This is a genomic window from Kluyvera intermedia, assembly GCF_034424175.1.
GTDB classification, from domain to species: Bacteria; Pseudomonadota; Gammaproteobacteria; order Enterobacterales; family Enterobacteriaceae; genus Kluyvera; species Kluyvera intermedia.
The window spans coordinates 1384119-1614804 of record NZ_CP139986.1; the positions used below are offsets into that span (position 1 = coordinate 1384119).

The 230686-nt window shown below is 52.5% G+C and carries 203 protein-coding genes, 7 tRNA genes and 1 pseudogene (2 of these 211 only partly in view); 132 read left to right on the top strand and 79 right to left on the bottom strand.

Features of this window, described 5'->3' with window-relative positions:
• The 16 genes from pbpC to U0026_RS06800 all read left to right on the top strand — a co-directional run.
• Positions 1–578 carry the 3' portion of a peptidoglycan glycosyltransferase PbpC gene (gene pbpC / locus U0026_RS06725; RefSeq protein ID WP_062774515.1) on the top strand. Its footprint begins 1741 nt before the window's first position, so the window shows 578 of its 2319 coding nt (coding positions 1742–2319); its start codon lies off the left edge, out of view; the stop codon is at positions 576–578.
• Between the two features lie 285 nt (positions 579–863).
• On the top strand, positions 864–1295 hold the full coding sequence (gene ndk / locus U0026_RS06730; protein ID WP_052282290.1) for a nucleoside-diphosphate kinase: 432 nt from the start codon (positions 864–866) through the stop codon (positions 1293–1295).
• Positions 1296–1467: 172 nt separating this feature from the next.
• Positions 1468–2637 (top strand): bifunctional tRNA (adenosine(37)-C2)-methyltransferase TrmG/ribosomal RNA large subunit methyltransferase RlmN, encoded by a 1170-nt coding sequence (gene rlmN / locus U0026_RS06735; RefSeq protein ID WP_062774512.1) that lies wholly within the window; start codon positions 1468–1470, stop codon positions 2635–2637.
• A 274-nt stretch (positions 2638–2911) separates the two neighbouring features.
• Positions 2912–3913, top strand: coding sequence for a cytoskeleton protein RodZ (gene rodZ, locus U0026_RS06740; protein WP_062774511.1), 1002 nt, complete (start codon positions 2912–2914; stop codon positions 3911–3913).
• Between the two features lie 26 nt (positions 3914–3939).
• Positions 3940–5058: a flavodoxin-dependent (E)-4-hydroxy-3-methylbut-2-enyl-diphosphate synthase gene (ispG, locus tag U0026_RS06745; RefSeq protein WP_062774509.1), complete on the top strand. Its 1119-nt coding sequence runs from the start codon at positions 3940–3942 to the stop codon at positions 5056–5058.
• Positions 5059–5149: 91 nt separating this feature from the next.
• On the top strand, positions 5150–6424 hold the full coding sequence (hisS, locus tag U0026_RS06750; RefSeq protein ID WP_062774506.1) for a histidine--tRNA ligase: 1275 nt from the start codon (positions 5150–5152) through the stop codon (positions 6422–6424).
• Positions 6425–6457: 33 nt separating this feature from the next.
• Entirely contained in the window at positions 6458–7078 is a 621-nt protein-coding gene (locus U0026_RS06755; RefSeq protein ID WP_062774504.1) for a YfgM family protein, read from the top strand.
• A gap of 10 nt (positions 7079–7088) precedes the next feature.
• Positions 7089–8267 (top strand): outer membrane protein assembly factor BamB, encoded by a 1179-nt coding sequence (gene bamB / locus U0026_RS06760; RefSeq protein ID WP_062774502.1) that lies wholly within the window; start codon positions 7089–7091, stop codon positions 8265–8267.
• 96 nt (positions 8268–8363) lie between these two features.
• Positions 8364–9842, top strand: a complete 1479-nt coding sequence (gene der / locus U0026_RS06765) for a ribosome biogenesis GTPase Der (RefSeq protein ID WP_062774500.1) — start codon at positions 8364–8366, stop codon at positions 9840–9842.
• 107 nt (positions 9843–9949) lie between these two features.
• Positions 9950–10195 (top strand): YmjA family protein, encoded by a 246-nt coding sequence (locus U0026_RS06770; RefSeq protein ID WP_062774498.1) that lies wholly within the window; start codon positions 9950–9952, stop codon positions 10193–10195.
• An 18-nt stretch (positions 10196–10213) separates the two neighbouring features.
• On the top strand, positions 10214–11395 hold the full coding sequence (gene metC / locus U0026_RS06775) for a cystathionine beta-lyase (RefSeq protein WP_062774496.1): 1182 nt from the start codon (positions 10214–10216) through the stop codon (positions 11393–11395).
• Between the two features lie 89 nt (positions 11396–11484).
• Complete coding sequence (locus tag U0026_RS06780; protein ID WP_062774494.1) at positions 11485–12573, top strand: Gfo/Idh/MocA family oxidoreductase; 1089 nt, start codon at positions 11485–11487, stop codon at positions 12571–12573.
• Between the two features lie 51 nt (positions 12574–12624).
• Entirely contained in the window at positions 12625–12843 is a 219-nt protein-coding gene (locus U0026_RS06785) for a zinc ribbon domain-containing protein (RefSeq protein ID WP_062774492.1), read from the top strand.
• Between the two features lie 192 nt (positions 12844–13035).
• Positions 13036–15237, top strand: coding sequence for an intimin-like inverse autotransporter SinH (sinH, locus tag U0026_RS06790; protein WP_062774490.1), 2202 nt, complete (start codon positions 13036–13038; stop codon positions 15235–15237).
• A 56-nt stretch (positions 15238–15293) separates the two neighbouring features.
• Positions 15294–16259, top strand: coding sequence for a SinI family autotransporter-associated protein (locus U0026_RS06795; RefSeq protein ID WP_062774488.1), 966 nt, complete (start codon positions 15294–15296; stop codon positions 16257–16259).
• 109 nt (positions 16260–16368) lie between these two features.
• The gene (locus U0026_RS06800; RefSeq protein WP_082806308.1) at positions 16369–24519 is read left to right on the top strand and encodes an adhesion domain-containing protein; all 8151 of its coding nucleotides are present in this window, start codon (positions 16369–16371) and stop codon (positions 24517–24519) included.
• Between the two features lie 7 nt (positions 24520–24526).
• Here the strand turns inward: U0026_RS06800 and xseA are convergent, their stop codons facing one another.
• Complete coding sequence (gene xseA, locus U0026_RS06805) at positions 24527–25900, bottom strand: exodeoxyribonuclease VII large subunit (protein WP_062774486.1); 1374 nt, start codon at positions 25898–25900, stop codon at positions 24527–24529.
• Positions 25901–26060: 160 nt separating this feature from the next.
• Here xseA and guaB point away from each other — a divergent pair, with 160 nt between their 5' ends.
• The gene (gene guaB, locus U0026_RS06810; protein ID WP_062774484.1) at positions 26061–27527 is read left to right on the top strand and encodes an IMP dehydrogenase; all 1467 of its coding nucleotides are present in this window, start codon (positions 26061–26063) and stop codon (positions 27525–27527) included.
• 67 nt (positions 27528–27594) lie between these two features.
• Entirely contained in the window at positions 27595–29172 is a 1578-nt protein-coding gene (gene guaA / locus U0026_RS06815; protein ID WP_062774482.1) for a glutamine-hydrolyzing GMP synthase, read from the top strand.
• A gap of 423 nt (positions 29173–29595) precedes the next feature.
• Here the strand turns inward: guaA and mscS are convergent, their stop codons facing one another.
• Both mscS and U0026_RS06830 read right to left on the bottom strand, forming a co-directional pair.
• Positions 29596–30474: a small-conductance mechanosensitive channel MscS gene (gene mscS, locus U0026_RS06825; protein WP_062774480.1), complete on the bottom strand. Its 879-nt coding sequence runs from the start codon at positions 30472–30474 to the stop codon at positions 29596–29598.
• A 354-nt stretch (positions 30475–30828) separates the two neighbouring features.
• A complete protein-coding gene (locus tag U0026_RS06830) occupies positions 30829–31029 on the bottom strand; it encodes a YfgG family protein (protein WP_073971109.1) in 201 nt (66 codons plus the stop codon).
• Positions 31030–31381: 352 nt separating this feature from the next.
• Here U0026_RS06830 and U0026_RS06835 point away from each other — a divergent pair, with 352 nt between their 5' ends.
• Positions 31382–33664 carry a sensor domain-containing phosphodiesterase gene (locus U0026_RS06835; protein WP_062774478.1) on the top strand — a complete coding sequence of 761 codons (2283 nt, stop codon included), beginning with the start codon at positions 31382–31384 and terminating at the stop codon, positions 33662–33664.
• Here the strand turns inward: U0026_RS06835 and ppx are convergent.
• The 4 genes from ppx to purM form a co-directional block, all read right to left on the bottom strand.
• Positions 33617–35164 (bottom strand): exopolyphosphatase, encoded by a 1548-nt coding sequence (gene ppx / locus U0026_RS06840; RefSeq protein WP_062774476.1) that lies wholly within the window; start codon positions 35162–35164, stop codon positions 33617–33619. The genes U0026_RS06835 and ppx overlap by 48 nt on opposite strands.
• 3 nt (positions 35165–35167) lie before the next feature.
• A complete protein-coding gene (ppk1, locus tag U0026_RS06845) occupies positions 35168–37228 on the bottom strand; it encodes a polyphosphate kinase 1 (RefSeq protein ID WP_062774474.1) in 2061 nt (686 codons plus the stop codon).
• Positions 37229–37480: 252 nt separating this feature from the next.
• The gene (gene purN / locus U0026_RS06850; protein WP_062774472.1) at positions 37481–38122 is read right to left on the bottom strand and encodes a phosphoribosylglycinamide formyltransferase; all 642 of its coding nucleotides are present in this window, start codon (positions 38120–38122) and stop codon (positions 37481–37483) included.
• Positions 38123–39160, bottom strand: coding sequence for a phosphoribosylformylglycinamidine cyclo-ligase (gene purM / locus U0026_RS06855; protein ID WP_062774470.1), 1038 nt, complete (start codon positions 39158–39160; stop codon positions 38123–38125). It lies immediately after the preceding gene.
• 317 nt (positions 39161–39477) lie between these two features.
• On the opposite strand from purM, the gene U0026_RS06860 reads away from it, so the two are divergent.
• The 4 genes from U0026_RS06860 (at position 39478) to U0026_RS06875 (ending at position 43893) form a co-directional block, all read left to right on the top strand.
• Positions 39478–40908, top strand: a complete 1431-nt coding sequence (locus U0026_RS06860) for a 6-phospho-beta-glucosidase (RefSeq protein ID WP_062774468.1) — start codon at positions 39478–39480, stop codon at positions 40906–40908.
• A gap of 186 nt (positions 40909–41094) precedes the next feature.
• On the top strand, positions 41095–41721 hold the full coding sequence (gene upp / locus U0026_RS06865; RefSeq protein WP_062774466.1) for a uracil phosphoribosyltransferase: 627 nt from the start codon (positions 41095–41097) through the stop codon (positions 41719–41721).
• A gap of 85 nt (positions 41722–41806) precedes the next feature.
• On the top strand, positions 41807–43096 hold the full coding sequence (uraA, locus tag U0026_RS06870; protein ID WP_062774464.1) for a uracil permease: 1290 nt from the start codon (positions 41807–41809) through the stop codon (positions 43094–43096).
• A gap of 95 nt (positions 43097–43191) precedes the next feature.
• Entirely contained in the window at positions 43192–43893 is a 702-nt protein-coding gene (locus tag U0026_RS06875; protein ID WP_073971108.1) for a DnaA inactivator Hda, read from the top strand.
• Between the two features lie 141 nt (positions 43894–44034).
• Here the strand turns inward: U0026_RS06875 and U0026_RS06880 are convergent, their stop codons facing one another.
• The 3 genes from U0026_RS06880 to celB are packed head-to-tail and all read right to left on the bottom strand — an operon-like array spanning position 44035 to position 47769.
• Positions 44035–45492, bottom strand: coding sequence for a leucyl aminopeptidase family protein (locus tag U0026_RS06880; protein WP_062774622.1), 1458 nt, complete (start codon positions 45490–45492; stop codon positions 44035–44037).
• Between the two features lie 3 nt (positions 45493–45495).
• On the bottom strand, positions 45496–46449 hold the full coding sequence (locus tag U0026_RS06885; protein WP_062774460.1) for a N(4)-(beta-N-acetylglucosaminyl)-L-asparaginase: 954 nt from the start codon (positions 46447–46449) through the stop codon (positions 45496–45498).
• 3 nt (positions 46450–46452) lie between these two features.
• Complete coding sequence (celB, locus tag U0026_RS06890; protein WP_062774458.1) at positions 46453–47769, bottom strand: PTS cellobiose transporter subunit IIC; 1317 nt, start codon at positions 47767–47769, stop codon at positions 46453–46455.
• Between the two features lie 164 nt (positions 47770–47933).
• Between celB and U0026_RS06895 the strand changes: the two genes are divergently transcribed.
• The gene (locus U0026_RS06895) at positions 47934–48800 is read left to right on the top strand and encodes a helix-turn-helix domain-containing protein (RefSeq protein ID WP_062774456.1); all 867 of its coding nucleotides are present in this window, start codon (positions 47934–47936) and stop codon (positions 48798–48800) included.
• On the opposite strand, the gene arsC is transcribed toward U0026_RS06895, so the two are convergent.
• Both arsC and bepA read right to left on the bottom strand, forming a co-directional pair.
• Complete coding sequence (arsC, locus tag U0026_RS06900; RefSeq protein WP_062774454.1) at positions 48797–49156, bottom strand: arsenate reductase (glutaredoxin); 360 nt, start codon at positions 49154–49156, stop codon at positions 48797–48799. The two genes, U0026_RS06895 and arsC, sit on opposite strands and share 4 nt — an antisense overlap.
• Before the next feature lie 11 nt (positions 49157–49167).
• The gene (gene bepA / locus U0026_RS06905; protein WP_062774452.1) at positions 49168–50631 is read right to left on the bottom strand and encodes a beta-barrel assembly-enhancing protease; all 1464 of its coding nucleotides are present in this window, start codon (positions 50629–50631) and stop codon (positions 49168–49170) included.
• A 215-nt stretch (positions 50632–50846) separates the two neighbouring features.
• Between bepA and U0026_RS06910 the strand changes: the two genes are divergently transcribed.
• Entirely contained in the window at positions 50847–51920 is a 1074-nt protein-coding gene (locus tag U0026_RS06910) for an AI-2E family transporter (RefSeq protein WP_062774449.1), read from the top strand.
• A 140-nt stretch (positions 51921–52060) separates the two neighbouring features.
• Here the strand turns inward: U0026_RS06910 and bcp are convergent, their stop codons facing one another.
• Both bcp and U0026_RS06920 read right to left on the bottom strand, forming a co-directional pair.
• Positions 52061–52531, bottom strand: coding sequence for a thioredoxin-dependent thiol peroxidase (gene bcp / locus U0026_RS06915; RefSeq protein WP_062774446.1), 471 nt, complete (start codon positions 52529–52531; stop codon positions 52061–52063).
• Positions 52531–53103, bottom strand: a complete 573-nt coding sequence (locus tag U0026_RS06920; protein ID WP_062774444.1) for a glycine cleavage system transcriptional repressor — start codon at positions 53101–53103, stop codon at positions 52531–52533. Before U0026_RS06920 ends, bcp begins: the two co-directional genes overlap by 1 nt.
• A gap of 154 nt (positions 53104–53257) precedes the next feature.
• Here U0026_RS06920 and dapA point away from each other — a divergent pair, with 154 nt between their 5' ends.
• The 6 genes from dapA (at position 53258) to ypfH (ending at position 59948) form a co-directional block, all read left to right on the top strand.
• Complete coding sequence (gene dapA, locus U0026_RS06925; RefSeq protein ID WP_062774442.1) at positions 53258–54136, top strand: 4-hydroxy-tetrahydrodipicolinate synthase; 879 nt, start codon at positions 53258–53260, stop codon at positions 54134–54136.
• Positions 54137–54152: 16 nt separating this feature from the next.
• Complete coding sequence (gene bamC / locus U0026_RS06930) at positions 54153–55187, top strand: outer membrane protein assembly factor BamC (RefSeq protein WP_062774440.1); 1035 nt, start codon at positions 54153–54155, stop codon at positions 55185–55187.
• Between the two features lie 108 nt (positions 55188–55295).
• Positions 55296–56009, top strand: coding sequence for a phosphoribosylaminoimidazolesuccinocarboxamide synthase (purC, locus tag U0026_RS06935; RefSeq protein WP_062774438.1), 714 nt, complete (start codon positions 55296–55298; stop codon positions 56007–56009).
• Between the two features lie 277 nt (positions 56010–56286).
• Entirely contained in the window at positions 56287–57156 is an 870-nt protein-coding gene (gene ypfJ, locus U0026_RS06940; RefSeq protein WP_062774436.1) for a KPN_02809 family neutral zinc metallopeptidase, read from the top strand.
• A gap of 16 nt (positions 57157–57172) precedes the next feature.
• Positions 57173–59173 (top strand): tRNA(Met) cytidine acetyltransferase TmcA, encoded by a 2001-nt coding sequence (locus tag U0026_RS06945; RefSeq protein WP_062774434.1) that lies wholly within the window; start codon positions 57173–57175, stop codon positions 59171–59173.
• A 76-nt stretch (positions 59174–59249) separates the two neighbouring features.
• A complete protein-coding gene (ypfH, locus tag U0026_RS06950) occupies positions 59250–59948 on the top strand; it encodes an esterase (protein WP_062774432.1) in 699 nt (232 codons plus the stop codon).
• A 50-nt stretch (positions 59949–59998) separates the two neighbouring features.
• Here ypfH and U0026_RS06955 read toward each other — a convergent pair whose 3' ends face one another.
• The 3 genes from U0026_RS06955 to U0026_RS06965 are packed head-to-tail and all read right to left on the bottom strand — an operon-like array spanning position 59999 to position 61772.
• Positions 59999–60199 (bottom strand): YpfN family protein, encoded by a 201-nt coding sequence (locus tag U0026_RS06955; RefSeq protein WP_062774430.1) that lies wholly within the window; start codon positions 60197–60199, stop codon positions 59999–60001.
• A gap of 30 nt (positions 60200–60229) precedes the next feature.
• On the bottom strand, positions 60230–61357 hold the full coding sequence (gene dapE / locus U0026_RS06960) for a succinyl-diaminopimelate desuccinylase (protein ID WP_062774428.1): 1128 nt from the start codon (positions 61355–61357) through the stop codon (positions 60230–60232).
• 55 nt (positions 61358–61412) lie between these two features.
• Entirely contained in the window at positions 61413–61772 is a 360-nt protein-coding gene (locus tag U0026_RS06965; protein WP_062774426.1) for an ArsC family reductase, read from the bottom strand.
• A 357-nt stretch (positions 61773–62129) separates the two neighbouring features.
• Between U0026_RS06965 and ypfM the strand changes: the two genes are divergently transcribed.
• Positions 62130–62189, top strand: coding sequence for a protein YpfM (gene ypfM, locus U0026_RS06970; protein WP_001386977.1), 60 nt, complete (start codon positions 62130–62132; stop codon positions 62187–62189).
• Between the two features lie 126 nt (positions 62190–62315).
• Here ypfM and acrD read toward each other — a convergent pair whose 3' ends face one another.
• Positions 62316–65429: a multidrug efflux RND transporter permease AcrD gene (gene acrD, locus U0026_RS06975; protein ID WP_062774423.1), complete on the bottom strand. Its 3114-nt coding sequence runs from the start codon at positions 65427–65429 to the stop codon at positions 62316–62318.
• Positions 65430–65755: 326 nt separating this feature from the next.
• Between acrD and aegA the strand changes: the two genes are divergently transcribed.
• From aegA to U0026_RS06990, 3 genes are all read left to right on the top strand, one after another.
• The gene (aegA, locus tag U0026_RS06980; RefSeq protein ID WP_062774421.1) at positions 65756–67738 is read left to right on the top strand and encodes a formate-dependent uric acid utilization protein AegA; all 1983 of its coding nucleotides are present in this window, start codon (positions 65756–65758) and stop codon (positions 67736–67738) included.
• Between the two features lie 58 nt (positions 67739–67796).
• The gene (gene nudK, locus U0026_RS06985; protein WP_062774419.1) at positions 67797–68372 is read left to right on the top strand and encodes a GDP-mannose pyrophosphatase NudK; all 576 of its coding nucleotides are present in this window, start codon (positions 67797–67799) and stop codon (positions 68370–68372) included.
• A gap of 109 nt (positions 68373–68481) precedes the next feature.
• Positions 68482–69531, top strand: coding sequence for a DUF1176 domain-containing protein (locus U0026_RS06990; RefSeq protein WP_062774417.1), 1050 nt, complete (start codon positions 68482–68484; stop codon positions 69529–69531).
• Here the strand turns inward: U0026_RS06990 and U0026_RS06995 are convergent.
• Positions 69528–69854, bottom strand: a complete 327-nt coding sequence (locus tag U0026_RS06995) for an EthD family reductase (RefSeq protein WP_062774621.1) — start codon at positions 69852–69854, stop codon at positions 69528–69530. The genes U0026_RS06990 and U0026_RS06995 overlap by 4 nt on opposite strands.
• Positions 69855–70075: 221 nt before the next feature.
• Between U0026_RS06995 and U0026_RS07000 the strand changes: the two genes are divergently transcribed.
• Positions 70076–70987 (top strand): LysR family transcriptional regulator, encoded by a 912-nt coding sequence (locus tag U0026_RS07000; protein ID WP_062774415.1) that lies wholly within the window; start codon positions 70076–70078, stop codon positions 70985–70987.
• A 245-nt stretch (positions 70988–71232) separates the two neighbouring features.
• A complete protein-coding gene (gene maeB / locus U0026_RS07005; RefSeq protein WP_062774413.1) occupies positions 71233–73512 on the top strand; it encodes an NADP-dependent oxaloacetate-decarboxylating malate dehydrogenase in 2280 nt (759 codons plus the stop codon).
• A 116-nt stretch (positions 73513–73628) separates the two neighbouring features.
• Here maeB and hemF read toward each other — a convergent pair whose 3' ends face one another.
• Entirely contained in the window at positions 73629–74528 is a 900-nt protein-coding gene (gene hemF, locus U0026_RS07010; RefSeq protein ID WP_062774412.1) for an oxygen-dependent coproporphyrinogen oxidase, read from the bottom strand.
• Positions 74528–75397: an N-acetylmuramoyl-L-alanine amidase AmiA gene (gene amiA / locus U0026_RS07015; protein ID WP_062774410.1), complete on the bottom strand. Its 870-nt coding sequence runs from the start codon at positions 75395–75397 to the stop codon at positions 74528–74530. The genes hemF and amiA overlap by 1 nt, the downstream gene beginning before the upstream one ends.
• A 213-nt stretch (positions 75398–75610) precedes the next feature.
• Here amiA and U0026_RS07020 point away from each other — a divergent pair, with 213 nt between their 5' ends.
• The 4 genes from U0026_RS07020 (at position 75611) to U0026_RS07035 (ending at position 78107) form a co-directional block, all read left to right on the top strand.
• A complete protein-coding gene (locus tag U0026_RS07020) occupies positions 75611–76036 on the top strand; it encodes a GNAT family acetyltransferase (RefSeq protein WP_062774408.1) in 426 nt (141 codons plus the stop codon).
• A complete protein-coding gene (locus tag U0026_RS07025; protein WP_062774406.1) occupies positions 76023–76472 on the top strand; it encodes a DUF2919 domain-containing protein in 450 nt (149 codons plus the stop codon). Before U0026_RS07020 ends, U0026_RS07025 begins: the two co-directional genes overlap by 14 nt.
• Before the next feature lie 61 nt (positions 76473–76533).
• The gene (locus U0026_RS07030; protein WP_062774404.1) at positions 76534–77109 is read left to right on the top strand and encodes an RpoE-regulated lipoprotein; all 576 of its coding nucleotides are present in this window, start codon (positions 76534–76536) and stop codon (positions 77107–77109) included.
• 98 nt (positions 77110–77207) lie between these two features.
• Positions 77208–78107: a Dyp-type peroxidase gene (locus U0026_RS07035; protein WP_062774402.1), complete on the top strand. Its 900-nt coding sequence runs from the start codon at positions 77208–77210 to the stop codon at positions 78105–78107.
• Positions 78108–78220: 113 nt separating this feature from the next.
• Here U0026_RS07035 and U0026_RS07040 read toward each other — a convergent pair whose 3' ends face one another.
• On the bottom strand, positions 78221–78583 hold the full coding sequence (locus U0026_RS07040; RefSeq protein ID WP_062774400.1) for an endonuclease domain-containing protein: 363 nt from the start codon (positions 78581–78583) through the stop codon (positions 78221–78223).
• Between the two features lie 197 nt (positions 78584–78780).
• On the opposite strand from U0026_RS07040, the gene U0026_RS07045 reads away from it, so the two are divergent.
• The 5 genes from U0026_RS07045 to cysM all read left to right on the top strand — a co-directional run bounded on the left by U0026_RS07045 (position 78781) and on the right by cysM (position 83613).
• Positions 78781–79797 (top strand): sulfate ABC transporter substrate-binding protein, encoded by a 1017-nt coding sequence (locus tag U0026_RS07045; RefSeq protein ID WP_062774398.1) that lies wholly within the window; start codon positions 78781–78783, stop codon positions 79795–79797.
• Positions 79797–80630 carry a sulfate/thiosulfate ABC transporter permease CysT gene (cysT, locus tag U0026_RS07050; protein WP_062774396.1) on the top strand — a complete coding sequence of 278 codons (834 nt, stop codon included), beginning with the start codon at positions 79797–79799 and terminating at the stop codon, positions 80628–80630. Before U0026_RS07045 ends, cysT begins: the two co-directional genes overlap by 1 nt.
• Positions 80630–81505: a sulfate/thiosulfate ABC transporter permease CysW gene (gene cysW, locus U0026_RS07055; RefSeq protein WP_062774394.1), complete on the top strand. Its 876-nt coding sequence runs from the start codon at positions 80630–80632 to the stop codon at positions 81503–81505. Before cysT ends, cysW begins: the two co-directional genes overlap by 1 nt.
• Entirely contained in the window at positions 81495–82589 is a 1095-nt protein-coding gene (gene cysA, locus U0026_RS07060) for a sulfate/thiosulfate ABC transporter ATP-binding protein CysA (protein ID WP_062774392.1), read from the top strand. Before cysW ends, cysA begins: the two co-directional genes overlap by 11 nt.
• Positions 82590–82701: 112 nt before the next feature.
• On the top strand, positions 82702–83613 hold the full coding sequence (gene cysM / locus U0026_RS07065) for a cysteine synthase CysM (RefSeq protein ID WP_062774391.1): 912 nt from the start codon (positions 82702–82704) through the stop codon (positions 83611–83613).
• On the opposite strand, the gene U0026_RS07070 is transcribed toward cysM, so the two are convergent.
• The 3 genes from U0026_RS07070 to ptsJ all read right to left on the bottom strand — a co-directional run bounded on the left by U0026_RS07070 (position 83610) and on the right by ptsJ (position 86124).
• On the bottom strand, positions 83610–84011 hold the full coding sequence (locus tag U0026_RS07070) for a YybH family protein (RefSeq protein ID WP_062774389.1): 402 nt from the start codon (positions 84009–84011) through the stop codon (positions 83610–83612). The genes cysM and U0026_RS07070 overlap by 4 nt on opposite strands.
• Positions 84012–84110: 99 nt before the next feature.
• Entirely contained in the window at positions 84111–84815 is a 705-nt protein-coding gene (locus tag U0026_RS07075; protein ID WP_062774387.1) for a type 1 glutamine amidotransferase, read from the bottom strand.
• Positions 84816–84828: 13 nt separating this feature from the next.
• The gene (gene ptsJ / locus U0026_RS07080) at positions 84829–86124 is read right to left on the bottom strand and encodes a MocR-like B6 salvage transcription factor PtsJ (protein ID WP_062774385.1); all 1296 of its coding nucleotides are present in this window, start codon (positions 86122–86124) and stop codon (positions 84829–84831) included.
• Between the two features lie 84 nt (positions 86125–86208).
• Between ptsJ and pdxK the strand changes: the two genes are divergently transcribed.
• Complete coding sequence (pdxK, locus tag U0026_RS07085) at positions 86209–87075, top strand: pyridoxine/pyridoxal/pyridoxamine kinase (RefSeq protein ID WP_062774383.1); 867 nt, start codon at positions 86209–86211, stop codon at positions 87073–87075.
• A complete protein-coding gene (locus tag U0026_RS07090; protein ID WP_062774382.1) occupies positions 87072–87311 on the top strand; it encodes a hypothetical protein in 240 nt (79 codons plus the stop codon). The genes pdxK and U0026_RS07090 overlap by 4 nt, the downstream gene beginning before the upstream one ends.
• A gap of 144 nt (positions 87312–87455) precedes the next feature.
• Here the strand turns inward: U0026_RS07090 and crr are convergent, their stop codons facing one another.
• From crr to cysZ, 5 genes are all read right to left on the bottom strand, one after another.
• Positions 87456–87965 (bottom strand): PTS glucose transporter subunit IIA, encoded by a 510-nt coding sequence (gene crr / locus U0026_RS07095; protein WP_035896914.1) that lies wholly within the window; start codon positions 87963–87965, stop codon positions 87456–87458.
• 40 nt (positions 87966–88005) lie between these two features.
• On the bottom strand, positions 88006–89733 hold the full coding sequence (gene ptsI / locus U0026_RS07100) for a phosphoenolpyruvate-protein phosphotransferase PtsI (protein ID WP_062774380.1): 1728 nt from the start codon (positions 89731–89733) through the stop codon (positions 88006–88008).
• A gap of 45 nt (positions 89734–89778) precedes the next feature.
• Positions 89779–90036: a phosphocarrier protein Hpr gene (gene ptsH, locus U0026_RS07105; protein WP_002913505.1), complete on the bottom strand. Its 258-nt coding sequence runs from the start codon at positions 90034–90036 to the stop codon at positions 89779–89781.
• 383 nt (positions 90037–90419) lie between these two features.
• Positions 90420–91391 (bottom strand): cysteine synthase A, encoded by a 972-nt coding sequence (gene cysK, locus U0026_RS07110; RefSeq protein WP_062774379.1) that lies wholly within the window; start codon positions 91389–91391, stop codon positions 90420–90422.
• A 257-nt stretch (positions 91392–91648) separates the two neighbouring features.
• The gene (gene cysZ / locus U0026_RS07115) at positions 91649–92410 is read right to left on the bottom strand and encodes a sulfate transporter CysZ (protein ID WP_062774377.1); all 762 of its coding nucleotides are present in this window, start codon (positions 92408–92410) and stop codon (positions 91649–91651) included.
• 230 nt (positions 92411–92640) lie between these two features.
• Here cysZ and zipA point away from each other — a divergent pair, with 230 nt between their 5' ends.
• The 3 genes from zipA (at position 92641) to U0026_RS07130 (ending at position 95914) form a co-directional block, all read left to right on the top strand.
• The gene (zipA, locus tag U0026_RS07120) at positions 92641–93615 is read left to right on the top strand and encodes a cell division protein ZipA (protein ID WP_062774376.1); all 975 of its coding nucleotides are present in this window, start codon (positions 92641–92643) and stop codon (positions 93613–93615) included.
• A 69-nt stretch (positions 93616–93684) separates the two neighbouring features.
• The gene (ligA, locus tag U0026_RS07125; protein WP_062774374.1) at positions 93685–95700 is read left to right on the top strand and encodes an NAD-dependent DNA ligase LigA; all 2016 of its coding nucleotides are present in this window, start codon (positions 93685–93687) and stop codon (positions 95698–95700) included.
• Position 95701: 1 nt separating this feature from the next.
• Positions 95702–95914 carry a DUF3820 family protein gene (locus U0026_RS07130; protein WP_062774372.1) on the top strand — a complete coding sequence of 71 codons (213 nt, stop codon included), beginning with the start codon at positions 95702–95704 and terminating at the stop codon, positions 95912–95914.
• Here the strand turns inward: U0026_RS07130 and U0026_RS07135 are convergent.
• Positions 95911–96906: a bile acid:sodium symporter family protein gene (locus tag U0026_RS07135; protein WP_062774370.1), complete on the bottom strand. Its 996-nt coding sequence runs from the start codon at positions 96904–96906 to the stop codon at positions 95911–95913. The genes U0026_RS07130 and U0026_RS07135 overlap by 4 nt on opposite strands.
• An 89-nt stretch (positions 96907–96995) precedes the next feature.
• Here U0026_RS07135 and U0026_RS07140 point away from each other — a divergent pair, with 89 nt between their 5' ends.
• A complete protein-coding gene (locus U0026_RS07140; RefSeq protein ID WP_062774368.1) occupies positions 96996–97922 on the top strand; it encodes a LysR family transcriptional regulator in 927 nt (308 codons plus the stop codon).
• Here U0026_RS07140 and U0026_RS07145 read toward each other — a convergent pair.
• The 5 genes from U0026_RS07145 to U0026_RS07165 form a co-directional block, all read right to left on the bottom strand.
• Positions 97913–98254 (bottom strand): FlxA-like family protein, encoded by a 342-nt coding sequence (locus U0026_RS07145; RefSeq protein WP_062774367.1) that lies wholly within the window; start codon positions 98252–98254, stop codon positions 97913–97915. The two genes, U0026_RS07140 and U0026_RS07145, sit on opposite strands and share 10 nt — an antisense overlap.
• A 167-nt stretch (positions 98255–98421) precedes the next feature.
• Positions 98422–98497, bottom strand: a tRNA-Lys gene (locus U0026_RS07150).
• Between the two features lie 4 nt (positions 98498–98501).
• Positions 98502–98577 (bottom strand) — tRNA-Val (locus U0026_RS07155).
• Between the two features lie 46 nt (positions 98578–98623).
• Positions 98624–98699: transfer RNA gene (locus U0026_RS07160), tRNA-Val, on the bottom strand.
• 46 nt (positions 98700–98745) lie between these two features.
• Positions 98746–98821 (bottom strand) — tRNA-Val (locus U0026_RS07165).
• Positions 98822–99068: 247 nt separating this feature from the next.
• On the opposite strand from U0026_RS07165, the gene gltX reads away from it, so the two are divergent.
• The gene (gltX, locus tag U0026_RS07170; protein WP_062779909.1) at positions 99069–100484 is read left to right on the top strand and encodes a glutamate--tRNA ligase; all 1416 of its coding nucleotides are present in this window, start codon (positions 99069–99071) and stop codon (positions 100482–100484) included.
• A 40-nt stretch (positions 100485–100524) separates the two neighbouring features.
• Here the strand turns inward: gltX and U0026_RS07175 are convergent, their stop codons facing one another.
• Complete coding sequence (locus U0026_RS07175) at positions 100525–100629, bottom strand: YfeC-like transcriptional regulator (RefSeq protein ID WP_126440656.1); 105 nt, start codon at positions 100627–100629, stop codon at positions 100525–100527.
• A gap of 70 nt (positions 100630–100699) precedes the next feature.
• On the opposite strand from U0026_RS07175, the gene U0026_RS07180 reads away from it, so the two are divergent.
• Positions 100700–101397, top strand: a protein-coding gene (locus U0026_RS07180) for an IS1-like element IS1B family transposase (RefSeq protein WP_241973917.1) whose coding sequence is annotated in 2 segments (ribosomal slippage) — positions 100700–100949 and positions 100949–101397 — 699 coding nt in all. Because the reading frame shifts where the segments join, the coding sequence is not laid out codon by codon here.
• Here U0026_RS07180 and U0026_RS07185 read toward each other — a convergent pair.
• Entirely contained in the window at positions 101391–101681 is a 291-nt protein-coding gene (locus U0026_RS07185; RefSeq protein WP_241973962.1) for a YfeC-like transcriptional regulator, read from the bottom strand. The two genes, U0026_RS07180 and U0026_RS07185, sit on opposite strands and share 7 nt — an antisense overlap.
• Before the next feature lie 30 nt (positions 101682–101711).
• On the bottom strand, positions 101712–102068 hold the full coding sequence (locus U0026_RS07190; protein ID WP_062779936.1) for a YfeC-like transcriptional regulator: 357 nt from the start codon (positions 102066–102068) through the stop codon (positions 101712–101714).
• Positions 102069–102284: 216 nt separating this feature from the next.
• Here U0026_RS07190 and U0026_RS07195 point away from each other — a divergent pair.
• The 3 genes from U0026_RS07195 (at position 102285) to U0026_RS07205 (ending at position 104853) form a co-directional block, all read left to right on the top strand.
• A tRNA-Ala gene (locus tag U0026_RS07195) sits at positions 102285–102360 on the top strand.
• A gap of 39 nt (positions 102361–102399) precedes the next feature.
• Positions 102400–102475, top strand: a tRNA-Ala gene (locus tag U0026_RS07200).
• A gap of 185 nt (positions 102476–102660) precedes the next feature.
• Positions 102661–104853: a sensor domain-containing phosphodiesterase gene (locus U0026_RS07205; RefSeq protein WP_062772792.1), complete on the top strand. Its 2193-nt coding sequence runs from the start codon at positions 102661–102663 to the stop codon at positions 104851–104853.
• A gap of 49 nt (positions 104854–104902) precedes the next feature.
• Here U0026_RS07205 and U0026_RS07210 read toward each other — a convergent pair whose 3' ends face one another.
• Positions 104903–106105 (bottom strand): NupC/NupG family nucleoside CNT transporter, encoded by a 1203-nt coding sequence (locus tag U0026_RS07210; protein ID WP_062772789.1) that lies wholly within the window; start codon positions 106103–106105, stop codon positions 104903–104905.
• 336 nt (positions 106106–106441) lie between these two features.
• Here U0026_RS07210 and U0026_RS07215 point away from each other — a divergent pair, with 336 nt between their 5' ends.
• Positions 106442–107677 (top strand): Nramp family divalent metal transporter, encoded by a 1236-nt coding sequence (locus U0026_RS07215; protein WP_062772786.1) that lies wholly within the window; start codon positions 106442–106444, stop codon positions 107675–107677.
• Positions 107678–107864: 187 nt separating this feature from the next.
• Here the strand turns inward: U0026_RS07215 and U0026_RS07220 are convergent, their stop codons facing one another.
• Entirely contained in the window at positions 107865–108188 is a 324-nt protein-coding gene (locus tag U0026_RS07220; protein ID WP_062772783.1) for a DUF2502 domain-containing protein, read from the bottom strand.
• A 125-nt stretch (positions 108189–108313) separates the two neighbouring features.
• Complete coding sequence (gene mgrA, locus U0026_RS07225; protein WP_062772780.1) at positions 108314–109312, bottom strand: L-glyceraldehyde 3-phosphate reductase; 999 nt, start codon at positions 109310–109312, stop codon at positions 108314–108316.
• A 172-nt stretch (positions 109313–109484) separates the two neighbouring features.
• Between mgrA and U0026_RS07230 the strand changes: the two genes are divergently transcribed.
• Positions 109485–111143 (top strand): alpha-keto acid decarboxylase family protein, encoded by a 1659-nt coding sequence (locus U0026_RS07230; RefSeq protein ID WP_062772818.1) that lies wholly within the window; start codon positions 109485–109487, stop codon positions 111141–111143.
• Here the strand turns inward: U0026_RS07230 and U0026_RS07235 are convergent.
• Positions 111140–112378, bottom strand: coding sequence for an ion channel protein (locus U0026_RS07235; RefSeq protein ID WP_062772778.1), 1239 nt, complete (start codon positions 112376–112378; stop codon positions 111140–111142). The genes U0026_RS07230 and U0026_RS07235 overlap by 4 nt on opposite strands.
• Before the next feature lie 247 nt (positions 112379–112625).
• Between U0026_RS07235 and glk the strand changes: the two genes are divergently transcribed.
• Positions 112626–113591, top strand: a complete 966-nt coding sequence (gene glk / locus U0026_RS07240; protein ID WP_062772775.1) for a glucokinase — start codon at positions 112626–112628, stop codon at positions 113589–113591.
• A gap of 45 nt (positions 113592–113636) precedes the next feature.
• Here glk and U0026_RS07245 read toward each other — a convergent pair whose 3' ends face one another.
• Complete coding sequence (locus U0026_RS07245; RefSeq protein WP_062772772.1) at positions 113637–114335, bottom strand: RluA family pseudouridine synthase; 699 nt, start codon at positions 114333–114335, stop codon at positions 113637–113639.
• Between the two features lie 200 nt (positions 114336–114535).
• On the opposite strand from U0026_RS07245, the gene U0026_RS07250 reads away from it, so the two are divergent.
• Positions 114536–115018: a cold-shock protein gene (locus U0026_RS07250; RefSeq protein WP_062772769.1), complete on the top strand. Its 483-nt coding sequence runs from the start codon at positions 114536–114538 to the stop codon at positions 115016–115018.
• 69 nt (positions 115019–115087) lie between these two features.
• On the opposite strand, the gene U0026_RS07255 is transcribed toward U0026_RS07250, so the two are convergent.
• Both U0026_RS07255 and U0026_RS07260 read right to left on the bottom strand, forming a co-directional pair.
• Positions 115088–115825: a LytR/AlgR family response regulator transcription factor gene (locus U0026_RS07255; protein WP_062772766.1), complete on the bottom strand. Its 738-nt coding sequence runs from the start codon at positions 115823–115825 to the stop codon at positions 115088–115090.
• Positions 115826–115837: 12 nt separating this feature from the next.
• Positions 115838–117535: a sensor histidine kinase gene (locus tag U0026_RS07260; RefSeq protein ID WP_062772763.1), complete on the bottom strand. Its 1698-nt coding sequence runs from the start codon at positions 117533–117535 to the stop codon at positions 115838–115840.
• 389 nt (positions 117536–117924) lie between these two features.
• Between U0026_RS07260 and alaC the strand changes: the two genes are divergently transcribed.
• On the top strand, positions 117925–119151 hold the full coding sequence (gene alaC / locus U0026_RS07265) for an alanine transaminase (protein ID WP_062772760.1): 1227 nt from the start codon (positions 117925–117927) through the stop codon (positions 119149–119151).
• A 65-nt stretch (positions 119152–119216) separates the two neighbouring features.
• Here the strand turns inward: alaC and ypdK are convergent, their stop codons facing one another.
• A complete protein-coding gene (gene ypdK / locus U0026_RS07270; RefSeq protein WP_100249902.1) occupies positions 119217–119288 on the bottom strand; it encodes a membrane protein YpdK in 72 nt (23 codons plus the stop codon).
• 695 nt (positions 119289–119983) lie between these two features.
• Here ypdK and U0026_RS07275 point away from each other — a divergent pair.
• Both U0026_RS07275 and U0026_RS07280 read left to right on the top strand, forming a co-directional pair.
• Positions 119984–120613: a hypothetical protein gene (locus U0026_RS07275; protein ID WP_062772757.1), complete on the top strand. Its 630-nt coding sequence runs from the start codon at positions 119984–119986 to the stop codon at positions 120611–120613.
• A gap of 119 nt (positions 120614–120732) precedes the next feature.
• Complete coding sequence (locus tag U0026_RS07280) at positions 120733–121065, top strand: hypothetical protein (RefSeq protein WP_062772754.1); 333 nt, start codon at positions 120733–120735, stop codon at positions 121063–121065.
• Between the two features lie 91 nt (positions 121066–121156).
• Here U0026_RS07280 and U0026_RS07285 read toward each other — a convergent pair whose 3' ends face one another.
• The 3 genes from U0026_RS07285 to U0026_RS07295 all read right to left on the bottom strand — a co-directional run bounded on the left by U0026_RS07285 (position 121157) and on the right by U0026_RS07295 (position 122885).
• Positions 121157–121696, bottom strand: a complete 540-nt coding sequence (locus U0026_RS07285) for a DUF2058 domain-containing protein (RefSeq protein WP_062772752.1) — start codon at positions 121694–121696, stop codon at positions 121157–121159.
• A gap of 97 nt (positions 121697–121793) precedes the next feature.
• Positions 121794–121868: transfer RNA gene (locus tag U0026_RS07290), tRNA-Arg, on the bottom strand.
• A gap of 75 nt (positions 121869–121943) precedes the next feature.
• Positions 121944–122885 carry a formate/nitrite transporter family protein gene (locus U0026_RS07295; protein WP_062772749.1) on the bottom strand — a complete coding sequence of 314 codons (942 nt, stop codon included), beginning with the start codon at positions 122883–122885 and terminating at the stop codon, positions 121944–121946.
• A 289-nt stretch (positions 122886–123174) separates the two neighbouring features.
• Here U0026_RS07295 and mlaA point away from each other — a divergent pair, with 289 nt between their 5' ends.
• Positions 123175–123930 (top strand): phospholipid-binding lipoprotein MlaA, encoded by a 756-nt coding sequence (gene mlaA / locus U0026_RS07300; RefSeq protein WP_062772746.1) that lies wholly within the window; start codon positions 123175–123177, stop codon positions 123928–123930.
• A gap of 62 nt (positions 123931–123992) precedes the next feature.
• Here the strand turns inward: mlaA and fadL are convergent, their stop codons facing one another.
• Positions 123993–125309, bottom strand: a complete 1317-nt coding sequence (gene fadL / locus U0026_RS07305; RefSeq protein ID WP_062772743.1) for a long-chain fatty acid transporter FadL — start codon at positions 125307–125309, stop codon at positions 123993–123995.
• Positions 125310–125681: 372 nt separating this feature from the next.
• Here fadL and U0026_RS07310 point away from each other — a divergent pair, with 372 nt between their 5' ends.
• The 4 genes from U0026_RS07310 (at position 125682) to sixA (ending at position 130283) form a co-directional block, all read left to right on the top strand.
• Positions 125682–125966, top strand: coding sequence for a YfcZ/YiiS family protein (locus tag U0026_RS07310; protein WP_062772740.1), 285 nt, complete (start codon positions 125682–125684; stop codon positions 125964–125966).
• Between the two features lie 183 nt (positions 125967–126149).
• Complete coding sequence (gene fadI / locus U0026_RS07315; protein WP_062772737.1) at positions 126150–127460, top strand: acetyl-CoA C-acyltransferase FadI; 1311 nt, start codon at positions 126150–126152, stop codon at positions 127458–127460.
• The gene (fadJ, locus tag U0026_RS07320) at positions 127460–129622 is read left to right on the top strand and encodes a fatty acid oxidation complex subunit alpha FadJ (protein WP_062772735.1); all 2163 of its coding nucleotides are present in this window, start codon (positions 127460–127462) and stop codon (positions 129620–129622) included. Before fadI ends, fadJ begins: the two co-directional genes overlap by 1 nt.
• A 175-nt stretch (positions 129623–129797) precedes the next feature.
• Entirely contained in the window at positions 129798–130283 is a 486-nt protein-coding gene (gene sixA, locus U0026_RS07325) for a phosphohistidine phosphatase SixA (RefSeq protein WP_062772732.1), read from the top strand.
• A gap of 118 nt (positions 130284–130401) precedes the next feature.
• On the opposite strand, the gene smrB is transcribed toward sixA, so the two are convergent.
• Positions 130402–130953 carry an endonuclease SmrB gene (gene smrB / locus U0026_RS07330; RefSeq protein ID WP_062772729.1) on the bottom strand — a complete coding sequence of 184 codons (552 nt, stop codon included), beginning with the start codon at positions 130951–130953 and terminating at the stop codon, positions 130402–130404.
• Between the two features lie 163 nt (positions 130954–131116).
• Here smrB and prmB point away from each other — a divergent pair, with 163 nt between their 5' ends.
• The 6 genes from prmB to U0026_RS07360 are packed head-to-tail and all read left to right on the top strand — an operon-like array spanning position 131117 to position 135668.
• Entirely contained in the window at positions 131117–132049 is a 933-nt protein-coding gene (gene prmB / locus U0026_RS07335; protein WP_062772815.1) for a 50S ribosomal protein L3 N(5)-glutamine methyltransferase, read from the top strand.
• Between the two features lie 43 nt (positions 132050–132092).
• Positions 132093–133178 (top strand): chorismate synthase, encoded by a 1086-nt coding sequence (gene aroC / locus U0026_RS07340; RefSeq protein ID WP_062772726.1) that lies wholly within the window; start codon positions 132093–132095, stop codon positions 133176–133178.
• A 2-nt stretch (positions 133179–133180) separates the two neighbouring features.
• Positions 133181–134005: a penicillin-insensitive murein endopeptidase gene (gene mepA / locus U0026_RS07345; protein WP_062772723.1), complete on the top strand. Its 825-nt coding sequence runs from the start codon at positions 133181–133183 to the stop codon at positions 134003–134005.
• On the top strand, positions 134005–134814 hold the full coding sequence (locus U0026_RS07350; RefSeq protein ID WP_062772720.1) for a sulfite exporter TauE/SafE family protein: 810 nt from the start codon (positions 134005–134007) through the stop codon (positions 134812–134814). Before mepA ends, U0026_RS07350 begins: the two co-directional genes overlap by 1 nt.
• Complete coding sequence (locus U0026_RS07355; RefSeq protein WP_062772717.1) at positions 134814–135359, top strand: elongation factor P hydroxylase; 546 nt, start codon at positions 134814–134816, stop codon at positions 135357–135359. The genes U0026_RS07350 and U0026_RS07355 overlap by 1 nt, the downstream gene beginning before the upstream one ends.
• 27 nt (positions 135360–135386) lie before the next feature.
• Positions 135387–135668, top strand: a complete 282-nt coding sequence (locus U0026_RS07360; protein WP_062772714.1) for a YfcL family protein — start codon at positions 135387–135389, stop codon at positions 135666–135668.
• Between the two features lie 44 nt (positions 135669–135712).
• Here the strand turns inward: U0026_RS07360 and mnmC are convergent, their stop codons facing one another.
• Positions 135713–137713, bottom strand: a complete 2001-nt coding sequence (gene mnmC, locus U0026_RS07365) for a bifunctional tRNA (5-methylaminomethyl-2-thiouridine)(34)-methyltransferase MnmD/FAD-dependent 5-carboxymethylaminomethyl-2-thiouridine(34) oxidoreductase MnmC (RefSeq protein ID WP_062772711.1) — start codon at positions 137711–137713, stop codon at positions 135713–135715.
• Between the two features lie 160 nt (positions 137714–137873).
• Here mnmC and fabB point away from each other — a divergent pair, with 160 nt between their 5' ends.
• Together fabB and U0026_RS07375 are read left to right on the top strand one after the other, a co-directional pair.
• Complete coding sequence (gene fabB / locus U0026_RS07370) at positions 137874–139091, top strand: beta-ketoacyl-ACP synthase I (RefSeq protein WP_062772708.1); 1218 nt, start codon at positions 137874–137876, stop codon at positions 139089–139091.
• A gap of 208 nt (positions 139092–139299) precedes the next feature.
• Positions 139300–140475, top strand: coding sequence for an MFS transporter (locus U0026_RS07375; RefSeq protein WP_062772705.1), 1176 nt, complete (start codon positions 139300–139302; stop codon positions 140473–140475).
• A gap of 89 nt (positions 140476–140564) precedes the next feature.
• Here U0026_RS07375 and flk read toward each other — a convergent pair whose 3' ends face one another.
• Entirely contained in the window at positions 140565–141575 is a 1011-nt protein-coding gene (flk, locus tag U0026_RS07380) for a flagella biosynthesis regulator Flk (protein ID WP_062772702.1), read from the bottom strand.
• A 108-nt stretch (positions 141576–141683) separates the two neighbouring features.
• Here flk and pdxB point away from each other — a divergent pair, with 108 nt between their 5' ends.
• From pdxB to purF, 9 genes are all read left to right on the top strand, one after another.
• The gene (pdxB, locus tag U0026_RS07385) at positions 141684–142811 is read left to right on the top strand and encodes a 4-phosphoerythronate dehydrogenase PdxB (protein ID WP_062772699.1); all 1128 of its coding nucleotides are present in this window, start codon (positions 141684–141686) and stop codon (positions 142809–142811) included.
• A gap of 63 nt (positions 142812–142874) precedes the next feature.
• Complete coding sequence (locus tag U0026_RS07390; protein ID WP_062772696.1) at positions 142875–143888, top strand: aspartate-semialdehyde dehydrogenase; 1014 nt, start codon at positions 142875–142877, stop codon at positions 143886–143888.
• Positions 143888–144700, top strand: coding sequence for a tRNA pseudouridine(38-40) synthase TruA (gene truA, locus U0026_RS07395; RefSeq protein WP_062772693.1), 813 nt, complete (start codon positions 143888–143890; stop codon positions 144698–144700). The genes U0026_RS07390 and truA overlap by 1 nt, the downstream gene beginning before the upstream one ends.
• A gap of 25 nt (positions 144701–144725) precedes the next feature.
• Positions 144726–145385 carry a DedA family protein gene (locus tag U0026_RS07400; RefSeq protein WP_062772690.1) on the top strand — a complete coding sequence of 220 codons (660 nt, stop codon included), beginning with the start codon at positions 144726–144728 and terminating at the stop codon, positions 145383–145385.
• 196 nt (positions 145386–145581) lie between these two features.
• Complete coding sequence (gene accD / locus U0026_RS07405) at positions 145582–146496, top strand: acetyl-CoA carboxylase, carboxyltransferase subunit beta (RefSeq protein ID WP_062772687.1); 915 nt, start codon at positions 145582–145584, stop codon at positions 146494–146496.
• A gap of 72 nt (positions 146497–146568) precedes the next feature.
• Complete coding sequence (gene folC, locus U0026_RS07410; protein WP_062772812.1) at positions 146569–147837, top strand: bifunctional tetrahydrofolate synthase/dihydrofolate synthase; 1269 nt, start codon at positions 146569–146571, stop codon at positions 147835–147837.
• The gene (dedD, locus tag U0026_RS07415) at positions 147827–148501 is read left to right on the top strand and encodes a cell division protein DedD (protein WP_062772684.1); all 675 of its coding nucleotides are present in this window, start codon (positions 147827–147829) and stop codon (positions 148499–148501) included. The genes folC and dedD overlap by 11 nt, the downstream gene beginning before the upstream one ends.
• Before the next feature lie 533 nt (positions 148502–149034).
• Complete coding sequence (gene cvpA, locus U0026_RS07420; protein WP_062772681.1) at positions 149035–149523, top strand: colicin V production protein; 489 nt, start codon at positions 149035–149037, stop codon at positions 149521–149523.
• A 33-nt stretch (positions 149524–149556) separates the two neighbouring features.
• Positions 149557–151074: an amidophosphoribosyltransferase gene (gene purF / locus U0026_RS07425; protein ID WP_062772679.1), complete on the top strand. Its 1518-nt coding sequence runs from the start codon at positions 149557–149559 to the stop codon at positions 151072–151074.
• Between the two features lie 98 nt (positions 151075–151172).
• Here the strand turns inward: purF and U0026_RS07430 are convergent, their stop codons facing one another.
• The gene (locus U0026_RS07430; RefSeq protein ID WP_062772676.1) at positions 151173–153140 is read right to left on the bottom strand and encodes a glycoside hydrolase family 127 protein; all 1968 of its coding nucleotides are present in this window, start codon (positions 153138–153140) and stop codon (positions 151173–151175) included.
• 7 nt (positions 153141–153147) lie between these two features.
• The gene (locus U0026_RS07435; RefSeq protein WP_062772673.1) at positions 153148–154551 is read right to left on the bottom strand and encodes an MFS transporter; all 1404 of its coding nucleotides are present in this window, start codon (positions 154549–154551) and stop codon (positions 153148–153150) included.
• Positions 154552–154898: 347 nt separating this feature from the next.
• On the opposite strand from U0026_RS07435, the gene U0026_RS07440 reads away from it, so the two are divergent.
• The 7 genes from U0026_RS07440 (at position 154899) to hisP (ending at position 160847) form a co-directional block, all read left to right on the top strand.
• Positions 154899–155912: a LacI family DNA-binding transcriptional regulator gene (locus tag U0026_RS07440; RefSeq protein WP_062772809.1), complete on the top strand. Its 1014-nt coding sequence runs from the start codon at positions 154899–154901 to the stop codon at positions 155910–155912.
• Between the two features lie 41 nt (positions 155913–155953).
• Complete coding sequence (locus U0026_RS07445; RefSeq protein ID WP_062772671.1) at positions 155954–156523, top strand: UbiX family flavin prenyltransferase; 570 nt, start codon at positions 155954–155956, stop codon at positions 156521–156523.
• Between the two features lie 292 nt (positions 156524–156815).
• Complete coding sequence (argT, locus tag U0026_RS07450) at positions 156816–157598, top strand: lysine/arginine/ornithine ABC transporter substrate-binding protein ArgT (protein WP_062772668.1); 783 nt, start codon at positions 156816–156818, stop codon at positions 157596–157598.
• A 222-nt stretch (positions 157599–157820) separates the two neighbouring features.
• Complete coding sequence (gene hisJ / locus U0026_RS07455) at positions 157821–158603, top strand: histidine ABC transporter substrate-binding protein HisJ (RefSeq protein ID WP_062772665.1); 783 nt, start codon at positions 157821–157823, stop codon at positions 158601–158603.
• A 63-nt stretch (positions 158604–158666) separates the two neighbouring features.
• Positions 158667–159353: a histidine ABC transporter permease HisQ gene (locus U0026_RS07460; RefSeq protein ID WP_062772662.1), complete on the top strand. Its 687-nt coding sequence runs from the start codon at positions 158667–158669 to the stop codon at positions 159351–159353.
• Positions 159350–160066: an ABC transporter permease gene (locus U0026_RS07465; protein WP_062772659.1), complete on the top strand. Its 717-nt coding sequence runs from the start codon at positions 159350–159352 to the stop codon at positions 160064–160066. The genes U0026_RS07460 and U0026_RS07465 overlap by 4 nt, the downstream gene beginning before the upstream one ends.
• Before the next feature lie 7 nt (positions 160067–160073).
• Positions 160074–160847 carry a histidine ABC transporter ATP-binding protein HisP gene (gene hisP / locus U0026_RS07470; RefSeq protein WP_062772656.1) on the top strand — a complete coding sequence of 258 codons (774 nt, stop codon included), beginning with the start codon at positions 160074–160076 and terminating at the stop codon, positions 160845–160847.
• Positions 160848–160860: 13 nt separating this feature from the next.
• Here hisP and U0026_RS07475 read toward each other — a convergent pair whose 3' ends face one another.
• From U0026_RS07475 to folX, 3 genes are all read right to left on the bottom strand, one after another.
• Positions 160861–161373: a GNAT family N-acetyltransferase gene (locus U0026_RS07475; RefSeq protein ID WP_062772654.1), complete on the bottom strand. Its 513-nt coding sequence runs from the start codon at positions 161371–161373 to the stop codon at positions 160861–160863.
• Positions 161374–161479: 106 nt separating this feature from the next.
• Positions 161480–162382, bottom strand: a complete 903-nt coding sequence (locus U0026_RS07480; protein WP_062772651.1) for a TIGR01777 family oxidoreductase — start codon at positions 162380–162382, stop codon at positions 161480–161482.
• 23 nt (positions 162383–162405) lie between these two features.
• A complete protein-coding gene (gene folX / locus U0026_RS07485) occupies positions 162406–162768 on the bottom strand; it encodes a dihydroneopterin triphosphate 2'-epimerase (RefSeq protein WP_062772648.1) in 363 nt (120 codons plus the stop codon).
• A gap of 204 nt (positions 162769–162972) precedes the next feature.
• Between folX and yfcF the strand changes: the two genes are divergently transcribed.
• The 3 genes from yfcF to yfcD are packed head-to-tail and all read left to right on the top strand — an operon-like array spanning position 162973 to position 164827.
• Complete coding sequence (yfcF, locus tag U0026_RS07490; protein WP_062772645.1) at positions 162973–163617, top strand: glutathione transferase; 645 nt, start codon at positions 162973–162975, stop codon at positions 163615–163617.
• 56 nt (positions 163618–163673) lie between these two features.
• Positions 163674–164225, top strand: coding sequence for a phosphodiesterase (gene yfcE, locus U0026_RS07495; RefSeq protein WP_062772642.1), 552 nt, complete (start codon positions 163674–163676; stop codon positions 164223–164225).
• 56 nt (positions 164226–164281) lie between these two features.
• Positions 164282–164827 carry an NUDIX hydrolase YfcD gene (yfcD, locus tag U0026_RS07500; protein WP_062772639.1) on the top strand — a complete coding sequence of 182 codons (546 nt, stop codon included), beginning with the start codon at positions 164282–164284 and terminating at the stop codon, positions 164825–164827.
• 98 nt (positions 164828–164925) lie between these two features.
• On the opposite strand, the gene pta is transcribed toward yfcD, so the two are convergent.
• On the bottom strand, positions 164926–167070 hold the full coding sequence (gene pta / locus U0026_RS07505) for a phosphate acetyltransferase (RefSeq protein ID WP_062772636.1): 2145 nt from the start codon (positions 167068–167070) through the stop codon (positions 164926–164928).
• 76 nt (positions 167071–167146) lie between these two features.
• Entirely contained in the window at positions 167147–168349 is a 1203-nt protein-coding gene (ackA, locus tag U0026_RS07510) for an acetate kinase (RefSeq protein ID WP_062772633.1), read from the bottom strand.
• 336 nt (positions 168350–168685) lie between these two features.
• Between ackA and yfbV the strand changes: the two genes are divergently transcribed.
• The 4 genes from yfbV to U0026_RS07530 all read left to right on the top strand — a co-directional run bounded on the left by yfbV (position 168686) and on the right by U0026_RS07530 (position 172322).
• Entirely contained in the window at positions 168686–169141 is a 456-nt protein-coding gene (yfbV, locus tag U0026_RS07515; protein ID WP_062772630.1) for a terminus macrodomain insulation protein YfbV, read from the top strand.
• An 81-nt stretch (positions 169142–169222) separates the two neighbouring features.
• A complete protein-coding gene (locus tag U0026_RS07520; protein ID WP_062772627.1) occupies positions 169223–169717 on the top strand; it encodes a YfbU family protein in 495 nt (164 codons plus the stop codon).
• 11 nt (positions 169718–169728) lie between these two features.
• The gene (locus tag U0026_RS07525; RefSeq protein ID WP_062772624.1) at positions 169729–170388 is read left to right on the top strand and encodes a sugar phosphatase; all 660 of its coding nucleotides are present in this window, start codon (positions 169729–169731) and stop codon (positions 170386–170388) included.
• Between the two features lie 101 nt (positions 170389–170489).
• Complete coding sequence (locus tag U0026_RS07530) at positions 170490–172322, top strand: SLC13 family permease (protein ID WP_062772621.1); 1833 nt, start codon at positions 170490–170492, stop codon at positions 172320–172322.
• Positions 172323–172409: 87 nt separating this feature from the next.
• Here the strand turns inward: U0026_RS07530 and yfbR are convergent, their stop codons facing one another.
• Both yfbR and alaA read right to left on the bottom strand, forming a co-directional pair.
• Positions 172410–173009, bottom strand: coding sequence for a 5'-deoxynucleotidase (gene yfbR / locus U0026_RS07535; protein WP_062772618.1), 600 nt, complete (start codon positions 173007–173009; stop codon positions 172410–172412).
• An 85-nt stretch (positions 173010–173094) separates the two neighbouring features.
• Positions 173095–174312 carry an alanine transaminase AlaA gene (gene alaA / locus U0026_RS07540; RefSeq protein WP_062772615.1) on the bottom strand — a complete coding sequence of 406 codons (1218 nt, stop codon included), beginning with the start codon at positions 174310–174312 and terminating at the stop codon, positions 173095–173097.
• Positions 174313–175214: 902 nt separating this feature from the next.
• Here alaA and lrhA point away from each other — a divergent pair.
• The 15 genes from lrhA to U0026_RS07615 all read left to right on the top strand — a co-directional run bounded on the left by lrhA (position 175215) and on the right by U0026_RS07615 (position 192332).
• Positions 175215–176156 (top strand): transcriptional regulator LrhA, encoded by a 942-nt coding sequence (lrhA, locus tag U0026_RS07545; protein ID WP_062772612.1) that lies wholly within the window; start codon positions 175215–175217, stop codon positions 176154–176156.
• A 625-nt stretch (positions 176157–176781) separates the two neighbouring features.
• Positions 176782–177228, top strand: a complete 447-nt coding sequence (gene nuoA, locus U0026_RS07550; RefSeq protein WP_062772609.1) for an NADH-quinone oxidoreductase subunit NuoA — start codon at positions 176782–176784, stop codon at positions 177226–177228.
• Positions 177229–177243: 15 nt separating this feature from the next.
• Complete coding sequence (nuoB, locus tag U0026_RS07555; RefSeq protein ID WP_062772606.1) at positions 177244–177918, top strand: NADH-quinone oxidoreductase subunit NuoB; 675 nt, start codon at positions 177244–177246, stop codon at positions 177916–177918.
• A gap of 92 nt (positions 177919–178010) precedes the next feature.
• Positions 178011–179816 (top strand): NADH-quinone oxidoreductase subunit C/D, encoded by a 1806-nt coding sequence (gene nuoC / locus U0026_RS07560; RefSeq protein ID WP_062772603.1) that lies wholly within the window; start codon positions 178011–178013, stop codon positions 179814–179816.
• A 2-nt stretch (positions 179817–179818) separates the two neighbouring features.
• Positions 179819–180319: an NADH-quinone oxidoreductase subunit NuoE gene (gene nuoE, locus U0026_RS07565; RefSeq protein WP_062772600.1), complete on the top strand. Its 501-nt coding sequence runs from the start codon at positions 179819–179821 to the stop codon at positions 180317–180319.
• The gene (gene nuoF, locus U0026_RS07570; protein ID WP_062772596.1) at positions 180319–181656 is read left to right on the top strand and encodes an NADH-quinone oxidoreductase subunit NuoF; all 1338 of its coding nucleotides are present in this window, start codon (positions 180319–180321) and stop codon (positions 181654–181656) included. The genes nuoE and nuoF overlap by 1 nt, the downstream gene beginning before the upstream one ends.
• Positions 181657–181802: 146 nt before the next feature.
• Positions 181803–184529: an NADH-quinone oxidoreductase subunit NuoG gene (nuoG, locus tag U0026_RS07575; RefSeq protein WP_062772593.1), complete on the top strand. Its 2727-nt coding sequence runs from the start codon at positions 181803–181805 to the stop codon at positions 184527–184529.
• The gene (gene nuoH / locus U0026_RS07580) at positions 184526–185503 is read left to right on the top strand and encodes an NADH-quinone oxidoreductase subunit NuoH (RefSeq protein ID WP_062772592.1); all 978 of its coding nucleotides are present in this window, start codon (positions 184526–184528) and stop codon (positions 185501–185503) included. The genes nuoG and nuoH overlap by 4 nt, the downstream gene beginning before the upstream one ends.
• Before the next feature lie 14 nt (positions 185504–185517).
• On the top strand, positions 185518–186060 hold the full coding sequence (nuoI, locus tag U0026_RS07585; RefSeq protein ID WP_062772589.1) for an NADH-quinone oxidoreductase subunit NuoI: 543 nt from the start codon (positions 185518–185520) through the stop codon (positions 186058–186060).
• An 11-nt stretch (positions 186061–186071) separates the two neighbouring features.
• Positions 186072–186626: an NADH-quinone oxidoreductase subunit J gene (gene nuoJ, locus U0026_RS07590; RefSeq protein ID WP_062772586.1), complete on the top strand. Its 555-nt coding sequence runs from the start codon at positions 186072–186074 to the stop codon at positions 186624–186626.
• On the top strand, positions 186623–186925 hold the full coding sequence (nuoK, locus tag U0026_RS07595; protein WP_035892477.1) for an NADH-quinone oxidoreductase subunit NuoK: 303 nt from the start codon (positions 186623–186625) through the stop codon (positions 186923–186925). Before nuoJ ends, nuoK begins: the two co-directional genes overlap by 4 nt.
• Complete coding sequence (nuoL, locus tag U0026_RS07600; protein ID WP_062772583.1) at positions 186922–188763, top strand: NADH-quinone oxidoreductase subunit L; 1842 nt, start codon at positions 186922–186924, stop codon at positions 188761–188763. Before nuoK ends, nuoL begins: the two co-directional genes overlap by 4 nt.
• A 100-nt stretch (positions 188764–188863) precedes the next feature.
• Positions 188864–190393, top strand: coding sequence for an NADH-quinone oxidoreductase subunit M (gene nuoM, locus U0026_RS07605; RefSeq protein ID WP_062772580.1), 1530 nt, complete (start codon positions 188864–188866; stop codon positions 190391–190393).
• Between the two features lie 6 nt (positions 190394–190399).
• Entirely contained in the window at positions 190400–191857 is a 1458-nt protein-coding gene (gene nuoN, locus U0026_RS07610) for an NADH-quinone oxidoreductase subunit NuoN (RefSeq protein ID WP_062772577.1), read from the top strand.
• Between the two features lie 154 nt (positions 191858–192011).
• On the top strand, positions 192012–192332 hold the full coding sequence (locus U0026_RS07615) for a hypothetical protein (protein WP_126440664.1): 321 nt from the start codon (positions 192012–192014) through the stop codon (positions 192330–192332).
• Between the two features lie 96 nt (positions 192333–192428).
• Here the strand turns inward: U0026_RS07615 and U0026_RS07620 are convergent, their stop codons facing one another.
• The 4 genes from U0026_RS07620 to U0026_RS07635 form a co-directional block, all read right to left on the bottom strand.
• Complete coding sequence (locus U0026_RS07620; protein ID WP_062772570.1) at positions 192429–193460, bottom strand: methionine synthase; 1032 nt, start codon at positions 193458–193460, stop codon at positions 192429–192431.
• Between the two features lie 27 nt (positions 193461–193487).
• On the bottom strand, positions 193488–194465 hold the full coding sequence (locus tag U0026_RS07625; protein ID WP_062772566.1) for a DUF1852 domain-containing protein: 978 nt from the start codon (positions 194463–194465) through the stop codon (positions 193488–193490).
• Positions 194466–194721: 256 nt separating this feature from the next.
• Positions 194722–195960: an MFS transporter gene (locus tag U0026_RS07630; protein ID WP_062772563.1), complete on the bottom strand. Its 1239-nt coding sequence runs from the start codon at positions 195958–195960 to the stop codon at positions 194722–194724.
• A 35-nt stretch (positions 195961–195995) separates the two neighbouring features.
• A complete protein-coding gene (locus U0026_RS07635; RefSeq protein ID WP_062772559.1) occupies positions 195996–196643 on the bottom strand; it encodes a CatB-related O-acetyltransferase in 648 nt (215 codons plus the stop codon).
• Positions 196644–196870: 227 nt separating this feature from the next.
• Here U0026_RS07635 and U0026_RS07640 point away from each other — a divergent pair, with 227 nt between their 5' ends.
• Both U0026_RS07640 and U0026_RS07645 read left to right on the top strand, forming a co-directional pair.
• Entirely contained in the window at positions 196871–197980 is a 1110-nt protein-coding gene (locus tag U0026_RS07640) for an AI-2E family transporter (RefSeq protein ID WP_062772556.1), read from the top strand.
• A 111-nt stretch (positions 197981–198091) separates the two neighbouring features.
• The gene (locus U0026_RS07645) at positions 198092–199882 is read left to right on the top strand and encodes a sensor domain-containing diguanylate cyclase (protein ID WP_062772553.1); all 1791 of its coding nucleotides are present in this window, start codon (positions 198092–198094) and stop codon (positions 199880–199882) included.
• On the opposite strand, the gene U0026_RS07650 is transcribed toward U0026_RS07645, so the two are convergent.
• Positions 199877–201007, bottom strand: a complete 1131-nt coding sequence (locus tag U0026_RS07650; protein WP_062772550.1) for a YbdK family carboxylate-amine ligase — start codon at positions 201005–201007, stop codon at positions 199877–199879. The two genes, U0026_RS07645 and U0026_RS07650, sit on opposite strands and share 6 nt — an antisense overlap.
• Positions 201008–201544: 537 nt before the next feature.
• Between U0026_RS07650 and katE the strand changes: the two are divergent.
• The 3 genes and pseudogenes from katE to cspE all read left to right on the top strand — a co-directional run.
• Positions 201545–203728 (top strand): annotated as a pseudogene (gene katE, locus U0026_RS07655) (catalase HPII); the annotation flags it as partial.
• 111 nt (positions 203729–203839) lie between these two features.
• The gene (locus U0026_RS07660; RefSeq protein WP_327030574.1) at positions 203840–204646 is read left to right on the top strand and encodes an SDR family oxidoreductase; all 807 of its coding nucleotides are present in this window, start codon (positions 203840–203842) and stop codon (positions 204644–204646) included.
• Between the two features lie 1075 nt (positions 204647–205721).
• Positions 205722–205934, top strand: coding sequence for a transcription antiterminator/RNA stability regulator CspE (gene cspE, locus U0026_RS07665; RefSeq protein WP_062772542.1), 213 nt, complete (start codon positions 205722–205724; stop codon positions 205932–205934).
• Positions 205935–206142: 208 nt separating this feature from the next.
• Here cspE and ymcF read toward each other — a convergent pair whose 3' ends face one another.
• Positions 206143–206322, bottom strand: a complete 180-nt coding sequence (gene ymcF, locus U0026_RS07670) for a cold shock small protein YmcF (protein ID WP_073971077.1) — start codon at positions 206320–206322, stop codon at positions 206143–206145.
• A 155-nt stretch (positions 206323–206477) separates the two neighbouring features.
• On the opposite strand from ymcF, the gene U0026_RS07675 reads away from it, so the two are divergent.
• On the top strand, positions 206478–206642 hold the full coding sequence (locus tag U0026_RS07675; protein WP_218017070.1) for a YnfU family zinc-binding protein: 165 nt from the start codon (positions 206478–206480) through the stop codon (positions 206640–206642).
• Positions 206643–206822: 180 nt separating this feature from the next.
• On the opposite strand, the gene U0026_RS07680 is transcribed toward U0026_RS07675, so the two are convergent.
• Positions 206823–207041 carry a cold shock domain-containing protein gene (locus U0026_RS07680; protein ID WP_062772539.1) on the bottom strand — a complete coding sequence of 73 codons (219 nt, stop codon included), beginning with the start codon at positions 207039–207041 and terminating at the stop codon, positions 206823–206825.
• 282 nt (positions 207042–207323) lie between these two features.
• Here U0026_RS07680 and cspF point away from each other — a divergent pair, with 282 nt between their 5' ends.
• Entirely contained in the window at positions 207324–207536 is a 213-nt protein-coding gene (gene cspF / locus U0026_RS07685; protein ID WP_073971075.1) for a cold shock-like protein CspF, read from the top strand.
• A 158-nt stretch (positions 207537–207694) separates the two neighbouring features.
• On the opposite strand, the gene U0026_RS07690 is transcribed toward cspF, so the two are convergent.
• Together U0026_RS07690 and rbn are read right to left on the bottom strand one after the other, a co-directional pair.
• On the bottom strand, positions 207695–208690 hold the full coding sequence (locus U0026_RS07690; protein WP_062772806.1) for a chemotaxis protein: 996 nt from the start codon (positions 208688–208690) through the stop codon (positions 207695–207697).
• 64 nt (positions 208691–208754) lie between these two features.
• Positions 208755–209675, bottom strand: coding sequence for a ribonuclease BN (rbn, locus tag U0026_RS07695; protein ID WP_062772536.1), 921 nt, complete (start codon positions 209673–209675; stop codon positions 208755–208757).
• A 41-nt stretch (positions 209676–209716) separates the two neighbouring features.
• Here rbn and U0026_RS07700 point away from each other — a divergent pair, with 41 nt between their 5' ends.
• The 9 genes from U0026_RS07700 to U0026_RS07740 all read left to right on the top strand — a co-directional run bounded on the left by U0026_RS07700 (position 209717) and on the right by U0026_RS07740 (position 219382).
• The gene (locus U0026_RS07700; RefSeq protein ID WP_062772533.1) at positions 209717–210178 is read left to right on the top strand and encodes a GNAT family N-acetyltransferase; all 462 of its coding nucleotides are present in this window, start codon (positions 209717–209719) and stop codon (positions 210176–210178) included.
• Between the two features lie 144 nt (positions 210179–210322).
• A complete protein-coding gene (gene menF / locus U0026_RS07705) occupies positions 210323–211615 on the top strand; it encodes an isochorismate synthase MenF (RefSeq protein ID WP_062772530.1) in 1293 nt (430 codons plus the stop codon).
• A 79-nt stretch (positions 211616–211694) separates the two neighbouring features.
• Positions 211695–213365: a 2-succinyl-5-enolpyruvyl-6-hydroxy-3-cyclohexene-1-carboxylic-acid synthase gene (menD, locus tag U0026_RS07710; protein ID WP_062772527.1), complete on the top strand. Its 1671-nt coding sequence runs from the start codon at positions 211695–211697 to the stop codon at positions 213363–213365.
• On the top strand, positions 213362–214123 hold the full coding sequence (gene menH, locus U0026_RS07715; protein ID WP_062772525.1) for a 2-succinyl-6-hydroxy-2,4-cyclohexadiene-1-carboxylate synthase: 762 nt from the start codon (positions 213362–213364) through the stop codon (positions 214121–214123). The genes menD and menH overlap by 4 nt, the downstream gene beginning before the upstream one ends.
• A gap of 14 nt (positions 214124–214137) precedes the next feature.
• A complete protein-coding gene (menB, locus tag U0026_RS07720; protein ID WP_062772523.1) occupies positions 214138–214995 on the top strand; it encodes a 1,4-dihydroxy-2-naphthoyl-CoA synthase in 858 nt (285 codons plus the stop codon).
• A complete protein-coding gene (gene menC, locus U0026_RS07725) occupies positions 214995–215960 on the top strand; it encodes an o-succinylbenzoate synthase (RefSeq protein ID WP_062772520.1) in 966 nt (321 codons plus the stop codon). Before menB ends, menC begins: the two co-directional genes overlap by 1 nt.
• The gene (gene menE / locus U0026_RS07730; RefSeq protein WP_062772517.1) at positions 215957–217318 is read left to right on the top strand and encodes an o-succinylbenzoate--CoA ligase; all 1362 of its coding nucleotides are present in this window, start codon (positions 215957–215959) and stop codon (positions 217316–217318) included. The genes menC and menE overlap by 4 nt, the downstream gene beginning before the upstream one ends.
• Before the next feature lie 175 nt (positions 217319–217493).
• Entirely contained in the window at positions 217494–218036 is a 543-nt protein-coding gene (locus tag U0026_RS07735) for a YfaZ family outer membrane protein (protein ID WP_062772514.1), read from the top strand.
• 149 nt (positions 218037–218185) lie between these two features.
• Positions 218186–219382 (top strand): nicotinamide mononucleotide deamidase-related protein YfaY, encoded by a 1197-nt coding sequence (locus U0026_RS07740; protein WP_062772511.1) that lies wholly within the window; start codon positions 218186–218188, stop codon positions 219380–219382.
• Here the strand turns inward: U0026_RS07740 and glpC are convergent.
• The 7 genes from glpC to ubiG form a co-directional block, all read right to left on the bottom strand.
• Positions 219354–220565: an anaerobic glycerol-3-phosphate dehydrogenase subunit GlpC gene (glpC, locus tag U0026_RS07745; protein WP_062772508.1), complete on the bottom strand. Its 1212-nt coding sequence runs from the start codon at positions 220563–220565 to the stop codon at positions 219354–219356. The two genes, U0026_RS07740 and glpC, sit on opposite strands and share 29 nt — an antisense overlap.
• Positions 220562–221821 (bottom strand): glycerol-3-phosphate dehydrogenase subunit GlpB, encoded by a 1260-nt coding sequence (glpB, locus tag U0026_RS07750; RefSeq protein WP_062772505.1) that lies wholly within the window; start codon positions 221819–221821, stop codon positions 220562–220564. The genes glpC and glpB overlap by 4 nt, the downstream gene beginning before the upstream one ends.
• On the bottom strand, positions 221808–223439 hold the full coding sequence (gene glpA / locus U0026_RS07755; protein ID WP_062772502.1) for an anaerobic glycerol-3-phosphate dehydrogenase subunit A: 1632 nt from the start codon (positions 223437–223439) through the stop codon (positions 221808–221810). Before glpA ends, glpB begins: the two co-directional genes overlap by 14 nt.
• Before the next feature lie 283 nt (positions 223440–223722).
• Positions 223723–223977, bottom strand: a complete 255-nt coding sequence (gene yfaE / locus U0026_RS07760; protein WP_062772499.1) for a class I ribonucleotide reductase maintenance protein YfaE — start codon at positions 223975–223977, stop codon at positions 223723–223725.
• The gene (gene nrdB / locus U0026_RS07765) at positions 223977–225107 is read right to left on the bottom strand and encodes a class Ia ribonucleoside-diphosphate reductase subunit beta (RefSeq protein WP_062772496.1); all 1131 of its coding nucleotides are present in this window, start codon (positions 225105–225107) and stop codon (positions 223977–223979) included. The genes yfaE and nrdB overlap by 1 nt, the downstream gene beginning before the upstream one ends.
• A gap of 162 nt (positions 225108–225269) precedes the next feature.
• Positions 225270–227555 (bottom strand): class 1a ribonucleoside-diphosphate reductase subunit alpha, encoded by a 2286-nt coding sequence (gene nrdA, locus U0026_RS07770; protein WP_062772493.1) that lies wholly within the window; start codon positions 227553–227555, stop codon positions 225270–225272.
• 464 nt (positions 227556–228019) lie between these two features.
• Positions 228020–228748 (bottom strand): bifunctional 2-polyprenyl-6-hydroxyphenol methylase/3-demethylubiquinol 3-O-methyltransferase UbiG, encoded by a 729-nt coding sequence (ubiG, locus tag U0026_RS07775; protein WP_062772490.1) that lies wholly within the window; start codon positions 228746–228748, stop codon positions 228020–228022.
• Between the two features lie 159 nt (positions 228749–228907).
• On the opposite strand from ubiG, the gene gyrA reads away from it, so the two are divergent.
• Positions 228908–230686, top strand: partial view of a DNA topoisomerase (ATP-hydrolyzing) subunit A gene (gyrA, locus tag U0026_RS07780; protein ID WP_062772487.1) — the 5' portion only. The gene runs 858 nt beyond the window's last position; 1779 of the gene's 2637 nt are visible here — the first part of the coding sequence; its start codon is at positions 228908–228910; its stop codon lies off the right edge, out of view.

The following is a 230686-nucleotide window of genomic DNA, read 5'->3' on the forward strand; positions in this document are numbered from 1 at the left end:
CGGTGAGCCGGGCAGAGATTTGCTGGCCCGGAGGTCAGCCCTTAGCCGCAGGTGACAGCAATTGCCGCCGTCGGCTGGCAACCTGGGTGCTGGATAATACTCTGCCGCCGACCATGCTGTTGCCGGAGCAAGAAGGCATGCGGGGGATTCGCTTCCCGATTTGGCTTGATGGCTCTGGGAAGCGGGTGGCAGCGGATTGCCCGGATGCCCGCGAGGCGATGATTGACGTTTGGCCGCTGCCGCTGGAACCGTGGCTTCCCGTGGGGGAACGCCGGTCAGCGCGGCTGCCAGCGGTTTCGGCGGTTTGTCCCCCGAGGCAGTTCCAGAATACTGCGCCTTTGATGATTTCAGGGATTCGCGATAACGCTGTCATCCGCCGGCTGCCTGGGGAATCGGGAGCGAGGGTTGTGCTTTTGGCCAACGGAGGTGATGGACAGCGCTGGTGGTTCCTTAACGGCGAGCCACAAAAGGGTGCTGGAGAAAATCTGGCACTGACGCTTGAGAAATCTGGCATGTATCAACTGGTGGTGATGGATGATGCGGGGCAGACGGCGGTGGTTAACTTTACGTTGCAGTGAGCGGTTTTGCCCGATGGCGCTGCGTTTATCAGTTCTACTGGGTGGTATAAATATAGGTCGGGTAAGCGTAGTGCCACCCGGCAAAAGACGGTACACGGTGTTTAAACTGATTTGTTACATATTGTGTTGCTTAAAAGTGTCTTATTTTAAAAAAATGTTACCTTCATCCATAGGCAACGACGCAACGGGTCATTATAATCCGCGCCAGGTCATACAACTGTACTCTCTGTATGCACGACACCTGTACGCACGACAACAGAACAAATTTTATTATTAGAGGTAATCATGGCAATTGAACGTACTTTTTCCATCATCAAGCCAAACGCGGTGGCAAAAAACGTTATTGGTAGCATCTTTGCTCGCTTTGAAGCAGCAGGGTTCAAAATCGTCGGCACCAAAATGCTGCACCTGACCGTTGAACAGGCTCGCGGTTTCTACGCTGAGCACGATGGTCGTCCATTCTTCGACGGTCTGGTTGAATTCATGACCTCCGGCCCAATCGTGGTTTCCGTACTGGAAGGCGAAAACGCCGTTCAGCGTCACCGTGACCTGCTGGGCGCAACTAACCCAGACAACGCGCTGGCAGGCACTCTGCGTGCTGATTACGCAGATAGCTTCACCGAAAACGGCACCCATGGTTCTGATTCCGTTGAATCTGCAGCCCGTGAAATCGCGTTCTTCTTCGCTGAAGGTGAAGTGTGCCCACGTACCCGCTAAGGGCACGTTTACACTTTATTTAATGAATGCCGCGTGCAGACGTGGCATCCATGCGCCAGAATTTGTACAATGCAGCGCCCCCGGACGAGCAGACCGCTTTCCTGGGGCGCTTCTTTTTATCAATCCACCCTCCAGGGGCCATAACGTGTAACAACGAGGCCGGAATAAAAAAATGTCTGAACAAATTGTCACGCCTGAGAGCGCCATCCCGGCGGTTCCCAATAAAGATGGAAAAATTAACCTGCTGGATCTTAGCCGTCCGCAGATGCGCGAGTTTTTTAAAGACTTAGGCGAAAAACCCTTCCGCGCCGACCAGGTGATGAAGTGGATGTACCACTATTGCAGCGATGACTTCGATGATATGACCGATATCAACAAAGTCCTGCGCAACAAACTTAAGCAAGTCGCTGAAATTCGCGCCCCGGAAGTGGTGGAAGAGCAGCGTTCTTCTGACGGCACCATCAAATGGGCGATTGCCGTAGGCGATCAGCGCGTTGAAACCGTGTATATCCCGGAAGACGATCGTGCAACCCTGTGTGTCTCTTCACAGGTTGGTTGTGCTTTAGAGTGTAAATTCTGCTCTACGGCGCAGCAGGGCTTTAACCGTAACCTGCGAGTGTCGGAAATTATCGGCCAGGTTTGGCGCGCGGCGAAAATTGTTGGCGCAGTGAAAGCCACCGGCGTACGTCCTATCACCAACGTGGTGATGATGGGTATGGGCGAGCCGCTGCTTAACCTGACTAACGTGGTTCCGGCGATGGAAATCATGCTCGATGATTTCGGTTTTGGTCTGTCTAAACGCCGCGTGACCCTGTCGACTTCAGGCGTCGTGCCTGCGCTGGATAAGCTGGGCGATATGATTGATGTGGCGCTGGCAATCTCTTTACATGCACCAAACGATACCATTCGTGACGAAATTGTACCGATCAACAAAAAGTACAATATCGCTACGTTCCTGGAATCAGTACGTGGCTACATTTCGAAATCTAACGCCAACCAGGGTCGTGTCACCATCGAGTACGTGATGTTAGATCACGTTAATGACGGTACCGAGCATGCGCATGAGCTGGCTGAGCTACTGAAAGATACGCCGTGTAAGATTAACCTGATCCCATGGAACCCGTTCCCGGGCGCACCGTATGGTCGTAGCTCCAACAGCCGTATCGATCGTTTCTGCAAAGTGTTAATGAGCTATGGTTTCACCACCATCGTTCGTAAAACGCGCGGCGATGATATTGATGCCGCCTGTGGGCAGTTGGCCGGTGATGTTATTGACCGCACCAAGCGTACTCTGCGTAAACGTATGCAGGGTGAATCTATCTCGGTGAAAGAGTTGTCATGATGCATCGCGCGCGCCGGAAATGGCGCGCGCAGCGTTAAGTGCTTAAGGATTAGGCGAAACGTACTGATCTGGTTAATAATTACGGTGCGTTTCCTCAAGTATTGAGGCAGTATGTAGCGTTGCCAGAACAGGGTAAATACGGCTTTTAGCGCTGTTTTGGTGTAGGGTATGACCAGGCAGAGGCTGTCTGTATTATCACAGGACCGGATGTTTCGCGGTGTGAACATCGTTTCACATCAGAATCTTAAATTTCACGAATCAGCAGTTGTAGCGAATGAATACTGAAACCAATCACGACCAATCAGCAGCACAAACTACGGGTATCCGTTTGCGTAATGCCCGTGAACAACTCGGACTCAGTCAGCAAGCCGTTGCAGAACGCTTGTGCCTGAAGGTTTCCACCGTTCGTGATATTGAAGAAGATAAGGCACCTGCTGAACTCGCTTCAACATTCTTGCGTGGTTATATCCGTTCCTATGCTCGCCTCGTTCATATTCCGGAAGAAGAACTGCTGCCGATGATGGAAAAGCAGGCACCGGTAAGAGCGGCAAAAGTCGCACCGATGCAGAGCTTCTCTTTAGGCAAGCGCCGTAAGAAACGCGATGGTTGGCTGATGAGCTTTACCTGGCTTGTACTGTTCGTGGTGGTCGGTTTAACCGTCGCCTGGTGGTGGCAAAACCACAAAGCACAGCAGGAAGAGATCTCCACCATGGCCGATCAATCTTCAGTTGAACTGAAGGCGAACGGCAGCGACTCGCAAAATATCCCGCTGAATACCGGGACTGACGCCACGTCTACTACCCCAGCGACGGCCGATTCGGCTGTCTCTGCACAGACCAGCACTGAAGCACCTGTAGCGACTTCTGCGCCTGCAGAAACTGCACAGAATAACGCTGCCGTGGTATCACCGTCACAAGCTAACGTTGACGATACCGCAGCACAGACCACTCCAGCTCCGCAAACCGCTGCTCCGCTGCCAACTGACCCGGCACAAACGGCTGCGCCAGTGGCTGACGCTAACGCGTTGGTGATGAACTTCTCCGCCGACTGCTGGCTTGAAGTGACAGACGCGACCGGCAAGAAACTGTTCAGCGGCCTGCAGCGTAAAGGTGGTAATCTGAATCTGAGCGGTCAGGCACCTTATAAACTGAAAATTGGTGCGCCGGCTGCAGTACAGATCGAATACCAGGGTAAACCTGTCGACCTGAGTCGTTTTATCAGAACTAACCAGGTTGCGCGCCTGACGGTAAGTGCTGAACAATCACCAGCACAATAACAGACGCGTAATGCGGGAGATTTTTCATGCATAACCAGGCTCCTATTCAACGTAGAAAATCCACACGCATTTACGTTGGGAACGTGCCGATCGGCGATGGGGCTCCTATCGCCGTACAGTCAATGACCAACACGCGTACAACGGATGTTGAAGCGACGGTTAATCAAATCAAAGCGTTAGAGCGCGTAGGGGCAGATATCGTTCGTGTATCTGTGCCGACGATGGACGCCGCAGAAGCCTTCAAACTCATCAAACAGCAGGTTAATGTCCCGCTGGTCGCCGATATCCACTTTGATTACCGTATTGCGCTGAAGGTGGCGGAATATGGCGTTGATTGCCTGCGTATTAACCCGGGCAATATCGGCAGTGAAGAACGTATTCGCATGGTTGTTGACTGCGCACGCGATAAAAATATTCCAATCCGTATCGGCGTTAACGCCGGGTCGCTGGAGAAAGATCTTCAGGAAAAATACGGTGAACCGACGCCGCAGGCGCTGCTGGAATCGGCTATGCGTCATGTCGATCATCTCGATCGTCTGAACTTCGATCAGTTCAAGGTCAGCGTAAAAGCGTCTGATGTTTTCCTGGCAGTTGAGTCCTATCGTCTGCTGGCGGCAAAAATCGATCAGCCGCTGCATCTGGGGATCACCGAAGCAGGCGGCCTGCGTAGCGGCTCCGTGAAGTCCGCAATCGGCCTTGGCCTGCTGCTTTCTGAAGGTATCGGCGATACACTTCGCGTGTCGCTGGCGGCAGATCCGGTTGAAGAGATTAAAGTTGGCTTCGATATTCTGAAATCGCTGCGTATTCGCGCGCGCGGAATCAACTTTATCGCCTGTCCGACCTGTTCTCGTCAGGAATTTGACGTTATCGGTACGGTGAATGCGCTGGAACAGCGTCTGGAAGATATCATCACCCCAATGGATATTTCGATCATTGGATGCGTGGTGAACGGCCCTGGCGAAGCGCTGGTGTCGACGCTGGGCGTTACAGGTGGTAACAAGAAAAGTGGCCTGTATGAAGATGGCGTCCGCAAAGACCGCCTGGACAATGACGATATGATTAGCCAGCTTGAAGCCAGGATCCGTGCGAAAGCCTCGGTACTGGATGCAGCGCGACGTATCGACGTTCAGCAGGTTGAAAAATAACGAGATGGGAAGCGGTGTGCTTCCCGTGTATGATTGAACCCGCTGGCACTCTGGTGTCGAGGGTTCATTTTTATATATAAAGAGAATTAACGTGGCAAAAAACATTCAAGCCATTCGCGGCATGAACGATTATCTGCCTGGCGAAACCGCCATCTGGCAGCGCATTGAAGGCACACTCAAACAAGTGCTCGGCAGCTACGGTTACAGCGAAATTCGTTTGCCGATTGTAGAGCAGACCCCGTTATTCAAACGCGCTATCGGTGAAGTTACCGACGTGGTTGAAAAAGAGATGTATACCTTTGAAGACCGCAACGGCGATAGCCTGACGCTGCGTCCTGAAGGTACTGCGGGCTGCGTACGCGCCGGCATCGAACATGGTCTTCTGTACAATCAGGAGCAGCGTCTGTGGTACATCGGGCCGATGTTCCGCCACGAACGTCCGCAGAAAGGACGTTATCGCCAGTTCCATCAGCTGGGTGTCGAAGTATTTGGTCTGCAAGGGCCCGATATTGATGCCGAACTGATTATGCTGACCGCTCGCTGGTGGCGTGCGCTGGGTATGGCTGAACACGTTAATTTAGAGCTGAACTCCATCGGTTCTCTTGACGCTCGCGCTAACTATCGCGATGCGCTGGTGGCCTTCCTTGAACAGCACGTTGAAGTGCTGGATGAAGACTGCAAACGCCGTATGTACAGCAATCCACTGCGCGTACTGGACTCTAAAAATCCTGACGTTCAGGCGCTGTTGAATGACGCGCCGACGCTGGGTGATTATCTGGACGAAGAGTCCCGTGAGCACTTTGCTGGCCTGTGTGCACAGCTTGATGCCGCCGGTATTGCTTACACCGTGAACCAGCGTCTGGTTCGCGGTCTGGATTACTACAACCGCACCGTTTTCGAGTGGGTAACCAGCAGCCTCGGCTCGCAGGGTACCGTGTGCGCGGGTGGTCGTTATGATGGTCTGGTTGAGCAACTGGGCGGTCGCGCGACCCCAGCCGTCGGCTTTGCTATGGGCCTGGAACGACTTGTTTTGTTAGTTCAGGCAGTTAATCCGGAATTTAAAGCAGATCCTGTTGTCGATATATACCTGGTTGCCTCAGGCACCGATACTCAGTCAGCGGCAATGCGTCTGGCAGAGCAGGTGCGTGATGCATTACCAGGCGTGAAGCTGATGACCAACCACGGCGGCGGCAACTTTAAGAAGCAGTTTGCACGTGCTGATAAATGGGGCGCTCGCGTTGCCCTGGTATTGGGTGAGTCAGAGGTTGAACAAGCCACTGTTGTCGTGAAGGACTTGCGCTCTGGTGAGCAGACAACCGTAACGCAGGAAGGCGTTGCCGCGCATTTGCGCACTATTCTGGGTTAATCGCCAGAACATTATTATCAGGAGAAGGGCTGCGTGGAAATTTACAATAACGAAGACGAGCAGGTTGACGCGATTAAACGCTTCTTTGCCGAAAATGGTAAAGCGCTGGCCGTTGGGGTGATTTTGGGGATCGGTGCGCTGGTTGGCTGGCGTTACTGGAATTCTCATCAGGTAGACTCTGCCCGGGATTCTTCCGCGGCGTATGAAAATGCCGTTTCTTCTCTTAGTTCAGGGAAACCAGAAGCGCTGGCCTCTGCACAGAAATTTGCAGCCGAGACGAAAAACACCTACGGGGCGTTTGCATCTCTGGAACTGGCACAGGCTTTTGTTGATAAAAACGATCTGGCACAAGCCGAAAAACAGCTGCAGCAAGGGCTGACCGCGGCGTCAGATGAAAATTTAAAATCCGTACTGAGTCTGCGTCTGGCGCGCGTTCAACTGCAAATGAAGCAGGCTGACGTGGCGCTGAAAACACTGGAAGGTGTGAAAGGCGAAGGCTGGACGGCTATTGTTGCTGATTTACGCGGGGAAATCCTGCTCAGTAAAGGTGACAAACAGGGTGCTCGTTCAGCGTGGGAAGCTGGCGCTAAGAGCGATGCATCACCGGCGCTGAGCGAAATGATGCGCATGAAAATTAATAATTTGTCCATCTGAGAGGGACCCGATGCAATTGCGTAAATTACTTTTGCCTGGACTGCTTTCTGTCACTCTTTTGAGTGGTTGCTCGCTGTTTAGCGGCGAAGAAGACGTTGTGAAAATGTCCCCGCTGCCAACGGTGGAAAATCAGTTCACGCCATCTACCGCGTGGGATGTTTCTGTCGGTAGCGGTATCGGCGATTTCTACTCTAACCTGCATCCGGCTTATGCGGATAGCGTGGTTTACGCGGCTGACCGTAAAGGTACCGTGAAGGCTGTTAACGCCGATGACGGGAAAGAAATCTGGTCCGTGAATCTTGCGGAAAAAGACGGTTGGTTTGGTCATAAATCAGCGCTGCTTTCCGGCGGCCTGACGATTGCCGGCGGTCACGTTTATGTCGGTAGCGAAAAGGCGCAGGTTTACGCGCTGGATGCAGGCGATGGTTCCATCGTCTGGCAGACTACCGCTGCAGGTGAAGTCTTGTCTCGCCCAACCTCGAGCGATGGTCTGGTTCTGGTTCACACCAGTAATGGCCAGCTGCAGGCGTTGGACGAAAACAGTGGCGTCGTGAAGTGGACGGTGAATCTGGATATGCCAGCGCTTTCGCTGCGCGGCGAGTCAGCTCCCGCTGTTGCTTACGGTGCGGCGGTTGTTGGCGGTGATAACGGTCGTGTGAGCGCAGTCCTGATGCAGCAAGGCCAGCTTATCTGGCAGCAGCGTATTTCTCAGGCTACCGGCACCACTGAAATCGATCGTCTGAGTGACGTTGATACCACACCGGTTATTGTTAATGGCGTTGTTTACGCATTGGCCTACAATGGTAACCTGACGGCGCTGGATCTTCGCAGCGGCCAGATCATGTGGAAACGCGAGCTGGGCTCGGTGAATGACTTCATCGTTGACGGCAACCGTATCTATATCGTCGATCAAAATGACCGTATTCTGGCGTTGACCACCGACGGTGGCGTAACGCTTTGGACGCAAAGCGATCTGTTGCACCGCCTGCTGACCTCACCGGTACTGTACAATGGCAGTCTGGTCGTGGGTGATAGTGAAGGCTACATGCACTGGGCTAATCCGGATGATGGGCGTTTTGTGGCCCAGCAGAAGGTAGATAGCTCCGGCTTCCTGACGGAACCCGTAGTGGCTGACGGTAAACTGCTGATTCAGGCGAAAGACGGTACCGTTTACGCGATTACGCGTTAACGACCGCGAAGTTTCAGCAATGAACGGCTCCTGTTAGGCAGGGGCCGTTTGCTATTTCTGTATTTTGACAAAATTTTGAGTATATGAGGCTTTAACATGGTACCTGTGGTCGCGCTTGTCGGGCGCCCTAATGTCGGAAAATCCACGCTTTTTAACCGCCTGACGCGCACTCGTGATGCGCTGGTTGCGGATTTCCCGGGTCTGACTCGTGACCGTAAGTACGGTCGTGCTGAAGTTGAAGGGCGTGAGTTTATCTGCATCGATACCGGCGGTATCGATGGCACAGAAGAAGGCGTGGAAACACGCATGGCGGAACAGTCGCTGCTGGCGATTGAAGAAGCCGATGTTGTGCTGTTTATGGTTGATGCACGTGCGGGGCTGATGCCTGCGGACGAAGGTATCGCCAAGCACTTGCGTTCGCGCCAGAAGCCTACTTTCCTGGTGGCGAACAAAACTGACGGCATCGACCCGGATCAGGCTGTTGCTGATTTCTGGTCGCTGGGCATGGGTGAAATTCACCCGATTGCCGCTTCTCACGGTCGTGGCGTGACCACGCTGCTGGAAACCGCTTTGCTGCCGTTCGTTGATGATATCAACCCGCCAGAAGAAGTGGACGAAGACGCTGAGTATTGGGCGAAGTTTGAAGCCGAGCAGAACGGCGGTGAAGTTGAAGAACCAGAAGATGACTTCAACCCGCAGGATTTGCCGATCAAAATCGCTATCGTCGGTCGCCCGAACGTGGGTAAGTCAACGCTAACTAACCGTATTCTTGGCGAAGATCGCGTTGTGGTCTTTGATATGCCAGGCACCACCCGCGACAGCATCTATATCCCGATGGAACGTGATGAACGTGAATACGTTCTCATCGACACCGCGGGTGTGCGTAAGCGCGGCAAAGTGACCGAGACGGTAGAGAAGTTCTCCGTTATCAAAACCCTACAGGCCATCGAGGACTCTAACGTCTGCCTGCTGGTCATTGATGCGCGTGAAGGTATCTCTGACCAGGACCTGTCACTGTTGGGCTTTATCCTCAATAGTGGGCGCTCACTTGTTATCGTCGTCAATAAGTGGGACGGTCTGAGCTCGGAAGTCAGAGAGCAGGTTAAAGAGACTCTGGACTATCGTCTGGGCTTCATCGATTTTGCTCGCGTACACTTTATCTCCGCTCTGCACGGCAGCGGCGTGGGTAATCTGTTTGAATCTATCCGTGAAGCTTATGATAGCTCCACCCGTCGTGTCGGTACGGCAATGTTGACCCGTATCATGACCATGGCGACCGAAGATCACCAGCCGCCTCTGGTTCGTGGTCGTCGCGTGAAGCTGAAATATGCCCACGCCGGTGGTTACAACCCGCCGATTGTGGTTATTCACGGCAACCAGGTCAAAGATCTGCCGGATTCCTACAAGCGCTATCTGATGAACTACTTCCGCAAATCGCTGGATGTAATGGGTACACCTATCCGTATTCAGTTCAAGGAAGGCGAGAACCCGTATGCGAACAAACGCAATACGCTGACGCCAACGCAGATGCGTAAACGCCAGCGTCTGATTCGCCATATCAAGAAAAGCAAATAACGAATCTGTATGGTTCGCTAGTTTTGTATTTCCTCTCAAGCCCGCATCCAGCGGGCTTTTTAATGTTATTATCTGGCTGACATCGACCCTAACTCAGGAAGTAATACATGAGCAACGAAGTACCACTTAAATACTATGATATCGCCGATGAATACGCGACGGAGTCCGCAAAGCCGGTTGACGAGTCAGAGCGCGACGCGCTAGCGCTTTATTTCCAGCTACTGATTACGCGCTTAATGAACAACGAAGAGATCAGCGAAGAAGCACAGCAAGAGATGGCGGTGGAAGCCGGTATCAACGCCCAGCGTATTGATGACATCGCTGAGTTCCTCAATCAATGGGGTAATGAGTAGCCTACTGCGAGGTAAGTCATGAGCAAGCGTTCCACGTCCGATTTCAATATCAGTACCCAAATTACCCAGCTTGGGCGGGATGCATCCAAACAAGCGGGTTTTGTGAACGCACCGATATATCGCGGTTCCACGGTGCTTTTCCCGACGGTTGACGATCTGGAACATAACCGGGCGCAGTTCAACTATGGCACGAAGGGAACGCCAACTATCGCCAGCCTGGAAAATGCCTGGAGTGTACTGGCAGGGGCGGCAGGCACGGTGCTTTCCCCATCCGGTCTGGGAGCGATTGCACTTGCACTGCTGACTACCCTGAAAGCGGGCGACCACCTGCTGATGCCTGACTGTGTGTACCGGCCAACGCGTAATTTTTGTGCCGGTCTGCTGGCGAAAATGGGTATTGAGACGACTTATTACGATCCGCGCATTGGCGCAGAGATTGAATCGCTGTTTCGCCCCAATACCACCACGCTGTTTCTTGAATCTCCTGGCTCACAAAGCTTTGAGATTCAGGATGTTCCGGCGATGACGAAGGTGGCGAAAGCTCACGGCGTTACCACTATCATTGATAATACTTGGGCGACACCGATTTTCTTCCGCGCTCACGAACATGGTTGCGATATCGCGCTGGAAGCTGGAACCAAATATCTTGGCGGCCATTCTGACCTGCTGATGGGGTTGGTATCAGCGAATGAAGCGTGGTGGCCAAAGCTGCGTGAAATGTATGACCTGATGGCTATGCTGCCAGGTGCCGAAGACTGTTTCCTGGCGTTGCGTGGCCTGCGTACTTTGCATCTGCGGCTTAAAGAGGCCGAAAAACGTGGTCTGGAAATGGCGCGCTGGCTACAAATGCGTCCGGAAGTGCTGAAGGTATTGCATCCGGCGCTGCCTGAAACACCGGGGCATGATATCTGGAAGCGAGATTTTAAAGGGTCTTCGGGGCTGTTTTCTATCGTCCTGAAACCTGAGTATACCAAAGCGGGATTGGCAAAAATGCTTGATAACATGGGGATCTTTGGCATGGGATACTCATGGGGCGGCTTTGAAAGTCTGATTATTCCGTTTAACTGCGCGGAATACCGTACCGTGACAGACTGGCAGCCAGGTGGTTTAACGCTACGGGTGCAAATTGGTTTCGAAGATATGGATGACCTGAAAACCGATATGGCAGAAGGCTTCGACCGCTTACGCTCGGTGCGTTAAGGCAATGCGCCATTGTGAACAAGACTTTATGATGGCGCTTCACGCATAATCCTCTCTGCTGCTCTTTTCTTAATGGTGAGTCAGAGAAAATGAATATTGGATTTGTCGGCCTGGGGGCGGTGGTTGAAACTGCCTGGCTTCCCGCCCTTAAACGACTGTCGTTACCGATTTCTTCCTGCTGGGGATACGATAGTCATCCCCAGCGAACGCTACCGGGCGTCACCCGCTGCGAATCTCTTAGCGCACTGCTGGCGCAGCCCATCGACACGCTATGTATCACCACCACCTCACTACAACATTTACCGGTACTGGAAGCTGCATTGGTATCTGGAATATCTCGAATTGTTGTGGAAAAACCGGTTGTCGCGACGTTGATGCAGATAAAGCGCCTGCGTAAGCTTTTGGCCCTGCCTGAAAATGCACCACGCGTACTGGCGCTGGATCACTGGATGGCACGAGATGGCGCGATTTGTCTGGCACTAGGGAAAATGGATAAACGCTGGCTGTCCGATCATTCCGTGCAGATAGCGCCCCTCATCACAACACCTGCCGATATTGTCGGTATTGATGGCTTTTTGCTGGAGCCTAGCGGGTTTAATACCGAAAGTGAGCCTATTGCCCTCAATTTTGCCACCGGTGAGCCGGATACACGCCAGTTGCGCCACCCGGATGGTGTGATTCTGGATACTGGTACTCACGTGCTGGCGATGATGCGTGAAACCGTACGCTATCTCGGTGGAGACGACACTTTGCAACTGACCGTATCAATGGCAAAAGATCGGCTGGGTACGCCAATAGTTTATGGTGATACCCAAACCGCGGAAGGAGAGGCGCATTTACAGGGAGAACTGGGTGGTATCCCGGTGAATCTGTGGCTGAATAAGTACGCGGGGCCGGGGGTAGAGCGTAAGGGGATAAGTCTCTACTTGCGTGATGGGCGGATAATTAGCCAGAGCCGTTACCCTAAGGGGGAACGTGTGGAGCTGATAACTGGCGATCAATCTCTTAGTTGGACGCGCAGTGGAGCAATCTATGACCATTGTCTTGGCGAACATATTTTTGGCGCTAACAGCTTGTTTGTCCGGGCCCCACAGGAAGTGGAAAAACTTACCCAACGGCGTATTGCTGAGGTGGAGTGCTTGTTACAGCTTCAGCTGGCGCTACGCGGGCCACACTGAAGCCTGAGGCCGTGGTAAAATAGCGGCATAAGACTACGTTAAGGAGCCATCATGGAATTCACTTGCCCAACCTGCCAGGCCTCGCTCGAGGTACAGGGTGACCACGCATATTGCGATCACTGCCAGAAAGATTTCAAGCTTGAGATGCGCTGCCCTGAGTGTCATAAACCACTGGAAATTTTAAAAGCTTGTGGTGCGGTAGATTATTTTTGTCAGTCCGGGCACGGACTTATTTCTAAGAAGCGGGTTGAAATTATTAATATAAAGTAATTAATAGGGGTGTTTTATTTCAACACCCCTTATTGTTTTTCTTAATATGTCTACTAATAACATTTTATGTATCGGTGTCTTGCTTTTGAATTTTTAGGAATTTATTTAGGTTAGCTGCTCTGGCATCTATTATTCACCACTCTATAATCCATCGTAAGACTGTTTTGTGGGCGTTGGCTATAAGGATATAGCGTGCGTGAATGGATTGTATGTATAATATTACTGTTAAGCAATATTATTGCTGGGCCAGCGTGCGGCGCAACCGGCGAGGTTTCTGTGGATGAGGAATCGTCATCACAGGAAGATAGCCTGCCCGATCTGGGCAGTGATAAAAATGCCCAACAGGCAAAGAAAAGTGGGAAGCAGGCATTAGCGGAGTCCGGTGGAAGTTATCTTGTTAGCTCTGCAATGCAGGACTTCAGTAACTTAACGCCCGAAGCGCTTAAGTCTCAAGCCCAGAGTTACTTACAAAATCAGGTAACCTCCTCAGCACAAACTTATCTTGATAGCGTGCTTTCACCGTACGGAAAGTTACGGACCAATCTTTCGGTCGGTGAACGTGGCGATTTAGATGGATCATCGCTGGATTATTTCGTTCCCTTATATGATAACCAGAAGACATTGTTTTTTAGCCAGTTGTCCACTCAGCGTAAAGATGACAGGACAATAGGAAATATAGGTTTTGGCCTCCGCCAGAATATTAATAATTGGTTATTAGGGGGTAATGCTTTTTATGATTATGATTTTACGCGTGGTCATCGTCGTCTAGGATTAGGCGTAGAAGCATGGGCTGATTATTTAAAAGTATCCGGTAATTATTATCATCCGCTTTCCACCTGGAAAGATTCGCCGGATTTTGAATTCTATGAGGAACGACCAGCCCGCGGCTGGGATATTCGCGCTGAGAGCTGGTTGCCTTTTTATCCGCAGTTGGGCGGAAAAATAGTTTACGAACAATACTATGGCGATGAGGTTGCGCTATTTGGCAGCGATAACCTGCAAAAGAATCCTCAGGCCGTAACGTTGGGAGTGAACTATACGCCCGTACCGATGGTCACCGTGGGTGCCGATTACAAAGCTGGGACAGGTGATAATCGCGATCTTAGTGTTAATGCAACGCTGACCTACCAGTTTGGTGCACCGATTGCTGCTCAGCTTGATCCTGAAAATGTAAAAGTTCAGCGCTCGTTAATGGGCAGCCGCCATGATTTTGTTGAGCGTAATAATTTTATTGTTCTTGAATATCGCGAAAAAGATCCCCTGGACGTGACGCTTTGGCTCAAGGCTGACGCCACGAATACGCATCCCGAATGTGTTATCCAGGATACCCCTGAATCCGCGATAGGGTTGGAAAAATGTAAGTGGACCGTCAACGCGCTGATAAACCATCACTACAAAATTATTGCGGCATCGTGGCAGGCGAAAAACAACGTCAACCGCACCTTGGTGATGCCGGTTGTGCAAGCGAACATGCTGACAGAAGGCAATAACAACAGCTGGAATCTGGTGCTGCCCGCGTGGGTCAATGCGGATACTGAAGCCGAGCGTACCGCACTGAATAGCTGGAAGGTGCGGATGACGCTGGAGGATGAAAAGGGAAATCGGCAGAACTCTGGCGTAGTAGACATTGTCGTGCAGCAGGATCGTAGCATTGAGCTTATCGTCGATAACATCGCAGATACCAATCGCAGCGACCATAGCCACTCGGCCAGTGCGCAGGCTAATGGTGAAGATGGTGTAGTGATGGATGTATTGCTGACGGATTCTTTTGGCGACTCGACTGACCGTAACGGAAATACGCTGGTTGACGAAGCCATGTCGCCGGAATTATATGACAGCAACGACAAAAAGGTCTCGTTATCAAATGCGCCGTGCACAACGGAGAAACCGTGCGTATTCGTGGCAGAGCGCAATGAAAAGGCGGGGACGATTACGTTGTCCAGTACGCTAGCGGGGACCTTTCACTGGAAGGCGAAGGAAGACGTTTATGGCGATAGCAATCTTGTCGATATCACCTTTGTTGGCGGGTCAGATGAAGTGCTTAATAGTCTGATTTATCAGACCAAAGTCTCTAAACCAGTCAACCTTATCAACAATAAAGAGACCCATCCTACGCTGAACAATACTTATCGTTTCCTCCTCTGGCGCGATAAAAACAAAGACGGTGCCTTTCAAATGTCAGAGCAGCTCACGGCAGACGAAATGGCGCTGTACGACTACCAATGGGAATTTACCGGACAGAGCACTCAAGGGCATACCGGGGCGCAGTCAAATACCAGTAATGAAGATCTGATACTTCCTGCAACCAACAAAGAGGCCGCGCAGAAATTTGGCGCGAATGCCCAGGATGGCGTTCAGGGATATGGCATACGGGTTTCGTATAGCCAGAAATAGCACAGCGTAGTGGCTGAGCGGCCAATCGCTGAAACATAAAGAAAAGGAGAGTCTTAATGCAGCAAATCGTAAAACGTCGACTAACTAAGGTCGCTCTGGCACTGGTGGTCGCAGGATATTGTTCTGTTCCAGCCATGGCAGCCAATGGCAATCTTAAGAGTGGCCAATGGCAGTTTGTCACCGACACGACAGGGACGATTCAGGGTACGGTACCGTGGATCACTCGTGCAGCGGATAAAGTGGCGGAAACCGACAAAGCTCACGTGACGGTGACTGTCGACCGCGGCACCCGAACGGGCGCAAGCGAGGGTGACAAGCAGTTCCACGTGGATGATAAGGTGACCGTTAACTGGGCAATTGGCGACACCGAAGGTGACCTTGACACCAGCAATACAGCCACGAAAGCGACGATGGTTTGGGTGCGTTCAAAGAACCAGGATGGTTCGGATGCGGCCGAGATTAGCGGAACAACCGGGCAGGACAGTTACACCATTCAGGCCGATGATGCCGACTATTATCTGGGGATCAAAATTACGCCAACCACCACGACAGGCGATCCTAACGTTGCCACCGTACTGCTGCTCGGCGATCTTTCCACCAATGCGGGCGGTGGTGCAGATGACGACGATATTCCGGAAGGTCCGGTTGTTGATGAAAATGTGAAAGTGGTGATTCATGAGTCTGGTGTGAATACCAACCTGTTGGGCACCGACGCCAAACTTAAAACCAATACCACCTATCAAGTTCTGCTGTGGAAAGATAAAAACAGTAACGGCAAGTACGATACCGGTGAAGACGTTACCAGCGACTATAACTATCGCTGGAAATTTACGGGCAACAGTCTGCAACTGGGCGCGGCGGGTGGTCTTGTCAGCAGTACCTACAACAACACCGATCTGGTGGTTCCAGTTACGAATGCCGAAGCGAAGAGCGCTTTCGACAACGGCGAAAGCGGCAGCGTTACCCTCGGCAACGATGGCGTGCAGGGTTACGGACTGTCTATCGATTATCAACGCAAATAATACTTACCCGACCATCCCTGCAAAGGGATGGTCTTTTCCGCGTCTTTTGCTTAGCTAAAGGCTAAGCAAAAGATGTTGAATATACAGAAAATACAGGTGGATATAGCTTATGGATGGCAGTCTGCGCAGGGATAGAATTCCCCACTTTTTATTGCTCGTGCTGATGATATTCAGCGGCTTTTTGGCGCCGGTGTCCGCCGCCTTGAAAAGCGGTACCTGGCAGGAGATGAACACCTCAACCGATGCTATCAACGGAACCGTACCGCTGGCCGATGGCGTCACGATCCCGGTTTATCAGGGCAGTATTCTGCTTAGCCCTGATGAAACACACGTCGTTAATTTTAGCGCCATGCCGCGTGATTTCAGCACCGACGATACCGCCAGTGCGCTGAAAATCGTCAATCCTATTGATACTGAAGGTGATATTTTTGCGGTGCCCCCCGTTCGCTGGGCTGACAAAGCGCCTGTCGTCACCCTAACCTGGGCCGATGCCGCAACGCCGGATGAACCGCTTAACCCACAGCCGGTCGCCAACCAAACGTTTTGTGCGCAGAATATGGCCGGGAAAAACTATGTTCTCTGGCCGCAGCTCGAGAGTGATGCCTCCTCTGCACCAGCAGCTTTATATTTACAAACGATCACCGGCACCCCCTTTAGCAACACCACCACGCTATTAGATCAGAAAATCCCGGTGACGATTGCTGCCGCCGTAGGTGAGCCCGTGGAAGTGACGGCAGATAACTTCAATGAAACGCTGAAAGCGGCCAGGGTCAAAGTTGGTGAGAGCATCACACTGACCATTACTACACATGACTGCCAGGGGAATGCGGTAGGTAATACGGCGTTTGTGATAACCCGTGGCGATGCGCTTAACCGCCAGAATATCGTCAATAACACGGCTCCAGTGCACGTTGGCAACTCCGAACTGACCACCACCGCAACGGAATATCACGGCACGACCGATGCCAATGGTAATGCGACGGTGGTCATCACCCAAGCCAATGGTGCAGGTGTCAAAACACCGCTGACGGTCTCTCCGGCGAACGCTTCCACCTTGAAAGCCAGCGTTGATGTGATTTTCACCACCCTGACCAGCCCGAACAGCGCAAGCGCGAATATGTGGGGCCATATGCCAGAAACGTCTGGCGCAGAGGTTGATGGCGAAACCTATACCTTCACTCGCCCTAAGCTGGCGGCAGAAGCTGAAGGTGAAAGCGGTGTGGTGAATGCGAACAATGAAAGCTGGGCGCTGTTCAACTGGAGTGGTGCGGATAAGCACTGCGACATTTTACCCGATGCCCGTCAGTTGATGGGGCTGAAAATTGCTCGCGGCGACCTGGTGAGCCAGCTGGGCTGGCCGGTAGCGGGTACCAATGAGTACTGGTCATCGTCGGACGGGACGCTGGCGACGAATCATCTGGGTGTCAATATGCTCAGTCGCCGCGTGGTTGAAGAACCCGATACGACAACGTCGGTAGTGAGCTGTGTTGATAAAGCCTCGCCGGATGTTACGCCAGCGCTAACGTTGACGCTGGATAATATGGATAGTGGACTGAATGCAGCAAAAGTGGCGGTGGGTGACTCCATCAGCATGAGAGTCTCGATTACGGATAAAGAGACGGGCGCTGCACTGCCTTACCGCTACTTTGACCTGTATGTTGGCGATGAACAGAACCGTAAAGGGCAAACCAATACTGAGGCCAAGGCCGAGGGGGCGAAATACGGTTGGGATGACAATCCGGTGCTGGTGGGCATTGAAGGTTCCGGTACGCCGAATCATTACCATGGCATTACCGACGCTAACGGCCAGCTGTCGCTGGAATTAACGCAGGACAATGGTGCTGGCGTTCTGACACCGCTGCGGGTGGTGCTCGCTGATGGTACCGAATCCACGGCTAACGTCATCTTCACCGTGTTGACCAGTCCGGACGTTGCGCAGGCACGCATGTGGGGTCATATGCAGGGCGTTGTTGAGGCAGGCAATATCTACAAGCGTCCGCAGTTAGTCGGTGAGGCCACGGCAAACACTGGCTCAACCGTCGAGAATCATGAAGACTGGGCCACCTTTAATTCCGTTACGGCGGCGACCGCGCAGTGTGGTGTAGGGCAAGTACCTGGGCAGGTGATTCTGGATGCGCTCTATTCGGCACACTCCGGCAACGCCATGCTAACCACTTATGGTTGGCCAACCGCTAGCCATAGCTATATTTCCGCTGATACTGACGGTAGCCAAACCGCACACGTCAATCTGGCCAACGGCACTGACGCGATGTTTAGCGGGACAGAACCTAACTATCTGACCTGCTCAGGCAATGAGTTGGTCACGCAGCTAGAAGTATCGATGAATAGTGATGCCAATCTGCGCCAGGCGGTGGCGAAGGTGGGTGAGCAGATAACCATGACGGTGCATTCGATCAATGCGTTAAACGGGATAGCGGTTCCGAATGCGGCGTTTACCGTTACCATGGCGCACGGAAAAAACCGCAGCGGACTGACAACCGGTTATACCGATGCGACTGATGGCACGTTGGTGATGGGGGGCGAGTCGTTTGGCTCATCTCAGGCCTCCATGACGTACGAGGGAGTGACTGATGCCAGCGGTAATGCGACATTTATTATCGAACAGCCACAGGGCGTTGGCCTGCTGACTCAGTTGACTATCGTTCCCGTTAATTCACTCATCACAACGCCAATAACCCGTAGCGTGAAGTTTACGGTCCCTACCAGCCCGGACACGGCGGATGCAGAAATGTGGGGTCATATGGCGGATACCGTGACCGCAGATGGCCTGACTTTTGAGCGACCTAAACTGGCAACAGAGGTTAGCGCCACGCGCACTCTGGTGGAAGATAACGAAACCTGGGCGCGTGTGACGCATAGCGATGCGGCGGGTAACACTCAAGCCGGGGGCTGCGCGGTCAATCGCTTACCGCGCGCCGATCAGCTTAGCGTTCTTTATAACGCCAACAGCGACGGAGCGATGCACAGTACTCAAGGCTGGCCTGTCTCTCAGTCATACTGGTCAGCGACGTTTGCCAGCGCCACCACGTGGAAAATGATTTCGCTTGCCAGCGGCGCGGAAGCGACCAGCGGCAATGCTTCTGTCTATACTGCCTGTCTTGCCAGTGATAACCCTGTTGCGACCACTATCACTATTGAGGCCGCTACCCCAGCGCAGTGGAGCGATAGCCTGCAAGCCACGAAGGTGAAAAAGGGCGAGACGTTGGCGTTGAAGGTGACGGTAAAAGATGCCAACGGTAATCCGTTGCCAGGTGTGCCATTTGTACTGAGTCGCGGTGATGGTTATACCCGCCAGGGCACTAAACATATTGCCGGCAGCGGTGATGGCATTGTGTCACCGGTGGTGATTGATGGTGAATCGTTAAATGACACGGCGACAAAAATTGGCGGTATCACCGGCGCGGATGGCAGTAAAACGATTAATGTCACCCGCCCAGAGACCCACGGAACCAAAGTCGCGATAACCGCCGCACTGTATGACAACGCCGGTATTAGCGACAGTCTCGATACCATTTTTACCGTAGTCACCAGCCCAGATAGCGATAAAGCCACGATGTGGGGGCATATGCCGGAAACCGTGACGGCAGCTAGCGGTGCGGTGTTTAAACGCCCACAGCTGTCGGCTGAAATGGCAAGCGGTGTTGCCGCGGGTAGCGTAACGGAAAATAATGAAAGCTGGGGAACCGTAGATTTCCACACGATCTCTACTGCTTGTGGCGCGGCCTTTCTACCGGCATTGGCAGACTTGCAATCTCTCTATTCGGCGTGGCCGGGCGGGGCTATCAATACTCAACAAGGCTGGCCACTGGACGAGAGAAACTATCAAAACAGTACCGCCGATCTTAGCCGCTCAACCGATAATCGCTATGTTAAATCGCTAAACCTGCGTGATAACGGCATCACGTCGCAATTGTGGAGTGAAAAGCTCTATTTCTCCTGTTTGCAGAATGCGCGTTCTACAGCAACGCATCTGACGTTGACCTCAACGCTCTATAAAGAGAGTGACGGTTTCGCTAAAGCGAAAGTGGGTGAAACCATTCCGGTTGTGATTACCACTCTTGATGACAGCGGTCGCCCACTAGGCAATACGCCGGTTATCTTTACACGCGGTGACAGCGTGGGTCGCAGTAATCAGGACGCTAACGCGACTGAAGCCGCAGCTATTCAGATTAACCAGGGTACTGGCATTGATAGCGGCATTGAGTACTACACGGCCACCGGAGACGATGGGACGGTGACGCTGGATATCAATCAGGACAGCGGTGCGGGTTTTAAAACCCCGCTACACGCTGCCATTGAAAATATAGTTGGTTCCAGTCAATCCCTGTCGACGGTATTTACGGTTATCACTAGCCCGGATACGGCAAAAGCCAACTACTGGGGCCATATGCCGGAAACGGTAACCGACAGTAACGGGTTGGTATATAAGCGTCCGTTACTGGCGAGTGAGTCCGGTAGCTCGGTGGGAAAATCGGTGACGATGACTAACGGTAGCTATGATAAAGGCGAAACGTGGGGGATGTTTACCGCTAGTGAGGCATGGAGCGGCGCGAATGGTTGCGGACGCAGCTATCTGCCTACAACGGATAATTTGCAGACGCTGTACTCCCGCTATCCTGATGGAGCAATGCGTAACATTAACGGTTGGCCGATGAGTAATAACGGCACCATCAGCGACAGTCAGTTCTGGTGGAGCGGTGATTCTGTGCTGTCTGAAGATGCCTGCCAGTTAGAGTATGCGGCAGTCAATCTATTGAGCGGTGGCGATATTAAATCCACCACCAGTAAGTCAACATATTATATGCAAACCTGCCTGGCCTCACCGCGCCAGCTTGCCAGCAAGCTAACGCTGACACTTGCCAATGCAGATGAAACCACGGGCATCGCGAAAGTGAAAAAAGGCGAGAAGATTGCCGCGACTGTTATGGTCACCGACACAACCGGGCTACCGGTAAGCAATGCGTTGGTGAAGATTACCCGCAGCGATGCCAAAACCCGTGCGAACGTGACTTATACCACTAACAACGCGGACGATATCACATTGAGTGATATCTCTTCTGGCGAGGCCAGTACTCTACTGGATACCAAACAAAAATACCTGTACGTGCAGACTGATGCCCAGGGGCTCATGACGTTTAACATTTCGCAGGATAGCACCACCGGTTTACAGACAACCATAAGTGCAACGCTGGCAGATGATAGTCAGGTAACGGACAGTAAAAATGCCATCTTCACGGTAATTACTAGCCCGGATACCAGCATCGCGAAGTACTGGGGTCATATGCCAGAGACATTTACCAACAGCAAAGGCGTTGAATTTAAACGTCCGCTGCTGCGCGCTGAACTCTCGTCGACAAGCAACACAACAGCTTACTCGCTGACCGGGGACGGTGAGGTCTGGTTCTCGACAACGAACATGGCTTATTTAGTACAGTGCGACCAGATGAGCACCGCCTCAGCGAGCGATCTGGCGACGCTGCAAAGTGACCATCCGAACGGTGAGCTGATGACCGAGTTTGGCTTGCCGGTCAGCAGCACTTCGCTGCCGTGGATAGCTGGCAATTTGATCGTCAATGCTGCCCATACCGGTGTAATCTCGCAAAGCGTTAACTTGTTCTCGGGTGAAAATACACAAGCGAGTTCTCAAGCGACCTTACAACTGTGCCGTGTGGAGCCAAGAACGCTGAACATTTCGCTTACCTCCAGCTTGCCTTGGGATGCGAACAAAGCGGGTTACCAGGTGAAAAAAGGGGAGATAATTCCTCTGACGATTGACGTCACCGACAATGCTGGGCAGCCTCAGGCGGGAGTAAGCATTAAATTTTACCGTGGGGCGTCAAGTTTTCGAAATGCACCGGGTTCCTCCATCATTGACACCCTTGCAGAATCCTACACCCTTCTAGAGCCGGTTTCGCCAGCGTCTGATGCTGTAACGCAGAAATACAGCTCGTCACCAACGTACTGGTATGGCACGACGGACAGTAACGGTAAAGTTCAGCTCAATGTGAGCCAGGATAGTACGACGGGGCTGAGAACCGAATTCTTTGCGGTGCTTGCGGACAACAACGTCTCGACCGAGGGCGTTGGCGGTATCTTTACCGTCTTGACCAGTCCGGACGTCAATACTGCTTTCCGCTGGGGCCATATGCCGGAGACGGTTGAAGGGCCGGACGGCGTCACCTATACGCGTCCAAAATTACAGTCAGAAGTCCCATCAGGCGTAGGTTTCTATAATAATAACAATGAATATTGGGCGCATCCAACGGCTGTTCAAGCTCAAACGGCAGGGGCAACGGGATGTGATCCTACGTACCAACCGCTGCTGAGCGATTTGCAGGCGCTGTATAATAAATACCCGAATACCGAACTGGAAACCGCCTACGGCTGGCCGCTGTCGTCGGGCAGAAACTGGTGGGCAGTAGACTTATCCAGTACAGGCCAATATCAAAGTCTTAATTTAAGCACGGGTACGAGTAATGCAACGACGTCGTCGACCACGATGCAGATGCAAGCGTGCCGAACGACGCCTCATGCGCCACAGCCGGCAACGATTGAACTGACCTCCAGCGTTTTTGATGCTGCGAGTCAGTACGCTAAGGTGAAAAAAGGCGAGACCATCCCGCTGACCGTCACGGTGAAAGATGTTAATGGCAGTCCTGCCGCGAATGCCGCCTTTACCCTTTCTCGAGGTGATGGTGTATCGCGCAGCGGGCTGGTGAAGACTTCTGACAGTAAAGGGGCGACGGACGATCTCGCACTGGAAGAACTCACGCCAACACCTGCGGCCACGGTGCTGGGCACTAAAGCCAGCACCTATAGCGGCGTGACGGGGGCAGACGGTACGGCAACATTTAGTTTGAGTCAGGATGATGCTATGGGGCTTAAGACCACCATTACGGCGAAATTAGGGACTTATCCAACGCCAACCTCCGCGCTGGATGCGATATTTACTGTCGTGACCAGCCCAGATACCGATAAAGCCGCCTACTGGGGCCATATGCCGGAAACTGCGACCAACAGTGCAGGTGTTGCCTTCCGACGCCCCCTGCTCGCCGCTGAAATGGCATCGTACAGCAGCACGTATACCTATAACAACGAAGCCTGGCCGCTGGTCACCGCCGGAAATACGGATATCGCAGGTGCGACAGGCTGCGATAAGGCGTATCAACCGCTGAAGAGTGACATGGAAACATTATTTATCGATAACCTTAGCGTTTCAGGCGGTGTCGGTACCGTTTACGGTTGGCCTAGTGGCTCTAATGAGCCCTGGTGGGCGGGTGATAAACAGGCAAATACCGGAAACTACCAGTATATTATGCTGAGCACTGGCGGCGGTGGATCCACCAGTTCATCTAGTACCAAAGGTGCGCAGGTCTGTCTGGTTGAACCTCGAATTACTGCGGCAGCTATTACGCTGACCTCGACAGCGATGGATACGGTGAAGGCATCGGCGGTTGCAGAGAAAGGCAAGACAATCCCGTTGACCGTTACGGTAAAAGATACCAGCGGTAATCCGGTTGCTAATGCCAGCTTTACCCTTTCACGAGGTGATTCGACAAACCGGGCGGGTGTGGTGATAACTGACGGTGATGTTGAGGCCGAGATGGGGGCAGATGATTTAATTCTTCAGGAAGTCATGCCATCGAGTTCGACCATTGATATGAGTACCACTGCCAGTGTCTTTAACGGGACGACCGGCTCTGATGGCACGGCAACCTTTACGCTGGAGCAAAATAAGAGTTTGGGTTTGAAAACGGCGCTAACGGCAGCGTTGCCCAATAACGCTCAGGCGAGCGCTACGCTCGATAATATTTTTACGGTGTTAACGAGCCCGGATACGAATAAAGCGCAATTCTGGGGGCATATGAAGGAGACCATGACCTTGAATGGCAAGACTATCCAGCGCCCACTGTTGCTGGCGGAACTTCCTTCTGGCGTTACACCGCCGCTTCATATCATGATGAATAATGAGGATTGGACGATGGCGCACACGATTGATTCCAGCACCTGGGATCTGGCTGCGCAGTGCGGTAGTTTACAGAAAGCATCGACTGCGGATGATCTGGAAGCGTTGTATTCCGTTTTCAATAAGACCGGATGGCCAACAACGTCCAGCTACAGCTATTTGTCTCAAACAAAAGGGACCAAAAATTACTGTGCCTTTAACCTGTCTGCTGGCGGTGAAAACTGCAACATTGACGCGGGTAAAACGGCAGGATTCGCGACCTGCGCGCAGTAGCTCTCCGCTACTGCGATTTACGCGAACGCGTTTTTTTCTGCGGGGTTACGGTGGTAACCTCGCTCTCCACCCAGCCGTCTTCGAGCCGCGTGGTGATGAGATCGCCGGCTTTCACCTGCTTGACATTTTTCAACACGCTGCCGCTGGTGGCGGTAGAAACGCTATAGCCACGGGCTAATGTTGCCAGCGGACTAACGGCTTCAAGATGGGTAACTGCATGACCAAAACGTTCGCGCTGCTCGCTAAGACGCGCGCGAATGTTTTCCGCCAGCCGATAATCGAGCTGCTGGATACGCGTTTGCGCACGATGGATACGCGGCTGCGGGTTTTGCTGATTTAGCCTTTGCAGCATACGCTGCTGGCGCTGATTGGCCTGCTTTATCTGGTTTTCCAGCGCAAAGCTCATCCGCTGACGCAGTCGCTCCAGCGTGGTTTGTTGGCGTGCAAGACGTAACTGCGGGTGTTGTTGCTGTAAGCGGTGAAATGATTGCGTAAAACGACGACTGCGGTTGGCGAGATAGTAATCCATCGCCATGCCCAGACGCTGCTGGACGGACTGAATTTGACGCAGCAATTCCTGTTGGTTGCGGCTAACAATCTCTGCCGCTGCAGACGGTGTAGGTGCTCGCAGATCGCCAACAAAATCGGCAATGGTGACATCGGTTTCATGCCCGACGGCGCTGACAACCGGAATGCGGCTGGCAAAAATGGCGCGTGCCACGCGCTCATCATTAAAACTCCACAAATCTTCCAGCGAACCGCCGCCACGGCCAACGATCAAGACATCACACTCGTTACGGGTGTTTGCCAGTTCAATGGCACGAACGATTTGCCCCGGTGCATCGTCACCTTGTACCGCTGTCGGGTAGATAATCACCGGCAGGGAAGGGTCACGACGTTTCAGGACATGAAGAATATCGTGCAGCGCCGCGCCGGTTTTTGAGGTGATGACCCCAATACAGTGAGCAGGCGTTGGGAGCGGTTGTTTAAACTGTTGGTCAAACAGCCCTTCAGCCTGTAATTTGGCTTTTAGCTGTTCATACTTCTGCTGCAATAAACCTTCACCCGCGGGCTGCATGCTTTCGACAATAATCTGGTAATCACCGCGCGGTTCATACAACGTAATGTTGGCGCGAACCAGCACCTGTTGCCCATGCTGCGGACGAAACGTCACACGGCGATTGCTGTTGCGGAACATTGCGCAGCGCACCTGGGCGTTATCGTCTTTTAAAGTGAAGTACCAGTGACCGGAAGACGGCTGGGTAAAGTTGGAAATCTCGCCGCTAATCCACACTTGCCCCATTTCTTGCTCAAGCAGTAGACGTACCGTCTGATTCAGGCGGCTAACGGTAAAAATTGAGGGACTTTGAGAGGGTAACATGTGAGCGGGATCAAATTCTAAATCAGCAGGTTATTCAGTCGATAGTAACCCGACTGAAGGTGATCGCAAGTATTTTTTTCAAAAAAATGTAGATGCAATCGCTTACGCTCTGTATAATGCCACGGCAATATTTATTAACCTCCCAGGTGAGATATTGCCCATGCTCCGTATCGCAAAAGAAGCCCTGACGTTTGACGACGTCCTCCTCGTTCCCGCTCATTCTACCGTTCTGCCGAACACTGCCGATCTTGGCACCCAGTTAACCAAGACTATTCGTCTGAACATTCCTATGCTCTCTGCAGCAATGGACACCGTGACTGAAGCGCGCCTTGCTATCGCATTGGCACAGGAAGGTGGCATCGGTTTTATCCACAAAAACATGTCTATCGAACGCCAGGCTGAAGAAGTTAAGCGCGTGAAAAAACACGAATCTGGCGTGGTGACCGACCCGCAGACCGTGCTGCCGACGACGACTCTGGAAGAAGTGAAAGCGCTGACCGAGCGTAACGGCTTTGCTGGTTACCCTGTGGTGACCGAAGACAACGAACTGGTTGGTATCATCACAGGTCGTGACGTCCGCTTCGTTACCGACCTTAGCCAGCCGGTGAGCGTTTATATGACGCCAAAAGATCGTCTGGTCACCGTTCGTGAAGGCGAATCCCGTGAAGTGGTATTTGCTAAAATGCACGAACGCCGCGTTGAGAAAGCGCTGGTTGTTGATGGTAGCTTCCACCTGCTGGGCATGATCACCGTTAAAGACTTCAAAAAAGCAGAACGTAAACCTAATGCCTGTAAAGATGATAAAGGCCGTCTGCGCGTGGGTGCTGCGGTTGGTGCGGGCGCGGGCAACGAAGATCGCGTTGATGCGCTGGTTGCAGCAGGCGTTGACGTGCTGCTGATTGACTCCTCTCATGGCCACTCCGAAGGCGTGCTTCAGCGTATTCGTGAAACGCGTGCTAAATATCCGGATCTGCAAATCATCGGCGGTAACGTCGCAACGGGCGCAGGCGCTCGCGCGCTGGCTGAAGCCGGTTGCAGCGCGGTGAAAGTGGGTATCGGCCCTGGCTCCATCTGTACCACTCGTATCGTCACCGGTGTCGGTGTTCCGCAGATCACCGCCGTTTCTGACGCGGTTGAAGCGCTGGAAGGTACCGGTATTCCGGTTATCGCCGATGGTGGCATCCGCTTCTCTGGTGATATCGCGAAAGCTATCGCGGCTGGCGCTGCTGTTGTGATGGTTGGCTCTATGCTGGCAGGAACGGAAGAATCTCCTGGTGAAATCGAACTCTACCAGGGCCGTTCTTACAAATCTTACCGCGGTATGGGCTCTCTGGGCGCGATGTCCAAAGGTTCGTCAGACCGTTACTTCCAGAGTGATAACGCAGCTGACAAATTGGTACCAGAAGGTATCGAAGGTCGTGTAGCGTATAAAGGTCGCTTAAAAGAGATCATTCACCAGCAGATGGGCGGCCTGCGCTCCTGTATGGGTCTGACCGGTTGTGGTACCATCGACGAGCTGCGTACGAAGGCTGAATTTGTGCGTATCAGCGGTGCGGGTATCCAGGAAAGCCACGTTCACGACGTGACCATCACCAAAGAGTCCCCGAACTACCGCATGGGCTCCTGATAAGTTTCCGCGCCCGGTTTATCCGGGCGTTTTGTTATTGTTTCACTTGCCTCGGAATTAATGTCAAATGACAGCCAATATTCATAAACATCGCATTCTTATCCTTGATTTCGGCTCGCAATATACACAGCTGGTGGCACGTCGTGTGCGTGAGCTGGGCGTCTATTGTGAACTGTGGGCATGGGATGTTACTGAAGCACAAATCCGTGAGTTCAATCCGAGCGGTATCATCCTCTCCGGCGGACCGGAAAGCACCACCGAAGACAACAGCCCGCGCGCACCGCAATATGTGTTTGAAGCAGGCGTTCCAGTATTCGGCGTATGCTATGGCATGCAGACCATGGCGATGCAGCTGGGTGGTCACGTTGAGAGCTCAAACGAACGTGAATTCGGTTATGCGCAGGTTGAAGTACAAACCGACAGCGCCCTGATCCGCGGTATCGAGGATTCACTGACCGCAGACGGCAAACCGCTGCTGGATGTGTGGATGAGCCATGGCGATAAAGTGACGGCTATCCCGTCCGATTTCGTGACCGTAGCCAGCACTGAAACCTGCCCATTCGCCATTATGGCTAACGAAGAAAAACGTTTCTACGGCGTACAGTTCCACCCGGAAGTGACCCACACTCGCCAGGGCCTGCGCATGCTGGAGCGTTTTGTCCGCGATATTTGCCAGTGCGAAGCGCTGTGGACTGCAGATAAAATCATTGAAGACGCTATCGTTCGCATCCGTGAGCAGGTTGGCGACGACAAAGTTATCCTCGGCCTGTCCGGTGGCGTCGATTCTTCAGTTACTGCGATGCTGTTGCACCGTGCCATTGGTAAGAACCTGACCTGCGTCTTCGTTGATAACGGTCTGCTGCGTCTGAATGAAGCTGAGCAGGTCATGGATATGTTCGGTGACCACTTCGGCCTGAACATCGTTCACGTGGAAGGCGAGAAGCGCTTCTTAGACGCGCTGAAAGGTGAGAACGATCCGGAAGCCAAACGTAAAATTATCGGCCGCGTGTTCGTTGAAGTATTCGACGAAGAAGCGCTGAAACTACAAGACGTGAAATGGCTGGCGCAGGGTACGATCTATCCTGATGTTATCGAATCAGCCGCTTCCGCAACCGGTAAAGCACACGTCATCAAATCTCACCATAACGTCGGCGGCCTGCCGAAAGAGATGAAGATGGGTCTGGTTGAACCGCTGCGTGAGCTGTTCAAAGATGAAGTGCGCAAAATTGGTCTGGAACTGGGCCTGCCGTATGACATGCTGTACCGTCACCCGTTCCCTGGTCCAGGTTTAGGCGTACGCGTGCTGGGCGAAGTGAAGAAAGAGTACTGCGACCTGCTGCGTCGTGCGGACGCTATCTTTATCGAAGAGCTGCACAAAGCCGATCTGTACAATAAAGTCAGCCAGGCGTTCACCGTGTTCCTGCCGGTACGTTCCGTCGGTGTCATGGGCGATGGCCGTAAGTACGACTGGGTTGTTTCCCTGCGTGCGGTAGAAACCATCGACTTTATGACGGCACACTGGGCACATCTGCCTTACGATTTCTTAGGCCGCGTGTCCAACCGCATTATCAACGAAGTGAATGGTATTTCCCGTGTGGTGTATGACATCAGCGGTAAGCCGCCAGCGACGATTGAGTGGGAATAATTTCATCGTCCCTGTGAATTAAGCCTAAAAATAATAAGGCAACCCATCTGCATCGGGTTGCCTTATTTCGTTATGCGCAGTAAAAAGTTAAACGTGAGTTCTAAACTACGAAGTACATCCTCGTAATTCTGGTCCCTTTTCTAATCCTGCTGGATCCGTCGATTGAGTTTAGCTACCCAGCCATCATGCTGCTTTAACTCTTGGTTTTTGCCTTGTTGTTTAGGCTGCGCAACAGCAGGTAGTTAATCATGCAAAGATGCTGAAAAAGCTGCATGGCTTAACGTCGCGGTAAAAACGGCCAGAATGATTTATTTCTTTTATTTTATGGATATATTGAATGGATGCGCACTGAAGGGGGGCGGTTTTTATCAGTTACTATGATGAAATCAATACTCCCTCTGCAAATACAGAGGGACCATTAGGTTAATCGACCAACTGTAATTGTGGGTGTGATTGAGAAGTCACGTTCTCGACTCTGATATCCATTTGTGGATACGGTAAATCGATATGGTTCGCGTCCATCGCTTCTTTAATATTTTCCAGTAGATCGTAGTAAGTGTTCCAGTATTCGGCGTTAGGCACCCACACGCGGACATAAAAATTTAACGATGAAGCGGCAAGTTCGCCGAGTCTGACCGTCACGCCGCGCTCTTTGTCGATGCGGACGTCCTGCTCAATAATCTTCATTATCACTTTCTTCACATCAGCAATTCGACTCCGATAACTGACACTAATAATCAGGTCAATTCGACGGAAGGGGTGGCGGGAGTAGTTGATGATATTGTCGGCGATGATTTTGCCGTTTGGGATCACCACTTCTTTACTGTCGGCGGTCAGCAGGGTTGTTGAGAAAATATGGACTTTTTCCACTGTCCCGGTGACAACGCCAATTTGCACAATCTCTCCGGCACGAAACGGTCGCAAAGAAACCAGCAATACGCCGGCTGCAAAGTTGGATAACGAACCTTGTAGCGCCAGACCAACGGCTAGTCCCGCGGCCCCGATAATGGCAATAATCGATGAGGTTTCAATACCAATACGCCCCAGCGCGGCAACGATAAAGAAGGCGAGGGTGATGTAACGTATCAGGGCGGTAAAGAACTGGACGATGGTAATATCAACATTACGTTTTTTAAGTAACTTTTCCAGCCCGTGGGAGAGCAAGCGGGAGATAAATTTACCGATGAACAGCAGAATAATCGCAGCCACAATGTTCCAACCAAATTGGATGACCGAATCACTGTGTCCGGCCATCCACTCAAAACCGCTTCTTATCTTTGGAAATAGCGTAAAACCCTTCATGACATTACCCTGTAGCGTTAAACTTCAAAGAAAATTGAATCATCGCATGTGAAATATTTATGTATTCAGCGCTTATATTTTCATGCGTTATTTGTTGGTGATGTTTTGGGTGATAATTGTTTTTTATATACACAATTGCATGGAGCATAAAAACAGCGCGAATGGTGCGGCGAAGATAAAAGAAAAGTTTGCGTAATTGTGCGGGAAATGATGTGAATCACTCTAATAGTGAGTATTACGTTGGTTCTGATTGGCAAGGTGCGCGGTAATGTAAATCCCTTACCGGATGGTTAAACAGTGTACGGTTAGCCATCCGGTAAGGAATCTTGGTGCGAGAAAGAGACGAGCAGATGATTAACGAGCGTTGGATTGCGCTGGTGGGGTCTGTTGCTGGCTGCTTTGCTGGGACTCTTTTTTCTCCTGGTGGTGATGCCACGCACCGATAGAGGAGTAGACGAAGCGTCCAAAGAAGAAGATCAAGCTGATGAGGAGTACGATACGGATCATTCGACTGTTAAATCGGTGTCGTTTTCGTAAACTGGTAACCTGGCTCACAAAGGGGTCCTTAAGGAATGCCCATACACGGGCGATTAGTACATTAAGGCACAGAGTCAGCAAGGGGTCAATTGCGCTGAATGTAAAAAAACGTCAGATAAAACATTAATTAATGTTATATAAGATATTATTCGTATTCACAAAATATAGTATTAGATCTGAGATGGCGCTAAAAACAGTCATTTAATAATTTTAGGCGTGTATTTTTTGACTCACATCAAGCTCCATTCGAAACTGATAACTAAAATCCTCCACCTGACCCGCGTATTCTCTTCCCTCGCGGACTTTTAAGCCAGGTTGGATGCCTGTCTCTAAATACCCAGCAGGAATTGGGGGTATCCGTTGAGCATCTATGAATTTATGTAAGTTGTACAAGCAATATCGTGATTGTTGGTGGGGATTACCCCTGATATTGCCTCTTTTGATTTTGCCAATTATTAAAATTGCTAATGCATACACTTATATTGAGGGTGGCAAAACCTATCTTTATTACCTGCCTTTGCCTTTTATGCTCTGCATGATGTTGTTTTTTGGATGGAAATCGTTGCCGGGTTTGATTACAGCCATGAGCTGTTATATTACACGGGATTTACATTTTGTCGAAAAAATAGGCATGACGTTACAGTTTATTATTCCGACGATGTTGGCTTGGGGCGGCTATCAGTTTTTTAACCAACAGCGGAAAATGATTTCCCATGGCGACACTCGGCTCATGGCGCACCGCCTGTTCTGGCAGATGTTTATACCCGCTACGGTATTTTTAGTACTGCTTCAGTTCACTTTGTATATTGGTTTATACCCAAGTCTGGGTGATACCCGCTGGGCATCTCCTCTGACGCAGCGCAACTTAATCAATTATCAGTCACTATTGATGGGCTACCTGACTGGGGTGCCGCTGTGCTATTTATTAATACGATTGATACGCAACCCGTACTATTTGCGCAGCTTTATCTCGCAGGTTCGCCGTGATTTCGACCCAAAAGTGACGTGGGCGGAAATGTTGATATGGTGGGGGGCCGTGCTGAGTATTATGTCGATGCTGATGATGCCGATGACGCAAGCCAGCACTATTTTCAGCACTAACTACACCCTCTCATTGCTGTTGCCAGTTATGCTTTGGGGCTCAATGCGATTTGGCTATCGTTTTATTTCCGTCGCCTGGACGCTGATCGTGATTGTCGCCATTCACTACCACTATCACTATGTACCGAAAAGTGCAGGTTATAGCGTACAGATAGCGATTACCTCATCCAGCTATCTGATTTTCTCGTTCATTATCGCCTACATGGCGATGCTCTCCAGTCGCCAGCGCTTAATTCATGAACGGGTGCGCCGCATTGCTTTTATCGATCCGGTGGTGAGCCTGCCTAATATGCGTGCGCTCAGTCGGGCGATGAACGCTATGCCCTGGTCAGTACTGTGCTTCCTGCGAATGCCAGACCTTGAGGTGCTGACGCGCCACTATGGCATCATGCTACGTATTAATTACAAACAGAACCTGGCAAAATCGCTAAGCGATATCCTCGGTCAAGGTGAAGGAGTGTATCAGCTAACAGGCAGTGATTTGGCGGTGCTTCTGCATACTGAGTCCTATAAAGATCGCGTTGAATCACTGTATGAACATATTCAGCAATTCCGTTATTACTGGAACGGTATGCCGCTACAGCCTCAGGTGGGAATGAGCTATTGCTACATCCACTCTCCCATTGCCCATCTCCCGCTGATGTTGGGCGAGCTGAGCACGGTGGCTGAGCTGTCGCTGGTAAGCAAGCGCCCGGAAAACCTGCAACGCCGGGGTGCGCAATATGCGCAGCAGGAACTGAAAGATAAAATTGCCATGATGGTTCGCGTGCAGCAGGCGCTGGAGAACGATCGCTTCTGCCTGATGGCCCAGCCCATCGTCGGCATTCGTGGTGATAACTATCATGAAGTGCTGTTGCGAATGTTGGGTGATGATAATGAGCTTATTTCACCGTTGCATTTCTTGCCGGTAGCTCATGAGTTTGGTCTGGCTTCGCGTATTGACCTGTGGGTTCTGGAAAATACGTTGCGTTTTATGGCGGATTGTCGAAGCCATCATCCAGGGATTCGATTGGCAATAAATCTGTCGCCTTCAACCGCAAGTGGTCTGGGTTTTGCGCGTCAGGTTGCGACGTTGCTTGCAGAGTATGATATTCAAGCGTGGCAACTGGTGTTTGAGATCACGGAAAGCCACTCGCTGGTGAACCCTGACCAGGCACGACGCACGTTGAGTGAACTTCAGGATTTGGGATGTCGGGTGGCAATTGATGACTTCGGCACCGGCTATGCGAGCTATGCGCGTCTCAAGCATATCAGTGCGGATATCCTCAAAATTGACGGCAGCTTTATTCGTAACATCGCGACCAGCAGCATGGACTATCAGATAGTGTCTTCCATCTGTCATCTGGCGCGAATGAAAAAAATGCGCGTTGTTGCTGAGTATGTTGAGAATGAAGAGATCCGTTCGGCGGCTATTGCCTTAGGAATTGATTATCTACAGGGGTATTGCATTGGTAAACCAGCCCCTTTACAGGAGCTGGCTCTTAACGCTGTGGATGTTGAAGAATCAGGAGACCGTGTTCTCAGTGAACGCCCGCTCCTCAGTAATTTTTAACAACCAGCCCGTCACGCTTTCCCAGTACTGCTGCTCTTTCTCCAGATCGAGCAGCACTAACGCATTGTGCGTAAACCAGTCATGTGGGAAGCATAGCGTCCAGTGATTAGCCTCGGTGGTCAGTTTCAGCGTCGGCGGCGTGGTGGTGGCTTGACGCTGATTATTTAACAGCACGCCAAGACGTAGAAGCTGAATCATCGGCAGGAACTGTTTCTTCTTAAACAGCGTAAAGCGCGGCAACTCATCGAGTTTAATGGCTTTACGATGGAAGCGTACCAGCGTCGCCATCAGATACTGTTGTTCCTGATTGAATCCCGGCAAATCGCTATTTTGCAAAATATAAGCCGAGTGGCGATGCATACCGCTATGGTTAATATTCAGCCCGACTTCATGCAGCATAGACGCCCACTTCAGCAGTGCGGTCAGCTGTGGATTTCCCAGTTTCGGGTTTTGTTCCAGCCACTGATCGTAAATCTGCATAGTGGTTTCCAGCACCCGCTGCGCCTGTTCACGATCGATATTGTACTGATTCGCCAGGCTTTGTGCGGTGCGGCTTCGGACGTCCTGGTGACGGAAGCGGCCTTCCATTTCATACAGAACGCCTTCACGCAGCGCACCATCGGAAAGACGTAGCTCTTTTATCCCCAACGCATCAAACACGCCGCAGAGAATGGCAAGCCCGGGCACAAAAACGTTCTTACGCTCTTCAGACAGCCCCGGCAGGCTAAGCGAGCTAAAGTTCTTACTCTTCAACACCTCTTCAACCAGCAGGTCGAGGCGTTCAGGGGTGATAAAACCATCTTTTTCACCCAGCGCCAGCAGAACTTCATGAGCGGCCTTAATGGTGCCAGATGCGCCCATTGCCACGTTCCAGCCTTGGATACGATACTGCCAGGCTAGCGTTTCCAATTTCTGCACTGCGGCAAGGCGAGCACGCTGGAAGTTTTCCCGGTTGATAGTTCCGGCCAGGAAGAACTGTTGACCGAAGCTTACGCAACCCATACGGCGGCTTTCGACCAGTATTGGTTCGAAGTCTTCACCGATCACAAGCTCCGTAGAACCGCCGCCGATATCAATCACCAGCTTGCGGCCTTTCTCCGGCTGCGTATGTTCAACGCCCATGAAAATCAGACGCGCTTCTTCATTCCCGGAGATGATTTCAATCGGGTAGGGGATGACTTTTTCAGCACGCGTTAAAAACTCCGTCGCGTTCGCCGCCTGGCGAAGCGAGTGTGTTCCCACGATACAAACGCTGGCGGGTGAAAAACCTTGCAGACGTTCGGCAAACAGTGACAGACAGCTGAGCCCGCGCTCCATCGCATCTTCGCTTAGCATACTGTTTTCATCCAGACCGTCAGCCAGATGAACGCGCTGCTTCAAACGGCCAATAATCTGCATCGCGCCATCAACCACGCGCGCGATGACCATATGAAAACTGTTCGAACCAAGATCGACGGCCGCAAATTCTTGCGGCCGGGGTGCTTTGCTTTTTATTGGCATAGGTTAGTCAGGTTGTTCAAGTGATTTGAGATAATCGTAGATCGCTTGTTGCGCGCGAACCTTGCGTCGGTTCCCGCGTGGAACATAGCGATTACTCAGTTCTTTATCAACATAACGGGCTTTTACCGTGTCGCTGAACAGAATTTCAATAATATCGAGGATCCGTTGTTTGAGGCGCGGATCCAGCAGTGGTGTGGCGACTTCAATACGGTAATCGATATTACGCGTCATCCAATCTGCGGAGGAGAGATACACGCGTTTATCGCCGCCGTTATCAAAAATATAGATCCTATCGTGCTCAAGGAAACGATCAACGATGCTGATTACGCGAATATTATCGCTGATCCCTGCTAATTCCGGAATCAAAGAGCACATGCCACGGATCAACAGATTGACCTGCACGCCGGAACTGGACGCCGCATACAGACGATCGACAAGCCCTTTGTCCACCAGGTTATTGAGTTTCAGCGTAATTCCTGCCGGTAACCCGTTCTGCGCGTTGGCAATTTCATGGTCGATCATTTTGTAGAGCAGGCGACGAGAGTTCTGCGGCGACACCAGCAAGTAGTCAAAAGTGACTGGACGGTACGGGTTTTCGATAAAGTTAAACACCCGGCGTACTTCGTTGGTGATGCGAGCATCCGCTGTCAGTAATGAATAGTCGGTGTAAATACGCGCGGTTTTTTCGTTGAAATTACCGGTACCGATATGCGCATAGCGCACCACGTCTTCGCCTTCTTTACGTGAAATCAGGAACAGCTTGGCGTGGATTTTCAGGCCCGGTGCCGAGAAGATAACGTGTACGCCTGCTTCGGTAAGGCGCTTGGCCCAGTGGATATTCGCCGCTTCGTCAAAGCGAGCCTGCAACTCAACCACCACCGTAACTTTCTTGCCGTTGTGGGCGGCATGGATCATGGCATCAATAATACGTGAGTCTTTTGCCACGCGATAAATATTGATCTTGATTGCCAGTACGTTCGGGTCGAATGACGCCTGTCGCAGCAGTTCCAGCACATGCTCAAAAGTGTGATACGGATAATAGAGCAGCACATCCCGCTCGCGAATGGCGTCAAAGCCATTGCGGAATTTATCAAACCAGACGTGGCGTAACCTCGGCATCGGTTTATTGACCAAATTGGCTTTGCCGACGTTCGGGAAACCAATAAAGTCTTTAAAATTGTGGTAGCGACCGCCCGGTACTATGGAATCATAGCGTGAGATATTGAGTTTTTTACGCAGCATCTCGACCATGGCATCAGGCATATCGCGCTGATAGACGAAACGCACTGGCTCGGCGGTCAGGCGCTGCTTGAGGCTCGAAGACATCAGCTCCATCAGGCTCGACTCCATCTCGTGCACCAGATCGTACTCGGCATCACGGGTCATTTTCATCGAGTAGGCATTGAGCGCATCGTAATCAAAGAAGCCTTTGAAGATATCATCCAGGCAATAGCGCAAAATGTTATCTAGCAGGATCATTGGCTTGCGACGACGCGGGGTTTCCGGCGGCAGGTTGACGAAGCGCGGCACTTTATCTGATGGGATCTCCAGCAGCGCGTAATTAAACTCATCGCCGCGAATAATTTCCACCGCCAGATAGGTGTAATCATCTTTCAGGAACTGCACCAGATCGGTTTCCCGGTTGAGCAGAATAGGGGTGATGTGCTGGCGCAGATAATGTTTAAAGTAGTGACGTAGCCAGCTTTGTTGGTTCACAGAAAGCTGACGTTCGTTTATCAGGAAGATTTGGTTGCGTGCCATCTCCAGCAGCAACTCGTTGTACAAGCCATCAAACTCCTGATCGGCTTTCAGCACCCGCGCCTGAATTCGGGTCAGCAGGTGACGAGAATGCGTGGTCACGCCTTGTTCTTCGCTGATGATGATGCGGCGTTTTAACTCTGCGAAGCGGACCTTATAGAACTCATCGAGGTTGTTGGAGTAAATACCCAAAAAACGCATACGTTCAATCAGCGGATTGCTTTTATCTGCCGCTTCCTGAAGGACGCGCTCGTTGAAGGACAACCAGCTCAGCTCTTTTTCGATGTACAGTTTTTCCTGACCCATTACTACTTACACTCCGGTTTGTTCACGGGACGCGGCAAAGACGTCTTACTAAGTATATTGCTAGCTTTGCCGGGCTATGTCCAACTGTGTCAGCTAAGTATGACAGTTATCCTATTTTGCATATGAAAATTTTCGCTATTCTTTTTGATATCTAAGTCTTTTTCGCTATTTCTACTCTTGGCCGGCTAGCTATTAGAGGGATAAAAAAAGAGGGCCATGATGGCCCTCTGTAATAGATTTGTGCGTCGGCGTTTACTCATCCGCCGCGTAGCCTGCCGGAGGCAGCCTGACGCCGTCGATCCAGGCATGATTATCCTGCATTTTCAGGCGTCCATCGAGGAACCAGCCAACCACCAGGGGATAGATTGCGTGCTCCTGCACCTGAACCCGAGAGGTAATTTCATCCTCGTCGTCGCCGTCAAAAACCGGCACCTTTGCCTGGAGAATTACCGGCCCGCCGTCAAGCTCTTCGGTGACGAAATGCACCGACGTACCGTGCTCAGCGTCGCCGTTCTCCAGCGCTTGACGATGGGTATGCAGACCTGGATATTTCGGCAGCAGGGAAGGGTGGATATTCAGTAATTTCCCCTGATAGTGACCGACGAAATCGGCACTCAGGATACGCATATAACCTGCCAGCACGACTACATCGGGGGCATAGGCGTCGATTTCATGCATCAATTCGCGGTCAAATGCTTCACGACTGGCAAACTGACTGGCCGCCAGCGCATGCGAAGGGATCCCCGCATCGCGTGCACGCTCAAGGCCGAATGCATCGGCCTTATTGCTGAAAACCGCTCGAATGGTGCCATTCACTTTTTTCTGCTCGCAGGCGTCAATAATTGCCTGCAAGTTGCTGCCGTTACCGGAAATCAGCACCACGATGTTTTTCATTTATTCGATGACCACACGCTGTTCGGAATCAGAGGCTTTGATATAGCCGATTTTCCACGCGTTTTCACCTTTTTCGTTCATCAGTGCAATGGCTTTATCCGCCTGGTCTGCTGCCAGCGCAATGACCATGCCGACGCCGCAGTTGAAGGTGCGGTACATTTCAAAGCTGCTGACGTTACCGGCATCCTGCAACCAGTTAAACACCGCTGGCCACTGCCAGGAGGACTCGTCAATCACGGCCTGCGTATTGTCTGGCAATACGCGCGGAATGTTTTCCCAGAAGCCACCGCCGGTCAGGTGAGCGATAGCGTGCACCTCAACGTTGGCAATCAGATCGAGAATAGACTTCACGTAGATACGGGTTGGCGCAAGCAGATGGTCAGCCAGCGTTTTGCCTTCCAGTTGTGTGGTGTCCGGGTTGCAACCGCTCACTTCGATGATTTTACGCACCAGGGAATAACCGTTGGAGTGCGGGCCGCTGGAGCCTAGTGCAATAAGGACGTCGCCGTCAGCGACTTTACTACCGTCGATAATTTCTGATTTTTCGACCACGCCCACGCAGAATCCCGCCACGTCGTAGTCTTCGCCGTGATACATGCCCGGCATTTCAGCCGTTTCGCCACCGACCAGCGCACAGCCAGATTGCAGGCACCCTTCAGCGATACCGCTGATGACGCTTGCTGCCGTATCGACTTCCAGTTTACCTGTTGCATAGTAATCGAGGAAAAACAGCGGCTCAGCACCCTGAACGACCAGGTCGTTAACGCACATGGCGACCAGGTCAATACCGATGGTGTCATGACGTTTTAAATCCATCGCTAAACGTAACTTTGTGCCAACGCCGTCAGTGCCGGAAACCAGCACCGGTTCACGATATTTTTGCGGCAGTGCGCACAATGCGCCGAAACCACCTAATCCACCCATCACCTCAGGACGGCGAGTTTTCTTCACCACTCCTTTGATGCGGTCAACCAGAGCGTTTCCTGCGTCAATATCAACACCGGCATCTTTGTAGCTGAGAGAGGTTTTGTCGGTCACTGCAAGTCTCCACGCGTTTGCGATAGCAAGAAAAATCGGCGCAATTCTACCAGCCAAGGCAAACGTTTGCGAGCCTATTCTGCACCCATTTTTTTAAACCTTTTTTTCCCGCTTTTCAGTCAATAAATCGGTCAAATATGATACGGCTCACGAAAATGAAACCGGGTACACCCTTGTTCTTGCATCGCCTTCCTGGAATCCACATCATGTAACTGAAACCGGTTTCTTTTTGTGTTGCGGATGACCATAGCGCCGGGCTGGTAGGTTTTAATTAGCAGTACTCTCAGCGATAACTAACTGATTAACGAGGGAAAGATATGACTGGATTTAAAGCTGGATTTCTCTGGGGCGGCGCGGTTGCAGCGCATCAACTCGAAGGCGGTTGGCAGGAAGGCGGAAAGGGCGCAAGCGTGGCGGATGTGATGACCGCTGGCGCACATGGCGTTCCGCGTGAAATCACCAACGGCGTGTTGCCAGGGAAAAACTACCCAAATCACGAAGCTATCGATTTTTACCATCGTTACAAAGACGACCTGAAACTGTTCGCTGAGATGGGCTATAAATGTTTCCGTACCTCAATTGCCTGGACGCGTATTTTCCCTAACGGCGACGAACTGACCCCGAATGAAGCCGGGCTACAGTTCTATGACGATCTGTTTGACGAGTGTCTGAAGCTCGGTATCGAGCCGGTGATTACGTTATCTCACTTCGAGATGCCTTATCACCTGGTCACCGAATATGGCGGTTGGCGCAACCGTAAGTTGATTGAGTTCTTCGTTCGCTTCGCGGAAGTGGTGTTCACCCGCTATCAGCACAAAGTGAAGTACTGGATGACGTTTAACGAAATTAACAACCAGGCTAACTTCCACGAAGACTTTGCGCCGTTTACTAACTCCGGGCTTAAGTACGCGCCGGGTGAAGACCGTGAGCCGGTGATGTACCAGGCTGCGCACTACGAACTGGTCGCGAGTGCCCTGGCAGTGAAAATTGGGCATGAAATCAACCCACAACTGCAAATTGGCTGCATGATCGCCATGTGTCCGATTTATCCTCTGAGCTGTGCACCAAACGATATGATGATGGCGATGAATGCGATGCACCGCCGCTACTGGTTTACGGATGTTCATGTGCGTGGCAAATACCCGCAGCATCTGCTGAACTACTTCGAACGTCGTGGATTCGAGCTCGATATCACTGAAGAAGATCGTCAGGCGCTGGCTGAGGGCTGTGTCGACTATATCGGTTTTAGCTACTACATGTCGTTTGCCACCAAAGCCACTGCGGACAATCCTCAGCTTGATTACGATGAAACCACCAGCCTTGTTTCCAACCCGTATGTCCAAAAATCCGATTGGGGCTGGCAGATTGACCCGGTTGGCCTGCGATACTCGCTAAACTGGTTCTATGACCACTATCAGTTACCGCTATTTATTGTCGAAAACGGTTTTGGCGCGATTGATGTGCAGGAGAGCGACGGTACGGTGAACGATCAGTATCGTATCGACTATCTTGCGGCACACATTGCTGAAATGAAAAAAGCGGTAGTAGAAGACGGTGTTGATCTGATGGGCTACACCCCGTGGGGCTGTATCGACCTGGTTTCTGCCGGTACCGGTGAAATGAAAAAACGTTACGGCTTTATTTATGTTGATAAAGATAACGAAGGTAACGGTACGCTTGCCCGCAGCCGCAAAAAATCTTTTGCCTGGTATCAAAAGGTGATTGCGACCAATGGAAGTGAGTTATAACTTGCTGAATAATTAAAATAAAACCCCGCGAGTCGGGGTTTATTTTTATCCTGACTTATACTGTTTGCAGTCCCGTTCGCCGCTTTGCTTGATCCTGGTCAATCAACATGGGTATGGCGCAGTCGAAAAAAAGCGGTATAATCCGGCGATTTTTTTTGTGGCTGCCCCATTCAAAGGAGAAAGAGAATGAAGATTGTGGAAGTTAAACACCCACTCGTCAAACACAAGCTGGGCCTGATGCGCGAGAACGACATCAGCACCAAACGCTTCCGTGAACTCGCCTCCGAAGTGGGCAGCTTGCTGACTTATGAAGCCACCGCCGGTCTGGAAACCGAAAAAGTGACTATCGAAGGCTGGAACGGCCCGGTAGAAATCGACCAGATCAAAGGCAAGAAAATTACCGTTGTGCCAATCCTGCGTGCGGGCCTGGGCATGATGGACGGCGTACTGGAAAACGTGCCAAGTGCACGTATCAGCGTCGTGGGTATGTACCGTGACGAAGAGACGTTTGAGCCGGTACCGTACTTCCAGAAACTGGTTTCCAACATTGATGAGCGCATGGCGCTGATCGTTGACCCGATGCTGGCCACCGGTGGTTCCGTTATCGCGACCATCGACCTGCTGAAAAAAGCGGGCTGCACCAGCATTAAGGTGCTGGTTCTGGTAGCGGCACCGGAAGGTATCGCGGCGCTGGAAAAAGCGCACCCGGACATTGAGCTGTACACGGCGTCAATTGACCAGGGCCTCAACGAGCACGGATACATTATTCCGGGCCTCGGCGATGCCGGCGATAAGATTTTTGGTACCAAGTAAACGAAAAAATAAAAAGAGCCGACTTTGAAAGTCGGCTTTTTTTTGAATAAAAAACTGGGCTAATAACACAACAGAGGAAAACACCATGACGCGCCGTGCCATTGGGGTCAGTGAAAGACCGCCACTTTTACAGACTATCCCGCTTAGCTTGCAGCATTTATTCGCCATGTTTGGCGCAACCGTGCTGGTACCGGTTCTGTTCCATATTAACCCGGCTACCGTGCTGTTGTTTAATGGCCTCGGAACGCTGCTGTACCTCTTTATCTGTAAAGGTAAAATCCCGGCTTATCTGGGTTCCAGCTTTGCGTTTATCTCTCCGGTGCTGCTGCTGTTACCGTTGGGATACGAAGTGGCGCTGGGCGGCTTTATTATGTGTGGCGTGCTGTTCTGTATCGTCTCTTTTATCGTGAAGAAAGCGGGTACCGGCTGGCTTGACGTGATGTTTCCACCGGCGGCAATGGGCGCTATCGTTGCCGTGATTGGTCTGGAGCTGGCGGGTGTTGCGGCGAATATGGCCGGTCTGCTGCCACCTGATGGTCAGTCTGCGGATACAAAGACCATCATCATTTCGCTGGTCACGCTGGGCGTTACCGTCTTCGGTTCCGTGCTGTTCCGCGGCTTCCTGGCAATTATCCCCATCCTTATCGGTGTACTGGTCGGCTATGCGCTCTCCTTCGTGATGGGCGTGGTTGATACTTCACCCATTGCCGAGGCGCACTGGTTTGCGCTGCCAACTTTCTACACGCCGCGTTTTGAATGGTTTGCTATCTTCACCATTCTGCCAGCGGCGCTGGTGGTTATTGCCGAGCACGTCGGTCACCTGGTGGTGACGGCAAACATTGTGAAGAAGGATTTGATTCGTGATCCAGGTCTGCATCGTTCGATGTTTGCCAACGGACTTTCTACTATCATTTCCGGTTTCTTTGGCTCAACGCCAAACACCACGTACGGCGAGAACATCGGCGTTATGGCGATTACCCGCGTATACAGCACCTGGGTTATCGGCGGGGCGGCGATCATCGCGATTCTGCTCTCCTGCGTTGGCAAGCTGGCGGCGGCGATCCAGATTATCCCACTGCCGGTAATGGGCGGTGTTTCTCTGCTGCTGTACGGCGTGATCGGGGCATCCGGTATTCGCGTGCTGATCGAATCGAAAGTGGATTACAGCAAAGCGCAAAATCTGATCCTGACGTCCGTTATCCTGATTATCGGTGTGAGCGGTGCCAAAGTGCACATTGGTGCTGCTGAACTCAAAGGAATGGCATTAGCGACGATCGTCGGTATCTGTCTCTCCCTGGTGTTTAAGCTGATAAGCGTACTGCGCCCGGAAGAAGATGTTCTGGATGCTGAAGAAAGCGATCAAACCTCCCATTGATCCTCTGACCGGGCGGGATCGCCGCCCGGTTCTCTCCTCGCTAATTTCTGTGGTAAACTCTTTTCGATTTTTCGTAAGCCCATGTTGAGGTCTCTCTGAACGCACCGGCACAGCTCTCTTTGCCACTGTATCTTCCCGATGATGAAACTTTCTCAAGTTTCTGGCCGGGTGATAACCCTTCTTTACTTGCAGCCGTGCAAAATGTACTGCGGCAGGATCACAGCGGATACATCTATATCTGGTCACGTGAAGGTGCCGGGCGCAGCCATTTGCTGCATGCAGCCTGTGCTGAACTTTCCCAGCGCGGTGATGCGGTAGGCTACGTTCCACTGGATAAGCGGACCTGGTTTGTGCCGGAAGTGCTGGAAGGGATGGAGCAACTTTCTCTGGTCTGTATCGATAATATCGAGTGTGTTGCCGGTGATGAAATGTGGGAGATGGCGATCTTTAATCTCTATAACCGCATTCTTGAGTCGGGCAATACGCGTCTTCTGATCACCGGCGATCGTCCGCCACGCCAGCTGAATCTCGGTTTGCCGGATCTGGCTTCGCGCCTGGATTGGGGGCAAATTTACAAACTTCAGCCGCTTTCCGATGAAGATAAACTCCAGGCGCTACAGCTGCGTGCGCGACTGCGCGGGTTCGAGATGCCGGAAGATGTTTGCCGCTTCCTGCTAAAACGCCTGGATCGTGAAATGCGCACCCTGTTCTTAACGCTTGATCAGCTGGATCACGCCTCGATTACCGCCCAGCGCAAGCTGACCATTCCGTTTGTAAAAGAAATCCTCAAGCTCTAGCGCCCTCCCGGCGGCGCTGCGCTTGGCCGGGCTACCCGTAAAAATGTATCCCCGATGACGTTGTGCCTCGTCCGGGCTACCCGTAAAAATGTATCCTGATGATGTTGTGCCTCGCACCGATTCCGGGATGTGCTCCAGAACCTACGCTCCAGTGTCCAAATCATTCAGCAGATGCTGCATCAGCAGCGGAATCGGTCTTCCCGATGCCACGCTTTTCCCTCCCTCGCGCCACAATGCCGTACCGCTGATATCGAGATGTGCCCACGGAATATTCTCCGGACAAAAATGATGCAGCAACCATGCCGCAGAAGCACTAATAGCAGCATTATTGGTCGGCGTATTACACAAATCGGCAATGGCGCTTTCCGTTTGCTTTTTAAGGCGCGCATCCAGCGGCAACGACCATACCTCATCACCGCTCTGCTCGCCGGCAGCGGTCAGCGCACAGCGTAAAGCATTATCCTGGGTCATTAACCCACTCAACTCGTAGCCCAGTGCTTTAACCACTGCACCCGTCAACGTTGCTAAATCAATGATATAACGAGTTTTAGGGTGACGTTGGCTGGCCCAGGCGATGGCGTCGGACAGCACCAGTCGACCTTCTGCATCAGTGTTATTGATTTCGACCGTCATGCCATTACAAGCGCGCGCTACGCTGCCGGGCTGCATCGCATCCGGGCCGATAGCATTTTCCGCCAGCGCCAGTACGCCCATGACCCGCACCGGCAGGCCAAGCTCAGCGATGCTCAGCATCAGGCCGAGGACGTTTGCCGCGCCACACATGTCATATTTCATGGTGTACATGCCTGCGCCTTCTTTTAGCCACAGGCCACCGGTATCAAAGGTCACGCCTTTACCGACGTAGCTACGCACCGGGCCGCTGCTTGCACCATCGTAATGAATGGCTAACAGGCGTGGAGGGCGAGTCGAGCCTTTGCCGACCGCATGCAGCAGACCAAGACCCTGCTCAACGATGGCATTTTCATCCAGCACTTCGCAGCGCAGGGAAGAGAAATTGGCGCACAGGCGCTGAGCTTCGTCCACGACAAACTGCGGCGTACAGTGTTCAGAGGGAATATCAGCCAGACGGCGCGCGGCAATCATCCCGTTGGCGATGGCCTGCTGTTGGCTGAATAATGTCTCCAGCCGCGCGGATTCGCTCTTCGCACAGTAGGCATTGATTTGCGCCAGACGTGTGATGTGGTTAGGTGATTTTTTTAGCCCGAGATCCGTCAACCTATGCGCCTGATTGAAGAGGAAGCGCAGGGTTTTTGCCAGCACGGTGTCATGAATACGGGTACAGTCCAGCAGAACGTCGTTGCAAGCGGGTGTGGCAAGTAGCGGGCGAAGCGCGTCAAGAAGCGAATCAGTCAGGCTGTCCTGCCAGGCATCGAGCGGAACCACGGTAATACGTGCAAACGGCTCGCAGCCAAAGCACGTATCCGCCAGCGTCCCCTGTTCGGCATGCGCCGTCATTTCGGCAATCAGCGGGTTATCGCGCAATGGTTTTTCCAAAAGCAGGGCGCTGCCGGGGAAGGTAATTAAATGGTTCTGTTTCAATTCACTGGCAAGCGTCGTGATTAAACGGTAGTTAATCATCATTTACTCCTCGATAGGCGCACGAATGCGGTCGGCATAGGCCTGCATCCAGGCGTCGTCCACCGGTTGATAATGGGTCTTCTCTTTGACACGTTCGGCGCAAAATACCGTCAGCGGCTGGGTGGCAGTGGCAACAACAAAAGAGAACGTTTTGATGTTGGTTGCTGCGCCAAATTCGCCTTTGCGGTTCATGCAGACGACGGACAGATCGCCCGCGCGACCAAAGCGAGACATTAGCTTATCTTCCAGTTCGTACACCACTGAATCTGCCGCCTGCTGTGGAGTCATGCCTTGTTCCATTCGGCGGACGATTTCATAGCTGGTGCAGCCTTTCATCAGGTCTTCGCCAACGCCGGTCGCGGTTGCTGCGCCAATCTCGCTGTCACAGTAGAAACCAGAACCGATAATCGGCGAGTCTCCCAGGCGACCGCGCTTTTTCATAAACAGGCCGCTCGTCGAAGTGGCGACGCTCATCGAGCCTTGTTTATCCAGCGCGATAACGCCGACGGTGTCGTGCCCGTCATACGGACTTAGCCCCTTATCCAGCGTCTCGCGACAGCGCTTACGATAGTGCTGCATCGCCCGTTCGGTGAGCATTTTTTTATCGCCAAATCCCTGACTTAGTGCCCATTCGCGCGCTCCCTGACCGACCAGCAGCGAGTTATAGCGCTGGCGACCCAGCGCATGAGCCACCTTCACCGGGTTAGCAATATCGACCAGATTTCCCACCGCACCAAAGGCCAGCGTGTCGCCGTCCATCCAGGCTGCATCCAGTTCGACCTCGCCGTTCTCGGTGGGCAGGCCGCCATAACCGACCGATTTGTAGAATGGAAAATCTTCGACAGCGACCACCGCATCAACGACCGATGTTGCCGCCACGTCGCCTGCGGCAAGTGCCGTAGCCGAGTCACTCACCCCTTCCAGCGCCATACGCCAGGTTGCAATTATTCCCCACATCTCTTACTCCTGCTTTGCTAGCGTATTGGATCCCTGAGCTTCACTGATTTCTGCCGCACGATACTGCTTGTCGAGAATGCGCATAAACGGCAGATATAACATCGCGCCAATCAGTAGATTAAGTATTTGCATCACGCTGCCGGAAATATGCCCGGTAACGATAAACCCGCTGATAACAGGCGGTAGCGTCCACGGGATAAACACGCCAGTGGTTACTGCTACCATGCCGATTTTCATCGCCACATACTGAATAGTGACCAGCACCAGCGGTACCAGATTGAATGGGATCAGCATGATGGGGTTCATAATCACCGGCAAGCCGAACAGCACCGGTTCGTTAATGTTAAAGACCGATGCTCCTGCACCAAGGCGTGCCACTTCGCGCATGCTCTTACTGCGGGCAAAAATCAGCATGGCGATGACCAGTGATAATGTGGCACCAGCTCCGCCCATCCAAATCATGTCGAAGAACTGCTCGGTAATAATATGGGGTGGGGTAACGCCGGCTTGAATGGCGGCGATGTTATCGGTCTGGTTTTCCATCCACAGTGGACGAATGATGCCGTTGACCATCGATCCGGAGTTAATCCCGACCGACCACAAAATGGTGATGCTAAATACCGTCATCAGTGCGCCGAAATACGAGGTACCGAAGTGGCGAACCGGTGTGGCGACGACTTCATAGATGAACTGGTGGATGGTCTGGTAGTGGGTATTTTCAAATCCGATGCGAATGGCCAGGACGATAATCATCACGACGAGCGCCGGGATCAGCGCTGCAAAAGACTCTTGTACCGCAGGCGGCACGCCATCTGGCATTTTGATCACCAGCTTTTTCTTTTTAAGCCAGCAAAACAGCTCGGTCCAGAGCAGTGAACCAATCATGGCGACAAATAACCCTTTGGTGCCAATCCATTCAACGGGCATAACGGTAATGCCGCCGTTTTCCGCCACCTTCATAAACGGCGTCAGGATCAGAAAACTGACCAGCGCCAGAATGCCGCATGAGAGGCGATCGCCCTCGTAATGCTCTGCTAGACGGTAGGCGACGAGGAAGCTGATAAAGAGCGACATCGTTGAGAATACGGCGTTAAACGGAATTTCCACGATGGCGCTCCAGTTAGCACCAAAGCTGTGAGACATAAATTGTTGATAGCTCTGATTCGGGAACGACGAAATGACCAGCAGGATAGAGCCAACGATGATGAAAGGCATAAAGGAGACGTATGCACCGCGAATGGCACCAAGATGACGTTGCTGTGCGGTTTTCGCGGCAATCGGCATCAGTTTCTCTTCTAAAAATCCCAGAACATTGTTCATTGTGAACTCCGTAAAAGATTAACGGACATTGTGTGTGTTATGTAATAGAAAACGACGAAAGGATTATCGAAGAAAGGTTATGGCGGAAAGGTGAAACGGGTCACAACGTCCCGACTTAACCTATATAAATCTCATATGATTAGTTATTTGTTTAAAGGGTTTTTATGGAAATTAAGCTGCACGCCAATGCAACGACAACGCCCAGAGTCCGGAAGTATTTGCAGGAGTCCGATAAGAGTGACCGTGAATTGGCGCGTGAATTGGGGATCTCTGTGACAACGGTACGCCGCTGGCGTAATCGAGAACAGACCGTTGACCGTAGTACGACGCCAGTAGTGGTACACAAAGCAATGAGACAAGAACAAATTGTGTTGATTAATGCCCTGCGGGATATTCTGCGCGCTCCGCTCGACGACTTGTTGTTTATAGTGGTGGAGGGGCTTGAGATCCCGCTATCCCGTGCGACGCTAAGCCGCTACCTGAAGCCTTCTTATCATCGGGCGGAGAGCGAGCTGCCGTGTGGTAAAAAGGCGCTGAAAGCGGGCGTTAAACCGCAAACGCTCACGTTGCACTATCGCTTCTTGTCACTGCATATGAACGATGATGGCGACCATCATTTGCTGTGGGCTCAGGAACCGGTCAGCGGTTGGTGTGCTGCACGAGTCTACTCCGGTATGTCACCTTCATTAGTCGTGAACTGGCTGGATGAAGTGCTGGCGCAGTTCCCGGGTGATGTTCAATCTGTTGAGATAAAAAGCGATGAATGGATAAACGATATCCTGATTGATGCGTTAACCCACCGGCTGGTGGAGCGGAGCATTCAGGGGCGAGCGTCGCGTATAGTCAATAAACGGTTGGCGGTGCAGGTGACGTTACCGCTGGTGGACATTATCCCGGCTGCGCGGTTTTGTACGCCGGATGCCCTGGCGGTCAGGCTGTGCACTATTTTTAATACGGGGAAGGAGCAGAAAAAACTGGGGAATATGACGCCGCAGGCTTTTTTACAAGCGCTGCGGCCACAACGCTCTTAACGAACAATATCCAGAACCTGCTCCGGCGGACGGCCAATGCGCGCCTGGCCGTTGCTGACCACGATCGGGCGCTCAATCAGCTTCGGATTGTCCACCATCGCCTGAATTAACGCCTCTTCGCTGAGCTGGCTGTCGCTAAGATTGAGTTCCTTATACAGATCCTCTTTCTGGCGCATCAGCTCGCGAGCGCTGTTCATGCCAAGCATCGTCAGCAGTTTGCGCAAGGTCGCGGAATCCGGTGGTGTTTCCAGATAAAGCACGACGTCTGGATCGATGCCGTTATCCTTTAAAAGGCTCAAGGTTTCGCGGCTCTTTGAGCAGCGTGGATTATGGTAGATGGTGACCGAATCCGTCATAGTCTCTCCTGTTACATTTTTTGATAAGGGCGGAAGCGTTCTTGCAACTGGCGCAACTGGTCAATTCGCGCATCGTAGCGCGCCTGTTGCAGGCTGCGTAATTTCACCTGTGCGCTGGCGGCGCTCAGCAGGGAAATAGCCTGGTCGAGTCTTCCCACCAGCGCCATATTTTCCGCGCGAGCGGCCAATTCCTGGTCGCGGTTGCCCAGCTTTGATTCCGCCTGAGCCAGTAAATCCCAGCCGTTGGTGTCGTCTTTGTTATTAAACGTATAGCGGTTCAGAATCGTCGCAGCTTCCCCGGCCTGACCGGCTTCCAGCAGGGCATTGGCGAGGTTTAACTGTAGTACTGGATTGGTACGCAGCTCACGGGCATTCTTCAACCGGCTAATCGCCTCATTGGTTTTGTTCTGCCCGAGATCAATATCGGTCGCCAGGTCAAGAAACCAGGCATTTTGCGGCTCAGCGCTCAGCAGAGGCTGGAGTTGCTTGCTGGCTTCGACGTAATTTTTCGCCTCCATTGCCAACAACGCACGGCCATATTGCGCGGCATGCTGCTCGCGAACATTGCCTTTCGACCAGTTATCGAGCAGGTCGGTACCAAGCTGATTTTTCCCGGAGTTATACATGCCGAGCGTACGCGCTTTGGCAAAGTAGAAGTCTGCGGAGGATTGCACCACCACCGGGCGCATCTGGTTAGCGCGGTTACGCGCATCCGACAAACGACTCTCCGGCAATGGGTGAGTCAGCAGCATTTCTGGCGGACGTGATGAATAGCGAGACTGATCGAGCAACTTTTCCATAAAGGCTGGCATCGCCTGCGGGTCAAACCCCGAGCGTTGCAGTACCTGGATCCCGATGCGGTCTGCCTCTTCCTCATTCTGACGGGTGAAGCTGATGATGCCCTGTTGGGTACCCGCAAGCGTACCGCTCAGTGCAGCCATACCGGCCTGCGGGCTTGCCATCGCCAGCAAGATTGAACCCAACGCACCTACCCACGTCAATGGGGCGTTACGCTTCTGGTCTTCCATCGCGCGCGCCAGGTGACGTTGGGTGACGTGCGAAATTTCGTGCGCCATCACCGACGCCAGCTGGCTTTCGGTATCAGAATAACGGAACAATGCCGAGTGCAGCACCACGTTACCGCCGAAGAAGGCGAAGGCGTTGATATCATCGTTATTGATCAGATAGAAGTGAAACGGAGTTCGAACAGAATAGGCGTGCGAGACCAGTCGCATACCCAGTGAATTAATGTACTGGACCAGCAACGGGTCATTTATCAGCGGTGCGCTGCCGCGCAGTTGTCGAACATAGTAATCCCCCATCTGCAGCTCCTGACCGATGGAGAGCGTGCTTCCTGCGGATGTGCCCATATCCGGCAGATTATCCGCTGAGTCTGCAAACGCAGGCGCAATCTGGCCGAGCGCAAGTGTCGCAATAAGGGATGCCAACAGCGTTTTTTTCAACTGCCTGAACATAACCTCTGTCCTGTAATGTGGGATGTGCCTGTTTTGACCAACAGCATACCGTTACGTTCCGTAATGGGCTGCTTAGCGAGTGTATCTATCTGCTTACTTATTGAAAATGATAATCGCGCGATTGCCGGGATAATTATAAAAAGCGAAGTCTTTTTTGTGACATTTAGATACACTTCACGTTCTGTATGAAAGCACAGGCTTCAGGGAATAGATTTATGCTCGAGATGTTAATGCAGTGGTACCGTCGCCGATTTAGCGACCCCGAAGCGATTGCCCTGCTGGTGATTCTGGTAGCTGGTTTTTGCATTTTATTTTTCTTCAGCGGCCTGCTGGCGCCGCTGCTGGTGGCCCTGGTCTTAGCGTATCTGCTGGAGTGGCCGACTGTACGCCTTGAGCGGTTAGGCTGGTCGAGAACCTGGGCGACCAGCGTGGTCATGGTGTTGTTTATCGGTATTTTGCTGCTGATGTCATTTGTGGTGATGCCGATTGCCTGGCAGCAGGGGATTAATCTGATCCACGATATGCCAGGCATGCTCAATAAATTGTCGGATTTTGCCGCCACTTTGCCACGTCGTTACCCGGCGTTGATGGATGCTGGCATTATTGATGCGATGGCCGAGAACATGCGCAGCCGAATGCTGACCATGGGCGACTCGGTAGTAAAATATTCCGTTGCTTCGCTGATGGGGCTGCTGACGCTCGCCGTCTATCTGGTTCTGGTGCCGCTGATGGTCTTTTTCCTCGTCAAAGATAAAGAGCAGATGCTCAACGCCGTTCGTCGCGTTCTGCCGCGTAACCGTGGGTTGGCGGGGCAGGTGTGGAAAGAGATGAACCAGCAGATCACCAACTATATTCGTGGCAAGGTACTGGAGATGATTGTCGTCGGTATCGCCACCTGGCTCGGCTTCCTGATGTTCGGCCTTAACTACTCGCTGTTGCTGGCAGTACTGGTCGGAATATCGGTATTGATTCCTTATATCGGCGCATTTGTGGTGACCATTCCGGTCGTTTGTGTGGCGCTGTTCCAGTTTGGACTCGGGACTGAGTTCTGGAGCCTGTTTGTGGTGTATCTGATAATCCAGGGGCTGGATGGTAATTTGCTGGTGCCGGTGCTGTTTTCAGAGGCCGTTAACTTGCATCCGCTGGTGATTATTCTGTCGGTGGTGATTTTTGGCGGGCTGTGGGGATTCTGGGGTGTCTTCTTTGCCATTCCACTGGCAACGTTGGTTAAAGCGGTGGTTCACGCCTGGCCGGACGGTTTAGTTACGCAAGAGGAAGTGCAAAATTGACGAGGTTTCCCGGCGTCGCGGCGCTTGGCCTTGTTACCTACGTACGTAGGCCGGATAAGGCAAAGCCGACATCCGGCAATGTGCGCGGTTAGGCCTGATGGCGCGTAGCTTATCAGGCCTACACATTATCTACTTATCGATTAGGCGTTAGCTTGTAGCCAGCCCAGTACGATATCGTGGTGATTACTGGTTTTGAAGTCATCAAACACATGTTCAATTTTACCGTCAGCATCCACCAGGAAGCTGGTACGGTGGATACCGTCATAGGTTTTACCCATGAACGTTTTTTCACCCCAGATACCAAACTGCTCACATACCTGATGATCTTCATCAGAAAGTAGCGTGAAGTTCAGCAGCTCTTTTTCGGCGAAACGGGAAAGTTTTTCTGGTTTGTCGGTGCTGATACCCAGCACTTCGACGCCCGCTTTTTTCAGCTCATCCATGTTGTCACGAAGGCCGCAAGCCTGAACGGTGCAGCCAGGGGTCATCGCTTTCGGGTAGAAATAGACCAGAACACGTTGTCCCTGGAAGTCGGTCAAATTTACTTGCTCGCCGTCTTGATCGGGCAAACTAAATTTCGGTGCGATATCACCGGCTTTCAGTGGGTTCATTACAAAGCTCCATCCTGTTCATCATGCTGTGAATAATTGATCACGTTTATACTGCCTTGCGCGCTCAATTCTGTACATAGGGCTTTGAACGCTTGCTCGATATTTGATGCATTTTTCGTAGCGGGGCTATGGGCGGTAATCTGGATGAACAACTGTGCCGCGCTTTCATCGGTACCCGGTTGAGTACGAGAAACCAGTTCAGCAATGTTCATTTCCCAGCTATCGAACAGCGCCGTAAAACGTTCGATAATGTGCGGGGAATCGGGGACTTCCACCTGAACCCACACGGTAGCAGGCATGGCTGGACGCGGTCGCGCGGTCGTGCGCTTCATCACAATCAATAAATCCAGCTCGGCTCCCTTTAGCGGCAGAGTGGATTCAATCAGGGTGATGGCGTTCCAGGTGCCGGAAAGCAGCATAATAAAAGTAAACTCATCCCCCAGCATGGCCAACCGACTGTCCTCGATGTTACAGCCGCAGCTGCTGACATGACGTGTAATCGTATTGACGATGCCGGAGCGATCCGCGCCCAGGGCTGTAATAACCAGATAGTGTTGTAATGAGGCTGTCAAACCTGTTCTTCCTTTAAAAAGGTGCGGTATACCCTAGGAAAGCATAAAAAAAACCGGCATACAACATTCTGAAGGCCCTCGGTCTATTGCTTTTATTACAAGACCAAACGTACCATTGAGATTCATGTCCGCACGTCAGCACAGAGGATGGCCCATGTTCACGGGAAGTATTGTAGCGCTTGTCACGCCGATGGATGAAAAAGGTAATGTCGACCGTTCAAGCCTGAAAAAACTGATTGATTACCATGTCACCAACGGAACCTCGGCGATTGTGTCGGTAGGAACTACCGGCGAATCCGCAACGCTCAGCCACGAAGAGCATGGCGACGTGGTAATGACCACGCTGGAACTGGCCGATGGCCGCATTCCAGTGATTGCTGGAACGGGCGCTAATGCGACCGCAGAGGCAATAAGCCTGACCCAGCGTTTTAACGATTCCGGCGTTGTCGGTTGCCTGACGGTGACCCCGTACTACAACCGTCCAACCCAGGAAGGCCTGTTCCAGCACTTCAAAGCGATTGCTGAGCATACTGACTTGCCACAAATCCTGTATAATGTGCCGTCACGTACCGGTTGCGATATGCTACCGGAAACCGTAGGTCGCCTTGCGAAAATCAAAAATATTATCGCGATTAAGGAAGCTACGGGGAACTTAAGTCGTGTTCATCAGATCAAAGAGCTGGTTTCAGACGACTTCATCCTGCTGAGCGGTGATGATGCTACCGGGCTGGACTTCATTCAGCTCGGTGGTCACGGCGTTATTTCAGTGACGGCGAACATTGCTGCACGTGATATGGCGGAAATGTGTAAGCTGGCGGCTGATGGCCAGTTCGCACAAGCGCGTATCATCAACCAGCGTTTGATGCCGTTGCATAATAAATTATTTGTCGAACCCAATCCGATCCCAGTGAAATGGGCATGTAAGGAGTTGGGACTTGTGGCGACCGATACCATGCGTTTGCCGATGACACCTATCACCGACCACGGTCGTGATGTAGTGGCATCCGCATTAAAGCATGCCGGTCTGCTGTAAAGTTTAGGGAGATTTGATGGCTTACTCAGTACAGAAGTCGCGCGTGGCGAAGGTTGCGGGTGTTTCACTGGTTCTACTGCTTGCAGCGTGTAGTTCCGACTCGCGCTATAAGCGCCAGGTGAGCGGTGATGAGTCCTATCTGGATGCCGCACCGTTAAGTGAACTTCATGCGCCTGCGGGCATGATCCTGCCGATTGAAAATGGCGACTACAACATTCCGGTCGCTAATGGCAGCAGTGCAGTAGGTAAAGCGCTGGACATTCGTCCGCCAGCTCAGCCATTGGCGCTGGTTTCCGGTGCGCGCACCCAGTTTACCGGCGACACCGCCATGCTGCTGGTTGAAAATAGCCGCAGCGGCTCCCTGTGGCCACAGGTCGTCAGCATCGTTCAGGCGAAGAACTACACCATCACCAAACGTGATGATGCGAGCCAAACGCTGACGACGGACTGGGTTGACTGGAATCGTCTTGACGAAGACCAGCAGTACCGTGGTCGTTATCAAATCTCCGTGCAGCCGCAGGGCTATCAGCAAGCGGTGATGGTGAAGTTGGTTAACCTTGAGCAAGCTGGCAAAGCGGTTGCCGATCGTGCCGCTTTGCAGCGCTACAGCGCTGAAATGCTCAACGTCATCTCTGCGGGTCTCGATAAGAACGCGACCGATGCGGCTAATGCCTCCCGAGGCACCGCTGGCGCGACGTTTGATGTGCAGAGCGCGTCTGACGATACCGGTCTGCCAATGCTGGTAGTTCGTGGGCCGTTCAACCAGGTATGGCAACGCCTGCCGGGTGCGCTTGAAAAAGTGGGCATGAAAGTGACCGACAGCACCCGTTCGCAGGGCAGCATTGCCGTAACTTACAAGCCGCTGTCTGACAGCAGCTGGAAAGACCTTGGCGCAAGCGATCCGGGTCTGGTTTCCGGTGACTACAAACTTCAGGTCGGCGATCTGGACAACCGTAGTAGCTTGCAGTTCATTGATCCAAAAGGTCATACGCTGACGCAGTCGCAAAATGATGCTCTGGTAGCCGTATTCCAGGCAGCATTAAGCAAGTAATTAAACAGGGCTGGAGCAATCCGGCCCTTTTTTCTGTATAGTGACGCAAACGTGTGCGTCGGCAGAAAAGCACAAATTTTTATCTTAATTCTCACTGGAGTGACAAAGATGCAAAAGCTAGCTGAGTTGTATCGTGGTAAAGCGAAAACCGTACACAGCACCGAAAACCCGGATCTGTTGGTACTCGAATTCCGTAACGATACGTCAGCAGGAGATGGCGCGCGCATTGAACAGTTCGATCGTAAAGGCATGGTGAACAACAAGTTTAACCATTTCATTATGAGCAAGCTGGCAGACGCGGGTATCCCGACCCAGATGGAAGCGTTGTTGTCCGATACCGAATGTCTGGTGAAAAAGCTGGATATGGTGCCGGTGGAGTGCGTGGTACGTAACCGTGCAGCCGGTTCGCTGGTGAAACGTTTAGGGATTGAAGAGGGCATTGAGCTGAATCCTCCGCTGTTTGACCTGTTCTTGAAAAACGATGCCATGCACGATCCAATGATTAACGAATCCTACTGCGAAACCTTCGGTTGGGTGAGCAAAGAGAATCTGGCACGTATGCAGGAGCTGACCTATAAGGCCAACGACGTGCTGAAAAAGCTGTTTGATGACGCCGGTCTTATCCTCGTCGATTTCAAACTGGAATTCGGTCTGTTTAAAGGCGAAGTGGTGCTGGGCGATGAATTCTCTCCAGACGGCAGCCGTCTGTGGGACAAAAAGACCATGGACAAAATGGACAAAGACCGTTTCCGTCAGAGCCTGGGCGGCCTGATTGAAGCCTACGAAGAAGTGGCGCACCGTTTAGGCGTGAAGCTGGACTAAACTTTTGTGCTTTCCCGGCGGCGCTGCGCTTGGCCGAGCTACATTCGATATTGTAGCCCGGCCAAGCGTATGCCGCCGGGGATGGGCTCCGTGCAACCCTGGGGTCGGAGTAAACGTACCATCCCATCACGCGCAGCCGGATCACAAAGTAGCCCGGCCAAGCGCAGCGCCGCCGGGAATGGGCTCCGTGCCACCCTCATTACATTTCCAGTGGTAATCCTTCCCGTAACCGCCTACGATCATACCAGTATATTAATAAGATAAGATCGAGGTAGTTATGCGTTGGCAAGGTCGTCGCGAAAGCGACAATGTAGAAGACCGGCGGAACAGTTCCCAATCCCCCATGTCAGGGCGCGGCCCAGGCTTTCGCATTCCCAGCGGCAAAGGTGGCATTATTCTGCTGATTGTCGTGCTGGTAGCGGGTTACTACGGGGTGGATTTAACCAGTCTGATGACCGGCGAGCCAATGAGCCAGCAGCAGTCCTCGCAGCGTGTCAGTAATCCAAATGATGACGAAGCCGCTAAGTTCACCTCGGTTGTCCTCGCCACAACGGAAGACACTTGGGCGCAGCAATTTAAGGAGATGGGGAAAACCTATCAGCCTCCGCGTCTGGTGATGTATCGCGGTGCAACGCGCACCGGCTGCGGTACAGGTCAATCAGTCATGGGGCCGTTCTACTGCCCAACCGATTCCACGGTCTATATTGATCTCTCTTTCTATGACGACATGAAAAGCAAACTCGGCGCAGGCGGTGATTTTGCTCAGGGTTATGTGATTGCCCACGAAGTGGGACACCACGTCCAGAAACTCCTCGGTATAGAGCCGAAAGTGCGCCAGATGCAACAGAACGCTTCCGAGGCAGAAGTGAACCGACTGTCCGTACGTATGGAACTGCAGGCCGACTGCTTTGCAGGCGTCTGGGGTCATAACATGCAAAAACAGGGCATTCTTGAAGCGGGCGACCTTGAAGAAGCGTTGAACGCAGCCCAGGCTATCGGTGACGATCGCCTGCAACAGCAAAGTCAGGGCCGCGTGGTACCGGATAGCTTTACCCACGGCACCTCACAGCAACGTTACACCTGGCTGAAACGTGGCTTTGATAGTGGCGACCCAGCCCAGTGTAATACCTTCAGCAAATCACTCTGACTTGATGTCTTACGCCATGGAAGAACTGCTCGCGCAGGCCGCGCGAATGAAGCAGGCTGGCATTCGCCGCCTGCTGGTGGTCAGCGGTGATAGCGCATGGTGCGAGCAGCAGGCGCAGGCGTTTCGTCGGGCGGTTGCCGCCGATGTGTTATGGGTTGGTCTCCAGGCGACCAGCGAGCCATCTTGCTTACCTTCAAAGTTGACGACGCTACTGGGACGCGAGTTTCAACACGCCATCTTTGATGCTCGTGAAGGTTTCGATGTTTCAGCCTTTGCCGCACTGTCGGGTACGTTGCGCGCCGGAAGCTGGTTGATGCTATTAGTGCCGCAATGGCACCACTGGCGTCAGCGCCCGGATGCTGATTCCTTACGCTGGAGTGACGCACCAGAGCCTATATCAACCCCCCATTTTGTTGACCACTTTTGCCACACGATAACCGCCAGCACCCAGACGCTTATCTGGCGGCAGGAGCAACCATTGCCGTCGCTGCCTGAAACCCACTGGCCTGAATGGCATCAGGCGAACGGTAAGCCGGAGCACGAACAGCAGGCGATTCTGAAGGCGTTATCGAATACCACCGAGCAGGTCTGCGTGATAACGGCGGAACGCGGGCGAGGAAAGTCGGCGCTAGCGGGGATGCATATTCAACAACTGCGCGGTGAAGCTATCGTCACTGCACCTTCACGCGCTTCAGCAGAGGTGATTGCCACTTTTGCCGGAGAACGTTTCCGCTTTATGGCTCCCGATGCATTGCTGGCGTCTGACATTGTTGCAGACTGGCTGGTGGTTGATGAAGCGGCGGCGATCCCTGCACCTTTACTCAAAAAACTGATTGCCCGTTTTCCCCATACTTTGCTGACCACCACCGTACAGGGCTACGAAGGCACCGGTCGGGGATTTTTACTGAAATTGTGTGCCGGGTTCCCACGTCGACATGATTTTATCTTAAATCAACCGATTCGCTGGGCTGCGGGATGCCCGCTGGAAGATGTGGTTAACGATGCGCTGATCTTTCACGACGACAGCTTTACCTCGCCTCCAAAGGGTGATCTGAGGTTTCTGCCAGTCACCCAATCGGCATGGCAACAGCAACCGGAACTTCCACTGGCGCTCTATCAGCTTCTCTCCGGGGCGCATTACCGCACCTCGCCGCTGGATCTGCGCCGTATGATGGACGCGCCGGGGCAACATTTTTTCTGTGCTCAAAGTACCGGTGGCCCCGCAGGCGCGCTGTGGCTGGTCGATGAGGGGGGATTAACCCCTGAATTGAGCCAGGCGGTGTGGGCGGGCTTTCGTCGTCCACGAGGTAATCTGGTGGCACAATCGCTGGCGGCGCACGGCGGTAGTCCACTGGCAGCGACGCTGACCGGACGGCGGATCAGCCGTATTGCGGTACATCCTTTACGCCAGCGTGAAGGTATCGGTCAAACGCTGGTAATGCAGGCACGACAAAGCGCCGAGGGCTGTGATTATTTATCGGTTAGCTTTGGCTACACCGATGAGCTGTGGCGTTTCTGGCAGCGTTGTGGTTTTACGCTGGTGCGAATCGGTACCCAGCGTGAGGCCAGCAGCGGCTGTTACGCTGCAATGGCGCTATGCCCGATAACCGCGGCGGGAGCATCGCTCATGCAGCGAGAACATGCTCGTTTATGCCGCGAATGGCACTGGCTCCAGCATTGGGTTGATGAAAAAGTCCCACTACCTTACAGGACAGACACTACGCTTACCGATGATGACTGGCAGGATCTGGCAGGATTTGCTTTCGCTCATCGCCCGCTGCTGGCCGTGCTGGCGAGCTTACATCAGCTAAGTGAACGGGCGGGCTTGCCGCTTCCGGCGCTGCGTGGACGCCTGCGGGGGGAGCAAGAAGGTGAGATCTGCATGCAACTGGGCATTAACGGGCGTAAGGCGCTGCTGGTGCGACTGCGCGACGAGGTGGCTGAAGCAATGCGAACGGTAGACTCCAAACGCACCACACAGCTCATGGAACAGATTCAGCAACTGCAATTTTTTTAACTGACTCATTCAGTTAAATGGCATGGTCATTATTCTGGTGCGGCGTAAACTGACCGACAAAACCAAGGAGACAGCCATGACACACGATCATTTTGTTGTTCAAAGCCCCGCGAAGCCCGCTCAACAGCTACTGCTGTTGTTTCATGGCGTGGGCGATAATCCGGTGGCAATGGGACAAATTGGTAGCTGGTTTGCGCCGCTGTTCCCGGATGCATTAATCGTCAGCGTCGGTGGTGTTGAGCCGTGTGGGCCCGCGCCGGGACGCCAGTGGTTTTCCGTGGCGGGTGTTACCGAAGAAAACCGCCAGGCGCGCGTTGATGCGATTATGCCTACCTTTATCGACACAGTTCGCTACTGGCAAAAACACAGCGGCGTCGGCCCACAGGCTACAGCGCTTATCGGTTTCTCTCAGGGGGCGATTATGTCGCTTGAAGGCATTAAAGCCGAGCCGATGCTGGCATCCCGTGTCATTGCTTTTAATGGCCGTTTCGCAACCATGCCGGAAAAAGCGAGTGTATCGAACACGGTGCATCTTATTCACGGCGGTGAAGACCGGGTGATTGATCTTGCCTGGGCGGTAAAAGGGCAGGAAGCGATTCTGGCTGCGGGTGGTGATGTGACGTTGGATATCGTTGAGGATTTAGGTCATGCCATTGACGATCGCAGCATGCAGTTCGCGCTGGATCATTTGCGCTATACCGTACCTAAGCACTATTTCGATGAAGCGTTAAGCGGCGGCACGCCGAAAGATGATGATGTTATTGAAATGATGTAGCAGTAGAGTTGATCCCGGCGTCGCTGTGCAACGCCGGGTATCGCACCGAACTATTTCTTCGGCTGATCCTTTTTCGGCCAATCGTCGTCATCGTCCCACTTGTCATTGCAGTCGCGATGCGGCGGCAGCTCGGGTTTGTTGGCGAGAAACTTCTTATGATCGACGCGACTAAGATCCTTAACCACGTTGATGAGTACCCCGACCAAAAAAACCAGCACCAGAATCCACCAGTATTTTGATAGCCAATCCATGCGTTTTACCTCTTACTTACCATTGCGCCATCAGGCGACAAGTTGTTCCATAATTCGCTGATACATCCGCGCCAGCATCTGCAGGTCGGCGGCGTTAACACATTCATTTATTTTATGAATAGTAGCGTTAACTGGCCCCAGCTCGACAACCTGAGCGCCCATCTGGGCAATAAAACGCCCGTCTGACGTGCCGCCGGTGGTCAGCAGTTGTGGTTCTATTTCATTATAGTGCGCGATGGCGTTTACCACTGCATCCACTAACTTTCCGCGTGCGGTCAAGAACGGCTGCCCGGAGATCCACCAGTCGACGGAATAGCGTAGCTGATATTTCTCCAGCAGCGCTACGACGCGTGCTTTGATCATCTCATCCGTCAGTTCGGTGCTGAAGCGGAAGTTAAACTGGACAAACAGATCGCCTGGGATCACGTTATTGCTGCCGGTACCGGCTTTAATATTGGCAATCTGCATGCTGGTTGGCGGGAAGAATTCATTACCTTTATCCCACTCGATAGAGACCAGCTCATTCATCCACGGTGCGGCGCGGTGAACCGGGTTATCGGCCAGATGCGGGTAGGCGACATGTCCCTGAACGCCATGAATGGTCAGGTTGCAGGTCATCGATCCGCGGCGACCGTTTTTCACCACATCGCCCACGACTTCGGTGCTGGAAGGCTCGCCCACGAGACAGTAATCCAGTCGCTCGTTGCGGGCCATCAAGGCTTCAACCACTTTCACCGTACCGTGGGTGGCGCTGGCTTCTTCATCAGAGGTGATAAGGAAGGCCAGGCGGCCCTGGTGGTTAGGGTGCTGGGCAACAAAACGTTCGGCGGCAATTACCATCGCGGCCAGCGAGCCTTTCATGTCGGCGGCGCCTCGGCCAAACAACATGCCATCACGAATAGTGGGTTCAAACGGTGGATTAATCCACCGGTTGGCATCGCCGGCTGGTACCACATCGGTGTGACCCGCAAACGCCAGGGTTTCCCCTTTACCGCGCCAGGCCCAGAAATTCTGGGTATCGCCAAAATCCATCGGCTCAATGGTAAAACCTGCTGCACGCAGACGTTCGATCATTAACGCCTGGCAACCCGCGTCATCCGGGCTAAGAGAAGGGCGGCGAATAAGCTGCTGAGCCAGCTCAATGACTGGGCAAGACATAAACTAGACCTCGTTATATTTCGGTATCTGCAAACAGGAAAATAGGGCAGTAGCTCTAACGCGTTTGCGCAAGCCATTGGCCGTAACTGGCGTCACTAAAACCCAGCAGCATAGGCTGTGCGGGCGCGCAGAGCAATGGGCGTTTAATGATTGCTGGCATTTCCAGCATCAGCGCGGCGGCGGCATCGGCGTTGTTCACCTCTGCGCGGACGCTTTCATCTAGCTTGCGCCAGGTAGTGCCGCGAGTATTCAGCAGCGCTTCCCAACCAAGCTCGTCAATAAAACTCTTCAAAAGCTCAGGTGATAAACCATCGACGCGGTAATCGTGAAAACGATATTCAACCTGATGGTCATCCAGCCAACGACGGGCTTTTTTAATTGTGTCGCAATTCTTTATTCCATAGAGGGTTGTCATGTTCCACCTTTATATCAGCAGGTTTTAGGGGATTCGAATATACACGTTATTCCATAGGCCGCCCGTTTTAATTTCCTGAACGTAAAGCGGCTGAAAGTCGTACAGTTTATCATGCTGACTACGACTTAAGTTGTAGTTCGGTTGTGTTGTCTTACTGAAAATTATTATCATATTGTTAACTCACCTGAGAGTATTTCAGAATATTGCTGTTCGTCACATTAAATGTCAAAATTCCGGACCATAGTGACCTCAAGCCGTAAACACAGGTTGGCAGCGACAATCAAAGGAATCGGATAAACCGTATTCACAGGTCATACATTAGTACGTAAAATACGCATAATAATAAGAGAGGTTGTTATGATCGAACGTGAACTAGGGAACTGGAAAGATTTTATTGAAGTGATGCTTCGTAAATAATTTTCGGTAATGTGAGTTGGGCGCTGTGTTCTTTCAATCGCCATGATGGTGTCGTTGTTGTACAGAGTAGTTGACCGCATTTCAAAGCAAAAAGGCGACATATTGTTATGTCGCCTTTTTTGTTTCTTATTCCGGCTTCTCTTTCAACGGGAAGCGTCTGCGCACCAGCACAAAGAATAACGGTACGAAGAAAATAGCCAGAACGGTGGCTGATACCATCCCGCCCACGACGCCGGTTCCTACCGCGTGCTGGCCACCTGAGCCAGCACCGGTGGTTAGCGCCATCGGCAGTACGCCAAAAATGAAGGCCAGGGAGGTCATCAAAATTGGCCGCAGGCGCTGGCGGCAGGCTTCCAGCGTCGCTGTCATCAAATCTTCGCCTTTCTGATTCATATCATTGGCAAATTCTACAATCAGAATGGCGTTCTTTGCCGACAGCCCGATAACCGTTAATAAACCGACCTGGAAGTAAACATCGTTCTCCAGACCGCGCATCCAGGTTGCCAGCAGTGCGCCGATAACCCCAAGCGGGACTACCAGCATGACGGAGAACGGCACTGACCAGCTTTCATAGAGTGCAGCCAGACACAGGAATACCACCAGCATGGAAATGGCATACAGGGCAGGAGCCTGCGCACCAGACAGACGTTCCTGGTACGACATTGCCGTCCATTCCAGGCCGAATCCCGCCGGGAGTTTTTGCACCAGATTTTGCATCACGTCCATTGCGGTACCGGTACTTACGCCCGGCGCGGCTTCACCGACGATCTCTACGGCAGAATACCCGTTATAGCGCTCCAGTCGAGGAGAACCGGTTTCCCAGCGTGAGGTGGCGAAAGCAGAGAATGGCACCATCTGACCTGTGTTATTACGCACGTACCACAGATTGATATCTTCCGGCAGCATTCGGTATTTGGCGGCGGCCTGGACGTAGACTTTCTTCACACGACCGCGATCCATAAAGTCGTTAACGTAGCTTGAGCCCCATGCGGTTTGCAGCGTGTCATTGATGTCATCAATGGAGACGCCCAACGCCTGTGCTTTGCGCTGATCGATATCCACCTGCAATTGCGGGCTGTCATCCAGACCGTTGTGACGAACGCGGGTCAGTTGTGGATCGTTATCTGCCATCTCTAGCAGTTGGTCACGGGCAGCCATTAGCGCATCGTGCCCGGCACCGGCGTGATCCTGAAGCTCCATATCAAAACCGGCGGAACTGCCCAGCCCGCTAATGGCCGGTGGGCTGCTGGCGAAGACGCGTGCTTCTTTAATCTTATTCAGCGCTTTGGTGGCGCGTTCAATAATGGCAAACGAGGTGCCGGTGGTGCTGTCGCGCGCGTCCCAGTCCTTCAGGCGTACAAACATACGCGCGACGTTTTGACCATTACCGCCGGGGCCGGAGCCGATAGTGGCAAAGATAGAGGTCACATTATCGGCTTCATGTTTAAAGAAATAATCTTCCACTTTCTCGACGACCTTCAGCGTTTGTTGCTGAGTGGCCCCGCTGGGTAACTGGACTGAGGTGGTAAACATACCGCGGTCTTCCAGCGGCAGGAAGGAAGAAGGCAGGCGCAGGAATAAGAAGACCATGCCGCCAAGCAGAAGCACGTAAATCAGCATCCAGCGCACGCTGCGGTGCAGAATTTTTGCTACGCCGGATTCATAACGGCGCGAGCTGGCATCGAACTTGCGGTTAAACCAGCCGAAGAACCCTCGGGTGCCGTGGACTTCGCCTTTTTGTATTGGTTTCAAAAGTGCTGCGCACAATGCTGGTGTCAGGATCATCGCCACCAGTACTGACAGCACCATGGCCGAGACGATGGTTATCGAGAACTGCCGGTAAATGGCGCCGGTGGTGCCGCCGAAGAAGGCCATGGGGATAAATACCGCCGACAGCACCATGGCGATACCGACCAGCGCCCCCTGAATTTGCCCCATCGATTTGCGAGTGGCTTGCCTTGGCGTCAGCCCCTCGGTGCTCATAATACGTTCGACGTTTTCGACGACCACAATGGCATCGTCCACCAGCAGCCCGATGGCAAGCACCATCGCAAACATGGTCAGGGTGTTGATACTGTATCCAAAGGCATACAGGACCGAGAACGTCCCCATCAGTACGACAGGTACTGCAATCGTCGGGATAAGCGTGGCGCGGAAATTCTGCAAGAACAGGTACATCACCAGGAATACCAACAGCACGGCTTCCAGCAGCGTTTTGACCACGTCTTTAATCGATGCTTTTACAAACGATGTGGTCTCGTAGGCGACTTTATATTCCAGCCCGTGCGGGAAGTACTGCTTGAGTTCATCCAGGCGCTGGATGACGCGCTCAGCGGTAGCCATTTCGTTCGCGCCAGAGGCAAGCTTAATACCCAGGCCGGAGGCCGGGTTCCGGTTGTAACGGCTTAGGTAATCGTATTTTTCCGCTCCCATCTCGATGGTGGAAACATCGCCCAGCGTGACGTCTGACCCATCCTGGTTCACACGCAATGTGATGTCGCGAAACTGCTGCGGCGTTTGCAGCAGGGACTGAGCATTGATGGTGGCATTCAGCGCCTGCTTATCGACCGATGGCGTACCGCCAAGTTGCCCGACTGCAATCTGCGCGTTTTGAGATTTGATGGCGTCGGTCACGTCGGCGGCAGTCAACTGGAAGCTGTTAAGTTTGGCCGGATCCAGCCAGATACGCATGGAATACTGGGAACCATAGGCATCAATATCGCCCACGCCGTCGACGCGGCTTAGCGGGTCCTGGATGTTACTGGCGACATAGTCGGAGATATCTTGCTTATCCATACTGCCATCGGTGGAAACGAAGGCGATGGTCAGGATGTTGGTATCGCCGGTTTTACGTACCGTAACGCCCTGAGTCTGTACCGCCTGCGGCAATTTGTTCATGGCGCTTTGTAGCTGGTTTTGCACCTGCTGCACGGCTTCATCCGGGTCAGTACCGGCGACAAAGCTCAGGGTGATGCTGGCCTGGCCAGTGGCGCTGCTTTGCGATGACATGTACATCAGGTTATCGATGCCGGTCATGTTCTGTTCAATGACCTGAGTGACGGTGTTTTCTAGCGTCTGCGCGGATGCACCCGGATAGTTGGCCGTGACGCGCACGTTCGGTGGAGCGAGGTCTGGATACTGTTCAACGGGCAGGGAAAATATCGCCAGAGTACCGGTCAGGCACAATAGGATTGCCAACACCCAGGCAAAAATGGGGCGATCGATAAAGAAATTCGCCATTAGGATCTGGACCTCATGTTATTCATTTTTATACGTACTGAATTGCGTCAGACACTGTAGCCGCAAGGCTGCCAGCAATCGTGGAGAAAATAAGAAGATAATGTAAATTATCATGCCGCTGTGGCGAAATGATTTGCACATTCTTACGTTCCACCCTACAGCGGTGTGAAACGTAATTTCATTTAAGCTGAAAATTATTGATCTGCCACATCATACTGATAAATAGTCGTCGTTTCTGGGCAAATGGACATTGCCTGGAAGGTGATTCCTCAGCTAATAAATAGGACCTATAAATATAAGGCTTTTTAACCATAGGCTGAGAAAGTATGAACCGTTTTATTAGGGTAGATAGCCAACAATGCATTGGATGCAAGGCGTGTGAAGTTGCCTGTGTAATGTCGCATAACGAAGAACAGCACGTCCTTGATGTCTCACAATTTGTGCCCCGCATTACTGTCGTGAAAATGAATTCCCAGCGCGGCGCGGCAACCTGTCACCATTGTGAAGATGCTCCCTGTGCCCGCAGCTGTCCAAACGGTGCGATACGCCACGCTGATGACGCTATTTTGGTCGATCAGGCGAAGTGTATCGGCTGCAAATCCTGCGTGGTCGCATGCCCGTTCGGCACGATGCAAATTGTTTTGATGCCAACCGCCGACGGACGTGTGAAAGCCACTGCCCATAAATGCGACCTGTGTCATGAACGCCCAGCCGGTCCTGCGTGTGTTGAAAATTGTCCGGCAAATGCGCTGCAATTGATGACCAGTCAACAACTCACGGAAATCGCCAGAACGCGCCGGCTGCAAACAGCCTGTCGGGAAGCCCAGCCATGGCATAGCGATACCCGTGCGGCAGTGCCACATAACACGCGTAGTAAAGTCCAGCAGATGGCGGCGACCGCTGCGCGCGGTGAAGCCGATAAGCTGAATCTGTCTGCACGTAAAACCAGTTTTGGTGAAATCTACCTGCCGCTGCGAGAAGACCAGGCGCAGCAGGCCTCGGCGCGCTGCCTGACCTGCGGTGAACACAGCATTTGCGAGTGGACCTGTCCGCTACATAACCATATTCCCCAGTGGATCGAGCGCGTGAACGCCGGTGATATCGATGCGGCGGTAGCGCTATCGCACCAGACTAACCCGCTGCCGGAAATTACCGGACGCGTCTGTCCGCAAGACAGGCTTTGTGAAGGTGCGTGCACCATCCGTGACGAACATGGCGCGGTGACCATCGGGAATATTGAACGTTACATCTCTGACCGCGCGCTGGCCAAAGGCTGGCGGCCAGATATCGGCAACGTTGCCAGTAGCGGTAAGCGGGTGGCGATTATCGGTGCCGGTCCGGCGGGGCTTGCGTGTGCTGATATTCTGGTACGGCAAGGTGTCGAGCCGGTGGTGTTTGACCGCCACCCGGAAATCGGCGGTCTGTTAACCTTCGGTATCCCGTCCTTTAAGCTTGATAAATCGCTGATGACACGTCGTCGTGAAATATTCACCGAAATGGGGATTCGCTTTGAGCTGAACTGCGAGATTGGCAAAGACATTACGCTTAAAACGCTCCTTGATGATTACGACGCGGTCTTCGTCGGCGTCGGGACTTACCGCTCAATGAAAGCTGATTTGCCGAATGAAGATGCGCCGGGCGTGTACGACGCGCTGCCGTTCCTGATTGCCAATACCAAGAATGTGATGGGGATAGGCGAACAGCCTGACGAGCCGTATATCGATACCAGGGGGCTTAATGTGGTGGTGCTCGGCGGTGGCGACACCGCGATGGACTGCGTGCGCACGGCATTGCGCCATGGCGCTCGGAAAGTTACCTGTGCTTATCGCCGCGATGAAGCCAATATGCCGGGCTCGAAAAAAGAGGTGAAAAACGCGAAGGAAGAAGGGGCTGAATTTGAATTTAACGTTCAGCCGGTGACCCTTGAACTGGATGCCAACGGACACGTGTGTGGCATTCGTTTGTTGCGTACTCAGCTTGGCGAGCCTGACAGCAACGGGCGCCGTCGCCCAACCCCCATTCCCGGCAGCGAGTTTGTGATGCCTGCCGATGCGGTGATTATGGCCTTTGGTTTCCATCCACACAGTATGCCGTGGCTGAACGCGCAAGGCGTTGATGTCGATGACTGGGGACGTATTCGCGCAAACGTAAACTCACGCTATCGCTATCAAACCAGCAATCCTAAAATTTTTGCCGGTGGCGATGCGGTGCGCGGTGCCGATTTAGTGGTGACGGCGATGGCGGAAGGACGTCATGCGGCGCAGGGGATCCTTGATTACCTGGATGTGAAAATCACTCACACACATTGACGATACCCCGGCTCTACGGCGTAAGATGGTACATCCGTGTTATCGCCGTGGAGCCTGAATGTCCCTCAATATCAACGTTATCAAAGATAAAGTCCTGTCTGAAAACTACTTTGTCCTGCGCAATATCACCTACGATTTAACCCAACGAGACGGTCAGACTGTCCAGCATAAACGTGAAGTTTATGACCGTGGAAACGGTGCGACGGTGTTGCTGTATAACAGCCAGAAACAGAGCGTAGTGTTGGTGCGCCAGTTCCGGATTGCGACCTGGGTCAACGGCAATGCTGACGGGATGCTGATTGAAACCTGCGCCGGGCTGCTGGACGATGACGAACCGGAAGATTGCATTCGCAAAGAGGCAATTGAAGAGACCGGCTATCAGGTGAACAACGTTCGTAAAGTCTTCCAGTTGTATATGTCGCCCGGCGGCGTGACCGAAATTGTTCACTTCTTTATCGCCGAATATGACGATAGCCTGCGCGAAAATGCGGGCGGAGGAGTGGATGACGAAGCGATAGATGTGCTGGAACTGCCGCTATCACAAGCAATTGAGATGATTCGCAGTGGTGAAATATGCGACGGTAAGACGGTGATTTTACTTCAATATCTGCAGCATTCCGGCCTTATGCGCTAATTCTGCGTAATGCTCAATCCGATAATTCCGATTGAGCATTACCGCTTCGCTCGTGAAGATACCCCTTGAGTGTAGGTTGGTGTTTTTTTCTTCTGGGGTTGTACCGTTCATGCGTTACCGCGTTTTCCTGTTTTTCTTCTGCCTCGGGATGCTTCCGGCGTCGTTGACGTGGGCGGGCCCGGCACAGCAGGTCTTTTCCGATTGGTTAGTCACCTGCAATAACCAGAATTTTTGCGTGACCCGTAACGTAGGCCTCCATCACGGCCTGGTCATGACCCTAAGCCGCAGCGCTGGAGCGCATACTGACACGCAGCTACGTATCGAGTTGGGTGGCATAGTTAATCCGGTGGCCGCAGTACCGCCTATCGAGCCGCGTTTGCTGCTGGATGGCAAACCGCTAAAGCTTAAGGGCGAGCACTGGAAGGTGCAGCCGAAGTTATTAACCACCGGTGATAGCGCCACCATTGATGCATTTTTGCAGCTGATTCAGGATGCAGATGCTATCTCTTTGGAGAAAGGCGTGCAGGTTATCTCATTGCAGGGGCTTAAGGCCGCACTGCTGTTTATTGATGCTCAGCAAAAACGCGTCGGCAACGAAACGGCATGGATCCGTAAAGGCGATGAACCGCCGCTCAGCGTGCCACCTGCACCGGCGCTGAAATCGGTGGCAAAGGTTAACCCAACACCGACACCGCTCGGCCATGATGAATACAATGATCTGCTGGATTTCGGCACCTGGCGCATGAATAACAACCAGTGTTCACTGGATCCGCTGCGCCGCGAAGTGTGGATAACCGCATTGACCGACGATAAGGCGCTGATGATGACCAGTTGTGAGTCGGGAGCCTATAACACCATTTACCGGGCCTGGCTGGTGTCGCGGAAAAAACCGTTTATAACCACCCCAATTCGCTTGCGTCTTCCTTTCCTGCCCACCGGACGCGAAGGGCGGGATATTGAACTGGTTAACCTGACCTTCAACGAGCAAAGCCGTGAACTGGTCACGCTGGAAAAAGGGCGCGGTCTGGGAGATTGCGGCATCCAGACGCGCTGGCGCTATGACGGTCAGCGTTTTCGTCTCGTCCGCTATGCGGCACAGCCGCAGTGCGACAACTGGCAGCGTGCGGATGCCTGGGCGGCGCAATGGGTATCTGGTTAACGCTTTCTGATTTCCGTAATGTAGGTCACTGCCACATGCGCCGCAAAATTGGGCACATCGGCAAACGCTTCCTGGCCAATTGGGGATTCAAACGCCGCGATAGCATCCTCAAGCGAGTCGAACCACAGCTCTGAGAAACCGTCTATCGGTGAATCAGGATAGACTCGACGGTCGATAGGGTTCAGCACGTAACCGCGCAGTCCCGGAAGCCCAAGGGCAATTTTACTGTGCACCGCCTGCCAGTGGGCCACAAACTCTTCAAAACTCTGTCCCTCTTTTTTGGTCAGCAGGCCAACATGTTTAAAACCCTTTGTTTTCGTCATCATTCACTCCACCTTTGATTTTTTAACATCATGATTAATTTAATAATTTAAGATGATGGCTTAACGGGCCCGCTCTGCCTCATGATGAGTACTGCTCATCATGCTGCATACTATGATTGATTTTATTAATGCGATAAATAGGGTTTTGTTCGCCTCTTTGTAGACATAAATTCTTCAATGCGGTACAGCATATTCATTCTTCGTTGAGTAGGTGATTAATGATGCGCACGACCGACAATCTTGGTGGCATCACCGCATTTGTAACCACGGCCCAGTTGGGCAGCTTTACCGCTGCTGCCGAACGACTGGGGCTGACTAAATCCGCCGTCGGTAAAAGCGTCGGCCGTCTTGAGTTACGCCTCGGGCTGACGTTGTTTCAGCGCTCAACGCGGCGATTAAGCTTAACGCCTGACGGTGAGCTTTTTCTGGCACGCTGCCAGCAGGCTATTGATATTCTTGAACATGCGGAAGCTGAGTTGACCTCGCACGTTGTACAACCGGCGGGGCGTTTGCGGGTTGATTTGCCTTCGGCATTTGGCCGCCAGCGCGTGCTGCCGATTCTGTTGGCCATTGCTCGCCAGTATCCGGCGCTCTTGCTGACGGTGACTTTTAGCGAACGTTTTGTGGACTTGATTGAAGAAGGCATCGATCTGGTCGTGCGTATAGGTGAACTGGCAGATAGCAGTGGCCTCGTTGCCAGACGATTAACCACGCAGAAGTTAGTTATCTGTGCGGCACCTGGCTATCTGCTTGAGCACGGTAAACCGCAAAAACCGGAAGAGATCCTCCTTCATCGCTGCGTCGTGGGTTTTCGCCGCCACCAACCTCTTTCATGGCTTTTTAAAGCGGCTAATGGACAGGCGTTACGTCTGACTCCGCCTGCGACATACGAGTTTGCCGACGGTGATGCCATGCTGGCTGCGACGCTGGCAGGATGTGGCCTATCACAACTGCCGCGCTGGCTGGTGGGTGAGTATCTACAGCGGGGTGAATTAGAAGAAGTGCTCTGTGAATATGCCGGAGGGGAAATGCCCATTAGCGCGGTGTGGCCGAAAAGCCGTCAGCCGTTACCAAAAGTACGCTATGCCGTGGATGAATTGCTGCGTGCAGCCGAGAAAGGGCGGCTGGACTAACATCGTGCCAATTTGGTTATGGGTGGCATAACAAAAAAGCATATCCAGAAATCATGATCTCGCTACTGATAATTGATAACATGCGAGAAATAAATAAATAACAAAACCAATCGTGTTCGCAAGAGTATGGCGGCCTTCAAAGTTTAGCGGGCGGTCAAAGGCGATACTAGGTGCTTCCTTCGGGAGTGCATCAGGAACGTAATTGCGCTTCACCTTTTTAGTTCGATACGTGAAAGGAACCCTAAATGGACGACCAATTAAAACAAAGTGCCCTCGATTTCCATGAATTCCCCATCCCAGGAAAAATTCAGGTAGTCCCTACCAAACCTCTGGCAACTCAGCGCGACCTTGCTCTGGCCTACTCGCCGGGCGTTGCGGCACCGTGCCTGGAAATCGAAAAAGATCCGCTGGCGGCGTACAAGTATACGGCGCGCGGCAACCTGGTGGCAGTGGTATCAAACGGTACCGCGGTGCTGGGCCTGGGGAATATCGGCGCGCTGGCCGGTAAACCCGTCATGGAAGGTAAGGGCGTTTTGTTCAAGAAATTTGCCGGTATCGACGTTTTCGATATCGAAGTAGATGAACTGGACCCTGATAAATTTATTAATGTCGTGGCGGCGCTGGAGCCAACTTTCGGCGGCATTAACCTCGAAGATATTAAAGCCCCGGAATGTTTCTACATTGAGCAGAAACTGCGTGAACGTATGAATATCCCGGTGTTCCACGATGATCAGCACGGTACCGCAATCATCAGCACCGCGGCTATTCTCAACGGCCTGCGCGTGGTTGAGAAAAATATCTCCGACGTGCGTATGGTGGTTTCCGGTGCGGGGGCGGCAGCGATTGCCTGTATGAACCTGCTGGTGGCACTGGGTATGCAGAAACACAATATTGTGGTCTGTGACTCGAAGGGCGTGATCTTTGAAGGCCGTGAGCTGAATATGGCGGAAACCAAAGCCGCTTACGCGGTGAAGGATGACGGTAAACGCACGCTGGACGATGTGATTGCCGACGCGGATATCTTCCTCGGCTGCTCAGGCCCGAAAGTGTTGACCCAGGAGATGGTCAAGAAGATGGCGCGTGCGCCAATGATCCTTGCGCTGGCGAACCCAGAGCCGGAGATTCTGCCGCCACTGGCAAAAGAAGTCCGCTCGGATGCGATTATCTGTACCGGTCGTTCTGATTATCCAAACCAGGTGAACAACGTTCTGTGCTTCCCGTTCATCTTCCGTGGTGCGCTGGACGTCGGTGCGACGGCAATCAACGAAGAGATGAAGCTGGCTGCGGTACATGCGATTGCCGAACTGGCGCATGCTGAGCAAAGCGAAGTGGTGACATCGGCTTATGGCGATCAGGATCTAAGTTTCGGCCCGGATTACATTATTCCTAAACCGTTCGATCCACGTCTGATCGTTAAGATCGCCCCGGCGGTTGCCAAAGCGGCAATGGACTCCGGTGTAGCGACTCGTCCGATTGCTGATTTTGACGCCTATATCGAAAAACTCAGCGAGTTTGTCTACAAAACTAACCTGTTTATGAAGCCGATTTTCTCGCAGGCGCGTAAAGAGCCGAAGCGGATCGTGCTGGCGGAAGGTGAAGACAACCGTGTGCTGCACGCCACGCAGGAACTGGTGACGCTGGGGCTGGCGAAACCGATTCTGATTGGTCGTCCGAGCGTGATTGAAATGCGTGTGCAGAAACTGGGCCTGCAAATTAAACCGGGCATCGACTTTGAGATCGTCAACAATGAGTCGGATCCGCGCTTTAAAGAATACTGGCAGGAATACTACAGCCTGATGAAGCGCCGTGGTATTACCCAGGAGCAGGCGCAGCGTGAGATGAGAAGCAACACCACGGCTATCGGTGCCATCATGGTCCAGCGCGGTGAAGCGGATGGGATGATTTGTGGCACCATCGGTGATTATCATGAACACTTTAACGTGATTAAACCGCTGTTTGGTTACCGTGATGGTGTTCATACCGCCGGGGCAATGAATGCGCTGCTGCTGCCAAGCGGCAACACCTTTATCGCCGATACCTACGTCAATAACGATCCAACGCCAGAGCAGATTGCGGAAATTGCGCTGATGGCGGCGGAAAGCGTGCGTCGATTTGGTATCGAACCGCGCGTGGCGCTGCTGTCACACTCAAACTTTGGTTCTTCCGACTGCCCGTCAGCAAGCAAAATGCGTGAGGCGTTAGACATCGTGAAGGCGCGCGCGCCGGAGTTGATGATTGACGGTGAAATGCACGGCGATGCCGCGTTGGTCGAAAGCATCCGTCATGATCGTATGCCGGATAGCCCGTTGAAAGGTTCTGCCAATATTCTGGTGATGCCGAACATGGAAGCGGCGCGTATCAGCTACAACCTGCTGCGTGTTTCCAGCTCTGAAGGTGTAACCGTAGGGCCGGTGCTGATGGGCGTGGCGAAACCGGTACATGTCCTGACGCCAATTGCCTCTGTCCGCCGAATCGTGAATATGGTGGCGCTGGCGGTGGTTGAAGCGCAAACCCAGCCGCTGTAACAAAAAAAGCCTCGGAAAAACCTCCGAGGCTTTTCTCTTTGTAGCCCGGCCAAGCGAAGCGCCGCCGGGACAGGCTCCGAGCCCTCCCGGCGGCGCTTTGCTTGGCCGGGCTACTGTTAGATCCACTCTTTTACTTTAATAAAGTCGTCTAATGCCGCTTCTGGGCTACCGTCTTCCGGCTGATAGTTGTATTCCCAGCGTACCAGCGGCGGCATCGACATCAGTATCGACTCCGTACGCCCGCCGGTTTGCAGGCCGAACAGCGTACCGCGGTCCCAGACCAGATTGAACTCCACATAACGACCCCGGCGGTAGAGCTGGAATTCCCGCTCGCGCTCGCCATACTCCATCGCTTTACGACGTTCAACGATAGGCAGATATGCCTCAGTGAAGCCTTTTCCCACCGCCTGCATAAAGGCAAAACAGCGCTCGAAGTTCGGTGTATTGAGATCGTCGAAGAACAGGCCACCGATACCGCGCTGTTCGTTGCGGTGTTTAAGATGGAAATAGTCGTCGCACCACTTTTTATAACGTGGGTAAACGTCATCACCAAACGGCTGACACAAATCGCGCGCGGTGGTATGCCAGTGCACGGCATCTTCGTTAAAACCGTAGTAAGGGGTTAAATCAAAGCCACCGCCAAACCACCATACCGGATCGGCACCCGGTTTTTCGGCGATAAAAAAGCGCACGTTGGCATGGCTGGTTGGCACATACGGATTGCGCGGATGCACGACCAGCGAAACGCCCATCGCTTGAAAACTACGCCCGGCAAGTTCAGGGCGGTGGGCGGTAGCGGATGCAGGCATGGCGCTGCCGTGAACGTGAGAGAAGTTGACGCCAGCCTGTTCAAATACCGCGCCGTCGCGCAACACGCGGCTACGTCCACCGCCGCCGGCTTCACGTTGCCAGCTATCTTCGATAAAGACGCCGCCGTCTACCTGCTCAAGCTGTTGGCAAATATCGTCCTGAAGCTTAAGCAAGAACGCTTTAACCTGCTGGATATCCATCGTCATCAACGCCTCTTCGCGTGAGCTTTCTGGTTATCAAACCAGTTGAAATAACTGATGATACCGGAGGCGATGGCGCTAGCGATTTTCTGACGGAATGCCGCCGTACCCAGAAGCTTTTCCTCTGCTGGGTTAGTAATAAAGGACGTTTCCACCAGCACTGACGGAATAGACGGTGATTTCAATACCACAAATGCTGCCTGTTCTGTCCCTTTACTGTGCAAGCGGTGTACTGGTTTAATATTTTTAAGCACGTGCGAGCCAAGGGTCAGGCTGTTTTTGATGGTATCTGTCTGCACAAGGTCGAACAGCACCTGCTGTAAGAGATGATCTTTATCTTTTGCCTTTTTGCCCGCCAGTTCATCAACGGCGTTCTCTTTATCCGACAGATATTTTGCCATGGCGCTACTGGCCCCACGGTTGGAGAGGGCAAAAACGGAGGCGCCCGCAGCCGACGGGTTAGTAAAGCCGTCAGCATGAATCGACATAAACAGATCGGCCCCGTGCTTATGGGCAATCTCGACTCTGTCATACAGCGGAATAAACGTGTCGCCGGTACGTGTTAGCTTGGCGTTGATGCCGTTTTTTTGCAAAATGGCGCGCACGTTTTTGGCAATCGCCAGCACCACGTGCTTCTCTTTTGAGCCACTATGACCAATCGCGCCGGTATCAATACCGCCGTGTCCTGGGTCGAGCATCACCAAACGTCTATTGGACGACTTCTTTGCAGGTTTACTGTGGCTGTTGCCGGTTTTTAAAGGGGCGTCCTTCGCTGCTGCCTGAGAGGCAATGCCGGACAACGTTAACGCGGCCAATCCGGCTTTTAGCACCTGACGGCGCGAAGTCAGTGTTTTTAAGGGTTTAAAAGTGCTCATTCCGGCCTGAGTTGTAAAAACAAGAATCTATATGTTATATCGTATCGCGTATTCCGTTACGACTGTTCGTGATGAGAATTGTTTTACTTTTCATTTCAATACGTGTCTGTACCTTATTATGCCATTTTTTTCACTGTGCCGCGTCAGATATTGGCTAAATCGGTCGTTCGCGCCATAATCACTGTTTTTAAACCTGAAAAGGTGGTCAATACCATGGAGATACGCGTTTTTCGCCAGGCAGATTTTGAAGAGGTCATCACTCTATGGGAGCGATGCGATCTGTTACGCCCATGGAACGATCCGGAAATGGATATTGAGCGCAAGGTCAATCATGACGTCAGCCTGTTTCTGGTAGCCGAAGTGAACGGTGAAGTGGTTGGCACCATCATGGGGGGGTACGATGGTCATCGCGGCTCGGCTTATTATCTTGGCGTGCATCCGGAATATCGGGGACGCGGCATCGCTAACGCGCTGCTCAATCGCTTAGAGAAAAAGTTGATTGCACGCGGCTGTCCGAAAATCCAGATTATGGTACGTGAAGAAAATGATGTGGTACTGGGGATGTATGAACGCCTTGGTTACGAACATGCTGATGCGCAAAGCTTGGGTAAGCGTTTGATTGAAGATGAAGAGTATTGATTTCTCGCCAGACGATTTTGACCCGCAAGGCCGCCTGCGACTTCCGTTTTTGTTTTGGTGTCTGTTACTGCTACAGGCCAGAACCTGGGTACTGTTTCTGATGGCAGGCGCTTCGCGCGATCAAGGCGATGCCCTGTTAAACCTGTTTTACCCTGATCATAGCCTTTTCTGGATAGGGCTATTGCCCGGCGTTCCGGCGGTTTTTGCCTTCTTACTCAGCGGGCGTCATCAGGTCTATCCGCGAATCTGGCGTCTGCTGCGACCCGTACTTATCCTCTCACAGCTTGTTCTGCTGGGCTGGCAGCCCTGGCTTTGGTTCACCGGCGAGCCGCTATCTGGCATAGGGTTAAGCTTGTTTTTAGTGGATATTTTCGTGCTGTGGTGGTTAATAACCAATCTACGGCTACGTGCCTGTTTCAATGAAGTCACAGAATAGACGGCACTTTTTGTGTTTAGTGGACTCCAATAGGCCTGACTTAAATATATAGGAAGCATCAATGAAATCGCTGCGTTTACTGTTATGTGCACTCCCGCTGGCGTTGACCGGTTGTTCAACCCTCTCAGCGGTAAACTGGTCTGCAGCTAATCCGTGGAACTGGTTTGGCTCCTCTGCTGCTGTCACTGAGCAGGGCGTGGGAGGAATAACCGGCACAACGGCGCTCAATGAGCAGGCGATAAGCGATGCACTCGGCGGAGATTACCGCTTGCGCAGCGGTATGAAAGCGCATGGTGGCGGCGTGGTTCACTATTTTGAAGCGTTACGCGGTGACACGCTGGCATTGGTGGTGAACGGCGAAAATGGCACCGTAAGCCGTATCGATGTGCTGGACAGTGATATTGAAGCGGCCGATGGCGTGAAGGTCGGTACGGTGTTCAGCGATGTCTATGATAAGGCTTTCGATAACTGCCAGGCGGCAACCGCCGACGAAAATAATGTCGTGGAATGCAAAGCCAAAGACAGTTCGCATATCAGCTATCAGTTCACAGGTACCTGGCAAGGGCCGCAGGGGCTGATGCCGCCGGACGACACGCTGAAAAACTGGACACTATCGAAAATCATCTGGCGTCGCTAAATTTGACTTCGATTGCTCCGCTGTTCTGAAAAGCGGGTACAATATGTGAGGTTTTTATATGCCACGATGTCGTGGCATGTTTTTTTTCAGGAGGAGCGATGTCTCAGGTTCAGAGCGGCATTTTGCCGGAACATTGCCGCGCGGCGATTTGGATTGAAGCCAATGTTAAAGGGGACATCAACGCCCTGCGCGCAGGCAGCAAAATTTTTGCCGAAAAGCTTGCGGCATTTCAGGATAAATTTCCCGATGCCCATTTAGGCGCGGTGGTTGCGTTTGGTCACAACACCTGGCGTGAGCTAAGCGGCGGAGTGGGTGCGCAAGAGCTGAAAGATTTCCCTCCATATGGCAAAGGACTTGCACCATCTACCCAGTATGACGTGCTTATCCATATTCTTTCCCTGCGTCATGATGTGAACTTTTCCGTGGCTCAGGCCGCGCTGGCGGCGTTTGGCGATGCGCTGGACGTTAAAGAAGAAGTGCACGGGTTCCGCTGGGTAGAAGAACGCGATCTGAGCGGCTTTGTTGATGGCACCGAAAACCCGGCAGGCGAGGAAACGCGTCGTGAAGTGGCGGTGATCAAAGACGGTGTCGATGCGGGGGGGAGCTATGTCTTCGTTCAGCGCTGGGAACACAACCTTAATCAACTGAACCGCATGAGTGTGCCGGATCAGGAGATGATGATTGGCCGTACTAAAGAAGCCAACGAAGAGATTGACGGCGACGAACGTCCGGTGACGTCTCACCTGAGCCGTGTCGATCTTAAAGAAGATGGCAAAGGACTGAAAATTGTCCGTCAGAGCCTGCCATATGGCACCGCCAGCGGTACTCACGGTCTGTATTTCTGTGCTTACTGCGCGCGTTTGCACAACATTGAACAGCAACTGCTAAGCATGTTTGGTGATACCGATGGTAAACGCGATGCGATGTTGCGTTTTACCAAGCCGGTAACCGGTGGGTATTACTTTGCGCCTTCGCTGGATAAGTTGGTGGCGTTGTAAGGTTGAGATAGCCCCCTCACCCTAACCCTCTCCCCATAGGGGAGAGGGGACCGTTGGGTGCGGTTTGTGGTTGTGGAGCCCAAAGGTGGAGTTTGCTCTTCTCCCTCTCCCTTTCAGGGAGAGGGCCGGGGTGAGGGTACAAACGATCTCAGCGCCTCAAGAATTTTCTCTAACACCGCCTCCTCATTCTCCATCACCTCATTATTCCAGAACCGCAACACCCGCCATCCTTGTAACCCTAGCCATGCCGTTCTCCTTGCATCATATCCCGCCCTCTCATCATGCTGTCCACCGTCTAACTCCACCGCCAGGCGAGCAGTGCAGCAGGCAAAATCCAGAATATAAGAACCCACCGGGTGCTGGCGGCGAAACTTGTAACGAGCAAAACGGCGGTCGCGAAGTCGATACCATAACCGACGCTCCTGTGGAGTTAGTTGGTGTCGTAACTGGCGAGCGAAATCATGTTTAGTGTCCATTCGCGCACTCTGCCTGTGATGAGCAGCGTTGTCAGAATACTGTGAGCGTTGTGGAATCCTGCTTCAGAAAAATATCTCCAGACGCCTTATTCTCTTTTCAACTTCCAAATCACCAAACGGTATATAAAACCGTTACTCCTTTCGTCCCCGTTATAAATACACTGATGCTTAGAAAATCCTCACACTTAGGGTGCGCAATGGCCATGAACTTACTGAAAAAAGGATACCTGACGCTGGCAGCTTCGGTACTGCTGGTTGCACAGGCGCAGGCGACTGAGCTGTTGAATAGCTCCTATGACGTTTCCCGCGAGCTGTTTGCCGCCCTGAACCCATCGTTTGAGCAGCAATGGGCGAAGGATAACGGCGGCGATAAGCTGACGATTAAGCAATCTCACGCCGGTTCTTCCAAACAGGCGCTGGCGATTCTGCAAGGCTTAAAAGCAGACGTTGTAACTTATAACCAGGTGACGGATGTGCAGATCCTGCACGACAAGGGCAACCTGATCCCAGCAGACTGGCAGTCGCGTTTGCCTAACAACAGCTCGCCGTTCTATTCGACCATGGCGTTCCTGGTGCGTAAGGGCAACCCGAAAAATATCCATAGCTGGAACGATCTGGTGCGTCCGGACGTGAAGCTGATTTTCCCGAACCCGAAAACCTCTGGTAATGCGCGCTATACCTACTTAGCGGCATGGGGTGCGGCGGATCAGGCTGACGGTGGCGATAAAGCCAAAACCCAGCAGTTTATGACCCAGTTCCTCAAAAACGTCGAAGTGTTTGATACCGGCGGTCGCGGCGCAACAACCACCTTCGTAGAACGTGGTCTGGGCGACGTGCTGATCACGTTTGAGTCTGAAGTGAACAATATCCGTAAGCAATATGAAGACCAGGGCTTTGAAGTGGTGGTGCCGAAGGTCAACATTCTGGCGGAATTCCCGGTGGCCTGGGTTGATAAAAATGTGAAAGCTAACGGCACAGAGAAGGCGGCGAAAGCCTATCTGAACTATCTCTACAGCCCACAGGCGCAGACCATCATCACTGACTATTACTACCGCGTGAACAACCCGGCAGTGATGGACAAGCTCAAGGACAAATTCCCGCAGACCGAACTGTTCCGCGTGGAAGATAAGTTTGGCGCCTGGCCTGAAGTGATGAAAACCCATTTCGCCAGCGGTGGCGAGTTAGACAAGCTGTTAGCGGCGGGGCGTAAGTAATGTTTGCAGTTTCCTCCAGACGCGTGCTGCCGGGCTTTACCCTGAGCCTCGGCACCAGTCTGCTGTTTGTTTGTTTGATCCTGTTACTGCCGCTGAGCGCGTTGGTGATGCAGCTCTCTGAGATGAGCTGGGCGCAGTACTGGGACGTTATCACCAACCCGCAGGTGGTCGCGGCCTATAAGGTCACGCTGCTATCAGCGTTTGTGGCTTCTATCTTTAACGGCGTTTTCGGTCTGCTGATGGCGTGGATTTTAACCCGCTACCGTTTCCCAGGCCGTACGCTCTTAGATGCACTGATGGATCTGCCGTTTGCGCTGCCGACGGCGGTCGCCGGTCTGACGCTGGCATCGCTGTTTTCTGTGAACGGCTTTTACGGTGAATGGCTGGCGAAGTTTGATATTAAGGTCACCTACACCTGGCTGGGTATCGCGGTGGCGATGGCTTTCACTAGCATCCCGTTTGTGGTGCGTACCGTCCAACCGGTGCTGGAAGAGTTGGGGCCGGAGTATGAAGAAGCAGCGGAAACGCTGGGGGCAACACGCATACAGAGTTTCCGTAAAGTGGTGCTTCCGGAGCTTTCTCCCGCGCTGTTGGCGGGCGTGGCGCTGTCGTTTACCCGCAGCCTTGGCGAGTTTGGTGCGGTGATCTTCATTGCCGGTAACATCGCGTGGAAAACGGAAGTGACCTCGCTGATGATTTTTGTGCGGTTGCAGGAATTTGACTACCCGGCGGCGAGCGCGATTGCCTCGGTGATCCTCGGGGCTTCTCTGTTGCTGCTGTTCTCTATCAATACCTTGCAAAGTCGCTTTGGTCGGCGTGTGGTAGGTCATTAATGGCGGAAGTGACTCAATTGAAGCGTTATGACGCACCCCGGATCAACTGGGGTAAATGGTTTCTGATTGGTACGGGGATGCTGGTATCAGCCTTTATCCTGCTGGTGCCAATGATTTATATCTTCGTCCAGGCATTCAGCAAAGGGTTAATGCCGGTACTGCAAAACCTGGCCGACCCGGACATGCTGCATGCCATCTGGCTGACGGTGATGATTGCGCTGATTACCGTGCCGGTGAACCTGGTGTTCGGTGTACTGCTGGCGTGGCTGGTGACGCGGTTTAACTTCCCCGGTCGCCAATTGCTGCTGACGCTGCTGGATATTCCCTTTGCGGTATCACCGGTGGTCGCCGGTCTGGTTTATCTGCTGTTTTACGGCTCCAACGGTCCGCTTGGCGGCTGGATGGAAGAGCATAATCTACAGATTATGTTTGCCTGGCCGGGCATGATTCTGGTCACTATTTTTGTCACCTGCCCATTTGTGGTTCGTGAACTGGTGCCGGTGATGTTAAGTCAGGGAAGTCATGAGGATGAAGCGGCCATTTTGCTTGGCGCATCCGGCTGGCAGATGTTTAAACGCGTGACCCTGCCGAATATTCGCTGGGCGCTGCTGTACGGCGTGGTATTGACCAACGCCCGTGCGATTGGCGAGTTTGGGGCGGTCTCGGTGGTCTCCGGATCGATTCGCGGCGAAACGCTGTCGTTGCCTTTACAGATTGAACTGCTGGAACAAGATTACAACACCGTTGGCTCCTTCACCGCGGCGGCGTTGCTGACGTTGATGGCGATTCTGACCTTATTTTTAAAGAGTGCGTTGCAGTGGCGTTTGCATAATCAGGAAAAACGCGCGCAACAGGAGGGAAATCATGAGCATTGAGATTGCCAATATTAAGAAGTCTTTTGGTCGCACCCAGGTGCTGAATGATATCTCTCTGGATATCCCTTCCGGCCAGATGGTGGCGCTGCTTGGGCCGTCTGGCTCCGGTAAAACCACGCTGCTGCGGATTATCGCCGGGCTGGAGCACCAGACCAGTGGACACATTCGTTTTCAGGGGACTGACGTCAGCCGTCTGCATGCGCGCGATCGTAAAGTTGGCTTTGTGTTCCAGCATTATGCGCTGTTCCGCCATATGACGGTGTTCGACAATATCGCCTTTGGTCTGACGGTATTGCCGCGTCGCGAGCGTCCAAACGCAGCGACTATTAAAGCCAAAGTCACCAAGCTGCTGGAAATGGTGCAACTGGCTCATTTGGCCGACCGTTATCCGGCACAGCTTTCCGGCGGGCAGAAGCAGCGCGTGGCGCTGGCTCGTGCGCTGGCGGTAGAACCGCAAATTTTACTGCTTGATGAACCCTTCGGCGCGCTGGATGCGCAGGTGCGTAAAGAGCTGCGTCGTTGGCTGCGTCAGCTACATGAAGAGCTGAAATTTACCAGCGTCTTCGTGACCCACGACCAGGAAGAGGCGATGGAAGTGGCCAACCGCGTGGTGGTCATGAGCCAGGGCAATATTGAGCAGGCCGATGAGCCAGAACAGGTATGGCGTGAACCAGCGACCCGCTTCGTGCTGGAGTTTATGGGTGAGGTTAACCGTCTGCAAGGGACTATCCGTGGTGGTCAGTTCCACGTAGGCGCTCACCGCTGGCCGCTGGGCTATACGCCGTCGTATCAGGGGCCGGTTGATTTGTTCCTGCGCCCGTGGGAAGTGGACGTGAGTCGCCGTACCAGTCTTGATTCACCGCTGCCCGTTCAGGTGCTGGAGTCCAGCCCGAAAGGTCACTACACCCAATTAGTTGTGCAACCTCTCGGGTGGTATAACGACCCACTGACGGTAGTTATGCGCGGCGATGATGCGCCACTGCGCGGCGATCGTTTATTTGTCGGTTTGCAGAACGCGCGCCTCTACCACGGTAACGAGCGTATCGAACCCCATCAGACGCTTGCTCTGGCCCAAACGGCCTGATAGCTTAATTGCACGTGGTGTTGCCGGGTGGCGCTGCGCTTACCCGGCCTACAAATTCATTGTTAAAGCCCGGTAAGCGAATCGCAACCGGGCTTTTTATTGGACAGTCCAAGTGAACACATTAGAACAAACTATCGGCAATACGCCGCTGGTCAAATTACAACGTCTGGGGCCGGACAACGGCAGCGAAATTTGGGTCAAGCTTGAAGGCAATAACCCAGCGGGTTCGGTGAAAGACCGTGCTGCGCTGTCGATGATTGTCGAAGCGGAAAAACGCGGTGAAATTAAACCGGGCGATGTGCTGATTGAAGCGACCAGCGGTAACACCGGTATTGCGCTGGCGATGATTGCCTCACTCAAAGGCTATCGGATGAAGCTGTTGATGCCGGACAACATGAGCCAGGAACGTCGTGCAGCGATGCGCGCTTACGGGGCCGAGTTGATTCTGGTGACCAAAGAGCAGGGCATGGAAGGCGCGCGTGATTTAGCGCAGGAGATGGCGCAGCGCGGTGAAGGTACGCTGCTGGATCAGTTCAATAATCCAGATAACCCGTATGCACATTACACCTCGACTGGCCCGGAAATCTGGCAGCAAACTGCGGGGCGGATGACTCACTTCGTGTCGAGTATGGGCACCACCGGAACGATTACCGGCGTGTCACGCTTTCTGCGTGAGCAAACTAAACCCGTGACCATTGTTGGCCTTCAGCCAGAAGAGGGTAGTAGCATCCCAGGGATTCGTCGCTGGCCTGCGGAATATATGCCGGGGATCTTTAACGCAAGCCTGGTTGACCAGGTTCTGGATATTCATCAAAACGATGCAGAAAACACCATGCGTGCGCTGGCGGTAAAAGAAGGTATTTTCTGTGGCGTGAGTTCCGGCGGGGCGGTTGCGGGCGCACGACGTATTGCCGAGCAGAACCCTGGTGCGATAGTGGTGGCGATCATCTGCGATCGCGGCGATCGCTACCTATCAACCGGCGTGTTTGGTGAAGAGCACTTCAGCCAGGGCGCCGGGATTTAAACTTCGGGATTATCCAGCAGGTCTGTACCGTAAGAGTTGTCTACCGTACACAGCCAATGACCGGCCTGCTGGCGAAAGACGTAGGTGGCGCGGCGCGTAATCTGCGTGCTCGTGCCATCCGCCAGCGGAATATCCAGCTGGGTTTCCATAATCACCAGCGCATTGTCGCCGCCTTCGATAATCTCCATTCTCCCCTGAGTCACGACCAAACGGTGCTGAAAATAATCAGCGATGGCGATAAACGCTTTACGGATATTCTCTTTCCCGCTAACTACCATGCCCGGTTTGACCACCAGGGTAGCGTCGTCGGCGTAGTATTCCATAAGCGTAGCGTAGTCTTCCTGCGAGATTGCGCGGTCGCAGGCTTCGATAACGGCTTTTAGCGATGATGCTGTCATGATTTCTCCTTGGCTTGGGGGCTTTCCCGGCGGCGTTGCGCTTGGCCGGGCTACAGGACGCAAACTCGTAGCCCGGCCAAGCGCAGCGCCGCCGGGGAACTACAGAGTCAGCTTATCAAGGAATGCCCATAACTTCTGATTCATTTCGCGATAATCGTGCGCGCGCATCTCCTCCACAGAGCGGATAAACAGTCTGCCTTTGGCTTCAGCCAGTTCCTGTTCGGAATGCTGAATTAAGCCTTCAACCGCTTCAGCAGTAAACTCCATATGACACTGGAAACCGTAAACTTTATCGCTGAACTGGACTATCTGGCGCGGGCAGCCCGCGCTTTCGGCGAGAATCACCGTTTCAGCGGTCAGGCCCGGCATATCGTTGTGCCAGTGGCCCACGGTCAGCGGTGAACCAAAGTGGCTAAATAACGGATGCTGTTGACCCGCCTCGGTAAGCGTAATTGGGTAGTGACCAATCTCTTTTTCCGGGCTTTGACCGACTGACGCTCCCAGTGCTTCACCAATCAACTGTGAACCAAGGCAAATTCCGGCCACAATGCGCCCGGCGTTTATTGCCTGACGGATCAGTTCCTGTTCCGCCAATGAATCGAAGTAAGGGCATTCGGCAAGCGTGGTGCGCGGTGACTGCGGGCCGCCAAATACCACAAGCATATCAAAGCTGTCGGCGTTAGCCGGCACCGGTTCACTGGCGTAGACGTGGGTCCAGCTCACTTCGTGGTTACGTGATTCAGCCCACGGCAGGTAGGTGCCGGCCGATTCAAAGGACTCGTGAATAACAAAATGGATTCGCACGGATTATCTCCTGTTATGGGCTTAGTGCTTGCTGAATATCCGATGCCAGCCGGGTAATGTCGTTGTCATTGAGCGCGGAAAGCGTAATGCGTAAACCTTGTGCAGGAGCGCTAACGCCGAAGGGTTCCCCTTCGCGCACCAGCCAGCCCGATTTTGCCAGTGCAAAAGCAGTAGTCTGACTAGCGTCAGCAAGCGGTAACCAGAAATTCAGACCGTCACCGGGAGCAATAGTGTTAATGCCCCGATCGCGTAAGGCACAGAAGAGTTTGCGCTGCTGCTCGGCATAGAATTTTCGGACCTGGGTAAGGCTGTGTTGATAGCCCTCGTCGCTGAGGCAGGCATAGGTCAGATCCTGCAGTAGATGACTCACCCACTGGCTGCCGGAGTTAAGACGCAGACGTAGCTTTGCTGACGTTGCCGTGTCACTGGCGACAAAGGCCAGACGCAGATCGGGCCCCAGTGTTTTTGACATTGAGCGTATCACTGCCCAATGTAACGTTTGTGTAGAAATTATTGGGTACCATGGCGTCGATGACAGCAGGGCGAAGTGATCGTCGACAATCACCAATACTTGGGGATATCGGCTAAGAATATGCTGGAGTTCTGTGGCACGCGCCTGGCTCAGGCTGCATCCCGTAGGGTTGTGCGCACGTGGCGTTAAAATCACCGCTCTGGCACCTTTGCTCAGCGCTTGTTCTAGCCTCTCCGGCAGCATTCCTTCATGGTCGATACTGACCGGGCTGGCGGCAAAGCCGCTGTAGCGGAGCATACTAATGCTGCTTAAAAAGCAGGGATCTTCAACCGCGACGCTATCACCCGGTAGCAGGTGTGCGCACAGCAATCGTTCAATGGCATCAATTGCCCCGGAGGTCAGGTCAATTTCACCGGCCGCTGGCATTGCCTCTTGCATCCATGCACTGGCCCAGCGAGATAATGAGGGTAAGACCGGCGCATCGCCATACAGACGAGGCGTTCGGCTGGTATGTGACAAATAGCGGCTAAGATCGGGTAATTTATCCGGAGCAGGATTTCCGCTGGAGAGGTCGGCCAACGGTGAGTGTGGGTTGCCACCTTCCAGTGCGACAGGCGGGAGTGTCCCTTTGACGACGGTGCCATTGCGTCCTTGGCTGAGAGCCAGTCCGGAAGTCACCAGCCGTTTGTAGGCTGCGGCGACGGTATTACGGTTAACGTCGAGCTGCACCGCCAGTTCACGTACCGGCGGCAGCGTTTCGCCCTTCGCCAGTTTCCCGCTGGTAATATGCTGGCGAATACTGTCAAAAATTTCACTGGCGCTTTTTCCGTCGATCATTATTGACCTATGACAAAATGAATTTTAGCATATGACGATAATAGTGAGGCGAGGGCCCGCTGTCCAGAGTCAGAGGAGAAGGTGATGGAGCAGGAGAGTGATATACAGTCGGTGCTCTTTAATGATAAGCATCGCGCGCTGCAAACGGATATTGTCGCCGTGCAGTCGCTGGTGGTATACGGCAGCGTAGGCAATAGCATTGCTGTACCGGCCATCAAAGCACATGGGCTGCGGGTGACCGCCGTGCCAACCGTGCTATTCAGCAATACCCCGCATTACGACACGTTTTACGGTGGGGTGATCCCTGCTGAGTGGTTCGGTGGCTATTTAAAAGCTCTGAACGAACGTGATGGGTTGCGCGAGTTAAAAGCCGTGACCACCGGTTATATGGGCAGTGCAGAGCAAATTGCCCTTCTGGCCCAGTGGCTTAAGACGGTGAAGATAACGCACCCAGATATCTGCATTCTGGTTGACCCGGTGATTGGCGATGTGGACAGCGGGATTTACGTCAAGGCTGAAATTCCTGAAGCCTACCGCAAGTATCTGCTGCCGTTAGCCCAGGGATTAACGCCGAATGTCTTTGAGCTGGAGATGCTCAGCGGTAAACCTTGCCGTACGCTCAATGAAGCGATTAGCGCCGCACAGTCGCTGCTGTCTGATACGCTCAAATGGGTGGTTATTACCAGTGCGCCAGGTCAGACGGCTGACAATATTACCGTTGCCGTGGTGACGGCAGAATCGACGGCTATCATTGATCATCCTCGTCTGGAAACCGACTTAAAAGGCACCGGCGATCTCTTCTGCGCGGAGTTAATTAGCGGCATTGTTCAACGCAAGATGCTTTCTGATGCCGCGCGTGATGCTGCGGAACGAGTGCTTGAGGTGATGAGCTGGACGCAAAAGTGCGGTTGTGATGAATTGATTCTGCCACCGGCAGGGGAGGTGCGATGAAGAGTTATCGTCTGGTGGTTCGGCATAATGGTCGTCTGGTTGGCCATTTTGACACTTCCGGCCAAAATGCGCTGGAAGATGCCTGCGTTGCGCGGGCTATGTTTGGTATCACCGGTGGTTATCAGTGTGAGCTACAGGTATCCGATTACGAACGTCGAATGCTGGAAAGCGGGCCGGAAGGGATGAAAATCCTGATGAGCGAACCGTGCTTTCGCCCGGCGACAGTAGAGTTATAACCGGTCGCAAAATCGTAGGCCTGATAAGCGCTGCGCCATCAGGCAATGTGCTGCACAATTGCTGGATGGCAGCGCTTGCGCCTTATCCGGCCTACAGGCAAAAAAAATGGCGCCAATCGGCGCCATTTCTCTATGCAGCAAGAATTACTTCTTGATGCGGATAACCGGGGTCTCGCCCACAGTTACGCTACCAGAAAGCTTGGTCAGCTCTTTGATCTCGTCCATGTTGGAGATAACAACCGGAGTCAGGGTAGACTTGGCTTTCTCTTCCAGCAGGGCCAGATCGAACTCAATCACAGTGTCACCAACTTTAACGCGCTGGCCTTCTTCTGCGATACGAGTGAAACCTTCGCCTTTCAGTTCAACGGTATCGATACCGAAGTGAACGAACAGCTCGATGCCGCTATCGGATTCGATAGAGAAAGCGTGGTTGGTCTCAAAGATTTTACCGATGGTGCCGTCAACCGGTGCAACCATTTTGTTACCGGTCGGTTTGATAGCAATGCCATCACCAACGATTTTCTCAGCAAACACTACATCCGGCACGTCTTCGATGTTGACGATTTCGCCAGAGAGCGGTGCAATAATCTCAATTGTTCCTGTGTCTTTTTTGTCATCAGAAACCAGAGATTTCAGTTTATCGAACAAACCCATGATCTTCTCCTAAGCAGTAATTTGGGCCGCATCTCGTGGATTAGCAGATTGTTTTTTCTTCAATGAACTTGTTAACTAGCGCTAATAACTCGTCCGTTGTAGGTTGAGCAAGAGCTTGCTCTGCTAATACCTTCGCATCTTCGAAGTTCGTGTTACGGATAATCTTCTTAATGCGCGGGATAGAAATGGAGCTCATAGAGAATTCGTCCAGACCCATCCCCAGCAACAGAAGTGTAGCACGTTCGTCGCCTGCAAGCTCACCACACATGCCAGTCCATTTACCTTCAGCATGAGAAGCATCAATAACTTGCTTGATCAGCGTCAGGACGGATGGTGACATTGGTTGGTAAAGATGCGAGATCATATCATTACCACGGTCAACTGCCAGAGTATACTGCGTTAAATCATTGGTACCGATACTAAAGAAATCAACTTCTTTGGCTAAATGACGGGCAATCGTTGCCGCTGCTGGTGTTTCCACCATGACGCCGACTTCGATAGTTTCGTCAAACGCTTTACCTTCGTCACGCAGTTCCTGTTTGTAGATCTCAATCTCTTTTTTCAGTGCACGCACTTCTTCAACAGAGATGATCATCGGGAACATGATGCGCAATTTACCGAAAGCAGACGCACGCAGGATTGCGCGAACCTGGTCACGCAGGATCTCTTTACGATCCATTGCGATACGCACGGCACGCCAGCCCAGGAACGGGTTCTCTTCTTTCGGGAAGTTCATGTACGGCAGCTCTTTATCGCCACCGATGTCCATGGTACGGACGATGACCGCCTGAGAGCCACAAGCTTCAGCAACGGCTTTATACGCAGCAAACTGTTCTTCTTCAGTTGGCAGCGCATCGCGGTCCATAAACAGGAATTCGGTACGGTACAGGCCAACGCCTTCCGCGCCGTTACGCTCAGCACCGTCGATATCACGCACGGTACCGATGTTGGCGCAAACTTCAACCTGGTGGCCATCAAGGGTGATTGCCGGCAGATCTTTCAGTTTAGCCAGTTCAGCTTTCTCAGAAGCAACCTGCTCTTGAACAGCACGCAGTTCTTCGATTTTTTCATTCGTAGGATTGACGTAAACCAGGTTGTTTACGGCATCCAGAATCAGATAGTCGCCATTCTTCACTTGCGCGGTGACGCTACCGGTGCCCACGATCGCTGGCAGCTCAAGGGAGCGCGCCATGATAGAGGTGTGGGAGGTACGGCCACCAGCATCAGTGATAAAGCCCAGCACCTTGTTCAGGTTCAGCTGTGCAGTTTCAGACGGCGTCAGGTCAGCAGCAACCAGGATAACTTCATCCTGAATAGCGCTAAGGTCGATGATCGCCAGACCCAGGATGTTGCGCAGCAGGCGCTTACCGATATCACGCACGTCAGCCGCACGCTCTTTCAGGTATTCATCATCCAGTTCTTCCAGGGCAGTCGCCTGACCTTCGATAATTTCATGAGCAGCTGCATCAGCCGTCATGTTCTTATCTTTAATCAGGGCTATGATTTCCTGCTCCAGCTCCTCATCTTCAAGCAGCATGATGTGCCCTTCGAAGATGGCTTCTTTTTCTTCACCAAAAGTTTCGCCAGCTTTAGTTTTGATAGCTTCGAGCTGAGCTGACGCCTTAGAACGACCGCTCAGAAAACGCTCAACTTCCTGCTCAACCTTATCGGCAGAAATTTTCTTCCGGTCGATGACAATCTCATCTTCTTTCAGCAGCAATGCTTTGCCGAAAGCGATACCCGGGGATGCTAAAATGCCTGAAATCATAACCCTACCTTACTTGTGACTGATATTGAAAAAAACTCGTTGAACTTACTCGAGTTCAGCCATCAGTTTAACCAGATGTTCAACTGCTTTCTGCTCGTCTTCACCTTCTGCAGACAGGGTGACAACGGTGCCCTGGGTCAGGCCCAGAGTTTGCAGTTTGAACAGGCTTTTCGCGCTAGCGCTTTTGCCGTTGGAAGTCACAGTGATCTCGGAGGTGAAGCCTTTAGCTTCTTTAACAAACTGAGCAGCAGGGCGGGTATGCAGACCGTTCGGAGCGGTAATGGTAACTTCTTGCTGGAACATTGTATTTCCCCAACTTATAGGTTTTGTGTTGTGGAACTAAAGTCTAGCCTGGTGGCAACACTTTAGCCTGTATTACTCATCAAGCGACGTCTACTAAATCAGCACTATCGTTGGAGATGAACTCACAACGCAGACGCTTCTGGCCTTTGACGTTTCGCTTACCATTAAACATTATGCCGTGAAAGCAGGATTTGAACCAAATCATAAAATCGATTCAGCTACTGGAAAATCTGTTAAGAATAATTTCGCGGCTCAAAATAAATATGATGGTTAAATACCAGACCTACGGAGGTGAAGCAATGCCAGGAGGGGTAAAAGTTTGATGCATGCCACAAAAAAGCACCCAGAAGGGTGCTTTTTTACACGATTTTAACGTGCTGGCACTACTGTTGCAGTTCTTTCTCAGTGAAGAGATCTGCGAACAATGCGGTGCTTAAATAGCGCTCACCTGAAGAAGGTAGAATAACCACAATATTCTTATTGGTAAAGGTTTCATCTTCCTGAAGTTTGAGCGCGGCGGCAACGGCAGCACCGGAGGAAATACCGGCAAGAATGCCTTCTTCTTCCATCAGACGACGCGCCGTAGAAATGGCTTCTTCATTCGTGATGGCAACCACTTTATCAATCAGTTTCAGATCGAGGTTACCCGGAATGAAACCAGCACCGATCCCCTGGATCTTGTGCGGGCCTGGTTTGAGTTCTTCGCCTGCCAGCGCCTGAGCGATAACCGGGGAGTCGGTAGGCTCAACGGCAACCGCGATCAGATCGGTTTTGCCTTTTGTGCCTTTAATGTAGCGCGTTACACCAGTCAGCGTACCGCCGGTGCCCACGCCTGAAATGAAGACGTCAACTTGACCATCGGTATCTTCCCAGATTTCTGGGCCGGTGGTTTTTTCGTGAATTTCCGGGTTAGCCGGATTGCTGAACTGCTGCAGCAACAGGAATTTTTCTGGATTGCTGGCCACAATCTCTTCGGCTTTCTGAATCGCGCCCTTCATGCCTTTCGCGCCTTCGGTCAGTACCAGGTTCGCGCCTAGTGCTTTAAGGAGCTTGCGGCGTTCGACACTCATGGTTTCAGGCATGGTCAGGGTCAGCTTGTAACCACGCGCGGCGGCAACATAGGCCAGGGCGATACCGGTGTTTCCGCTGGTCGGTTCTACCAGCTCAATGCCAGCTTTCAGTACGCCACGTTTTTCGGCATCCCAAATCATATTGGCACCGATACGGCATTTGACGCTAAAGCTTGGGTTACGTGATTCAACCTTCGCCAGGATGCGCCCGTTACCGATGCGGTTCAGTCGTACCAGCGGTGTATGACCGATAGTCAGGGAGTTATCTTCAAAAATCTTACTCATGGCCTGTCCTTAACTGTATGAAATTTGGGGTACTGGACCAGCATACCTGCTTAAAGATTCTGCGGAAGTAAGGATTTCGCATATCTATATACTGAAGGGAAATAATGGCAAGCCGGATGGAATAAGGCAGGGTATAAGAGGAACGGTAGGCCGGATAAGGCGTTTACACCGCCATCCGGCAATTTGTGTGGGCTCTGCAGGATGGCGCTGTGCTTATCCGACCTACAACATCAGTAAAGCATTACGCGAGAGTGAGCTTATTTCCACATCGCATGTTTATCGCGATAACAATCAACCCACATTGCCGTCGCGCCGCAGATGGCAACCGGAATAATGACCAGATTGAGCACCGGAATAAGCGTAAACAGGCTCACCAGTGAGCCAAACTGCATATTGGTGACCTTACGAGTTCTCAACGCTTCACGCATGGTTTTGAACGGTACCTTGTGGTTATCAAACGGATAGTCACAGTATTGAATTGCCAGCATCCAGGCGCTGAATAAGAACCACAGCACCGGCGCTACCGTTTGACCGATTCCCGGAATAAAGTACAGCAACAGCAGGACGATGGCCCGCGGCAGGTACCAGGCGAGCTTTTGCCATTCGCGCTTCATGATACGCGGCAGGTCTTTCATAATGCCCAGAACACCGGTATCCGGCGGCGTGGCGCCAGTTAAACGCGCTTCAAGCTGTTCGGCCAGCAGGCCGTTGAACGGAGCGGCAATCCAGTTGGCTATGGTAGAAAAGAAATAGCCAAAGACGAGTAAAATCGACAGAACAATAACCGGCCATAGCAGATAGCTCAGCCACTGTAGCCAATCGGGAATGCGGCTCATTAAAGAGGGGATCCAACTCCCCAACTTGCTGAACAGCCACCAGAAAGCGCCACCCATCAGGACGATATTGACTAACAAAGGTAAAATGACGAAACGCCGGATGCCCGGCAAGCCGATCAATTTCCAGCCCTGAGAGAAGTAGTAAACGCCGCTACGCGCGGAAGGGGTGGACGATGAAACCATGGTCAGGTAATGCTCCTTTGTCTGACTACATTGAAAAGACGACTCTATATTATCGGGTTGTTGGACAATGACCAGTTAAGAAATGTTCGAAAAAACAGCAAAAAACACGATTTAGTCCATCTTTATGCGGTGAAAGCCGTAAGTGCACTTGCACTTGACGTGATGGGCAAATACTCTTAGTGAGTAAATGTTTGCCGTGGTGGCAAGGTGTTAGAACAACAGAGAATATAATGATGCAGGATTTGCGTCTGATATTAATCATTGTTGGCGCGATCGCCATACTCGCTTTACTGGTTCATGGTTTCTGGACGAGCCGTAAAGAACGTTCATCGATGTTCCGCGATCGTCCAATGAAGCGTATGAAGTCTCGTGAAGCCGATGATGTGTCGGAAGATGACTTTGATGACAATGTTGAAGGCGTGGGTGAAGTTCGTGTCCACAAGGTCAATCACGCCCCTGGGGTTACTGGGGAGCATGAAGCCCCTCGTCAGTCGCCTCAACACCAGTACCAGCCGCCTTACGAGCGTCAGGCGCAAGCGCCCGTGCGTCCGCAAGAGCCGGTACAGCAGCCGCCTATGCAACAGCCGCATCAGCCTGTGCAGCCCGCTCAGGCGCCACAGCCTGTGCGTCAGCCTGAACCGCAACCTGTGGCACCACAGCCCGCAGCGCCACAGCCAGTTCAACCCGTTGAAGCACCGGTTGTTACGCCTGAACCTGTGCATCAACCACAGTCTGAGCCCGTCGCGCCGCCAGCTGCAGAGCCTGCACCGGTGGTGAAGGAGCGCAAAGAGACGGTTATCGTGATGAACGTTTCTGCACACCAGGGGTCGTTCATCAACGGCGAAGTGCTGCTCAACAGTATTCAACAGGCCGGTTTCAAATTTGGCGACATGAATATTTTCCATCGCCATCTTAGCCCGGACGGTAGTGGCCCTGCGCTGTTTAGCCTTGCCAACATGCTGAAACCGGGAACCTTTGATCCGGACAACATGAGCGAGATGCAAACGCCGGGCGTCACGATGTTTATGCAGGTTCCCGCTTATGGTGATGAACTGCAAAACTTCAAACTGATGCTCCAGTCAGCTCAGTACATCGCTGATGAAGTCGGCGGTGTGGTGCTTGACGATCAGCGCCGCATGATGACTCCGCAAAAAATGCGTGAGTATCAGGATCGCATCCGCGAAGTGATAGACGCCAACGCCTGATAGGTTTGCGCCTTTCCAATCCTTCCTGAACCCCCGCCTGTCGGGGGTTTTTTATATTGATGGTGTGATATGCAACCAATAGAACAACAACTGACTGAACTGCGAACGACGCTTCGCCATCATGAATACCTTTATCACGTTTTAGATACACCGGAACTGCCGGATGCGGAATACGACCGTCTGATGCGCGAACTGCGTGAGCTCGAAGCGCAGCATCCTGAACTTATTACTTCGGATTCTCCCACTCAGCGCGTCGGCGCGCAGCCGCTGGGCGCATTTAGTCAGATTCGCCATGAAGTCCCTATGTTGTCGCTGGATAACGTGTTTGATGAAGAAAGTTTTCTGGCCTTCAACAAACGCGTGCAGGACCGCCTGAAGAGCGCGGACAAACTGACCTGGTGCTGTGAGTTGAAACTTGATGGCCTGGCCGTCAGTATCCTGTATGAAAACGGTGTGCTGGTGAGTGCGGCAACGCGCGGTGACGGAACCACCGGTGAAGATATCACCTCCAACGTGCGCACTATCCGTGCCATCCCGTTGAAATTGCGCGGCGAAAATATTCCGGCACGCCTGGAAGTGCGTGGCGAAGTCTTTATGCCGCAGGCTGGCTTTGAAAAAATCAATGACGAAGCGCGCCGCACTGGCAACAAAGTTTTTGCTAACCCGCGTAATGCGGCGGCCGGTTCGTTACGCCAGCTTGACCCGCGTATTACCGCGAAGCGACCGCTTACTTTCTTCTGTTACGGCGTGGGCGTGCTGGAGGGTGGTGAGCTGCCGGATACCCATTTGGGGCGTCTGCTGCAATTCAAAGAGTGGGGCCTGCCGGTCAGCGATCGCGTGAAGCTATGCGATTCACCGGAGGAAGTACTCGCTTACTACCATAAGGTTGAGGAAGACCGCCCGACGTTAGGCTTTGATATTGATGGTGTGGTCATCAAGGTGAACTCGCTGGCATTACAAGAACAGCTTGGCTTTGTGGCTCGTGCGCCTCGCTGGGCGGTGGCATTTAAATTCCCCGCGCAAGAACAGATGACGTTTGTCCGTGACGTTGAGTTCCAGGTCGGGCGTACTGGAGCGATCACACCGGTCGCGCGTCTTGAGCCGGTTCAGGTGGCAGGCGTGCTGGTGAGTAACGCCACACTGCACAATGCTGATGAGATTGAACGTCTGGGGCTGCGAATTGGCGACAAAGTGGTTATCCGCCGTGCTGGTGACGTTATCCCGCAGGTGGTCAACGTGGTGCTTTCTGAGCGCCCGGACGAAACGCAGGAGATAGTCTTCCCGACCCATTGCCCGGTGTGTAACTCTGATGTTGAACGTGTTGAAGGCGAAGCCGTGGCTCGCTGTACCGGGGGGTTAATCTGCGGTGCGCAGCGTAAAGAAGCGCTAAAGCATTTCGTCTCCCGTCGTGCACTTGATGTCGACGGCATGGGCGATAAAATTATCGACCAGTTGGTGGAGAAAGAATACGTTCACACCCCGGCCGATCTCTTTACCCTGACGGCGGGAAAACTGACCGGGCTTGACCGTATGGGGCCGAAATCGGCACTGAATGTGGTCAGCGCGTTGGAGAAAGCCAAACAGACAACATTTGCCCGCTTCCTGTATGCGTTGGGCATCCGCGAAGTTGGGGAAGCGACCGCGGCAGGGTTGGCCGCCTTCTTTGGCACGCTGAAAACCCTGGAAGCTGCATCGATTGAAGACCTACAGAAAGTGCCGGACGTCGGCGTCGTGGTGGCTAATCACGTATTTAATTTCTTCGCTGAGGAGAGTAACCGTGAGGTTATCCAGCAGTTGCTCAAAGAAGGCGTAAACTGGCCGGCACCGGTAGTCATTAATGCCGAAGAGATCGACAGTCCGTTTGCTGGAAAAACCGTGGTGCTGACCGGCAGTCTGAGTCAGATGTCTCGTGATGACGCCAAAGCGCGCCTGGTCGAGCTGGGCGCAAAAGTGGCGGGTAGTGTGTCGAAGAAAACGGATCTGGTCATTGCCGGTGAAGCCGCTGGCTCAAAGCTTGTAAAAGCGCAGGAGCTGGGCATTGAGGTGATTGATGAAGCTGAAATGCTGCGCCTGTTAGGAGTCTGAAGTGGATAAAGATCAGCTTATTGAGATAGCTAACACTGAAATGCCGTTCGGCAAGTACAAGGGGCGCAGGCTGATTGATGTGCCTGAAGAGTACCTGTTGTGGTTTGCCCGTAAGGATCAATTCCCTGCCGGGCATCTTGGCGAGCTGATGCAATTGACGTTGCTGATTAAAACTGAAGGGCTGACCCAACTGGTGCAGCCCCTGAAACGCTAGTTACCGACGCGGGCCTGCTCTTTGGCCTGCAATTTCTCCGCCTGCGCTTTATAGCGGCGCGCCAGCACCGCGCAGGTCATCAACTGAATCTGGTGGAAGATCATCAGCGGCAGCACCATCATTCCCAGCACGGATGTCGGGAAAAGAATATTGGCCATCGGAATACCGTTGGCCAGACTCTTTTTCGACCCGCAGAACACAATAGTAATCTCATCCGCTTTATTAAAGCCCAGTCGACGTGCGACGACGGTATTAATCAGGATTATCAGCGCCAGTAGCACTATGCTGACGATCACGATAAACAGCAGTGAACCGACGCCAACCTTGTGCCAAATTCCGTTGACCACCGCCTCGCTAAAGGCGGAATAGACGACCAGCAGAATCGATGTCTGGTCAGTTTTGGCAATCCATTTCTTATGTTTGGTGACAAACGCTGCCGTCCATGGGCGAGAAAGGTGACCCAGCACAAAGGGGAGCAGCAGTTGCAGCATGATTTTACCCACCTGTTCAAGGCTACCGCCTGCGCCATGCACATTCATCACCAGGCCCACCAACAACGGCGAGAGGAAAATCCCCAGCAGACTGGAGGCGGAAGCGGAACACACGGCTGCTGCAACGTTACCGCCAGCAAGGGAGGTAAAGGCAATCGCCGACTGCACGGTAGCAGGCAGGATACACAGATACAGGAAACCGGAGTAGAGCAGCGGGTCAACGTTAATCGGAGCCCACCAGGCAAACAATACGCCCAGCACCGGGAAAACCACGAAGGTGCTGCACATGACCCACAGATGCAGCCGCCAGTGGCTTCCGCCAGCGATAATCGACTCGCGTGACAGCTTGGCACCGTGCATAAAAAACAGCAACGCAATGGCGGCAGTAGTCAGGTTTTCGAAAAAGGGCACGAACTCGCCGCGCGCCGGGAAGAAGGTGGCAAGCAGGACGACAGCGATAAGCGTTAATGTGAATGGATCCAGAATACGGAAAAGTTTCATAAAAACTCCTGAAGATCGATGCAGACATTTTGCTTTTTTATTTTTGAGAAATAAAATTGATTTATTGCATCCATTCATGAATAAAACAGATGAATTATTCGTTACGGCAGTTAAAGGTCTTTGTCACGGTGGCTCAGGCGAAAAGTTTTAGTCGGGCAGGGGAGATTATTGGTCTTAGCCAGTCGGCTGTCAGCCATAGTGTGAAGGAACTGGAAAACCAAACCGGGGTTCGGCTGTTGGATCGCACGACCCGTGAAGTGGTGCTGACAGAGGCCGGGAAGCAGCTGGCGTTAAGGCTGGAGCGACAGCTTGATGAGCTACATGCTACGTTGCGTGAAGCTGGGCGAATTGGCCAGCAGCTTAGCGGTACGGTGCGGGTCGCAGCAAGCCAGACCATTTCGGCACACCTGATTCCCCAATGTATCGCGCAGAGCAACCGGCGTTACCCCGATATTCGCTTTGTGCTTCACGACCGCCCGCAGCAGTGGGTGCTGGAAAGTATTCGGCAAGGGGATGTGGATTTTGGCATTGTGATTGATCCCGGCGTGGTGGGGGATTTGCAGTGTGAGACGGTATTGTCGGAACCCTTTTTTTTACTTTGCCGGAATGACCACCCTTTTGCAGCATTACCGAGCGTGAACTGGCAGGCGCTACAAGGCTCGAAGCTGGTGCTACAGGATTATGCATCCGGCAGTCGTATGTTGATTGATGCCGCGCTGCGTCTGCATGATATCGACGCCAATATCGTGCAGGAAATTGGTCACCCGGCGACGCTCTTTCCGATGGTGACGGCTGGTATCGGTATCAGCATTATTCCGGCATTGGCGCTGCCGCTGCCGGAGGGCAGTCCGTTGGTGGTGAAACGCCTATCACCGGGTGTTGAACGCCAGTTGATGCTGGCACGACGTAAAAAGCGTTCGCTCTCAACGGCGGCACAGGCGCTGTGGGACGTCGTTGGCGAACAGGGCCAGTGCTTGATGGACGAACGCTTACAGGATCCGTTGTATCAGATATAAACATCGATCTGATGGTCGTCGCTGGGGTTGTTGACCCCGGTGACGGCAGCAGAAGAGGCTTCCTGTTTTTCTTGCGCTTTCTCTGCCTGTTGGTTTTGTAGCTGCGCCAATTGAGCCTCCAGCATGGCAATTTGTTCCTGAATCATTTCTGCCTGCTTCTGTTTTTCTTCCGCACTTCCGCTGCCATCGGCAATTTCTTTAAGCTGCTGGGTGAGTTTGACAATTTGCTGGGTGATTCGCGCCATTTGGGATGCTGTATCGTTACCGCTGGGTGCGGCGGTACTGGTGGTGGTTTTTAGCGAAGCGATAGAAGGAGCGCTGATGGTGGTCATGGTGAACGCCTTATATAAGGGAAATATAAGGAGTATCGGCAAAAAGGGGGGAGACTTGAGTTTTTCCCGGCGGCGCTGCGCTTGGCCGGGCTACCCGGTATTGCGGCAGGTTCGAATCTTACAAATCGCAGATAGCAAAAAAGCGCCTTTAGGGCGCTTTTTTACATTGGTGGGGCGTGCAGGATTCGAACCTGCGACCAATTGATTAAAAGTCAACTGCTCTACCAACTGAGCTAACGCCCCGAAGTGGTGGGTGATGACGGGATCGAACCGCCGACCCCCTCCTTGTAAGGGAGGTGCTCTCCCAGCTGAGCTAATCACCCACTTCGGTACTTCACATTTTGACAGAAAATCCAGCTGGCGAGAAATTGGTGGGTGATGACGGGATCGAACCGCCGACCCCCTCCTTGTAAGGGAGGTGCTCTCCCAGCTGAGCTAATCACCCACTTCTCAATTTTCTGTTCTACACGGCGGAGACTACTAAAAGTAGTTGGTGGGTGATGACGGGATCGAACCGCCGACCCCCTCCTTGTAAGGGAGGTGCTCTCCCAGCTGAGCTAATCACCCCCGCTGTGTGGAGTCGCATTATAGGGAGAGTTGAAAATGAGTCAACGCATTTTCTAAAGAAATTGTTCGTTCGTCGTAAAAATAATCAATGCGCACGTTAAACGCTCTATTATGTATGAATTATAAGCAAAATCAGCAAACCATGCGCTGGCGGTGGGAACAACTGAATGGGAGTGATAGAATATTGCCCACTATTATTACTCGTGTTTGCCGGCTGTCGGCATCTTTATAAACGTAAGGCCATTTCATGAAAATCAAAACTCGCTTCGCGCCTAGCCCAACCGGCTATCTGCACGTCGGCGGTGCTCGTACTGCTCTTTACTCCTGGCTTTTTGCACGTCACAACGACGGTGAGTTCGTGCTGCGTATTGAAGACACCGATCTCGAGCGCTCAACCCCAGAAGCCATTGAAGCCATTATGGATGGGATGAATTGGCTAAACCTGGAGTGGGATGAAGGCCCGTACTATCAGACCAAACGTTTTGATCGCTACAATGCGGTCATTGATGAGATGCTGGTCGCAGGCACGGCTTATAAATGCTACTGCTCTAAAGAGCGTCTGGATGCTCTGCGTGAAGAGCAGATGGCAAAAGGTGACAAACCTCGCTACGACGGACGTTGCCGCCATGGTCACGAACATCATGCCGACGACGAGCCTTGCGTGGTACGTTTTGCCAACCCGGAAGATGGCTCTGTTATTTTTGACGACCAGATCCGTGGTCCAATTGAATTCAGTAACCACGAGCTGGACGATCTGATCATCCGTCGTACCGATGGTTCTCCAACCTACAACTTCTGTGTGGTTGTGGACGACTGGGATATGGAAATCACCCACGTCATCCGTGGCGAAGACCATATCAACAACACCCCGCGTCAGATCAACATTCTGAAAGCATTGAATGCACCGGTGCCGGTTTATGCGCACGTGTCGATGATCAACGGCGATGACGGTAAAAAATTATCCAAACGTCATGGCGCGGTCAGCGTTATGCAGTATCGCGATGACGGTTATCTGCCGGAAGCGCTGCTGAACTATCTGGTGCGCCTGGGCTGGTCCAGCGGCGATCAGGAAATCTTCACCCGTGAAGAGATGATCAAGTTGTTCTCTCTTGGCGCGGTAAGCAAATCTGCCAGCGCGTTCAACACTGAAAAACTGCAGTGGCTGAACCATCACTACATCAACACTCTGGCACCTGAGTACGTGGCAACGCATCTGCAATGGCACATTGAGCAGGAAAATATCGATACCCGTATGGGTCCACAGCTCTGTGAGCTGGTCACCCTGCTGGGCGAGCGCTGCAAAACGCTTAAAGAGATGGCGCAGAGCTGCCGTTACTTCTACGAAGATTTTGCAGAATTCGATGCGGATGCGGCGAAGAAACACCTGCGTCCAGTTGCCCGCCAGCCGCTGGAAGTCGTACGCGACAAAATCGCTGCAATTACCGAATGGACTGCGGAAAACGTGCACCACGCTATTCAGTCTACCGCTGATGAGTTGGAAGTTGGCATGGGTAAAGTGGGAATGCCGCTGCGTGTTGCGGTAACTGGGGCAGGGCAGTCACCTGCGCTGGACGTTACCGTGCATGCTATCGGTAAATCTCGCAGCGTTGAACGTATCAATAAAGCATTAGGCTTTATTGCTGAGCGTGAAAGTCAGCAGTAATTTTCTTTATATGTATAAAAAGCGGGGAAACCCGCTTTTTTTATGCCTCATTTTTGTCTTCATTTATCCCGAGCCGCGTCAAAAATCCGCTGAGTCCTATCCGTAACAGCAATTGGTTTAACCTCAACTGTTCCACTGGCGTCATATTGCGCAAAATATCGGTGATGCTGCCAACTTACTGATTTAGTGTATGATGGTGTTTTTGAGGTGCTCCAGTGGCTTCTGTTTCTATCAGCTGTCCCTCCTGTTCAGCTACTGACGGGGTGGTGCGTAACGGCAAAAGCACCGCCGGACATCAGCGCTATCTCTGCTCTCACTGCCGTAAAACATGGCAACTGCAGTTCACTTACACCGCTTCTCAACCCGGTACGCACCAGAAAATCATTGATATGGCCATGAATGGCGTTGGATGCCGGGCAACTGCCCGCATTATGGGCGTTGGCCTCAACACGATTTTCCGCCATTTAAAAAACTCAGGCCGCAGTCGGTAACCTCGCGCATACAGCCGGGCAGTGACGTCATCGTCTGCGCGGAAATGGACGAACAGTGGGGATACGTCGGGGCTAAATCGCGCCAGCGCTGGCTGTTTTACGCGTATGACAGGCTCCGGAAGACGGTTGTTGCGCACGTATTCGGTGAACGCACTATGGCGACGCTGGGGCGTCTTATGAGCCTGCTGTCACCCTTTGACGTGGTGATATGGATGACGGATGGCTGGCCGCTGTATGAATCCCGCCTGAAGGGAAAGCTGCACATAATCAGCAAGCGATATACGCAGCGAATTGAGCGGCATAACCTGAATCTGAGGCAGCACCTGGCACGGCTGGGACGGAAGTCGCTGTCGTTCTCAAAATCGGTGGAGCTGCATGACAAAGTCATCGGGCATTATCTGAACATAAAACACTATCAATAAGTTGGAGTCATTACCAAAATATCGATATTTTGATGCCAGACCACATCATTCTCATTAGCGCTGTAGCTGCGCATTGGCTCTTCCATTCGAGGATATCGATGTTCATCGCGTAACGCCGGCGTGTTAGCGAGATAGTCCAGTACATCCTGCGTCATAAAGATCAGTCGTGCTCGCCCACCTTTGATACCAGCCATGGGTTCTGTGTGCCATTTTTGCTCGCGGATCCAACGATTAATCGTTTGTCGGGTCATACCCAGACGCTCGGCCAGTTCTTCAGTAGACATCTTAGCGGGAAATTTTTTCATAACGAATGCTTAACCACGTATTCCTAATCGTTGTAAGACGCCACTGATTCCTTCCCGCAACAGCATTGAGGTGAGTTGTTTCTGCTCGCCTTCGGTCATTTCTTCACCCATCGTAAGCATCAGCGTCTGGAAGGTACTGTCATTAACGCGCGCTACGTAAGGCGCGGCGGTTTCGCATACTCGCTGGGCACTATGAATAAACGCTATAACCTGCTCATTAATGTGGACCACGCGAGCCTTTCCGCCCTGAACACCGGGACGTGGCGATGTCGTCCAGCCCTCTTTACGCACCCACTTATTGATAGTCTGGCGGCTATACCCCGTGAGATGGGCAATCTCCTCCGGCGTCATTCGTTCCTTGAGCATACAATTTCCTGAGTCGCTGTGTGGGAATTACAGGTGCATGTTATAGCATCGTTTTACACGAAAACGTGACATGGATAACTCCTGTTTGCGAGCAGGCACGTAATGTTGCGTGTTTGCCTGATTTTTCAGCGATTAGTTTCCTTTAACGTATTTTGCCGTTGACACTGTGCGAGGGAATTCATATTATGCCGCCCGTCAACACGACAGCTTTACGTTGGGGCTATAGCTCAGCTGGGAGAGCGCCTGCATGGCATGCAGGAGGTCAGCGGTTCGATCCCGCTTAGCTCCACCAAATCCTGTTCCCATCAGGTTTTGGAACGTAAAAGACTGTGGGGCTATAGCTCAGCTGGGAGAGCGCCTGCATGGCATGCAGGAGGTCAGCGGTTCGATCCCGCTTAGCTCCACCAAAATTCGAAACCCTCGCCTATGGCGGGGGTTTTTTGCATTTGAAATACGCACAAAAAATCAGCGGTTATATTATGAAAGGTGGGTAAAGATCAGGATTTAGTCGACTCTGCTTGCTTCATAAAATGAGTGGCAATAATATTTGAACAGTCAATCTACGTACGATAAAGGATATCGGCAGATACGCATGACTGTGAAACGGAGTACCCCAGTAAGGAAATTCCTACTCGTGCTGATAATGAGCCTGGTGGTTATTCCTTTTTCTCGATATCTTTCTCCGACCACTTTTTATGATGGTCATTCGGTATATTTGGCTTGGTTGCCATTGGGGGTAATGATTGCCCTGGTGATGCTGTTTGGGCGCCATGCCGTAGTGCCTCTGATTGTCGGCTTTACCATTACAAACTACTGGCAGCTGCACCTCTCACCCATTAATTCATTACTGTTGCTGTTCTGTCAGTTATCGGCGGTGTGCATCTCAAGCCTTGTTTTACGCTCTATTCTTGGGCGGCGATGGCGGCATGGATTAGCTATACATCATCTTGGTTTGCGTATTTTTTGGTTGGGTTTTGCCACTCCAGTATTGGCAAAAGTTATGATGTATTTGACCGGGGAATTAACATCTATCCCATCATCAATGTTTAGTTATTTTAATATAACATCGCTTATTTATACTATTGTTAATATCCAGGGCCTGGTCTGCTCATCTCTCATTTTTACGCTACTGTTTTATTATCCGTTACGAATGTGCCTGAATGCGCAATATGCCCGGGCATTCTGGCGAAAAAATATCGCAGGCTATGTGGGTTTGCGGAGCCGAGTTTTTATCATCTGCTGGTTTGCGGGGTTGTCCGGATTACTGTTTTTCCTCTGTGCTCCCTTCGGTGAGGGGTACTTTACGGGGTATCTGGTTTCCGTGGTATTTATCATTTTCTCGTTTGGTATCAGCCAATTAACTTACCCTATAGTCATCCTCTCCTGGACGCTAACCTCCTTTGTGCTGGTGATGTATAACAAAAACTTCCTGCATGGTGTCCAGACGCAATACTCGCTCTCTTTTATCCTATCGGTACTGATTTCTTTCACCGTATGCCTATTTTATATGCTGCAAATTTATCACCGTAGCCGACGTCTGAAACAGAAGTGGCAGGAGCAGGCGATGCAGGACCCGTTGACTGGGTTGCCCAATCTGCGGGCGCTAGAGGCGTACCTGCTGAATCTGCGTTCTGCCAGCGTGTGTTGTCTGCATATTGAAAATCTGGACTTCCTCAGCCGCCATTACGGCATGATGATGCGGATTCAGTGTAAGCGCAGCATCACTTTGGTTCTGCAGCCTGAGCTTGGTAAGGATGAAAAACTATTCCAGTTGCCGGGCAATGAATTGCTGCTGGTGCTTAAGGGGCCAGATACCGAAGCGCGGTTGACGCACCTGATCGCCTTCCTGCGTCTGCAGGGGATTCGCTGGAACAACACGCTTTTGAATCTGGAATACGGCATCTCCTGGGGGCAGATATGTGCTCAGGACGACAATTTGTACCACACGCTGGGCCAGTTGAGCTGGTTGGCGGAGCAAGCTGGAGAAGGGGGGCAAATCCTCAAGCTGGACAATGGTCAGGTTGAAGCGTTTGATCAGACCAGTGAACGGGTTTTATTGTTGAACCGTATTAAAAAGGCGCTGGATCAGGGCGGCTTTGTCCTCTATGCCCAGCCCATCAGAAAACCGACTGGGGAGGGATATTACGAAATCCTGAGTCGGCTGGTTGATGCAAATGGCATGGTAATGCCGGATAAATTTATCCCCATATTGACTCAGTTTAACCTCTCTAAACGCTTTGATATGCAGGTGCTCAAGTGCTTATTTCGTTCTCTTGAGGCCTTCCCAGGCCAGCGTTTTTCAGTCAATTTAATGCCGTATACTCTGATGCAAACCGAAAGCGCTAAAGAGATTATTGCGCTATTCCGTCAATATCAGGTCAATGTTAAACGCATTATTTTTGAGATAACAGAGGAGCAAGCGTTTTCTAACTCGGACGTCAGTATCAATAATCTTCATCAATTGCGCAATTTTGGCTGTCAGATTGCGATTGATGACTTCGGCACCGGTTATGCCAACTATGAACGGCTAAAACGCCTTGAAGCCGACATTATCAAGATTGATGGTAGCTTTGTTCGTGATGTGCTGACCGATCCGATGGATGCGATGATTATCCGTTCGATATGTGAACTGGCGAAAGTTCAGAACCTGGAAGTTGTTGCGGAGTATGTGGAAACCCTCGAGCAACAAACGCTCCTCTCACAGTTAGGCGTGCACTATATGCAGGGTTATCTGATTGATAAACCACGACCGCTTTGTGAGATAGCTAACCGGATTGAAGACTAAAGAAAAGGGCCCGTAACCGAAGTTACGGGCCCTTTTTAACGCGGGGGAATTACAGAACCAGCGCGGCGATAGATGCGGACAGTACGCTGACCAGCGTTGAACCGTAAACCAGTTTCAGGCCGAAGCGAGAAACCACGTTACCTTGCACTTCATTCAGGCCTTTAATCGCACCAGCGATAATACCGATTGAAGAGAAGTTTGCGAAGGAGACCAGGAATACGGAAATGATGCCGACTGCGCGAGGAGAAAGATCGGCGGCAACTTTCTGCAGATCCATCATCGCAACGAATTCGTTGGATACCAGCTTAGTTGCCATAATGCTACCAACCTGCAACGCTTCGCCAGAAGGTACACCCATAATCCATGCGACAGGATAGAAGATGTAGCCCAGAATCCCCTGGAAGGAGATGCTGTAACCAAACCAACCGGTTACGGTAGCAAACAGGGCGTTCAGTGCGGCGATCAGGGCGATGAAGCCGATCAGCATCGCAGCAACGATAATCGCGACTTTGAAACCTGCCAGAATGTACTCGCCCAGCATTTCAAAGAAGCTCTGGCCTTCGTGCAGGTTAGACATCTGGATGTTCTCTTCGCTGGCATCAACGCGGTACGGGTTGATGAGCGACAGAACGATAAAGGTGCTGAACATGTTCAGAACCAGCGCCGCAACAACATATTTCGGCTCCAGCATGGTCATGTACGCGCCAACAATCGACATCGAAACGGTAGACATCGCCGTGGCCGCCATGGTGTACATGCGGTTACGGGACATTTTGCCGAGGATATCTTTGTAGGCGATGAAGTTTTCAGACTGACCCAGAATCAGGGAGCTGACGGCGTTGAAAGATTCCAGTTTACCCATGCCGTTGATTTTTGACAGCACGGTACCAATCGCACGGATGATGATTGGTAGGATACGGATGTGCTGAAGAATACCGATCAAGGCGGAGATGAAGACGATAGGGCACAGGACTTTCAGGAAGAAGAATGCCAGGCCTTTATCGTTCATGCTGCCAAAGACGAAGTTGGTCCCTTCATTAGCAAAGCCGAGAAGTTTTTCGAACATCTCGGAAAAGCCTCTTACGAAACCCAGACCAACATCGGAGTTCAGGAAGAACCATGCCAGCAGTACTTCAATGACAAGCAATTGAACAACATAACGAATGCGAATCTCTTTACGGTTGGTACTGACCAGCAGAGCCAGAATACCAACCACTACGAGCGCGAGAATAAAATGGAATACGCGATCCATATTTGCTCCAAACATGAGGCGGGTTAAGTTTTCGTGCACATTCTATGTAACATGGTTAAATAAAACGAGATCTGTCTCTCACTATATTCAGAACCTGTGAGCAAACTCTAAATTAGTGATCAAAGATACATTTTTGTGATGTTAAGTAAATGTATGAAAAGTTTCTAACTTGTACTACTCTCTCCTTAAGCGTATACCAAACCTCCCCAACCTCCAGTCTGGCTATCGGTTCCGGCTATCAGAGTAATCATTATCATCTCTCACAAATGAACTTGATAATCATTCTCATTTTGTTAGCATGAAACATAGCAAAGGCTATGTTTTTTGAGGCAGAGAATGACCAACAGTCGCGTTGAAAATAGTACTAATCGGGCAGCGCGCCGTATGCGGTTGGCGCTGATGGGGCCGGCATTTATTGCCGCAATCGGCTATATCGACCCGGGTAACTTTGCCACCAATATTCAGGCGGGTGCGAGTTTCGGTTACCAGCTCTTATGGGTGGTCGTCTGGGCTAACCTGATGGCGATGCTGATTCAGGTGCTGTCAGCCAAGCTGGGGATTGCGACGGGGAAAAACCTCGCCGAGCAAATCCGCGACCACTATCCACGCCCGCTGGTCTGGTTCTACTGGGTACAGGCTGAAATCATCGCCATGGCGACGGATCTTGCTGAGTTTATTGGGGCGGCGATCGGCTTTAAGCTCATCTTTGGTATCTCGCTGCTGCAAGGGGCGGTGCTGACGGGGATTGCAACCTTCTTGATCCTGATGCTGCAACGCCGTGGGCAAAAACCTTTAGAGAAAGTGATTGGCGGTTTGCTGCTATTTGTTGCGGCGGCTTATATTGTCGAACTGATTTTCTCGCAGCCCGCGTTGGCCCCCCTGGCGAAAGGGATGATTTTACCGTCATTGCCGAATTCTGAAGCCGTTTTCCTGGCGGCTGGCGTGTTGGGGGCAACCATCATGCCGCATGTTATCTATTTACACTCTTCGTTGACCCAGAATCTGCACGGCGGTAGCGCTAAAGAGCGCTATAACGCGACACGCTGGGATGTGGCAATCGCCATGACCATTGCGGGTTTTGTGAATCTGGCGATGATGGCCACCGCTGCGGCGGCGTTCCACGCCCACGGACACACCGGGATTGCTGATTTGGATCAGGCATATCTGACGCTGGAACCCCTGCTGAGTCATGCTGCGGCGACGATCTTCGGTCTTAGCCTGATTGCCGCTGGGCTCTCTTCCACGGTCGTCGGTACGCTGGCGGGGCAGGTGGTGATGCAGGGCTTTATTCGCTTCCATATCCCATTATGGTTCCGCCGTGCCATTACGATGTTACCGTCATTTGTGGTGATTTTGATGGGTTTAGATCCGACGCGTATTCTGGTGATGAGCCAGGTGCTGTTGAGCTTTGGTATTGCTCTGGCGCTGGTACCGCTGCTGATTTTCACAAGCGATAGCAAGCTGATGGGGGAATTGGTGAATAAGCGCTGGGTCAAATACATCGGTTGGGCGATTGTGGCAATAGTCGTAACGCTGAATGGATGGCTGCTGGTGGGGACGCTGTTTGGATAGTCGGCACCTGGAAGGTCATATGCTAAACCCAGCGGCACTGCGTTCGTGTGGGTGTAGGCCTGATGGCGGCTTTGCCTCATCAGGCCTACATGTTGTCAATGCCCACAGTATCTACGATTGTGCACGTATGTAGCCCGGACGAGGCGTTCACGCCGACTCCGGGAGGGCTCGGCACCCAGATAAGGGATTAATGGCGGTGCCCATGACCATGACCGCGTCCGTGGTCGCGTCCACGACCGCGATGATCATCACGGTCACCCCAGCCATCACGGTAGCCACGTTCATAAGCATTATGCTTATTCCAGCCGCGATGCCAGCCGTTGTCGTGACGTTTCCGGTGTTTGTGCCAGTAGTCCCGATCGCGCCAGCGACCACCGTCCCAGTAGTTGCCGTAATTATCGCGATCGCCAATTTGTAATTTTATGGATGGCAGCAGGGTGATTTCGCCAGCATTGGCGAACATCGGGGCTGATGCCATCAATACTGCTGCCAGAATCAGTGACCTGAACATACTTCTCTCCTATACGATCGTGGCCGATCAGGCCTGTTAACTCAATATTACAATTTGTTAAACATCGGAATTATTGGGTTAACTCTTAAACCGCCAGGAGAGAGCATTTTTTGCTAAAGTCGTCGTTATTTTATACTGCGTAAGATGGCGTCTATTTCAGCGCATTCCTGCGCGCTAAAATGCCTGTTCGCCAGCATTCCTACCGCGTCATCCAGTTGGGCAATCTTACTCGCGCCAATCAGTACGGAAGTGATCGCCTGCTGGCGCAACACCCATGCCAGCGCCATTTGCGACAGCTTCTGACCCCGTTTTTCTGCCATCGTATTGAGCTGCCTTACGGCCTCAATCTTACCGTCAGTCAGTTGCTCGGGCTTAAGGAATACACTGCCGCTGGCCGCGCGTGAATCTGCCGGAATACCGTGCAGATACCGGTCGGTTAGTTGTCCACCGGCCAACGGTGAGAAAGCAATACAGCCCACGCCTTCTTGTGCCAACACATCCAGTAGCCCGTTCTCTGCGCCGCGTTCCAGCATCGAATATTTTGGCTGGTGGATAAGGCATGGCGTACCAAGATCGTTCAGAATGCCAATTGCCTGACGCGCAAGCTCTGCCGGATAGTTGGAAAGCCCAACGTACAGCGCCTTACCCTGGCGTACGATATGGTCCAGGGCACGCATCGTTTCCAGCAGCGGAGTTTCCGGGTCAGGACGGTGGTGATAGAAAATATCGACATACTCGAGCCCCATCCGTTTCAGGCTTTGGTCGAGGCTGGAGATTAGATATTTGCGTGAACCCCAGTCGCCATAAGGGCCATCCCACATGGTGTAGCCGGCTTTGCTGGAGATAATCAGCTCATCACGATAAGGAAGGAGATCTTCACGTAAAATGCGGCCAAAGTTGCTCTCCGCTGAACCTGGAGGCGGCCCATAGTTGTTGGCTAAATCAAAGTGCGTGATCCCGCGATCGAATGCGTGACGCAGCAGCTGACGGCTGTTTTCAATAAGCGTTGCATCACCAAAGTTATGCCATAGTCCCAGCGATATAGCCGGGAGCTTGAGGCCGCTGTTGCCGCAGCGCTGAAACGTCATGTTCTCATAACGCGTCGGATTTGCCTGGTAAACCATTGTATCCTCCAGAGTGTACTTTTGTGTATACGCTTACACTAGCGAATGTCCACTCCCTCGTACACTCCTCTAATCTGTAAATTTTGCTTTCCAGCAGACTTTTTTACCATTTCTGGACAGCCTTAACACTTCTTCAATACTCAAAGAAACTAACCACTGGGGGAAGTGCATGATGACCGCGTCCTATACCGTTGCAGATTATCTACTAGATCGCTTGGCTGACTGTGGCTCTGACCACCTGTTTGGCGTGCCGGGAGACTACAACCTCCAGTTTCTTGACCATGTGATTGACCACAAAACAATACGCTGGGTGGGCTGTGCCAACGAACTCAATGCTGCCTATGCCGCTGATGGCTATGCACGGATGCAGGGCTTTGGGGCACTGTTGACCACCTATGGCGTAGGTGAGTTAAGCGCGTTAAATGGCGTTGCGGGAAGCTTTGCTGAACAGGTACCCGTACTGCATATTGTGGGCGCACCTTGTACCGGTGCCCAGCAGCGACATGAGTGTCTACATCACACCTTAGGCGACGGTAACTTTGACCACTTCCGTCAGATGAGTGCCCCAATCTCTGTCGCACAGGGTGTGTTAAACGCGCGCAATGCTTGCGACGAAATCGACCGTGTACTGCGAGAGATCAAACGCACAAACAAACCTGGATATTTACTGTTACCGGCCGATATCTCGGCGCTCCCGGTATCGCGCGCTGTAAACGTTATCACTGAACCAGACACTCATGATTCGGCGCAACTCGCCAGTTTCATTGAACATGCTCGGGATTTTTTGCAGTCGTGTCGTCGAGTCTCGCTGCTGGCGGATGTGCTTGCGTTACGTTTTGGCCTCCAGACGGTGTTGAATCAGTGGATGAACGATGTGCCGATACCTCATGCCACCTTATTGATGGGTAAAGGATTGTTTGACGAGCAACGAGCGGGCTTTGCTGGGACTTACAGCGGTAAGGCAAGCTTACCGCAGACGCGTGAGGCCATTGAGGATGCCGAGGTTATCGTCTGTATTGGTACCTGTTTCACCGACACCATTACAGCGGGCTTTACCCAACAGATCCCGGTTGAGCGATCCATTGAGATCCAGCCTTTTGCCTCAAGGATCGCTGGGCGCTGGTTCAGCGGCATTACGATGCAAGAGGCAGTAAAAGCACTCATTACCCTGAGCCACGACTTCTCCTCCCAGTGGCAGACGTATCAGCAAAAGAACGCTGTATCGCCTACGGTCGATAATGGACATCTGACACAACGCCATTTCTGGCAGACACTGGAAAAATCGCTCCAGCCAAATGATATTTTGTTGGCAGACCAGGGGACGGCGGCATTTGGTATTGCCGCGCTGACGCTGCCTTCCGGTGCGAGCTTGATTGTGCAGCCTTTATGGGGATCGATTGGTTTTACTCTGCCAGCGGCATTCGGTGCGCAAACTTCCCAGCCGGACAGACGCGTGGTGCTGGTGATTGGTGATGGTGCCGCACAGCTTACAATTCAGGAGCTCAGTTCGATGCTCCGGGACGGACAACGTCCGCTGATTTTGTTGCTCAATAACGAAGGTTACACGGTTGAGCGGGCCATTCACGGGCCGGAACAGCGCTATAACGACATCGGCCTTTGGAACTGGACGCAATTGCCGCAGGCGCTCAGCCTTCATGGTCAGTTTGAGTGCTGGAAAGTCACCAACGCATCGCAACTTAACGATGTGCTGGCGCGCGCGCAGCGTCGGCATAAGCTGACGCTAGTGGAAGTTGTGCTGCCGAAGATGGATATCCCACCGCTCCTGAAAGCGGTGACCGATTCGCTGGAAGCACGCAACAACGGGCATTAATCCTTACGCTTACGCGGCACCATCATTGTCGGTTTCCCCGCCAGCAGCAGCCAGGCGGGGAGCATGACAATGCACAGAAGCGGCAGCAACGTCGTATCTGGTACCACCACGGCAGCCATAAATAGACTTAGCCAGGCATCACGCGTCACGACCAGCACTAACCCAAGAATCGCGCAGGAGACGGTGATTGCCGCCGGAACCGCTTCTACGTGAGCATGTAACATTAACCCCAGTGCGACGGCGACAAACACCGCCGGGAAAATGCGCCCACCGCGGAACCCACAGGCTGCGGCGACAACCAGTGCCGCCAGCTTACTGATAGCAAACAGCAGATAGTCGTTAGCGCCAAAATGCTGCCCGGCAGTCAGCTGTTGCATTTCATCAAGCCCTTTGAACAACGTAATTGGCCCGCCAACAATGCCAATAATTCCCAACACAAAGCCGCCAAAACCGAGAATCAGCACGGGATGTTTTAAGCGATGCACCAGCGCATGTAGGTGCGGCAAGCACCAGACGGCAACCATGCCGATGGCAATAGCCAGAATGGCCACAATGGCGCCGCTGAAGATATCGATGATGCGCATAGTCTGGTAGTGCTCAATCGACAGCGAGAATTGCGGATGGAAAAATAACCCAGTCGTTAATGCGCCAGCAGCTGCGGCCAGCAATGGCGCGAAAAGTCTGTCCCACAACGGTGATTCATTATTGCTGGCTAACGTCTGGGAAAAAATGAGTGCAGCGGCAACGGGTGTACCAAACAGGGCGCCGATCGTCCCGGCGGCGGCGAGAATCGTCCAGTCAAGGGAGCTAACCCGAGGGAAATAGCGCGCGCCTAGCGCCACGGCTAGGGCGATATTCACAGACATTATCGGGTGCTCCGGGCCAAGACTCACGCCGCCAGCCAGACCAAGGATGAGCGCCAGAGTCAGGCCAGGTAGATACGATGGTGGAACCGCCGCACCAATCAATGGTTCGCTTGCCGGATCGGGCCCGGCGTGACCTGGGCTAAAGCGGATAACCAGCCCCACGGCAACACCAGTCAGTGTCAGTATCAGGACAATCCAGAATGGCGAAGCAAAATCAATGCCGAACGTGGCAGGCAGGCTACGCCAAAGCAGATGTTGTAGCACGGCGGCAATTTTCATTACCACAATCAAGATCAGGCTCGAAGCCACGCCTATTAGCACTGCCGGGATAGACAGCAACAGCATGATTCTGGCTCGCGGATGGAGCATTTTTATATCCTTTTGGCTGAATACCTGGGCTACTTTGCATTTTCCTGCGTTTAGGTTCAGCGCAAATGGTGCTGAAACGATACGACCCAGCGTCACACCTCTCTCTTCGCATGTGTTAAAAAATGCGCAAAAAATGTGACCTGGATCGATAATTCTGGGGCGCTCACGCAAACGTGATTGTTGTTAAAGCGCCTTGAATTTACAGTGTGGCAAAGATTTATTCTGACTTTAGTGGAGCCGTAACCGAATGACAAAGTTTGCTTTAGTAGGGGATGTTGGGGGCACCAATGCGCGTCTGGCATTGTGCGATATCGCCAGTGGGGAAATCTCGCAGGCTAAAACCTATTCTGGTCTGGACTACCCGAGCCTGGAAGCTGTCGTTCGCGTCTATCTCGACGAGCATAACGTCACGGTAAAAGACGGCTGTATCGCCATTGCCTGCCCAATTACCGGCGACTGGGTGGCGATGACGAACCATACCTGGGCATTTTCGATTGCGGAAATGAAAAAGAACCTCGGCTTCGCGCATCTGGAAATCATTAACGATTTCACCGCGGTATCCATGGCCATCCCGATGCTGAAAAAAGAGCATCTGATTCAGTTTGGTGGCACTGAACCGGTCGAAGGCAAACCAATTGCTGTTTATGGTGCAGGCACAGGGCTTGGCGTGGCACACCTCGTTCACGTGGATAAACGCTGGGTGAGCTTACCGGGTGAAGGCGGCCACGTTGACTTTGCGCCGAATAGCGAAGAAGAGGGCATTATTCTTGAAGTGCTGCGCGAAGAGATTGGTCATGTTTCTGCCGAGCGCGTTCTATCGGGGCCGGGGCTGGTCAATTTGTACCGCGCTATCGTGAAAGCCGATAACCGTCTGCCGGAAAACTACAAACCGAAAGACATTACAGAACGTGCGCTGGAAGATACCTGTACCGACTGTCGCCGTGCGCTGTCGCTATTTTGTGTGATTTTAGGACGCTTTGGTGGCGACCTGGCATTAACGCTGGGGACGTTTGGCGGCGTCTATATTGCCGGGGGCATCGTGCCGCGCTTCCTGGAATTCTTTAAAGCATCCGGTTTCCGTGGCGGTTTTGAAGACAAAGGTCGTTTTAAAGACTACGTGCATCCAATTCCGGTTTATCTGATTGTTCACGATAATCCAGGCTTGCTGGGTTCTGGTGCGCACTTGCGTCAGACGCTGGGACAGATTCTGTAATCTCGCCCACGATACTGCTAAGCCGCGTAAACGCGGCTTTTGCTCTTAGAACGGGCTGTCATGACAAACGGTGACTCGCTCGTTGCTGATAGGGTGAGTAAAGTGCAGCTCGCTGGCATGCAGCATTAGCCTCGGTGTCAACGCGCTTCCTGGATACGAAAGCCCACCATACAGATCGCAACCTAAAATTGGGTGACCCAACTGCTGGCAGTGAATACGTAGCTGATGGGTTCGCCCGGTCTGCGGGGTGAGTCGTACCCGCGTCAACGGCAGCGGAATCCCGTCTTCTGGTTGACGATAGAGGCGCTCGATAACCTGATAATGTGAACGGGCGGGTTTTCCATTAATGGCGCAAATTGACATCCGCGGAAACAGCGCCGGGTCTTTGGCAATAGCCGCATCAATTATTCCTTCATCGCTTTCCAGATGCCCACAAAGCAACGCATTGTAAACTTTCACCACCGTGCGTTGGCTAAACTGCTGGCACAGCGCGGCATTGATAGCCTTATTTCGTGCAATCACCATCAGCCCTGAAGTGCCGAAATCCAGACGGTGAACCAGAGTACAGCCGGGGAAAATCGTGACCAGCCGATGATGCACCGAATCAAGATTTTGCGGATTTTTACCCGACAAACTCAGCAATCCTGAGGGCTTATTAATGACAACCAGATGCTCATCCTGATACAGAATTTCTATTTCATCGTGGCACGGTGGGGCTATAAACGTATCAACAATCGTAGACATCAGGCGGCCTGGGGGAAGAATGGAAAGGGATCATACCCAATTTTCTATCGGCTGGCGAATCGGCTATGGCATGCAACATGTTCCTCGCACCGTTCAAATTTATAGTCCAGACTTAAAGCAAAGGCGTAGTTTATGTGGGCATTGTGTTTTACACTGCGCGCTGCAAAAATTTGAGTCGATAAACGATTAAGTAGGCGGTAATGGCGATGAACGGAACGATCACAACCTGGTTTGACGATAAGGGTTTTGGATTTATCAAAGATGAAAACGGAGATAACCGTTATTTTCATGTGATTAAAGTTGCCAACCCTGAACTGATTAAGAAAGATGCGGCAGTCACTTTCGAACCCACCACCAACAATAAAGGGTTGTCGGCATACGCGGTGAAAGTCGTGCCGGAAAGCAAATATATCTATATTGCGGGTGAGCGTCTTAAACTGACGGCAATAAAGTCGTTTCTTGTTTATAGCGAAGAAGTACCGGCTGATACGCGCATTGATAAAGAGAACGCGGTGCTTTCAGTCGGCGCGTTGATGAATAGCATAAGACCTAAGGCAGAAGTGAAGTCGGGTGAGATGCGTTCGTTGAAAAAACTGGCGATCACCACCTTCCAGGGAACGACGCTCATCTTCTCTGAAGATGAGATAGACATTGAGACAACGGTCAAAATGCTTAAAGTCTAAAATACGCCTCCGTTGGCATGCCGAAATCCTGCATTAATTCGTCACAGGGTTTCGGCGCCATTTCCTGTCCTACAGATGCATTATCTGCCGAAACTCTTTCACCTTACTGCGGCTTACTGGCACCTGAAACTCCAGATCGCGCAAGCGTAAAATATAGGTGTTATTAAACCACGGTTCAATTTCGCGAATTTTATTCAGATTGACGCAATACGAACGATGGCAGCGGAAAAAGTGGCTGGTGGGGAGTTTGTTGCAAAATTCAGTGATGTTCATCGGCATCACATAAGATTCCCGCCTTGTATAAACAAACGTCATCTTTTCATGTGCTTCCGCATAGTAAATATCGTTTATCGGCGTGACGATAATACGCTCATCTTTAATCAGATTGATGGTGTCGTTTTCACGAACCGTCCCTACCGGCGCGCCAATATTGCCTGATTGTTGCTGTTGCCAACTGGATTCCAGTTTTTGCAGCATGGTCACAATCCGCGTTTCCTGATAGGGCTTCAAAATATAGTCGAAAGCTTCTAGCTCAAAGGCTTCAACCGCATGTTCTTTCCATGCGGTGATAAACACAATAAACGGTTTATGGGCGAACTGGCTGATGTTCTGCGCCAGCAGTACGCCATCCAGCGAGGGAATATTGATATCGAGGAAAATCGCATCCACTTTGTTGTGTTGTAAAAACTTGAGCACATCCAGGCCGTCGTCAAAAGTCCCGACAATCTCCATCTGGCTGTGCTCTTTAATTAGCCAGGTCAGCTCCTGTTGTGCCAGGAATTCATCTTCGACAATGATGACTTTCATGCGTACTCCGGTTTAAGGCAATAAAGTGGCGGCGGCCGGGATAGGCGTGCGCTGGTTAGGGATGTAGAACACAATCTCTGTTCCCGGCTCCAGACGATGAATATGCAGCCCCTCACCATAAAGTAATTTAACCCGATGATGGACGTTCAACAGGCCAATTTTATTGCCCGGCATTTCGTTAGTTTTGACTCGTTCAACCACCAACGGGTCGATACCCGGCCCGGTATCCCGCACGCCGATGCGAACGCGGTTGCCGGACTCAGTCACGCTGATAGTGACAACGCCTTTCCCTTTACTGCGCTGAATGCCATGGACGATGGCGTTCTCGACTAACGGTTGGATCAGCAGGCTAGGGATCAGACAATTCACCTCGTCGTCTATATCGTAGATAACGGTTAACTTATCGCCAAAGCGTGCCTGCTCAATCGCAATATAATCTTTTATCTGGTACAGCTCTTTACGGATATCAATCTGCTCATCGTCTTTTAATTCAATGTTATAGCGCAAATAGCGCGACAGATTGAAAATCAGCTGTCGCGCGGTGTCCGGATTCATGCGAATCGACGACGAAATCGCGTTCAACGCGTTAAACAGGAAATGGGGATTTATTTTACTTTGCAACGCACGCAGCTCTGCCTTATTTGCCATTTCGCGCAGTTGCTCGGCGCGGGAAACTTCAAGCTGAGTTGAGATAATCTGCGACAAACCGATGGCCATCTCCTGAAGTGAAGACGTGATCTGGTGAGCGTGGCAGTAATAGATTTTGAGCGTCCCGGTGACCACACCCGTTTCCGACAATGGGATCACCAGCATGGAGTGAATCTCGGGTGTGCGATAGGCTTCATCATTGTTTTTAATGATTATTTTACCATTGTTGATGGCCTGTTTTGTTGTCGGACTAATATCCGCATCGTCATTTTGGTAATTGTCTTCCCCGACGCCGACATAGGCCAGAACCCGCTCGGTATTGGTGATGGCCACAGCATCCGCATGAATATCCTGACGAATGATGTCGCAAATCTGCCGTAGCGTGTCGCTATTAATCTGGCGGAAAAGCGGTAGCGTTTTGTTGGCGATATCCAGTGCAAGCTTGGCCTGACGAGCGGCGCTGGCTTCCTTTTCACCCTCAACGCTTTGTACCAACAGCACGATAAAACCGATACAGACGCTGCCTGCAATCATGGGAATACCGATTTTTGACACGATATCGACACCCAGCGCGATGCTTGGTGCCCAGACAATCACCAGTATCATGGTCAGCGTTTCACACAACATTCCGCCGAGAATACCAATTTTCCAGTGCAACTCTTTCGGGACTTTTCGGTTTATAAGGCCAGATAAGATCCCGGCCAAAATGCTGGTAATAAAGCAGGGGACTGCTGTCACACCGCCAGCATCAATCAGATAGCGATGGATCCCAGCGATAATACCGACAATGCCGCCGACCCAAGGGCCGAAGAGGATCCCACCGGACATCACGGCAATCACGCGCACGTTGACCAATGATCCTTCGACCGGTACCCCGGACCAGGTGCTGAAAATGGCGAACATAGAGAAAATGACGGTAACCGCCAGCAGCTCTTTTGGCGTATGGGCCGACTTGTGCAGCAGTTCGCGAAAGAGGCGAATGCGGATCAGGAAAAAGAGGCAAATCAGCATTAATGCGGCTCGGTCATAAACCGCGAGCAGCATATTGAGTATTTCGTGCATGAGGGCGCCGGGTGTATTCAGGAAAGTCATATGATAAGTAACCCAGTGGCAGATGACCAGCAGTACGCAGAATAGGGAAAAACCCTGATCTTAAAAGGGGATTGATTGGCAAGGGTTATCAGTAGCGCGGGATGGCATAATTTTATCAATTCCAGCGATATGGTATGAAAATGCATTGAAAACATATTGTTGATTTAATGTTTTCTTTAGCCTGCTTATTGCATTCAGGAAGCGATTATCGTTTGTATTTTTTCCTCTTTTTCACACGCTATTCTTTTTTTTAATTGCCTATCGACAGCGGCAATTTAATCAGGTTATTTTCTAGTCATGCCACAAAAGTGGCAGCGTCGCTCGAACGGTTCGGGCGCTCACGTTATCCTGAGGAATCTATGGCTGAATCCAGTCCTGAACGCCGTTTTACGCGTATCGATCGCTTACCCCCGTATGTGTTTAATATTACTGCTGAACTGAAAATGGCTGCGCGTCGGCGTGGCGAAGACATCATCGATTTCAGTATGGGGAATCCTGACGGCGCGACCCCGCCGCATATCGTTGAAAAATTGTGTACCGTTGCCCAGCGCCCAGATACGCACGGCTACTCGACTTCGCGTGGCATACCTCGACTGCGTCGGGCCATTTCACGCTGGTATCAAGAACGCTATGACGTCGAAATTGATCCTGAAAGCGAAGCGATTGTGACCATCGGGTCGAAAGAAGGGCTGGCGCACCTGATGCTAGCGACCCTCGATCATGGCGATACGGTGCTGGTACCCAACCCAAGCTATCCGATTCATATTTACGGCGCTGTGATTGCCGGTGCCCAGGTTCGCTCCGTCCCGCTGGTGGAGGGCGTTGACTTTTTTAGTGAGCTGGAGCGGGCCATTCGCGAAAGCTACCCGAAGCCGAAGATGATGATCTTAGGTTTTCCGTCAAACCCTACTGCCCAGTGCGTTGAGCTGGAATTCTTTGAGAAAGTGGTGGCGCTGGCCAAACGTTACGACGTGCTGGTGGTTCATGACCTTGCGTACGCGGATATTGTCTACGACGGCTGGAAAGCGCCATCCATTATGCAGGTTCCTGGGGCACGCGATGTCGCAGTTGAGTTCTTTACGCTGTCGAAAAGCTACAATATGGCGGGGTGGCGTATTGGCTTTATGGTTGGCAACAAAACGTTAGTTAACGCCTTAGCACGCATTAAGAGCTATCACGATTACGGCACCTTTACGCCGCTACAGGTTGCGGCGATTGCCGCGCTGGAAGGCGATCAACAGTGCGTGCGCGATATTGCCGATCAGTACAAGCGACGTCGCGATGTGCTGGTGAAAGGGTTACACGAAGCGGGCTGGATGGTTGAATGTCCGAAAGCATCAATGTACGTCTGGGCAAAAATTCCCGAACAGTATGCTGCAATGGGATCGCTGGAGTTTGCCAAGAAGATGCTGCAGGATGCGAAGGTTTGCGTATCGCCGGGTATTGGTTTCGGTGACTATGGAGACACGCATGTCCGGTTTGCGCTGATCGAAAACCGCGACCGTATTCGCCAGGCGATTCGTGGGATTAAAGCGATGTTCCGTGCTGACGGCTTATTGCCATCAGAGAGTAAAAGCGCAGGTTAATTCTGCATCCCTCTGAAACGCAAACAGGAGCCAAATGGCTCCTGTTTTTGTATGCACGTACAGGACTAGATCATCAGGGCAAATGTACCGGCAAAAACGATGACCATAAAGGAAATGCCCATAAAGAAATATTTCACGACTCATCTCTCCGCGTATCTTTTTTCTACGCACTCATGAACGGTGGTACTGCGAGCTGATAACAACCGTTGGAAAACAACAAACGCGCGTTTTCACGGTAGGCCATCACCTCAGAATGACTGTGCTTTAATGCTCCAGGTGGCGCTAATGTACGCTTAAAAACTAAGGGAGACAAGCGGCATTTTTTTATTAATTTTTAGTTACTTACGAGTGTCGTGATTCGGCGACACATTAATTTCAAATGGTAATAAATTTCATCCTGGCGACGTTCATGAGCACAGATTGAGAGAAAATTCTCAGCATGAATGATTTCGCTTTTCGTTTGAGTATGAGCGCTCATCTCTTCGTATAATTGTTTTTTATTTTGGTTAAATTTTCTTTACTTATTTCGCAATTTTTACCGACAATTCACTGTTGTGGATTATATTATTTATTATAATTTACATGGCAACCAATAAACGTTGATTATTATTTTATTGCAATTATCTGATTTACATTAACAATACTCCTGGAGTTGTTCGGCGGAAAAGATGCTTCCCCTCCTGTTGTGGGTATTTCCTCGTGATTAAAATTCGCCCAAACGTTGATAGGTAAGAATATTGTTTTATTGCTGTTTTAAAGAATTTCGCTTTATAAAATAATATTGACAATAATATCAGTGAATGAAATTATTGAAATATATAAGGAGGGGACAATGATGTCGCTACAACTTGATTATGGAACAATCAACTGCATGACTTGCCCTTCGAACTGCGAGGTTAAACCTAACGCCTCATTACGCATATCATTTTGCCAGGAATATTGTTTTTGCACTTGGCCAAAGGCTAGCAGTTTTTTTTCATTAGGCATAGTGGAAGGACTGTTAAAACAAAGCTATAACAATATTTATCTTGGATGTGTGTTTGTTGATTTTTCTATTAGTCATCTGCGTCATTTTACCGATGCCCGATGGATAGATTATCTCATTGAAACAAAATTAAAAATCATTGTTGTTTGTGATACACACCTTAAACCATTGGCAAATTATTGGTTTAAGCATTCAAAGGATATTTTTTTGGTGATATATCCTGATGATAAGATCTCCAGTGCTTGTGATAATTTAAAGAAGCGATTTATTTATCAACGTGACGCCTTTTACAAAGGTGAGGCGTTGTCGGTGTTAGAGTTCGATGTCCTGAGGGCGCTGATTGCTGGTGAGGATTGCAATCACCTTGCGAAGTCTATGGATGTTGAGATCCGCAGAGTGTACGCTGCTAAGCAACGAGCAGAAAAGAAAATGGGTGCTGACGTGAATATGTTATTCAGATTATCACATTCCAGCTAACACGTTTATATGTGTTGTTTAATGCTGACTTATCCTGAGAATCTTGATTCACTTAATATTGAACATGCCCACCGCCGATTTCCGTGATTATAATAATATGCAAAGGTGCTGATAATACCATGGAAAAATATGCAGATGAGTTGTGCATCATGAACAATGCTATTATGAATATTATTTTTTCTGCGGGTAATGAGAATCAGTGCAATACGGTCTTTAATTCATTACACTCGGAAATCGTCGACCATTATTTCCCAGAGTCGGTTAAAACTGATTGCCTTCAGGCCATTGAGGTTTGGCGCGCAGCACGGGGTATCTCTGATGAGACAGAAAAAATGCATCTACAGCAGTCAGCGATACTCTCCCTGTTAGCGGCATTAGGACGTGTGCATGCGTTAATGGCGATAGAAGAATACATTATGCAAAAAAATACAGAAGTCTTCGGACTACGTTAAACCGCAGTGATGTTTTTACTTTCTCTGAAAGCAATTGCCCCACATAAAACCGTGGGGCAATTTTTTGTTTGTTCAGGTCAGTTAATGTGGCTTACCACATCAAATCGTCTGGCACGACAAAAGCGGCGTATGGATCTTCTTCATCCAGCGTCTCTTTACTGATTTCATTGCTTAGAACAATGTAACTTGCATCGCGTTGGGCGATTTTTTCAGCAACGACCGCAGGAATAATCCCGTACTCGCTCTCAGCACTGCCTTCGACGGGCAGGCGAGCAATATTCAGGCGCCCATTGATCAACTGTGCCTGCGTCGTTTTATCGACATAGATCTTTTTGATGAGGTTATCATCGGTAAAGTTAAAGCCGATATCGCCTTTTGAAATCACGATTTTATTCATTTCAATGAGCTGCTTGATCTGCGCTTTATACTCTTTTGATAAGACCGCCTGTTTTTGCTGTTCGCTTAACAGCTTATCGCGTTCAACCTGCGCCTTTTTGTTTTCATCTACTGCTTCTCTGGCTTCACGGGCCTGTACGCGTGACTTTTTCGCGGTTCTTTGGACTTTTGCCATTTTTTTACTGGTGACGAGTCCAGCTTTGAGCATCTGTTCTTGTAATGTGAGTTTTGTCATGTTCGTGTCTAAACCAATAAAAGAATATGCTGGATTATAACCTTAACCATGGAGGCTATGCCAGATTACGCAGGAGGGATGAAAAAGGTTGGCGAAATGGTGTCCCCTGCAGGAATCGAACCTGCAACTAGCCCTTAGGAGGGGCTCGTTATATCCATTTAACTAAGGGGACGAAGCGGCACGAGTATAGCGTTTTTTGTACGCCTGAGTAAGTACGCCACCGCTTGACTGCTCAAACAGTCGCCACTTAGGTTTGATTATTCTCACCTTTCGGTTGTTTTTCTCCCTGTTTTGCCTGTAAACGCGCCTTTTCTTTACGCGCATTGCTCATATCATTGCGGATCTGAGCGTGGCTCATCAGTGCGAAAATAAAGGTTCCGCCGCAGATATTCCCGGCAAGCGTTGGCAGGGCGAAAGGCCAAATAAAGTCGCTCCAGTGCAGGGTGCCGTTAAAGACGAGATAGAGTATTTCAACCGAGCCCACCACGATATGCGTGGTATCTCCCAGCGCGATAAGCCATGTCATCAGGATAATGACGACAATTTTTGCGGCCCCGGCGGAGGGAAACATCCAGACCATGGTGGCGATAAGCCAGCCTGAGATAATCGCATTCGAAAACATTTCCGTTGGGCTGTTCTTCATCACATCCATGCCGATTTTGGTGAAGGCATCGCGTGTAGGTTCATCAAAAATAGGCATATATTCAAACGCCCATGCCGCAACACCGGTACCGATAATATTCCCCATCAGTACCACGCCCCAAAGTCTCAACAGTAGCCCCACATTACCGAGGGTAGGTTTTTGCATGACGGGTAATACGGCGGTTACGGTGTTTTCAGTAAACAGCTGCTGGCGGGCCATAATGACGATAATAAAACCAAAGGTGTAACCAAGATTTTCCAGCAAAAAACCGCCGGGCACGCCTTCTAGTTGGACGTGAAAAATACCCTTTGCTAGCAATGAGGCTCCCATGGAGAGACCCGCGGCGATGGCTGACCATAGCAGCGCCATGGCATCACGCTCCATCTCCTTTTCACCTTCCTGGCGTATGTGTTCATGAATCGCCATCGCACGGGAGGGGAGTCGGTCTTCATCAACCTCTATTTTCTCGCCAGTCTTTTTTTCTTCGCTCTCAACTTCTATTTCGTCGCTGTGACGGTCTATCTTCTCTTTATTGAGATTATCCATTGCTGATCACCTGAAATAAGCACGTATAGCTTAAGCGTAGCGGCTTATGCCTGTCTTACAGGTAGAGATATTCTTAAATAGCTAAAATCGCCACGTAGATTATCTTCTATTCGTTAGAATAGAAGCGCCACGGTGCTGGCGTTACCAGGCTATGATCAAATCAACGAAATTGGCTATATAGACATCGTTCTATGGGCTGTTACAATCGCTCACATCTAAACAGGCGGATACGCGAGCGTACCGTCATGGATGGCAATCAGCGATAGCCATAATTAACAGGGAGACATTTATGAAGCTTCGCCTGTCGGCGCTTGCGCTGGGTACCACTCTGCTGGTGGGCTGTGCGAGTTCCGGAACAGAACAGCAGGGACGTTCAGACCCATTTGAAGGATTTAACCGCACGATGTACAGCTTCAACTTTGATGTGTTGGATCCGTACATTGTTCGCCCGGTCGCCGTGGCGTGGCGTGATTATGTACCGCAGCCAGCGCGTAATGGTCTGGGCAACTTTACCAGCAACCTGGAAGAACCTGCGGTAATGGTCAACTCCTTCCTGCAGGGCGACCCGTATCAGGGGATGGTTCACTTTACCCGTTTCTTCCTGAACACCGTTCTGGGTATGGGCGGCTTTATTGATGTAGCCGGTATGGCTAACCCTAAATTGCAACGCGTCCAGCCGCATCGCTTTGGCAGCACGTTGGGGCATTATGGCGTCGGTTATGGCCCGTATCTGCAACTTCCGTTCTACGGCAGCTTCACGCTGCGTGAGGACGGCGGTGATATGGCTGATACAACCTATCCGGTACTCTCCTGGCTGACATGGCCGATGTCGATTGGTAAGTGGATGGTCGAAGGTGTGGAAACGCGCGCCCAGTTGCTTGACTCGGATGGCTTGTTACGCCAGTCTTCGGATCCTTACATTCTGGTACGCGAAGCTTACTTCCAGCAACATGACTTTATTGCTAACGGCGGCAAGCTGAAACCGGAAGAGAACCCGAACGCGCAGGCGATTGAAGGCGATCTGAAGGATATTGATTCGGAGTAACGAATCTGCGGCAATAAAAAAGGGTGAACATCATGTTCACCCTTTTTTGTATTGGCAGACTATCAGAAGCGATAGTTGAAGTTAGTCCCGAACAGCCAGGCTTTACCTGTTGATTTGAAGGTGTAATTACCTTCCTGAATGGTGACGTTTTGCCCATGCATATAGGAAGCACCTACGTCGATAGACGCATCTTCGTTAAACGCATAGGTGGTACCGGCGCTCAGCCAGAAACGGTCCTGGTCCGGAATGGAGATAGAGCGGTTGTCAGCTGGAACCGGGCTATCATCGAACGCAATACCGGTACGGAAGGTCCAGTTTTTATCGTGATAATAGGTGGTACCCAGTGCGATGCGATAAGCATCTTTGAAGCCTTCTTCCTTATAGAACAGTTGCTGACCGTTTGAACCGGTCGCTTTCAGCTCCTGGAACTGACTCCAGCTGGTGTAGGCGATACTGTAGTGGATAGCCCACTGTGGATCGACTTTGTTATAACCGGAAATTTCCCACATTTCAGGCAGATTCAGCGTCAAAGAACCTGGGACGGTGGCACCGCCGGTGCCGACTGGCAGGCCGCTAATCCCCGCAGAGCCGAGCAGCTGGTTGCCAAGGTTGGTAATGGAACTCTTATAATCGCCATCAAAGTCAATTTTGACTTCTGAACGGTAGGTCAGACCCCAACGGTTATTTTTATCCAGCTCGTACAAAATCCCGGCGTTCCAGCCATAACCCCATTCGTCACCCTTCAGGTGAGCAATCTGTGAGTCCGGGCCAGTAATGCCGACTGCCGAGCCATAGCCTGGTGGCACGAGAGCGCTTGCTTCACCCGCATAGCGTTCGATTTTAGCTTTCGCGTAGACCGCATCAAAACCCAGACCGAAGCTCCAGTTGCTGCTTAGACGATATGCACCGCTCAGGTTAAGGTTGACCGTTTGCAGGTCGGTTTTGCCGCCGTACATCCCGGCCGCATAGCTATTGTTAAATTCAGTCGCCAGGCCATAGTTAGAGGTGACGGATGCACCCCAACCGAACTGATCGTTAATGGGTGCGACAAAGTGTGCGTTAGGTACCCATGCAGTCGGCGCGATGTTGTCGGCGTTAGTGCTGTTACCTGATAACGGAGACTTACCTGAAATATTCACATCGGGGTCGATGTAAACCGCACCGGCAGAAAACGTTGGGCGGTCGAACATCATAATCAGCGCCGGGTTACGGCTGGCATTACCCGCATCATCTGCGATAGCACCTTCACCTGAATAGGCGCGGCCCAGGCCAGAGGATGAGAATTCATTAAGCTGGAAACCTGCTGACCAGGCTTGGGTTGAAACAAGTGCCACTGCAACAGCAAGAGCAGACTTCGTGAAACGGGTTTTTTGGCTCATGACCATAACCTCATTGAGTTATTTTTATACAAACAATGTTACATGTAGTAACAGAAGCGCGAAGTGTAGGGGCTGGACTACAACTTAGAAATCAGACCAGTGACGAGAGTATAGGTCTGACCAGATGGTATGTTGCAATATTGTTTATTAATATTTTCAAAGATGTTGTTTGAAACGAGATCTGGTTGGCAAAAATGCGGGTATGGTCATAGGTAACCCACCCCTAAAATTGTTTTAGATCATTTTTAATTGTGATTTCGGTCACTTAACGGCTTTCGCACCATTAACGACTGGAGAGGGGCCGCGGGCGGGCGTAAAATAGGCACATAGTTTATCTGGCACCTTAGGTGCACAAAACAGAGGAAATCTGCAATGAGTAAATGTAGTGCTGATGAAACCCCAGTTTGCTGCTGCATGGATGTGGGTACCATTATGGATAATACCGATACCACCGCATCTTACAGCCGCGTATTTGCTAATCGTGCAGACGCTGAAGCGACTCTCGCTGCGCTGAGCGAAAAAGCGCGTGAAGTCGAATCTGAACCGTGCAAAATTACCTCTACTTTTAAAGAAGTGGACGGTGGCGTGCAGCTGGATATCGATTTCGTCTTTGCTTGTGAAGCTGAAACGCTGATCTTCCAGCTCGGTCTGCGTTAATCGCCTGACGGCGAGCCATCTTTACCAACGCCCCTGTTGCTTTTGCCACTGGGGCGTTTTCTTTTGTTCTCAATGTGTTTTAGCTCCCAATTTTCCTTCTCTTTGATTGGCTAAGTGTAAAAAATTAGTTAAGAATGTTATCAGGTCAGACCACTTGGTCGATTTTGATAACAGGGGAGAGTTATGAGTCAGGCGCTACCGCTAATCACCCGCCAGGGCGATCGCATTGCTATTGTGAGTGGGTTACGCACCCCGTTTGCCCGTCAGGCGACCGCTTTTCATGGTGTACCCGCCGTGGATCTCGGCAAAATGGTGGTGGGCGAAATGCTGGCGCGCAGCGAAATTTCCCCAGACGTGATTGAGCAACTGGTCTTTGGTCAGGTGGTACAAATGCCAGCTGCGCCCAATATTGCCCGCGAGATTGTGCTCGGTACCGGCATGAATGTGCATACCGATGCTTATAGTGTCAGCCGTGCCTGCGCAACCAGTTTTCAGGCGGTGGCAAACGTGGCCGAAAGTTTAATGGCTGGGACGATTCGCGCAGGTATTGCTGGGGGGGCTGATTCATCTTCCGTTCTGCCGATTGGTGTCAGTAAAACGCTAGCGCGCACGCTGGTAGATGCCAATAAAGCCCGTACCCTGGGGCAAAAGCTCAAGCTATTCTCCCGCCTGCGTCTTCGCGATCTCATGCCCGTCCCTCCTGCGGTTGCTGAGTACTCAACCGGTCTTCGGATGGGGGATACCGCGGAACAGATGGCGAAAACATATGGTATTACCCGCGAACAACAAGATGCGCTAGCCAACCGCTCGCACCAATTAGCGGCACAGGCCTGGGCTGCGGGGAAACTCAGTGATGAAGTAATGACGGCCTACACACCGCCGTTCAAAACCCCACTTGAACAAGATAACAATATTCGCGGCAACTCAACGCTTGCTGACTACGCTAAGCTGCGTCCTGCTTTTGACCGCCAGCATGGCACGGTGACGGCAGCCAACAGCACGCCATTAACCGATGGTGCAGCGGCGGTTATCCTGATGACCGAATCGCGTGCCAAAGAGCTGGGACTGATACCGTTAGGTTATCTGCGCAGCTACGCATTTACCGCCATTGATGTCTGGCAAGACATGCTGCTGGGGCCGGCCTGGTCAACTCCGCTGGCGCTGGAACGTGCCGGATTGAGTTTTGCCGATCTGACGCTTATTGATATGCACGAAGCTTTTGCCGCGCAAACCCTCGCCAATATTCAATGCCTGGCGAGTGAGAAATTTGCCCGCGAGGTCCTGGGGCGTAGTCATGCCACTGGCGTGGTAGATGAAAGTAAATTTAACGTGCTGGGTGGCTCAATTGCCTATGGGCACCCATTTGCAGCAACCGGTGCGCGCATGATCACTCAAACGCTCAATGAATTACGTCGTCGTGGCGGCGGCTTTGGGCTAGTGACCGCCTGTGCGGCAGGTGGACTGGGTGCGGCGATGGTTCTGGAGGCTGAATAATGGACATGAAATCTGCATTTACGCTCACCGTCCGTCCGGATAACGTCGCGGTGGTTACCATTGATGTACCCGATGAGAAGATGAATACCCTGAAGGCGGAGTTTGGCGGTCAGGTTCGCGCTATCCTCAAACAAATCAGGGAAAACAAAACGCTACAAGGCGTGGTGATTATTTCTGCCAAATCCGACAACTTTATTGCCGGGGCGGATATCAATATGATTGGCCGCTGTCAAACGGCTCAGGAGGCCGAAGCCCTGGCCCGTCAGGGTCAGCAGGTCATGGCTGAGCTTCACAGCTTGTCGATTCCGGTTGTCGCCGCCATTCATGGTGCTTGTCTCGGCGGTGGGCTTGAGCTGGCTTTGGCATGCCATGCGCGTATTTGTTCTGATGATGGTCGTACAGTGTTGGGTTTGCCGGAGGTGCAGCTCGGTCTGCTGCCTGGCTCAGGTGGTACCCAACGCTTGCCGCGATTGGTTGGCGTCAGTACGGCGCTGGATATGATCCTCACTGGTAAGCAGTTGCGTGCCCGACAGGCGCTCAAAACCGGTCTGGTTGATGAGGTGGTTCCGCAGTCGATATTACTGGAGGCAGCCGCCGAACTGGCGCGAAAACCTCGGCACGAAAACCGCCGTTTACCGGTACGTGAACGTATTCTTGCCGGACCACTGGGGCGCCGTTTGCTGTTCAGCATGGCGACTAAGAAGACCGCGCAGAAAACTCAGGGCAATTACCCGGCAACGGATAAAATTCTCCAGGTGATTGAAACCGGTCTGGCTCAGGGCTCCAGTAGCGGCTATGAAGCCGAAGCGCGCGCTTTTGGTGAGCTGGCCATGACGCCGCAGTCACAAGCGCTGCGCAACATTTTCTTTGCCAGCACCGATATCAAAAAAGATCCGGGGGCGAGCGTGGAAGCCGGGCCGCTGCGTTCGGTCGGTATTCTGGGTGGCGGCCTGATGGGTGGCGGCATTGCTTACGTCACGGCGGTCAAGGGTAAGCTGCCGGTACGTATAAAAGATATCAATGCGAATGGTATTAACCATGCGCTCAAATATAGTTGGGATCAGCTCGATCAAAAAGTGCGTCGCCGCCATCTGAAAGCCGCCGAGCGCGACGCTCAACTGGCATTGATATCGGGTGGAACGGATTATCGAGGCTTTGCTCATCGCGATTTGGTCATTGAAGCAGTGTTTGAAGACTTAACCTTGAAACAAAAGATGGTCAGTGAAGTTGAGCAATATTGCGCACCTCACACTATTTTTGCCTCAAATACCTCATCTTTACCGATTGGTGATATTGCTGCCATGGCTCAGAACCCTGAGCGGGTTATCGGCCTGCACTTTTTCAGCCCGGTTGAAAAAATGCCGCTGGTGGAAGTTATCCCGCATGCCAGCACCTCTGAACAGACGATTGCCACTACCGTAAAACTTGCGAAGAAACAGGGTAAAACACCGATTGTTGTTGCGGATAAGGCCGGGTTTTACGTTAACCGTATTCTGGCACCTTACATTGCGGAAGCCATGCGCATTCTGGTTGAGGGCGAAAGTGTCGAAGCAATTGATAATGCACTGGTTAAATTTGGTTTCCCGGTAGGCCCTATCCAATTATTGGATGAGGTGGGAATTGATACAGGAACCAAAATTCTGCCGATTCTGGAAGCGGCTTATGGCGAGCGATTCAGTGCACCTGCAAGCCTGATTCAGGCAATTTTGAATGACGATCGCAAAGGTAGAAAAAATGGTCGGGGTTTCTATCTTTATGGTGTGAAAGGGCGTAAAAGCAAGAAACAGGTCGATAAAGCGGTCTATTCCCTTGCTGGAATGGAGGCGCGTCGTAGCCTGTATTCGGCCGAGCAAATTACCGAGCGTTGCGTGATGTTAATGCTCAATGAAGCCGCGCGCTGCATGGATGAAGGTATCGTACGCAGCGCTCGTGACGGCGACATTGGCGCGGTCTTTGGTATTGGTTTTCCACCGTTCCTCGGTGGCCCGCTGCGCTATATGGATTCATTAGGCGCGGGTGAAGTGGTTGCCCGGTTGCAACGATTGGCTACCCAGTACGGTTCGCGATTCACGCCTTGTGAAGCGCTTGTTCAGCGAGCTGAGCGCGGACTGACCTTTTGGCCAGGTCATAAAACAGATTCACTGAATGATGGTCAAAGTTAGATAGCCCGGATGAAATATGCGGATTCTGGCTATTTTGTAAACAAATGTTGACTATACTTACGCCAGTAAGGTAAAAAACGGCGTTTCTTTCAGTGAATGGATAAGGCACAATGCCCGGCTACCGCGTCACCGTCATGGTGACGCAGGTGCTTCTGGTTAACAAAAGCGGTGCAATATGCAAGTTTTTATAATGCGTCACGGCGACGCTGCTCTCGATGCAGCGAGTGATTCGGTTCGTCCTCTCACCGGGTGTGGTTGTGATGAATCTCGTCAGATGGCAACCTGGCTGAAAGGCCAAAAAGTGGATATTGACCGCATTCTGGTCAGCCCATATCTGCGTGCAGAACAAACGCTGGAAGTGGTGGGGGAGTGTATGAACCTGCCAAAAGAGGTTGATGTCTTGCAGGAGCTGACGCCTTGCGGCGATATCGGCCTTGTGAGCGCTTACCTGCAAGCGTTAGCCAATGAGGGTACCGCATCGGTGCTGGTGATTTCTCACCTGCCGTTGGTCGGTTATCTTGTCGCTGAACTTTGCCCAGGCGAAGTGCCGCCAATGTTTACCACCTCCGCCATCGCCAGCGTGACGCTGGATGCTGAGGGGAAAGGTGTGCTGAACTGGCAAATGAGCCCTTGCAACCTGAAAATGGCGAAAGCGATTTAACGGTAGCCCGGGCGAGGCGTTTACGCCGACCCCGGGGAACTCGGTTCACAATCCCGGTGTCGCTCCGCTCGGTCGGGCTACACCGACCGAGGAACTTTTGGCGACTTCGGCGATCGCACTACGGTAATTCTGGCGGTAGCCACTCTTCCACTTCTATCAACACCAGCAGCGCGGCATCACCGCCGTATTCTTTTGACGCCTGATGAAATGCCATCACGTGCGGATGCTGTGCCAACCACAGCGGCGTCTGCTGCTTCAAAATATGCTTCCCATGGCCATGCATCACGCAGGCACAAAACACATGTTCCCGGCGACAGGCGGCGATAAGCGCACCTAACTCCTGCTTAGCCTGTGTTTGCGTTAAACCGTGCAGGTCAAGAAACAGCTCCGGGGAATAATCACCACGTCGCAGTTTTTTAAGCTCAAAATGGTCGACGCCTTCACGCACGTATCTTACTGGGCCCAGGGTGTTCAGCAGCGGTTGGAATTCATCGGAAAAATAGTGACTGTTATCGACCTGCTCTTGCAACAGGCGCTTGGGCGGAACTTCACTAATTTTTTTACGCAGCGGGCGATGGACAATCGTATCCTGCTTTATTTTGCGGGTGCCCGTCATTAACTGTTGAAACAGCGCCTGATCCTCCTCGCTCAGAGAGTTTTTCTTTTTCATTGATTCTTCTCATTCATTTTTTCCATCAGTTTACCTTTTCACGGTACTTCATGCAGCGAAAACGCTTTTTTGCCACAAGCCCTGCGCAAGAATGCTGATTTATCGCCGTCTTCATGGCAAACTAGCCGCCGAATTTACCCCGAAGCATGCCCTGGAGAACAACGTGGATAAGATATTTGTTGAAGAAGCAGTCAATGAGCTGCATACCATTCAGGACATGCTGCGCTGGGCGGTGAGCCGCTTTAGCGCGGCCAATATCTGGTACGGCCATGGTACCGATAACCCATGGGATGAAGCCGTACAGCTGGTTCTGCCTACGCTGTACCTGCCGCTGGACATCCCTGAAGATATGCGTATTGCCCGCCTGACGACCAGCGAAAAGCAGCTGATTGTTGAGCGCGTCATCCGCCGTGTGAATGAACGCATTCCGGTCGCTTACCTGACCAATAAAGCCTGGTTCTGTGGTCACGAATTTTACGTTGACGACCGCGTTCTGGTACCACGTTCGCCAATTGGTGAACTGATTAACAACCGCTTTGCTGGCTTAATCAACCATCATCCTGAACATATTCTGGATATGTGTACTGGCAGCGGCTGCATCGCCATTGCCTGCGCCTACGCTTTCCCGGAAGCGGAAGTGGATGCCATTGATATTTCACCTGATGCGCTAGCAGTGACCGAATACAACATCGAAGAACACGGCATGATTCATAACGTCACGCCGATTCGTTCCGATCTGTTCCGCGACGCGCCGCAGCTGCAATATGACCTGATCGTAACCAATCCACCGTATGTGGATGAAGAAGATATGGACGATCTGCCGTCAGAATATCGCCACGAGCCGGAACTGGGTCTGGCGTCGGGTTCTGATGGTCTGCACTTGACTCGTCGCATTCTTGGCTGTGCGCCGGATTATCTGACTGACGACGGTGTTCTGATTTGTGAAGTGGGTAACAGCATGGTACATCTGATGGATCAATATCCGGATGTTCCGTTCACCTGGCTTGAGTTTGATAATGGCGGTGACGGTGTCTTTATGCTGACTAAAGCGCAGCTGGTGGCGGCGCAGAACCATTTCGGGCAGTACAAAGACTAATTGCTCCGGCACACAACAACACAATAACGATAACGGAGTCGTGATGGCAGGAAATACAATTGGACAACTCTTTCGCGTAACCACCTTTGGCGAGTCGCACGGCCTGGCTTTGGGCTGCATCGTCGACGGCGTGCCGCCAGGCATTCCGTTAACCGAGGCAGATCTACAGCATGACCTTGACCGTCGTCGCCCGGGTACCTCGCGTTATACCACTCAGCGCCGCGAACCGGATCAGGTAAAAATCCTCTCCGGCGTGTTCGAAGGGGTAACGACAGGGACCAGTATTGGTCTGCTGATTGAAAATACCGATCAGCGCTCACAGGACTACGGAACCATTAAAGATGTCTTCCGTCCGGGGCATGCGGACTATACCTACGAGCAAAAATACGGCCTGCGCGACTATCGCGGTGGTGGTCGTTCCTCTGCCCGTGAAACGGCGATGCGAGTGGCCGCTGGTGCCATCGCCAAGAAATTCCTTGCCGCAAAATTTGGCATCGTTATCCGTGGCTGTCTGACGCAGATGGGCGAGATCCCGCTGGAAATCAAAGATTGGGATCAGGTGGAACAAAATCCCTTCTTTTGCCCGGATCCGAACAAAATCGACGCGCTGGATGAGTTAATGCGCGGCCTCAAGAAAGAGGGTGATTCTATCGGTGCGAAAGTGACCGTGGTGGCTGATGGTGTTCCTGCGGGTCTCGGCGAGCCGGTTTTTGACCGATTGGATGCCGACCTTGCCCATGCGCTGATGAGCATTAACGCCGTTAAAGGTGTTGAGATGGGTGACGGCTTTGAGGTGGTCAAATTGCGCGGCAGCCAGAATCGCGACGAAATTACCAAAGACGGTTTCCAGAGCAACCATGCGGGCGGTATTCTGGGCGGTATCAGTAGCGGTCAGCAGATCGTCGCTAACATCGCGCTGAAGCCAACTTCAAGTATTACGGTTCCTGGTCGCACCATTGACCGCTTTGGCGAAGAGGTTGAGATGATCACCAAAGGTCGTCACGACCCTTGCGTGGGTATCCGTGCAGTGCCTATTGCGGAAGCGATGATGGCTATTGTCCTGATGGATCACTTTATGCGCCAACGTGCGCAAAACGCCGATGTGACGACGTCAATTCCACGCTGGTAAACATGAAAAAAACCGTTATTGCGCTACTGGCTCTGGTAGCCAGCAGCACGGCGCTGGCGGCAACGCCCTGGCAAAAAATCGCTCAGCCGATAGGCGGCAGCGCCCAGTCGATTGGTGCATTTGCTAACGGCTGTATCGTCGGCGCACAGGCGCTACCGATGCAGTCAGATACCTATCAGATAATGCGCACCGACCAGCGTCGCTACTTTGGCCATCCAGAACTGGTGCAGTTTATTCAGCGTCTGGGTAACCAGGTTCAGCAACATGGCATGGGCACGATGCTGATTGGTGATATGGGTATGCCCGCCGGAGGGCGCTTTAACGGTGGTCACGCCAGCCACCAAAGTGGGCTGGACGTTGATATTTTCCTGCAATTACCGAAAAACCGCTGGAGTTCTGCGCAACTGCTCAAACCTCAGGCGCTGGATTTAGTCCGCGCTGACGGCAAGCGCGTAGTGCCCACGCTGTGGAAACCGGAAATCGGCCAACTGATTAAGCTTGCCGCCGAAGACCAGGAAGTGACGCGCATCTTCGTCAACCCGGCGATTAAACAACAACTGTGCCTTGAAGCGGGCAACGATCGGGATTGGCTGCGTAAAGTACGCCCATGGTTCCAGCATCGTGCGCATATGCATGTCCGTTTAAAATGCCCGGCGAACAGTCTTGAGTGTGAAGATCAGGCCGCCCCTCCAGCCGGAGACGGCTGTGGTGCCGAGCTGCAAAGCTGGTTCGAACCGCCAAAACCTGGCGCTACTAAACCTGTGAAGAAGACGCCGCCTCCGTTGCCGCCTTCTTGCCAGGCGCTACTGGATGAGCACGTACTTTGATGGACAGTTTCTCCACGTTATTTATGGTTGAACCGCTCATGCTGGCGGTACTTTTCTTTGTTGCCATCCTGGCTGGATTTATTGATGCTCTGGCGGGCGGTGGTGGTTTACTTACCGTTCCGGCATTGATGGCGGCAGGAATGTCGCCTGCACAGGCGCTGGCGACCAATAAACTCCAGGCCTGTGGCGGTTCATTGTCGGCTTCTCTCTACTTCGTCCGCCGCAAGGTGGTGAATCTGGCAGATCAGAAGCTGAATATACTGATGACCTTTATCGGGTCGATGACTGGCGCACTGCTGGTGCAGTATGTGAAATCAGACATTCTGCGCCAGATCCTACCGATTCTGGTTATCGGCATTGGTCTCTACTTTCTCCTGATGCCGAAACTCGGCGAGTCCGATCGCCAGCAGCGGCTTTATGGCCTTCCGTTTGCGCTGGTGGCAGGGGGTTGTGTGGGCTTTTATGACGGTTTCTTTGGCCCCGGCGCCGGTTCGTTTTACGCGCTAGCGTTCGTGACCCTGATGGGCTTTAACCTCGCCAAATCTACCGCCCATGCCAAAGTGCTGAATGCGACCTCAAACCTGGGTGGCCTGCTGCTGTTTATCATCGGCGGAAAGGTGATTTGGGCGACCGGTTTTGTGATGATGGTCGGGCAATTCTTCGGCGCGCGAATGGGCTCACGCTTAGTGTTAAGCAAAGGGCAACAGCTGATTCGCCCAATGATTGTGGTCGTCTCAGCGGTGATGAGCGCCAAGCTACTGTACGACAGCCATGGACAGGAAATTCTTCAATGGTTAGGGATCAACTAATGACAACAACACATGATTATCAGCAGCTGATTTCGATTTTCGACGGCTGCTTTGCCGAAGAGTTTAATACTCGTCTGATTAAAGGCGACGATGAACCGATCTATCTTCCCGCAGATGCCGAAGTGCCGTATAACCGCATTGTTTTCGCTCACGGTTTTTATGCCAGCGGGTTGCATGAAATTTCCCATTGGTGCATTGCCGGTAAAGCTCGCCGCGAGCAGGTCGATTTTGGTTACTGGTACTGTCCGGACGGGCGTGACGCCAAAACGCAAGGGCAGTTTGAAGACGTTGAGGTGAAACCGCAGGCTTTCGATTGGTTGTTCTGCGTGGCGGCGGGTTTCCCATTTAACGTTAGCTGCGACAATCTTGAAGGCGATTTTGAGCCAGACCGGATTATCTTTCAGCGGCGCGTTCACGCGCAGGTGATGGCCTATCTTGAAGAAGGCATTCCACCGCGTCCGGCAAAACTTATCAAAGCATTACAGAATTATTATCATACGCCGACCTTAACGGCGGAACTGTTCCCATGGCCGGAAGATCTCTAAGGCCGTGTTACCCAAAGAGGAAAGAAGATGATCGCGGAGTTTGAAGCACGCATTCTGGCGTTAATTGACGATATGGTGGAACACGCCAGTGATGATGAGCTGTTTGCCAGCGGTTATTTGCGCGGCCACCTGACGCTGGCGGTGGCCGATTTGGAAGAAGACGAAGTTCACAACGCTGATGCGCTGTATCGTAACGTCACGCAGAGTCTGGAAACCGCCATCAGCGCGGGCGAACTCTCCCCACGCGACCAGGCTTTAGTGAAAGAGATGTGGGATACCCTGTACGAAAAGGCTTCACACTCAGCCTGATTAAGCCCATTGCCCGGTATCGCTGCCGGGCAATATTCTCCGTCTTATTTTACCGCTTTTCCCTTCAGTAGCTTTCTTACCCACAGTCGGTTCGGATTTAATCCTGCCAGCGTGATTGCATCCAGCGGTAGCGGTTCATTGCTCATTTGCGCCGCCAGGACTTCAGCGGTTAATGGGGCACTGCACAACCCACGAGAACCTAAGCCACCCAGCATAAACAGATTAGGATAAATCGGCGCGGAATGGGCCTCATGTGGGCTTTCATGCAAAGAGGCATAATCACGCAATGTCGCTTCATAATCCGGCACATTACCTACCATAGGCAGATGGTCACGGGTGGCGCAACGTACGCCACAGCGCGCCTCGTTAGCGCTAACATCGACTTCCTGCGTCCATTCCTTGTCCGGGAAACAGTCAATCAACCGTTGGCGGTTAGCCTGCTGATCTTCTTCGTTGAACGTCATTTCACGCTCCCCGCGATGATAGCTGGCACCGATACAGTGTTGCTGATGGCGCGGATTTTGTGGCGTCAGATAGCCGTCATAGCACAACACCTGTTTTAACTTTGCCAGATTATCAGTGGTAGGAATATGGCTGACTTGGCCGCCAACGGCGTACACCGGCAGATGTTCTGTCTGCGTAAACTGATTGATGTTATGTCCGCTCGCCAGCACCACGGCTGGTGCGAGGGCTGTTTGTCCATCTTCGAATTGCAGCTGCCAGCCTGTTTCTTGTTGCTCAAGGGCCGTGAGGGGTTTACCCCAATGAACCTGAAGCCCCTGCTGCCGTGCTTGCTCAAAAACAGCGGTAGTGAGATCTGCCGGACATAGCCAACCGCCAAGTGGATATTCAATCCCTCCGCAGCCGGTTTCCAGACCAATGGCGCCATGCATTTGAGTGTCGGAAACCGCGCGGGCAATATCTTCGGGCAGGCCCAGTGACAGCATCTGGATGATTTTCTGCGCACTCTTTTCATCCCAGCCCAGTTGGGTGACGCCACACCACTCATGGTCAAATTCAACGGGTAAAGCATCATACAGGCGACGAGCAAAGAGGAATGCCGCGGGGAAAAACTGCGCCAGTGCAACATCGTGACCGGTTAACAGTGGGTACAACGCCCCTTGACGATTTCCGGAAGCGCCCTGTGCCGGCGCCGTATCTGCGCAATACAGCGTGACCGCCCAGCCGCGACGTAGCAAGGCCAAAGAGAGCAGGGCGCTGGCAATACCGCCGCCGATAATCGCGACTTCGCGAGCCTCAGTGCCGGTACGGGCAAACCATGGCGCGCGCGCGGCATCGGGCTGAGGTTGCGTCATCTCGCCAATGAGCATCTCACGTTTACGACCAAAGCCTTTGTATTTGCTCATGGTGAAACCCGCTTCTTGCAGCCCTCGGCGCACAAAACCCGCGCAGGTGAAGGTCGCAAGCGTACCGCCGGGACGTACAGTTCGAGCCATCGCGGCAAACAGCGTGGGTGTCCACATATCTGGATTTTTTGACGGAGCAAATCCGTCGAGGAACCAGGCATCTACCTGTTGGTTAAATGAGTCGTCGAGTTTATCAGTCAACTCATTGATATCGCCAAACCACAGATCCAACGTGACGCGTCCGCCATCTAACAGCAGACGATGGCACCCGGCAACCGGTAACGGCCATTGCGCCTGGAGCTGTTCGGCCCATGGGGCAAGCTCAGGCCAATGCTGATGTGCCAGATGTAGATCGCTGGCCGTCAGTGGAAATTTTTCGAAACTGACGAAATGTAATCTTTGTAGCGTAGCGTCTGGATGCTGGCGGCTAAATGCATCAAAAGCTTGCCACAGAGTCAGAAAATTGAGGCCGGTACCAAAACCGCTCTCCGCGACCACAAACAGGGGATGCGGATGTTGGGGGAAGCGTACTTCTAACTGGTTACCGCCGAGAAAAACATAGCGGGTCTCTTCCAGACCATTGTCGTTGGAGAAGTAGACGTCGTCAAAATCTCGGGAAACAGGTGTACCCTCACTGTTAAATTCGAGGTTGGCTGATTGTATGGCGTTTTGTTTCACGTAAGTTACTCGTGCGGCAAGGAGTCAGACGATCTTAACGATGCGTGCCCGCTGGCGCAAATTTCTGCATAAAATTGCTGATCGGACTTGTTCGGCGTACAAGTGTACGCTATCTTGCGACTCGAAACTTTAAAATAGTAATGACATACAGAGGTATTGAATGAAACGTGCAGTGATTACTGGCCTGGGTATTGTTTCCAGCATCGGTAGCAACCAGCAGGAAGTCCTGGCATCCCTGCGTGAAGGACGCTCGGGGATCACTTTCTCTCAAGAATTCAAAGATTCTGGAATGCGTAGCCACGTATGGGGTAACGTCAAACTGGACACTACCGGTCTTATCGACCGCAAAGTGGTTCGTTTCATGAACGATGCCTCAATCTATGCTTATCTCTCCATGCAGCAGGCTGTTGAAGATTCCGGTCTGAAAGCTGAAGACTATCAGAACAACCCGCGTGTTGGTCTGATCGCCGGTTCCGGTGGTTCTTCTAAAGCACAGGTATTCGGTGCAGACGCTATGCGTAGCCCGCGTGGCCTGAAAGCCGTTGGCCCTTATGTGGTCACCAAAGCAATGGGCTCAGCGGTTTCCGCGTGCCTGGCAACGCCGTTCAAAATTCATGGCGTGAACTATTCCATCAGCTCTGCATGTGCAACTTCTGCGCACTGCATCGGTAATGCGGTAGAGCAGATTCAACTGGGCAAACAGGACATCGTATTTGCTGGCGGCGGCGAAGAGCTGGGCTGGGAAATGGCCTGTGAGTTCGATGCAATGGGCGCACTGTCCACCAAATACAACGAAACGCCAGACAAAGCATCCCGTACCTATGACGCACACCGCGATGGTTTCGTTATCGCAGGCGGCGGCGGTATGGTCGTGGTTGAAGAGCTGGAACACGCTCTGGCACGTGGCGCGCATATCTATGCAGAAATCGTTGGTTACGGCGCAACATCCGACGGCGCTGACATGGTTGCTCCATCAGGCGAAGGCGCTGTGCGCTGCATGCAGATGGCGATGCACGGTGTGGATAGCCCAATCGACTACCTGAACTCCCACGGTACTTCTACTCCAGTAGGCGACGTGAAAGAACTGGGCGCGATTCAGGAAGTGTTTGGCGATAACAGCCCGGCTATCTCCGCAACCAAAGCAATGACCGGTCACTCCCTGGGTGCCGCTGGCGTGCAGGAAGCTATCTACTCCCTGCTGATGCTGGAACACGGTTTTGTGGCTCCAAGTATCAACATCGACGAGATGGACGAGAAAGCGGAAGGCCTGAACATCGTGACTAAAGCGACTGACCGTGAGCTGAACACTGTGATGTCTAACAGCTTCGGTTTCGGCGGGACTAACGCCACGCTGGTAATGCGCAAGCTGAAAGCGTAAGTCTGATAACGCTGTGAAAAGGGAGCCTGCTGGCTCCCTTTTTTATGCGTTGACAATGACCCAGCACAACAGGCAAACTCCCGGCTCAACATTACCTCCTGGTAATGCGTAAGCGTTTAACGTCAACCAACGCACCTTAATCCTGATTTACAGGTAAGAGGGGGCGTGGCTACAGATCCTCGCCTTACTCAGCATTCTGGAGTAAAGCATGACCGCAGTAACCCAAACAGAACGTTCTTCTTCATCAAGTTTCTCATTGTTTCGCATCGCCTTTGCGGTGTTTCTCACCTATTTAACCGTCGGCATTCCGCTACCGGTCATTCCGCTGTTTGTGCATCAGGAACTGGGCTACGGCAACACGATGGTTGGCATTGCCGTAGGGATCCAATTCTTTGCTACCGTATTGACCCGTGGCTACGCGGGGCGTCTGGCCGATCAGTATGGCGGTAAACGTTCCGCCTTACAGGGCATGTTCGCCTGCGCGTTTGCCGGTGCTGCCTGGCTTGGTGCGGCGCTATTGCCGGTTGATACGATGGTCAAATTTGGGCTGTTAATCGTTGGCCGTCTGATACTGGGCTTTGGTGAAAGCCAACTGCTCACCGGCACCCTGACCTGGGGAATGGGGCTGGTGGGTCCGAAACAATCCGGCAAAGTGATGTCATGGAACGGTATGGCAATTTTCGGCGCATTAGCGGTGGGCGCCCCGCTGGGGTTGTTTATCAATAGCCGTTACGGTTTTGCTGTGCTGGCCGGTGTGACCATGATGCTGCCACTGCTGGCGTGGGCGTTTAACGGAACGGTACGCAAGGTTGCGGCAATGGCCGGAGAGCGTCCTTCGCTGTTTAGCGTGATTGGTCTTATCTGGAAGCCGGGGATGGGACTGGCGTTACAAGGCGTGGGTTTTGCCGTTATTGGCACCTTTGTCTCGCTCTATTTTATGAGTAAAGGCTGGTCGATGGCAGGCTTCACCCTGACGGCATTCGGCGGCACCTTTGTACTGGTGCGTATTTTATTTGGCTGGATGCCGGATCGCTTTGGCGGTGTGAAGGTGGCGGTGGTTTCGCTGTTAGTGGAAACCGTCGGCCTGCTGCTGCTGTGGCAGGCGCCGAGCGAGTGGGTGGCGTTGTCCGGTGCGGCATTGACCGGCGCGGGTTGTTCGCTTATTTTCCCGGCGCTGGGCGTTGAAGTGGTTAAACGTGTTCCGCAGCAGGTTCGCGGAACGGCGCTTGGTGGCTATGCCGCGTTCCAGGATATCGCGCTCGGCGTCTCCGGGCCACTGGCGGGGATGCTGGCGACCTCATTCGGTTATCCGGCAGTATTCCTCGGCGGGGCAATTTCTGCTGTGCTAGGGATTGCGGTGACGCTGTGGTCGTTTCGTAAATAGTTGCTGTGATGCGTTTGGCCGGGCTACGGTAGGGTGCTCTTGTAGCCCGGACGAGGCGTTTACGCCGACTCCGGGATCTGTACGGGTAACTACAGCACCAGCCACAACAATGCAAACACCACCATGACCACCACAAACGCCAACCCTGGCCGTGCCGACAGTGATTTCAGTGAGGTTATCACCGGGGCAAATGGGGCATATATCGGTTGCAGGTCACGCGCTTCTAGCGTGTGTGCCACGCGCTCGCGTTCAATACGTTTTAAGAACAGCAGATTCAGCAACTCCTGAACTTGCACCGGTGTGAGTACCGTCTGCGGTGTACCGTTCCAGTGCTGTTGGGCAAAATCACGTACCGACTGCCATTCCTGCGATTCCATTGGATGTTTCAATGCCGCCTGCAACGTATTGAGCGTTGGGGCCGCTTGGGTGCTTAGCGTCAGTCGCGCCTGTAACAGCGTCACCAGCGCGTTAAAGTGCTTAGCCGGCAGCGTATCCCCTGATTTGACACCGGAGAGTTCGAGCAGAGATTGCCAGATAAGTTTATTCGAATCACCGGTAGCGGCAGACACTTTGGTCACCAGTTGATTCAGCGTATTGTGTTCAGCCGGAAGCAGTGGGCGATCGGTTGCCGGGCGTTGCTGCGGCTGCGGGATGGACAATTGTCCCTGCTGTAATAGCAGCAATACGCTTTTCAACTGCTGTGGCGTCAGTTGGCTCAGGGCCGTCTGCCCAAACTGTTGGCGAATATAGTCGCTGACGGCCTGGCGATTATTACCCTGACCCAGCAGCTCAGTGAGCTGAGACAGCGTTTGACGCGTGCTCAGTTTCTGCTCGGCGGTGCCGATACGTTGAATCAGATTTTGTTCGGCAGCGGGAAAGTGGCGCGCCTGTAAGGGCGTATCATTCTTCAAGCCCAGATCATGTTTAACCCCCGCCCAGACTTCGGCATTTTGTTGCGAAGTCATGGCGATTAATCGCGTGATCAATCGTTCCAGCACGGTACGTTGCTGGGTACTTAGCGGCTGTTCTCCAGCCGGGGAGAGGGGAGGGGTACCGGCCCCCGGAGGGCGCGCAGGCATACCTGAAATGGGGTGTGTCATGATTCATCCTTTCCATATTGCTTTACTGACGCCAGGCGTAAGTATGCCTGGCGGCGAGATTATGGCACACTTCCCGCGTTTACTCTCGTTCTCAGACAGGTACTAATCGTGAAAATCCTTGTTGATGAAAATATGCCCTATGCCCGCGAACTTTTCAGCCGTTTGGGTGAGGTCAGCGCTGTTCCTGGTCGTCCAATCCCGGTGGAGGCGTTAAACGACGCCGACGCGCTGATGGTGCGTTCCGTCACGAAAGTCAATGCAGCGCTGCTGGCCGATAAAACGATTAAATTCGTCGGCACGGCGACGGCGGGCACTGACCACGTTGACCAGTCCTGGCTGCAGCAGGCAGGGATCGGATTTTCCGCAGCACCTGGCTGCAACGCCATTGCCGTTGTCGAGTACGTCTTCTCTGCATTGCTGATGTTGGCAGAACGTGATGGCTTTGCGCTGACCGAACGCACCGTCGGCATCGTTGGGGTGGGTAACGTTGGCGGCCGTTTACAAAAAAGGCTGGAAGCACTGGGGATCAAAACGCTGCTATGCGATCCACCGCGTGCGGATAATGGCGACGAGGGTGATTTCCGCTCGCTTGACGAATTGGTTGAGAAAGCCGATGTGTTGACCTTCCATACGCCATTGTATAAAGAAGGCGCATACAAATCCCTGCATCTGGCCGATGAAACGCTGATTCGCCGCCTGAAGCCGGGAACGATTTTAATCAACGCCTGCCGTGGCCCAGTGGTGGATAACGCTGCACTGCTTTCGTGTCTGGAAGCGGGCCAGGATCTCAGCGTCGTTTTGGACGTTTGGGAGCCAGAACCGGATCTCAACTTAGCGCTGCTGGCGAAAGTGGATCTTGGCACTTCCCACATTGCGGGCTACACCCTGGAAGGCAAAGCGCGCGGCACTACCCAAGTGTTTGAAGCTTACAGCCAGTTTATCGGCCAGCCGCAGGAAGTGGCGCTTTCCTCACTGCTACCCGCGCCGGAATTTGGCCATATTACGTTACACGGGCCGCTCGATCAGCCGACGCTGAAAAGACTGGTTCATTTAGTGTATGATGTGCGCCGCGATGACGCACCGCTGCGAAAAGTAGCCGGGATCCCGGGTGAGTTTGACAAGCTGCGCAAGAACTATCTTGAGCGCCGTGAATGGTCTTCGCTCACCGTGGAATGCGACGACGCTGCCGCCGCTGCGCTGCTGCAACAAATCGGGTTTAACGCCGTACATCGTTAATATCTTCTTAATGCCCGTGTCGGATACTCCGGCAGGGGCGCTATTTTTCTGGAGTAAATCACCATGTCTGAAGGCTGGAACATTGCCATTCTGGGCGCAACTGGCGCCGTGGGCCGCGCCCTGATTGAAACCCTTGCTGAACGTGAGTTTCCGGTGGGTGATATCTACGCGCTGGCGCGCAACGAAAGCGCGGGTGAGAATCTGCGTTTTAACGGTAAATCGGTAATGGTGCAGGATGCCGCAGAGTTTGACTGGACTCAGGCGCAGCTGGCCTTTTTTGTCGCCGGACAAGAAGCTTCAGCAACCTATGCCGAAGAAGCCGGTAACGCGGGCTGTCTGATTATTGACCTCAGTGGCCTGTTTGCCCTTGAACCGGATGTCCCGCTGGTTGTGCCTGACGTGAATCCATTTGTCCTGGCTGACTACCGCAACCGTAATTTGGTTGCCGTCGCTGACAGCCAGACCAGTCAACTGTTGAGCGCCCTGAAGCCCCTGATTGATGACGGTGGCCTGGCTCGCATTGGTGTAACCAACCTGCTCTCAGCTTCCGCACACGGTAAAAAAGCGGTTGATGCGCTGGCGGGACAAAGCGCCAAACTGCTCAACGGTATTCCTATCGACGAAGACGATTTCTTCGGCCGTCAGTTGGCATTCAACATGCTGCCACTGCTGCCAGACCGTGAAGGCAGCGTACCTGACGAGCGCCGTATCGTTGATCAGGTGCGTAAAATTCTGCAGGACGATGGCCTGATTATCTCCGCAAGCGTCGTTCAGACTCCGGTCTTCTACGGCCATGCGCAGATGGTCACCTTCGAAGCGATGCGTCCACTGTCAGCGGAAGAAGCGCGTGATGCCTTTGAACGCGGCGAAGATATCGCCCTGTCCGCAGAGGGTGAATTCCCGACTCAGGTTGGCGATGCTTCCGGCAGTGCTCACCTTTCGGTCGGCTGTGTACGTAATGATTATGGTATGCCAGAGCAGATCCAGTTCTGGTCGGTTGCCGATAACGTTCGTTTCGGCGGCGCGTTGATGGCGGTGAAAACGGCTGAGAAGCTGGTGCAGGAGTATCTGTACTAATGTCCGACATTGAGCAGCTGCCGGTCTATCGAATTGCGCTGGGCATTGAGTACGACGGCAGCAAGTACTACGGCTGGCAGCGGCAAAATGAAGTGCGCAGCGTGCAGGAAAAGCTGGAAAAAACGCTTTCGCAGGTAGCGAATGAACCGATCAACGTCTTCTGCGCAGGTCGTACCGACTCCGGTGTCCACGGCACCGGTCAGGTTGTGCATTTCGAAACTCACGCTGCACGTAAAGATGCGGCGTGGACGTTAGGCGCAAATGCGAATTTGCCTGGAGACATTGCGGTGCGTTGGGTGAAAGCTGTACCCGATGATTTCCACGCCCGCTTTAGCGCCACGGCGCGTCGCTATCGTTACATTATCTACAACCACCGGCTGCGTCCGGCGGTGTTGAGCCAGGGCGTGACGCATTATCATCAGCCGCTGGACGCCGAGCGGATGCATCGCGCGGCGCAAAGCTTACTGGGTGAGAATGACTTCACCTCGTTCCGTGCTGTGCAGTGTCAATCACGCACGCCGTGGCGAAATATGATGCACATCAACGTGACCCGCTACGGCGCGTACATTGTGGTGGACATCAAAGCGAATGCCTTTGTGCATCACATGGTAAGGAATATTGTTGGCAGCCTGATGGAAGTTGGCGCAGGAAACCAGCCAGAGAGCTGGATTGCAGAACTGCTGGCGGCAAAAGACAGGACGCTTGCCGCGGCGACGGCGAAAGCGGAAGGATTGTATCTGGTGGCGGTAGACTACCCCGCACACTTTGAGCTGCCTTCCGTGCCGATGGGGCCGCTTTTCCTGGCGGACTAACGTAGTCATTTGGGGCTAAAACAATATGGATCTTATTCGTTTTTTAATTGATTTCATCCTGCATATTGATGTGCATCTGGCGGAGCTGGTCGCGCAATACGGCGTCTGGGTTTATGCCATTTTGTTCTTGATCCTGTTTTGTGAAACCGGATTAGTGGTGACGCCATTCTTACCGGGCGACTCGCTGCTGTTTGTTGCTGGCGCGCTTTCCGCGTTGCCAACCAATGACCTGAACGTGCACCTGATGGTGGTGTTGATGGTGATTGCTGCCATCATCGGGGATGCGGTGAACTACACGATTGGCAGAGTGTTCGGTGAAAAGCTCTTTAGCAATCCGAACTCGAAAATCTTCCGTCGTAGCTACCTCGATAAAACGCATGCGTTCTATGATAAGCACGGCGGTAAGACGATAATCCTGGCGCGATTTGTGCCGATCGTCAGAACATTTGCGCCATTTGTGGCGGGAATGGGACATATGTCCTATCGTCATTTTGCACTCTATAACGTCACCGGCGCGCTGCTGTGGGTATTGCTGTTCACCTACGCGGGCTATCTGTTTGGCGACCTGCCTATCGTTCAGGAAAACCTGAAACTGCTGATTGTGGCGATTATCGTGCTGTCGATATTGCCCGGCGTTATCGAGGTGATTCGTCACCGTCGCGCGGCAGCCAAACAGGCTAAATAAACATAATACACAGGGCACGATTCAGCCGTGCCCTGCTACGGCATGTTTCGCGGTTCGACCACTTTTTTATGCCAAGTTTCGGGCTGTTATGTTTTAATGTGCAACATTCATGGTCTATGAGGGGCGAAAGTGGCATTATGCGCGCCCCCTTAATGGCAAAACTGGCATCGACCAGGTTCAGGCAGAAAGGTTATCAATGAGCTGGATTGAACGAATTAAAAGTAACATCACACCTACCCGTAAGGCGAGCATCCCGGAAGGGGTATGGACCAAATGCGATAGCTGTGGTCAGGTTTTGTATCGTGCGGAGCTGGAGCGTAACCTCGAGGTTTGCCCGAAGTGCGATCACCACATGCGTATGTCAGCGCGTAATCGCCTGCATAGCCTGTTGGATGAAGGGTCCCTGGTTGAGCTGGGTAGCGAACTTGAGCCAAAAGATCTGCTGAAGTTCCGTGACTCTAAAAAGTATAAAGACAGACTGGCCTCTGCTCAGAAAGAAACCGGCGAGAAAGATGCGCTGATTGTCATGAAAGGCACGCTGCACACCATGCCGGTTGTTGCTGCGGCTTTTGAGTTCTCCTTCATGGGCGGCTCAATGGGTTCCGTTGTTGGCGCGCGCTTCGTCCGTGCTGTTGAGCAGGCGCTGGAAGATAACTGTCCACTGATCTGTTTCTCTGCCTCCGGTGGCGCACGTATGCAGGAAGCGCTGATGTCGCTGATGCAGATGGCGAAAACCTCAGCGGCGTTGGCGAAAATGCAGGAACGCGGTTTACCGTATATCTCCGTGCTGACCGACCCAACCATGGGTGGTGTCTCTGCGAGCTTCGCGATGCTGGGTGACCTGAATATCGCTGAGCCAAAAGCGCTGATCGGCTTTGCGGGTCCACGTGTTATCGAACAGACCGTTCGTGAGAAACTGCCGCCGGGCTTCCAGCGCAGTGAGTTCCTCATCGAGAAGGGGGCAATCGACATGATCGTTCGCCGCCCTGAAATGCGTCTGAAGCTTGCCAGCGTCCTGGCGAAGCTGATGAATCTCCCGGCACCAAACCCGGATGCACCGCGTGAAAGCGTGGTCGTACCGCCGGTACCGGATCAGGAACCAGAGGCCTGATAATGCAAAGGGCAGGGCCGGATGGCTCTGCCCTTTTTGCTTCTACTCACCGTTGTTGGACGTTGCGACACCATGGACAAACATCTTATTCCTCAGGCCACGTCGCCCCTGGCTACGTGGCTTTCTTATCTGGAAAACCTCCACTCAAAAACCATCGATCTTGGCCTGGCGCGTGTCAGTCTGGTCGCTGAACACCTTGACGTGCTTCAACCAGCGCCATTTGTATTCACCGTGGCGGGCACTAACGGTAAAGGTACGACCTGCCGTACGCTGGAAGCCATCCTGATGGCGGCGGGTTATACCGTTGGGGTTTATAGCTCCCCGCATCTGATTCGCTACACCGAGCGCGTACGTGTGCAGGGCGGCGAACTGATTGAAAGTGCGCACACCGCCTCTTTTGCGGCGATCGAAGCGGCGCGCGGCGATACGTCGCTGACCTATTTTGAATACGGTACGCTTTCGGCACTGTGGTTGTTTAAACAGGCGAAAGTGGATGTGGTGATCCTTGAAGTTGGTTTGGGTGGACGCCTGGACGCCACCAACATCGTGGATGCGAATGTTGCGGTGGTGACCAGCATTGCGTTGGATCATACCGACTGGCTGGGGCCAGACCGCGAAAGCATTGGCCGCGAAAAAGCAGGCGTGTTCCGTGGTGGACGCCCGGCAATTGTCGGTGAACCTGATATGCCGCACACTATCGCCGATGTCGCACGTGAGAAAGCCGCGGTGCTGCGTCAGCGTGATGTTGACTGGCGCTATACGGTTGAGGACGATAGCTGGACGTTCAGCGACGCTGAAGGCGAATTGCGCGGGCTGCCGTTACCCCAGGTGCCTCAGCCCAATGCGGCAACAGCGCTGGCGGCACTGCGAGCAAGCCAGCTTGCTGTGAGCGAAGAGGCTATCCGCGAGGGTATCGCTAACGCTCTCCTGCCGGGCCGTTTCCAGATCATCCAACTTGAACCGCGGGTAATCCTGGACGTTGCGCACAACCCCCATGCCGCGGCCTACCTTGCCGGGCGTCTCAAATCATTGCCGAAAACCGGGCGAGTACTGGCGGTTATTGGTATGCTGCATGATAAGGATATTGCCGGTACGTTGGCATGCCTGGATGAAGTGGTCGATAGCTGGTATTGCGCGCCTCTTGAAGGACCGCGCGGTGCGACGGCCCAGCAGCTGCGCGAGCAGCTGCGTGCGGGAACCCTTTATACCAGCGTTGCGCAAGCATGGCATGCCGCCATGGCTGACGCAGCGCCTGAAGATACGGTGCTGGTGTGTGGATCATTCCACACGGTAGCGCATGTGATGGAAGAGTTAGACGCGGGGAGAGCCGGTGGCAAGTAAGTTTCAAAACCGTCTTGTTGGGACGATAGTATTGGTTGCGCTGGGCGTTATTGTGCTGCCAGGGCTGCTTGACGGGCAAAAAAAACATTATCAGGATGAATTTGCTGCGATTCCACTGGTGCCAAAACCGGGTGACCGCGACGAGCCTGATATGCTGCCTACAGCGACTCAGGCTCTGCCAGCGCAGCCGCCTGAGGGGGCTGCCGAAGAGGTGAGAGCGGGGGATGCTGCGGCACCTTCACTGGACTCCAGCCGACTGGCAGTCAATGGCAATGGCGATCTGGAACAGATCCCACCTGCTGCGGAGCTACCAAAACCGAAGCCGGTCGAAAAGCCGAAGCCTAAACCACAGCCGGTTACCGAACCTACCGTAACTGCGCCGCCACCGAAACCAGCCGCGGAAGATAAGCCCGCGCCGGTAGGTAAAGCCTATGTCGTGCAGCTTGGCGCGTTGAAGAATGCCGATAAGGTGAACGAAATTGTCGCCAGCCTTCGCGGTGCAGGCTACCGTGCTTACACGTCGCCTTCGACGCCAGTTCAGGGTAAAATTACCCGAATTCTGGTAGGGCCAGATGCCTCGAAAGATAAGCTGAAAGGTTCGCTTGGCGAGCTGAAACAGTTGTCGGGGTTAAGTGGCGTAGTGATGGGATACACGCCGAACTAGGGCGAAGGTTTTTCCCCTCACCCCGGCCCTCTCCCCAGAGGGGCGAGGGAGAAAGTCGGAGCCGGATTTATCAACGGCTCTCTACGGTCGCTCTCCCCAGAGGGGCGAGGGAGAAAGTCGGTGCCGGATTTATCAACGGCTCTCTACGGTCGCTCTCCCCAGAAGGGCGAGGGAGAAAGTCAGAGCTGGATTTATCAACGGCTCTCTACGGTCGCTCTCCCCAGAGGGGCGAGGGAGAAAGTCGGTGCCGGACTTAACAACGGCTCTCAGCGGTCGCTCTCCCTATAGGGGCGAGAGTGAAAGCCGGTACCGAACTTATCAACGGCTCTCTACGGTTCCCTCTCCCCTGCGGGGAGAGGGCTAGGGTGAGGGGTCTGGACAACGCTGAAAACGACCAAAAAACGATGGCGTTGAATATTTTTTCAGCGCCATTTTTTATTTATGCCAGGGAAGGAAATCCCTACGCAAACGTTTTCTTTTTCTGTTAGAATGCGCCCGAACTGGATGACAGGGCGTAAAATCGTGGGACATTTATGGTCTGGATTGATTATGCCATTATCGCGGTACTGGGCTTTTCTTGCTTAGTGAGCCTTATCCGCGGCTTCGTTCGTGAAGCGTTATCGTTGGTAACCTGGGGCTGTGCCTTCTATGTTGCCAGCCATTACTACACGGAACTGTCTGTCTGGTTTACGGGCTTTGAAGATGAACGAGTTCGAAATGGGATTGCTATTGCGGCGCTGTTTATCGTGACGCTCATCGTTGGTGCTATCGTGAACTATGTGATAGGCCAACTGGTGGAAAAAACCGGTCTGTCGGGTACAGACAGGGTATTGGGGATCTGCTTCGGCGCTTTACGTGGGGTGCTGATTATCGCCGCTATCTTGTTTTTCCTCGACACTTTTACCGGAATGGCGAAAAGCGATGACTGGCTACACTCGCAGTTTATTCCCTATTTCTCACCCGTCATCAGATGGTTTTTTGACTACCTGCAAAGCTCGTCAAGTTTCTTGCCCAAGGTATAAACCTTGGGTCGTTGCTGAACGAGGAAAAGACGTATGTGCGGTATTGTCGGTATCGCCGGTGTCATGCCGGTTAACCAGTCGATTTATGATGCGCTAACGGTGCTTCAGCACCGTGGTCAGGATGCCGCTGGCATCATCACCATTGATGCCAACAACTGCTTCCGGTTGCGTAAGGCGAACGGCCTGGTCAGCGATGTCTTTGAAGCTCGCCACATGCAACGTATGCAGGGCAACATGGGTATTGGCCATGTGCGTTATCCAACAGCGGGCAGCTCCAGTGCTTCTGAAGCTCAGCCTTTCTACGTCAACTCCCCGTACGGTATTACGCTTGCGCACAACGGCAATCTGACCAATGCGCATGAGTTACGTCAAAAGCTGTTTGAAGAAAAACGCCGTCACATCAACACCACTTCCGATTCTGAAATCCTGCTCAATATCTTTGCCAGCGAGCTGGATAACTTCCGTCACTATCCGCTGGAAGCCGATAACATTTTCGCCGCGATCGCAGCAACCAATCGCCAGATCCGCGGTGCCTATGCCTGCGTGGCGATGATTATCGGCCACGGTATGGTTGCTTTCCGCGACCCTAACGGTATCCGCCCGCTGGTGCTGGGCAAGCGTGATATTGGCGATGGTCGTACCGAATATATGGTGGCCTCCGAAAGCGTAGCGCTGGATACGTTGGGCTTCGAATTCTTGCGTGATGTCGCGCCTGGCGAAGCTATCTACATTACTGAGAAAGGGCAGCTGTTTACCCGTCAGTGTGCCGATAACCCAGTCAGTAACCCGTGCCTGTTCGAATACGTCTACTTTGCGCGTCCGGACTCCTTTATCGACAAAATTTCCGTCTACAGCGCCCGCGTTAATATGGGCACCAAGCTTGGCGAGAAAATTGCGCGTGAATGGGAAGATCTCGACATCGACGTGGTGATTCCTATTCCGGAAACCTCTTGCGATATCGCCCTGGAAATCGCCCGCATTCTGGATAAACCGTACCGCCAGGGGTTTGTGAAAAACCGCTACGTTGGCCGTACCTTTATCATGCCGGGTCAGCAGCTGCGTCGTAAATCTGTACGCCGTAAGCTCAACGCTAACCGCGCTGAGTTCCGCGATAAGAACGTGTTGCTGGTGGACGATTCCATTGTGCGTGGCACCACCTCCGAACAGATTATCGAAATGGCGCGTGAAGCCGGTGCGAAGAAAGTGTACCTGGCCTCAGCGGCTCCGGAAATTCGCTTCCCGAACGTCTACGGTATCGATATGCCAACCGCCACCGAGCTTATCGCTCACGGGCGTGAAGTGGATGAGATTCGCCAGATCATCGGCGCAGACGGTCTTATCTTCCAGGATCTCAACGATCTGATTGAAGCGGTACGTGCGGAGAACCCCGATATTCAGCAGTTTGAATGTTCAGTGTTTAATGGCGTGTATGTGACCAAAGATGTTGACCAGGCTTATCTTGATTTCCTCGACTCACTGCGCAATGACGACGCCAAAGCCGTTCAATTGCTCAATGAAGTTGAAAGTTTAGAGATGCATAACGAAGGGTGAGTCAAGGCATGCCGGATGGCGACGCTTTGCGTCTTATCCGGCCTACGTTCCACTCGCTTTGTAGGCCGGATAAGGCGTAGCCGCCATCCGGCTTTTTATTACACCTCGTCCATCCAAATCCGCATTTCGCCTTCTACCCGGTTGGCCCAGCTAAACCACGGAATAAAGGTTAAGGTCTGTTTTTCGACCGACGTCTGACGATTATCGAAGCTGTACAACGGTTTCTCGCCCTCAGCGGTCAGCACGCGTTGCCCCTGTGCTTGCAGCAATATTTTGCCCTTGAGCACGCCCGTGCCCTGAATTTCCCGCAGCTCGCTTGTTTTTGGCAGCGACAGGTTATGCAGTTCGGTGCCGTTATCCGCTTCTTCCAGACAATACACCAGCGGCCCACGCTGAATAGCGACTTTGCCCGCCGCATGACGCACCAGTGGGTTAGCATAGACGCGGCGAATGGTCATAGGCAGATTGAGGGTAATGATGTCTCCAGCTTGCCACTGACGGTGCAGATGCAGGTAGCCCTTGATAATCTTACCCTGCGCTATTTCCCCATTTACCTGCACGCATGGTGCCTCACACCATTCAGGCAAGCGTAACGCCAGCGTGTGGCTGACTGCCTGCGGTTGGATGATGGTGAGAGTAACCCGTTCATCCCACGGATAGTTGCCGGAAATGTTTAGCGCCAGCGTCTGCCCGTTAACCGTAAATTGTGCCTCGCTCCCGGCGTAGAAGTTGATAAACAGTGCGTCCGGGCGTGGGGTGAAAATGTAGTGACCAATAGCAACCAGGGTGCGGGCAATATTTGGCGGGCAGCAGGCGCAGCCGAACCAGCGCTGACGAACCGGTTTGATATGGTCGTAAATATGGTTGTGTGGAATGCTTTTTGGGTGCGTTTCCAGCGGGTTAACGTAGAAGAAATGTTTACCGTCCAGCGCCATCCCGCCGAGCACCGTGTTATAAAACGCACGTTCCATCACGTCCGCATAGTGGGCATCGCCCTCCATCTCCAGCATCCGGCGGGCAAACATCATCAGGCCGATGGACGCGCAGCTTTCGCCGTAGGCGGTATCGTTGGGCAGATCGTAGTCGCTGGTAAACGCTTCACCAATGCCTTGTGAGCCAATGCCGCCGGTGATGTACATCCGACGCTGAACCATATTGTTCCAGATGCGCAGGCAGGTCTGACGCTTCTCCTCGTCGCGCGTCATGCGCGCAATATGCGCAAGCCCGGTCATCAGGTACACCGAACGCACCGCGTGACCCACGGCTTCGCTCTGCTCAGAGAGCGGCTTGTGTGCATGGGTGTATGTCTTGTCTTTGATCATTCCCGGCCAGGCGTCGCCCCATCCGATCCAGTGCCGGGTGCCGCCGCGTTTTGCTGACTCGATATCGTAATAGTACGGTTGTTTGCCACGTTCCTCGACGAAGTAACAGGCCAGCGCCTGGTAGCGCGGTTCCTGGGTCACTTCGAATAAACGCATCAATGCTAGCTCAATTTCTGGATGCCCCGGATAGCCATGCAGTTGGCCTTCGTTCGGGCCGAATACGCTATCAATGTAATCGGCAAAGCGGCAGGAGATCTCAAGCAAGCGGCGTTTGCCAGTGGCGTTAAAGAATGCCACTGCTGCTTCAAATAGATGCCCGGCACAGTAAAGTTCGTGGCACTCGGCGAGGTTGCTCCAGCGTAACTCAGGCTCTTTAACGGTGTACCAGGTGTTGAGATAGCCATCTTCACACTGCGCCTGGGCCAGCAGTTCAATCACCTCATCAGCGGTTTTTTCAAGCGCGGCATCGGGCTTCTGGCTTAAAGACCAGGCCACCGCTTCCAGCCATTTAGTGACGTCACTATCCTGGAAGACCATGCCGTAAAACTCACCTTGCTCAAGGCCTGCGGCGATACGGTAGTTAGCCAGCGCGTGGCTGGGTTCTGCCTCGGCAATGTTGTCGTTTAACGCTTCCCACTGGTATGGGATCACCACGTCACGGATCAGGCGCTGGTATTCACCCAAAAAGGGGTCGGTAATGGTGATGTTGTTTAAATCAGCTTCAATCACATCAGACTGCATCATAGTTACCTCAAGAAATGTGTGAATGTCGTTGGTGAAGATCGGAGGAAATACGTTCCATCATTGGCCCATTCAGGCGGCATTTAAGCAGGCACAACGCCAGTGCCAGGTGGAATAGGGCGGGGACGATGCTTTGTATCAACGTGATGCCCGAAAGCGAGGCCGCGGTCTGGTTTTCCAACCCCGGTTGATAGGCCACCATGATCAGCAGAATACTGATGATGCCACCGGAGGAGGCCCACGACAGCTTGATGAAAAACAGGTTGAAGGCGAAGTTCATCCCGGTTGAGCGCACGCCGTTTTTCCACTCACCGTAGTCATCGGCAAACGCCATGATCGAAAAGTGCAGCGGCAGGGTGAATCCAAGGATCACGCTATTAAGCGCAATGCAGCCCAACCACAGCATGCGGTATTGCGGCCCGGTTGGCAGGAACCACATCGCGATGCCAAACACCACCAGAATGAGGTTGGTGTAGTAATACAGGCGCACCATATCGAAACGGCGTGAAAGCGGATTTACAATCATGGCACCGGCAATACCGGCGATGGTCAGTACGCCGAAGAACAGCGACATATACCCGGCTCCGCCTTCCAGCACGTAGGAAATAAAGTACATATAGCCACCGCCGCGAATACACAGAATATTCACCAGCAGGAACGACATCACCAGCATCATCAGCAACTGATCGTTTTTACGCAGCCCAGCAAGGTGCTGGCGGATCGTAAAATTACCCACCACCGACAGCGGTACGCGTTCTTTGACCCAGAAGAAGCACAGTAAAAACATCACCACGCCAATACCACACAGCACGGCAACCCCGTACTGGTAGCCTTTCGCCAGATTACCGTGGCCGAAGAACTCAACCATCCACGGTAATCCTACAGACACCAGGAACCCCGCAATGCCGCTTAATACAAAGCGCCAGGACTGGCAGGACATCACCTGATCGGGGCGATTGGTGACGGCATTAATCAGCGCACAGTAAGGGACGTTGTTAGCGGTATAGCCGAGAGATAGCAGGAAATAGGTGCCGAATGCCCAGGCGATTTTCATGTTGGGGCTGATATCCGGGACGGTGAACGTCAGGATACCGATAATGCCCAACGGCAGCGCAGTCCACAGCTGCCACGGGCGGAATCGCCCCCAGCGGCTGCGGGTTCGGTCAGCCAAAATGCCCATGACGGGATCGGAGACGGCATCGAAAATACGTAGAACAAAAAACATGATGCCGACAATCGCGGGGCTTAAGCCGAAAACGTCGGTATAGAAAAACAGTAAAAAACCACTGATCAAATCGGAGATGCAATGCCCGCCGGCATCGCCAAATCCATAGCCTATCTTTTCGCGGGTAGAAAGCTTCTCCCCCGCATCAACTGTCTTTACATCAGTATCCAGGTTATCAGCAATTGTCATAACCAATCCTCGAACAGGGTGTGATGATTTAAAAAGTCATTACGGCGTATCTCTGACGGTTTTTAGTAAATATCTAACGGCGCCGAGCATAGAACCTGGGAGGGGGCGTGGTATACAGGAGGTGTTTGAAAGGGTGAAATTGATCTTATTTTTACTAGAAATAAATCTTAAAGAGTGATCCTTATCGCAATTGACCGTGTAATCTATGCTTGTTGAGGGTGAAATGTGATTTGGAGCTTGTTTTTAATAAACTGTTTAGTAAAAATTAATGCTTCAGTTATTCGTATTCATCCACTGCATGATATTCTCTGATGGACGTTGTGGTTAATCGCCGGAAAATAAATGAAATGGTTAAGAAAACTCGAATCAAAGATATCGCTGTAGCCAGCGGCGTATCTATTGCTGCGGTGTCACGAGCCTTGAAAGGGCAGCCAGGATTAAGCGACGAAACGCGCCAGCGTATTGTGTCGATTGCGCAGGCACAGGGATATGACTTTAGTCGTTTACGTAATGGGCGTATCAAGCGTCTGCTGTTTCTGTTGCATCGCGAACATAACATTGCCAGCGCGCTGCCATTTTATTCCACGGTGATGCTGGGCGTAGCAGATGCCTGTCGGGAACATGAAGTGGCGATGAGTTTTCAACCCATTGGCCCGGATGATGTTGTGGCTGAACTGATAAACTTGCATCAGCCGGACGCGTTAATTTGTGCGGGCTATCTGGAGCCCGAAGTATTGGCGGAGCTGCGCTTAACGACATTACCGGTGGCGCTGGTCGATTTGTGGGCGGCTGACTTTCCGTGTGTCAATCCGGATAATTACCATGGCGGTTTTGTGGCGACGCGCCATCTGCTGGAGCAGGGCAGAACGCGTATCGCGTTTCTTGGCACCTCGCAACGTCACTACAGTATTCGTCAGCGCGTCGAGGGCTACCAGCAGGCTTTGTTTGATGCCGGACTGACGCTGCCTGCGGAGTACCGTATTGAAGTCCCGCCAGTGAAAGATATTGAGCATGCGCTGGTGGATGGCATGACCCGACTGCTGGCGCTCCCCGAGCCTCCTGATGCTATCTTTGCGTACAACGATGTGGCGGCGCTGGTGGCAATGCGCGAATGCGCTCGCCGTGGTATTCGCGTACCGGAGGAGATTGCGGTTGTCGGTTTTGATGATATTGACGCCGCCGCGTGGGCGCATCCCCCGCTTTCAACGGTGGCGGTCGATAAGCGCGAGCTCGGACGTGACGCTTTCCAGTTGTTGATGAATGATGAGAGTGAAAGGAGCTTGCTATTACCGGTACGTCTGGTGGCACGTGAAAGTTCGGTCACCGACAGTCACGCATCACGGTTGCGTCTGGCGCCGTAATCCGGCAAAGTTTGCACCATTATGGAAACAGGGCGGTTTGTGTGAAACGACTCATCATTGGTATTTCTGGCGCGAGTGGTGCTATTTACGGCGTACGCTTATTACAGGTGCTGCGTACTCTTCCGGATGTGGAAACCCATCTGGTGATGAGTCAGGCTGCCCGACAGACGCTGGCACTGGAAACCGATCTTTCACTGCGCGATGTTCAGGCGCTGGCCGATGTGGTGCATGATGCCCGCGATATCGCCGCCAACATCTCATCCGGTTCATTTAAAACCGCTGGTATGGTCATTCTGCCGTGTTCGATGAAGACGCTTTCCGGCATCGTCAACAGCTATACCGATGGTTTGCTGACCCGTGCGGCCGATGTGGTGCTCAAAGAACGCAGGACGTTGGTGCTGTGCGTGCGAGAGACGCCGTTGCATCTGGGGCATCTGCGATTAATGACTCAGGCTGCTGAAATTGGTGCGGTAATTATGCCGCCCGTGCCTGCGTTTTATCACCGCCCGCAGACGCTGGATGATGTTATTAATCAAACCGTCAACCGTGTGCTGGATCTCTTTGATATCGAACTGCCGGAAGATCTCTTTGCCCGCTGGAACGGCGCGTAATCACGCCCAAAGAAAGTGCATGACCTCTTAATTGCCCTGTCTTAGGGCAATTCTGCAACACCGATCAAATCCTCGATATTTAATCATCTCATTTGCGTTTTTGTGCTCGATTTATGCGCTGCGGCTGATATCTTTCCTTGTGATCACCTTTCATTATCTTTTTGTTAACAAATTTAACATCGCTTGTTCCGGCGATGCTAAAGATGGCACAGAAGATGCAAACAAGGTTATGCAGACACAGCACAACATAATTATGAGCAGTTAACGACATCACGATTTAATAGGGGAATGTATGAAGAAGACGGTTCTGGCTCTCTCTTTGCTGCTGGGTCTCAGCAGCGCCTCCAGCGTATTCGCCGCACTGCCGCAAAGTATTCGTATCGGCACTGACGCGACGTATGCGCCGTTCTCCTCGAAAGATGCTAAAGGCGATTTTGTCGGCTTTGATATCGATCTGGGCAATGAGATGTGTAAACGTGCCAGCATCAAATGTACCTGGGTGGGTAGCGATTTTGACGCGCTGATCCCGTCGCTGAAAGCGAAGAAAATTGACGCCATTATCTCTTCGCTGTCGATAACCGAAAAACGCCAGCAGGAAATTGCCTTCTCCAACAAGCTCTACGCCGCGGATTCACGTCTAATTGCCGCCAAAGGCTCGCCAATTACGCCAACGCTGGATGGTCTTAAAGGCAAGCATATCGGGGTGTTACAAGGCTCAACGCAGGAAGCCTACGCCAACGAAAACTGGCGCAGCAAAGGCGTCGATGTGGTGGCCTATCAAAACCAGGATCTGATCTACTCCGACCTCACAGCAGGCCGTCTGGATGCTGCTTTACAAGATGAAGTCGCCGCCAGCGAAGGCTTCCTGAAACAGCCTGCCGGTAAAGAATTTGACTTTGCTGGACCGTCGGTGAAGAACAAAAAATACTTTGGCGATGGCACCGGGATAGGCATGCGTAAAGACGATACCGAGCTGAAAGCGGCGTTTGATAAAGCGCTGGCGGAACTGCGCGCCGATGGCACCTACGACAAGATGGCGAAGAAGTATTTCAACTTCAACGTCTACGGCGACTAATCGCGCCGGATGTATCATCATGGTGCATTGATTTTTCGGTGCACCATGATCGTGCGTTTTTTGCTCGAAAGTTACGCATGCTTGCATAATTAAGCATTTTGAATGAGAAAAAAGCCAACCAACAGGGCAGAATGCTTTGCCTTGATGGGCCGAAAGGTGGCACGATAACCGCTCAGATTATTTCGAAAAAACCCACAAGAATTACTGTCTGTTGAGGATAATATGAAAAAACTGGCGTTATCTTTATCTCTGGTCTTAGCGCTTGCGTCTGCTTCAAGTGCATTTGCAGCAGTTGGGCAAAAAGTGCGTATCGGTACTGACCCTACGTATGCACCGTTCGAGTCTAAAAATGCACAGGGTGAATTGGTGGGTTTTGACATTGATCTGGCAAAAGAGCTGTGTAAGCGCATCCAGGCACAATGTACCTTCGTGGAAAACCCGCTGGACGCCCTGATCCCCTCGCTGAAAGCGAAGAAAATCGATGCCATTATGTCATCGCTGTCGATCACGGAAAAACGTCAACAGGAAATCGCCTTTACCGACAAACTTTATGCTGCCGACTCTCGTCTGGTAGTCAAAAAGGGTTCTCCGGTGACACCTGACCTCGCAACTCTTAAAGGCAAGCGTGTGGGTGTGCTGCAAGGCACCACTCAGGAAACCTACGGTAACGAACACTGGGCGCCAAAAGGTATTGAAATCGTCTCCTACCAGGGCCAGGACAATATCTACTCTGACCTGACTGCCGGTCGTATTGACGCGGCATTCCAGGACGAAGTGGCGGCGAGTGAAGGTTTCCTGAAACAGCCAATCGGTAAAGACTACCAGTTCGGTGGCCCGTCGATTAAAGACGAGAAACTGTTCGGTGTAGGCACCGGTATGGGGCTGCGTAAAGACGATACCGAATTGCTGAATGCGCTGAACAAGGCTTTTGCCGAGATGCGCGCGGATGGCACTTACGACAAGCTGGCGAAAAAGTACTTCGATTTTAACGTCTACGGCGAGTAATCATCACGAGTAATCCATCGCCTGGCATGACCGGGCGATGGGCGTCACGACAGGACTGGCAGCATGCTGTACGGGTTTTCACAGGTTATTTTTCAGGGCGCGATAGTGACGCTTGAGCTGGCACTTAGCTCAGTGGTGCTGTCCGTGCTTATTGGTCTGGTCGGCGCGGGGGCAAAGCTCTCCCGAAATCGCGTACTGGCGTTAATTTTTGAGGGCTATACCACGTTGATTCGTGGCGTTCCCGACTTAGTCCTTATGCTGCTGATTTTTTACGGTCTGCAGATGGCGTTGAACGTGGTGACCGACTCGCTCGGATTATCACAATTTGATATTGATCCGATGATAGCCGGGATTATTACCCTCGGTTTTATCTACGGCGCGTATTTTACGGAAACCTTCCGTGGTGCGTTTATGGCGGTACCCAAAGGCCATATTGAAGCCGCGACGGCTTTTGGCTTTACCGGAGCGCAAACCTTCCGTCGGATTTTATTTCCCGCGATGATGCGCTACGCGCTGCCGGGTATTGGCAACAATTGGCAGGTGATTCTAAAAGCCACCGCGCTCGTCTCTTTGTTAGGGTTGGAAGATGTGGTGAAAGCCACCCAACTTGCCGGAAAAAGCACCTGGGAGCCATTTTACTTCGCCATCGTCTGCGGTTTGATTTATCTGCTGTTTACCACCGTTTCCAATGGCGTGTTGCTGCTGCTCGAACGCCGCTACTCCGTGGGTGTAAAGAGGGCTGACCTGTGACAGAGATTATTCAGGAGTACTGGAAAGCGCTGCTGTGGAGTGATGGTTACCGTTTTACCGGTGTGGCGATTACGCTGTGGCTGCTGGTATTGTCGGTGGTGATGGGCGGCATTATGGCGCTCTTCCTGGCCATTGCCCGCGTCTCGAGCAACAAATATATTAAATTCCCGGTGTGGCTTTTTACCTATATTTTCCGTGGAACACCGCTGTATGTGCAGCTACTGGTGTTCTACTCCGGGATGTACACGTTGGAAATTGTCAAAGGCACCGAGATGCTCAACGCCTTTTTCCGCAGCGGCCTGAACTGTACCGTGCTGGCTTTGACACTAAATACCTGTGCGTATACGACTGAGATTTTTGCGGGTGCGATCCGCGCAGTTCCTGCGGGTGAGGTGGAAGCGGCACGTGCCTACGGCTTCTCGTCGTTTAAACTTTATCGCTGCATTATTCTGCCATCAGCGCTGCGCATTGCGCTGCCGGCCTACAGCAATGAAGTTATTCTGATGCTGCATTCTACGGCGCTGGCGTTTACCGCTACCGTACCTGACTTACTGAAGATTGCGCGCGATATAAACTCTGCAACCTATCAACCGTTTACCGCCTTCGGTATTGCGGCGGTGCTTTATTTAATGATTTCTTACGTGTTGATTAGCCTGTTCCGCAAAGCGGAAAAGCGCTGGTTACAGCATGTGCAACCGTCTTCTACGCACTGAGAACATAATGTCGGATAAAAAACTTAGCATCATCGATCTGCACAAACATTATGGCGAGCATGAAGTGCTGAAGGGCGTATCGCTGCAGGCGAACGCTGGCGATGTGATCAGCATTATCGGTTCGTCCGGTTCAGGTAAAAGTACCTTCTTACGCTGCATCAACTTCCTCGAAAAACCGAGTGAAGGCACGATTGTTGTCAATGGGCAGAATATTGGTCTGGTCCGTGATAACGATGGGCAACTGAAGGTGGCGGATAAAAATCAGCTGCGTTTACTGCGTACCCGACTGACCATGGTGTTTCAACACTTCAACCTCTGGAGCCATATGACGGTGCTGGAGAACGTGATGGAAGCGCCCATTCAGGTATTGGGATTAAGTAAGCAAGAGGCTCGCGCACGGGCAGTCAAATACCTGGCGAAAGTAGGTATTGATGAACGTCAGCAGGCGAAATATCCGGTACATCTCTCCGGTGGTCAGCAGCAGCGCGTGTCTATTGCGCGTGCGCTGGCGATGGAGCCGGAAGTGTTGCTGTTTGATGAACCGACCTCTGCGCTTGACCCTGAACTGGTCGGTGAGGTGCTGCGTATTATGCAGCAGCTTGCGGAAGAGGGAAAAACCATGGTTGTCGTGACTCACGAAATGGGCTTTGCGCGGCATGTCTCCTCTCACGTGATTTTCCTGCATCAGGGGAAAATTGAGGAAGAGGGCGAGCCAGATGAGGTCTTCGGCAACCCAAAAAGCGCACGTCTACAGCAGTTCTTGAGCGGTGCGCTAAAATAACGTCTTATCGCCCTCACCGCTCGGTGAGGGTATTTTCTCGCCGGTATACCCAGTCGTCGTAGTATTCCCCATTGAGAACGTAGGCTTTTTCAAGCACCTGCGTGCGGGTAAAACCGTGTTTTTCCAGCAGCCGTGACGAACCTTGATTAACCCCCAATACCCACGCATTAATGGCGTGTAGCGACAACTGATTAAAGCCGTAGTCACAAAGTGCAGCGAGCGCCTCACTGGCATACCCTTTGCCCTGAGCTTCAGGGAGAAGCGCGTAGCCGACATCGGCTTCATGAGGATTTTTATGGCTAACACGCAGGCCGATATCACCTAATGTGGCACCATTTTCATCACGGATGATAAAGATATTCGGTTCTTCACATCGCTGGATGAATAACGCACGTATCGCCACCTCGTCCAATACTTCGCCCATAAAACGCATGACGTCACTGTTTTCTCGAAGCGACAGAAAAAAAGGCCAGTCTTGTTCGTTAAACGGAGAAAGCAGCAAACGTGGAGTTTTGAGGGTGACCATAGTGAGACCATTGCGCGAGAACAAAGAAACACCTTAGCACCCAAAAAGATGCGATAACAAGGCCTTAACGGTTAAGCGATGCGCATCCGCAGATTCAACGCGGGCGTTAAGCACGCTTTCCGAGAATATCCCCCAGCGCGTCATCCAGATCATACCAGCGGAAGGTAAAACCGGCGGCTTCCAGACGTTTTGGCAACGCGCGCTGACCACCCAACACCAGTACCGAAGATTCGCCCATCAGCAGGCGTATCACCGTCGCAGGAACGCGTAAGATTGCGGGGCGCTCCAGCGCGTGCCCCAGGGCGTGCGAAAATTGTTCGTTATGCACCGGGTAGGGGGAAACCATATTAAAGGGCCCGCGGAGATCGTGGTCGAGTAGCCATAGGATACCGTTGACCATATCGTCAATGTGGATCCAGGCCAGATACTGTCGACCATTGCCGATAGGGCCACCGAGCCCGAGCTTAAACGGCGGCAGCATTTTGCCGAGGATCCCACCTTTGGCGGCAAGTACCACGCCGGTGCGCAGTAGGCAAACACGGGTTCGGTCACTTTGCGCGGTGCAGGCGATCTGCTCCCAACGAGCGCAAAGCTTGTGGGTAAATTCGTTATGCGGCGGTTCTTCTTCCGTTACGACCACTTCGCCGAGATCGCCGTAGTAACCGATAGCAGAGCCGGAAACCAGCACCGCAGGTGGAGTATCGCTTGCCTGAATCAGTTCGCTTAGTCGCTGGGTTATCGTCCAGCGACTGTCGCAGAGTTTATGCTTTTGCGCCTCGGTCCAGCGCTTGTCGGCAATCGGTTCACCAGCGAGGTTAATGACGGCGTCTATGCCGTCAAGTGATGTAATATTCTGTAGTCCGGGCCATATCTTTACGCGCGCATCCAGCGTCTGGCGCGCTTTCTCAGGCGTTCGGGTTACCACGCAGACCGTGTGACCCAGCGTCATTAAACGTGGGATCAGATGGCGACCAATAAGCCCGGTGCCACCGGTAATCAGAATTTGCATGCGACCTCCCAGCGAAGGAGCGCTTAACGTTGCCAGCTTAAGGTAATGGATACCGAGTCGGCGTAACGCAGCGCGTGAACTTTATCGACCTCTACTTCAGCATAAGTGACCCAGTGATGTTTGCGTGCGATATCGAGCACATCCTGAGTTAATTTTTCCAGCAAAGAGAAACGGTTATTCTCTACATGGGAAATAATGCTTTTGGTAATTGTGCGGTAGTTCAGCGCATCGTTGATATCTTCACTGTTGCGCGCCGTATCAGCCGGGTAGCGAATCTCAATATTGATAACCACATCCTGGCGGTTGGCAATCTCTTCTTCTTTGATACCGATAAACGTGCGCAAACGTAGATTTTTGATGCGGATAATCGCGTCGGATTGTGACATTGCAGGCATTCTCCATAATTATTGTTGTCTTGAACATCATACACGAAAGCGGGATTGTCGCGGCTATCGGCCAATTGCAAAAACCTCATGTTGCAGACCAGTGACATCCATTCACGGACAAGCTATGTTGGCTGATATGTCCGATGGAGGCAGGATTTTTGCGTCCGTCGTTTGTGCCTTATTGCCTGTGATTGAGGACTCGCTATGAGCAAGCCTGTAATAACACTTTGGTCAGACGCCGATTTTTTCTCGCCTTACGTCATGTCAGTTTACGTTGCTCTCCAGGAAAAGGGGCTTCCGTTCACCCTGAAAACCGTTAACCTTGATCTTGGAGAACACCTTCAACCGGGCTGGCGAGGCTATAGCGCCACTCGCCGTGTGCCGTTGCTCGAGGTCGATGGCTTTGAGCTCAGTGAATCCTCCGCCATTACCGAATACCTTGACGAGAGCTTTGCGCCACCGCAATGGGAGCGTTTGTACCCTCATGATCTGCAAAAAAGGGCACGTGCTCGTCAGGTACAGGCCTGGCTTCGCAGTGACCTGATGCCGATTCGTGAAGAACGATCGACAACGGTGGTATTTGGTGGTGAGAAAAAAGCACCTTTAAGCGAAGCAGGACACCAAAGCGCGGCTAAACTTTTTGACACTGCCGCTGCGCTTTTATCCCACGGTAAGCCAAATTTGTTTGGTGAGTGGTGTATTGCGGATTGCGATCTGGCGTTGATGCTTAATCGTCTGGTGATGAATGGCGATGATGTCCCGGAGTTACTGGCAGATTACGCCACCTTCCAATGGCAGCGGTCGTCGATACAGCGCTATGTGGCACTCTCGGCTAAACGTGCAGGCTGAAAAAAACCATGAAATCCATTATGATACCAGGGATTATCATTGTAGGGATTTGATTAATGAAACTGATGTTTGCATCGGATATTCATGGCTCTCTGCCTGCCACTGAACGCGTAGTATCGTTATTCAAACAAAGCGGTGCAGATTGGTTGGTGATTCTGGGGGATGTGCTCAATCATGGGCCACGTAACGCGCTCCCTGAGGGATATGCACCCTCCAGGGTTGCCGAGTGCCTGAACGGCGTTGCTGAGCGGATTATTGCGGTACGCGGCAATTGTGATAGCGAAGTCGATCAGATGTTGCTGCATTTTCCTATCACGGCTCCGTGGCAGCAGGTGCTCACCGAAACCCAAAGGTTGTTTGTGACTCACGGTCATCTTTATGGCCCTGATAATCTTCCGCCGCTTGCGTCAGGAGATGTGCTAATTTTTGGTCATACGCACCTGCCGTTGGCAGAAAAGCACGGCGAGATATTCTTATTTAACCCCGGTTCGGTTAGCATTCCCAAAGGCGGTTTTGCTGCAAGCTTCGGAGTGATGGACGGGGGCAAACTGCAAGTTTTAGCACTCAATGATCAGCGGGTTATTGCAGAGGTGGTTATTAACCCGTAATTTACCCATCAATCATAAAACGCGCCGCAAGAGCGCATTCAATTTAAGGTTTTCTGATGGTCGAGCAGAATCATTTGGCAAGCACGGAATGGGTCGATATTGTCAGCGAAGACAATGAGGTCATCGCGCAAGCGAGCCGCGAACAAATGCGTGCGCAGTGCCTGCGTCACCGGGCTACTTATATCGTCGTGCATGACGGCATGGGGAAAATCCTGGTGCAACGCCGTACTGAGATGAAAGACTATCAGCCGGGTATGCTGGACGCCACCGCTGGGGGTGTTGTTCAGGCTGATGAACCGTTACTGGAATCAGCTCGCCGTGAAGCGGAAGAGGAACTTGGGATTGCTGGCGTGCCGTTTGCCGATCACGGTCAGTTCTATTTTGAAGATAAGAACTGTCGTGTCTGGGGAAGCTTGTTTAGCTGCGTTTCCCATGGCCCATTTGCCTTGCAGGAAGAAGAGGTGAGTGAAGTAAGCTGGATGACGCCGGAAGAGATCACCGCACGTTGCGATGACTTTACTGATGACTCTCTGAAGGCCCTGGCGCTGTGGATGACCCGCAACGCGAATAACGAAAAACACGTTGAGGAAGAGGTCGAATAAATTCGCGCCGACTCGCAGAGATAAAAAAATCCGGAACGGTTTCCCGCTTCCGGATTTTTTTTACCTTAAAACCGTCCGCGAACGGACGGTAAAAGGAATTACTGCTGCTGTGAAGACTGGATCGCGGTCAGAGCGATGGTGTAGACGATATCGTCTACCAGCGCGCCACGAGACAGGTCGTTCACCGGCTTGCGCATACCCTGTAGCATCGGCCCGATGGAGATCAGGTCGGCAGAACGCTGTACCGCTTTGTAGGTGGTGTTACCGGTGTTCAGGTCTGGGAAGATGAACACGGTAGCGCGACCCGCAACCGGAGAGTTCGGTGCTTTGGATTTTGCAACATCAGCCATAACAGCCGCATCATACTGCAGAGGACCGTCGATCATCAGGTCAGGACGTTTTTCCTGCGCCAGACGAGTCGCTTCACGCACTTTCTCTACATCGCTACCTGCACCAGAAGTACCGGTAGAGTAGGAGAGCATTGCCACGCGTGGTTCGATACCGAAAGCAATCGCCGAATCAGCAGACTGGATAGCGATTTCTGCCAGCTGCTCAGCGGTTGGATCTGGGTTGATCGCGCAGTCACCGTAAACATAAACCTGTTCTGGCAGCAGCATGAAGAACACAGAAGAGACCAGCGAGCTGCCCGGTGCAGTTTTGATAAGCTGCAGCGGCGGACGGATGGTGTTCGCGGTGGTGTGAACCGCACCGGAAACCAGGCCGTCAACATCGTCTTGTTCCAGCATCAGGGTGCCAAGAACCACGTTGTCTTCAAGCTGTTCGCGCGCGACGGTTTCGGTCATCCCTTTGTTTTTACGCAGTTCGACCAGACGAGCAACATAGCTTTCGCGAACCACTTCTGGATCAACGATTTCAACGCCAGCGCCCAGCTCTACGCCCTGAGATGCTGCAACGCGGAGGATCTCATCTGGGTTGCCCAGCAGTACGCAAGTCGCGATACCACGTTCAGCACAGATTGCCGCTGCTTTAACGGTACGCGGTTCGTCGCCTTCTGGCAGAACAACGCGCTTGCCGGCTTTACGTGCCAGCTCGGTCAGCTGGTAACGGAATGCCGGTGGAGACAGGCGACGGCTACGCTCGGAGGTCGCAGTCAGAGAGTCAATCCAGTTAGCGTCGATAAAGTTAGCTACGTATTCCTGAACTTTCTCAATGCGCTCGTGATCGTCAACCGGAACTTCCAGGTTGAAGCTCTGCAGGCTCAGGGAGGTCTGCCAGGTGTTGGTGTTCACCATGAATACCGGCAGGCCGGTGGCAAATGCGCGTTCGCACAGTTTGCTGATACGTGGATCCATGTCGTAGCCGCCGGTCAGCAGCAGAGCACCGATTTCCACGCCGTTCATTGCTGCCAGGCAGGCTGCAACCAGAACGTCAGGACGGTCTGCGGAGGTCACCAGCAGGGAACCTGCACGGAAGTGCTCCAGCATGTGCGGGATGCTACGTGCGCAGAAGGTCACGGATTTCACGCGGCGAGTGTTGATGTCGCCTTCGTTGATGATAGTCGCGTTCAGGTGGTGAGCCATATCGATTGCACGGGTTGCAATCAGATCGAAGCTCCACGGTACCGCGCCCAGAACAGGCAGGCTGCTTGAGGTTTTCAGCTGTTCAGCATCGATTTTTACCACTTTCGCTTTGGTAGAATCGTCGAAGATCTCAGACAAGTCCGGGCGAGTACGACCCTGTTCGTCAACAGGTGCATTCAGTTTATTGACGATAACACCGGTGATGTTGGTGTTTTTTGCGCCGCCGAAGCTGCTGCGAGTCAGTTCAATACGCTCGTTCAGCTGCTCTGGGGTATCGGTGCCCTGAGACATAACGAAGACGATTTCTGCATTCAGCGTTTTCGCGATTTCGTAGTTCAGAGACTGAGCGAACTGATGCTTACGGGTTGGGACCAGGCCTTCAACCAGTACAACTTCCGCATCTTTGGTGTTCGTGTGGTAGTTAGCGATGATCTCTTCCATCAGCACATCTTTCTGATTGCTGGAGAGCAGGGCTTCTACGTGGTTCATTTTCATCGGTTCAGCGGCAGTCGTCGTAGAAGAGCTGGCGCGAACGATGGTGGTAGTCTGGTCTGGAGCATCGCCACCGGTACGAGGTTGGGCGATAGGCTTAAAGACGCTCAAACGAACGCCTTTGCGTTCCATAGCACGGATAACGCCAAGGCTGACGCTGGTCAGGCCGACGCTGGTTCCGGTAGGGATCAGCATAATAGTACGGGACACGGTTTATCCTCTTTCGTTACCGCCGCGATTGGGCGGGTTACAAAACAGCACCGCCAGCTTAGCTGGCGGTGTGATATCAGGCAGTCAGACGGTTGGCGTCTTGTGCGATGACCAGCTCTTCGTTGGTCGGGATAACGATGGCAGGGCGGGTGCCTTCTTTGTTGATGAAACCAGACTTGCCGAAACGGGCAGCCAGGTTACGTTCGTGATCAACTTCGAAGCCCAGAACGCCCAGTTTGCCCAGGGACAGTTCGCGAACCATTGCTGCGTTTTCACCGATACCACCGGTGAAGATAACCGCATCCAGACGACCTTCCATCAGCGCAGCGTAAGAGCCGATGTATTTCGCCAGACGGTGACAGTAAACGTCCATTGCACGTTTAGCGTCAGCTTTTTCCTGGTAGTTATCTTCTACATAACGACAGTCGCTGGTGACTTCGGTCAGACCCAGAAGGCCAGACTCTTTGGTCAGCATTTTGTTGATCTGGTCAATGTTCATGCCCAGGGTGTCATGCAGATGGAAAATGATAGCGGGATCGATATCGCCAGAGCGAGTACCCATCACCAGACCTTCCAGTGGAGTCAGACCCATGGAAGTATCAACACATTTACCGTTACGGATTGCAGAAACGGAACCACCGTTGCCCAGGTGGCAAGTGATGATGTTAACTTCTTCAACCGGCTTGTTCAGTACTTTTGCTGCTTCCTGAGCCACATAGAAGTGGCTGGTGCCGTGTGCGCCGTAGCGACGGATGCCATGTTCTTTGTACAGGCTGTACGGCAGAGCATACAGGTAGGATTCTTCCGGCATAGTCTGGTGGAACGCGGTATCGAATACGGCAACGTTCTTATCTTTCAGGTTAGGGAAAGATTTCAGCGCTTCAGCAATACCGATCAGGTGAGCTGGGTTATGCAGCGGAGCAAAAGAAGAAGAATCTTTAATACCCTGAATCACTGATTCGTCGATCACAACGGAGCTGGTGTACTTCTCGCCGCCGTGTACGATACGGTGGCCGATTGCAGTCAGCTGCGCGGACAGTTCTGGTTTTTGTGCCAGAATAGTATTAACGATAAAGTTCAGCGCTTCACTGTGAGCGGCGCCTGCACCTAAAGCCGCTTCTTGTTTACCGCCGTCCATTTTCCACTTGATACGTGCTTCTGGGAGATGGAAACATTCGGCTAAACCAGAGAGGTATTCTTCACCGTTAACTGCATCGATTACAGCAAATTTCAGTGAGGAGCTACCGCAGTTCAGAACCAGTACTAACTTACTCGACATGGAAGTACCTATTTATGATACGTGGCTAAAAAAACGTCAATGAGTCATTAAGCGTAGCGCAGGATGACACCGACATTTATGATTAACATCATGCCTGGAACAATTTTCGGGCATGATCTAAGAAATACATATTGATTCTAAGCCATTTTGCATAATTTTCAGCCAATGGCAGAATATGCGATAATTTGATATGCCAGAAGGGATAGAATCTGGCTATCTCAGGCTGGCACAGGATACCCGATTGCAAGGGCTATGCCAAAATTTTTTGAACGATGTCATGCCCAGTTGTTGTTTTCAAAAATATTTTAATTTTTACACGTGAAGTTGAGGTAAGCCATGTCGACTCCCGAGCAACGCCCGGTCAGTTTTTTCAGTTTGTTTAGCCGGGGACAGCACTATTCAAAAACGTGGCCGCTGGAGAAACGCCTTGCACCGGTGTTTGTTGAGAACCGAGTCATCCGTGCGACACGACACGCTATTCGCTTTATGCCGCCGTTGGCTATCTTTACGCTGTGCTGGCAAATTGCCCTCGGCGGACAACTTGGCCCGGCTGTCGCTACCGCGCTGTTTGCGTTGAGCCTGCCGATGCAGGGGCTGTGGTGGCTGGGGAAACGCTCAGTCACTCCATTACCGCCGTCTACCTTACAGTGGTTTTATGAAGTTCGCGGGAAATTACAGGAGGCGGGACAAGCGCTGGCACCGGTAGAAGGCAAGCCGGATTACCAGGCGCTGGCTGACACGCTTAAGCGCGCCTTCAAACAACTGGATAAAACTTTCCTCGATGATTTGTAATTGATAGCGAAAAACGCATATAAAAGAAGACACAATTATTGTGTCTTTTTTTATGCTACCAAGCGCAACAGGAGTCGAAGAATGGAAATGACCCATGCACAACGTCTGATTTTGTCTAATCAGTACAAAATGATGACAATGCTTGATCCCGACAACGCTGAGCGCTATCGCCGCCTGCAAACTATTATTGAGCGTGGTTATGGTTTGCAGATGCGCGAGTTGGACCGTGAATTTGGAGAGCTCAAAGAAGAGACTTGCCGTATCGTCATCGACATCATGGAGATGTACCACGCGCTGCATGTTTCGTGGACGAACCTGAAAGACGCCGACGCTATCGATGAACGACGCGTCACTTTCCTCGGTTTTGATGCCGCGACCGAAGCGCGCTTTTTGGGCTACGTTCGCTTTATGGTTAATATTGAAGGCCGTTACACCCACTTCGATGCCGGTACTCACGGTTTCAATGCCCAAACGCCAATGTGGGATAAATATCAGCGCATGCTGAACGTCTGGCATGGTTGCCCGCGTCAATACCACCTGAGCAGCAACGAAATTAACCAGATTATCAATGCGTAATGGAGGCTGCTGTGCTGTGTAAAGGTTTCCTGTTTGATTTGGACGGTACGCTGGTGGATTCACTGCCTGTGGTTGAACGCTCCTGGCAATTCTGGGCCGAAAGCTACGGCGTTGACCCAGATGCGGTGCTGGAGTTTATCCACGGTAAGCAGGCTATCACCACCTTACGCCACTTTATGCCGGGTAAATCGGAAGCGGAAATCCAGGCTGAATTTTTGCGCCTGGAGCATATTGAATCTACCGATTTGGAAGGGATTCGCGCGCTGCCGGGAGCGGTTGAATTGCTGGAGCACTTAGAGGCTAACGCGATTCCATGGGCCATTGTGACCTCAGGTTCTATTCCCGTGGCTCATGCGCGCCACCGGGCAGCGGGGCTGCTGACGCCTAAGGTGTTTGTGACCGCCGAACAGGTTAAACACGGCAAACCGCGTCCGGATGCCTATTTATTAGGGGCAGAGCTGTTGGGACTTCCGCCGCAAATGTGTCTGGTGGTTGAAGATGCGCAGGCTGGTATCCAATCAGGTATCGCAGCGGGTTGTCTGGTCGCTGCCGTTAACGTACCGCCAGAAACGCCGGAGCTGTTGGAGGTCGATTTTGTCCTCTCAACCCTTGCTGCGCTACGTGTCGAAAAATTGCCGGATAACCAGGTGAACGTCACGCAGAATGCATGATCTTATGATTTAGCCCCACATCGCTGGGGCTTTTTTCTGTCACTATGATTAACACCTTCTAGTTGATGATGTTACCGCTTATTTGATGACAAGGATGTGCTGTGAACGGTGAATTGATTTGGGTGCTCTGTTTATTAGCGATTGCGGTGGTACTGTTTGCCACCGGCAAGGTACGCATGGATGCTATCGCATTGGGCATTATTGTGGCGTTCGTCCTGAGCGGCACGCTGACGTTAAGTGAAGCATTTTCTGGTTTTAGCGATCCCAACGTTATTTTGATTGCCGCGCTGTTTATTATCGGCGATGGCCTGGTGCGTACTGGCGTCGCCACCAAAATGGGATCCTGGCTGGTGCAGGTCGCGGGTAACAGTGAAATCAAAATGCTGGTTTTTCTGATGCTGACCGTTGCCGGACTCGGTGCCTTTATGAGTTCAACCGGGGTGGTGGCTATCTTTATCCCGGTGGTACTGAGCGTCTCCATGCGCATGAATATTTCCCCCTCGCGTCTCATGATGCCGCTAAGCTTCGCCGGGCTTATCAGCGGCATGATGACGCTGGTTGCCACTCCACCCAATCTGGTTATCAACAGTGAATTGCTCCGTGAAGGACTCGAAGGCTTTGGCTTCTTTAGCGTGACGCCTATTGGTCTGGTGGTGCTAGTGCTCGGCATCGTCTATATGCTGATGACGCGATTTATGCTCAAAGGGGATGATGAGAATCAACAGCGCGATGGGCGTAAGCGCAGCACCTTCCGCGACCTGATTAAAGAGTATCGCCTGACTGGTCGCGCCCGTCGGCTGGCTATCCGCCCCGGCTCACCGATGATTGGCCAACGTCTTGACGACATCAAGTTGCGTGAGCGTTACGGCGCCAACATCATTGGCGTGGAGCGCTGGCGTCGTTTTCGCCGGGTGATTGTGAACGTGAACGGAGTATCCGAATTTCGTGCCCGCGATGTGTTGCTTATCGATATGTCGGCGGCTGAGATTGATCTGCGCCAATTCTGCGCCGAACAGATGCTTGAGCCGATGGTACTGCGTGGAGAGTACTTCTCTGACCAGGCGCTGGACGTGGGAATGGCGGAAGTATCGCTGATCCCTGATTCTGAATTGCTGGGCAAGACCGTGCGTGAAATGGGTTTTCGTACGCGCTACGGTCTCAATATTGTGGGCATGAAGCGAGATGGTCAGGCGATGGACGGATCTGTGGTCGATGAGCCTCTGCAACTGGGTGATATTGTGCTGGTGGTTGGCAACTGGAAGTTGATAAGCCAACTGGCGCAAAAAGGGCGAGATTTCGTGGTGCTCAATCTGCCCATTGAAGTCAGCGATGCGTCACCGGCACACAGCCAGGCCCCGCATGCCATTTTCTGCCTGGTGCTGATGGTCGCGCTGATGCTTACTGATGAAATCCCCAATCCTATCGCCGCGATTATCTCCTGCCTGCTGATGGGGAAATTCCGCTGCATTGATGCTCAGAGCGCCTATAAGTCGATTCACTGGCCAAGCATTATTTTGATTGTTGGGATGATGCCGTTTGCGCTGGCATTGCAAAAAACCGGCGGTGTCGATCTTATTGTTAAGGGCTTGATGGATATCGGAGGCGGGCAGGGGCCATATTTGATGCTGGGCTGTCTATTCGTGATGTGCGCAGCAATTGGGCTGTTTATCTCCAATACCGCTACGGCAGTATTAATGGCGCCTATTGCATTAGCTGCGGCAAAAACGATGGGCGTTTCGCCTTATCCGTTTGCCATGGTAGTTGCGATGGCGGCTTCTGCGGCGTTTATGACGCCTGTTTCCTCGCCGGTGAATACGCTGGTGCTTGGGCCGGGCAAATACAGCTTCAGTGATTTCCTCAAAATCGGCGTACCGTTTACGGTGCTGGTGATGATTGTCTGTGTGGTGCTCATCCCGATTTTGTTCCCGTTCTGATAGCACATTCCCGGCGGCGCTCCGCTTGGCCGGGCTACAACTAAAACGTAGCCCGGCCAAGCGGAGCGCCGCCGGGAACGCAGACGACTACAGCGGCGAATCCTGGCTTATTTCATCGAGCGAAAGATGGAAGCTTGGCACAAACACCGCCATAAAATAGTCCATCTCATCGCTGCGCCGTGAAGCCAGCGTCTTCTCAAGCCGGCCTTTCGCCAGCAGAAACTCATTATTACCCGCCGATAATTCTTCCAGGCACTTCAGATATGCACAAAGCGCATCAGCCTGCTTCACAATCGCTTTTTCTTCATCGCTGCACTGGTGCTCATCGATCAACGGCGCAAAAATATCGTGCAATTCTTCTGGCACCATATCGATAAGTTTCTGCTGAGCAATTTTCTCAATCGCTTTATATTCTTGTGCGATTTGTGAGTTGAAATATTTAACTGGAGTAGGAAGATCGCCGGTTAATACTTCGGAAGCGTCGTGATACATCGCTAATAACGCAATACGCTCGGCGTTTACTTTACCATTGAATTTCCGATTCTTAATTGCAGCAAGGGCATGGGCGACCATGGCAACCTGTAAACTGTGTTCAGAGACGTTTTCAGTGCGCACATTGCGCATCAGCGGCCAGCGATTGATTAACTTCAGGCGGGAGAGGTGGGCAAAAAAATGACTCTGATTCATAACAACCCTTACATCGGTGATATCAGTAAAGGCATTGTGCGCTGAGATAGCCGCCGGATGCAAATTCCGACGGCGATAAGAAGCATTACAGCTGGCGGTAGCCTGACAGGAAACGACCAAATCGGGTGATCGCCATTTCCAGATCGTCTTCACGTGGCAGGGTCACAATACGCACGTGATCCGGCCACGGCCAGTTAAAGGCGGTACCCTGGACTAGCAGCACTTTTTCCTGCAACAGGAAATCCAGCACCATGCGCTGATCATCGTGAATGTTAAAGCGCTTGGCATCGATTTTCGGGAACATATACAGCGCGCCTTTCGGTTTCATGCAGGAGACGCCTGGGATCTCGTTAATCAATTCCCATGCGCGGTTACGCTGTTCGTACAAACGTCCACCTGGGGCAATAAACTCGCTGATGCTTTGATAGCCGCCCAGCGCGGTCTGGATAGCGTGCTGCGCCGGAACGTTGGCACAAAGGCGCATAGACGCGAGCATCTCCAGCCCTTCAATATAACCTTTAGCGTGTTTCTTCGGCCCGTTAAGCACCATCCACCCCTGACGGAAACCCGCCACGCGGTAGGTTTTGGACAAACCGTTAAAGGTCACCGTCAGCAGATCCGGTGCCAGTGCGGCGATCGAATGGTGCTGGGCTTCGTCGTAGAGGATTTTGTCGTAGATTTCATCGGCGAAGATGATCAAGTTGTGCTCGCGGGCGATCTCAACGATTTCCTGCAGCAGTTCTTTGGAGTACACCGCACCGGTTGGGTTGTTTGGGTTAATGATGACAATACCACGGGTGCGTGGTGTAATTTTGGCACGGATATCGCCAAGGTCTGGGAACCAGTCTGCAGACTCATCACACAGATAATGCACTGCTTTACCGCTGGATAAAGACACTGCCGCCGTCCACAACGGATAATCAGGTGCGGGTACCAGCATCTCGTCACCGCTGTTCAATAGCGCCTGCATCGCCTGGACAATAAGCTCAGAAACGCCATTGCCGATGTAGATATCCTCGACTGTCACATCACGCATGCCGCGAGCCTGGTAGTGCTGCATGATCGCTTTGCGCGCGGAATACAGACCTTTGGAATCGCAGTAGCCCTGCGCGGTTGGCAGGTTACGGATCACATCAACCAGAATCTCATCCGGCGCATCAAACCCAAACGGGGCTGGGTTACCGATATTGAGTTTAAGAACTTTGTTGCCTTCTTCTTCAAGGCGCTTAGCCTCTTTGAGTACCGGGCCGCGAATGTCGTAACAAACGTTGTCTAACTTGCTGGATTTTTCGATGGGTGACATGAATCTTTAACCTTTTTAGCTGTGATTGCCACTCCCTGCCGTGGAAGTCAGCACGGAACAATGTACTCCGCATCCCCGTGGTTTTGAAGGGTTAACAGTAGAAGATTTTGTTCATTTTTTATTAATGGAACATTCTTTTTTACTATTTGTTTGTGATGATTGTTGTGATATCTATTGCATATTTGGTATTTTGTGGTTTAATTCACTAATATTAAGTGAATTTATGGTTTTTTTGACTAATTCAAAGTGGAAAGGTTTACCTTAGGGAGTGGTGTCGCGTTAATACATTAACTAACTTTACCAATTAATATTTTTATTTAAATTTCCCCTAATAAGTATTAGGCCTGATACACACCTTGTGAATCTGTTGTTAATCCCGGCCTTCAATATATATTAATATTTCTTTATATTTTGAAAAGTTATTTCAAAGTTCTGTGATGAAACTTGAGTTGGTTCGAATCTGCCCTTTTTGGGGATTTGAGATAGATCTTAATTAAGCTTAAAAAGTTAATGGTTTTCGGTTAATATGCGAAGGCACAAGCGAGTTTTGCCCTCTGGTTTGTTGATGGTTATCAATATGGCATCTTTAACTTGATGTAACTTATGTATTTACCACATTAATTTAAAACACGGCTTTTCTCCAGGTGCATTAAACAGCATTACTACTAACAACTTCTTACGCGGCATACCGCCGAGAGAGAGCCAGATAAATAGTCTTAGGGTTAAAGGATATATTGCAAAGGGAACTGTTGCTCTTTGAAGTAACAGACAATTTTAATACTGACACTCATCAGGTCATCATTCATCAGTGTTTGGTGAAAGGTGATTTAAAGGATTAACCTGAAATTTTAGAGTGCAGCATCAATAAGTCAGGTCGTGTTCGTACCTGTAAGTGGATTTATATGATAAATGCCAATCGTCCGATTCTAAATCTTGATCTCGATCTGCTGAGAACCTTTGTTGCTGTGGCTGACCTGAGCACTTTTGCTGCAGCGGCCACAGCGGTGTGTCGCACACAGTCTGCGGTAAGCCAGCAAATGCAGCGTCTAGAGCAATTGGTGGGAAAAGAGCTTTTCGCCCGTCACGGACGAAATAAGCTGCTGACTGAACACGGTATCCAACTGCTTGGCTATGCGCGAAAAATTCTGCGTTTTAATGATGAAGCCTGTACTTCATTGATGTTTAACTCGCTCCAGGGTCAGTTAACGCTGGGCTCATCAGATGAATCAGCAGACACTATTTTACCGTTTTTATTAAATCGCGTGAGCTCGGCCTATCCCAAGCTGGCGCTTGATGTTCGTGTAAAACGTCACAGCGTGATGGCTGGCATGCTCAAAAGCGGGGAAGTGGATCTGGCGCTCACCACGCATCCACTGGAAGGCTTTGAATCTACACTACTGCGTGCGTCACCGACGCTTTGGTACTGTGCCGCTGAATTTACGATGCGTGCGGGCGAACCGGTACCACTGGTACTGCTCGACGATCCTAGCCCATTCCGCGATACGATCATAAAAACGCTGGATGCCTTGGGAATGCCATGGCGTCTGGCCTATGTCGCGTCCACGCTCTCAGCAGTGCGAGCGGCGGTTAAGGCAGGGCTTGGGGTGACGGCTCGTCCGGTTGAAATGATGAGCCCGGATCTCAGGGCGCTGGGTAAAGCGGAGGGAATGCCGGAATTACCGGAAACGGAATATATGCTGACCTATAACCCGCAAAGTGAGAATGAACTGGCGCAACTGATTTTTCAGTCCCAGGTGCAGCGTAACGATCCCTGGTCGCAGGCGAGCGCATATACCTCTGAAGAGGGAGATAATTCCCTCATTCACGAGAGGGATATGGATTAACATTTCAGTTTAAATGTAGTAACAAAATGTAACTTCAAAAAAGGACCGTAGACTAAGAAAATTCAGTTTGCGGTTCTTTTTTTAGGCTTGTAGAGCCTGTTGTAAAAAATAAATCCTATAATGTGATAATAATCATGTAATTACAATTATTGCCCTCTCCAAATGCTTTATCATCAAACATGACCGCATATCTCCTGCTAATGTTAAAAAAACGGATAGATTGTTGCCGTTTTACTGGTCGAATTAACAAAAGCGTGTCTTAGATCAAGAAAATACCCCTCAATGGGGGGAGGAATCATCAGAAATTCCTGTCAAAATAGCGGGGTAATTCTTGTTATTGCTACAAAACGGACACGATTCAACAACAGGTAAACCGTAAGGTCTACTGAAGCGAAATGAATCAAAGGGCACGTAATGTTAATGAAATGCTTTTGGTGTAAATTAATGTGAGGAAACTTTTGTTAAAGTTGACAAAAGGTTAGAGAAAGGAGTAAAAAACCTCAACATTTTGCGGTCTATGTTTTGAATTGGGCTGTTTGTAGGTTTTTTAATCCTCCCCATGAATCATGTAGCGTCCATCTGCCGGTAAGAGCAGTGGTGGTCATGCTACCTATTTGGTAAAGCTTTGAGTATGTCAACATCCACTGAAGTCATCGCTCATCATTGGGCATTCGCTATATTTCTGATCATTGCCATTGGCCTTTGCTGCATGATGTTAATCGGCGGCTGGTACCTTGGCGGTCGCGCGCGCGCCAGAAGCAAAAACACCCCGTTTGAGTCGGGTATCGACTCCGTTGGCACCGCGCGTCTGCGTTTGTCAGCTAAGTTCTATCTGGTCGCTATGTTCTTCGTCATCTTCGACGTGGAAGCACTCTATCTGTATGCCTGGTCAACCTCCATTCGCGAAAGCGGTTGGGTTGGCTTTATCGAGGCCGCCATTTTCATATTTGTGCTGCTGGCCGGTCTGGTTTACCTCGTTCGCATCGGCGCGCTTGATTGGACGCCTGCGCGTTCTCGCCGCACGCTGGTAAACCCAGAAACCGACAGCGTCACTAACCGTAATACGCAGTAAAAGCGAGGCAATAAGATGGATTATACGCTCACCCGCATAGATCCTAACGGTGAGAACGACCGTTACCCCCTGCAAAAACAGGAGATTGTGACCGATCCCCTGGAGCAAGAAGTGAACAAAAGCGTGTATATGGGGAAACTCGAACACGCGATGCATGACATGGTCAACTGGGGTCGTAAGAACTCAATCTGGCCTTACAACTTCGGCCTTTCTTGCTGCTACGTTGAAATGGTGACGTCATTCACAGCCGTGCATGACGTTGCGCGTTTTGGTGCAGAGGTTCTGCGTGCTTCACCGCGTCAGGCTGACCTGATGGTGGTGGCCGGTACCTGCTTTACCAAAATGGCACCGGTTATTCAGCGTCTTTATGACCAGATGCTGGAACCGAAGTGGGTTATCTCCATGGGCGCCTGTGCAAACTCCGGCGGCATGTACGATATCTACTCTGTTGTTCAGGGTGTCGATAAGTTTATCCCAGTCGATGTGTATATTCCTGGCTGCCCACCGCGTCCGGAAGCTTACATGCAGGCGCTGATGCTGCTGCAGGAATCGATTGGTAAAGAGCGCCGTCCTCTCTCGTGGGTGGTTGGCGATCAGGGCGTTTATCGCGCCAATATGCAGTCGGAACGCGAGCGTAAACGCGGCGAACGCATTGCTGTGACGAATCTCCGCTCTCCGGACGAGATTTAATTTGCGCCTGCGGGCGGTGGCACCTTTTTAGATTCGCAAATCAATATACAACAGCGCGAAGCCACGCCCGGCAGTCACCACGAACTTTTGCAATGGTGAACAATATGACCGATTTAACCGCGCCAGAAGCAGCCGTTTGGCAAACCCGCGATCACCTTGATGATCCGGTCATCGGCGAACTGCGCAACCGTTTTGGGCCGGATGCATTTTCCATTCAGGCCACCCGCACCGGGGTACCTGTCGTTTGGGTTAAGCGCGAACAACTGCTGGAAATTATCGATTTCCTGAAGAAGTTGCCGAAACCTTACGTCATGATGTTTGACCTACACGGCATGGACGAACGTCTACGCACACACCGCGACGGTTTACCGGCCGCGGATTTTTCCGTTTTCTACCACCTGATCTCAATAGACCGCAATCGCGATATCATGCTCAAGGTGGCCTTGTCTGAAAACGACCTGAATGTGCCGACAATCACCAAACTTTTCCCGAACGCCAACTGGTATGAGCGTGAAACCTGGGAGATGTTTGGCATTACCTTTAATGGCCACCCGCACCTGACGCGTCTTCTGATGCCGCCGACCTGGGAAGGCCACCCGCTGCGTAAAGACTACCCGGCACGTGCCACTGAATTCGACCCGTTTGAGCTGACTAAAGCCAAGCAGGATCTGGAGATGGAAGCGCTGACTTTCAAACCAGAAGATTGGGGCATGAAGCGTAGTACCGATAACGAGGACTTCATGTTCCTCAACCTCGGTCCTAACCACCCGTCTTCACACGGTGCTTTCCGTATCGTCCTTCAGCTTGATGGCGAAGAGATTGTCGACTGCGTACCGGATATCGGCTATCACCACCGTGGCGCTGAGAAGATGGGTGAGCGTCAGTCCTGGCACAGCTACATTCCGTATACCGACCGTATCGAATACCTCGGCGGCTGCGTTAACGAAATGCCGTACGTCCTGGCCGTTGAAAAACTGGCCGGTATCACCGTACCGGCGCGCGTTGACGTGATTCGCGTGATGCTCTCGGAACTGTTCCGTATCAACAGCCACCTGCTGTACATCTCGACGTTTATTCAGGACGTCGGCGCGATGACCCCAGTATTCTTCGCCTTTACCGACCGTCAGAAAATCTATGACGTAGTAGAAGCGATTACCGGTTTCCGTATGCACCCAGCCTGGTTCCGTATCGGCGGTGTTGCACACGACCTGCCTCGTGGATGGGACAAACTGCTGCGTGACTTCCTCGACTGGATGCCAAAGCGTCTGGATTCCTACGAGAAAGCCGCACTGCGTAACACCATCCTTATTGGTCGTTCTAAAGGCGTTGCCGCTTACGGCAAGAAAGAAGCGCTGGACTGGGGTTGCACCGGTGCCGCACTGCGCGCAACCGGTATTGATTTCGACGTGCGTAAATCACGTCCGTACTCTGGCTACGAAAACTTCGACTTTGAAGTCCCGGTTGGCGGCGGTGTTTCCGACTGCTACACCCGCGTGATGCTGAAAGTGGAAGAGCTGCGTCAGAGCCTGCGTATCCTTGAGCAGTGCCTCAAAAATATGCCGGAAGGCCCGTTCAAAGCGGATCACCCGCTTACTACGCCGCCACCGAAAGAGCGCACGCTGCAGCATATCGAAACCCTGATCACCCACTTCCTGCAGGTTTCCTGGGGCCCGGTCATGCCGGCGCAGGAGTCTTTCCAGATGGTGGAAGCGACCAAGGGTATTAACAGTTACTACCTGACCAGTGACGGCAGCACCATGAGCTATCGTACCCGTATCCGTACCCCGAGCTATGCGCACTTGCAGCAGATCCCGGTAGCGGTGCGTGGCAGCCTGGTGTCCGACTTGATCGTTCACCTGGGTAGTATCGATTTTGTTATGTCAGACGTGGACCGCTAATTATGCACGAGAATCAACAACCCCAATCCGAGGCCTTTGAGCTGAGTGCGGTAGAGCGTGAAGCCATTGAGCACGAGAAGCACCACTACGAAGACCCGCGTGCGGCGTCCATTGAAGCGCTGAAGATCGTTCAGAAGCAGCGCGGTTGGGTGCCGGACGGGGCTATCCATGCGATAGCCGCCGTGCTGGATATTCCAGCAAGCGATGTTGAAGGCGTTGCAACCTTCTACAGCCAGATCTTCCGTCAGCCGGTCGGCCGTCATGTGATCCGCTACTGCGACAGCGTGGTGTGCCACATCAACGGCTACCAGGGCATTCAGGCGGCGCTGGAGAAAAAACTGGACATCAAACCGGGGCAGACGACCTTCGACGGTCGCTTTACGCTGCTGCCGACCTGCTGTCTGGGGAACTGCGATAAAGGGCCGAGCATGATGATCGATGAGGATACTCACGCGCATCTGACCCCGGAAGGCATTCCTGACCTGCTGGAGCGGTATAAATAATGAAAACCGTTATTCGTACACCCGAAACGCATCCGCTGACCTGGCGTCTGCGCGATGACAAACAGCCGGTATGGCTGGACGAATACCGTAGCAAAAACGGCTATGAAGGTGCGCGTAAAGCGCTGACCGGTCTGGCTCCGGATGAAATCGTCAACCAGGTAAAAGACGCTGGTCTGAAAGGGCGCGGCGGCGCAGGCTTTTCCACTGGCCTGAAGTGGAGCCTGATGCCAAAAGACGAATCCATGAACATCCGTTACCTGCTGTGTAACGCCGATGAAATGGAACCGGGCACCTACAAAGACCGTTTGTTGATGGAACAGCTGCCGCACCTGCTGGTGGAAGGCATGCTGATCTCCGCGTTCGCGCTCAAAGCGTACCGGGGTTACATCTTCCTGCGCGGTGAATACATTGAAGCGGCGGTGCATCTGCGCCGCGCGATTGCGGAAGCGACCGAAGCGGGTCTGCTTGGCAAAAATATCATGGGCACCGGGTTCGACTTCGAACTGTTCGTGCACACCGGGGCAGGGCGTTATATCTGCGGTGAAGAAACCGCGCTGATTAACTCCCTGGAAGGTCGCCGTGCTAACCCACGTTCCAAGCCGCCGTTCCCGGCAAGCTCGGGCGCATGGGGCAAACCGACCTGCGTCAACAACGTTGAAACCCTGTGTAACGTTCCGGCGATTCTGGCTAACGGCGTCGAGTGGTATCAGAACATCTCTGCCAGTAAAGATGCTGGCACCAAGCTGATGGGTTTCTCGGGTCGCGTGAAAAATCCGGGGCTGTGGGAGCTGCCGTTTGGAACCACCGCACGTGAAATTCTGGAAGACTACGCTGGCGGCATGCGTGATGGCCTGAAGTTTAAAGCCTGGCAGCCGGGCGGCGCGGGAACCGACTTCCTGACCGAAGCGCACCTTGACCTGCCGATGGAGTTCGAAAGCATCGGTAAAGCGGGTAGCCGTCTGGGGACCGCGCTGGCGATGGCCGTCGATCATGAGATCGGTATGGTGCCGCTGGTGCGTAATCTGGAAGAGTTCTTCGCACGCGAGTCCTGCGGCTGGTGCACACCTTGCCGCGACGGTCTGCCGTGGAGCGTGAAGATTCTGCGCGCCCTGGAAAAGGGCGAAGGTCAACCTGGCGATATCGAGACACTTGAGCAGCTGTGTCGATTCTTAGGCCCAGGGAAAACCTTCTGCGCGCATGCGCCTGGTGCGGTTGAACCGTTGCAGAGCGCAATTAAATACTTCCGCGAAGAATTCGAGGCAGGCATTAAGCAGCCGTTTAGCAACACCCAGGCCATTCATGGGATTCAGCCTAACCTGCTTAAGACGCGCTGGTGATTTTCACCCCTCACCCCGGCCCTCTCCCCAAAGGGGCGAGGGAGAAAACCGGACGATTCCCTCTCCCCTTTGGGGAGAGGGTTAGGGTGAGGGGAACGAATTTTGATTAATACTCGGTCTCGACTGAGCCAACTGGAAGCACGCTAATGGCTACGATTCATGTAGACGGCAAAGAATACGAGGTTAATGGTGCAGACAACCTATTACAGGCATGTCTGACTATGGGCCTTGATATTCCGTACTTTTGCTGGCACCCGGCGCTAGGCAGCGTCGGTGCTTGCCGCCAGTGTGCGGTGAAGCAATATCAAAACGCGGAAGACACGCGTGGTCGCCTGGTCATGTCCTGCATGACCCCGGCAACCGATGGCACCTTTATTTCAATCGACGACGCAGAAGCGAAGCAGTTCCGTGAAAGCGTGGTGGAGTGGTTGATGACCAACCACCCGCACGACTGTCCGGTCTGTGAAGAGGGGGGTAACTGCCACCTTCAGGATATGACCGTAATGACCGGCCATAGCTTCCGTCGCTATCGCTTTACTAAGCGTACCCACCGCAACCAGGACCTGGGGCCGTTCATCTCTCACGAAATGAACCGCTGCATCGCTTGCTACCGCTGTGTGCGTTATTACAAAGACTACGCTGACGGCACCGATCTTGGTGTGTATGGCGCGCACGACAACGTCTACTTCGGTCGTCCGGAAGACGGTACGCTTGAAAGCGAATTCTCCGGTAACCTGGTGGAAATCTGCCCGACCGGCGTCTTCACCGACAAAACGCACTCCGAGCGTTATAACCGTAAATGGGACATGCAGTTTGCGCCAAGCATCTGCCAGCAGTGTTCCATTGGCTGTAACACCAGCCCGGGCGAACGTTATGGTGAACTGCGCCGTATCGAAAACCGTTACAACGGCACTGTGAACCACTACTTCCTCTGCGACCGTGGTCGTTTCGGCTATGGCTACGTGAACCTGAAAGACCGTCCACGTCAGCCGGTGCAGCGTCGTGGTAGCGACCTCATCACCCTCAACGCTGAACAGGCGATGCAGGGCGCGGCGGATATTCTGCGTCAGTCGAAGAAAGTGATTGGTATTGGTTCTCCGCGCGCCAGCGTGGAAAGCAACTTCGCGCTGCGTGAATTAGTGGGCGCGGATAACTTCTATACCGGTATCGCCAAAGGCGAGCAGGAACGTCTGCAACTGGCACTGAAAGTGCTGCGTGAAGGCGGCATCCATACGCCTGCACTACGTGACATTGAATCTTACGATGCGGTACTGGTGTTGGGCGAAGACATTACCCAGACCGGCGCACGCGTTGCGCTGGCGGTTCGTCAGGCGGTGAAAGGCAAAGCACGTGAAATGGCCGCGGCCCAGAAAGTGGCTGACTGGCAGATTGCGGCGATCCTCAACATCGGCCAGCGTGCTAAACATCCGCTGTTTGTGACCAACGTTGACGACACCCGTCTGGACGATATCGCCGCGTGGACTTACCGCGCTCCGGTAGAAGACCAGGCGCGTTTAGGCTTTGCGATAGCCCATGCACTGGATAACAACGCACCGGCAGTTGACGGCATTGACCGCGACCTGCAAGGCAAAATCGACGTTATCGTCCAGGCGCTGTCTGGTGCGAAAAAACCGCTGATTGTTTCCGGCACCAATGCCGGTAGCGCAGAGGTGATTCAGGCGGCGGCTAACGTAGCGAAAGCGCTGAAAGCGCGCGGCGCTGACGTTGGCGTGACGATGATTGCCCGTGCGGTAAACAGCGTTGGCCTCGGCATGATTGGTGGTGGTTCGCTTGATGACGCGCTCGACGAGCTGGAAAGCGGTGCCGCAGACGCGGTTATCGTGTTGGAAAACGATCTGCACCGTCATGCCTCTGCCAGCCGCGTTAACGCTGCGCTGGATAAAGCGCCGCTGGTGATGGTTATTGACCATCAGCGTACGGCGATTATGGAACATGCGCATCTGGTGCTGTCGGCGGCGAGTTTTGCGGAAAGCGACGGTACGGTCATCAACAACGAAGGCCGCGCGCAGCGCTTCTTCCAGGTGTATGACCCAAGCTACTACGACAGCAAAACCGTCATGCTTGAAAGCTGGCGCTGGCTGCACTCATTGCACAGCACGCTGGAAAGCCGTCAGGTTGACTGGACACAGCTGGATGACGTCATTGACGCCGCCGTTGCTGCACTGCCGCAGCTGGCAGGGATCAAAGATGCGGCGCCGGATGCTTCATTCCGTATTCGCGGTCAGAAACTGGCGCGTGAACCGCACCGTTACAGTGGCCGTACGGCAATGCGCGCAAACCTGAGCGTGCATGAACCGCGTCAGCCGCAGGATAAAGACACCATGTTCGCCTTCTCAATGGAAGGGAACAACCAACCGGAAGCACCACGCTCGCAGATCCCATTCGCATGGGCTCCGGGCTGGAACTCCCCGCAGGCATGGAACAAGTTCCAGGCTGAAGTGGGCGGCAAACTACGTCACGGCGATCCGGGCGTACGTCTGATTGAGCCTTCCGAAAACGGTCTGAATTACTTCACCACCGTGCCGGAAAGCTTCCAGGCTGAAGCCGGGAAATGGCGTGTGGCGCCGTACTACCATCTGTTTGGTAGCGACGAAATGTCACAGCGCGCACCGGTGTTCCAGACGCGTATGCCGCAGCCTTACCTCAAGCTCAACCCGGCAGATGCCGCGGCGCTTGGCGTAAATGCGGGTGCGACGATGGCGTTTAGCTACGATGGTCAGACGGTCACGCTGCCGCTGGTGATTTCCAGTGGGCTGGTCGCAGGGCAGGTTGGCTTGCCGATGGGCATGCCGGGTATTGCGCCGGTGCTGGCGGGTGCGCGTCTTGAAAATCTGCAGGAGGCACAGCAATGAGTTGGTTAACGCCGGATCTGATTGATATCCTGATTAGCATCATCAAAGCCGTGGTCATCCTGCTGGTGGTCGTGACCTGCGGGGCGTTCATGAGCTTCGGCGAACGTCGCCTCCTGGGCCTGTTCCAGAACCGTTATGGGCCGAACCGTGTAGGCTGGGGCGGGTCGCTCCAGCTGGTTGCTGACATGATCAAAATGTTCTTTAAAGAGGACTGGGTGCCGAAATTCTCGGACCGCATGATCTTTACGTTGGCACCGGTTATCGCTTTCACCTCGTTGCTGCTGGCCTTTGCAATTGTGCCGGTCAGCCCAAGCTGGGTAGTTGCCGACCTCAACATCGGGATCTTGTTCTTCCTGATGATGGCAGGCCTCGCGGTGTACGCGGTGCTGTTTGCTGGCTGGTCGAGTAACAACAAATACTCTCTGCTGGGTGCGATGCGTGCTTCTGCTCAGACCCTGAGCTACGAAGTATTCCTCGGTTTGTCCCTGATGGGCGTGGTGGCGCAGGCCGGTTCATTCAACATGACCGACATCGTCAACAACCAGGAACATTTGTGGAACGTTATCCCGCAGTTCTTTGGCTTTGTGACCTTTGCGATTGCGGGCGTAGCGGTATGTCACCGTCACCCGTTTGACCAACCGGAAGCTGAGCAGGAACTGGCCGATGGTTACCACATTGAATACTCAGGCATGAAGTTCGGTCTGTTCTTCGTCGGCGAATACATCGGTATTGTTACCGTGTCGGCGCTGATCGTGACCTTGTTCTTCGGTGGCTGGCAAGGCCCGTTCTTACCGCCATTCATCTGGTTCGCGCTGAAAACCGCGTTCTTCATGATGATGTTCATTTTGATTCGCGCCTCATTACCGCGTCCGCGTTATGACCAGGTAATGTCGTTTGGCTGGAAAGTATGCCTGCCGCTGACGCTAATCAACTTGCTGGTAACGGCGGCTGTCATTCTCTGGCAGCAGCCATAAGGGGCGATGAGACCATGACCTTAAAAGAAATTATCGTAGGTTTCGGCACCCAGGTACGCAGTATCTGGATGATCGGCCTGCATGCGTTCGCCAAACGCGAAACGCAAATGTACCCGGAAGAGCCGGTCTACCTGCCACCACGCTATCGTGGCCGTATCGTGTTAACACGCGACCCGGACGGCGAAGAGCGCTGCGTTGCCTGTAACCTGTGTGCGGTAGCTTGCCCGGTCGGCTGTATCTCTTTGCAAAAAGCAGAGACCAAAGATGGCCGCTGGTATCCGGAGTTTTTCCGCATCAACTTCTCACGCTGCATCTTCTGCGGCATGTGTGAAGAAGCGTGCCCAACCACGGCGATTCAGTTGACCCCAGACTTCGAACTGGGTGAATACAAGCGTCAGGATCTGGTGTACGAAAAAGAGGATCTGCTGATTTCCGGTCCGGGCAAATACCCGGAATATAACTTCTACCGGATGGCGGGTATGGCAATCGACGGCAAAGATAAGGGCGAAGCGCAGAACGAAGCTAAGCCTATCGACGTCAAGAGCCTGTTACCGTAAGGAGAGGGGCAATGGAATTCGCTTTTTATATCTGTGGCCTTGTTGCTGTCCTCGCGACGCTGCGAGTGATTACGCACACTAACCCGGTACACGCACTGCTGTATCTGATCATCTCGCTGCTGGCTATTGCCGGGGTGTTCTTCTCGCTGGGCGCTTACTTCGCCGGTGCGCTGGAGATCATCGTTTACGCGGGTGCCATCATGGTGCTGTTCGTCTTCGTGGTAATGATGCTGAACCTGGGCGGCGCTGAAATCGCCCAGGAACGTCAGTGGCTGAAACCGCAAATCTGGATTGGCCCGGCGATTTTGTCCGCCGTGCTGCTGGCGGTAATGGTTTACGCCATTCTCGGCATTAACGACCAGGGCATTGACGGCAACGCGATCAGCGCAAAAGAAGTGGGCATCGCCCTGTTCGGGCCATACGTCCTGGCAGTTGAGCTTGCCTCTATGCTGCTGCTGGCGGGTCTGGTTGTGGCCTTCCACCTCGGTCGTGAAGACCGTCCGGGTGAAGTGCTGAGCAATCGCGCAGGCGATAGCGCGAAAAGGAAAACGGAGGAACGCGCATGATTCCTTTACAACATGGGCTGATCCTCGCCGCGATTTTATTCGTGCTTGGACTGACCGGTCTGGTTATCCGTCGTAATCTGCTGTTTATGCTGATTGGGCTGGAAATCATGATTAACGCCGCCGCGTTGGCCTTCGTGGTCGCCGGCAGCTACTGGGGCCAGACCGATGGTCAGGTAATGTATATCCTCGCCATTACCCTTGCGGCTGCGGAAGCGAGTATTGGCCTGGCGCTGCTGTTGCAGCTCCATCGTCGCCGCCAGAACCTGAACATCGATTCAGTAAGTGAGTTGCGCGGATGAACATGCTTGCCTTAACCATTATTTTCCCTTTGATTGGCTTTGTGCTGCTTGCCTTCTCTCGTGGGCGCTGGTCAGAAAATCTGTCCGCCACTATCGGGATGGGGTCGATTGGTCTGTCTGCGCTGGTGACGGCGTTTGTCGGCATGGATTTCTTCGCGGGCGGCAAGCAGGCGTTTAGCCAGCCGCTGTGGACGTGGATGTCCGTCGGTGACTTCAACATCGGCTTCAACCTGGTGCTGGACGGCCTGTCGCTGACCATGCTTTCCGTGGTCACCGGTGTTGGCTTCCTGATCCACATGTTTGCCTCCTGGTACATGCGCGGTGAAGAGGGATACTCCCGCTTCTTCGCTTATACCAACCTGTTTATCGCCAGCATGGTGATTCTGGTACTGGCGGACAACCTGCTGCTGATGTACCTCGGCTGGGAAGGCGTGGGTCTTTGCTCCTATCTGCTGATCGGTTTCTACTATACCGATCCGAAGAACGGTGCCGCTGCCATGAAAGCCTTCGTGGTGACCCGTGTCGGTGACGTATTCCTGGCGTTTGCGCTGTTCATTCTCTACAACGAGTTGGGCACGCTGAACTTCCGTGAAATGGTTGAACTGGCGCCAGCGCACTTTGCCGCAGGCAACGACATGCTGATGTGGGCAACCCTGATGCTGTTAGGCGGTGCGGTTGGTAAATCGGCACAGCTGCCGTTACAGACCTGGCTTGCTGATGCGATGGCCGGCCCGACGCCTGTCTCCGCGCTGATCCACGCCGCAACGATGGTGACCGCCGGTGTCTATCTGATCGCACGTACTCACGGCCTGTTCCTGCTGACGCCGGAAGTGCTGCATCTGGTCGGGATTATCGGTGCAATTACGCTGGTGCTGGCAGGCTTTGCCGCGCTGGTACAGACCGATATCAAACGCGTACTCGCGTATTCCACCATGAGCCAGATTGGTTACATGTTCCTGGCGCTGGGCGTACAGGCGTGGGATGCGGCGATTTTCCACCTGATGACGCATGCGTTCTTCAAAGCGCTGCTGTTCCTGGCATCCGGCTCGGTTATCCTGGCCTGTCACCACGAACAGAACATCTTCAAGATGGGTGGCCTGCGTAAGTCAATTCCGCTGGTGTATGCAAGCTTCCTGATTGGTGGTGCTGCGCTCTCCGCGCTGCCGCTGATTACCGCAGGCTTCTTCAGTAAAGATGAGATCTTAGCCGGGGCGATGGCAAACGGTCATATCAATCTGATGGTTGCAGGTCTGGTCGGTGCATTTATGACCTCCCTGTATACCTTCCGAATGATCTTCATCGTCTTCCACGGTAAAGAGCAGATCCAAGCGCATGCAGGGAAGGGGATTACTCACCACCTGCCGCTGATTGTGCTGATGATCCTGTCGACCTTTATCGGCGCGCTGATCGTGCCACCGTTGCAGGGTGTTCTGCCGTCTACCACCGAGCTTGAGCACGGTCGTGTACTGACGTTGGAAATCACCTCGGGCGTGGTGGCGATTGCGGGCATCCTGATTGCGGCATGGCTGTGGCTGGGTAAACGTACGCTTGTGACGTCTATCGCCAACAGCGCGCCGGGTCGTCTGCTAGGCACTTGGTGGTACAACGCCTGGGGCTTCGATTGGCTGTACGACAAAGTGTTTGTTAAGCCATTCCTCGGCATTGCCTGGCTGCTGAAAAGCGACCCGCTCAATGCGCTGATGAACATTCCGGCTATCCTCTCCCGCTTCGCAGGCAAGGGCCTTGTGATGAGCGAGAATGGCTATCTGCGCTGGTATGTTGCGTCAATGAGCATTGGTGCCGTGGTGGTACTGGTGTTGTTGATGGTGTTGCGTTAATTCGTTGGGGAGGGTTTTCCTCCCCATGAAAATGTCGTGCTGTTTTCCTGTTCCGGCGGGCGTTTCGCCACCGGATAGATGAATAAGGAAATGAATTGCCATGTTATTACCCTGGCTAATACTGATTCCCTTTATCGGCGGTTTCCTCTGCTGGCAGACTGAACGCTTTGGCGTGAAGATGCCGCGCTGGATAGCGTTGATCACCATGGGACTGACGCTGGCGCTGTCTTTGCAACTGTGGTTGCAGGGTGGCTACTCGCTCACACAATCCACCGGCCTGCCGCAGTGGCAGTCTGAGTTTATCCTGCCGTGGATCCCACGCTTTGGTATCTCTGTCCATCTGGCATTAGACGGTCTGTCGTTGCTGATGGTGGTGTTGACCGGGCTGTTGGGCGTGCTGGCGGTGCTCTGTTCCTGGCGTGAAATCCAGAAGTACCAGGGCTTCTTCCACCTCAACCTGATGTGGATCCTGGGCGGCGTTATCGGCGTGTTCCTGGCCATCGACATGTTCCTGTTCTTCTTCTTCTGGGAGATGATGCTGGTGCCGATGTACTTCCTGATCGCGCTCTGGGGCCATAAAGCCTCTGACGGTAAAACGCGTATCACGGCGGCAACCAAGTTCTTCATCTACACCCAGGCGAGTGGTCTGGTGATGCTGATTGCCATTCTGGGGCTGGTGTTTGTCCATCACAGCGCAACCGGCGTGTGGACCTTCAACTATGAAGACCTGCTGAAAACGCCAATGTCGCACGGCGTGGAATATCTGCTGATGCTGGGCTTCTTCATCGCCTTCGCGGTGAAAATGCCGGTGGTGCCATTGCACGGCTGGTTGCCAGACGCGCACTCCCAGGCTCCAACTGCGGGTTCTGTTGACCTGGCCGGTATCTTGCTGAAAACCGCGGCCTACGGCCTGCTGCGCTTTGCGCTGCCGCTGTTCCCGAACGCGTCCGCTGAGTTCGCGCCAATCGCGATGTGGCTGGGTGTTATCGGTATCTTCTACGGCGCGTGGATGGCGTTTACCCAGTACGACATCAAACGTCTGATTGCTTACACCTCCGTGTCGCACATGGGCTTCGTGCTGATTGCTATCTACACCGGCAGCCAGCTGGCGTACCAGGGAGCAGTGATTCAGATGATCGCACACGGTCTGTCGGCCGCCGGTCTGTTCATTCTGTGTGGTCAGCTGTACGAGCGTCTGCATACCCGTGATATGCGCCAGATGGGCGGTCTGTGGAGCAAAATCAAATGGCTGCCAGCACTCTCAATGTTCTTCGCAGTCTGTACGCTGGGGATGCCGGGCACCGGTAACTTCGTTGGCGAATTTATGATTCTGTTCGGCAGCTACAAAGTGGTACCGATGATTACCGTCATTTCCACTTTCGGTCTGGTCTTTGCCTCCGTGTACTCGTTGGCAATGCTGCATCGCGCTTACTTCGGTAAAGCGAAGACTGAGATTGCTGCAAAAGAACTGCCAGGGATGTCGCTGCGTGAACTGTTTATCGTCCTGTTGCTGGTCGTGCTTCTGGTACTGTTGGGCTTCTTCCCTCAGCCGATTCTGGACACGTCACATTCTGCGATGAGTAACATCCAGCAGTGGTTTGTTAATTCCGTTACTACTACAAGGCCGTAATTCGCCATGACAATAACTCCACAACAACTGATCGCGCTATTACCGCTGCTGATCGTCGGCTTGACGGTGGTGGTTGTGATGCTCTCCATTGCGTGGCGACGCAATCACTTCCTCAATGCCACGTTGTCGGTGCTTGGGCTTAACGCTGCACTGGTCTCACTCTGGTTCGTCGGTCAGGCGGGCGCGATGGACGTGACGCCGCTGATGCGCGTTGATGCCTACGCCATGTTCTACACCGGGCTGGTGCTGCTGGCGAGTCTTGCCACCTGTACTTTTGCTTATCCGTGGCTTGAGGGTTATACCGATAACAAGGAAGAGTTCTACCTGCTGGTGCTGATTGCGTCCTTAGGTGGCATTCTGCTGGCGAACGCTAACCATCTGGCGGCGCTGTTCCTCGGTATTGAGCTGATTTCCCTGCCGCTGTTCGGGCTGGTGGGCTATGCCTTCCGCCAGAAACGGTCACTGGAAGCGAGCATCAAGTACACCATTTTGTCCGCAGCCGCTTCGTCATTCCTGCTGTTTGGTATGGCGCTGCTGTATGCGCAGTCCGGCAACCTGTCTTTCGTCGCGCTCGGTAAGAGCCTTGGCGATAACATGCTGCACGAACCGCTGCTGCTGGCAGGTCTGGGTATGATGATTGTTGGCCTTGGCTTCAAGCTTTCGCTGGTGCCTTTCCACCTGTGGACGCCGGACGTTTATCAGGGTGCGCCTGCGCCGGTTTCAACCTTCCTGGCCACTGCCAGCAAGATTGCCATCTTCGGCGTGGTGATGCGTCTGTTCCTGTATGCGCCAGTCGGCGACAGCGAAGCGGTACGCGTGGTGCTGGGCCTCATCGCCTTTGCTTCCATTATCTTCGGTAACCTGATGGCGCTAAGCCAGACCAATATCAAGCGTCTGCTCGGTTACTCCTCAATCTCTCACCTTGGCTACCTGCTGGTAGCACTGATTGCTCTGCACAGCGGTGAGATGTCGATGGAAACCGTCGGTGTTTACCTGGCCGGTTATCTGTTCAGCAGCCTCGGCGCGTTTGGCGTAGTGAGCCTGATGTCCAGCCCATATCGTGGCCCGGATGCAGAATCACTGTTCGCCTACCGTGGTCTGTTCTGGCACCGTCCGATTCTGGCTGCCGTAATGACCGTGATGATGCTGTCTCTGGCCGGTATCCCGATGACGCTGGGCTTTATCGGTAAGTTCTACGTACTGGCCGTCGGCGTACAAGCACACCTGTGGTGGCTGGTCGGTGCCGTGGTTGTCGGTTCCGCGATTGGTTTGTACTACTACCTGCGCGTGGCCGTGAGCCTGTACCTGAGCGCGCCGGAAAAACCGAACCGCGATGCACCGTCGAACTGGCAGTACAGCGCAGGCGGTATTGTTGTGCTGATTTCTGCACTGTTAGTGCTGGTGCTGGGTATTTACCCGCAACCGCTGATTGATATCGTGCAGAAAGCGATGCCGCTGATGTAACGGGTATTTATCGTAATGAAGAAACCGCCGATTTTATCGGCGGTTTTTTTATAGGGAAGAGGCTTTATCTGCTTAGCATTGGGATCTGTGCCTGAATGAATGTGCGATAATTATTTCAGAAACTAATGATGTGATGGGCGAAAACGGGGTAAAAATGAAGCCGATTAAATGGGTATCCTTGGTGCTGACATCCGTGTTGTTAGCGGGGTGCGCCACGAGCATGTCTGACAGAGCATCTCGAGTCCAGGTGATTACTAAAGACGAAGCGAAGGGGTATCAGTTTGTTGCCAACGTATCAGGGTCATCAACGTTGACCGGCGTTGCTCGCCATACTGGCTATCAAAATGCGATGAATGAAGTGTTGGATAATGCAGCAAAAGTGGGTGCTCAATTTGTCGTTATTGACCCAGATAGCGCTCCTTCATACTGGACAACGAGTGAGGTTATCAGAGCTTCAGCCTACAAAAAGAATTAGTCTTGATGAGTAAAACGATATAAAGCCGCCTAATTGGCGGCTTTAGTTATGATTGCAGCAGACCGACACACCGTCAGGTCATTCACTATGACGCGGTTATTTTGCCAGCAACTCTTTGCGAATAATCTCAGCACCTGCACTTAACGCATTCAGTTTCCCGCGAGCCACCTGACGAGGCAATGGCGCCATGCCGCAGTTGGTTGACGGATAGAGTTTATCGGCATCGACAAACTGCAGGGCTTTACGTAGCGTATCGGCAACTTCCTCTGCGGTTTCAATAGCATGGTTAGCCACGTCAATCGCCCCAACCATCACCTTTTTACCACGGATCAATTCCAGCAAGTCCATCGGAACACGTGAGTTATGGCATTCCAGTGAGATGATATCGATTGAGGACTGTTGCAGTTTAGGGAACGCCTCTTCATATTGGCGCCACTCTGAACCCAGCGTCTTTTTCCAGTCGGTGTTAGCTTTAATCCCGTAGCCATAACAAATATGCACCGCCGTTTCGCACTTCAGTCCTTCGACGGCTCTTTCTAATGCGGCAATACCCCAGTCGTTCACTTCATCAAAGAAGACGTTAAAAGCTGGTTCATCAAACTGGATAATATCCACGCCCGCCGCTTCTAATTCCCTGGCTTCCTGGTTGAGAATTTTGGCAAATTCCCAGGCCAGTTTCTCACGACTTTTATAATGGTTATCATAAAGGGTATCGATCATGGTCATCGGCCCCGGCAGTGCCCATTTAATCGGCTGCTTCGTGAGCTGGCGCAGGAATTTTGCATCTTCAACAAACACCGGTTTTTGACGCTCAACGGCGCTAACTACCGTTGGTACGCTGGCGTCATAACGATTACGAATTCTTACGGTCTCGCGCTTTTCAAAATCGACGCCGCTTAAGTGCTCAATAAACGTGGTGACAAAGTGTTGGCGAGTTTGCTCACCGTCGCTAACGATATCAATACCGGCCTGAAGCTGCTCTGCCAGAGACAGACGCAGGGCGTCCTGTTTCCCCTCAATTAACGCTTCGTTTTGCAGTTTCCACGGAGACCATAGCGTTTCCGGTTGTGCAAGCCATGACGGTTTTGGCAGGCTGCCCGCAGTAGACGTTGGAAGTAATGTTTTCATAATAACTGACCTTATATTCTGGTTTAATCAAATAGCGTACTGAGCAGACCACTGTTCAAGAATATGCTTATAGGGTTTGATAAAGTGCTCTTCCGTAAATTTGCCCTGTTCAATTGCTAATTGACTACGTTCTTCACGGTCATAAACAATCTTGGTTAATGAATGATCCTGGTGATTAAGATTCGGCTGGAAGTATTGTCCTGCCGCAGAGTTCGCATTATAAATCTCAGGCCGGTAAATCTTCTGGAACGTCTCCATGGTGCTGATCGTCCCGATCAGTTCGAGATCGGTATAATCACTCAATAAATCACCTGAGAAGTAGAAGGCTAACGGCGCCACGCTGTTTTTAGGCATAAAGTAACGAACCCGTAAGCCCATTTTATTGAAGTATTTTTCAGTCAATGAAGAACCGTGCTGCTGATATTCGATACCGAGTACCGGATGTCGATTGCCGGTTTGTTCATAGTTGTTTTTATTGGAAATGCTCAGACAAATCACTGGCGGTTTGTTAAAGCTTTTCTTGTATTCCGTTGACTGGACGAAATGCTTAAAGATATTGCCATGCAATTCACCAAAACTGTCCGGAATGCTGAATTCAGGCTGGTTTTTATTGTGATCTAACAATAATACGCTGAAGTCATAATCACGTACGTAAGAGGAGAAGTTATTCCCCACAATACCTTCAAGACGCTCATTGGTTTTTTTATCAATGATATTGGTTTTGAGTATTTCGATCGCCGGGAACGCGTCAGCATTATCTGCAATGCTCATCTCAACGGAGATGATTTCCAGCTCGACAGAATAACGGTCGCCTTTTGGATTGTCCCAATGTGCCAGCGTATTAAAGCGGTTATCTATCATCACCAATGTGTTGCGCAGGTTCTCCTGGCGGTTCTTGCCACGGGCTAAATTGGCAAAGTTGGTGGTGATTCGGGTATTTTCAGAAGGGTTATAATTTTCATCGAAAATACTGCGTGAAATCTTAAATGTAAAATCTGTATTCATCGTGATCTTGCATCCCCGTGCCAGCATGAAATTAGTGTTACTTATTGATTCAAAATGAATTAATGCTCCGTGGTTCACGGTTTTTCATGTTGCCAACAAGTTAATATGATGTATTTATGCCAGAGCGAGTGGATGAGTGAAAGCGACTTAATTTCATTACAACATGAGCCATTTTCATGATCGGTTTTAAAGTGAGAAAGTTTTTAACGACGAACGTTCCGGGCTGCACGCTCGGGGGCTGCCGATTTCGGCAAGGTTAAAGAACGTGTGTTTTGATTCTTGAGGAATTATCAAGTTGCCTGATAGCCGGCACCAGGCAAACACCGGCGGTAGCGATGACGACGGCCATGGCGGCAACCATCAGAACATGGTGGCTACCGTAATGCGCCGCAAGTGGGCCTGCGACCAACTCACCAAAAGGAATCGCCACAAACGAACCTACGGCATCATAGGCGTACACGCGCGCCAGTTTTTCAGGTGGGATATGCGTTTGTAGCGAATGTGCCCACGACACGCCGAAGAGTCCGAAAGCGACACCGGCCATAAAAAATGCGGCCATAAGCCACGGTGCTGACGCCGGCAGGCTGAGCAGGAAAATAGGCACTGCGCAGAGGGCAACCAGCATGGCACCGATAAAAAGATCGCGGCGTGGACGCCAGCGCAGCGCCAGGAAAGACCCGGCTATGAGGCCGACACTTTGTGCGGCAATAATGATCCCCCAGTTGGCTCGCCCGAAAGAGGCATCCGCAATCACCGGGCCAAGTACCATCACCAGACCGCTGAAGGCGGCATTAATAATGGTAAATTGAACCACAATCGACCATACCCAGGCCCGGCTGGCGAATTCATGCCAGCCCTCTTTGAGGTCTTGCAGGATATGGCTTTGCGATGAATCAGCCTGGATAGAGCCGATACGAATCAAGAAATACAACGGTGCGGCGGCAGCAAAGCCCAGCGCATCAATCGCCAGCCCCCAACCGGGGCCGACCGCGCTGATTAATATCCCGCCCAGCGAGGCGCCGATGACCGTGCCGCTATAAATACCGAGCTGGATTAACGCATTGGCCTCGCGCAAATTCTGCGCAGGAACCGTTTGAGGTACCAGCGCCGAGGAGGCGGGTAATGCGATACCCGCAGCCGCGCCGTTAACGACACCCAGCAAGGCCAGACTCAATACCGTCGCTGAGCCATCAAGTACGGAAGCGGCAACAATCGCCTGTGAGACGGCGGCAATCAGGGAAGAAGAGACCAATACGCGACTGCGTGAATAACGATCTGCTAACACCCCGCCAAGCAACAGAAAAATCACGTTAAAGAGTGAGCGGGAGGCCACGACAATGCCTAAATCAGAGACAGACCCGCCAATATCAAGGACGGCAAAGGCCAGCGCAATGGGGGCAATCCCATTGCCTAATACCGTCAGCAAGCGCGCAAAAAAGAGATTGCGAAAAGGGGAAAAGTGGAACGCGTGCGTTTTTTTATTATCGGTTATCATTGTGATGGGGTATCTGAATTAAGGTCTGTACTTTATCACGGGCGAATATTTCCACAATCGCTCATGCTTACCACTTTGTGTTCCAACGCTGAGATATCGCCGGAGGATAAAAGTGGCTGCCATTGGATAAGCAATTCTTCCGGGTGCTCGTACAGTTTCAGCGCCGTAATTCTGGCAATATCGTCCTCAGAAAACCGAAACTTGATAAACTTTGCAGGGTTACCACCGACGACCGCGTAGGGTGGGACATCTTTTGTTACCACGGAACCTGCCGCCACTACCGCGCCTTCGCCAATCACGACACCGGGCATGATCATCGCCCGCATCCCCAACCAACAACCGTCCCCAAGCAGGGTATCGCCGCGAGGCTGGTAGGCTTCTTGTATGGATTCCATGAAAGGATAAAGGCTAATCCAATCCATGCGATGCGTACTGTTTCCGCCCATAAGGATTACGCATTCAGCGCCAATGCAGACGAAATTTCCGATAATGAGTTGATCAAGTTTGCCAAGCGGTTGCCACTCTCGACTGACCCGATCGCCGAGTAAATACCGCACGACCGAATGCTCAAAACCGTTATCCCAGCAGTCGCTATAATAACTGTGGGTACCTTTGAGATGAATGTTAGGGTTAGTCACCGTTTGATGAAGGTACTCCATCCGGGACCAGTGTTTATCAGACATAAAATGAAAACCTTCTGAATTTTATTAATATAATCGTGATGAATTTTTTTCATTGTTAGGGGCATCAGTATATTCATATGACACGTGTATGCCTATCACCAGCGTACAGGTGCTGAAGGTGCAGTGATAAACCGGTGTGTCTGTTTCTGAAACTTCCTGTCGCAGGTTGGTAAATCTATAAAACGCCTCTATAGTCGAACACAGTTTCTACGTAACAGGATCCATCAATGCGCTTTAACGGACTGACCAAAGGCTTCTTTGTATTAATACTTGCCCTCGTGACCTGGGCTTTTTTTGATGTGCTATCACCTTACTTCTCCGCCATTTTGTGGGCGGCGATACTCACTGTCGTCTTTAACCCGGTAAAAAATAAAATACGTAGTGCGTTGGGCGATCGCAATGGGCTGGCGTCACTACTGACCATTGGCATTATTTGCCTGATTGTATTTATTCCGTTGATGGCGATTCTATCATCACTGGCGGTTGAACTCAGCGTACTGGACACCAAGCTGCAACAAAACACCTTGAGGTTCCCGGAGGTTGTCTCGAGTATTTTTTCCCATCTCCCGCGCTGGGCGAAAGGATTTCTGATTGAGCATAACCTTGATAGTGCAACGCAAATCCAGAAAAAACTGTCGGAATTTGCCTTACAGGGCGGTCAGTATCTTGCGGGTAGTGCGTTCCTGATCGGTAAAGGGACATTTGGTTTTGCCATCAGCTTCGGCATTATGTTGTATCTGCTGTTTTTCCTGCTTAAAGATGGGCCGTACCTGGTGCGCCAGATTCTGGATTCATTGCCGCTTTCTGATTTTGCTAAACAGCACCTGTTTAGCAAGTTTGTCGGCGTCACGCGCGCCACGGTAAAAGGCACGGCAGTTGTGGCGGCGGTTCAGGGGACACTCGGCGGTATTGCCTTTGCGATAGTCGGTATCGACGGCAGTATCTTGTGGGGCGTATTGATGGCATTCCTCTCTCTGGTGCCCGCCGTGGGCTCGGCGATTATCTGGGTGCCGGCAGCTATATTCCTCTTTGCAACACAGCAACTGTGGCAGGGGCTGTTTATTGTTGGTTTCTTCGTGATTATTGTCGGCGTCGTGGACAATATCCTGCGCCCGCTGCTGGTGGGGAAAGATACCAAGATGCCTGACTACCTGATTCTGATTTCGACCCTTGGCGGTATGGAAATCTACGGCATCAACGGTTTTGTCATCGGCCCACTAATTGCGGCCCTTTTCCTCGCCTGTTGGAACCTGTTCTCCGGTCGAGATCATGCGGGTAACGCTGAAGCACTGGACGAAGAGTTTATTGAAGAGGGAAAAACCCCTCCAGATTTATAAGGTAAAGACGATAACTAAAGGCGACTTCGGTCGCCTTTTTTTTCACGCAAAATCAGGCGTTTTCTATAATTTAATCAGGCTTCATTTTTTTGCTGTAGAAGGAATTAACAGGTGCGAATTGCCACAATCACAAACTGGGCCTACTGCGCGACGGTTTGTCTCACCATTGCTTCTGGTATCGTCATGCTGATGGCGTCCAACGCCGATAATAGTGAACGACGGGCGGTAGAACAGCGGCAGATTTTCGACCAGTTGACAGAAGAAGTGGAAATGGATGCCTGGTCGCTGTCCGATTTGGCACGCCTGTACGTTATCGGTCAAGACCCGGATATCCTCGATACCTATAGTCAGAAAGAGTCGGCACTCAAAGATATCGAGCATCGATTGTCAGTGCTAAAAGATACGGGGGCGACGGGGGAAGAGCTGGCGCTGCTGCACGAAGGGCTGCAAATTGTTGATGCGTTACAGGATGAACAGCAGACGGCGCTTAACAGTGTTGCCAATGGTGAAGAAAAACAGGCTGTCTCGCTGCTGTACGGTAAGATTTATGAACAGCAACTCGAACAAGCGCAGGATCGCATAGACCATTTTCGCAAGATGCTGGATAACCGAGCACGGGACGCCATTGTAGATGCGACTGAGATGTCCCGTACCCTGCGAACCTTGTCCGAAGTGATGGTCGGGCTGACGGCGCTGCTGTTTTTATTCGTACTCGGTTTTATTTTAAAACACCGCGTATTGCGTCCGGTGGTGCGGCTGAGCGACGTGGTCCACCGCCTGGCCTCGCAAGATTACGCGGTCGAAACGCCCAACTTTAACCAGATTGATGAAATTGGCGATATGGCTCAGGCGATCCGCATTTTTCGCGAAAATGGTCTGGTACGACAGCAGCTTGAGAGAGAACGCGACGCCAACTGGGCAATACGTGAGTTGCTGGCACGCATGACCCAGCGTTTGCAGGGCTGTGAGAATTTTGCTGATGTGGTTAACGTCGCCGAGCTTTTTGCACCCAATATTGCCCCGGGTATCGCTGGACGGTTGTATATCCTGGACCGCGAGCCCTGGCAGATGCGCTGTGTCGCCCAATGGCTTTCCCCTCAGGGTAGCGCTGAGCCATTCCATCCTGATGAATGCTGGGCGGTACGGCGCGGGCAGAGCCATCCACCGGTCAACGGTGAGCCGGATATTGCCTGCTATCATTTGCCGCAATCGTCTGAGAATGAGACCTTGTGTGTTCCGCTGATCGCTCAGGGAGAAGCCATTGGCCTGCTCTCATTCCAGAATCTTAATCATGAAACGGCGCCTTCTCGCGCCTATCTGGAGCTGATGGCTGAAGCGCTAGGCCTGGCATTAGCCAATCAGCGCCTGCGTGAGGCGTTGCTGGAAAAAGCGCTCTATGATCCGCTGACCGGTTTACGTAATCGTCATCATCTGGAAGACACCCTGAGCAACCAGATGAACCAGGCGATGCGCAACAAGGAGCCGCTTAGCTGTCTGATGATAGATATCGACCACTTTAAAAGTATTAACGACACTTTTGGTCATGAAGCGGGGGATGGGGTGATTAAGAGCGTCGCCGCCATCATCCAGCGTGTGGTACACAAAAGCGGCATGGCTTTCCGCTACGGTGGTGAAGAGTTTCTGGTGCTGCTTAACGGCATGGATGAAGAGGCCGCAAATCGTATCGCGACGGATATTTTAAACGGTGTGCGCGATATGTCGCTGCATTTTGGGGTGTCAGATATTGGCCATGTTGATGTGTCTATTGGCGTGGCGAGTTATCCAGAGCATGTCCAGAGCGACAATCTGTTGCGTGCAGCGGACGTGGCGCTGTATCGTGCAAAAGAACTGGGGCGCGCGCGGGTTGTGAGTTTTGGCATGCTGGAACAGCCCCCTTTATGAGGGGCTGTGCGTAATATGCGCAGTCGGTAACAACATTTCCATCAAATCGCTGATGACCTCTAGCTCACTCATTCCGCTTTGCACCTTTTCCCGCAACCGGGATGCATCGTTCACCCCGTGCTGCACGTAAGAGGAGAGATAGCTCAGCACCTTTTTCTCTTCAACATTGGCTCCATTTTCCAGAGTACTGAACATATCTTGAATATGTTCAGTTAATGGAATGCGTATGCGCTTATTGATATCAATATATAAGGCTTCAAAACCGTATCGCTGGGCGTAGAAAGCATTGGCATGGGTTACCGCATTACGTGCTTGGGCAATAGGTACCCTATTTTTGAGTAAATATTTCACTAACAGTTGCGCGTAGCCCCCTAACATGGCTGCATGAAAAAGCGTAAGCGGGGTGTCGCAAACGCGAATTTCTACCGTCCCGAGTTCAGGTTTTGGTCTGACTTCCCAATAAATATCTTTTTGGCTCCTGATCACCCCAAGCTCAGTACACTCTTCTACATAACCTATAAACTTGTGCCAGTTATCGATATCGCGCTCAATCTGGCCAAAGGTATGGAAAGAGTTGAGGGCGCTAAAGCGGGAGCTGTCGAAGCCGGTATCTTCAGACTGGTAGTAAGGTGAGGATGCGCTGAGTGCGATAAAATGTGGCAAATAGGGAATTAAGGCATGACAAAGATAAATGGCATCATTGCCTGAGCCGACGCCGACATGAATATGCTGACCGAAAACACAGGACAGCTTAGCGAGAAATCCCTGCAACTCGTGAAGCTCAGCATAACGTTTGCTGGGGGTGATGGTTTGGTTTTTCCAGATATTGCTAAAATGTCTTCCTCCTCCGCATAACCCGCATTGTTTATCCGCCGCAATAGTCGCGACTTTTCGCGCAAGCGTATTTATTTCTTCATACAGAGTAAACGGTGTGTCATGTACCGAGGAGTTCAGCTCAATTGTTGATAACGTTAACTCCTTTTTAATATGGGAGTCATCGTTGCACAGCGGAATAATTTCCAGACTTTTATCAGAGAGATGCCCGTCAATGAGATTAATCAATTGTAGCTCGAGTTCAATCCCCAGGCTAGGTGTGGCTGATGCAGTAAAGGGAATATCGTTCATAGGTTAACCTTGTTGTGATGGAACCCGAATGCAGCGAATGTAGGTAAAAATATTTTTAGTGACGGTAAGTCAGATGCGTTCTGAAAAAAAGATGATGGTGACTGCAATTAGCCCATGGTTTAGGGTTGAAGATATTAAGTGAGGGGGAATAGATCAAGATATTGATGAAAAGACTAACAGTTAAACTGACCGCGAATTATAAAATTATAGCTGCAATTTAAGGCTTTACAAGTCTGAGTTCTGAGTGTTTAAAATCATAATTAACATTGGGTTGAGGTTGTTGGTTAGAGGGAATCAACTCGGTTTCTATTTCTCTGATTTAATAATGGTAATTTCCTAAAGCTATCAGTTGAGTGGAAGGTCGGTGGCTAAATTAAGAATTACCGACTACGATTTAAGGTTCATTATTAATTTGTTGTTTTTTAAAACTGGCGCTGAGGCAATGTTATGAAAAAGAAAAATACACCATTAAAGGATGCTGATACAAGCCACTTATTAGTAAATGGAAATTCAGTTTCCCCCGACGATTCGCTACACCTAAGCGATACGGCTCCTGCCGATAATTCACATCTTCCTGATAGTGCCCCTACACCTCCCGGAAAACAGCCAACCGCCCCTGGAAGCTTAAAAGACGGCGCTAAGAGTAACGACAAAATCCAGCAACTGGAAGCGCATCGAAAACACGATGATAAGCGGTCTCTTACCACCAATCAGGGAACCAAAATCGCAGACGACCAAAACTCGTTAAAAATGGGTAGCCGAGGGCCGACGCTGCTGGAAGACTTCATTATGCGTGAGAAAATTACGCATTTTGATCATGAGCGGATCCCCGAGCGTATCGTTCATGCCCGTGGTTCGGCAGCCCATGGGTATTTCGAGTTATATAAGAGCCTGGCTGATATTACCAAGGCGGACTTCTTGCAACATCCGGGCGTGCAGACCCCTGTGTTTGTTCGTTTCTCCACGGTACAAGGATCGAGAGGGTCGGCTGATACCGTTCGCGACATTCGCGGCTGGGCGACAAAATTCTACACCCAACAGGGTGTTTTCGACCTCGTGGGTAATAACACTCCCGTCTTCTTTATTCAGGACGCCATGAAATTCCCGGATTTTGTTCATGCGGTAAAACCCGAGCCACATAATGAAATTCCTCAGGGCGCTAGCGCCCATGATAGTTTTTGGGATTACGTCTCTTTACAGCCTGAAACGCTACATAACGTGATATGGGCTATGTCCGATCGCGGTATTCCGCGTAGCTACCGCACGATGGAAGGCTTTGGTATCCATACTTTCCGCCTGATTAACGCCAAGGGCAAAAGCACCTTTGTTCGCTTCCATTGGAAGCCGGTGGCAGGAAAGGCATCCTTATTGTGGGACGAAGCACAAAAACTGGCGGGTAAAGACGCCGATTTCCATCGTCGCGATCTCTGGGAAGCCATCGAAGCCGGTGATTATCCGGAGTATGAACTGGGGTTACAGCTGATTCCTGAAGAAGACGAATTTAAATTCGACTTCGATATACTCGATGCCACCAAGCTTATTCCAGAAGAGTTAGTCCCGGTGCAGCTTGTCGGCAAAATGGTATTAAACCGTAATCCTGATAATTTCTTTGCCGAAACCGAGCAGGTGGCGTTTCACCCTGGACATATTGTTCCCGGTATCGATTTTTCGAATGACCCGTTATTACAGGGGCGACTTTTCTCCTACACCGATACCCAAATTAGCCGCCTTGGCGGGCCTAATTTCCATGAAATTCCGATTAACCGTCCGGTATGCCCTTACCATAATCTCCAGCGTGACGGCATGCACCGTATGGAGATTAATACTAACCCGGCAAACTACAGTCCAAACTCCATCAGTAATAACTGGCCGCGAGAAACGCAGGGAATGCCAGGGAACGACGGTTTTTCCAGCCATGCTGAACGTGTTGATGCCAGCAAAGTGCGCGAACGTAGCCCTTCCTTCCTTGAATATTATTCGCAACCGCGGCTTTTCTGGTCAAGCCAGACCCCGGTTGAGCAACAGCATATTATTGATGCCTTCTCGTTCGAATTAGGGAAAGTTGCTCGTGCCTATATCCGGGAACGCGTAGTCGAACACCTCACGCGAATTGATACGACGCTTGCACAAAAAGTGGCGGACCAACTTGGCATTACCCTGACTGCCGAGCAGCGTAACGTTAGTCCACCTAAACCCGTCAATGGACTTGAACGTGACCTGACGTTAAGTCTGTATGCGCAGCCCGGAGGCGAGATTAAGGGGCGTATCGTTGCCATATTGCTGGCTGACAACGTCAATGCCTCTGACGTGTTAACGACCCTAAAAGCGCTGAAAAAGAAGGGCGTACATCCGAAACTGTTGGCGCAGAAGCTCGGTAATATTACTGCCAGCGATGGTTCAACCCTGGCGATTGATGCCACTTTTGCGGGAACCCCATCGATTACTCTCGATGCAGTGATCTTGCCAGCCGGTGTCGGCCCAACGTTATCAAAAAGCGGTGAGGCAAAGCATTACCTGCTCGAGGCCTATCGACATTTAAAGGTCATTGGCCTAAGCGGCGATTCCCGCGAGCTAAAAGCACTGTGGCAGGCTGACGGCGCTGAGGATGGCGTTATTGAGGACAAGGCTATCACTAGCGGCATGATGACCAAATTCTTTACCGCACTGAGTGCGCATAGAGTCTGGAGCCGTAGCGACAAAGCGGCATCGATACCAGCATAACGTTAAAGGTGCTGCTGTCTCAGGCGCAGCACCTCAATCTACCCCTGTCAATCTGGAGGAATCATGGCATCGACATCACAACCTGCCCAACAACAATCGCGACAGCCTGGATTGGAAAAAGATATGGTTCCACCGCCGTTATACGACGATCCCTCATACCGCGCCAGCGACAAACTGGCTGGAAAAGTTGCTCTTGTGACCGGCGGTGACAGCGGTATCGGCCGCGCGGTGGTTATCGCTTATGTTAAAGAAGGGGCAAAAGTAGCGATTGTCTATTTAGATGAGGATCAGGATGCCCGAGAAACGCAACGTATCGCGGCCCATTATGGCGCTGAAATATTGTTACTGCGCGGCGACTTACGTGATAAGCAATTTATCCAGGAAGCCGTTGGCAAAACTGTAGAGACGTTTGGCAAGCTGGATATTCTTGTCAACAATGCCGGGGAGCAGCATCCGGTTGATGAACCGGAAATGCTCACCGAGCAACAGTTGGAGAAAACATTTCAGACCAATTTTTTCAGTATGGTTATGCTATCGCTAGAAGCCTTAAAGTATCTCCCTGCGGAGGGTGCCATTATTAATACCACCTCTGTGACTGCCTATCATGGTAATCCGACATTAATTGATTATTCGTCGACAAAAGGGGCGATTGTTTCCTTCACCCGCTCTCTGGCTTTAAAACTCAGCGAGCGCAATATTCGGGTGAATGCAGTCGCCCCCGGGCCAATCTGGACACCCTTAATTCCCTCGACGTTCAGCGCGAAGGAAGTGAAAAAATTTGGTGAAAATACGCCGATGAAACGTCCCGGGCAACCCAGTGAACTCGCCCCGGCCTACGTTTATTTAGGCTGTAATGACTCTTCTTATATGTCGGGGCAAACCCTGCATATTAACGGTGGCGTTATCGTGAACGGTTAAATTTAACGCGCCGCCCGATAAATATTTTCATCAGGCGGCGCGCTTTAATATCACGGCTGTTTGAAGGCAGATTACCAATACATCGCTAAATAAAATATACCGATGACAATAACAATTGCCGCAATAATATAGGCCTGGTAGGGGCGAGGAGGCTTTTTGCCACTTTTTGATGCGGGGTCCTGATTGTTATCTCGTTGGGTCATAATCAACTACCTCGAGTAGGAGTGAAGGGCCAGGATGATTAATTAAGAATAATAGATTTCTCAAGGATGGAGGAAATAAATACTGCGGGGAAGCAAAAAGCCTCCATCGATGTGGCAAAAAAGATCAGCTTTTTTAAGGTTCATCGCGCCGTACCGGGGAACGCTGCTTTTATCTTCAGGAAGAAGTAGTCGTTATCCCGGTAGCCATATGCCATTCGTCTTATCACCTTGATCAGATGGTGCAGGTTATGCCGTTGCGGCTCACGAACCTCCCGTTGTAGTCTCCGGCAATCAATATTTTTAATGGTATGCCAGTGCAGTCCGGTCAGATTGGCTTGGAAGTAACCGGATGAGTGATTTTACGCACGCCGACAGGGTGGCGCTCTATCGCGTTAAAGAGCGGGGGCGTGCGCGGGTTGTGAGTTTTTGTAGGCTGGAAGAGGGGGGGGGGGATGTAAAGGGAAGTGCATTAGATGATGTCTTAATGGATACCGTAACTCACCTCTGGCACACCTTTTCAGGTGTACCAGAGCGTTAACAGATTTCCAGTTGTTACCTGAAGATAGCGAACATTTTCTGAAATGACTATTTGGCTTTATCATTGAGCAAATCAACGGACATATAGCCATCCGGGTGTGTAAGTGGTTAAAATAAAAAATATAATCGTTGCTAAAACAATTTCGCTATGTCTTAATGACGTCATCGGTTTGAAATTCAGACCTTATGAAAGCAGTTTTAGTAAAGCAGTCCTCAGTTCAAGCGTTATCCATCGATACCCTTATTCATGAGTCCTCTTCTAAGTGCCAAATAAGTCACTCGAAATACAGGCCATCATCGTCACCTTGAGTGACTCATTAATTAAGGAATTATCTATGTCTAATAAAATGACTGGTTTAGTAAAATGGTTTAACGCAGATAAAGGTTTTGGCTTCATTACTCCTGACGACGGCAGCAAAGATGTATTCGTACATTTCTCTGCAATCCAGAGTGACAACTTCAAAACTCTTGATGAAGGTCAGAAAGTCTCCTTCACCATCGAAAGCGGCGCTAAAGGCCCAGCAGCGGGTAACGTTTCTCCGCTGTAAGTCGTGCCAATTATCAGTGATGTTTACAAAAGCGATGATGGCTATTGCCTGAGCAGATAATTGTTACTGATAATAAAATTAACCCGCCATGTGCGGGTTTTTTATTATGTCAATTTTACCGGCTAAATGTTCATGTCGTCGATCACTTAGCCCACTATTTTGTTTCCCTAATCCCACCGCTATCACTCCTTTTATGTTCAAAATAAAACTAATTAGGCTGTGGTGCTAATGTATTCTCTTTTATGGTATTAGCGCCATCAAATGACATGATTGACTTACAGAAAATGCACTTTGCGCCTGAAGGGTTTTTCTCTGAAACATCAAAGATTGAAGTTCGGTACTGAGATCCATGGCAACATGGGCATCTGAAATGATTGATTAAAATAATATTATTTACCTTTTTAATGATGGCGATTTTGGATTCTCATCCAAAAAGCCTTGTATTCTTCAATTTTTACATTTATGTCAGTTTACGGTGAATAAAAGTGAGCAATGCCCTGATTAAACGTGTATGGTGACAGTCCCTTAAATCAGGAGATGCCTATGTCAGATCGTAAAAACTCACAAACCCGCCGCAATTACTTAGTTAAATGCCCATGCCCTAACTGTTCAAAAGATTCTGAACATAGCTTTAGCCGCGTCCAAAAAGGGGCTCAACTTGTCTGCCCTTATTGCAGTTCTTTATTCAAATCAACACAGCGAACCTAACAATCTCGCCTTTGCCAGATGATCAGGATAATTTTCAAAACCGACTCATTTGGCAATAAATTTCGACTGATGCAAATTCATCTCAGTCACGCATATGATGATTTGAACGACAGCTTAAAGGCAAGTGCTCACTGGCATCTATAAGCTGTTAGTCACTCAGATAACGCAAACCATAACGATTTATTTATCGCAAAGGATTACGCTGGCTGCTGCGGGGCGTTTGTCACCGTTCAGGATAGCGAATTCAACCTTCTGTCCCTCAAAAAGTGTATTGAAACCATCACCCTGAAGAGCAGAACTGTTTACGGACACATCTTTGCTTCCATCAAGTGGAGAGATGAAACCAAAACCTTTATCTTCGTTAAACCACTTCACCAACCCTTGCATTCTTAAGGACATATTGTCTCCTGTTGAGCGTTATTAAAATGATAATAAATAGAACGTATTAAACGTATTGGCTCAAAGGGAGAGGGTATCAGCGATAACGTCTGGTTATGAGGGCGATTTAGTGATTTTTACGTTCGTTTATGCATCGAACTAACAGGTTAATTAAGCACGAATGGCATGCATTAGCAAACTTTATTTTAGCCATCCAGAGGTCCTGCCAAGAGTAATAACTTAAAATTCGCTTTAAATTTAATTCGGCGTATACTTGTTGCGTGTTTTTAACAAGGAATCTATTTGTCTCGTAAAATGACAGGAATTGTCAAAAGCTTTGACATCCACAGTGGTAAAGGCCTCATCACTCCATCAGACGGTCGAAAAGACGTTCTGCTCCACATTTCAGCTTTCAATACCAGTGAATCAGAATCACTCCTCCCTGGGATCCGTGTCGAGTTTTGTCGTATCAACAGCCTTAGCGGGCCGATGGCCGCAAATATATATGTCACCTGATTTCCGGATGTCGGTGACGATATTATGGCTTCCGCATCGGAAGATTTATATTATCCGGTGATAACATGTTAGCTATAAATGCGAAATCCGCCGGTAGGTATCATCGACGGAATTTTTAAACCTGTTTTGTGCATTGTGTAGTGAAATTTCGCAGCCGTTTATCTCACCGCGTGCAGCGGATTTTCCCCTCTACCGCTTGCCTTATTCAGCACCTGCTCGATCACCGACGCCAGCTCGTTAATTTCAAATTTCGCCACATAGCCGTCAGCGTTCACTTTACGGATATGATCCTCGTTAGCATTGCCCGACAGCGACGAGTGGATCACCACCGGAATATTCTTCAGGCGTGGATCGGTTTTGATCTTGCGGGTGAGGGTAAAACCGTCCATCTCCGGCATTTCAAGGTCGGTCAGCACCAGTGCGATTTTATCGCTCACCGGAACCCCTTCTTTCGCCGCTTCCTGCGCCAGCAGTTCAATTTTCTCCCATGCCTCTTTGCCGGTGACGTGCAGCATTGCAGGAATATTCATCGCCTTCAGCCCCTTTTCGAGCATCGCGCGTGCGACTTTTGAGTCTTCCGCCACAATTGCTGTCGCGCCCGGTTTGATATTGAATTTGCGCGGGTTCAATTCCTTAGCGTGCAGGTCGTGGTTGGCGGGGGTGATGTCATACAAGATTTGCTCGACGTCGATAACCATCGCCAGGTTGTTGCTCTCCTGATGATCGTCAAGGCAGGCGATGCTGGTGATGTACTTGCCGTTCACCGCTTTCTCGGCGGTATGGATTTGCGTCCAGTCGAGGCGAGTGATGTTTTCCACTGACTCCACGGCAAACGCCTGAACACTGCGTGCGTACTCGGTGATAAGCAGAATATTGAGGCCGTTGGTCGGCTTACAGCCCGCGACGGCGGCGAGGTCGATAACCGGGATAATCTGGTCGCGAATATTCACCATTCCCATTAGTGGCGGTTTAATTCCGGCAGGGCGGGTGAAGCTTGGCATCGGCACGATTTCCCGCAGTTTAAAGACGTTAATGCCGTACAGCTCGGAAGCATCGCTCTGCGACGCCGCACCCAGCCGGAAGAGCAGTAGCTCGAAACGGTTGGACAGCGTCAGGTTAGCCCTGTCGTCAATCTCTTTCTGGAAGTTATCCATGGTGCCCTCAGCGTGGTAAAGCGAAATCGCAATAGCTGAGTTATCGGCACCAAAGTGCAAAACGTTATGGCAGCGTGAAGGTGGAAAAATCTTCCGCCAGTTCGCATGTCGGGAATACGCTACGGCATTCGGCTAACAGACGACGACAGCCTTCGGCGTCATACCGCGAGCTGACGTGGGTGATAATTAACTGCTTCACATTGGCCGATTGCGCCAGTTGCGCGGTTTGCTCGCTGGAGGAGTGACCCCGGCTATTGGCTTTCTCCGCCATCGCCGCCTCAAGCGTCGCCTCATGCACCATCAGATCAACATCTCGCGCCATTTCTAGCGCCGACTCGCAGGGAGCGGTATCACCAAAAATGGCAATCTTTTTACCTGGCGTTGCCGGAGCCAAAAAATCGGCGCCGTTCACCGTGCGACCATCTGCAAGTGTAATCGACTCACCGGCTTTCAGACGCTGGAACAGTGGGCCGAACGGTACACCAGCCTCAATCAGCCGTTTGGCATCGAGCGCGCCGGGCTTGTCATGTTCCTCCACGCGAAAACCATAACACTCCACGGGGTGATCTAAGGGGTAAGCAGTGACCTGGCGAAGACCGTCATCAAGAATGTTGCCCGCGCGAATCTCTACGATCTCCAGCGGGAAGTCGGTCCACGAACCGCTTAAACGCAGGCTGGTTTCCACATACTCTTTCAGCCCCTGTGGCCCGTAGATTGTCAGCGGTTGTATATTGCCCGCCATTGAACGGCTACAGATAAGCCCCGGCAAACCGAACAAATGGTCGCCGTGCAGGTGGCTAATAAAAATGCGCTCGATTTTTCCCGGATGAAACGCGGTACGTAATAACTGGTGCTGCGTCCCTTCGCCGCAGTCGAAAAGCCACAGTCCCGGCTGGGTTGGGTGTTGCAGTTGTAACAACATTGCTGTTACGTTGCGAGTTCGGGTTGGCACGCCCGCGGATGTGCCTAAAAACGTCAATTGCATAGTGCCGCGCCCCTGGCGGTAAAAGGTTTAAGGAGCCTACCATGATTCGCTGGCAAGATTTGCACCATTCTGAACTCACCGTCCCGGAGCTTTACGCGCTGCTGAAATTACGCAGCGAAGTCTTCGTGGTGGAGCAGACCTGTATTTATCTGGATATCGACGGCGACGACCTGGTTGGCGAGAACCGCCATCTTCTTGGGTGGAAAGGTGATGAGCTTGTGGCTTACGCGCGTATTCTGGTCAGTGATGAGACGGTTGAGCCGGTCACCATTGGTCGGGTGATTGTTAGCCCTGCGGTACGCGGCGAACGCCTGGGGTATCAACTGATGGAACGCGCGCTCGACAGTTGTCAGCAGCGCTGGCCAGACCGCGCCGTCTATCTGGGGGCCCAGGCGCATCTTCGCGACTTCTATGCCCACTTCGGTTTTATCACCGTGACCGACGTGTACGATGAAGATGGCATTCCTCATATTGGGATGGCGCGGGAGATTCAGCGCTCCTGAGCCGCAATCCCGTCTATAGTAAAGGCATAGCGTTGTTTTTCAGTGCGCTATTGCCTTATTGTCCCTTCGCTCCCTAATCGTGGGTACTGCTTTTTACCCTTAGTACCCCGTATACTATGTGGTTTTTATGATAGGGAGGTTCGCGTGCAGTCCATTTTAGCGGCATTGCAAAGCCTGTCAGGGCATCTGGCAGACGATTTTCCCGCGTTGCCCGGCACGCGAATCATTGAAGTCTCCTTCCCCTTAAATGACGCTTTTGACTCGCTTGCCTGGCTGGGGGGGCAGACAATATGGCCGCAGTTTTACTGGCAGCAGCGCAACGGCCATGAGGAACTCGCCGCCCTTGGTGCAGTACAGACATTTTCATCGCTGGCGCTGGCGAACGATTTCCTGGCTACACAAGAACGTGATGATATTCGTATTTGCGGTGTGAATGCTTTTGAACCTCAGCAGGGTGAGCTTTTCCTCCCGCGGCTGGAATGGCGACGCGAAGCTGGCCGAGCGGTGCTGCGGTTAAATTTGTGGAGCGACAGCTCGCTTCGCGACGATGCACAGCGCGCGCGCGAATGTCTGGCTGCGCTCTCAGTGCGCCATGCCTCCACTGAATTGACGTTGCAGCAGGATAGCGAAGTTCATCGTCCCGACAAACAAGGCTGGTGCCAGTCGATAGTCCAGGCTACGCAGGCGATTCGCGACGGCGAATTCACCAAAGTCGTGCTGGCGCGGGCGACGGATCTCATTTTCAGCACCGCGCCTGATGCCGGTGCGCTGATGGCCGCCAGTCGCCGGGTGAATTTCTCTTGCTATCATTTTTCTATGGCGTTTGATGCCCAGCGAACGTTCTTAGGTTCTTCGCCAGAGCGCTTGTGGCGGCGACGCGGAAATCAGCTTGATACGGAAGCGCTGGCGGGCACCATGGCTGCGCACGATGATGACGAGAAGGCGAAGCGACTGGGTGACTGGCTGATGAACGATGATAAAAATCAGCGTGAAAATAGCCTGGTGGTTGAAGATATTTGCCAGCGGCTACAGGATTTATCGCAGACGCTGGACGTGCTGCCTGCCGAAATTGTACGGCTGCGCAAGGTGCAGCATCTGCGCCGGCGTATTCAGGCCGAGCTGGAGTCGCCGGATGACACCCGCTGCTTGCTGCAATTGCAGCCAACTGCCGCGGTGGCTGGATTACCCAGAGCGTCGGCACTGGCGTTTATCGACCGCGTTGAACCGTTTAACCGCGAGTGGTACGCCGGGTCAGCTGGATACCTTTCCCGGCGGCAGAGCGAATTTTGCGTCACGCTGCGTTCGGCGCGGGTAGAAGGCAATACGCTGCGGCTGTACGCGGGCGCGGGGATTGTCGAAGGTTCCGATCCCGAACAAGAATGGCAGGAAATCGAAAACAAAGCGGCGGGACTGCGCTCATTACTGTTCTCTGAATAGAACATTATCGATTCATATCAAAATCCTACTATGTCGTAGTATTTATACTGAGTCGCAATATTTGATACCGGACAATTTCATGTCAGTAAGCGCATTTAACCGACGCTGGGCGGCGGTGATCCTTGAAGCATTAACCCGTCACGGCGTGCGGCACATCTGCATTGCGCCGGGGTCACGTTCGACTCCGCTTACGCTGGCGGCGGCGGAAAATCGCACCTTTATTCACCACACCCATTTTGACGAGCGCGGACTGGGCCATCTGGCCCTGGGGCTGGCGAAAGTCAGCCAGCAGCCGGTGGCGGTGATTGTGACGTCCGGTACGGCGGTCGCGAACCTTTACCCTGCGCTGATTGAAGCGGGCCTTACCGGTGAAAAAATTATTTTGCTTACCGCCGACCGTCCGCCTGAGCTGATTGACTGCGGCGCGAATCAGGCGATTCGTCAGCCCGGCATGTTTGCTTCGCATCCTTCCCAGACCGTCTCATTGCCGCGTCCAAGCCAGGATATTCCGGCGCGCTGGCTGGTGTCGGTGGTCGACGACGCACTAGGCTCGCTCCACGCGGGCGGCGTTCACATCAACTGCCCGTTTGCGGAACCGTTGTACGGCGATATGGACGAAACCGGTCTTGGCTGGCAGCAGGCGCTGGGCGACTGGTGGCAGAGTGACAAACCCTGGCTGCGCGAATCGTTGCATCAGGAAAGTGCCGCGCAGCGAGATTGGTTCTTCTGGCGGCAAAAGCGCGGCGTGATTGTTGCCGGGCGGATGAGCGCGGAAGAGGGTAAACAGGTCGCTGAATGGGCGAAAACGCTCGGCTGGCCGCTGATTGGCGACGTGTTGTCGCAAACCGGGCAGCCGCTACCGTGTGCGGATTTGTGGCTCGCGAACCCGGCGGCGACCGCTGAGCTTGAGCAAGCGCAGATTGTGGTGCAACTCGGCAGCAGCTTAACCGGCAAGCGGGTACTGCAATGGCAGCTAGCCTGTGAGCCTGATGAATACTGGCTGGTCGACAACCTGCCTGGTCGCCTCGACCCGGCGCACCATCGCGGCCGTCGACTGATCTGCAATATTGAACGTTGGCTGGAGCAACATCCTGCTGAAAAACGTACGCCGTGGACAACCGCGATCCCAACGCTTTCTGAACAAGCCTGGCAAGCGGTGGCTGCGCAAAGCGAACGCTTTGGCGAGGCGCAGCTGGCGCACCGCATCCGCCGTTATCTGCCGCAACAAGGCCAGCTGTTTGTCGGTAACAGCCTGGTGGTGCGCTTAATTGATGCTTTAGGCCAGCTTCCTGCGGGTTATCCGGTGTACAGCAACCGTGGGGCCAGCGGTATCGACGGGCTGATTTCAACGGCGGCAGGTGTACAGCGTGCCAGCGCGCGCCCGACGCTGGCTATCGTCGGCGATCTTTCGGCGCTGTATGACCTCAACGCGCTGGCGCTACTGCGTCAGGCCTCTGCACCGATGGTGCTGATTGTGGTCAATAACAACGGCGGGCAGATTTTCTCTCTGCTGCCAACGCCGGTAGAAGAACGCGAACGTTTCTACGCGATGCCGCAAAACGTACACTTTGAGCACGCGGCGAAAATGTTTGGTCTGCGCTATCAGCAGCCGCAGGACTGGGAAGCGCTGGAGTCTGCGCTGAACACGGCCTGGCGCACGCCTGCAACTACGGTTATCGAGTTGGTGGTGAACGACACTGACGGTGCGCAAACGCTGCAACATTTGCTGGCGCAGGTCAGCCAGCTATGATCCTGCATGCCGTTGCCGAAGTAGGGGACCCAACGCAACCGTGGCTGGTTTTCCTGCACGGTTTTTCCGGTGACCATCGCGAATGGCAGCCGGTCGGCGAACGGTTCCCACTGGCTAACCGCCTGTATGTCGATCTTCCCGGCCACGGTGGTTCTGCCTCCCAGCGGGTGGCTGATTTCGCCGGCATGGCGGAAATCCTTAAGGCTACGCTGCTTAGTTACAACATACTTAATTACTGGCTGGTGGGGTACTCGCTGGGCGGGCGGATTGCTATGCACTACGCTTGCTGCGCGCGGCCTGAAGGTCTGGCAGGGGTGATTGTTGAAGGCGGTCATCCGGGGCTCACCCAGGCTGTCGAGCGTGAACAGCGCCTGTGTCACGATCGGCAATGGGCGCAGCGTTTTTCCGAACAACCGCTGGCCGATGTTTTCCATGCCTGGTATCAGCAGCCGGTGTTTGCCAGCCTGACGACGGCCCAGCGTGATGCGCTGGTGGCTCTTCGCCAGCACAACGACGGCGACGGGCTAGCGGCCATGCTGCTGGCAACCTCGCTGGCGGTTCAAGACGATTTGCGCGCTGCCTTGCGCCATCGCACCTTTTCTTTTGACTATCTCTGCGGCGAGCACGACCTGAAGTTTCGGGCTATCGCCGAGGAACTTTCACTCCCTTGCCGCATTATTCGTGATGCCGGGCACAACGCGCACCGGGAAAATCCCGCGGGCGTCGCCGACTGCCTGGCGCAGATTCTGCCTCTCTGACAATAGGACACGTTATGATTTATCCTGATGAAGCTATGCTGTACGCCGCTGCCGAGTGGCACGATTGTTCTGAAGGTTTTACCGATATCCTTTATGAAAAATCCGCAGACGGCATTGCCAAAATTACCATTAACCGCCCGCAGGTGCGCAACGCGTTCCGTCCGCTGACGGTCAAAGAGATGATCCAGGCGATGAATGATGCACGCTATGACGACAACGTCGGCGTGATTATCTTAACCGGTGCTGGCGACAAAGCCTTCTGCGCCGGCGGCGATCAGAAAGTTCGCGGTGACTACGGCGGATACCAGGACGACAGCGGCGTTCATCACCTGAACGTGCTGGATTTCCAGCGCCAGATCCGCACCTGTCCAAAACCGGTTGTTGCTATGGTGGCGGGTTTCTCCATCGGCGGCGGCCACGTGCTGCACATGATGTGTGACCTGACCATTTCGGCAGACAATGCCATCTTCGGTCAGACTGGCCCGAAAGTCGGCTCATTTGACGGCGGCTGGGGCGCATCTTACATGGCGCGTATCGTCGGTCAGAAAAAAGCGCGTGAAATCTGGTTCCTGTGCCGCCAGTACGACGCCAAAGCCGCGCTGGATATGGGCCTCGTTAACACCGTGGTTCCACTGGCAGATCTGGAAAAAGAGACCGTGCGCTGGTGTCGTGAAATGCTGCAAAACAGCCCAATGGCGCTGCGCTGCCTGAAAGCGGCACTGAACGCCGACTGTGATGGTCAGGCGGGTCTGCAGGAGCTGGCGGGTAATGCCACCATGCTGTTCTACATGACCGAAGAAGGCCAGGAAGGGCGCAACGCGTTTAACCAGAAGCGTCAGCCTGACTTCAGCAAATTCAAACGGAATCCGTAATGCGTAGTGCGCAGGTTTACCGCTGGCAGATCCCGATGGACGCGGGTGTAGTTCTGCGTGAACGGCGGCTGAAAACCCGCGACGGGTTATTCGTCTACTTGCGTGACGGCGAACGTGATGGGTGGGGAGAAATCTCCCCCCTGCCGGGATTCAGCCAGGAAACGCTGGACGACGCCCAATCGGCGCTGCTTGCCTGGGTGACGGCCTGGCGGCAGGGTGAAAATGCGCCCTTGCCCGACGTTCCTTCCGTGGCCTTCGGGGTTAGCTGTGCGCTGGCGGAGTTGAACGATGAGCTGCCGCTGGCGGCTGACTATCGTGCGTCACCGTTGTGTACCGGCGACCCGGATGAACTGGTGGTTAAGCTGGCTGAAATGTCCGGTGAGAAAGTGGCCAAAGTGAAGGTCGGACTGTATGAGGCGGTACGCGACGGCATGGTGGTTAACCTGCTGCTGGAAGCGATCCCTGACTTGACCTTACGTCTGGACGCTAATCGCGCCTGGACACCGCTGAAAGCTCAGCAGTTCGCCAAATACGTTAACCCGAACTACCGCTCCCGCATCGCTTTCCTTGAAGAACCGTGCAAAACCCGCGATGACTCGCGCGCCTTTGCCCGCGAAACCGGGATTGCGATTGCTTGGGATGAAAGCCTGCGCGAAGCTGATTTTCGTTTTGAAGCCGAACCCGGACTGCGTGCGGTGGTGATTAAGCCAACGCTGACCGGTAGTCTGGCACAGGTTAAAGAGCAGGTGGCTGCCGCGCATGCGCTTGGCCTGACGGCGGTCATTAGCTCCTCGCTGGAGTCGAGTCTCGGCTTAACTCAACTGGCGCGCATTGCCGCCTGGCTGACGCCGCAAACGCTACCCGGCCTGGATACGCTCAATCTGATGCAGACACAGCTCATTCGCTGCTGGCCTGAAAGCGCGCTGCCGTGCGGTGCGATTGAGGATATGGAGCCGCTGCTGTGATGTTCGCCACCTGGCCGTGGCGGCACTGGCGTACGCAACGTGGCGACGCACCAGCGTTACGTCTCGATGATGAAACGCTAAGTTGGTCGACGCTCTGTCAGCGTATCGACCAGTTCGCCGCCGGTTTTCAGGCGCAGGGCGTCAACGTCGGTGACGGCGTGGCGCTTTGTGCTCGTAACCAACCTGATGCGGTGCTGGCCTGGCTAGCGCTGCTACAGTGCGGTGCGCGAATTTTACCGTTGAATCCCCGTTTGCCTTCATCGCTGGTTTGCGAACTGTTGCCGGGATTAACCTTGCATCACATCCTGAATCTGGAGAACGGCGAGCACTACAGCCTCGCACCGCTGCGCTGTTTCGCTACCACCGGGTATACCGACGTGGATTGGCAGGCGCAACGCTTTGCCTCTATGACGCTTACCTCTGGTTCAACAGGATTGCCAAAAGCGGCCGTACACACCTGTGCGGCGCATCTGGCGAGCGCTGAGGGCGTATTAAGCCTGATGCCGTTTAGCGAAAGCGACAGCTGGCTGCTGTCTCTACCGCTGTTTCATGTTTCGGGGCAGGGTATTTTCTGGCGCTGGCTGTTAGCCGGTGGGCAGATGGTGATTAGCGAAAAACCGTTGCTACAAGCGTTAAGCGGCTGCTCCCACGCGTCGCTGGTGCCGACGCAGCTCTGGCGTCTTCTGAATGATAACCAACCGTTAACCCTGAAAGCGGTGCTACTTGGCGGTGCGGCGATCCCTGCGGCGCTTACCGAGCAGGCAGCACAACAGGGCATTCGCACTTTCTGTGGCTACGGTCTCACCGAGTTTGCCTCCACCGTCTGCGCGCGCGAATCCAACGGTGGCGATGATGTTGGCACGCCGCTGCCCGGCCGCGAACTGCGACTGGTTGATGGTGAAATCTGGCTGCGTGCCACCAGCATGGCAGCAGGTTACTGGCGTAATGGCGCGCTTATACCGCTGGTGAATGATGAAGGTTGGTTTGCCACCCGCGATCGCGGAGAGATGCATCACGGTAACCTACGGGTCATCGGCCGTCTTGATAACCTCTTTTTCAGCGGTGGTGAAGGTATCCAGCCGGAAGAGGTGGAGCGAGTGATTGCCCGGCACCCGGCGGTCACACAGGTCTTTATTGTTCCAGTGGATGATATTGAGTTTGGTCAGCGACCGGTGGCGGTTGTTGATGCCGAGTCGCCGCTGAATTTTTCTGAACTGTCTGCGTGGGTGAAGGATAAACTGGCTGGCTTCCAGCAACCTTGCCGCTGGTTGTTATTACCTGAAGAAATGAAAGGAACGGGGATCAAGGTATCTCGTCACCAGCTTGCATTGTGGGTTAATGCACATAAGACGTTATGAATAATATCTATTCTGGATTCCTTAATTAGTAATTATCATTATTGTGAATGAATTGGTCGTAATTCGTTACAATCCGAATGGTTATTAGTCGTTTAGCACATTGAATCCGCCGTGTATCGCAGTACAATTCAGCGGATTATTTGGGTTGTTTTTGCATTTGCGTGAAAGGATTAAAATGAAGAAGAGCGTGTTATTTAGCCTCGTGGGCTTGATGTTTGTCTCGGCGTCAGCGAGTGCAATTAGCTTCAACGGCCAGGCAGGTAAAGATTATACCAATCTGGGCTTTGGTATGGGCACTGAAACATCGGGCCTTGCGTTAACCGGTAACTGGACGCACAACGACGACGACGGCGATGTTGCAGGCTTGGGTCTGGGGCTGAATATTCCGCTGGGGCCATTCCTGGCTACAGTCGGCGGTAAAGCCATTTATACCGACCCGCAAGACGGTGATTCTGGCTACGCGGCGGCAGTGGGCGGCGGTCTGCAGTGGAAAATCGGCGACAGCCTGCGCCTGTTTGGTGAGTACTACTACTCTCCAGATTCACTCTCCAGCGGCATCGACAGCTACACCGAAGCCAATGCGGGTGCGCGTTTCACCCTGATGCGTCCTATCAGCATTGAAGCGGGCTATCGTTACCTGAATCTTGCGGGTAAAGACGGTAACCGTGACAACGCCGTGGCTGATGGCCCGTATGTTGGTGTGAGCGCCGCGTTCTAATAATTGCCTTCCGGCGCAGCACAACGCTGCGCCTGTTCGTCACTTCTGTTACTCCCTTCAGTTGTTTACCGCAATAACCCCTATGAGCCAGGTTATTAATTTCTCACCATACGTTATAGTAAACCGTTCTCTTTTTACTGGAGTAAGTGATGATAACGGTAGAGATGCTGTCCACGGGTGACGAAGTCTTATCGGGACAGATTGTCGATACGAATGCGGCCTGGCTTGCGGACTTTTGTTTCCAGCAGGGTATTCCGCTCACGCGACGTAACACCGTGGGTGATAACCTCGATTCCCTGGTCGCTATCCTTCGTGAGCGCAGCACGCAGGCAGATGTATTAATCGTCAACGGCGGCCTGGGGCCAACAAGCGATGATCTCAGCGCACTGGCGGCAGCGACGGCGAAAGGCGAATCGCTAATTTTGCATGAAGAGTGGCTGGCAAGCATGGAGCGCTTCTTTACCGAGCGTGGCCGCGTGATGGCGCCGAGCAACCGCAAGCAGGCGGAAATTCCCGCTAGCGCTGAGCTAATTGATAATCCCGTCGGCACCGCCTGCGGTTTTGCGGTGAAGCTCAATCGCTGTCTGATGTTTTTCACCCCCGGCGTACCGTCTGAATTCAAAGTGATGGTGGAAAAAGAAATTCTGCCGCGTATTCGCCAGCGTTATCCGGTGGGCGAGCCGCCAATCTGCCTGCGTTTGACGACCTTTGGCCGTTCCGAAAGCGATCTTGCCCAGAGTCTTCAACATCTCGATTTACCGCCGGGCGTTACCATGGGGTATCGCTCTTCCATGCCGATTATCGAGCTTAAGCTGACCGGGCCTGCGGAACACCGTGATGCCATGCTGGCGCTATGGCCGGAAGTGCAGAAAGTCGCGGGTGAAAGTCTGATTTTTGAAGGCACTGAAGGGCTGCCCGCGCAGATAGCGCGCGTGCTGAAAGAAAAACAGTTGAGCCTGACCTTGAGTGAACAGTTCACCAGTGGTCTGCTGGCGCTACAGCTTTCTCGTGCCGCCGCGCCGCTGCTGGCCAGCGAAGTGGTGCCCGCGCAGGATGAGACCCTGGCGCAAACCGCGCGTTGGGCGGCGGAACGTCGGGTGAATCACTTTGCTGGATTGGCACTGGCGGTAAGTGGCCTGGAATCTGAGCACATCAACATCGCGCTCTCCACGCCTGAGCAGACATACGCATTGCAGCTGAAGTTTAGCAACACGCGCCACAGTTTGGTTGTGCGTCAGGAAGTGTGCGCGATGATGGCATTAAATATGCTGCGTCGCTGGCTGCACGGCCGCCCGGTTGCCAGCGAACACGGCTGGATTAACGTCGTGGATTCGTTGGTGTTATAAGCGCCTGCGCCAACAGGGAGATGGGGTGTTCACAGTGCTTGCTGGTGGACATCTCTATCTGCCATTTACAGGTTTCACAATCCGTAATCACCAGGTCCGCGCCGCTGGCTTCAATCTGCGCAAACAGCGGAGCACCTATCGCCTGTGACGTCGGATAGTTCTCGCTTTTAAAGCCGTAAGTGCCGGCAATGCCGCAACAGTTTGACTCTAGCACCTGCAATTCCAGTCCCGGTATTTTGCGCAGTAACTCCAGCGTATACAGCGACCAGCCCATTTTCTCCATGTGGCACGGCGTGTGATAAACCACTTTCAGCGGGAGAGGGTTTAATGCAAGCTCCGCACCAGCGTCCAGCTTGCGCCACAGCCAACGGGTGGCGAGCTCGATGCTGTCACGTAGGTTATGGTTATCCACCTCCAGCAGATGCGGGTATTCATCACGTAGCGTAAAGGTGCAGGTGGAGGACGTTGCCAGTACAGGGATGCCTTTATCGACAATGGCCTCGCGCAGCGATGTCACATTGCTTTGCGCTTGACGTTGCGCTTTGTCGAAGAAACCGTTAGCAATCAGCGGTACGCCGCAGCACTTCTCTTTACTCAACAATTGCACGCCCACGCCCAGTGCATTCATCACGCTAATCAGGTCTAGCCCAAGCTGTGGATGGTTGTAGTTCACATAGCAACCGTGGAAAAACGCCACCTGTTCGGCAAACTGCGCCTGGCGCGCGGCAATACGCTGATAGCGGCGGCGGAAAGTACCCCACGAATATTTGGGTAGGCTCCGGCGGTGGTCTATTTTCAGCGAGGCATCCAGCAGCTGGCGGACGGGTTTTAGACCGGTAGCTGCGTTGACGACAGGGGCAAACGGTGTGGACAGCGTGCCCATCAAATCCGTATGGCTAAGAATCGCGTCGCGTAGCCCCGGTTTTGCCTGACTGTAGTCGGCACGGGCGCGCTGGATGATATCGCCAATTTTGACATCGGACGGGCAGGCCACTTCGCAGCGCTTGCAGTTAATGCAGTATTTTAGCGCTTCATCGTACAGCCCGCTGTCTTTACGTCTGAGGCGTTCACCGTCCGGCCCGGCCTGCTTCGGCCCCGGATAGCGAGGGTTCACGCGGCTGACCGGGCAGACGGTGGTGCAGACGGTGCATTTTATGCAATTTTCAAAACTTTGCTGGCTCATGCCTGGCCTCCCGTTAACGCGATAATTTGCTGCGCGGCATGCAGGGCGGTAACAGCACACACTCCGCCGCCACAGCCCTCGGCAATAGGGTCAAAACCGCCAAGCACCGAGCCTACGGCAAACAAATTGTTCAGCGTCTCGCCGTGTAGCGTGGGGTGCAGATGGTTATCCACGATAACCCCCGATCGCTGCCACGGCTGCGAGGCAAAGAAATCCTCGCGATACCACTGGGCGCGCGGTGAAGGGGAGAGAATATCCAGTCCCAGAATCGATTCACGGATGCTGTTACGCCCCGCGGTCAGGCCGTTGCTAAAGAAGCTGCCGCTGGCAAGCACGGCAAAACGTGGACGCAGCGGGATATCGCCGTGATTGCGCGTCCAGATTTCGCGAATTTCACCCTCAGCGTGGCTGATGCGAACCACTTTATCGCCATTCATCCAGGTACCGCCTTGCGCGATAAACTGCCGCTGTAGCGCGGAATGCAGGCGCATTCCCGGAACAGACGGCGGCAGCGTGGGGAGCAAATACAGCGGGCAAGGCAGGCGAGCGTTCAACCAGTCAAGCAGGGTGTTATCACGAAGACCAAAGCAGGCGGGCATCATCAGGGCATCATAACCGCCACACAGCGGCAGCAGCGCCTGGCACAGCGGCTGCCACAATGCTTGTTCATCAAGGACTCGGGCAATGTTTACCGCACGGAATTCGGTGGCGTTGTCGCGCAATGCGTCCAGTTCCGGCAGGTCAATTTCTGCGGTGTCGACACTGAGCCCTTGCTGTTGCAGTTCTCCGGCCACCAGATGCGGCTGGAAGTCGAGAAAACCGCTAATACCGACCACGCGGATACGTCCTTCACTTAGCGGTGCAACCGGCACTTCGGTTGGGCTTAGCCAGGCCGCGCGCAGCGTACCCAGCGGTGTGACGCGTTGATGTGATTGTGCGAGGTCACCCTGCATTGGAATGCCGCATTCCGCGAGCAGAAGCTCCGTCTGGCGGGCGTAATTCAGGACGTTATCGGCACCGATTCGGGAATAGGGGTGATCGGGCGATTGCGCCGACAGTTCAGCAAGCCCGTGTGCGGTGTCACTAACCGGTTGTCCATCAGGCAAGGCGCTCAGCAGATCCAGCGAGCCGGAAGAGAAGTGCAGCGCACTCTGACCCTGGCTGACGATGGCGCAGCGCAGCCCCGCTTTTTGCAACTGTATCCCGCACAGCAAACCCGCCAGGCCGCCGCCAACGATAACGCTATCGAATTTCATCTTCAGGCTCCTTGTGTAAACCGCACAATCCTTGATACACCCAACGCGTCAGTTCGCTCTCGCGCAGTGCATCACCCCAGGCGATAGGCTGCACGCCTTTCCAGCGTTCGTTGAGGAAATCGGAAAGCTGGGCCAACGTTTGTGTGGAGGTGGTAACGTTAAAGCGTTGCAGCAAGCCGCTAGCACGACAGGCGCACAGCTCGCCCTGACAAGTTCCCATGCCCACGCGCGTACGACGACGTAAATCCAGCAGGTTATTCACCGCCAGATTGTCCACGGCATACTGTACTTCGCCCGCGGTCACGGCTTCGCATTCGCAGACTACGCTGCGGTGCAGGCGGCTGTTACCCAGCCATGTTGGCGTGCGGTCGCCGTGACGATAGACGGCAGAGCCGCGCAGCGGAGTGGGCAGGGAAATCATCCGCTGGAGGGTTTTCTCAGTTGGCTCCTGTGAGCCGGGAAGCGGTATCTCGGCGGTTGTGCAGCGGCGAGCGTGGTTTAGTTTGCGGCAGATGGCGTCGGTCGCCCATTCGGCCATCAGACGATAGGTCATTAACTTACCGCCGGTAATGGTGATAAAGCCTTCCAGACCGTCACGCTCAGCGTGATCGAGCAGGACGATGCCCCGGCTGACGCTGCGCCCGCTGGGATCGTTGTCGTTCGCAACCAGCGGGCGCACGCCGCAGTAAGCACGTAAAATACGGGTGCTCGCCATGCGCGGTGCCAATTTTTCCCCTTCGCGTAGCAGGATATCAACTTCATCGGCGGTCACGCGGCAGCGGTCAATATCGTCGTAATCAATGTGCGTTGACGTGGTGCCAATCAGTGAAATTGTGTCGCCGGGTACCAGAATATCCGCATCCGCTGGCGGGCGGCAGCGGTTGATCACGTGTTGGTTGATGCGGCTTTCGAAAATCAGCAACGAACCTTTTGCCGGGAACATGCGAATTTTAAGGTCGGCATATTCGGCAATACGCTGCCCCCAGATCCCGGCGGCATTGACCACCACCGGTGCATACAATTCGCTTTTTTCATGGGTGGCGTGGTGGTATAGCGCAACGCCTTGTATCCGGTCGCCCTGGCGGATAAGACCGGTGACTTCATGGCCGGTGAGAATGGTCGCGCCATGTTCGCGGGCGTCAAGCATATTGGCGGCGGTCAGGCGGAAAGGATCCACGGTGCCGTCCGGTACGCGAACGGCACCGATTATCCCAGGGTTAACTGCGGGTTCGAGGCGTCTTGCCTGCGCGGGGTCAATCGCTTCGGCCTCAATGCCTGCGGCGAGACAAGCCGTGATAAAGGTTTGCTGGTAGGTCAGCGCATCTTCCGGCAGCGTGATAAATAGGCCGCTGGTGGGTTCAATGCAGTGGCGAGCAATACGCCTTAGGATCTGATTCTCACTGATGCATTCGCGAGCGGATTCGCTGTCGGTCACCGCGTAGCGCGCGCCGCTGTGCAGCAGCCCATGATTGCGTCCGGTGGCACCGGTGGCGATATCAAAACGTTCAACCAATACCACTTTCAGGCCACGTAGCGCGCAGTCGCGGGCGATCCCGGCTCCGGTGGCACCGCCGCCGATGATAATGGCGTCATATTCCTGTACAGGGGCGCGATTCATACGTTGTCCTTACTGTTCGCTTTGCAAACAGTAAGTCACATTTATTGGTTGAATTGTTTGATATCGAACATAAACGAGCATTAATCGAAAGTCTGTCAGCGCGTTTTGTGCAGAAGGTCGACTTTTGCGAGGGGCAGATTGAGTCAGCGAGTGGAGGCCAGTGTGCAGGGCGAGATAGCGTTGTAATGAAGCGATGGTGGGGATGTTGGGTAACGCCAGGGGGCGGTGCCGGCGCGTTAGCTGTTGCGAAGTGTACTGAGAGCCTATCGGAATAGGCTCTACCTTACATCTCTATTTCAATGTCACCTTTTGCCCTGCAACAGCAGGGCAAAATTTCGTCCGGCTGTATAAAGGCCAACGGCTTGGTTAACCAGTCAACCTGACCTGAGACCAGCCGTGTGCGGCAGGAGCCGCAGTAGCCTTCACGGCACTGGTATTCCACCTCAACATGATGAGATTCCAGTGCCGCCAGCAGCGACGGGTGTTCATCCTGACACTGCAAGCGGGTGCCAGAGATGCGCAGAAAAACGCGGCTCATTAGAGCTGGAAGTCGCTGAGATCGTCAGTATTCACTTCCGAGTCAATCTGTCCGACCAGGTACGAGCTGACTTCCACTTCCTGCGGTGCAACCTGCACGTTATCGGACACCAACCAGGTGTTGATCCACGGAATTGGGTTCGAGCGCGTCTGGAATGGCAGATCCAGGCCAACTGCCTGCATACGGATGTTGGTGATGTACTCAACGTACTGGCACAGAATGTCTTTGTTCAGGCCAATCATTGAGCCGTCGCGGAACAGATAGTCTGCCCACTCTTTTTCCTGCACCGCCGCCTGGACAAACAGGTCGTAGCATTCTTGCTTACACTCTTCTGCAATTTCTGCCATTTCCGGATCATCCACGCCGCTACGCAGCAGGTTCAGCATATGCTGGGTACCGGTCAAGTGCAGCGCTTCGTCACGGGCGATCAGACGAATGATTTTGGCGTTGCCTTCCATCAGTTCGCGCTCAGCGAAGGCGAAGGAGCAGGCGAAGCTGACGTAGAAGCGAATCGCTTCCAGCGCGTTCACGCTCATCAGACACACGTAGAGTTTTTTCTTCAGCTCACGCAGGTTCACGGTGACGGTTTTCCCGTTCACAGTGTGCGAACCTTCACCAAGCAGATGCCAGTAGCTGGTCATCTCGATAAGCTCATCGTAATAACCAGCGATCCCTTCCGCACGTTTTTGGATCTGTTCGTTGGTGACGATGTCGTCAAACACAATCGCCGGATCGTTAACGATATTACGGATGATATGGGTATAAGAACGCGAGTGGATCGTTTCAGAGAACGCCCATGTTTCAACCCAGGTTTCCAGCTCCGGAATGGAGATCAGCGGCAGCAGCGCCACGTTCGGGCTACGGCCCTGGATAGAGTCCAACAGCGTCTGATATTTCAGGTTGCTGATGAAAATATGTTTTTCGTGTTCTGGCAGCGCCTGATAGTCGATACGGTCGCGGGACACGTCAACTTCTTCCGGACGCCAGAAGAAGGAGAGCTGCTTTTCGATAAGCTTCTCAAAGATGTCATATTTTTGCTGGTCGTAGCGTGCCACGTTGACCGGCTGGCCAAAGAACATCGGCTCTTTGAGCTGATCGTTTTTCGTCTGTGAAAAAGTGGTGTATGCCATTGATGTCAATCCTGTCTGGAGAGTAATGCCGGATGGCGTTTACTTACCTGCTTACAATATCATCGCAAATAAATCCGCATTCTGGGTAAGGTTTTTTGCATCACTATCCAGACATGACGGAAATCAAAGGCCGGGCAGCGCAGCGCTGCCCGGCAATACTTTTTAGATCTTACATGCGCCGCTTTCACAGCCGTCGTCCTGAATAGACGCTACCATGTCATCCTGCGCATCTTCGGCACCGTCACGGGTGTTTTGATAGTACAGAGTCTTCACGCCAAATTTGTAGGCGGTGAGCAAGTCTTTCAGCAGTTGCTGCATTGGCACTTTGCCTGACGCGAAACGCGTTGGGTCATAGTTGGTGTTGGCCGAAATAGACTGGTCGATAAACTTCTGCATTACGCCAACCAGTTGCAGGTAGCCGTCGTTATTCGGCATTTCCCACAGCAGTTCGTAGGCGTTTTTCAGGTGTTCGTAGTCCGGTACAACCTGACGCAGGATACCGTCTTTCGACGCTTTGATGCTCACGTAGCCGCGCGGTGGTTCAATACCGTTGGTGGCGTTAGAGATCTGCGAAGAGGTCTCGGACGGCATCAATGCAGACAGGGTAGAGTTACGCAGGCCGTGGGTCTTAATCGACTCACGAAGCGCTTCCCAATCCAGGTGCAGCGGTTCGCTGGTAATTGCATCCAGGTCTTTTTTGTAGGTATCGATTGGCAAAATACCCTGAGAGTAAGTGGTTTCATTGAACCACGGGCATGCGCCTTGCTCTTTTGCCAGTTCGTTAGACGCTTTCAGCAGGTAATACTGAATAGCTTCAAAGGTCTGGTGAGTCAGGTTGTTTGCGCTGCCGTCAGAGTAACGTTTGCCGTTTTTCGCCAGCCAGTAGGCGTAGTTAATGACGCCAATACCCAGCGTACGACGGCCCATTGCGCCACGCTGTGCCGCTTTAATTGGGTAGTCCTGGTAATCCAGCAGGGCATCCAGTGCACGCACTGCCAGTACTGCCAGCTCTTCGAGTTCGTCGAGGCTTTTGATGGCGCCAAGGTTGAATGCGGACAAGGTACACAGCGCGATTTCGCCGTTTTCGTCGTTCACGTCGTCCAGTGGTTTGGTCGGCAGAGCGATTTCCAGACACAGGTTCGACTGGCGCACCGGTGCGATGGTCGGGTCAAACGGGCTGTGGGTGTTGCAGTGGTCAACGTTCTGAATATAGATACGGCCGGTAGAAGCACGTTCCTGCATCATCAGTGAGAACAGCTCAACCGCTTTCACACGCTGCTTACGAATGCTGTCGTCGTTTTCGTACTGAGTGTACAGGCGTTCGAATTCGTCCTGATCGGCGAAGAACGCATCGTACAGACCCGGGACGTCGGACGGGCTGAACAGGGTGATGTCGCCGCCTTTCAGCAAGCGGGTGTACATCAGCTTGTTGATCTGCACGCCATAGTCCATGTGACGTACGCGGTTGCCTTCAACGCCGCGGTTGTTTTTCAGAACCAGCAGGCTTTCAACTTCCAGGTGCCACATTGGGTAGAACAGCGTTGCAGCTCCGCCACGCACACCGCCCTGAGAGCAGGATTTCACTGCGGTCTGGAAGTGTTTATAGAACGGGATACAGCCGGTGTGGAACGCTTCACCGCCGCGAATTGGGCTACCCAGCGCACGAATACGACCCGCGTTGATACCGATACCGGCGCGCTGGGAAACGTATTTAACAATCGCGCTGGAGGTGGCGTTGATGGAGTCGAGGCTGTCGCCGCACTCAATCAGTACGCAAGAACTGAACTGGCGAGTCGGGGTACGCACGCCGGACATAATTGGCGTTGGCAGAGAAATCTTGAACGTCGACACCGCGTCGTAGAAACGCTTAACGTATTGCAGACGGGTTTCACGCGGGTAGTTCGAGAACAGGCAAGCTGCTACCAGAATATAGAGGAACTGGGCGCTTTCGTAAATTTCACCGGTGACGCGGTTCTGCACTAGATATTTGCCTTCCAGCTGCTTAACGGCTGCGTAAGAGAAGGTCATGTCACGGTCGTGCGAAATAAACGAGTCCATCTGCTTGAACTCTTCTTCCGTATAGTCTTCCAGCAGATGATTGTCGTATTTCCCCAGATTTACCATGTGCTTAACATGGTCGAACAGGGCCGGTGGCTCGAACTGGCCGTAGGCTTTTTTACGCAGGTGGAATACCGCCAGGCGCGCGGCCAGATACTGGTAATCGGGTGCGTCATGAGAGATCAGGTCTGCGGCGGCCTTAATAATGGTTTCATGAATGTCGGATGTCTTCATTCCATCATAGAACTGAATGTGTGAACGCAGCTCGACCTGAGAAATCGACACGTTTTGCAGCCCTTCCGCTGCCCAATCCAGCACGCGATGAATTTTGTCGAGGTTAATGCGTTCTGTACGACCGTCACGCTTCGTCACCAGCAGACTCTGATTCATGTGATATTTACCTGTCCGTGAAAAGGAAAATGTCCCCTGCTTATCCACAATCGCCGTTGTAGCAAAACCTGTGGATAAATACTATATGTAGGGGTTTGATGATTAATTAAACGCTATATGGTGAGTATTCTAGTCTGGATTCTTTTGAGTACAAGAGTTGATTTTGATGTTGAATTGAGGTTGTGAAAGGGTAAAAAACGCGAAGTCCACGGCGCGTAAGGGCTGGCGAGGATGTCAATAATTTGCAAAAAAAAATGAAAATTTGATCGAGTGCTGATTTCTTCGTCGAAGGTAGTTGTTGCGCAATATGACACAGCGCAAATATATCGTATTGATACTACCAATGATGAGTGGGTGATCTAAATGAAGCTGTTCGGCTTTCCCGGCGGCGCTGCGCTTGGCCGGGCTACATTTTGCCTGTAGCCAGGTAGCCCGGCCAAGCGCAGCGCCGCCGGGATGTGACGTTATTCAGCTTTAGCAGTAGTGTGCAGCATATAGTTAACATCCACGCCCGGTGCCAGCTTGAAACTGTTGGTCAGCGGATTGTAATGCAGGCCAATCATGTGGCGCTCTTTTAATACGGTCTGGTCAACCCAACCAAGCAGTTCGGCAGGCTTGATGAATTTCTTCACGTCGTGCGTGCCTTTTGGCACCATCCGCAGGATATATTCCGCACCGACCACCGCCATCAGCCAGGATTTGCCGTTACGGTTGAGGGTTGAAAAGAAAACTTGTCCGCCGGGTTTCACCAACTGTGCGCAGGCTTTTACCACCGATTGTGGATCTGGAACGTGTTCCAGCATTTCCATGCAGGTGACGACGTCGTATTGCCCGGCGTGCTTCGCGGCGTGTTCTTCGACGGTTTCTTGCACATACTCAACCGGAATACCGGTTTCCAGTGAGTGCAGTTTCGCAACCTGTAGCGGTTCAAAGCCCATATCCAGCCCGGTCACCGTCGCGCCTTCACGGGCCATACTCTCTGCCAGAATGCCGCCGCCGCAGCCGACATCAAGGATTTTCTTGCCGAACAGGCCACCCGAGCGCTCGGCAATGTAGCCAAGACGCAGGGGATTAATACGGTGTAGCGGCTTGAATTCACCTTCCAGATCCCACCAGCGTGACGCGACGGCCTCAAACTTGGCAATCTCTTCGTGGTCAACGTTGTGCGCAACCGCAGCTTTTTCGGCATTCATGGGTGTTCTTGCTCCTTATTTCGTTATTGCCAACGAGTATATCAGCACCACCGAGCGAATAAAGCGTCTGGCGGGTGTAATGGGTTTACCTGTCTTTACGCGAATGTGTTATAATTTGCGACCTTTGAATCCGGGATACAGTAGAGGGATAGCGGTTAGATGAGCGACCTTGCGAGAGAAATTACACCGGTCAACATCGAGGAAGAGTTAAAGAACTCTTATCTGGATTATGCCATGTCGGTCATTGTTGGCCGTGCGCTGCCGGATGTTCGAGATGGCCTGAAGCCGGTACACCGTCGCGTACTTTACGCCATGAACGTATTGGGCAATGACTGGAACAAAGCCTATAAAAAATCAGCCCGTGTCGTGGGTGACGTAATCGGTAAATATCACCCGCATGGTGATACCGCGGTTTACGACACTATCGTCCGTATGGCACAGCCGTTCTCGCTGCGCTACATGCTGGTGGATGGTCAGGGTAACTTCGGTTCTGTCGATGGCGACTCCGCCGCAGCGATGCGTTATACGGAAATCCGTATGTCGAAAATCGCCCATGAACTGATGGCCGATCTGGAAAAGGAAACGGTAGATTTCGTCGATAACTACGACGGTACCGAACGTATTCCAGACGTCATGCCGACCAAAATTCCTAACCTGCTGGTGAACGGTGCCTCTGGTATTGCCGTAGGTATGGCAACCAACATTCCACCGCATAACCTGACGGAAGTGATTAACGGCTGTCTGGCGTATGTCGACAACGAAGACATCAGCATTGAAGGGCTGATGGAACACATTCCGGGTCCGGACTTCCCAACTGCGGCGATCATCAACGGTCGTCGTGGTATTGAAGAAGCCTACCGTACCGGTCGCGGCAAAGTATACATTCGCGCCCGCGCGGAAGTAGAAGCTGACGCGAAAACCGGTCGTGAAACCATTATCGTGCACGAAATTCCTTATCAGGTGAACAAAGCGCGCCTGATCGAGAAAATCGCCGAGCTGGTTAAAGACAAACGTGTTGAAGGCATCAGCGCGCTGCGTGACGAGTCTGATAAAGACGGCATGCGTATCGTGATTGAAATCAAACGCGACGCGGTCGGGGAAGTGGTTCTGAACAACCTATACTCCCAGACTCAGCTGCAGGTTTCCTTCGGTATCAACATGGTCGCTCTGCACCATGGTCAGCCGAAGATCATGAACCTGAAAGACATTATCGCAGCCTTCGTCCGTCACCGTCGCGAAGTGGTGACACGCCGTACTATCTTTGAACTGCGTAAAGCCCGCGATCGTGCGCACATCTTAGAAGCACTGGCGATTGCGCTGGCGAACATCGACCCGATCATTGAACTGATCCGTCGTGCACCGACTCCTGCTGAAGCGAAAGCGGGTCTGGTTGCGCGTCCATGGGCGCTGGGCAACGTTTCTGCGATGCTGGAACGTGCCGGTGATGATGCTGCGCGTCCTGAGTGGCTGGAACCTGAATTCGGCGTGCGCGACGGTCAGTACTATCTGACTGAACAGCAAGCACAGGCTATCCTGGATCTGCGCTTGCAGAAACTGACCGGCCTTGAGCATGAAAAACTGCTCGACGAGTACAAAGAGCTGCTGGAACAAATTGCTGAACTGCTGCACATTCTGGGCAGTGCCGATCGCCTGATGGAAGTGATCCGTGAAGAGCTGGAACTGGTACGTGAACAGTTCGGTGACGCGCGTCGTACTGAAATCACCGCGAACAGCTCTGATATCAACATTGAAGATCTGATCAACCGCGAAGACGTGGTGGTCACTCTGTCCCATCAGGGCTATGTGAAATATCAGCCGCTTACCGACTACGAAGCACAGCGTCGTGGTGGTAAAGGCAAGTCAGCCGCACGTATTAAAGAAGAAGACTTTATCGACCGCCTGCTGGTGGCCAACACCCACGACACGATCCTGTGCTTC

Bases quoted from the DNA above. Each gene is read 5' to 3' on its own strand.
- U0026_RS07700 (WP_062772533.1), top strand. From the start codon at position 209,717: ATGATTCGCTGGCAAGATTTGCACCATTCTGAACTCACCGTCCCGGAG.
- folC (WP_062772812.1), top strand. From the start codon at position 146,569: ATGGACAAACATCTTATTCCTCAGGCCACGTCGCCCCTGGCTACGTGG.
- U0026_RS07310 (WP_062772740.1), top strand. From the start codon at position 125,682: ATGAGTAAATGTAGTGCTGATGAAACCCCAGTTTGCTGCTGCATGGAT.
- U0026_RS07185 (WP_241973962.1), bottom strand. From the start codon at position 101,681: ATGTCTACTGAAGAACTGGCCGAGCGTCTGGGTATGACCCGACAAACG.
- U0026_RS07400 (WP_062772690.1), top strand. From the start codon at position 144,726: ATGGATCTTATTCGTTTTTTAATTGATTTCATCCTGCATATTGATGTG.
- nuoL (WP_062772583.1), top strand. From the start codon at position 186,922: ATGAACATGCTTGCCTTAACCATTATTTTCCCTTTGATTGGCTTTGTG.
- U0026_RS07475 (WP_062772654.1), bottom strand. From the start codon at position 161,373: ATGGTCACCCTCAAAACTCCACGTTTGCTGCTTTCTCCGTTTAACGAA.
- fadJ (WP_062772735.1), top strand. From the start codon at position 127,460: ATGGACATGAAATCTGCATTTACGCTCACCGTCCGTCCGGATAACGTC.
- U0026_RS07220 (WP_062772783.1), bottom strand. From the start codon at position 108,188: ATGTTCAGGTCACTGATTCTGGCAGCAGTATTGATGGCATCAGCCCCG.
- U0026_RS07690 (WP_062772806.1), bottom strand. From the start codon at position 208,690: ATGGATAACTTCCAGAAAGAGATTGACGACAGGGCTAACCTGACGCTG.
- U0026_RS07260 (WP_062772763.1), bottom strand. From the start codon at position 117,535: ATGCACGAAATACTCAATATGCTGCTCGCGGTTTATGACCGAGCCGCA.
- nuoI (WP_062772589.1), top strand. From the start codon at position 185,518: ATGACCTTAAAAGAAATTATCGTAGGTTTCGGCACCCAGGTACGCAGT.
- U0026_RS06780 (WP_062774494.1), top strand. From the start codon at position 11,485: ATGAATATTGGATTTGTCGGCCTGGGGGCGGTGGTTGAAACTGCCTGG.
- accD (WP_062772687.1), top strand. From the start codon at position 145,582: ATGAGCTGGATTGAACGAATTAAAAGTAACATCACACCTACCCGTAAG.
- truA (WP_062772693.1), top strand. From the start codon at position 143,888: ATGTCCGACATTGAGCAGCTGCCGGTCTATCGAATTGCGCTGGGCATT.
- U0026_RS07145 (WP_062774367.1), bottom strand. From the start codon at position 98,254: ATGACCACCATCAGCGCTCCTTCTATCGCTTCGCTAAAAACCACCACC.
- nuoJ (WP_062772586.1), top strand. From the start codon at position 186,072: ATGGAATTCGCTTTTTATATCTGTGGCCTTGTTGCTGTCCTCGCGACG.
- guaB (WP_062774484.1), top strand. From the start codon at position 26,061: ATGCTCCGTATCGCAAAAGAAGCCCTGACGTTTGACGACGTCCTCCTC.
- purC (WP_062774438.1), top strand. From the start codon at position 55,296: ATGCAAAAGCTAGCTGAGTTGTATCGTGGTAAAGCGAAAACCGTACAC.
- U0026_RS07090 (WP_062774382.1), top strand. From the start codon at position 87,072: ATGAAGAGTTATCGTCTGGTGGTTCGGCATAATGGTCGTCTGGTTGGC.
- mepA (WP_062772723.1), top strand. From the start codon at position 133,181: ATGAAAAAAACCGTTATTGCGCTACTGGCTCTGGTAGCCAGCAGCACG.
- U0026_RS07520 (WP_062772627.1), top strand. From the start codon at position 169,223: ATGGAAATGACCCATGCACAACGTCTGATTTTGTCTAATCAGTACAAA.
- U0026_RS07250 (WP_062772769.1), top strand. From the start codon at position 114,536: ATGGCGATGAACGGAACGATCACAACCTGGTTTGACGATAAGGGTTTT.
- glpA (WP_062772502.1), bottom strand. From the start codon at position 223,439: ATGAATCGCGCCCCTGTACAGGAATATGACGCCATTATCATCGGCGGC.
- nuoM (WP_062772580.1), top strand. From the start codon at position 188,864: ATGTTATTACCCTGGCTAATACTGATTCCCTTTATCGGCGGTTTCCTC.
- U0026_RS06795 (WP_062774488.1), top strand. From the start codon at position 15,294: ATGCAGCAAATCGTAAAACGTCGACTAACTAAGGTCGCTCTGGCACTG.
- bamC (WP_062774440.1), top strand. From the start codon at position 54,153: ATGGCTTACTCAGTACAGAAGTCGCGCGTGGCGAAGGTTGCGGGTGTT.
- ptsI (WP_062774380.1), bottom strand. From the start codon at position 89,733: ATGATTTCAGGCATTTTAGCATCCCCGGGTATCGCTTTCGGCAAAGCA.
- U0026_RS07375 (WP_062772705.1), top strand. From the start codon at position 139,300: ATGACCGCAGTAACCCAAACAGAACGTTCTTCTTCATCAAGTTTCTCA.
- U0026_RS07140 (WP_062774368.1), top strand. From the start codon at position 96,996: ATGAATTATTCGTTACGGCAGTTAAAGGTCTTTGTCACGGTGGCTCAG.
- U0026_RS07215 (WP_062772786.1), top strand. From the start codon at position 106,442: ATGACCAACAGTCGCGTTGAAAATAGTACTAATCGGGCAGCGCGCCGT.
- metC (WP_062774496.1), top strand. From the start codon at position 10,214: ATGAGCAAGCGTTCCACGTCCGATTTCAATATCAGTACCCAAATTACC.
- rlmN (WP_062774512.1), top strand. From the start codon at position 1,468: ATGTCTGAACAAATTGTCACGCCTGAGAGCGCCATCCCGGCGGTTCCC.
- mgrA (WP_062772780.1), bottom strand. From the start codon at position 109,312: ATGGTTTACCAGGCAAATCCGACGCGTTATGAGAACATGACGTTTCAG.
- ptsH (WP_002913505.1), bottom strand. From the start codon at position 90,036: ATGTTCCAGCAAGAAGTTACCATTACCGCTCCGAACGGTCTGCATACC.
- argT (WP_062772668.1), top strand. From the start codon at position 156,816: ATGAAGAAGACGGTTCTGGCTCTCTCTTTGCTGCTGGGTCTCAGCAGC.
- upp (WP_062774466.1), top strand. From the start codon at position 41,095: ATGAAGATTGTGGAAGTTAAACACCCACTCGTCAAACACAAGCTGGGC.
- U0026_RS06835 (WP_062774478.1), top strand. From the start codon at position 31,382: ATGAATTTATGTAAGTTGTACAAGCAATATCGTGATTGTTGGTGGGGA.
- bcp (WP_062774446.1), bottom strand. From the start codon at position 52,531: ATGAACCCACTGAAAGCCGGTGATATCGCACCGAAATTTAGTTTGCCC.
- U0026_RS07650 (WP_062772550.1), bottom strand. From the start codon at position 201,007: ATGAACGATATTCCCTTTACTGCATCAGCCACACCTAGCCTGGGGATT.
- maeB (WP_062774413.1), top strand. From the start codon at position 71,233: ATGGACGACCAATTAAAACAAAGTGCCCTCGATTTCCATGAATTCCCC.
- U0026_RS07430 (WP_062772676.1), bottom strand. From the start codon at position 153,140: ATGATGCAGTCTGATGTGATTGAAGCTGATTTAAACAACATCACCATT.
- rbn (WP_062772536.1), bottom strand. From the start codon at position 209,675: ATGCAATTGACGTTTTTAGGCACATCCGCGGGCGTGCCAACCCGAACT.
- bepA (WP_062774452.1), bottom strand. From the start codon at position 50,631: ATGTTCAGGCAGTTGAAAAAAACGCTGTTGGCATCCCTTATTGCGACA.
- U0026_RS07460 (WP_062772662.1), top strand. From the start codon at position 158,667: ATGCTGTACGGGTTTTCACAGGTTATTTTTCAGGGCGCGATAGTGACG.
- der (WP_062774500.1), top strand. From the start codon at position 8,364: ATGGTACCTGTGGTCGCGCTTGTCGGGCGCCCTAATGTCGGAAAATCC.
- U0026_RS07390 (WP_062772696.1), top strand. From the start codon at position 142,875: ATGTCTGAAGGCTGGAACATTGCCATTCTGGGCGCAACTGGCGCCGTG.
- xseA (WP_062774486.1), bottom strand. From the start codon at position 25,900: ATGTTACCCTCTCAAAGTCCCTCAATTTTTACCGTTAGCCGCCTGAAT.
- U0026_RS07000 (WP_062774415.1), top strand. From the start codon at position 70,076: ATGCGCACGACCGACAATCTTGGTGGCATCACCGCATTTGTAACCACG.
- U0026_RS06945 (WP_062774434.1), top strand. From the start codon at position 57,173: ATGGAAGAACTGCTCGCGCAGGCCGCGCGAATGAAGCAGGCTGGCATT.
- rodZ (WP_062774511.1), top strand. From the start codon at position 2,912: ATGAATACTGAAACCAATCACGACCAATCAGCAGCACAAACTACGGGT.
- nrdA (WP_062772493.1), bottom strand. From the start codon at position 227,555: ATGAATCAGAGTCTGCTGGTGACGAAGCGTGACGGTCGTACAGAACGC.
- yfcD (WP_062772639.1), top strand. From the start codon at position 164,282: ATGGTCGAGCAGAATCATTTGGCAAGCACGGAATGGGTCGATATTGTC.
- ubiG (WP_062772490.1), bottom strand. From the start codon at position 228,748: ATGAATGCCGAAAAAGCTGCGGTTGCGCACAACGTTGACCACGAAGAG.
- sixA (WP_062772732.1), top strand. From the start codon at position 129,798: ATGCAAGTTTTTATAATGCGTCACGGCGACGCTGCTCTCGATGCAGCG.
- cspE (WP_062772542.1), top strand. From the start codon at position 205,722: ATGTCTAATAAAATGACTGGTTTAGTAAAATGGTTTAACGCAGATAAA.
- U0026_RS07230 (WP_062772818.1), top strand. From the start codon at position 109,485: ATGACCGCGTCCTATACCGTTGCAGATTATCTACTAGATCGCTTGGCT.
- yfaE (WP_062772499.1), bottom strand. From the start codon at position 223,977: ATGAGCCGCGTTTTTCTGCGCATCTCTGGCACCCGCTTGCAGTGTCAG.
- U0026_RS07235 (WP_062772778.1), bottom strand. From the start codon at position 112,378: ATGCTCCATCCGCGAGCCAGAATCATGCTGTTGCTGTCTATCCCGGCA.
- crr (WP_035896914.1), bottom strand. From the start codon at position 87,965: ATGGGTTTGTTCGATAAACTGAAATCTCTGGTTTCTGATGACAAAAAA.
- purF (WP_062772679.1), top strand. From the start codon at position 149,557: ATGTGCGGTATTGTCGGTATCGCCGGTGTCATGCCGGTTAACCAGTCG.
- acrD (WP_062774423.1), bottom strand. From the start codon at position 65,429: ATGGCGAATTTCTTTATCGATCGCCCCATTTTTGCCTGGGTGTTGGCA.
- glpC (WP_062772508.1), bottom strand. From the start codon at position 220,565: ATGAGCCAGCAAAGTTTTGAAAATTGCATAAAATGCACCGTCTGCACC.
- yfcE (WP_062772642.1), top strand. From the start codon at position 163,674: ATGAAACTGATGTTTGCATCGGATATTCATGGCTCTCTGCCTGCCACT.
- U0026_RS07630 (WP_062772563.1), bottom strand. From the start codon at position 195,960: ATGATAACCGATAATAAAAAAACGCACGCGTTCCACTTTTCCCCTTTT.
- yfbR (WP_062772618.1), bottom strand. From the start codon at position 173,009: ATGAATCAGAGTCATTTTTTTGCCCACCTCTCCCGCCTGAAGTTAATC.
- U0026_RS06895 (WP_062774456.1), top strand. From the start codon at position 47,934: ATGGAAATTAAGCTGCACGCCAATGCAACGACAACGCCCAGAGTCCGG.
- U0026_RS07175 (WP_126440656.1), bottom strand. From the start codon at position 100,629: ATGACGCCAGTGGAACAGTTGAGGTTAAACCAATTGCTGTTACGGATA.
- cysT (WP_062774396.1), top strand. From the start codon at position 79,797: ATGTTTGCAGTTTCCTCCAGACGCGTGCTGCCGGGCTTTACCCTGAGC.
- U0026_RS07350 (WP_062772720.1), top strand. From the start codon at position 134,005: ATGGACAGTTTCTCCACGTTATTTATGGTTGAACCGCTCATGCTGGCG.
- U0026_RS07190 (WP_062779936.1), bottom strand. From the start codon at position 102,068: ATGCTCAAGGAACGAATGACGCCGGAGGAGATTGCCCATCTCACGGGG.
- U0026_RS07640 (WP_062772556.1), top strand. From the start codon at position 196,871: ATGCGCTTTAACGGACTGACCAAAGGCTTCTTTGTATTAATACTTGCC.
- dapE (WP_062774428.1), bottom strand. From the start codon at position 61,357: ATGTCTTGCCCAGTCATTGAGCTGGCTCAGCAGCTTATTCGCCGCCCT.
- mscS (WP_062774480.1), bottom strand. From the start codon at position 30,474: ATGAAGGGTTTTACGCTATTTCCAAAGATAAGAAGCGGTTTTGAGTGG.
- U0026_RS07025 (WP_062774406.1), top strand. From the start codon at position 76,023: ATGAAGAGTATTGATTTCTCGCCAGACGATTTTGACCCGCAAGGCCGC.
- U0026_RS06990 (WP_062774417.1), top strand. From the start codon at position 68,482: ATGCGTTACCGCGTTTTCCTGTTTTTCTTCTGCCTCGGGATGCTTCCG.
- U0026_RS07030 (WP_062774404.1), top strand. From the start codon at position 76,534: ATGAAATCGCTGCGTTTACTGTTATGTGCACTCCCGCTGGCGTTGACC.
- U0026_RS06770 (WP_062774498.1), top strand. From the start codon at position 9,950: ATGAGCAACGAAGTACCACTTAAATACTATGATATCGCCGATGAATAC.
- U0026_RS07040 (WP_062774400.1), bottom strand. From the start codon at position 78,583: ATGGACACTAAACATGATTTCGCTCGCCAGTTACGACACCAACTAACT.
- hemF (WP_062774412.1), bottom strand. From the start codon at position 74,528: ATGACGATGGATATCCAGCAGGTTAAAGCGTTCTTGCTTAAGCTTCAG.
- U0026_RS07625 (WP_062772566.1), bottom strand. From the start codon at position 194,465: ATGAATACAGATTTTACATTTAAGATTTCACGCAGTATTTTCGATGAA.
- cysW (WP_062774394.1), top strand. From the start codon at position 80,630: ATGGCGGAAGTGACTCAATTGAAGCGTTATGACGCACCCCGGATCAAC.
- nuoE (WP_062772600.1), top strand. From the start codon at position 179,819: ATGCACGAGAATCAACAACCCCAATCCGAGGCCTTTGAGCTGAGTGCG.
- cvpA (WP_062772681.1), top strand. From the start codon at position 149,035: ATGGTCTGGATTGATTATGCCATTATCGCGGTACTGGGCTTTTCTTGC.
- U0026_RS06910 (WP_062774449.1), top strand. From the start codon at position 50,847: ATGCTCGAGATGTTAATGCAGTGGTACCGTCGCCGATTTAGCGACCCC.
- fadL (WP_062772743.1), bottom strand. From the start codon at position 125,309: ATGAGCCAAAAAACCCGTTTCACGAAGTCTGCTCTTGCTGTTGCAGTG.
- U0026_RS07440 (WP_062772809.1), top strand. From the start codon at position 154,899: ATGGTTAAGAAAACTCGAATCAAAGATATCGCTGTAGCCAGCGGCGTA.
- U0026_RS07735 (WP_062772514.1), top strand. From the start codon at position 217,494: ATGAAGAAGAGCGTGTTATTTAGCCTCGTGGGCTTGATGTTTGTCTCG.
- U0026_RS07740 (WP_062772511.1), top strand. From the start codon at position 218,186: ATGATAACGGTAGAGATGCTGTCCACGGGTGACGAAGTCTTATCGGGA.
- U0026_RS07675 (WP_218017070.1), top strand. From the start codon at position 206,478: ATGTCAGATCGTAAAAACTCACAAACCCGCCGCAATTACTTAGTTAAA.
- cysA (WP_062774392.1), top strand. From the start codon at position 81,495: ATGAGCATTGAGATTGCCAATATTAAGAAGTCTTTTGGTCGCACCCAG.
- cysK (WP_062774379.1), bottom strand. From the start codon at position 91,391: ATGAGTAAGATTTTTGAAGATAACTCCCTGACTATCGGTCATACACCG.
- U0026_RS07360 (WP_062772714.1), top strand. From the start codon at position 135,387: ATGATCGCGGAGTTTGAAGCACGCATTCTGGCGTTAATTGACGATATG.
- alaA (WP_062772615.1), bottom strand. From the start codon at position 174,312: ATGTCACCCATCGAAAAATCCAGCAAGTTAGACAACGTTTGTTACGAC.
- U0026_RS07435 (WP_062772673.1), bottom strand. From the start codon at position 154,551: ATGACAATTGCTGATAACCTGGATACTGATGTAAAGACAGTTGATGCG.
- menB (WP_062772523.1), top strand. From the start codon at position 214,138: ATGATTTATCCTGATGAAGCTATGCTGTACGCCGCTGCCGAGTGGCAC.
- flk (WP_062772702.1), bottom strand. From the start codon at position 141,575: ATGACACACCCCATTTCAGGTATGCCTGCGCGCCCTCCGGGGGCCGGT.
- uraA (WP_062774464.1), top strand. From the start codon at position 41,807: ATGACGCGCCGTGCCATTGGGGTCAGTGAAAGACCGCCACTTTTACAG.
- aegA (WP_062774421.1), top strand. From the start codon at position 65,756: ATGAACCGTTTTATTAGGGTAGATAGCCAACAATGCATTGGATGCAAG.
- menC (WP_062772520.1), top strand. From the start codon at position 214,995: ATGCGTAGTGCGCAGGTTTACCGCTGGCAGATCCCGATGGACGCGGGT.
- ptsJ (WP_062774385.1), bottom strand. From the start codon at position 86,124: ATGATCGACGGAAAAAGCGCCAGTGAAATTTTTGACAGTATTCGCCAG.
- smrB (WP_062772729.1), bottom strand. From the start codon at position 130,953: ATGAAAAAGAAAAACTCTCTGAGCGAGGAGGATCAGGCGCTGTTTCAA.
- guaA (WP_062774482.1), top strand. From the start codon at position 27,595: ATGACAGCCAATATTCATAAACATCGCATTCTTATCCTTGATTTCGGC.
- ndk (WP_052282290.1), top strand. From the start codon at position 864: ATGGCAATTGAACGTACTTTTTCCATCATCAAGCCAAACGCGGTGGCA.
- U0026_RS07245 (WP_062772772.1), bottom strand. From the start codon at position 114,335: ATGTCTACGATTGTTGATACGTTTATAGCCCCACCGTGCCACGATGAA.
- U0026_RS07635 (WP_062772559.1), bottom strand. From the start codon at position 196,643: ATGTCTGATAAACACTGGTCCCGGATGGAGTACCTTCATCAAACGGTG.
- yfcF (WP_062772645.1), top strand. From the start codon at position 162,973: ATGAGCAAGCCTGTAATAACACTTTGGTCAGACGCCGATTTTTTCTCG.
- nuoK (WP_035892477.1), top strand. From the start codon at position 186,623: ATGATTCCTTTACAACATGGGCTGATCCTCGCCGCGATTTTATTCGTG.
- yfbV (WP_062772630.1), top strand. From the start codon at position 168,686: ATGTCGACTCCCGAGCAACGCCCGGTCAGTTTTTTCAGTTTGTTTAGC.
- nuoG (WP_062772593.1), top strand. From the start codon at position 181,803: ATGGCTACGATTCATGTAGACGGCAAAGAATACGAGGTTAATGGTGCA.
- nuoC (WP_062772603.1), top strand. From the start codon at position 178,011: ATGGTGAACAATATGACCGATTTAACCGCGCCAGAAGCAGCCGTTTGG.
- cysZ (WP_062774377.1), bottom strand. From the start codon at position 92,410: ATGGTTTCATCGTCCACCCCTTCCGCGCGTAGCGGCGTTTACTACTTC.
- mlaA (WP_062772746.1), top strand. From the start codon at position 123,175: ATGAAGCTTCGCCTGTCGGCGCTTGCGCTGGGTACCACTCTGCTGGTG.
- ppx (WP_062774476.1), bottom strand. From the start codon at position 35,164: ATGCCAATAAAAAGCAAAGCACCCCGGCCGCAAGAATTTGCGGCCGTC.
- U0026_RS07680 (WP_062772539.1), bottom strand. From the start codon at position 207,041: ATGTCCTTAAGAATGCAAGGGTTGGTGAAGTGGTTTAACGAAGATAAA.
- U0026_RS06965 (WP_062774426.1), bottom strand. From the start codon at position 61,772: ATGACAACCCTCTATGGAATAAAGAATTGCGACACAATTAAAAAAGCC.
- fabB (WP_062772708.1), top strand. From the start codon at position 137,874: ATGAAACGTGCAGTGATTACTGGCCTGGGTATTGTTTCCAGCATCGGT.
- U0026_RS07620 (WP_062772570.1), bottom strand. From the start codon at position 193,460: ATGAAAACATTACTTCCAACGTCTACTGCGGGCAGCCTGCCAAAACCG.
- U0026_RS07615 (WP_126440664.1), top strand. From the start codon at position 192,012: ATGAAGCCGATTAAATGGGTATCCTTGGTGCTGACATCCGTGTTGTTA.
- gltX (WP_062779909.1), top strand. From the start codon at position 99,069: ATGAAAATCAAAACTCGCTTCGCGCCTAGCCCAACCGGCTATCTGCAC.
- U0026_RS06800 (WP_082806308.1), top strand. From the start codon at position 16,369: ATGGATGGCAGTCTGCGCAGGGATAGAATTCCCCACTTTTTATTGCTC.
- U0026_RS07480 (WP_062772651.1), bottom strand. From the start codon at position 162,382: ATGCAAATTCTGATTACCGGTGGCACCGGGCTTATTGGTCGCCATCTG.
- hisJ (WP_062772665.1), top strand. From the start codon at position 157,821: ATGAAAAAACTGGCGTTATCTTTATCTCTGGTCTTAGCGCTTGCGTCT.
- amiA (WP_062774410.1), bottom strand. From the start codon at position 75,397: ATGAGCACTTTTAAACCCTTAAAAACACTGACTTCGCGCCGTCAGGTG.
- dapA (WP_062774442.1), top strand. From the start codon at position 53,258: ATGTTCACGGGAAGTATTGTAGCGCTTGTCACGCCGATGGATGAAAAA.
- zipA (WP_062774376.1), top strand. From the start codon at position 92,641: ATGATGCAGGATTTGCGTCTGATATTAATCATTGTTGGCGCGATCGCC.
- ypfH (WP_062774432.1), top strand. From the start codon at position 59,250: ATGACACACGATCATTTTGTTGTTCAAAGCCCCGCGAAGCCCGCTCAA.
- U0026_RS07020 (WP_062774408.1), top strand. From the start codon at position 75,611: ATGGAGATACGCGTTTTTCGCCAGGCAGATTTTGAAGAGGTCATCACT.
- ispG (WP_062774509.1), top strand. From the start codon at position 3,940: ATGCATAACCAGGCTCCTATTCAACGTAGAAAATCCACACGCATTTAC.
- bamB (WP_062774502.1), top strand. From the start codon at position 7,089: ATGCAATTGCGTAAATTACTTTTGCCTGGACTGCTTTCTGTCACTCTT.
- nudK (WP_062774419.1), top strand. From the start codon at position 67,797: ATGTCCCTCAATATCAACGTTATCAAAGATAAAGTCCTGTCTGAAAAC.
- aroC (WP_062772726.1), top strand. From the start codon at position 132,093: ATGGCAGGAAATACAATTGGACAACTCTTTCGCGTAACCACCTTTGGC.
- nuoF (WP_062772596.1), top strand. From the start codon at position 180,319: ATGAAAACCGTTATTCGTACACCCGAAACGCATCCGCTGACCTGGCGT.
- U0026_RS07070 (WP_062774389.1), bottom strand. From the start codon at position 84,011: ATGACAGCATCATCGCTAAAAGCCGTTATCGAAGCCTGCGACCGCGCA.
- U0026_RS06955 (WP_062774430.1), bottom strand. From the start codon at position 60,199: ATGGATTGGCTATCAAAATACTGGTGGATTCTGGTGCTGGTTTTTTTG.
- glk (WP_062772775.1), top strand. From the start codon at position 112,626: ATGACAAAGTTTGCTTTAGTAGGGGATGTTGGGGGCACCAATGCGCGT.
- folX (WP_062772648.1), bottom strand. From the start codon at position 162,768: ATGTCACAATCCGACGCGATTATCCGCATCAAAAATCTACGTTTGCGC.
- nrdB (WP_062772496.1), bottom strand. From the start codon at position 225,107: ATGGCATACACCACTTTTTCACAGACGAAAAACGATCAGCTCAAAGAG.
- glpB (WP_062772505.1), bottom strand. From the start codon at position 221,821: ATGAAATTCGATAGCGTTATCGTTGGCGGCGGCCTGGCGGGTTTGCTG.
- U0026_RS07035 (WP_062774402.1), top strand. From the start codon at position 77,208: ATGTCTCAGGTTCAGAGCGGCATTTTGCCGGAACATTGCCGCGCGGCG.
- U0026_RS06880 (WP_062774622.1), bottom strand. From the start codon at position 45,492: ATGATTAACTACCGTTTAATCACGACGCTTGCCAGTGAATTGAAACAG.
- ligA (WP_062774374.1), top strand. From the start codon at position 93,685: ATGCAACCAATAGAACAACAACTGACTGAACTGCGAACGACGCTTCGC.
- lrhA (WP_062772612.1), top strand. From the start codon at position 175,215: ATGATAAATGCCAATCGTCCGATTCTAAATCTTGATCTCGATCTGCTG.
- ppk1 (WP_062774474.1), bottom strand. From the start codon at position 37,228: ATGGGTCAGGAAAAACTGTACATCGAAAAAGAGCTGAGCTGGTTGTCC.
- U0026_RS06785 (WP_062774492.1), top strand. From the start codon at position 12,625: ATGGAATTCACTTGCCCAACCTGCCAGGCCTCGCTCGAGGTACAGGGT.
- nuoN (WP_062772577.1), top strand. From the start codon at position 190,400: ATGACAATAACTCCACAACAACTGATCGCGCTATTACCGCTGCTGATC.
- menD (WP_062772527.1), top strand. From the start codon at position 211,695: ATGTCAGTAAGCGCATTTAACCGACGCTGGGCGGCGGTGATCCTTGAA.
- menH (WP_062772525.1), top strand. From the start codon at position 213,362: ATGATCCTGCATGCCGTTGCCGAAGTAGGGGACCCAACGCAACCGTGG.
- U0026_RS07135 (WP_062774370.1), bottom strand. From the start codon at position 96,906: ATGAAACTTTTCCGTATTCTGGATCCATTCACATTAACGCTTATCGCT.
- U0026_RS06995 (WP_062774621.1), bottom strand. From the start codon at position 69,854: ATGACGAAAACAAAGGGTTTTAAACATGTTGGCCTGCTGACCAAAAAA.
- hisP (WP_062772656.1), top strand. From the start codon at position 160,074: ATGTCGGATAAAAAACTTAGCATCATCGATCTGCACAAACATTATGGC.
- purN (WP_062774472.1), bottom strand. From the start codon at position 38,122: ATGAAAAACATCGTGGTGCTGATTTCCGGTAACGGCAGCAACTTGCAG.
- fadI (WP_062772737.1), top strand. From the start codon at position 126,150: ATGAGTCAGGCGCTACCGCTAATCACCCGCCAGGGCGATCGCATTGCT.
- U0026_RS07210 (WP_062772789.1), bottom strand. From the start codon at position 106,105: ATGGATCGCGTATTCCATTTTATTCTCGCGCTCGTAGTGGTTGGTATT.
- arsC (WP_062774454.1), bottom strand. From the start codon at position 49,156: ATGACGGATTCGGTCACCATCTACCATAATCCACGCTGCTCAAAGAGC.
- U0026_RS07295 (WP_062772749.1), bottom strand. From the start codon at position 122,885: ATGGATAATCTCAATAAAGAGAAGATAGACCGTCACAGCGACGAAATA.
- U0026_RS07280 (WP_062772754.1), top strand. From the start codon at position 120,733: ATGGAAAAATATGCAGATGAGTTGTGCATCATGAACAATGCTATTATG.
- U0026_RS07355 (WP_062772717.1), top strand. From the start codon at position 134,814: ATGACAACAACACATGATTATCAGCAGCTGATTTCGATTTTCGACGGC.
- nuoH (WP_062772592.1), top strand. From the start codon at position 184,526: ATGAGTTGGTTAACGCCGGATCTGATTGATATCCTGATTAGCATCATC.
- pdxK (WP_062774383.1), top strand. From the start codon at position 86,209: ATGGAGCAGGAGAGTGATATACAGTCGGTGCTCTTTAATGATAAGCAT.
- U0026_RS07255 (WP_062772766.1), bottom strand. From the start codon at position 115,825: ATGAAAGTCATCATTGTCGAAGATGAATTCCTGGCACAACAGGAGCTG.
- nuoB (WP_062772606.1), top strand. From the start codon at position 177,244: ATGGATTATACGCTCACCCGCATAGATCCTAACGGTGAGAACGACCGT.
- ackA (WP_062772633.1), bottom strand. From the start codon at position 168,349: ATGTCGAGTAAGTTAGTACTGGTTCTGAACTGCGGTAGCTCCTCACTG.
- U0026_RS07285 (WP_062772752.1), bottom strand. From the start codon at position 121,696: ATGACAAAACTCACATTACAAGAACAGATGCTCAAAGCTGGACTCGTC.
- celB (WP_062774458.1), bottom strand. From the start codon at position 47,769: ATGAACAATGTTCTGGGATTTTTAGAAGAGAAACTGATGCCGATTGCC.
- U0026_RS06885 (WP_062774460.1), bottom strand. From the start codon at position 46,449: ATGTGGGGAATAATTGCAACCTGGCGTATGGCGCTGGAAGGGGTGAGT.
- alaC (WP_062772760.1), top strand. From the start codon at position 117,925: ATGGCTGAATCCAGTCCTGAACGCCGTTTTACGCGTATCGATCGCTTA.
- ypfJ (WP_062774436.1), top strand. From the start codon at position 56,287: ATGCGTTGGCAAGGTCGTCGCGAAAGCGACAATGTAGAAGACCGGCGG.
- U0026_RS06860 (WP_062774468.1), top strand. From the start codon at position 39,478: ATGACTGGATTTAAAGCTGGATTTCTCTGGGGCGGCGCGGTTGCAGCG.
- U0026_RS07045 (WP_062774398.1), top strand. From the start codon at position 78,781: ATGGCCATGAACTTACTGAAAAAAGGATACCTGACGCTGGCAGCTTCG.
- U0026_RS07205 (WP_062772792.1), top strand. From the start codon at position 102,661: ATGACTGTGAAACGGAGTACCCCAGTAAGGAAATTCCTACTCGTGCTG.
- U0026_RS07275 (WP_062772757.1), top strand. From the start codon at position 119,984: ATGATGTCGCTACAACTTGATTATGGAACAATCAACTGCATGACTTGC.